General features: G+C 72.2%; 201 protein-coding genes, 1 tRNA gene, 7 pseudogenes and 2 riboswitches (2 of these 211 running past the window's edge). Of the genes and pseudogenes, 137 read left to right on the plus strand and 72 right to left on the minus strand.

Annotation, left to right across the window (positions count from 1 at the left end):
* The 3 genes in view from C6361_RS18760 to C6361_RS18770 are tightly spaced (each overlapping or abutting the next) and all read left to right on the plus strand, a layout consistent with a single transcriptional unit that may run on beyond the window.
* Positions 1-236, plus strand: the final stretch of a protein-coding gene (locus C6361_RS18760) for an ABC transporter substrate-binding protein (RefSeq protein ID WP_107268510.1). The gene continues 697 nt to the left of window position 1, outside the view; only the last 236 of its 933 coding nucleotides appear in the window; its start codon lies beyond the left edge, outside the window; its stop codon occupies positions 234-236.
* Positions 233-1,303, plus strand: a complete 1,071-nt coding sequence (locus tag C6361_RS18765; protein ID WP_107262107.1) for an iron ABC transporter permease — start codon at positions 233-235, stop codon at positions 1,301-1,303. The genes C6361_RS18760 and C6361_RS18765 overlap by 4 nt, the downstream gene beginning before the upstream one ends.
* Entirely contained in the window at positions 1,300-2,121 is an 822-nt protein-coding gene (locus C6361_RS18770) for an ABC transporter ATP-binding protein (RefSeq protein WP_107268511.1), read from the plus strand. The genes C6361_RS18765 and C6361_RS18770 overlap by 4 nt, the downstream gene beginning before the upstream one ends.
* A 113-nt stretch (positions 2,122-2,234) precedes the next feature.
* Here C6361_RS18770 and C6361_RS18775 read toward each other — a convergent pair whose 3' ends face one another.
* From C6361_RS18775 to C6361_RS18805, 7 genes are all read right to left on the minus strand, one after another.
* Positions 2,235-2,972, minus strand: a complete 738-nt coding sequence (locus C6361_RS18775; RefSeq protein ID WP_107268512.1) for an ABC transporter permease — start codon at positions 2,970-2,972, stop codon at positions 2,235-2,237.
* A gap of 15 nt (positions 2,973-2,987) precedes the next feature.
* Positions 2,988-3,911, minus strand: a complete 924-nt coding sequence (locus tag C6361_RS39020; protein WP_107268513.1) for an ABC transporter ATP-binding protein — start codon at positions 3,909-3,911, stop codon at positions 2,988-2,990.
* Entirely contained in the window at positions 3,908-4,228 is a 321-nt protein-coding gene (locus tag C6361_RS18785) for a transcriptional regulator (protein ID WP_107262115.1), read from the minus strand. The genes C6361_RS39020 and C6361_RS18785 overlap by 4 nt, the downstream gene beginning before the upstream one ends.
* Positions 4,225-4,965, minus strand: coding sequence for a transporter (locus C6361_RS18790; RefSeq protein ID WP_199853019.1), 741 nt, complete (start codon positions 4,963-4,965; stop codon positions 4,225-4,227). Before C6361_RS18790 ends, C6361_RS18785 begins: the two co-directional genes overlap by 4 nt.
* 179 nt (positions 4,966-5,144) lie before the next feature.
* Positions 5,145-6,452 (minus strand): serine hydrolase, encoded by a 1,308-nt coding sequence (locus tag C6361_RS18795; RefSeq protein WP_159079381.1) that lies wholly within the window; start codon positions 6,450-6,452, stop codon positions 5,145-5,147.
* A gap of 185 nt (positions 6,453-6,637) precedes the next feature.
* The gene (locus tag C6361_RS18800) at positions 6,638-8,635 is read right to left on the minus strand and encodes an AAA family ATPase (protein ID WP_107268515.1); all 1,998 of its coding nucleotides are present in this window, start codon (positions 8,633-8,635) and stop codon (positions 6,638-6,640) included.
* A gap of 162 nt (positions 8,636-8,797) precedes the next feature.
* The gene (locus C6361_RS18805) at positions 8,798-10,213 is read right to left on the minus strand and encodes an ATP-binding protein (RefSeq protein WP_107262121.1); all 1,416 of its coding nucleotides are present in this window, start codon (positions 10,211-10,213) and stop codon (positions 8,798-8,800) included.
* 118 nt (positions 10,214-10,331) lie between these two features.
* Here C6361_RS18805 and C6361_RS18810 point away from each other — a divergent pair, with 118 nt between their 5' ends.
* From C6361_RS18810 to C6361_RS18820, 3 genes are read left to right on the plus strand one after another with little or no spacing between them, the layout of a single operon-like run.
* Complete coding sequence (locus C6361_RS18810; RefSeq protein ID WP_234358887.1) at positions 10,332-10,913, plus strand: helix-turn-helix transcriptional regulator; 582 nt, start codon at positions 10,332-10,334, stop codon at positions 10,911-10,913.
* Positions 10,914-10,960: 47 nt separating this feature from the next.
* Positions 10,961-12,283 carry an MFS transporter gene (locus C6361_RS18815; RefSeq protein ID WP_107262123.1) on the plus strand — a complete coding sequence of 441 codons (1,323 nt, stop codon included), beginning with the start codon at positions 10,961-10,963 and terminating at the stop codon, positions 12,281-12,283.
* Complete coding sequence (locus tag C6361_RS18820; RefSeq protein WP_107268516.1) at positions 12,280-13,128, plus strand: menaquinone biosynthetic enzyme MqnA/MqnD family protein; 849 nt, start codon at positions 12,280-12,282, stop codon at positions 13,126-13,128. The genes C6361_RS18815 and C6361_RS18820 overlap by 4 nt, the downstream gene beginning before the upstream one ends.
* A gap of 31 nt (positions 13,129-13,159) precedes the next feature.
* Here the strand turns inward: C6361_RS18820 and C6361_RS18825 are convergent, their stop codons facing one another.
* Together C6361_RS18825 and C6361_RS18830 are read right to left on the minus strand one after the other, a co-directional pair.
* Positions 13,160-14,116 (minus strand): serine hydrolase, encoded by a 957-nt coding sequence (locus C6361_RS18825; protein WP_107262127.1) that lies wholly within the window; start codon positions 14,114-14,116, stop codon positions 13,160-13,162.
* Positions 14,116-15,075, minus strand: a complete 960-nt coding sequence (locus tag C6361_RS18830; protein WP_107268517.1) for a hypothetical protein — start codon at positions 15,073-15,075, stop codon at positions 14,116-14,118. Before C6361_RS18830 ends, C6361_RS18825 begins: the two co-directional genes overlap by 1 nt.
* A 394-nt stretch (positions 15,076-15,469) precedes the next feature.
* Between C6361_RS18830 and paaA the strand changes: the two genes are divergently transcribed.
* The 25 genes from paaA (at position 15,470) to C6361_RS18955 (ending at position 42,756) form a co-directional block, all read left to right on the plus strand.
* On the plus strand, positions 15,470-16,540 hold the full coding sequence (gene paaA, locus C6361_RS18835; protein ID WP_107268518.1) for a 1,2-phenylacetyl-CoA epoxidase subunit PaaA: 1,071 nt from the start codon (positions 15,470-15,472) through the stop codon (positions 16,538-16,540).
* The gene (gene paaB / locus C6361_RS18840; RefSeq protein ID WP_107268519.1) at positions 16,537-16,839 is read left to right on the plus strand and encodes a 1,2-phenylacetyl-CoA epoxidase subunit PaaB; all 303 of its coding nucleotides are present in this window, start codon (positions 16,537-16,539) and stop codon (positions 16,837-16,839) included. Before paaA ends, paaB begins: the two co-directional genes overlap by 4 nt.
* Positions 16,836-17,582, plus strand: a complete 747-nt coding sequence (gene paaC, locus C6361_RS18845; protein ID WP_107268520.1) for a 1,2-phenylacetyl-CoA epoxidase subunit PaaC — start codon at positions 16,836-16,838, stop codon at positions 17,580-17,582. The genes paaB and paaC overlap by 4 nt, the downstream gene beginning before the upstream one ends.
* Complete coding sequence (paaD, locus tag C6361_RS18850) at positions 17,579-18,067, plus strand: 1,2-phenylacetyl-CoA epoxidase subunit PaaD (RefSeq protein WP_107262136.1); 489 nt, start codon at positions 17,579-17,581, stop codon at positions 18,065-18,067. Before paaC ends, paaD begins: the two co-directional genes overlap by 4 nt.
* The gene (paaE, locus tag C6361_RS18855; protein ID WP_107262138.1) at positions 18,064-19,176 is read left to right on the plus strand and encodes a 1,2-phenylacetyl-CoA epoxidase subunit PaaE; all 1,113 of its coding nucleotides are present in this window, start codon (positions 18,064-18,066) and stop codon (positions 19,174-19,176) included. Before paaD ends, paaE begins: the two co-directional genes overlap by 4 nt.
* An 86-nt stretch (positions 19,177-19,262) precedes the next feature.
* Positions 19,263-20,528, plus strand: a complete 1,266-nt coding sequence (locus C6361_RS18860; protein WP_159079382.1) for a phosphatidylserine/phosphatidylglycerophosphate/cardiolipin synthase family protein — start codon at positions 19,263-19,265, stop codon at positions 20,526-20,528.
* Positions 20,529-20,624: 96 nt separating this feature from the next.
* On the plus strand, positions 20,625-21,815 hold the full coding sequence (mqnC, locus tag C6361_RS18865; RefSeq protein ID WP_107262142.1) for a cyclic dehypoxanthinyl futalosine synthase: 1,191 nt from the start codon (positions 20,625-20,627) through the stop codon (positions 21,813-21,815).
* 396 nt (positions 21,816-22,211) lie between these two features.
* Positions 22,212-22,922, plus strand: coding sequence for a demethylmenaquinone methyltransferase (locus C6361_RS18870; protein ID WP_107268521.1), 711 nt, complete (start codon positions 22,212-22,214; stop codon positions 22,920-22,922).
* Positions 22,923-22,991: 69 nt separating this feature from the next.
* A complete protein-coding gene (locus C6361_RS18875; protein ID WP_107268522.1) occupies positions 22,992-23,744 on the plus strand; it encodes a hypothetical protein in 753 nt (250 codons plus the stop codon).
* Between the two features lie 234 nt (positions 23,745-23,978).
* A complete protein-coding gene (locus C6361_RS18880) occupies positions 23,979-25,256 on the plus strand; it encodes a geranylgeranyl reductase family protein (protein ID WP_107262148.1) in 1,278 nt (425 codons plus the stop codon).
* Between the two features lie 118 nt (positions 25,257-25,374).
* Positions 25,375-25,740: an NADH-quinone oxidoreductase subunit A gene (locus C6361_RS18885; protein WP_107262150.1), complete on the plus strand. Its 366-nt coding sequence runs from the start codon at positions 25,375-25,377 to the stop codon at positions 25,738-25,740.
* A 13-nt stretch (positions 25,741-25,753) separates the two neighbouring features.
* Positions 25,754-26,428 (plus strand): NADH-quinone oxidoreductase subunit B family protein, encoded by a 675-nt coding sequence (locus C6361_RS18890; protein WP_107262152.1) that lies wholly within the window; start codon positions 25,754-25,756, stop codon positions 26,426-26,428.
* On the plus strand, positions 26,425-27,186 hold the full coding sequence (locus tag C6361_RS18895; RefSeq protein WP_107262154.1) for an NADH-quinone oxidoreductase subunit C: 762 nt from the start codon (positions 26,425-26,427) through the stop codon (positions 27,184-27,186). Before C6361_RS18890 ends, C6361_RS18895 begins: the two co-directional genes overlap by 4 nt.
* Positions 27,183-28,517 carry an NADH-quinone oxidoreductase subunit D gene (locus tag C6361_RS18900; protein ID WP_107262156.1) on the plus strand — a complete coding sequence of 445 codons (1,335 nt, stop codon included), beginning with the start codon at positions 27,183-27,185 and terminating at the stop codon, positions 28,515-28,517. Before C6361_RS18895 ends, C6361_RS18900 begins: the two co-directional genes overlap by 4 nt.
* Complete coding sequence (nuoE, locus tag C6361_RS18905) at positions 28,518-29,615, plus strand: NADH-quinone oxidoreductase subunit NuoE (RefSeq protein ID WP_107262158.1); 1,098 nt, start codon at positions 28,518-28,520, stop codon at positions 29,613-29,615. It abuts the gene before it with no gap.
* Positions 29,612-30,931: an NADH-quinone oxidoreductase subunit NuoF gene (gene nuoF, locus C6361_RS18910; protein ID WP_107262160.1), complete on the plus strand. Its 1,320-nt coding sequence runs from the start codon at positions 29,612-29,614 to the stop codon at positions 30,929-30,931. Before nuoE ends, nuoF begins: the two co-directional genes overlap by 4 nt.
* Complete coding sequence (locus C6361_RS18915; RefSeq protein WP_107268523.1) at positions 30,931-33,426, plus strand: NADH-quinone oxidoreductase subunit G; 2,496 nt, start codon at positions 30,931-30,933, stop codon at positions 33,424-33,426. The genes nuoF and C6361_RS18915 overlap by 1 nt, the downstream gene beginning before the upstream one ends.
* On the plus strand, positions 33,423-34,826 hold the full coding sequence (nuoH, locus tag C6361_RS18920) for an NADH-quinone oxidoreductase subunit NuoH (protein ID WP_107268524.1): 1,404 nt from the start codon (positions 33,423-33,425) through the stop codon (positions 34,824-34,826). The genes C6361_RS18915 and nuoH overlap by 4 nt, the downstream gene beginning before the upstream one ends.
* A gap of 1 nt (position 34,827) precedes the next feature.
* Positions 34,828-35,418 carry an NADH-quinone oxidoreductase subunit NuoI gene (gene nuoI / locus C6361_RS18925; protein WP_107262165.1) on the plus strand — a complete coding sequence of 197 codons (591 nt, stop codon included), beginning with the start codon at positions 34,828-34,830 and terminating at the stop codon, positions 35,416-35,418.
* The gene (locus C6361_RS18930; RefSeq protein WP_107268525.1) at positions 35,415-36,185 is read left to right on the plus strand and encodes an NADH-quinone oxidoreductase subunit J; all 771 of its coding nucleotides are present in this window, start codon (positions 35,415-35,417) and stop codon (positions 36,183-36,185) included. The genes nuoI and C6361_RS18930 overlap by 4 nt, the downstream gene beginning before the upstream one ends.
* Before the next feature lies 1 nt (position 36,186).
* A complete protein-coding gene (gene nuoK, locus C6361_RS18935) occupies positions 36,187-36,504 on the plus strand; it encodes an NADH-quinone oxidoreductase subunit NuoK (protein WP_199187664.1) in 318 nt (105 codons plus the stop codon).
* Positions 36,505-36,517: 13 nt separating this feature from the next.
* Complete coding sequence (gene nuoL / locus C6361_RS18940; RefSeq protein ID WP_107262169.1) at positions 36,518-38,434, plus strand: NADH-quinone oxidoreductase subunit L; 1,917 nt, start codon at positions 36,518-36,520, stop codon at positions 38,432-38,434.
* Positions 38,435-38,516: 82 nt separating this feature from the next.
* Entirely contained in the window at positions 38,517-40,052 is a 1,536-nt protein-coding gene (locus tag C6361_RS18945; RefSeq protein ID WP_107262171.1) for an NADH-quinone oxidoreductase subunit M, read from the plus strand.
* 34 nt (positions 40,053-40,086) lie between these two features.
* A complete protein-coding gene (gene nuoN, locus C6361_RS18950; RefSeq protein ID WP_107268526.1) occupies positions 40,087-41,646 on the plus strand; it encodes an NADH-quinone oxidoreductase subunit NuoN in 1,560 nt (519 codons plus the stop codon).
* 66 nt (positions 41,647-41,712) lie between these two features.
* Entirely contained in the window at positions 41,713-42,756 is a 1,044-nt protein-coding gene (locus tag C6361_RS18955; RefSeq protein WP_107262175.1) for a polyprenyl synthetase family protein, read from the plus strand.
* Positions 42,757-42,967: 211 nt separating this feature from the next.
* On the opposite strand, the gene C6361_RS18960 is transcribed toward C6361_RS18955, so the two are convergent.
* Positions 42,968-44,272 (minus strand): MFS transporter, encoded by a 1,305-nt coding sequence (locus C6361_RS18960; RefSeq protein ID WP_107268527.1) that lies wholly within the window; start codon positions 44,270-44,272, stop codon positions 42,968-42,970.
* A 152-nt stretch (positions 44,273-44,424) separates the two neighbouring features.
* Here C6361_RS18960 and C6361_RS18965 point away from each other — a divergent pair, with 152 nt between their 5' ends.
* The gene (locus C6361_RS18965; protein ID WP_107262179.1) at positions 44,425-45,207 is read left to right on the plus strand and encodes an IclR family transcriptional regulator; all 783 of its coding nucleotides are present in this window, start codon (positions 44,425-44,427) and stop codon (positions 45,205-45,207) included.
* 78 nt (positions 45,208-45,285) lie between these two features.
* Here the strand turns inward: C6361_RS18965 and C6361_RS18970 are convergent, their stop codons facing one another.
* The gene (locus tag C6361_RS18970; RefSeq protein WP_107268528.1) at positions 45,286-47,415 is read right to left on the minus strand and encodes a PhoX family phosphatase; all 2,130 of its coding nucleotides are present in this window, start codon (positions 47,413-47,415) and stop codon (positions 45,286-45,288) included.
* Positions 47,416-47,730: 315 nt separating this feature from the next.
* On the opposite strand from C6361_RS18970, the gene C6361_RS18975 reads away from it, so the two are divergent.
* The 3 genes from C6361_RS18975 (at position 47,731) to C6361_RS18985 (ending at position 49,675) form a co-directional block, all read left to right on the plus strand.
* Complete coding sequence (locus tag C6361_RS18975; RefSeq protein WP_107264352.1) at positions 47,731-48,246, plus strand: sigma-70 family RNA polymerase sigma factor; 516 nt, start codon at positions 47,731-47,733, stop codon at positions 48,244-48,246.
* Complete coding sequence (locus tag C6361_RS18980; RefSeq protein WP_107268529.1) at positions 48,243-48,929, plus strand: anti-sigma factor; 687 nt, start codon at positions 48,243-48,245, stop codon at positions 48,927-48,929. The genes C6361_RS18975 and C6361_RS18980 overlap by 4 nt, the downstream gene beginning before the upstream one ends.
* A gap of 155 nt (positions 48,930-49,084) precedes the next feature.
* Positions 49,085-49,675 carry a DoxX family membrane protein gene (locus C6361_RS18985; RefSeq protein WP_107262185.1) on the plus strand — a complete coding sequence of 197 codons (591 nt, stop codon included), beginning with the start codon at positions 49,085-49,087 and terminating at the stop codon, positions 49,673-49,675.
* Positions 49,676-49,772: 97 nt separating this feature from the next.
* On the opposite strand, the gene C6361_RS18990 is transcribed toward C6361_RS18985, so the two are convergent.
* Positions 49,773-51,383, minus strand: coding sequence for an ABC-F family ATP-binding cassette domain-containing protein (locus C6361_RS18990; RefSeq protein WP_107268530.1), 1,611 nt, complete (start codon positions 51,381-51,383; stop codon positions 49,773-49,775).
* Between the two features lie 87 nt (positions 51,384-51,470).
* Between C6361_RS18990 and C6361_RS18995 the strand changes: the two are divergent.
* Positions 51,471-52,112 (plus strand): annotated as a pseudogene (locus tag C6361_RS18995) (TetR/AcrR family transcriptional regulator); the annotation flags it as partial.
* A 180-nt stretch (positions 52,113-52,292) separates the two neighbouring features.
* On the opposite strand, the gene C6361_RS19000 reads toward C6361_RS18995, so the two are convergent.
* On the minus strand, positions 52,293-53,891 hold the full coding sequence (locus C6361_RS19000) for a glycosyltransferase (protein WP_107268531.1): 1,599 nt from the start codon (positions 53,889-53,891) through the stop codon (positions 52,293-52,295).
* Positions 53,892-54,207: 316 nt separating this feature from the next.
* Between C6361_RS19000 and C6361_RS19005 the strand changes: the two genes are divergently transcribed.
* Together C6361_RS19005 and C6361_RS19010 are read left to right on the plus strand one after the other, a co-directional pair.
* Positions 54,208-55,263, plus strand: coding sequence for a glycosyltransferase family 2 protein (locus tag C6361_RS19005; protein ID WP_107268532.1), 1,056 nt, complete (start codon positions 54,208-54,210; stop codon positions 55,261-55,263).
* Positions 55,260-56,444 carry a glycosyltransferase gene (locus C6361_RS19010; protein WP_234358888.1) on the plus strand — a complete coding sequence of 395 codons (1,185 nt, stop codon included), beginning with the start codon at positions 55,260-55,262 and terminating at the stop codon, positions 56,442-56,444. The genes C6361_RS19005 and C6361_RS19010 overlap by 4 nt, the downstream gene beginning before the upstream one ends.
* A 25-nt stretch (positions 56,445-56,469) precedes the next feature.
* On the opposite strand, the gene rarD is transcribed toward C6361_RS19010, so the two are convergent.
* The 3 genes from rarD to eccE all read right to left on the minus strand — a co-directional run bounded on the left by rarD (position 56,470) and on the right by eccE (position 59,994).
* Positions 56,470-57,402, minus strand: coding sequence for an EamA family transporter RarD (rarD, locus tag C6361_RS19015; protein WP_107262195.1), 933 nt, complete (start codon positions 57,400-57,402; stop codon positions 56,470-56,472).
* Positions 57,403-57,650: 248 nt separating this feature from the next.
* Positions 57,651-58,037, minus strand: coding sequence for a phage holin family protein (locus tag C6361_RS19020; protein ID WP_107262197.1), 387 nt, complete (start codon positions 58,035-58,037; stop codon positions 57,651-57,653).
* A gap of 82 nt (positions 58,038-58,119) precedes the next feature.
* Positions 58,120-59,994 carry a type VII secretion protein EccE gene (eccE, locus tag C6361_RS19025; protein ID WP_234358889.1) on the minus strand — a complete coding sequence of 625 codons (1,875 nt, stop codon included), beginning with the start codon at positions 59,992-59,994 and terminating at the stop codon, positions 58,120-58,122.
* A 101-nt stretch (positions 59,995-60,095) separates the two neighbouring features.
* Between eccE and eccB the strand changes: the two genes are divergently transcribed.
* From eccB to C6361_RS19040, 3 genes are all read left to right on the plus strand, one after another.
* Entirely contained in the window at positions 60,096-61,502 is a 1,407-nt protein-coding gene (gene eccB, locus C6361_RS19030; RefSeq protein ID WP_107268533.1) for a type VII secretion protein EccB, read from the plus strand.
* Positions 61,503-61,758: 256 nt separating this feature from the next.
* Positions 61,759-62,079 carry a WXG100 family type VII secretion target gene (locus C6361_RS19035; RefSeq protein WP_107262201.1) on the plus strand — a complete coding sequence of 107 codons (321 nt, stop codon included), beginning with the start codon at positions 61,759-61,761 and terminating at the stop codon, positions 62,077-62,079.
* A 23-nt stretch (positions 62,080-62,102) separates the two neighbouring features.
* On the plus strand, positions 62,103-62,396 hold the full coding sequence (locus tag C6361_RS19040; RefSeq protein ID WP_107268534.1) for a WXG100 family type VII secretion target: 294 nt from the start codon (positions 62,103-62,105) through the stop codon (positions 62,394-62,396).
* A gap of 175 nt (positions 62,397-62,571) precedes the next feature.
* Here the strand turns inward: C6361_RS19040 and mycP are convergent, their stop codons facing one another.
* Complete coding sequence (gene mycP, locus C6361_RS19045; protein WP_107268535.1) at positions 62,572-63,831, minus strand: type VII secretion-associated serine protease mycosin; 1,260 nt, start codon at positions 63,829-63,831, stop codon at positions 62,572-62,574.
* 184 nt (positions 63,832-64,015) lie between these two features.
* On the opposite strand from mycP, the gene C6361_RS39260 reads away from it, so the two are divergent.
* Positions 64,016-67,486 carry an SseB family protein gene (locus C6361_RS39260; RefSeq protein ID WP_369930086.1) on the plus strand — a complete coding sequence of 1,157 codons (3,471 nt, stop codon included), beginning with the start codon at positions 64,016-64,018 and terminating at the stop codon, positions 67,484-67,486.
* Positions 67,483-67,848 (plus strand): hypothetical protein, encoded by a 366-nt coding sequence (locus tag C6361_RS19060; RefSeq protein ID WP_107262207.1) that lies wholly within the window; start codon positions 67,483-67,485, stop codon positions 67,846-67,848. Before C6361_RS39260 ends, C6361_RS19060 begins: the two co-directional genes overlap by 4 nt.
* A 45-nt stretch (positions 67,849-67,893) precedes the next feature.
* Here the strand turns inward: C6361_RS19060 and C6361_RS19065 are convergent, their stop codons facing one another.
* Together C6361_RS19065 and C6361_RS37075 are read right to left on the minus strand one after the other, a co-directional pair.
* Complete coding sequence (locus tag C6361_RS19065; protein ID WP_107262209.1) at positions 67,894-68,835, minus strand: alpha/beta fold hydrolase; 942 nt, start codon at positions 68,833-68,835, stop codon at positions 67,894-67,896.
* On the minus strand, positions 68,832-68,972 hold the full coding sequence (locus C6361_RS37075; protein ID WP_159079383.1) for a hypothetical protein: 141 nt from the start codon (positions 68,970-68,972) through the stop codon (positions 68,832-68,834). The genes C6361_RS19065 and C6361_RS37075 overlap by 4 nt, the downstream gene beginning before the upstream one ends.
* A gap of 185 nt (positions 68,973-69,157) precedes the next feature.
* Here C6361_RS37075 and C6361_RS19070 point away from each other — a divergent pair, with 185 nt between their 5' ends.
* A complete protein-coding gene (locus C6361_RS19070) occupies positions 69,158-70,324 on the plus strand; it encodes a C45 family peptidase (protein ID WP_107262211.1) in 1,167 nt (388 codons plus the stop codon).
* 87 nt (positions 70,325-70,411) lie between these two features.
* Here C6361_RS19070 and C6361_RS19075 read toward each other — a convergent pair whose 3' ends face one another.
* Together C6361_RS19075 and acs are read right to left on the minus strand one after the other, a co-directional pair.
* Complete coding sequence (locus tag C6361_RS19075) at positions 70,412-72,619, minus strand: immune inhibitor A domain-containing protein (RefSeq protein ID WP_199853020.1); 2,208 nt, start codon at positions 72,617-72,619, stop codon at positions 70,412-70,414.
* 510 nt (positions 72,620-73,129) lie between these two features.
* Positions 73,130-75,097, minus strand: a complete 1,968-nt coding sequence (gene acs, locus C6361_RS19080; protein WP_107268536.1) for an acetate--CoA ligase — start codon at positions 75,095-75,097, stop codon at positions 73,130-73,132.
* Between the two features lie 281 nt (positions 75,098-75,378).
* On the opposite strand from acs, the pseudogene C6361_RS19085 reads away from it, so the two are divergent.
* Positions 75,379-76,146 (plus strand): annotated as a pseudogene (locus tag C6361_RS19085) (hypothetical protein); the annotation flags it as partial.
* A 99-nt stretch (positions 76,147-76,245) separates the two neighbouring features.
* Here the strand turns inward: C6361_RS19085 and C6361_RS19090 are convergent.
* From C6361_RS19090 to C6361_RS19100, 3 genes are all read right to left on the minus strand, one after another.
* Entirely contained in the window at positions 76,246-77,046 is an 801-nt protein-coding gene (locus tag C6361_RS19090; RefSeq protein ID WP_107262214.1) for an HAD family phosphatase, read from the minus strand.
* A gap of 646 nt (positions 77,047-77,692) precedes the next feature.
* The gene (locus C6361_RS19095) at positions 77,693-78,106 is read right to left on the minus strand and encodes a VOC family protein (RefSeq protein WP_107264357.1); all 414 of its coding nucleotides are present in this window, start codon (positions 78,104-78,106) and stop codon (positions 77,693-77,695) included.
* A 101-nt stretch (positions 78,107-78,207) separates the two neighbouring features.
* Positions 78,208-79,260 carry an alpha/beta hydrolase gene (locus C6361_RS19100; RefSeq protein ID WP_107268537.1) on the minus strand — a complete coding sequence of 351 codons (1,053 nt, stop codon included), beginning with the start codon at positions 79,258-79,260 and terminating at the stop codon, positions 78,208-78,210.
* Between the two features lie 330 nt (positions 79,261-79,590).
* Between C6361_RS19100 and ssd the strand changes: the two genes are divergently transcribed.
* The 7 genes from ssd (at position 79,591) to C6361_RS38245 (ending at position 85,029) form a co-directional block, all read left to right on the plus strand.
* Positions 79,591-80,706, plus strand: a complete 1,116-nt coding sequence (gene ssd, locus C6361_RS19105) for a septum site-determining protein Ssd (protein ID WP_107268538.1) — start codon at positions 79,591-79,593, stop codon at positions 80,704-80,706.
* Positions 80,707-80,866: 160 nt separating this feature from the next.
* Positions 80,867-82,138: a TadA family conjugal transfer-associated ATPase gene (locus tag C6361_RS19110; protein WP_107268539.1), complete on the plus strand. Its 1,272-nt coding sequence runs from the start codon at positions 80,867-80,869 to the stop codon at positions 82,136-82,138.
* Positions 82,135-82,998, plus strand: a complete 864-nt coding sequence (locus C6361_RS37655; protein ID WP_199853021.1) for a type II secretion system F family protein — start codon at positions 82,135-82,137, stop codon at positions 82,996-82,998. Before C6361_RS19110 ends, C6361_RS37655 begins: the two co-directional genes overlap by 4 nt.
* Before the next feature lie 329 nt (positions 82,999-83,327).
* A complete protein-coding gene (locus tag C6361_RS38240) occupies positions 83,328-83,918 on the plus strand; it encodes a type II secretion system F family protein (RefSeq protein WP_234359635.1) in 591 nt (196 codons plus the stop codon).
* A 21-nt stretch (positions 83,919-83,939) separates the two neighbouring features.
* Positions 83,940-84,110 carry a DUF4244 domain-containing protein gene (locus C6361_RS19125; protein WP_101368449.1) on the plus strand — a complete coding sequence of 57 codons (171 nt, stop codon included), beginning with the start codon at positions 83,940-83,942 and terminating at the stop codon, positions 84,108-84,110.
* Positions 84,107-84,475, plus strand: a complete 369-nt coding sequence (locus tag C6361_RS19130) for a TadE family type IV pilus minor pilin (protein ID WP_107268541.1) — start codon at positions 84,107-84,109, stop codon at positions 84,473-84,475. The genes C6361_RS19125 and C6361_RS19130 overlap by 4 nt, the downstream gene beginning before the upstream one ends.
* The gene (locus C6361_RS38245; RefSeq protein ID WP_107268542.1) at positions 84,472-85,029 is read left to right on the plus strand and encodes an Rv3654c family TadE-like protein; all 558 of its coding nucleotides are present in this window, start codon (positions 84,472-84,474) and stop codon (positions 85,027-85,029) included. The genes C6361_RS19130 and C6361_RS38245 overlap by 4 nt, the downstream gene beginning before the upstream one ends.
* Positions 85,030-85,098: 69 nt before the next feature.
* Here the strand turns inward: C6361_RS38245 and C6361_RS19140 are convergent, their stop codons facing one another.
* Positions 85,099-86,457 (minus strand): hypothetical protein, encoded by a 1,359-nt coding sequence (locus C6361_RS19140; protein ID WP_107268543.1) that lies wholly within the window; start codon positions 86,455-86,457, stop codon positions 85,099-85,101.
* Positions 86,458-87,019: 562 nt separating this feature from the next.
* Here C6361_RS19140 and C6361_RS19145 point away from each other — a divergent pair.
* Positions 87,020-87,724, plus strand: a complete 705-nt coding sequence (locus tag C6361_RS19145; RefSeq protein ID WP_234358890.1) for a hypothetical protein — start codon at positions 87,020-87,022, stop codon at positions 87,722-87,724.
* Between the two features lie 70 nt (positions 87,725-87,794).
* On the opposite strand, the gene C6361_RS19150 is transcribed toward C6361_RS19145, so the two are convergent.
* Both C6361_RS19150 and C6361_RS19155 read right to left on the minus strand, forming a co-directional pair.
* Positions 87,795-88,004 carry a hypothetical protein gene (locus C6361_RS19150; protein ID WP_107262234.1) on the minus strand — a complete coding sequence of 70 codons (210 nt, stop codon included), beginning with the start codon at positions 88,002-88,004 and terminating at the stop codon, positions 87,795-87,797.
* Between the two features lie 83 nt (positions 88,005-88,087).
* On the minus strand, positions 88,088-90,526 hold the full coding sequence (locus C6361_RS19155) for a DEAD/DEAH box helicase (protein ID WP_107271034.1): 2,439 nt from the start codon (positions 90,524-90,526) through the stop codon (positions 88,088-88,090).
* Positions 90,527-90,731: 205 nt separating this feature from the next.
* On the opposite strand from C6361_RS19155, the gene C6361_RS19160 reads away from it, so the two are divergent.
* The 6 genes from C6361_RS19160 (at position 90,732) to topA (ending at position 99,242) form a co-directional block, all read left to right on the plus strand.
* On the plus strand, positions 90,732-91,088 hold the full coding sequence (locus C6361_RS19160; protein ID WP_107268545.1) for an STAS domain-containing protein: 357 nt from the start codon (positions 90,732-90,734) through the stop codon (positions 91,086-91,088).
* A 37-nt stretch (positions 91,089-91,125) separates the two neighbouring features.
* Complete coding sequence (locus C6361_RS19165) at positions 91,126-91,563, plus strand: ATP-binding protein (protein ID WP_101368439.1); 438 nt, start codon at positions 91,126-91,128, stop codon at positions 91,561-91,563.
* Between the two features lie 285 nt (positions 91,564-91,848).
* Positions 91,849-94,233 carry a sodium-translocating pyrophosphatase gene (locus tag C6361_RS19170; RefSeq protein ID WP_107268546.1) on the plus strand — a complete coding sequence of 795 codons (2,385 nt, stop codon included), beginning with the start codon at positions 91,849-91,851 and terminating at the stop codon, positions 94,231-94,233.
* A 280-nt stretch (positions 94,234-94,513) separates the two neighbouring features.
* Entirely contained in the window at positions 94,514-95,056 is a 543-nt protein-coding gene (locus C6361_RS19175; protein WP_107268547.1) for a hypothetical protein, read from the plus strand.
* A 143-nt stretch (positions 95,057-95,199) separates the two neighbouring features.
* Positions 95,200-95,949, plus strand: a complete 750-nt coding sequence (locus C6361_RS19180; protein ID WP_369931441.1) for a hypothetical protein — start codon at positions 95,200-95,202, stop codon at positions 95,947-95,949.
* 371 nt (positions 95,950-96,320) lie between these two features.
* Positions 96,321-99,242: a type I DNA topoisomerase gene (gene topA / locus C6361_RS19185; RefSeq protein WP_107268548.1), complete on the plus strand. Its 2,922-nt coding sequence runs from the start codon at positions 96,321-96,323 to the stop codon at positions 99,240-99,242.
* A 49-nt stretch (positions 99,243-99,291) separates the two neighbouring features.
* On the opposite strand, the gene C6361_RS19190 is transcribed toward topA, so the two are convergent.
* Complete coding sequence (locus tag C6361_RS19190; protein WP_107268549.1) at positions 99,292-100,245, minus strand: GNAT family N-acetyltransferase; 954 nt, start codon at positions 100,243-100,245, stop codon at positions 99,292-99,294.
* A 52-nt stretch (positions 100,246-100,297) separates the two neighbouring features.
* Positions 100,298-101,620 (minus strand): D-arabinono-1,4-lactone oxidase, encoded by a 1,323-nt coding sequence (locus C6361_RS19195; RefSeq protein WP_107262246.1) that lies wholly within the window; start codon positions 101,618-101,620, stop codon positions 100,298-100,300.
* Between the two features lie 273 nt (positions 101,621-101,893).
* Between C6361_RS19195 and C6361_RS19200 the strand changes: the two genes are divergently transcribed.
* Entirely contained in the window at positions 101,894-102,460 is a 567-nt protein-coding gene (locus tag C6361_RS19200; RefSeq protein ID WP_107271035.1) for a TetR/AcrR family transcriptional regulator, read from the plus strand.
* 39 nt (positions 102,461-102,499) lie between these two features.
* On the opposite strand, the gene C6361_RS19205 is transcribed toward C6361_RS19200, so the two are convergent.
* Positions 102,500-103,720: an amino acid deaminase/aldolase gene (locus C6361_RS19205; RefSeq protein WP_107268550.1), complete on the minus strand. Its 1,221-nt coding sequence runs from the start codon at positions 103,718-103,720 to the stop codon at positions 102,500-102,502.
* Positions 103,721-104,111: 391 nt separating this feature from the next.
* On the opposite strand from C6361_RS19205, the pseudogene tmk reads away from it, so the two are divergent.
* The 7 genes and pseudogenes from tmk to C6361_RS19240 all read left to right on the plus strand — a co-directional run.
* Positions 104,112-106,178, plus strand: a pseudogene (gene tmk, locus C6361_RS19210) (dTMP kinase); the annotation flags it as partial.
* Between the two features lie 158 nt (positions 106,179-106,336).
* Positions 106,337-107,611, plus strand: coding sequence for a DNA polymerase III subunit delta' (locus tag C6361_RS19215; RefSeq protein WP_107268552.1), 1,275 nt, complete (start codon positions 106,337-106,339; stop codon positions 107,609-107,611).
* 205 nt (positions 107,612-107,816) lie between these two features.
* Positions 107,817-108,143, plus strand: coding sequence for a YbaB/EbfC family nucleoid-associated protein (locus tag C6361_RS19220; protein WP_107262254.1), 327 nt, complete (start codon positions 107,817-107,819; stop codon positions 108,141-108,143).
* Positions 108,144-108,449: a hypothetical protein gene (locus C6361_RS19225; RefSeq protein ID WP_107268553.1), complete on the plus strand. Its 306-nt coding sequence runs from the start codon at positions 108,144-108,146 to the stop codon at positions 108,447-108,449.
* Positions 108,449-109,129: a hypothetical protein gene (locus C6361_RS19230; protein WP_107268554.1), complete on the plus strand. Its 681-nt coding sequence runs from the start codon at positions 108,449-108,451 to the stop codon at positions 109,127-109,129. Before C6361_RS19225 ends, C6361_RS19230 begins: the two co-directional genes overlap by 1 nt.
* A gap of 58 nt (positions 109,130-109,187) precedes the next feature.
* Positions 109,188-110,066: a hypothetical protein gene (locus tag C6361_RS19235; protein WP_107268555.1), complete on the plus strand. Its 879-nt coding sequence runs from the start codon at positions 109,188-109,190 to the stop codon at positions 110,064-110,066.
* Positions 110,067-110,218: 152 nt separating this feature from the next.
* Positions 110,219-111,070, plus strand: coding sequence for a regulatory iron-sulfur-containing complex subunit RicT (locus C6361_RS19240; protein ID WP_107268556.1), 852 nt, complete (start codon positions 110,219-110,221; stop codon positions 111,068-111,070).
* A gap of 382 nt (positions 111,071-111,452) precedes the next feature.
* Here C6361_RS19240 and C6361_RS19245 read toward each other — a convergent pair whose 3' ends face one another.
* Positions 111,453-113,177, minus strand: a complete 1,725-nt coding sequence (locus C6361_RS19245) for a metallophosphoesterase (RefSeq protein ID WP_107268557.1) — start codon at positions 113,175-113,177, stop codon at positions 111,453-111,455.
* Positions 113,178-113,343: 166 nt separating this feature from the next.
* On the opposite strand from C6361_RS19245, the gene C6361_RS19250 reads away from it, so the two are divergent.
* From C6361_RS19250 to C6361_RS19265, 4 genes are all read left to right on the plus strand, one after another.
* Positions 113,344-113,417 (plus strand) — tRNA-Thr (locus C6361_RS19250).
* Positions 113,418-114,037: 620 nt separating this feature from the next.
* On the plus strand, positions 114,038-114,553 hold the full coding sequence (locus tag C6361_RS19255) for a DUF2231 domain-containing protein (protein WP_107262263.1): 516 nt from the start codon (positions 114,038-114,040) through the stop codon (positions 114,551-114,553).
* 241 nt (positions 114,554-114,794) lie between these two features.
* Positions 114,795-115,370 carry an Hsp20/alpha crystallin family protein gene (locus C6361_RS19260; RefSeq protein ID WP_107268558.1) on the plus strand — a complete coding sequence of 192 codons (576 nt, stop codon included), beginning with the start codon at positions 114,795-114,797 and terminating at the stop codon, positions 115,368-115,370.
* Between the two features lie 22 nt (positions 115,371-115,392).
* Positions 115,393-116,496: a glycosyltransferase family 9 protein gene (locus C6361_RS19265; protein ID WP_107268559.1), complete on the plus strand. Its 1,104-nt coding sequence runs from the start codon at positions 115,393-115,395 to the stop codon at positions 116,494-116,496.
* Here C6361_RS19265 and C6361_RS19270 read toward each other — a convergent pair.
* Complete coding sequence (locus C6361_RS19270) at positions 116,438-117,418, minus strand: glycosyltransferase family 2 protein (RefSeq protein ID WP_107268560.1); 981 nt, start codon at positions 117,416-117,418, stop codon at positions 116,438-116,440. The two genes, C6361_RS19265 and C6361_RS19270, sit on opposite strands and share 59 nt — an antisense overlap.
* A gap of 68 nt (positions 117,419-117,486) precedes the next feature.
* Positions 117,487-119,433: pseudogene (gene rfaE2, locus C6361_RS19275) on the minus strand (D-glycero-beta-D-manno-heptose 1-phosphate adenylyltransferase); the annotation flags it as partial.
* A gap of 176 nt (positions 119,434-119,609) precedes the next feature.
* Here rfaE2 and C6361_RS19280 point away from each other — a divergent pair.
* The gene (locus C6361_RS19280; protein WP_107262272.1) at positions 119,610-120,158 is read left to right on the plus strand and encodes a type 1 glutamine amidotransferase domain-containing protein; all 549 of its coding nucleotides are present in this window, start codon (positions 119,610-119,612) and stop codon (positions 120,156-120,158) included.
* Positions 120,159-120,343: 185 nt separating this feature from the next.
* Entirely contained in the window at positions 120,344-121,972 is a 1,629-nt protein-coding gene (locus C6361_RS19285) for an MDR family MFS transporter (protein ID WP_107262274.1), read from the plus strand.
* 34 nt (positions 121,973-122,006) lie between these two features.
* Here the strand turns inward: C6361_RS19285 and C6361_RS19290 are convergent, their stop codons facing one another.
* Entirely contained in the window at positions 122,007-122,501 is a 495-nt protein-coding gene (locus C6361_RS19290) for an NUDIX domain-containing protein (RefSeq protein ID WP_234358891.1), read from the minus strand.
* Positions 122,502-122,556: 55 nt separating this feature from the next.
* On the opposite strand from C6361_RS19290, the gene C6361_RS19295 reads away from it, so the two are divergent.
* From C6361_RS19295 to C6361_RS19315, 5 genes are all read left to right on the plus strand, one after another.
* Complete coding sequence (locus C6361_RS19295; RefSeq protein ID WP_107268562.1) at positions 122,557-124,203, plus strand: long-chain fatty acid--CoA ligase; 1,647 nt, start codon at positions 122,557-122,559, stop codon at positions 124,201-124,203.
* A 96-nt stretch (positions 124,204-124,299) separates the two neighbouring features.
* Positions 124,300-125,211: an NADP-dependent oxidoreductase gene (locus C6361_RS19300; protein WP_107268563.1), complete on the plus strand. Its 912-nt coding sequence runs from the start codon at positions 124,300-124,302 to the stop codon at positions 125,209-125,211.
* A gap of 243 nt (positions 125,212-125,454) precedes the next feature.
* A complete protein-coding gene (locus C6361_RS19305) occupies positions 125,455-126,522 on the plus strand; it encodes a hypothetical protein (RefSeq protein ID WP_107268564.1) in 1,068 nt (355 codons plus the stop codon).
* A 149-nt stretch (positions 126,523-126,671) separates the two neighbouring features.
* Positions 126,672-127,175, plus strand: coding sequence for an RNA polymerase sigma factor (locus C6361_RS19310; protein ID WP_234358892.1), 504 nt, complete (start codon positions 126,672-126,674; stop codon positions 127,173-127,175).
* 51 nt (positions 127,176-127,226) lie between these two features.
* Positions 127,227-128,573 (plus strand): sialidase family protein, encoded by a 1,347-nt coding sequence (locus C6361_RS19315; protein WP_107262284.1) that lies wholly within the window; start codon positions 127,227-127,229, stop codon positions 128,571-128,573.
* Between the two features lie 13 nt (positions 128,574-128,586).
* On the opposite strand, the gene C6361_RS19320 is transcribed toward C6361_RS19315, so the two are convergent.
* Entirely contained in the window at positions 128,587-129,612 is a 1,026-nt protein-coding gene (locus C6361_RS19320) for an NADPH:quinone reductase (protein ID WP_107268565.1), read from the minus strand.
* 457 nt (positions 129,613-130,069) lie between these two features.
* On the opposite strand from C6361_RS19320, the gene C6361_RS19325 reads away from it, so the two are divergent.
* On the plus strand, positions 130,070-131,890 hold the full coding sequence (locus C6361_RS19325; RefSeq protein WP_107268566.1) for an acyltransferase family protein: 1,821 nt from the start codon (positions 130,070-130,072) through the stop codon (positions 131,888-131,890).
* Between the two features lie 60 nt (positions 131,891-131,950).
* On the opposite strand, the gene C6361_RS19330 is transcribed toward C6361_RS19325, so the two are convergent.
* Both C6361_RS19330 and C6361_RS19335 read right to left on the minus strand, forming a co-directional pair.
* The gene (locus C6361_RS19330) at positions 131,951-132,778 is read right to left on the minus strand and encodes an FkbM family methyltransferase (protein ID WP_107262290.1); all 828 of its coding nucleotides are present in this window, start codon (positions 132,776-132,778) and stop codon (positions 131,951-131,953) included.
* A 331-nt stretch (positions 132,779-133,109) separates the two neighbouring features.
* A complete protein-coding gene (locus C6361_RS19335) occupies positions 133,110-133,949 on the minus strand; it encodes an SDR family NAD(P)-dependent oxidoreductase (RefSeq protein WP_159079384.1) in 840 nt (279 codons plus the stop codon).
* A gap of 75 nt (positions 133,950-134,024) precedes the next feature.
* On the opposite strand from C6361_RS19335, the gene C6361_RS19340 reads away from it, so the two are divergent.
* Both C6361_RS19340 and C6361_RS19345 read left to right on the plus strand, forming a co-directional pair.
* On the plus strand, positions 134,025-134,516 hold the full coding sequence (locus tag C6361_RS19340; RefSeq protein ID WP_107271036.1) for a helix-turn-helix domain-containing protein: 492 nt from the start codon (positions 134,025-134,027) through the stop codon (positions 134,514-134,516).
* Positions 134,517-134,556: 40 nt separating this feature from the next.
* The gene (locus tag C6361_RS19345; RefSeq protein ID WP_107268568.1) at positions 134,557-135,528 is read left to right on the plus strand and encodes a quinone oxidoreductase; all 972 of its coding nucleotides are present in this window, start codon (positions 134,557-134,559) and stop codon (positions 135,526-135,528) included.
* A gap of 153 nt (positions 135,529-135,681) precedes the next feature.
* Here the strand turns inward: C6361_RS19345 and C6361_RS38250 are convergent, their stop codons facing one another.
* The 3 genes and pseudogenes from C6361_RS38250 to C6361_RS19355 all read right to left on the minus strand — a co-directional run bounded on the left by C6361_RS38250 (position 135,682) and on the right by C6361_RS19355 (position 137,853).
* Positions 135,682-136,053, minus strand: coding sequence for an Mth938-like domain-containing protein (locus C6361_RS38250; RefSeq protein WP_304598550.1), 372 nt, complete (start codon positions 136,051-136,053; stop codon positions 135,682-135,684).
* Positions 136,051-136,686 (minus strand): annotated as a pseudogene (locus C6361_RS37660) (HAD family hydrolase); the annotation flags it as partial. The gene C6361_RS38250 and the pseudogene C6361_RS37660, both read right to left, overlap by 3 nt.
* Before the next feature lie 30 nt (positions 136,687-136,716).
* Positions 136,717-137,853 carry a glutathione-independent formaldehyde dehydrogenase gene (locus C6361_RS19355; protein ID WP_107268570.1) on the minus strand — a complete coding sequence of 379 codons (1,137 nt, stop codon included), beginning with the start codon at positions 137,851-137,853 and terminating at the stop codon, positions 136,717-136,719.
* 281 nt (positions 137,854-138,134) lie between these two features.
* Between C6361_RS19355 and C6361_RS19360 the strand changes: the two genes are divergently transcribed.
* Complete coding sequence (locus tag C6361_RS19360; protein ID WP_107268571.1) at positions 138,135-140,432, plus strand: discoidin domain-containing protein; 2,298 nt, start codon at positions 138,135-138,137, stop codon at positions 140,430-140,432.
* A 163-nt stretch (positions 140,433-140,595) separates the two neighbouring features.
* Positions 140,596-141,528: a DUF5995 family protein gene (locus C6361_RS19365; RefSeq protein WP_107268572.1), complete on the plus strand. Its 933-nt coding sequence runs from the start codon at positions 140,596-140,598 to the stop codon at positions 141,526-141,528.
* A 44-nt stretch (positions 141,529-141,572) separates the two neighbouring features.
* Here the strand turns inward: C6361_RS19365 and C6361_RS19370 are convergent, their stop codons facing one another.
* Entirely contained in the window at positions 141,573-142,592 is a 1,020-nt protein-coding gene (locus C6361_RS19370) for a Ku protein (RefSeq protein WP_107268573.1), read from the minus strand.
* 167 nt (positions 142,593-142,759) lie between these two features.
* On the opposite strand from C6361_RS19370, the gene ligD (C6361_RS19375) reads away from it, so the two are divergent.
* From ligD (C6361_RS19375) to C6361_RS19395, 5 genes are all read left to right on the plus strand, one after another.
* Entirely contained in the window at positions 142,760-143,713 is a 954-nt protein-coding gene (gene ligD / locus C6361_RS19375) for a non-homologous end-joining DNA ligase (protein ID WP_107271037.1), read from the plus strand.
* On the plus strand, positions 143,703-144,620 hold the full coding sequence (ligD, locus tag C6361_RS19380; RefSeq protein ID WP_107268574.1) for a non-homologous end-joining DNA ligase: 918 nt from the start codon (positions 143,703-143,705) through the stop codon (positions 144,618-144,620). Before ligD (C6361_RS19375) ends, ligD (C6361_RS19380) begins: the two co-directional genes overlap by 11 nt.
* Positions 144,621-144,726: 106 nt before the next feature.
* Complete coding sequence (locus tag C6361_RS19385; protein WP_107268575.1) at positions 144,727-145,029, plus strand: hypothetical protein; 303 nt, start codon at positions 144,727-144,729, stop codon at positions 145,027-145,029.
* Positions 145,030-145,053: 24 nt separating this feature from the next.
* The gene (locus C6361_RS19390; RefSeq protein ID WP_107268576.1) at positions 145,054-145,809 is read left to right on the plus strand and encodes a WXG100 family type VII secretion target; all 756 of its coding nucleotides are present in this window, start codon (positions 145,054-145,056) and stop codon (positions 145,807-145,809) included.
* 19 nt (positions 145,810-145,828) lie between these two features.
* On the plus strand, positions 145,829-146,197 hold the full coding sequence (locus C6361_RS19395; protein WP_107268577.1) for a hypothetical protein: 369 nt from the start codon (positions 145,829-145,831) through the stop codon (positions 146,195-146,197).
* 148 nt (positions 146,198-146,345) lie between these two features.
* Here C6361_RS19395 and C6361_RS19400 read toward each other — a convergent pair whose 3' ends face one another.
* Positions 146,346-146,807 (minus strand): hypothetical protein, encoded by a 462-nt coding sequence (locus C6361_RS19400; protein ID WP_107268578.1) that lies wholly within the window; start codon positions 146,805-146,807, stop codon positions 146,346-146,348.
* A gap of 365 nt (positions 146,808-147,172) precedes the next feature.
* Between C6361_RS19400 and C6361_RS19405 the strand changes: the two genes are divergently transcribed.
* From C6361_RS19405 to C6361_RS37085, 4 genes are all read left to right on the plus strand, one after another.
* Positions 147,173-147,958 carry a helix-turn-helix transcriptional regulator gene (locus C6361_RS19405; protein WP_159079385.1) on the plus strand — a complete coding sequence of 262 codons (786 nt, stop codon included), beginning with the start codon at positions 147,173-147,175 and terminating at the stop codon, positions 147,956-147,958.
* A complete protein-coding gene (locus tag C6361_RS19410; RefSeq protein WP_107268580.1) occupies positions 147,955-148,140 on the plus strand; it encodes a DUF397 domain-containing protein in 186 nt (61 codons plus the stop codon). Before C6361_RS19405 ends, C6361_RS19410 begins: the two co-directional genes overlap by 4 nt.
* 391 nt (positions 148,141-148,531) lie before the next feature.
* On the plus strand, positions 148,532-148,684 hold the full coding sequence (locus tag C6361_RS37080) for a hypothetical protein (protein ID WP_159079386.1): 153 nt from the start codon (positions 148,532-148,534) through the stop codon (positions 148,682-148,684).
* 245 nt (positions 148,685-148,929) lie between these two features.
* A complete protein-coding gene (locus C6361_RS37085) occupies positions 148,930-149,319 on the plus strand; it encodes a hypothetical protein (RefSeq protein ID WP_159079387.1) in 390 nt (129 codons plus the stop codon).
* A 367-nt stretch (positions 149,320-149,686) separates the two neighbouring features.
* On the opposite strand, the gene C6361_RS19420 is transcribed toward C6361_RS37085, so the two are convergent.
* Complete coding sequence (locus C6361_RS19420; protein ID WP_107268582.1) at positions 149,687-150,136, minus strand: MarR family winged helix-turn-helix transcriptional regulator; 450 nt, start codon at positions 150,134-150,136, stop codon at positions 149,687-149,689.
* Positions 150,137-150,202: 66 nt separating this feature from the next.
* Here C6361_RS19420 and C6361_RS19425 point away from each other — a divergent pair, with 66 nt between their 5' ends.
* Positions 150,203-150,973, plus strand: coding sequence for an SDR family NAD(P)-dependent oxidoreductase (locus C6361_RS19425; protein ID WP_234358893.1), 771 nt, complete (start codon positions 150,203-150,205; stop codon positions 150,971-150,973).
* A gap of 997 nt (positions 150,974-151,970) precedes the next feature.
* Here C6361_RS19425 and C6361_RS19435 read toward each other — a convergent pair.
* The 7 genes from C6361_RS19435 to C6361_RS19465 all read right to left on the minus strand — a co-directional run bounded on the left by C6361_RS19435 (position 151,971) and on the right by C6361_RS19465 (position 160,687).
* Entirely contained in the window at positions 151,971-154,457 is a 2,487-nt protein-coding gene (locus tag C6361_RS19435) for a hypothetical protein (RefSeq protein WP_107268584.1), read from the minus strand.
* A gap of 23 nt (positions 154,458-154,480) precedes the next feature.
* The gene (locus C6361_RS19440) at positions 154,481-155,203 is read right to left on the minus strand and encodes an ABC transporter ATP-binding protein (protein WP_234358894.1); all 723 of its coding nucleotides are present in this window, start codon (positions 155,201-155,203) and stop codon (positions 154,481-154,483) included.
* Complete coding sequence (locus tag C6361_RS19445) at positions 155,197-155,562, minus strand: peptidase inhibitor family I36 protein (RefSeq protein WP_107268585.1); 366 nt, start codon at positions 155,560-155,562, stop codon at positions 155,197-155,199. The genes C6361_RS19440 and C6361_RS19445 overlap by 7 nt, the downstream gene beginning before the upstream one ends.
* 477 nt (positions 155,563-156,039) lie before the next feature.
* Positions 156,040-156,849 (minus strand): IS21-like element helper ATPase IstB, encoded by an 810-nt coding sequence (istB, locus tag C6361_RS19450; RefSeq protein WP_107268586.1) that lies wholly within the window; start codon positions 156,847-156,849, stop codon positions 156,040-156,042.
* Positions 156,846-158,525: an IS21 family transposase gene (gene istA / locus C6361_RS19455; protein WP_107268587.1), complete on the minus strand. Its 1,680-nt coding sequence runs from the start codon at positions 158,523-158,525 to the stop codon at positions 156,846-156,848. The genes istB and istA overlap by 4 nt, the downstream gene beginning before the upstream one ends.
* A 188-nt stretch (positions 158,526-158,713) precedes the next feature.
* Positions 158,714-159,100, minus strand: a complete 387-nt coding sequence (locus C6361_RS19460; RefSeq protein ID WP_159079388.1) for a hypothetical protein — start codon at positions 159,098-159,100, stop codon at positions 158,714-158,716.
* 417 nt (positions 159,101-159,517) lie between these two features.
* Positions 159,518-160,687, minus strand: a complete 1,170-nt coding sequence (locus C6361_RS19465; RefSeq protein ID WP_107268589.1) for an epoxide hydrolase family protein — start codon at positions 160,685-160,687, stop codon at positions 159,518-159,520.
* Positions 160,688-161,171: 484 nt separating this feature from the next.
* On the opposite strand from C6361_RS19465, the gene C6361_RS19470 reads away from it, so the two are divergent.
* The gene (locus C6361_RS19470) at positions 161,172-161,891 is read left to right on the plus strand and encodes an SDR family oxidoreductase (RefSeq protein WP_107268590.1); all 720 of its coding nucleotides are present in this window, start codon (positions 161,172-161,174) and stop codon (positions 161,889-161,891) included.
* A gap of 324 nt (positions 161,892-162,215) precedes the next feature.
* On the opposite strand, the pseudogene C6361_RS19475 reads toward C6361_RS19470, so the two are convergent.
* Positions 162,216-162,848 (minus strand): annotated as a pseudogene (locus C6361_RS19475) (alpha/beta fold hydrolase); the annotation flags it as partial.
* A 149-nt stretch (positions 162,849-162,997) separates the two neighbouring features.
* On the opposite strand from C6361_RS19475, the gene C6361_RS19480 reads away from it, so the two are divergent.
* Positions 162,998-163,606 carry a hypothetical protein gene (locus C6361_RS19480; protein WP_199853616.1) on the plus strand — a complete coding sequence of 203 codons (609 nt, stop codon included), beginning with the start codon at positions 162,998-163,000 and terminating at the stop codon, positions 163,604-163,606.
* Between the two features lie 163 nt (positions 163,607-163,769).
* On the opposite strand, the gene C6361_RS19485 is transcribed toward C6361_RS19480, so the two are convergent.
* Positions 163,770-165,449 (minus strand): DNA repair helicase XPB, encoded by a 1,680-nt coding sequence (locus tag C6361_RS19485; protein ID WP_107271040.1) that lies wholly within the window; start codon positions 165,447-165,449, stop codon positions 163,770-163,772.
* Positions 165,450-165,598: 149 nt separating this feature from the next.
* Between C6361_RS19485 and C6361_RS19490 the strand changes: the two genes are divergently transcribed.
* Together C6361_RS19490 and C6361_RS19495 are read left to right on the plus strand one after the other, a co-directional pair.
* On the plus strand, positions 165,599-166,486 hold the full coding sequence (locus C6361_RS19490; RefSeq protein WP_107262311.1) for a L,D-transpeptidase family protein: 888 nt from the start codon (positions 165,599-165,601) through the stop codon (positions 166,484-166,486).
* 91 nt (positions 166,487-166,577) lie between these two features.
* A complete protein-coding gene (locus tag C6361_RS19495) occupies positions 166,578-166,832 on the plus strand; it encodes a hypothetical protein (protein ID WP_107262313.1) in 255 nt (84 codons plus the stop codon).
* A 7-nt stretch (positions 166,833-166,839) separates the two neighbouring features.
* Here the strand turns inward: C6361_RS19495 and C6361_RS19500 are convergent, their stop codons facing one another.
* Positions 166,840-169,296, minus strand: a complete 2,457-nt coding sequence (locus C6361_RS19500; RefSeq protein ID WP_107268592.1) for a helicase-associated domain-containing protein — start codon at positions 169,294-169,296, stop codon at positions 166,840-166,842.
* Positions 169,297-169,391: 95 nt separating this feature from the next.
* On the opposite strand from C6361_RS19500, the gene C6361_RS19505 reads away from it, so the two are divergent.
* Together C6361_RS19505 and C6361_RS19510 are read left to right on the plus strand one after the other, a co-directional pair.
* Positions 169,392-170,009: an HAD family hydrolase gene (locus tag C6361_RS19505; protein WP_107262317.1), complete on the plus strand. Its 618-nt coding sequence runs from the start codon at positions 169,392-169,394 to the stop codon at positions 170,007-170,009.
* A 36-nt stretch (positions 170,010-170,045) separates the two neighbouring features.
* Positions 170,046-170,432, plus strand: a complete 387-nt coding sequence (locus C6361_RS19510) for a cold-shock protein (protein WP_101368382.1) — start codon at positions 170,046-170,048, stop codon at positions 170,430-170,432.
* Here the strand turns inward: C6361_RS19510 and C6361_RS19515 are convergent.
* Positions 170,393-171,262: a 1,4-dihydroxy-6-naphthoate synthase gene (locus C6361_RS19515; protein ID WP_107262319.1), complete on the minus strand. Its 870-nt coding sequence runs from the start codon at positions 171,260-171,262 to the stop codon at positions 170,393-170,395. The two genes, C6361_RS19510 and C6361_RS19515, sit on opposite strands and share 40 nt — an antisense overlap.
* Before the next feature lie 258 nt (positions 171,263-171,520).
* Between C6361_RS19515 and C6361_RS19520 the strand changes: the two genes are divergently transcribed.
* Both C6361_RS19520 and C6361_RS19525 read left to right on the plus strand, forming a co-directional pair.
* Entirely contained in the window at positions 171,521-171,793 is a 273-nt protein-coding gene (locus tag C6361_RS19520) for a hypothetical protein (protein WP_107268593.1), read from the plus strand.
* Between the two features lie 129 nt (positions 171,794-171,922).
* Entirely contained in the window at positions 171,923-172,732 is an 810-nt protein-coding gene (locus C6361_RS19525; protein WP_234358896.1) for a GNAT family N-acetyltransferase, read from the plus strand.
* Between the two features lie 51 nt (positions 172,733-172,783).
* Here C6361_RS19525 and C6361_RS19530 read toward each other — a convergent pair whose 3' ends face one another.
* Entirely contained in the window at positions 172,784-173,428 is a 645-nt protein-coding gene (locus C6361_RS19530) for a futalosine hydrolase (RefSeq protein WP_107268595.1), read from the minus strand.
* Positions 173,428-175,077, minus strand: coding sequence for an MFS transporter (locus tag C6361_RS19535; protein WP_107271041.1), 1,650 nt, complete (start codon positions 175,075-175,077; stop codon positions 173,428-173,430). The genes C6361_RS19530 and C6361_RS19535 overlap by 1 nt, the downstream gene beginning before the upstream one ends.
* A 118-nt stretch (positions 175,078-175,195) precedes the next feature.
* Between C6361_RS19535 and C6361_RS19540 the strand changes: the two genes are divergently transcribed.
* Entirely contained in the window at positions 175,196-176,017 is an 822-nt protein-coding gene (locus C6361_RS19540; protein WP_107262325.1) for a DUF3027 domain-containing protein, read from the plus strand.
* A gap of 6 nt (positions 176,018-176,023) precedes the next feature.
* Here the strand turns inward: C6361_RS19540 and C6361_RS19545 are convergent, their stop codons facing one another.
* A complete protein-coding gene (locus C6361_RS19545; RefSeq protein WP_107268596.1) occupies positions 176,024-176,263 on the minus strand; it encodes a DUF2530 domain-containing protein in 240 nt (79 codons plus the stop codon).
* 129 nt (positions 176,264-176,392) lie between these two features.
* Here C6361_RS19545 and C6361_RS19550 point away from each other — a divergent pair, with 129 nt between their 5' ends.
* From C6361_RS19550 to C6361_RS19575, 6 genes are all read left to right on the plus strand, one after another.
* Positions 176,393-177,862 (plus strand): NCS2 family permease, encoded by a 1,470-nt coding sequence (locus C6361_RS19550; protein WP_107262329.1) that lies wholly within the window; start codon positions 176,393-176,395, stop codon positions 177,860-177,862.
* 86 nt (positions 177,863-177,948) lie between these two features.
* On the plus strand, positions 177,949-178,398 hold the full coding sequence (locus C6361_RS19555; RefSeq protein ID WP_199853022.1) for a MarR family winged helix-turn-helix transcriptional regulator: 450 nt from the start codon (positions 177,949-177,951) through the stop codon (positions 178,396-178,398).
* Positions 178,399-178,502: 104 nt separating this feature from the next.
* The gene (locus C6361_RS19560; protein WP_107268597.1) at positions 178,503-179,789 is read left to right on the plus strand and encodes an MFS transporter; all 1,287 of its coding nucleotides are present in this window, start codon (positions 178,503-178,505) and stop codon (positions 179,787-179,789) included.
* 148 nt (positions 179,790-179,937) lie between these two features.
* On the plus strand, positions 179,938-180,828 hold the full coding sequence (locus tag C6361_RS37665) for a maleylpyruvate isomerase N-terminal domain-containing protein (protein WP_199853023.1): 891 nt from the start codon (positions 179,938-179,940) through the stop codon (positions 180,826-180,828).
* 60 nt (positions 180,829-180,888) lie between these two features.
* Complete coding sequence (locus C6361_RS19570; protein WP_107262332.1) at positions 180,889-181,398, plus strand: hypothetical protein; 510 nt, start codon at positions 180,889-180,891, stop codon at positions 181,396-181,398.
* Positions 181,399-181,437: 39 nt separating this feature from the next.
* Positions 181,438-182,166, plus strand: coding sequence for a 2'-5' RNA ligase family protein (locus C6361_RS19575; RefSeq protein WP_107268598.1), 729 nt, complete (start codon positions 181,438-181,440; stop codon positions 182,164-182,166).
* A 20-nt stretch (positions 182,167-182,186) separates the two neighbouring features.
* Here the strand turns inward: C6361_RS19575 and C6361_RS19580 are convergent, their stop codons facing one another.
* The 4 genes from C6361_RS19580 to C6361_RS19595 all read right to left on the minus strand — a co-directional run bounded on the left by C6361_RS19580 (position 182,187) and on the right by C6361_RS19595 (position 186,950).
* Positions 182,187-183,173: an aldo/keto reductase gene (locus tag C6361_RS19580; protein ID WP_107268599.1), complete on the minus strand. Its 987-nt coding sequence runs from the start codon at positions 183,171-183,173 to the stop codon at positions 182,187-182,189.
* Positions 183,174-183,245: 72 nt separating this feature from the next.
* Positions 183,246-184,322, minus strand: a complete 1,077-nt coding sequence (gene sepH, locus C6361_RS19585; RefSeq protein WP_107268600.1) for a septation protein SepH — start codon at positions 184,320-184,322, stop codon at positions 183,246-183,248.
* Between the two features lie 189 nt (positions 184,323-184,511).
* Positions 184,512-185,639 (minus strand): phosphoserine transaminase, encoded by a 1,128-nt coding sequence (serC, locus tag C6361_RS19590; RefSeq protein ID WP_107262339.1) that lies wholly within the window; start codon positions 185,637-185,639, stop codon positions 184,512-184,514.
* 204 nt (positions 185,640-185,843) lie between these two features.
* On the minus strand, positions 185,844-186,950 hold the full coding sequence (locus C6361_RS19595) for a citrate synthase 2 (protein ID WP_107262341.1): 1,107 nt from the start codon (positions 186,948-186,950) through the stop codon (positions 185,844-185,846).
* A gap of 245 nt (positions 186,951-187,195) precedes the next feature.
* Here C6361_RS19595 and pdxH point away from each other — a divergent pair, with 245 nt between their 5' ends.
* The 6 genes from pdxH to C6361_RS19625 all read left to right on the plus strand — a co-directional run bounded on the left by pdxH (position 187,196) and on the right by C6361_RS19625 (position 192,548).
* Positions 187,196-187,849, plus strand: a complete 654-nt coding sequence (gene pdxH / locus C6361_RS19600; RefSeq protein ID WP_107262342.1) for a pyridoxamine 5'-phosphate oxidase — start codon at positions 187,196-187,198, stop codon at positions 187,847-187,849.
* Positions 187,850-187,920: 71 nt separating this feature from the next.
* Entirely contained in the window at positions 187,921-189,225 is a 1,305-nt protein-coding gene (locus C6361_RS19605; protein WP_107271042.1) for an MFS transporter, read from the plus strand.
* Positions 189,226-189,241: 16 nt separating this feature from the next.
* Complete coding sequence (locus C6361_RS19610; protein ID WP_107271043.1) at positions 189,242-190,177, plus strand: aldose 1-epimerase family protein; 936 nt, start codon at positions 189,242-189,244, stop codon at positions 190,175-190,177.
* A 30-nt stretch (positions 190,178-190,207) separates the two neighbouring features.
* A complete protein-coding gene (locus C6361_RS19615; protein WP_107268601.1) occupies positions 190,208-190,831 on the plus strand; it encodes a nitroreductase family protein in 624 nt (207 codons plus the stop codon).
* Positions 190,832-191,029: 198 nt separating this feature from the next.
* On the plus strand, positions 191,030-191,329 hold the full coding sequence (locus C6361_RS19620; protein ID WP_107262346.1) for a type II toxin-antitoxin system VapB family antitoxin: 300 nt from the start codon (positions 191,030-191,032) through the stop codon (positions 191,327-191,329).
* Between the two features lie 34 nt (positions 191,330-191,363).
* Entirely contained in the window at positions 191,364-192,548 is a 1,185-nt protein-coding gene (locus C6361_RS19625) for an acyl-CoA dehydrogenase family protein (RefSeq protein WP_107271044.1), read from the plus strand.
* Positions 192,549-192,570: 22 nt separating this feature from the next.
* Here the strand turns inward: C6361_RS19625 and C6361_RS19630 are convergent, their stop codons facing one another.
* Positions 192,571-193,593: an ABC transporter substrate-binding protein gene (locus C6361_RS19630; protein ID WP_107262350.1), complete on the minus strand. Its 1,023-nt coding sequence runs from the start codon at positions 193,591-193,593 to the stop codon at positions 192,571-192,573.
* 251 nt (positions 193,594-193,844) lie between these two features.
* Here C6361_RS19630 and C6361_RS19635 point away from each other — a divergent pair, with 251 nt between their 5' ends.
* The 5 genes from C6361_RS19635 to C6361_RS19655 are packed head-to-tail and all read left to right on the plus strand — an operon-like array spanning position 193,845 to position 197,990.
* Positions 193,845-195,644, plus strand: a complete 1,800-nt coding sequence (locus C6361_RS19635) for a glycoside hydrolase family 15 protein (protein ID WP_107268602.1) — start codon at positions 193,845-193,847, stop codon at positions 195,642-195,644.
* Positions 195,644-196,423, plus strand: coding sequence for a glucose 1-dehydrogenase (locus C6361_RS19640; RefSeq protein WP_107262354.1), 780 nt, complete (start codon positions 195,644-195,646; stop codon positions 196,421-196,423). The genes C6361_RS19635 and C6361_RS19640 overlap by 1 nt, the downstream gene beginning before the upstream one ends.
* 28 nt (positions 196,424-196,451) lie before the next feature.
* A complete protein-coding gene (locus C6361_RS19645) occupies positions 196,452-197,219 on the plus strand; it encodes a DUF427 domain-containing protein (RefSeq protein WP_107262356.1) in 768 nt (255 codons plus the stop codon).
* Between the two features lie 10 nt (positions 197,220-197,229).
* Positions 197,230-197,658 (plus strand): DUF1622 domain-containing protein, encoded by a 429-nt coding sequence (locus C6361_RS19650; protein ID WP_107268603.1) that lies wholly within the window; start codon positions 197,230-197,232, stop codon positions 197,656-197,658.
* The gene (locus C6361_RS19655; protein ID WP_107262360.1) at positions 197,655-197,990 is read left to right on the plus strand and encodes a hypothetical protein; all 336 of its coding nucleotides are present in this window, start codon (positions 197,655-197,657) and stop codon (positions 197,988-197,990) included. Before C6361_RS19650 ends, C6361_RS19655 begins: the two co-directional genes overlap by 4 nt.
* Here C6361_RS19655 and C6361_RS19660 read toward each other — a convergent pair.
* From C6361_RS19660 to C6361_RS19675, 4 genes are all read right to left on the minus strand, one after another.
* Positions 197,987-199,147, minus strand: coding sequence for an endo-1,4-beta-xylanase (locus tag C6361_RS19660; protein ID WP_107268604.1), 1,161 nt, complete (start codon positions 199,145-199,147; stop codon positions 197,987-197,989). The genes C6361_RS19655 and C6361_RS19660 overlap by 4 nt on opposite strands.
* Before the next feature lie 215 nt (positions 199,148-199,362).
* Positions 199,363-200,814 (minus strand): ABC transporter substrate-binding protein, encoded by a 1,452-nt coding sequence (locus C6361_RS19665; RefSeq protein ID WP_107268605.1) that lies wholly within the window; start codon positions 200,812-200,814, stop codon positions 199,363-199,365.
* On the minus strand, positions 200,807-201,310 hold the full coding sequence (locus tag C6361_RS19670; protein WP_107262366.1) for an RNA polymerase sigma factor: 504 nt from the start codon (positions 201,308-201,310) through the stop codon (positions 200,807-200,809). Before C6361_RS19670 ends, C6361_RS19665 begins: the two co-directional genes overlap by 8 nt.
* Before the next feature lie 56 nt (positions 201,311-201,366).
* A complete protein-coding gene (locus C6361_RS19675) occupies positions 201,367-202,290 on the minus strand; it encodes a bifunctional 5,10-methylenetetrahydrofolate dehydrogenase/5,10-methenyltetrahydrofolate cyclohydrolase (protein ID WP_107268606.1) in 924 nt (307 codons plus the stop codon).
* A 24-nt stretch (positions 202,291-202,314) separates the two neighbouring features.
* Positions 202,315-202,402, minus strand: a riboswitch (ZMP/ZTP riboswitch).
* A gap of 169 nt (positions 202,403-202,571) precedes the next feature.
* Between C6361_RS19675 and C6361_RS19680 the strand changes: the two genes are divergently transcribed.
* Positions 202,572-203,393, plus strand: coding sequence for a DUF4230 domain-containing protein (locus tag C6361_RS19680; RefSeq protein ID WP_107268607.1), 822 nt, complete (start codon positions 202,572-202,574; stop codon positions 203,391-203,393).
* Positions 203,390-204,286 (plus strand): hypothetical protein, encoded by an 897-nt coding sequence (locus tag C6361_RS19685; RefSeq protein WP_107268608.1) that lies wholly within the window; start codon positions 203,390-203,392, stop codon positions 204,284-204,286. Before C6361_RS19680 ends, C6361_RS19685 begins: the two co-directional genes overlap by 4 nt.
* A 21-nt stretch (positions 204,287-204,307) precedes the next feature.
* Here C6361_RS19685 and C6361_RS19690 read toward each other — a convergent pair whose 3' ends face one another.
* Positions 204,308-204,514 (minus strand): PspC domain-containing protein, encoded by a 207-nt coding sequence (locus C6361_RS19690; RefSeq protein ID WP_107262373.1) that lies wholly within the window; start codon positions 204,512-204,514, stop codon positions 204,308-204,310.
* A 308-nt stretch (positions 204,515-204,822) separates the two neighbouring features.
* On the opposite strand from C6361_RS19690, the gene C6361_RS19695 reads away from it, so the two are divergent.
* From C6361_RS19695 to C6361_RS19715, 5 genes and pseudogenes are all read left to right on the plus strand, one after another.
* Positions 204,823-206,193: an L-serine ammonia-lyase gene (locus C6361_RS19695; protein ID WP_107268609.1), complete on the plus strand. Its 1,371-nt coding sequence runs from the start codon at positions 204,823-204,825 to the stop codon at positions 206,191-206,193.
* A gap of 177 nt (positions 206,194-206,370) precedes the next feature.
* Positions 206,371-207,198: an ABC transporter permease gene (locus C6361_RS19700; protein ID WP_107262376.1), complete on the plus strand. Its 828-nt coding sequence runs from the start codon at positions 206,371-206,373 to the stop codon at positions 207,196-207,198.
* An 11-nt stretch (positions 207,199-207,209) separates the two neighbouring features.
* Positions 207,210-207,944, plus strand: coding sequence for an ABC transporter ATP-binding protein (locus tag C6361_RS19705; protein ID WP_369931442.1), 735 nt, complete (start codon positions 207,210-207,212; stop codon positions 207,942-207,944).
* A pseudogene (locus C6361_RS19710) lies at positions 207,944-210,043 on the plus strand (DUF5941 domain-containing protein); the annotation flags it as partial. The gene C6361_RS19705 and the pseudogene C6361_RS19710, both read left to right, overlap by 1 nt.
* Positions 210,044-210,235: 192 nt before the next feature.
* Positions 210,236-212,476 (plus strand): CDP-glycerol:glycerophosphate glycerophosphotransferase, encoded by a 2,241-nt coding sequence (locus C6361_RS19715; RefSeq protein ID WP_107268611.1) that lies wholly within the window; start codon positions 210,236-210,238, stop codon positions 212,474-212,476.
* 19 nt (positions 212,477-212,495) lie between these two features.
* On the opposite strand, the gene C6361_RS19720 is transcribed toward C6361_RS19715, so the two are convergent.
* Complete coding sequence (locus C6361_RS19720) at positions 212,496-212,861, minus strand: helix-turn-helix domain-containing protein (RefSeq protein WP_107268612.1); 366 nt, start codon at positions 212,859-212,861, stop codon at positions 212,496-212,498.
* Between the two features lie 84 nt (positions 212,862-212,945).
* Here C6361_RS19720 and C6361_RS19725 point away from each other — a divergent pair, with 84 nt between their 5' ends.
* Entirely contained in the window at positions 212,946-214,052 is a 1,107-nt protein-coding gene (locus C6361_RS19725) for an NAD(P)/FAD-dependent oxidoreductase (protein ID WP_234358897.1), read from the plus strand.
* A gap of 62 nt (positions 214,053-214,114) precedes the next feature.
* Here C6361_RS19725 and C6361_RS19730 read toward each other — a convergent pair whose 3' ends face one another.
* Positions 214,115-215,767 (minus strand): glycosyltransferase family 2 protein, encoded by a 1,653-nt coding sequence (locus C6361_RS19730; RefSeq protein ID WP_107268613.1) that lies wholly within the window; start codon positions 215,765-215,767, stop codon positions 214,115-214,117.
* 155 nt (positions 215,768-215,922) lie between these two features.
* Here C6361_RS19730 and C6361_RS19735 point away from each other — a divergent pair, with 155 nt between their 5' ends.
* The 7 genes from C6361_RS19735 to C6361_RS19765 all read left to right on the plus strand — a co-directional run bounded on the left by C6361_RS19735 (position 215,923) and on the right by C6361_RS19765 (position 226,060).
* Positions 215,923-217,944 carry a glycosyltransferase gene (locus C6361_RS19735; RefSeq protein ID WP_107268614.1) on the plus strand — a complete coding sequence of 674 codons (2,022 nt, stop codon included), beginning with the start codon at positions 215,923-215,925 and terminating at the stop codon, positions 217,942-217,944.
* Positions 217,945-218,050: 106 nt separating this feature from the next.
* Entirely contained in the window at positions 218,051-219,361 is a 1,311-nt protein-coding gene (locus C6361_RS19740; RefSeq protein WP_107264371.1) for an ABC transporter ATP-binding protein, read from the plus strand.
* Between the two features lie 64 nt (positions 219,362-219,425).
* Complete coding sequence (locus C6361_RS19745; RefSeq protein WP_107268615.1) at positions 219,426-220,565, plus strand: hypothetical protein; 1,140 nt, start codon at positions 219,426-219,428, stop codon at positions 220,563-220,565.
* Between the two features lie 50 nt (positions 220,566-220,615).
* The gene (locus C6361_RS19750; RefSeq protein ID WP_107262384.1) at positions 220,616-221,080 is read left to right on the plus strand and encodes a DUF4442 domain-containing protein; all 465 of its coding nucleotides are present in this window, start codon (positions 220,616-220,618) and stop codon (positions 221,078-221,080) included.
* Positions 221,081-221,208: 128 nt separating this feature from the next.
* On the plus strand, positions 221,209-222,744 hold the full coding sequence (locus tag C6361_RS19755; protein WP_107268616.1) for a multicopper oxidase family protein: 1,536 nt from the start codon (positions 221,209-221,211) through the stop codon (positions 222,742-222,744).
* Between the two features lie 111 nt (positions 222,745-222,855).
* Positions 222,856-223,668: an HAD family phosphatase gene (locus C6361_RS19760; RefSeq protein ID WP_107268617.1), complete on the plus strand. Its 813-nt coding sequence runs from the start codon at positions 222,856-222,858 to the stop codon at positions 223,666-223,668.
* A gap of 16 nt (positions 223,669-223,684) precedes the next feature.
* Positions 223,685-226,060, plus strand: coding sequence for a glycoside hydrolase family 65 protein (locus C6361_RS19765; RefSeq protein ID WP_107271046.1), 2,376 nt, complete (start codon positions 223,685-223,687; stop codon positions 226,058-226,060).
* Between the two features lie 48 nt (positions 226,061-226,108).
* Here C6361_RS19765 and C6361_RS19770 read toward each other — a convergent pair whose 3' ends face one another.
* Positions 226,109-227,137, minus strand: a complete 1,029-nt coding sequence (locus C6361_RS19770) for a hypothetical protein (protein WP_234358898.1) — start codon at positions 227,135-227,137, stop codon at positions 226,109-226,111.
* Positions 227,138-227,140: 3 nt separating this feature from the next.
* A riboswitch (cyclic di-AMP (ydaO/yuaA leader) is annotated at positions 227,141-227,271 on the minus strand.
* Positions 227,272-227,543: 272 nt separating this feature from the next.
* On the opposite strand from C6361_RS19770, the gene C6361_RS19775 reads away from it, so the two are divergent.
* Complete coding sequence (locus C6361_RS19775) at positions 227,544-227,738, plus strand: DUF5708 family protein (protein WP_107262387.1); 195 nt, start codon at positions 227,544-227,546, stop codon at positions 227,736-227,738.
* A 73-nt stretch (positions 227,739-227,811) separates the two neighbouring features.
* Here C6361_RS19775 and C6361_RS19780 read toward each other — a convergent pair whose 3' ends face one another.
* Positions 227,812-228,276, minus strand: a complete 465-nt coding sequence (locus C6361_RS19780) for a cupin domain-containing protein (RefSeq protein WP_107262388.1) — start codon at positions 228,274-228,276, stop codon at positions 227,812-227,814.
* 110 nt (positions 228,277-228,386) lie between these two features.
* Between C6361_RS19780 and C6361_RS19785 the strand changes: the two genes are divergently transcribed.
* A complete protein-coding gene (locus C6361_RS19785) occupies positions 228,387-228,863 on the plus strand; it encodes an Rrf2 family transcriptional regulator (protein ID WP_107262389.1) in 477 nt (158 codons plus the stop codon).
* A gap of 531 nt (positions 228,864-229,394) precedes the next feature.
* Here C6361_RS19785 and C6361_RS19790 read toward each other — a convergent pair.
* Complete coding sequence (locus C6361_RS19790; protein ID WP_107268618.1) at positions 229,395-230,438, minus strand: trans-acting enoyl reductase family protein; 1,044 nt, start codon at positions 230,436-230,438, stop codon at positions 229,395-229,397.
* A gap of 101 nt (positions 230,439-230,539) precedes the next feature.
* Here C6361_RS19790 and C6361_RS19795 point away from each other — a divergent pair, with 101 nt between their 5' ends.
* Positions 230,540-230,686, plus strand: the beginning of a protein-coding gene (locus tag C6361_RS19795; protein ID WP_107268619.1) for a helix-turn-helix domain-containing protein. Its footprint extends 801 nt past the window's final position; 147 of the gene's 948 nt are visible here — the first part of the coding sequence; the start codon lies at positions 230,540-230,542; its stop codon lies beyond the right edge, outside the window.

Here is a 230,686-nt window from a genome sequence, read left to right on the forward strand (position 1 = left end):
AGCTCGCCGAGGAGGCGATCATCAAGGCCGACCCGGACCTGGTCTTCCTGGCCGACACGAAGTGCTGCCAGCAGTCCGCGCAGACGGTCTCGGCCCGCAAGGGCTGGTCCGGGATGACCGCGGTGAAGAACAACCAGATCGTCGGGCTCGACGACGACATCGCGTCCCGGTGGGGTCCCCGGGTGGTCGAGCTGCTCCGGACGATCGTGGACGCGGTCGCCAAGGTACCCGCTTGAGCAGAGCCGGCGCCCCGACCCGGCCGGCCGGGTTGCGCCGCCGGTGGCTGGCCGCCGGCTTCGCGGCTGTCCTGGTCGCCGCGCTGGCCGGCATCGCGTTCGGGCCGGTCAGCCTGCCACCGGGCAGCGTCGCGATCGAGCTGCTCAATCTGGTACCCGGGGTGCACCTGCACAGCGGACTCAACGAGCGCGAGATCGCCATCGTCACCGAGCTGCGGCTGCCCCGGGTGGTGCTCGGCCTGCTCGTCGGCGGGATGCTGGCCCTGGCCGGCGGCTGCTACCAGGGCGTCTTCCGCAACCCGCTGGCCGACCCGCACCTGCTCGGCGTCGCCGCCGGAGCGGGACTCGCGGTGACCGCCGTGATCGTGGTACGCGGGGTCACCGGCGCCGACGTCACGGTCGGGCTGCCGGTCACCGTGCCGCTGGCCGCGTTCGTCGGCGCGCTCGGCGCGGTGCTGCTCACCTATCTGCTCGGCGCGGCCGGCGGCCGGGACCGCTCCCCGGCCACGCTGATCCTGGCCGGGGTGGCGGTCTCCGCCTTCCTCGCCGCCGGCCAGACCTACCTGCTGCAACGCAACGCCGAGAGCATCCAGGAGGTCTACTCGTGGATGCTCGGCCGGCTGGCCACCGCCGGCTGGCACGACGTACTCGTGGTGTTGCCGTACGCGGTGTTCACCACCGCCGTGGTGCTGGTGCACCGGCGCGAACTCGACGTACTCGCCCTCGGCGACGACGAGGCGGCCAGTCTCGGACTGCATCCGCAACGGTCCCGGCTGCTGCTGGTCGGCGCCGCCTCGCTGGGTACCGCCGCCGCGGTGTCGGTCTCCGGGCTGATCGGCTTCGTCGGCATCATCGTCCCGCACGTCGTACGGATGCTGGCCGGGGCGAGCTACCGGACGATCCTGCCGCTGTCGGTGCTCTTCGGCGGGGCCTTCCTGACCCTGACCGACCTGGCCGCGCGGACCGTCGCCGCGCCGGCCGAGATCCCGATCGGCGTGGTGACCGCGCTGCTCGGCGGCCCGTTCTTCGCGATCGTGCTGCGCACCACCCGCCGGGTGGCGGAATGACCGCCCCGACCCGGACGACCGCCCCGACCGGCGTCGCCGTCGAGGTGACCGACCTCGGCGTCACCCTCGGCGGGGCGCGGATCCTGACCGGGGTCAGCCTCTCGGTCCGGACCGGCGAGTGGGTCACCGTGATCGGACCGAACGGCGCCGGCAAGTCGACGCTGCTCCGCGCGGTCGGCGGGCTGCTGCCGGGCAGCACCGGGTCGGTCTCCCTCTTCGGTACGCCGATCGCCCGGCTGCGCCGCCGGGACCGGGCCCGGACGGTGGCGACGGTGCCGCAGTCCCCGGTCGTGCCGGCCGGGATGGCGGTACTCGACTACGTGCTGCTCGGCCGCACCCCGTACGTGCCGCCGCTCGGCCGGGAGTCCGCCGCCGACCTGGCGGCCGCGTACGACGTACTCGACCGGTTGGACCTGACCGGCTTCGCGGCCCGGCCGCTGGCGACGCTCTCCGGCGGTGAACGGCAGCGGGTCTTCCTGGCCCGGGCGCTGGCCCAGGGCGCCCCGCTGCTGCTGCTCGACGAGCCGACCAGCGCACTGGACATCGGCCACCAGCAGGAGGTGCTGGAACTCGTCGACCAGCTCCGCGCCGACCACGGACTGACGGTGCTGGCCACCATGCACGACCTCTCGGTCGCCGGCGAGTACGCCGACCGGATGGTGCTGGTCGCCGCCGGTGCGGTGGTCGCCGACGGCCCGCCCCGGGAGGTGCTCACCGACGAGCTGCTGGGCACGCACTACCGGGCCCGGGTCCGGGTGATCGAGGGGGAGCACGGCCCCCTCGTCGTCCCGGTCCGCGCCCGGCGCCCCGCCTCCTAGCGGCCAGGAGAGCCGACCGGGCCGCTCTTCGAGCGTGGTGCCACGGTGTCACCTTGGTGACACCGTGACACCGCAGCAAAGCGGGAGGTGCCCGTCGACCGGGCGGCAGCGGGCTAGCTGAACCGCCGCCCCTCGTCCCGCCGGTACGCCCAGCCGGCGACCGCGGCCAGGACCACGATCCAGACGCCGAGCATCAGCAGCGACAGGGTCTCGGCCCGGAAGTCCCCGACGGCGGTCCACATCAGCTCGGCGGCACCCCGGGTCGGCAGGTACGGGGCGATCGTCTCGATGAAACCGGGCGAGTTGCCGGGCGGGAAGAGCAGGCCGCCGCCGAAGGCCAGCGGGAAGAAGACCACCTGGGCGACCACGATCGCCGCCTTGCTCGGCAGCGCGTAGCCGATCGCGAGCCCCATCAGCGTGAACGGCACCGCGATCACGACGACCGTGCCGAGTGCGGCCAGGAAGGCCGGGCCGGTCACCCGGGCCTCGGTGGCCACCGCGGCGATCACCACCACCGGGATCAGCGAGATCAGGGTCAGGAGCAGCCCGGCGAGGATCCGGCCGGCGAACCGGGGCGCGGCGCCGGTGGGCAGCGTCCGCATGTACGGGTCCCAGGGCTGCGCCCGGTCCTCGGCCACCCCGATGCCGTACTGGAAGATGTTGGTGCTCATCACCGAGAAGGTGACCATCGAGGCGGTGGCGTAGGTGGCGACCACCGGGTCGTCGCCGCTGAACGGGACGACGAAGAAGAGCATCGAGGCGGCCGGGAAGAAGGCGCTGCCGACCAGCGCGATCGGGATCCGGACGGTCTCCAGCAGTTGGTATCTGGCGTGCACGAGCGAGAGTCGCACGTTCGGGTCCTCCGGTCAGGCGTCGGCGGGCTGGGGGTGGGACTGTGCCGGGATCGGCTGCGCCCGGGTGTCGGGCCGCGCCTCGGTGATGGCCAGGAAGGCGTCCTCCAGGCTGCTCGGCCGGATCTCCAGTTCGGAGAAGGAGACGCCGCTGCGCACCAGGTCCCGGACGAGTTGGTCCGCGTCGGTGGTGAGCAGGTGGGTGACGCCGTCGACCCGCTCCACGGCGCGTACCCCGGGCAGGGGCGGCAGTTCCGGGGCGACCAGGCTGACCCGGCGTACCCCGACCAGGTCGCGGATCGCGTTGACGCTGTCGTCGGCGAGTACCCGGCCGTGGCCGAGCACCACCACCCGGTGTGCCAGCGCCTCGATCTCCTCCAGGTAGTGGCTGCTCAGCAGCACCGTGCCGCCGTCGGCGTGGAACTGGCGGATGCCGTCCCAGAGTTCGCGGCGGGCGGTCACGTCCAGCCCGGTGGTCGGCTCGTCCAGGAAGACCAGCCGGGGACGCCCGACGAAGGCGAGCGCGACGGCCAGTCGGCGCTTCTGCCCGCCGGAGAGGCCACCGGTCTGCCGCCGGACCAGGTCGTCGATGCCGAACCGGCCGAGCAGTTCGGCCCGGGGGACCGGGTCGGCGTAGTGCGCGGAGACGAAGTCGACGACCTCGCCGACCCGCAGCGTGGCCGGCAGCCCGGTCTCCTGCGGCGTCACCCCGATCTGCCGGCGGTGGGCCGGGTCGCGGGGGTCGCCGCCGAAGAGTTCCACCCGGCCGGAGCTGACTCGGCGCAGTCCGACCAGCAGGCTCAGCAGGGTGCTCTTGCCGGCACCGTTCGGGCCGAGCAGGCCGACCAGTTCACCGGCCGGGAGTTCGAGGTCGACCCGGTCGAGGGCGGTGACGTCGCCGTACCGGCGGGTGGCCTGGACGGCACGGGCGAGAATCATGACTTCTCCTCGGTCTGGGGCGGGTCGAGCAGGGCGCGGACCGCCAGGGTGTATTCCTCGAAGGCGAACCGGCCGCGCCGGGTGAGTCCGACAAGGGTGGTCGGGGTACGCCCCTGGTGGGTCTTGACGATCTCGACGTAGCCGGCCTCCTCGAGCTTGCGCAGGTGCACCGAGAGGTTGCCGGCGGTCATCTGGAGGATGTCCTGGAGCCGGGGAAAGGTGATCCGGTCGTTGCCCCGCAGGGTGGCCAGCGTCGCGGTGACCCGTAGCCGGGCCTGCGCGTGGATCACGGGGTCGAGTTCGGGCAGGCCGGTCACGAGCTGCTCCGGGCGCTCCCGCTCGGGCTGCCCGACACACCGTCCGGCGCACCGGCGGCGAGGCTCCGGCCGCGATGGCGGTCGCGGAGCAGGAAGTGGACGCCGGCCACCAGCATCCCGCCACCGCCGGCCACCGAGATCAGCAGGGCGTGCCAGCCGGTGCCGGCGATCATCCCGGCGATGTTGATGACGCTGATCCAGACGCCGAGCCGGAACATGTTGCGGTCCAGCCAGATCGCGCCGCCGGCCATGTGCAGGGCGCCGGTGAGCCCGACGGTGACGCCGGCCCAGAGCAGTCCGGCGAGGTCCTCGGGCAGGTGCTCGGAGACCTGGCCGAGCGCCGTGCTGACGCCGGTGAACCCGAGGCCCCAGGCCAGGCCGTACCACAGGCCGCGCCGGTTGGAGTCGCCGGTGACCTGCCCGTACGTCCGGCCGCCGACGATCCCGGAGGTGATCCCGGCGGCGATCAGCAGGGTGAGCAGGGTCAGCAGCGGCAGCCAGCTCGGCAGGTCGACGAAGACCCGGCCGCCCGGGCCGAAGCGCAGGAAGAACAGGCCGAAGCCGATCAGCCAGGCCAGGCCCCAGGGCCAGTAGTACCAGAGCAGGTTGGGGCTGAGCCTGCGGGCCGCCTCGGCCTGCTGCTCGGCGATGAGCCGGAGTGCGGCGGCCGGGTCGGCGGGCGGCAGTTCGTCGCGGTCGGTCGGCCCGCCGGTGTGGTCGTCAAAGTTCCCAGTCACGTAAACGAGTTTACAACACAAAGTCCACCGTCGCACCAACTACTTTTCGCGGCGGTCAAGACCGGCCCGGCGGCGGGGCGGCGGAGCGGCGGGGTGCGGCAGAGACGCCACCGGGCCGGGGCGCACGCCGCTGCACGGACGTGCGCCTCCGGCCCGGAGGTCGGGTACGCGGAAAGCCGTCAGCCGGCGACGCGCGCGGTGGGCAGCGGCCGGTGCAGCACCGTGGCGCCCGGAGCGGCGGTCAGCGGCCCGGCCGTCCACGGGCTCCCCGAGAACCGACCCCGGGCGCCCGCCGGTGCCGCCGTACCGGCGAAGACCGTGAGCAGGAAGCCCCAGAGCGCCTCGCCGATCGGGTCGGGCTGCCCCGGTACCCAGTAGTGGGTGGCGTTCAGCGCCACGGTGACCTGGCGGCGGCCGTCCGGAGAGTGCAGCGAGATGGTCTGGTGGCCGAGTACGACGCCGTCGTGTCCCCAGACCGGACCGCTCGGCAGCGGCACGCCGAGCAGGCCCAGCCCGTACTGGGCACCGTCCGGGACGGTCGGGTCGGCCGGCACCGTACGACGCATCTGCGCCAGCTCGGCCGGACGCAGCAGCCGGCCGCCGAGCAGGGCCCGGAAGAACCGGTTCACGTCGGCGGTGGTGGAGACGATATCGCCGACCATCCAGGCCCAGGACATGTTGTAGACGCTGAAGTCCCGCAGCGTCCCGTCGACCCACGGCACGTACCCGGCCGAGTGCGGCCCGTCGATCCGTCGCTCCGTACCCGGGAAGTAGGTCCGGTGCAGTCCGAGCGGGCGCAGCACGCGGCGGGTGACCTCGGCGGTGGCCGGCCGCCCGGTGATCCGTTCCAGCAGCAGTCCGGCGAGCACGTAGTTGGTGTTGGAGTAGGAGTGCCGCTCGCCCGGCGCGTTCGTCGGCTCCTGACCCAGCCCCATCGCGACCAGTTCCAGCGGCCGGACGGTGGTCCGCTGGTATTTCTCGATGTTCTCCACCGAGCCGAAGACCACGTTGTCGAAGTCGTTGATTCCGCTGGTCTGGTCGAGCAGCATCCGCACGGTCACCCCGGCGGGGGCGAGCCGGGGCAGATAGCGGCGCAGCGGCGCGTCGAGCACGAGCCGGCGTTCGCCGACGAGTTGCAGCAGCGCGGTGGAGGTGAACGTCTTGGTGATGCTGCCGATCCGGTGCTGGAAGTCGGGTCGCACCGGGCGGCCGGTGGTCACGTCGGCGACGCCGCTGGCGCCCCGCCAGGTCGCGTGCCCGTCGCGTACCTCGGCGAAGACGCCGGGCATCCCGGCGTCGGTGATCGCGCGCAGGGCGTCGCGCAGCGCCTCGTCCGGCAGCGCGCCGCCGGAACCGGACCGGGTGGCACCGGCCGGGGCGGCCAGCGCCGGCGAGGCGCCGGCGGCGAGCGCGGTGGCGGCCACGGCCGAGCCCGCGACGGTACGCAGGAAGTCGCGGCGGGACTGGTGTGGACGGAACGCGGACAACTGGTCCTCCCCCGGGGTGGCTGGTGTTCTGTTCCCTTCGCATTCTGGCCCGGCCCGCCGGCCGGATCGTCCACTTGGGTGCTGAGCTACGACTCGACACCGTGGACGAGCCGACCGCCGCCCGGTCCGCCGGCCGGTTCCCCCGCGAGGCGGACCCGGGCCCTCGGACGTCACGGGTCGCCCGGTCACAGGGGTGCGGGCAGCGGCTCGCTGTGCAGCACGGCGAGCCGGGAGACCGCCCGGGTCAGCACCACGTAGAGCCGGTGCAGGCCGCGCGGTTCCGCCGCCACGATCCGGGCCGGCTCGACCACGATCACGTGGTCGTACTCCAGACCCTTGGCCAGGGTGGCCGGCACGACGGTGACCCGGCAGGCGGTCTCGACCTCGTCGGCGGTGCCGGTCGGGATGCCGGCGGCGGTCAGCGCCGCGCGCAGCCCGTCCGTCTCGGCCTCGGCGGCGATCACCGCGATCGAACCGTCGTGGGCCAGCGCCGCCCGCACCTCGGCCACCGTCGCCGCCGCCAGGTCGGGCACGGTACGGATCTCCAGCGCGCCGTCCGAGCGGAGCGACTCCGCCGGCGGTACCTCCACGGCCAGCGCCGGCAGCAGCCGGTTGGCCAGCGCGAGCACCGCCGCCGGCACCCGGAAGCCCATGGTCAGCGGCACCACCGAGGCGTCCGGCTTGCCGAGGTGCCGCAGCGTCTCCCGCCAGTCGGTGGCGGCCCACGGCGCGGTGCCCTGGGCGAGGTCGCCGAGGAGGGTGACCGAGCCGTGCTCGCTGCGCCGGGCGATCACCCGGCACTGCATCGGGGAGAGGTCCTGGGCCTCGTCGACCACCACGTGCCCGAAGCTGGGCACCCGCTCGACCAGCCCGGCCGCCTCGTCGACGAGTACGGCGTCGGCGGCGGTCCACTTCGTCGCCCTCGGGGTACGGGGCGGCTTGGGCCAGCTCAGCAGGGCCTGCTCGGCCTCGGTGAGCAGCCCGTCGGCGGCGGCGGCCAGCGCCTCGGGGTCGGCCAGCAGCCGGTGTACCAGCCCGTCCGGGGTGACCGCCGGCCAGCAGTGGTCGAGGAACTCGGTGACCGGCCCGCACCGGCCCATCCGGCGCAGCCAGCTCTCGCCGGGCGAGTCGCCCCGGCGGGCCTCCGACTGTCGTTGCAGCAGGCCGACGACCCGGGCGCGGACCCGTTCCCGGCCGGTGGCGTACGGCAGCCCCTCCCGGCGGGCCTCCTCGACGACCCGGCGCAGCGCCTCCGCCGTGATCCGCCACCGGTACGAGCCGTCGGAGACCACCATCGGCTCCTCAGGTGCCCGCACCTGCCCGGCCAGCGCCCGGCGCAGCACCTCGGCCATCCGGGGATCGTGCTTCAGCGCGGCGGTCGCCGGGGGGTCCACGGCACGTACCGGGGTGCCGAGCAGGTCCTCCACGGTCGCCTGGGTCACCTCGACCTCGCCGAGCGCCGGCAGTACCGCCGAGATGTACGACAGGAACGCCCGGTTCGGCCCGACGACGAGTACCCCGGACCGGCGCAGCCGCTCCCGGTGCAGGTAGAGCAGGTACGCGGCCCGGTGCAGCCCGACCGCCGTCTTCCCGGTCCCGGGCGCACCCTGTACGCAGATCGAGTCGGCCAGGTCGGCCCGGACCAGCTCGTCCTGCTCGGGTTGGATGGTGGCGACGATGTCCCGCATCGGCCCGACCCGGGGGCGTTCGATCTCGGCGGTCAGGATCCGGCTGGCGGTGCCGTACTCCTGCCCCCGGTCGAGGTGTTCGTCCTCGAAGCTGGTGAGCTGGCCGGCGCCGAAGCCGAACCGCCGCCGGACCCGTACCCCCTGCGGGTCCCGGACGGTGGCCCGGTAGAACGAGCGGGAGATCGGGGCCCGCCAGTCCAGCACCATCGGCTCGCCGGTCGGGTCGGTGACGTGCCGCCGCCCGATGTGGTGGTTGGCGTCGGCGAAGTCGAGGCGGCCGAAGAAGAGCGGGGTGTTCGGGTCGTCGGCGAGTTCGGCGACCCGTCGGGAGAGGGTCCGGCCGAGCGTCTCGGCCGCGTACGCGTCACCGGCGACGTCCTGACCGGTCGCGAAGAGCGACTCGGCGTGCTCCCGCATCCGCCGCAGGGCGGCCCGGGAGGCGGCCAGGTGTGCGCGTTCGTGTTCCAGGTCGGTGTCGAGGTCCTGTGCGGGCATGCTGGTTTCCCATCGGCGCGTCGGCGCGTCGGCTGCTCGCTCGCGTGTCCGGGGGCGGATGGCCGGCACCCGGCGCGGGGACGTCCGCTGCGGTGCTTTCTCACCTCGGCCGTCAAGCGGCCAATGAGCCTACCTGCGGCTGGGTCGGGGTTCCAGCGAATTTCACCCGCCGCGCCGGCCGGACCGCCGGCCGGGTGTGCCTGCCAGCATGTCGGCCGGAGTGAAGGTGCGGACCTCCGGGTGCCCGGCCAGCGTCTCGTCGCCACCGCCGCGCGACCAGAACCCGAAGGTGAGGCCGGCCGGTCCGGGCGGCGGCAGGTGGCCGGCCCGGCGCCGCAGGTCGGTCAGGTCGCGCAGGGTGAGCGGCCTGGTCTGCCAGCGGGCCTCGCCGACGAGTACGGGATCGTCGCCGGCCAGGCCGAGCACGTCGATCTCGACGGTTTCGTCCTTCCACCAGCGGCCGACCACCGTCTCGGCGGGCAGCGCACCCGTGGCCACCAGATGCTGGGCGTGCTCCCGGGCGGCCGCCTCGAAGACCCGGGCGAGGTGTGTCTGCCACCGCCCCCAGGTGCGTCGCCGGACCGCGGGCCCCTGCCCGCCGTCGATGAGGTCGGCGTCGTCGCGGAGCACGGCGAACCAGTACGCGAGGTAGTCGTCGGCGATCTCGTACATCGGGTCGGCCGAGCCGCCCGCGCCGATCGGGCGTACCGCCCGGACGTAGCCGGCCCGGCGCAGCCGGTCGAGGGTGTAGTCGATCCGTTGCTGGGCCCGGCCGGCGATCCGGGACCGTCGCCGGGCGCCGCCGGCCATCGCGGTCAGCACCCGCTCGTAGCCGCCCCGCCAGTCGAGGTCCTCGGAGAGGATGTCCGGCGCGTCCCGCAGCAGCAGGCCACCGGGAGTGAAGGCCAACTCGTGCAGGTTCTCCTCGGTGGAGCGCCCTGTCGACCACCTGCTCAGGTGCAGCGGGTAGCCGCCGCAGGCCGCGTACGCCTCAAGGAACTGCTCGGGAGCCAGGTCGGGCAGGAACGCCCGGGCGTCCAGCAGGGGGAACGGATCCATCCGGCGCTCGACGCCGGCCCGGCGGTGCAGTCCGCCCTGCGGGCCGAGCATCTGCTCCATCACCGCGACCGCCGACCCGGAGAGCACCAGCAGCAGCCGTTGGTCGCGGACGTGGTTCTCCCAGACGGCGGAGACGGTGTCGGCGAAGTCGGCGTGCCCGCCGGTCAGCCGGGGCGCCTCGTCGAGCACCACGAGCAGCGGGGCGGTGCGGGCCAGCCGGGCGACGAACCGCAGCGCGGTCTCCCAGTCGGGGAAGGTCGCCGGGGCCAGGTCGGCCACCTCGTCGCCGAGCTGTTCGCGTAGCGCCTCGGCGAACCGGCGGAGCTGCCGGTCGTCGGCGTCCTGCCGGGTGGCGGTGAAGTAGACCGCCCGCTTCTCTCTGGCGAAGTGGGTGAGCAGGTAGGTCTTGCCGACCCGGCGGCGACCCCAGACCACGGCCAGCTCGGGATGTCCCTCGGTGGCCCGCTGCCAGGCCGAGGTCAGTTCGGCCAGTTCGGCCTTCCGGCCCACGATCGGCATGCGGCCAGTCTACTACAAACTGTTTGTAGTACCGGCTGGTTGTGGTACGAACAGTTTGTGTAGCGGTGCCGGCCGGGTAGCTGCCGCCGGGCCGGCCGGAGGCGGAATCATGGGGCGCATGACCGAGCAGCCCGTCGAGCAGCGGCCGATGATGATCAGTGATCCGCAGGTGATGCGGGCGCTGGCGCATCCGGCCCGGCTAGGGATCATGGAGCACCTGACCACCACCGGGGCGGCGGTCACCGCCACCGAGTGCGCCGAGATCGTCGGGCTCTCCCCGAGCGCGGTCAGCTACCACCTGCGGGAGCTGGCGAAGTTCGGCCTGGTCGAGCAGGCGCCGAGCCGGGGTGACGCCCGCGAGCGGCTCTGGCGCAGCAGTGTCGGCTCCTGGGGGGTGGAGGCCGGTCAGGACGCGTCGCCGGAGGCGCGGGCCGCCCAGGAGACCCTGATCGAGGTGTACGCCGCCCGCGACATGGAGCGGATCCGGAGCTGGGCCCGGCGGATCGGCGAGGAGCCGAAGGAGTGGTACGACGCTGCCCAGTACGGCGGCGCGGTGCTGATGCTGACCGCCGAGGAACTGGTGGCGCTGAACGACAGGATCCGCGAGCTGATGCGGCCGTACCGGCGGCGGGAGCGGGCCGATCCGCCCGAGGGGTCCCGTCCGGTGATGGTCCACTTCGCGGCGCTGCCGATGGAGTAAACCGACCGGGCTTGCGTACGGCAGTTGTGAAGGATTACTTTCGAAGTATGTCTTTCACAACTGTCGGTGTCGCCGTACCCGACGACGGCACGCCGACGGTGTCGCACTGGCGGGACGTCTACCTGGCCGCCGGCGCCCGGGCCGTCTCCACCTGTGGCGACTTCCTCGCCGCGACCGCGCTGGCGCTCGCCCTGCAATCCGCCGGAGCGGGTGGACTGGCGGTTTCCGGGGTGATGCTGGCCGCCACGCTGCCGCTGGTGCTGCTCGCCCCGCTGACCGGTCGACTGGCCGACCGGGTGGACAGCCGCACCCTGCTGGTCTGGGCCGGTGCCGGCCAGGCGCTGGTCTGCGCCGCGCTCGCCTTCGCCGAGAGCACCGCCGTGATCCTGCCGCTCGCCGCGCTGCTCGCCTGCGGGCTGGCGGTGACCCAGCCGACCCTGGCCGCCCTGCTCCCCGAGATGGTGCGCCGGGCCGACCTGCCCCGGGCCAGCGCGATCAACCAGACCGCCGGCTCGGTCGGCATGCTCGTCGCGCCGGCCCTGGCCGGGCTGCTGGTCGGGCAGTTCGGTGCCCGGGTACCGCTGCTGCTCGACGCCGGCAGCTATCTCGCGCTGATCGCCGCCGGCCTGCTGCTGGGTACCCGACGGGGTGGCCGACGGGCGACGGGACCGGCCGGCGGGGCGACCCCGGCACCGGCGGCCCCCGCCTGGCGGCTGCGCCGCGACCCGCTGCTCTGGACGATGGTGGCCGCGATCGCCGCCACGGTGGCCGGGGTGGGCGCGGTCAACGTGATCGAGGTCTTCTACGTACGCGAGACCCTGCACTCCTCGACCACGATGTTCGGCCTGATCAGCGCGGCCTGGACCGCCGGCATGCTGGTCGGCGCCTGGCTGCTGGCCGGCACCGCCCGGCGGGCCCGCGACGACGGCGCCCTGGTCAAGGGCGTGCTCGGGATGCTCGGCGCGGCCTGCCTGCTGGTCGGACTCGGCGCCACCGTGCCGGCCGCCGGCTGGCTGGTCCCGCTCTGGCTGGTCGGCGGCGCCGCCAACGGCGGGCTCAACGTCTTCAGCAACCTGGTGTTGGCCAACCGGGTGCCACCGGCGGCCCGCGGCCGGGCCTTCGCCGCCCAGGGCGCCGCGATCCAGGGCGCCGGGATGTTCGGCTATCTGGCCGGCGGGCTGCTGCTCGCCGGCTTCCCGCCCCGGCCGCTGGTCGCGGTGACCGGGGCGGCCGGGCTGGCCGTGGTCGCTGCGGTGACCCCGGTGGTGTTGCGGGCCGCCCGGCGCGAGCGGGCCACGATGCGTCCTGGGCCACTTCCGCCCCGGTCGGCCGGGCAGCCGGTCGAACCGGCGGTTACCGTCGGATCATGACCGAGCTGCGGCGACCCCGGGTAGGCCATATCCAGTTTCTCAACTGTCTGCCGATCTACTGGGGGCTGATGCGTTCCGGTGCGCTGATCGACGTCGAGCTGCACAAGGACTCGCCGGAGCGGCTCAGCGCCGCCCTGGTCGCCGGTGACCTCGACATCGGGCCGATCACCCTGGTGGAGTACCTCAAGCACGCCGACGAGCTGCTGCTGCTGCCGGATCTCGCGGTCGGCAGCGACGGCCCGGTGCTCTCGGTCAACATCGTCTCCACCCGCCCGCTCGCCGAGCTGGACGACGCCAAGGTGGCCCTCGGCTCCACCTCCCGGACCGGTGTGCTGCTCGCCCGGATGCTGCTCGCGCAGAAGTACGGCGTGCACCCCGAGTACTTCAGCTGCCCGCCCGATCTGACCACGATGCTGCTGGAGGCCGAGGCCGGGGTGCTGATCGGCGACGTGGCGCTGCGCGCCCTCTACGAGGCGCCCGGGCGTGGGCTCGCCGTCACCGACCTCGGGCAGGCCTGGCGGGACTGGACCGGGCTGCCGATGGTCTTCGCCGTCTGGGCGGTACGCCGGGACTTCGCGGCCAACCACCCCGGGCAGGTCAAGGACGTGCACCAGGCGTTCCTGCGCTCCCGGGACCTCTGCCTGGCCGAGCTGGACGAGGTCGCCGAGTCGGCGGCCCGGTGGGAGCCGTTCGACGCGGCGACCCTGGCCACGTACTTCCGGACCCTGGACTTCTCGCTCGGCGAGCGCCAGGTGACCGGACTGCGCGAGTTCGCCCGCCGCGCCGTCGAGCTGACCGGCGTACCGGCGCTGCCGGCGGACGGACCGGTCTTCTTCTCCGACTGAGCCGGGCGGCCCGGTCGGGCCGGGCGGGGACTCAGGTGGCGTCGGAGGCGGCGCGGAGCTGCCGGGCCACGTCCTCGCAGATCTTCGCCCCGTACGTGTAGCCGAGGTTGATCGCGTACCTGGTCTCCACCGCCATCGTCCAGCCGTCGCCGATGGCCAGGCAGTTCACCGTGTACTTCTGCTCGCGCTGCCGGTCCACCCAGCCGTTCTTGACCGCGATGGTCTTCTGCTCGGCGGCCGGGAACGCCTTGCGGATGCCGAAGTTGCCGACCCCGCGCACCGCGCGCATCTCGTCGAGCAGCCACTTCGTCCACTTCGGCCCGGCGGCCCGGCCGTCGGCGATGCAGGCGCCCATCCGGGCGGTGTCCCGGGCCGAGAGCGCGGTCCGGCTCCAGCCGCCGTCGGCGGCCGGGCTGCTGTCGGTCAGGTCGCAGATGCTGATCAGTCGCTTGATCGACGCCGTGCCGCCGTTGAGTTCGTAGAGGGTCTGCGCGGCGTTGTTGTCGCTGTCCCGGATCATGATCGAGACCTGGTTCATCCGGGTGTCGCTCGGGGTGTCGCCCTGCTCGGCGGCGCGACGGAGGAAGTCCGCGCCGATCCACGCCTTGATCATCGAGGCGGTCGGGTTGGTCTCGTCCATGTTGGCCGAACCGGAGATCTTGCCGGTCCGGGTGTCCATCAGCGCCCAGTTCCACCAGCCGTCTTTGTCGATCTTCACCTTGGCGGGCGCCACCGGCAGCGGCGGCAGTTCCGGGCTGGGGGTCGGGGTGGGCGTGCCGGGGCGGCCCGGGGTGGTGGCGGCCGGACCGGCCGGGCCGGACGGTTCGCCCCACTTGGCGGCGGCGGTACTCGCGAACGGCGAGCCCGGCATCAGCCGGAGCCCGACCAGCACCAGCACCAAGAGCACGCCCGCGATCAGGGTGAGCCGGAGCAGGGTGGACCGGTTGGACCGGGCCCGCCGCTCGGCGGCGCGTTCGTCGGCACCCATCAGGACTGCCCCGCCGTCAGCGGCATCGGGACCTTCAGCACGGCGCCGGGCTGCGGGGTGGTGAGTTGGCTGGCCACGCTGGCGCAGACGTCGGCGCCGTAGTCGAGGCCCTTGCGGCCGGAGTATCGGGTCATCACGGAGAGTACCCAGTCGTCGCTGACGGCCAGGCAGTTCAGGTGCCACTTGCCGTCAGCGTTGATCAGCGTCCAGCCGTTCTTGATGCCGACCGGGCCCTGCGCCAGGACCCCCTCGGAGAGCCCGTCGATGATGCCCCAGCGCCCGCCGCCCTGCTTGAGCTTCTGATCCCTCGCGGAGGTCGTGCCGCGCACCTTGGTCATCTCGTCCAGCACCCACTTGGTCCACTTCGGTCCGGCGGCCGTGCCGTCCTTGATGCACTCTCCCATCCGCACCGCGTCCCGAGGGGACATTTCGGTATAACTCCACCAAACAGAACTTTCCCCCGGTGGTACCACCTTGCGGGTGTCGGTGAGCTGGCACATCTTGATCAGGCGGTCCACCACCGCGCCCCGGCCACCCCTGTTGTAGAGCGTCTCGGCCGAGTCGTCGTTGCTGTCCCGGATCGCCGTGCTGGCCATCTTCAGCGTCCCCGAGGGAGGCGTCTTGTCGCCGAGCCGGCGGAGGTAGTCCGAGACGATCCAGACCTTGATCATCGACTCGGTCGAGTTGGTCGAGGTCATGTTCTTGGAGCCGGAGATCTTGCCGCTCTCCCGGTCGAGCAGGGCCCAGCCGAGGAAGCCGTCCACCCCCTTCACCGTCACCGGGGCGGCGGCCAGGGTCGGCGGCGGCGGCGCGGACGGCTCGATCCCGACGGGCGCCTCCTCGGCCGAGGACGTGCTCCCGCCGGAGTCGGCCAGCCGGGCGTACGCGGCGGGCACGAGCAACAGGCCGCCAAGCACGACTGTCGTGATGGCGAGCACCAGGGTCACGCGGGGACGCATGAGGATGGGGCTCCAAGGGTGAAGGCCGGGGGGCCGCTGTGTCCAGGGCGCTGTGCGGTGTGACTGTGGGTCGGCGGCGCCTCCGCCAGCCCCACACCGGCGGTCTGCTCCGCGTCCGGACTGCCGGGGGAGGCGGCAGTACGGGAACGGGGGAAAGTTTACGTGGCCGGGTCCAATCCGCCAGATGGTGAAGCCCGGGAGTCTTCCGATGTCGCCCTGAAATGACCGCTTATGTGGTAATAGATGGCGAATATTTGGACCGATGTGACCAGGCTCATTCACCCATCAGTGCGGACATTTGGTGCGGGGCGCCGGCCCAGCTCAGCGGCCGGTCTGGGCGGCATTTCTATTACACATCTTGGTTACTGACTAGTTGAGCTGTAACACTTGCTGCGTGTACGGACATGACTTCCCGGTCCCGGATGACGGAACCGCCGGCGGCCTGCTCGATCAGGTCGAGGCGGCGGAGGTGGCGCTGCGGGCGGCCGCCGACCGTGGCCGTCCCGGCACCGACCCGGCCACCGACACCGACCCGCAGGACTACTTCACCGCCCTGATCGGCGCCGACCAGAAGATCGAGCCCCGGGACTGGATGCCGGAGGCGTACCGGAAGACGCTGATCCGGCAGATCGCCCAGCACGCCCACTCCGAGATCATCGGCATGCAGCCGGAGGGCAACTGGATCAGCCGCGCCCCCTCGCTCAAGCGCAAGGCGATCCTGCTCGCCAAGGTGCAGGACGAGGCCGGGCACGGGCTCTACCTCTACGCCGCCGCCGAGACCCTCGGGGTGAGCCGGGACAAACTCGTCGAGCTGCTGCTCGCCGGTCGCCAGAAATACAGCTCGATCTTCAACTACCCGACGCTGACCTGGGCCGACGTCGGCGCCATCGGCTGGCTGGTGGACGGCGCCGCGATCGTCAACCAGGTACCGCTGTGCCGCTGCTCGTACGGGCCGTACGCCCGGGCGATGATCCGGATCTGCAAGGAGGAGTCCTTCCACCAGCGGCAGGGCTACGAGATCCTACACACCCTCGCGCACGGCACCCCGGAGCAGCACGCGATGGCCCAGGACGCGGTGGACCGCTGGTGGTACCCGTCGCTGGCGATGTTCGGCCCGCCGGACGGTGACTCGACGCACTCCCAGCAGTCGATGGCCTGGAAGATCAAGCGGTTCTCCAACGACGAGCTGCGGCAGCGCTTCGTCGACATGTGCGTGCAGCAGGCCGGCGTGCTCGGCCTCACCCTGCCCGACCCCGACCTGCGGTGGAACGAGTCCCGGCAGGCGCACGACTACACCCAGCCCGACTACGCCGAGCTGATGCGGGTGATCTCCGGCGACGGGCCGTGCAACCGGCAACGGATCGCACACCGCCGCCGGGCGGACGCCGACGGGGCCTGGGTGCGCGAGGCCGCCGAGGCGTACGCGGCCAAGCGGGCCGCCGAGCGTACGGCGGTGCCGGCGTGACCGCCCCGAGCCAGGGCCGGGCCGGCTGGCCGCTCTGGGAGGTCTTCGTCCGGGCCCGGCGCGGGCTGTCGCACACCCACGTCGGCAGCCTGCACGCCCCGGACGCCGAGCTGGCGCTGCGCAACGCCCGGGACCTCTACACCCGGCGCCAGGAGGGCGTCTCGATCTGGGTCGTACCGGCCGGGGCGATCACCGCCTCCAGCCCGGACGAGAAGGACGCCTTCTTCGAGCCCTCGGCCGACAAGGTCTACCGGCACCCGACGTTCTATCCGGTACCCGACGGGGCGGCACACCTGTGAACACCACCGGCGCACCCGTACACACCACAGTGGACTACCTGCTCGGGCTCGGCGACGACGCGCTGGTCGCCGCCCAGCGGCTCGGCGAGTGGGTCACCGCCGCCCCGGAGCTGGAGGAGGACGTCGCGCTGGCCAACATCGCCCTGGACCAGCTCGGCGCCGCCCGGCTGCTGCTCAGCTACGCCGGGGAGCTGGAGGGGGCGGGCCGGGACGAGGACGCGCTGGCATTCCTGCGCACCGACCGGGAGTACCGCAACTGCCTGCTGGTCGAGCTGCCGAACGGCGACTTCGCGTTCACGATGGCGAAGCTGCTCTTCCTGTCGGCGTACCAGCTCCCGCTCTACACCGCGTTGAGCGGCTGCGCCGACGAGCGGCTGGCCGCCATCGCCGGCAAGGCCCGCAAGGAGGTCGCCTACCACCTCGACCACGCCGGCCTCTGGACGGTACGCCTCGGCGACGGCACCGAGGAGTCGCACCGGCGGATGCGGGCGGCGGTCGAGGAGCTGTGGCCGTACACCGGTGAACTGTTCGTGGCCGACCCGGCCGCGCCGGTCGACCCGGCCGGGCTGCGCGCCGCCTTCCTGGCGAACGTCGAGCCGGTGCTGGAGACCGCGACGCTGCCGCGCCCGGCCGACGGCTGGGGGCCGACCGGCGGCCGGGCCGGGCTGCACACCGAGCACCTCTCCTACCTGCTCGCCGAAATGCAGGTGCTGCACCGGGCGCATCCGGGAGCCCGTTGGTGAGCGCGGCCGGATCCTCGCCGGCCCGCCGGGCCGCGGCGGCGGTGGTCGACCCCGAACTGCGGGTGCTGACCATCGAGGACCTCGGCGTGCTGCGGGACGTGACCGAGGACCCGGCGACCGGACGGGTCACCGTGACCATCACCCCGACCTACACCGGCTGCCCGGCGATGGACGTGATCCGGGCCGACATCCGGGCCGCGCTGGCCGCCGCCGGGCATCCGGAGGCCGAGGTCGTCACCGTCTTCGCCCCGGCCTGGACCACCGACTGGATCTCCGAGGCCGGTCGGGCCAAGCTGGCCGCCGCCGGGATCGCCCCGCCGGGGCCGGCGGGCGGTCGCCCCGTCCCGGTCACCCTGAGCGTCCGCTGCCCGCACTGCGGTGCCGCCGACACCGAACAGGTCAGCCGGTTCGGCTCGACCGCCTGCAAGTCGCTGTGGCGGTGCCGGGCCTGTCGGGAACCCTTCGACCATCTGAGGGCGTTTTGAGCGTAACGATCAACCGGCCGGTCCGTCGCCGGCCGGTCTTCCACCCGCTGCCGGTCCGGGCGGTCGACCGGCTCACCGAGGACGCGGTCGCGGTCACCTTCGAGGTACCGGCGCGGCTGCGCGAGACCTTCGCCTTCCGGGCCGGGCAGCACCTCACGGTACGGCGGGTGCCGCCGGACGGGGCCGAGGTGCGCCGGTCGTACTCGATCTGCTCGACCCCGGCCGAGCTGGCCGCGACCGGACGGCTCCGGATCGGGGTACGGGAGGTGCCGGGCGGCGCCTTCTCCAGCTTCGCGGTCTCGGCGCTGCGGGCCGGCGACACCGTCGAGGTGCTGCCGCCGCTCGGGACCTTCGGCACGGCGTTCGCGCCGGACCGGGTCCGGCACTACGCCGGGGTGGTCGCCGGGTCGGGCATCACCCCGGTGCTGTCGCTGGTCGCGACCGCGCTCGCCGTCGAGCCGGCCAGCACCTTCACCCTGGTGTACGGCAACCGGCACGGCCGCACCGTGATGTTCGTCGAGGAGCTGGCCGACCTGAAGGACCGCTACCCGGAGCGGCTGCACCTGGTGCACGTGCTGTCCCGGGAGCCGGGCGAGTCGCCGTTGCTCTCCGGCCGGGTCGACGCCGAGCGGCTCGGCCGGCTGCTCGACACCATCGTGCCGGCCGAGCGGATCGACGAGTGGTTCCTCTGCGGCCCGTACGGGATGGTGCTCGACGCGCGGCTGGTGCTCACCGGACGGGGCGTACCGGAGCGGGCCGTACACGCCGAGCTGTTCCACGTGGACGCCCCGCCCGCGCCGCCGGTCCGCCCCGCCGCGACGGCGGCCGACGCCGGCACCGAGGTGACGATCCGGCTGGACGGCCGGACGTCGGGTTTCCGGATGGGGCGGGACGAGCGGGTACTCGACGCGGCCCTGCGGGTCCGCAGCGAGCTGCCGTACGCCTGCAAGGGTGGGGTCTGCTCGACCTGCCGGGCGAGGGTGGTCTCCGGCGAGGTGTCGATGGCCCGCAACTACGCCCTGGAGCCGGACGAGGTGGCCGCCGGGTACGTGTTGACCTGCCAGGCCAGCCCGGTCACCGACACGCTGGAGGTCGACTACGACGGCTGAGCCGCGTTGTCCCGGCCACCGCCGGCCATGAAGAAATTCTTCGATGGCTGTTGCTCCATTGAAGAATGTGTACTACCAAGGTAGCCATGAGGATGCTCCGCACGCGTCGCGCCCGAGCCGGACTCGCCTGCCTCGCGGCGGTCGGCCTGCTCGCCACCGCCCTGCCCAGCCAGCCCGCGGTGGCCGGTGGCGCCACCCCGGCCGACGCCGGTGACGGTGCGGTCACCGCCGCCGACCCGTTCCCGGCGTACACCCGGTTCAACATCCCGGCCGAGGACGGCACCCGGGACCGGACCATCGAGGACGAGCTGGTCCGGCTCGCCGACGGCGCACCGGCCGGCGGCTACATCCGGGGCATCATGTACAGCTGGAGTTCCCCGGTGGTGGCCGAGGCGCTGAAGCGGGCGGCGGCCCGGGGCGTGATCGTCCGGATCGTGCTGGACGAGACCGGCGGCGGGGTCAACACCGGCGCCGACAACGCCGCGATGGCGGTGCTCAACTCGGCCAACCTCGACGACCTGGTGATCTGCGGCAAGACCTCGTCGACGGTGGCCGGCTCGACCGCGTGCATCGGCAACAAGAGCAACTCGATCAACCACAACAAGGTCTTCACGTTCTCCACCAGCGGCACCATGAAGCGGGTCGTCTTCGTCAGCTCGCAGAACCTCACCTTCAGCCAGAACAACCTCTTCAACAGCGCTCTGGTGGTGCACGAGGACTACGACCTGTACGACCACTTCACCGCGTACTTCAACGACATGCGGGCGCAGCGGAAGAACAACGACTACTTCAACGCCGCCAACGGCTACTACAAGTCGCCGACCACCGCCGTCACCGTCTACCACTCGCCCCGGGCCGACAGCGACACCCTGGCGAACCGGCTGGCCGAGGTGAACGCCTTCGCCAGCGGCTGCGCGGTGGACGTCGCGCACGCCCAGTTCACCGACGCCCGCCCGCAGGTCGCCGCCGAGCTGCGCCGGATCGGCCGGATGGGCTGCAAGGTCCGGGTCGTCTACGGCTCGATGGGCAGCACCGCGTACGCCACCCTGAACGGGCAGCCGAACGTCTCGCTGAAGAAGTATTACGACGCCGAGGCCAGCAACTACGACGGCCGGGTGGTGACCGTGCACTCGAAGAACATCATCATCAGGGGCACCTTCGCCGGGGTGGCCGGGCGCAGCGTCGTCTTCACCGGCTCGCACAACGTCACCGACCCGGCGCTGACCGACCACGACGAGACCCTGGTGAAGATCGAGCACCCGACCGTCTGGAACGACTTCCACAACAACTTCGAGACGCTCTGGAGCCGGGCCAAGTGCGTCAACCCGGACAACGGCAGCTGCACCACCTGAACCACCGCCGCCGGCGCAGCCGTACCCAGGGGTTGTCGGTGCTCACATCCCCGAGCGTGGCTGGGGCGCGCAAGTCGGGCGGCGTACCCTCGGGATGTGACGGTGAGCCGGGAAATCGACAGCATCCTGCAACGTGGCGCGGACGGCGGGCGGATCACGCCCGAGGAGGCGCTGCTGCTCTACACCGACGCGCCGCTGCACCCGCTGGGTGAGGCGGCGGACGCGGTACGGCGGCGGCGTTATCCGGACAACATCGTCACGTACCTGATCGACCGCAACATCAACTACACAAACGTCTGCGTGACCGCCTGCAAGTTCTGCGCCTTCTACCGGGCGCCGAAGCACCGGGAGGGCTGGACGCACCCGACCGAGGAGATCCTGCGCCGCTGCGCCGAGGCGGTCGAGTTGGGTGCGACCCAGGTGATGCTCCAGGGCGGCCACCACCCCGACTACGGCGTGGAGTACTACGAGGAGCTCTTCTCCTCGGTCAAGCGGGCGTACCCGCAGCTCGCCATCCACTCCATCGGGCCGAGCGAGATCCTGCACATGGCGAAGGTCTCCGGGGTCAGCCTGGAGGAGGCGATCAGCCGGATCAAGGCGGCCGGGCTGGACTCGATCGCCGGGGCCGGCGCCGAGATGCTGCCCGAGCGGCCGCGTAAGGCGATCGCCCCGCTGAAGGAGTCCGGGGCCCGCTGGCTGGAGGTGATGGAACTCGCACACCGGCAGGGCGTCGAGTCGACCGCCACCATGATGATGGGGACCGGGGAGACCAACGCCGAGCGGATCGAGCACATGCGGATGATCCGCGACGTGCAGGACCGTACCCGGGGCTTCCGCTCCTTCATCCCGTGGACGTACCAGCCGGAGAACAACCACCTCAAGGGCCGTACCCAGGCGACCACCCTGGAGTACCTGCGGCTGGTCGCGGTGGCCCGGCTCTTCTTCGACACCGTGCCGCACCTCCAGGCGTCCTGGCTGACCACCGGGAAGGACGCCGGACAGCTCGCCCTGCACATGGGGGTGGACGACCTCGGCTCGATCATGCTGGAGGAGAACGTCATCTCCTCGGCCGGGGCCCGGCACCGCTCCAACCTGCACGAGCTGATCTGGATGATCCGTTCCGCCGGCCGGATCCCCGCGCAGCGGGACACCCTCTACCGGCACCTGGCGGTGCACCGCACCCCGGCCGACGACCCGACCGACGACCGGGTGGTGTCGCACTTCTCCTCGATCGCGCTGCCGGGTGGCGGCGCGGGCCGGAGCCTGCCGCTCGTACAGGCCCGCTGAACTACCCTCGTCCATTCGGCCACCGCCGGCTGGGCGAGGGGTCGGTCCTTGGCTCCGATCCGGCGGCAAAACGTCGAGCCCGCCGGATAAATGGCCCGTGACCAGGACATTCTTGGAATCCTGACGCCTTCGGGCGGTCATAACGGTTGGATCAAGGGGAGCGCGACCGGGCCCGTCGAACCGATAGCGTGCCGGCACACGCACCCGCTGACCGTCGTGGACGGACCGGCCTCCGGGTCGGGACGCGGCGTACCGGGGTCGTCCTCTATCGGTCCATGAGGGCCGTTCACATAACGCACGGCAGCACGGGCGGGGTGGGAGACCACCTCGCCCGTGCTGTGTTCCGGCCCGCCCCGGGCCGAGCGGCCGGGCCGGTGGCTGGCAGACTGTTCCGGCGTGAGCCGTACCCCGTCCGGACGCCGGGCCAGCCTGGAGAAGCAGCCGCACGAGGTGGCGGCGATGTTCGACCAGGTGGCGTCCCGGTATGACCTGACCAACACCGTGATCTCGTTCGGCCAGGACCGGCGGTGGCGCCGGGCCACCCTGGCCGCCCTCGACCTGCGCCCCGGCGACCAGGTGCTGGACGTGGGCGCCGGCACCGGGGTCTCCACCGCCGAGTTGGCCACCTCCGGGGCGTACGCGGTGGGGTTGGATCTCTCCATCGGGATGCTCCGGGCCGGTCGACGGAGCCGGCCCGAGGTGCCGTTGCTGGCCGGTGACGCACTCCGGCTGCCCTTTCCGGACCAGACGTTCGACGCGGTCACCATCTCGCTGGCGCTGCGCAACGTCGTCGACACCGAGGCGGCGCTCCGGGAGATGGCCCGGGTCACCCGGCCCGGCGGCCGGCTGGTGGTCTGCGAGTTCAGTACCCCGACCAACCCGGTCTTCCGGACGGTCTACCTCTCCTACCTGATGCGGTCGCTGCCGGCGGTGGCCCGGGCGGTGGCGAGCAACCCGGACGCGTACGTCTATCTGGCCGAGTCGATCCGGGCCTGGCCGGACCAGGCCGGGCTGGCCGGGCAGATCGGCCGGTCCGGGTGGCACCGGGTCGGCTGGCGGAACCTGACCGGCGGCATCGTCGCGCTGCACCGAGCAGTACGTTCCTGATCATCGTTTTCATGGCGCTTTAGTCGGTTTTGATCCGCGAGGCGGCTTTCCAGGCCGTAGGCTGCGCCCATGGCGGGGGCAGACCGGCAGGTCGACGGCGACGGGCAGCCGGCCGAGGAGACACCGGGCGCGGGCCCGCCGGCCGCGCGGCGCCGGGGTGACGACGCCGTGGCCGAGTCGGCGCCGGACGCCGCCGGTCCAGAGGCCGGAGCTGACGGTCCAGATGCCGGAGCTGACGGTCCGGTGGACCGGGCCGACCCGGAGGCCGAGGCGGCCGAGCTGATCGCGCAGATCCGGGAGCTGGCCGGCCCCGACCCGGTCGCGGTCCGGACGGTGGTCGCCGAGGTACTGGCCGCGCTGGACCGGGTCAGCGGCGGCACCCTGCGAGAGCAGTTGCCGTACGAGCACGAGCGCGCCCCGGACGACGACCCGGCGCCGACCGGCGATTACCCGATCGAGCCTTCGCCGCAGAACGGCGGAAACCCCGCCGGGCGGCTGTCCGGAAACGGCGCCACGCCGGGCGACGGTCTTCCGGCCGCCGACGGATATCCGGTCGAGCCGCACCCGGTCGAGCCGAACCCGCCGGAGCCGCATCCGGCGCAGCCGCGGCCGGGGCCACCCCAGCCGGGCCGGCCCGGCCCGGCCGATCCGCACCCGCCGGCTCCCGGGCCGGCCGAGCCGCATCCGGCCGCGCCGCACCCCACCGACCCGCACCCGGTGGGGCCCCGCCCGGCCGACCCGCACCCGGCCGAACCGGGGCCGGTCACCCCGGGCCCGATCGAACGCCGTCCGGCGCAGCGCAGCGGCGAGGACCGTACCTGAGCCGAGCGGACTGTAGAGCTGGGTGCGCAGCCGGGGCAGCTCGACAGCCTCGTCTACCCCAGGTGCCCCGCCCGCCTCACAGACGGGCCCGGAATGGGCCCAGAAAGGTAGTCGACACGCCTACCTTGGGAACTTAGGTTCACCTAACCGGTTGCCGGCCGCTTCGCGGCTCTAGACTCCTCCCCTGACGAGGCTTGTGAAGCATTTCACGAGCGATCGGGAGGGGAGGTGCGGATGACCACCGTCGACAACGACGCGGACGTCATCGTCGTCGGCGCCGGTCCAGGCGGATCGACGACCGCCTATCACCTGGCCCGACACGGCGCCCGCGTGCTGCTGCTGGAGAAGACCGAGTTCCCCCGGGAGAAGGTCTGCGGCGACGGGCTCACCCCCCGGGCCGTCAAGCAGCTCGTCAAGCTCGGCATCGACACCTCGCCCGAGGCGGGCTGGCTGCACAACCGGGGACTGCGGGTCATCGGCGGTGGCGTACGCCTCGAACTCGACTGGCCCGAGCTGGCCAGCTTCCCCAACTACGGACTGGTCCGTACCCGGCTCGACTTCGACGACCTGCTGGCCAGGCGTGCCGTCGAGGCCGGCGCGGAACTGCGTACCGGGATGAACGTGACCGGCCCGGTGCTCGACGACGGTGGCCGGGTGGTCGGCGTCACCGCCGAGAGCGGGCCGGAGAAGGCCCCGGCGACCTTCCGGGCCCCGCTGGTGATCGCCGCCGACGGCGTCTCCGGGCGGCTCCCGCTGGCGCTCGGCCTGAACAAGCGGGAGGACCGGCCGATCGGCGTCGCGGTCCGCCGCTACTACCGCTCGCCGGCCAAGCACGACGACAACTACCTGGAGTCGTGGCTGGAGCTGCGCAGCAAGGAGCACCCCGACAAGCTGCTGCCCGGGTACGGCTGGATCTTCGGCATGGGGGACGGCCGGGTCAACGTCGGGCTCGGTGCGCTGAACTCGTCGGCGGCGTTCGGCAAGACCAACTACCGGCGGCTGCTGGTCGACTGGCTCGCCGGCACCCCGGCCGAGTGGGGCATGACCGACGAGACCAACGCGGACGGCCCGATCCTCGGCGCCGCCCTGCCGATGGGCTTCAACCGGGTGCCGCACTACACCCGGGGAGTGCTGCTGGTCGGCGACTCCGGCGGCATGGTCAACCCCTTCAACGGCGAGGGCATCGCGTACGCGATGGAGTCCGGTGAACTCGCCGCCGAGATCGTGGTGCAGGCGCTGGCCCGCCCGGCGGGTGCCGAGCGGGAACGCGCACTGGCCGGCTACCCCGCCGAACTGAAGGCCCGGTACGGCGGTTACTACCGGCTCGGCAACATCTTCGTGAAGATGATCGGCAATCCGCATGTGATGCGGATCGCCACCAAGCACGGCATGCCGCATCCGACCCTGATGCGGTTCGTGCTCAAGCTGCTGGCGAACCTGACCGATCCGCGCGGCGGAGACGCGATGGACCGGGTCATCAACGCGATGACGAAGGTGGCTCCGGCCGTGTGAACCGCCGCCCGCCCCGGCAGGGGCGCCAGTGGCACCCCGGGCAGCGTCGCCCGGACGACTGTGAATAGTGTGAATTGGAAATTGACCGAGGGCCGGGAAGGACGAGCAGGGGAAAACGATGTCGCTCTCGCCGTACGTACCCATCATCGGGCTGTTCGCCCTCGCCGCGGGGTTCGCGCTGTTCTCCGTCGCCGCGGCGCGCTTCGCCGGCCCCCGGCGCTACAACAAAGCCAAGCTCGAGGCGTACGAGTGCGGCATCGAGCCGAGCCCGCAGCCGGTCGGCGGCGGTCGGCTCCCGATCAAGTTCTACCTGACGGCGATGCTGTTCATCGTCTTCGACATCGAGATCATCTTCCTGTACCCGTGGGCGGTCAACTTCGACGTCCTCGGGCTGTTCGGCTTCGTGGAGATGGTGCTGTTCATCGTCGCGGTCTTCGTCGCGTACGCCTACGTCTGGCGGCGTGGCGGCCTGGACTGGGACTGAGGGAGGTCGTCAGATGGGTATCGAGGAGAAGCTCCCGTCCGGGATCCTGCTCACCTCGGTGGAGAAGCTGGTCAACTGGTCCCGGAAGTCCTCGTTCTGGGGCGCCACCTTCGGCCTGGCCTGCTGCGCGATCGAGATGATGGCGGCCGGTGGCTCCCACTACGACCTCGGCCGGTGGGGCATGGAGGTCTTCCGCGCCTCGCCGCGACAGGCGGACCTGATGATCGTGGCCGGCCGGGTGAGCCAGAAGATGGCCCCGGTGCTGCGCCAGATCTACGACCAGATGGCCGAGCCCCGCTGGGTGATCTCGATGGGCGTCTGCGCCAGCAGCGGCGGCATGTTCAACAACTACGCCATCGTGCAGGGCGTCGACCACGTCGTACCGGTCGACATGTACCTGCCCGGCTGCCCGCCCCGGCCGGAGATGCTGATCGACGCGATCCTCAAGCTGCGCGAGAAGATCGGCCACGAGCCGCTCGGCCCGAACGGCCGCAAGATGCTGGAGGCGCGCCAGGCACGTGGCGCCGTACCGCTGGTGGCGCCCGGCTCGATGCCCTCCTCCTACCGCAACGACAAGGCGCGCCGGGCCGAGTGGACCCGGGCGGTCGCCGAGGGACGCGAGGAGCAGCTCCGGATCGAGAACTGGATGAAGGCGCAGAACCACCTGGTGGAGAGGGCTGACCGGTGAGCGAGCCGAACGGCACCGAGCCGAAGAAGAGCCCCAGCGAGCGGCCGGGCGGCGGCGTGCCGGTGGCCCGGCCGCCGGTCGGGGCGACCAGCGGGGCGCCGGCCGAGTATCCGCCGGCCACGGCGGCCGGACGCGGCATGTTCGGCATCCACGGCAGCGGCGACACCTCCGGCTTCGGCGGGCTGGTCCGGCAGCGGGTCAGTGTGGAGAGCAGCCCCCGGCCGTACGGCGGCTACTTCGACGAGGTCACCGACGCGCTGGAGGAGGCGTACCCGGGCTTCGCCGACGCGATCGAGAAGGTCGTGGTCGACCGGGGCGAGCTGACCCTGCACATCCGCCCCGAGCGGATCGCCGAGGTCTGCCAGGTGCTCCGGGACGACGCGGCGCTCCGCTTCGAACTCTGCTCCTCGGTCTCCGGGGTCGACTACCTCGGTTCCGACGCCCGCCGGCTGCACGTCGTCTACCAGCTCACCTCGATGACCTACCGCCGGCAGCTCCGGCTGGAGGTCGCGGTGACCGCCGAGGAGCCCCGGGTGCCGAGCGTCACCTCGGTCTACCCCACGGCGGACTGGCAGGAGCGGGAGACGTACGACATGTTCGGCGTCGTCTTCGACGGCCACCCCGGCATGACCCGGATCCTGATGCCGGACGACTGGGAGGGCCACCCGCAGCGCAAGGACTACCCGCTCGGCGGCGTGCCGGTCGAGTACAAGGGCGCCGTGATCCCACCGCCCGACCAGCGGAGGACGTACCAATGAGCACCTCGACGAACCCGAGCTACGCCGAGTCCCGGGAGACCACCGAGGGCCGGGTCTTCACCGTCACCGGTGGCGACTGGGACCAGGTGGTCAGCGGGCACGACCCGATCAACGACGAGCGGATCATCGTCAACATGGGTCCGCAGCACCCGTCGACGCACGGCGTGCTCCGGCTGATCCTGGAGCTGGAGGGCGAGACCGTCCGGGAGGCCCGGGCGGTGGTCGGCTATCTGCACACCGGGATCGAGAAGAACCTGGAATACCGCAACTGGGTGCAGGGCAGCACGTTCGTCACCCGGATGGACTACCTCTCGCCGCTGTTCAACGAGACGGCGTACAGCCTGGCGGTGGAGAAGCTGCTCGGCATCACCGACGAGGTGACCGAGCGGGCCAACACCATCCGGGTGCTGATGATGGAGCTCAACCGGATCTCCTCGCACCTGGTCTGGATCGCCACCACGGCGATGGAGCTGGGCGCGGTCAACGTGATGCTCTACGGCTTCCGCGAGCGCGAGTACGTGCTGGAGATCTTCGAGCTGATCACCGGCCTGCGGATGAACCACGCGTACGTCCGGCCGGGCGGGGTCGCCCAGGACGTCCCGGACGAGGCGATCGTCAAGATCCGCGAGTTCCTGACGCTGCTGCCGAAGCGGCTCAAGGAATACGAGGACATGCTCTCCGGCCAGCCGATCTGGCTGGAGCGGACCAAGGACGTCGCCGTGCTCGACGTGACCGGCTGCCTGGCGCTGGGCGTCACCGGCCCGGTGCTCCGCTCGGCGGGGCTGGCCTGGGACCTGCGCAAGACCATGCCGTACTGCGGTTACGAGAACTACGAGTTCGACGTGCCGACCACCGAGAGCGGCGACGTCTGGGGCCGCTACCTGGTCCGGATGGCCGAGATGCGGGAGTCGCTCAAGATCGTCGAGCAGGCCCTCGACCGGCTCCGCCCGGGGCCGATCATGGTGGCCGACAAGAAGATCGCCTGGCCGGCGCAGCTCGCCATCGGCGTCGACGGCATGGGCAACTCGCTGGAGCACGTCGCCAAGATCATGGGTCAGTCGATGGAGTCGCTGATCCACCACTTCAAGCTGGTGACCGAGGGCTTCCGGGTGCCACCGGGCCAGGTCTACGTCGGGATCGAGTCGCCCCGTGGCGAGCTGGGCGTGCACGCGGTCTCCGACGGGGGCACCCGGCCGTACCGGGTGCACTACCGCGAGCCCAGCTTCGTCAACCTCCAGGCGCTGCCGGCGATGGCCGAGGGCGGCCTGATCGCGGACGTGATCGCGGGCGGCGCGTCGCTGGACCCGGTGATGGGTGGGTGTGATCGCTAAATGACTCAGTCTCAGTTTGGCAACGCGGCGTCCCGGCTGGACGGTCTGGTGACCGGGCCGGGCGAGGTGCCGACGCAGCGGAACGGCAGCGGTGCGCGCAGCGCCGACCTGCACGCGAAGCTCGACGAGCGGGCGGCGGAGATCGTCGCCCGCTACCCGGCCGACCGGTCCCGTTCGGCGCTGCTGCCGCTGCTGCACCTGGTGCAGTCCGAGGAGGGGTACGTCTCCCCGGCCGGCGTGGAGTTCTGTGCCGACGTCCTCGGCCTGAACAAGGCGCAGGTCGGCGCCGTGGCCACCTTCTACACGATGTACAAGCGCCGGCCCACCGGCGACTGGCTGGTCAGCGTCTGCACCAACACCATGTGCAACGTGCTCGGCGGGCAGCAGGTCTACGACACCCTGACCGAGCACCTCGGGGTCGGGCACGACGAGACCACTCCGGACGGCAAGATCACCCTGGAGCACGCCGAGTGCCTGGCGGCCTGCGACTACGGCCCGGTGATGACCGTCAACTACGACTTCTTCGACCAGGTCGACCCGGACTCCGCGGTCGCGGTCGTCAACGAGCTGCGCGCGGGCGGTCGCCCGCAGCCCAGCCGGGGCGCCCGGCTCTGCACCCTCAAGGAGATGTCGCTGCAACTGGCCGGCTTCGCCGACCCGCGCGAGGAGGCGGTCGCCGACGGGCTGGCCGGCGACCCGACGCTGGCCGGGCTGCGGCTGGCCCAGCAGCACGGCGTCTCGGTGGCCGGCTACGACCCGAACACCCCGATCAAGGGCAGCCAGACCGGTGACAAGCCGGCCCCGGCCACCACCCGGCCCGCCGCCGCCACCGGCAGCACCGCGCCGGACGTGAAGGCGCCGGACGACAAGTCGCCCCAGGTGCGTACCGCCGAGACCCGGAACCCGGACGCCAAGACCGCCGTCCCGGACGCGCCCGGCACCACCCCGCCGGTCGACGGCGCACCGGCCGGGCCGGGCGACGCCAAGGCCGCCGAGGCGGCCGGCGCCGCCGCCAACCAGCCGGCCAGCGACGGCAAGCCGGCCGGTGACGGGGGTACGGATGCGCAGGAGCGCTCGCTGAAGGAGGCCGAGAAGTGACCACGACGCCTCGACGGGAGACGCTGGAGAAGCTGACCCCGGTACTCACCAAGCGCTGGCTGTCGCCGGACGCCTGGCGGCTCGACGTCTACGAGCGGCTGGACGGCTACGCCGCCCTGCGCAAGGCGCTCGCCGCCCACCCGGACGACCTGATCCAACTCGTCAAGGACTCCGGCCTGCGCGGCCGGGGCGGTGCCGGCTTCCCGACCGGGCTCAAGTGGGGCTTCATCCCGCAGGGCGACGGCAAGCCGCACTACCTGGTGGTCAACGCCGACGAGGGCGAGCCGGGCACCTGCAAGGACCTGCCGCTGATGACCCACGACCCGCACTCGCTGGTCGAGGGCGTGATCATCGCCTCGTACGCGATCCGGGCCAACCGCGCCTACATCTACATCCGGGGCGAGGCGGTGCACGCGGCCCGTCGGCTGCGCAACGCCGTGCAGGAGGCGTACCGGGCCGGCTACCTCGGCAAGGACATCCTCGGTACCGGCTTCGACCTGGAGCTGGTGGTGCACAGCGGGGCCGGGGCGTACATCTGCGGCGAGGAGACGGCGCTGCTGGACTCGCTGGAGGGGTTCCGGGGCCAGCCCCGGCTGCGCCCGCCGTTCCCGGCTACGCACGGCCTCTACGCCTGCCCGACCGTGGTCAACAACGTCGGCACCATCGCCAGCGTGCCGTACATCGTGCTGGGCGGGGCCGCCTGGTGGAAGAGCATGGGCACGGAGAAGTCCTCCGGGCCGATGATCTACTCCCTCTCCGGCCGGATCAACAACCCCGGGCAGTACGAGGCCGGGCTCGGCATCACGCTGCGCGAGCTGATCGAGCTGGCCGGCGGGATGCAGCCCGGGCACGAGCTGCGGTTCTGGACCCCGGGCGGCTCGTCGACCCCGCTGCTCACCGCCGAGCACCTCGACGTGCCGCTGGACTTCGAGGGGGTGGCGGCGGCCGGCTCGATCCTCGGCACCACCGCGACCCAGATCTTCTCCGACCAGGACTGCCCGGTCTACGCCACCTACCGGTGGCTGGAGTTCTACCACCACGAGTCGTGCGGAAAGTGCACGCCGTGCCGGGAGGGCAACTACTGGATGGTCCGCACCTACCGGCGGATCCTGGCCGGACAGGGCACCCACGAGGACCTGGACACCCTGCTGGACACCTGCGACAACATCCTCGGCCGCTCCTTCTGCGGCCTCGGTGACGGCGCGACCAGCCCGGTGACCTCCTCGCTGAAGTACTTCAAGCAGGACTACCTCGACTACATCGAGGGCCGGACGGCTCCCAAGCTGTCGGAGAAGACCCTGGTAGGAGCCCACTAATGACGGACGTTGCGAAGCAGGTCGATACCGTCACGCTCACCATCGACGGCATCGAGGTGACCGCGCCGAAGGGTGCGCTGCTGATCCGGGTCGCCGAACAGCTCGGCATCGAGATCCCCCGGTTCTGCGACCACCCGCTGCTCGCCCCGGCCGGCGCCTGCCGGCAGTGCCTGGTCGACGTGGAGGGGCAGCGCAAGCCGGTCGCCTCCTGCACCCAGACCGTCGCCGACGGCATGGTGGTACGCACCCAGCTCACCTCTCCGGTCGCCAAGAAGGCGCAGGAGGGGATCATGGAGCTGCTCCTGGTCAACCACCCGCTCGACTGCCCGATGTGCGACAAGGGCGGCGAGTGCCCGCTACAGAACCAGGCGATGTCCACCGGCCGCACCGACACCCGCTTCCACGAGCCCAAGCGGGAGTACGAGAAGCCGGTCAACATCTCCACCCAGGTCCTGCTGGACCGGGAGCGCTGCGTACTCTGCCAGCGCTGCACCCGGTTCTCCGAGGAGATCGCCGGGGACAAGTTCATCGACCTGATGGGCCGGTCCAGCGCCGAGGAGATCAACGTCTACCGGGACGAGTACTACGGCGAGGAGAGCGGGGAGGGCGACGTCCCGTTCAACTCGTACTTCTCCGGGAACACGGTGCAGATCTGCCCGGTCGGCGCGCTGACCGGTGCGCAGTACCGGTTCCGGGCCCGCCCGTTCGACCTGGTCTCCACCCCGAGCGTCTGCGAGCACTGCTCGGCCGGCTGCGCCCAGCGCACCGACCACCGGCGCGGCAAGGTGATGCGCCGGCTGGCCGGCGACGACCCGGCGGTGAACGAGGAGTGGAACTGCGACAAGGGCCGCTGGGGCTTCCGGTACGCCTTCGCCAACGAGCGGATCACCACCCCGATGGTCCGGGACGCCCGGACCGGTGAACTGCGCGAGGCGTCCTGGAGCGAGGCGTTCGCCGTCGCCGCCGACGGGCTGCGCGCGGCCCGGGACTCCGGCTCCGGGGTCGGGGTGCTGACCGGCGGCCGGCTCACCGTCGAGGACGCGTACGCGTACGCCAAGTTCGCCCGGGTGGCGCTGAAGACCAACGACATCGACTTCCGCGCCCGTCCGCTCTCCGCCGAGGAGGCCCAGTTCCTGGCCAGCACGGTGGCGGGGACGACCGAGGTGACCTACGCCGACGTCGAGCGGGCCCCGGCCGTGGTGATCGCCGGGCTGGAGCCGGAGGAGGAGTGCCCGATCCTCTTCCTGCGGCTGCGCAAGGCATACAACAAGCGCGGGCTGAAGGTGCTGGCGCTGGCCCCGTTCGTGACCCGGGGGCTGGCCAAGATCGGTGCGACGGTGCTGACCGCCGCCCCCGGCGACGAGGCCGGGCTGCTCGCCGGGAACGCCTCGGTCGCCGAGGCGCTGCGCCAGCCCGGCGCGGTGCTGCTGGTCGGCGAGCGGCTGGCGACGGTGCCGGGTGGCCTCTCCGCCGCCGCCGAGCTGGCCGAGCGTACCGGCGCCAAGCTGGCCTGGGTGCCCCGGCGGGCCGGGGACCGCGGCGCGGTCGACGCCGGCTGCCTGCCGAACCTGCTCCCCGGCGGACGTCCGGTGACCGACGCGGCCGGCCGGGCCGAGTTGGCCGGCGCCTGGGAGCTGGCCGCCGGGGTCATCCCGAGCCAGCCCGGCCGGGACACCGACGGCATCGTCGCGGCGGCCGCCGACGGCTCGCTCGGCGCGCTGCTGGTCTCCGGGGTCGACCCGGCGGACCTGGCCGACCCGAAGCTCGCCGACGCGGCGCTGGAGAAGGTGCCGTTCCTGGTCAGCCTGGAGCTGCGGCACAACGCGGTGACCCGCTGCGCCGACGTGGTCTTCCCGGTCGCCCCGGTGGTGGAGAAGGCCGGCAGCTTCCTCGACTGGGAGGGCCGGCTGCGCACCTTCGAGGCGGTGCTGGAAACCGCCGCGATGTCCGACGCCCGGGTGCTGGACGCGATCGCCGCCCAGCTCGACGTGCGGCTCGGCACCGGCGACGTGAACAGCATCCGCCGCGAGCTGGGCGGGCTGCCGGCGACCCAGGCCAACCGGACCGCCGCCCCGGCCGTCGAGCCGGCCGCGCCGGTCCGGCCCGGCCCGAACGAGGCGATCCTGGCCACCTGGCACCAGCTGATCGACGCGGGCACCCTGACCGAGGGCGACCCGGCGCTCGGTGGCACGGCCCGGCCGCCGGTGGTCCGGCTCGGCAAGGCCACCGCCGAGGCGCTGGGGATCGCCGAGGGAGACGCGGTGACGATCGGCACCGACCGGGGCGCGCTGACCCTGCCGGCGGCGATCACCGACCTGCCGGACGACGTCGTCTGGCTGCCCACCAACTCGCCCGGAGCGAGCGTCCGGCGCAGCCTCGGCGTCACCTCCGGCGCGCTTGTCCGGCTCACCGCCGGCCCGGCCACCCCGGTCGCCGCCGACGCGGCGGGCAAGCCGGGGCCGCTGCTGAACAGCGCTGGAGGTGGTACCCGATGAAACTCCTCTACCTGGCCCAGGATCCGACGTTGCAGGACTTCGGCAAGGATCCTTGGTGGCTCGTCCTGATCAAGATCGTGGGGGCGTTCGTCTTCGCGGTCCTGGCGACGCTGCTGGGCGTCTGGTTCGAGCGCCGCGTGGTGGCCCGGATGGCCCAGCGGCCCGGCCTGAACCAGATCGGCCCGTTCGGTCTGCTGCAGACCCTCGCCGACGGCCTCAAGATGGCCTTCAAGGAGGACATCCTGCCGAAGGCGGCCGACAAGGTCGTCTACTTCTTCGCGCCGACCATCTCGGTGATCTGCGCGGTGACCGCGCTGTCGGTGGTGCCGTTCGGCCCGATGGTGAGCATCTTCGGTGAGCGGACGCCGCTCCAGGTCACCGACGTCTCGGTCGCCGTACTGGTGCTGCTGGCCTGCTCCTCGATGGGCGTCTACGGCATCGTGCTCGGCGGCTGGGCCTCCGGCTCGACGTACCCGCTGCTCGGCGGGTTGCGCTCCACCGCCCAGATGATCTCGTACGAGGTGGCGATGGGTCTGAGCATCGTCGCGGTCTTCATGACCGCCGGCACGATGTCGACCAGCGGCATCGTCAGCGCCCAGGCCGACGGCACCCGGCTCAACCTCTTCGGCGTGGTCGACCTGCCCGCGCCGGGCTGGTACGCGATCCTGCTGCTGCCGAGCTTCATCATCTTCTTCATCTCCACCGTCGGTGAGACCAACCGGGCGCCGTTCGACCTGCCCGAGGCGGAGTCGGAGCTGGTCGCCGGCTTCATGACGGAGTACAGCTCGCTGAAGTTCGCGCTCTTCATGCTCAGCGAGTACGTCGCGATGGTGACGATGTCGGCGGTCACCACGACGCTCTTCCTCGGCGGTTGGCGGGCTCCCTGGCCGATCACGCTCTGGGAGGGCGCGAACTCCGGCTGGTGGCCGCTGCTCTGGTTCATGGGCAAGGTCATCGGTCTGGTCTTCGTCTTCATCTGGCTGCGCGGCACGCTGCCCCGGCTCCGCTACGACCAGTTCATGCGGCTGGGCTGGAAGGTGCTGCTGCCGATCAACCTGGTCTGGATCCTGGTCCTGGCCGGCATCCGCACCCTCCAGAAGGAGGACCTGGGCGACTCCACCCGCTACTCGGTGATCGCCGGTGCGGTGCTGGTCGTGCTGCTGGTGACGCTCCTCTGGCCGAGCAAGAAGCGGCCGCCGCAGCGCACCCTCCAGGAGAAGGTCAACCGGCGGCCCGCCGGCAGTTTCCCGCTGCCGCCGATGGATCTCCAGGTGCCACCGAGCCCCCGGATGAGACGGACGGTCGCCGAGCGGGAGCCGGCCAACGTGGGAGCCGGACAGCCCGCCGGAGCCGGACAACCGGGCGACGCCGGTACCGGACACGACGAGAAGGAGGTGTGACGTGGGCGCGATCACCGGATCGTTCAAGGGTTTCGGGGTCACCTTCTCGCACATGTTCAAGAAGGTCGTCACCACCGACTACCCGTTCAAGCCGCCGGTCTCGGCGCCGCGCTACCACGGGCGGCACATCCTCAACCGGCACCCGGACGGGCTGGAGAAGTGCATCGGCTGCGAGCTGTGCGCCTGGGCCTGCCCGGCCGACGCGATCTACGTCGAGGGTGGCGACAACACCGAGGAGCAGCGCTTCTCGCCGGGTGAGCGGTACGCCAGCACGTACCAGATCAACTACGCCCGCTGCATCTTCTGCGGGCTCTGCATCGAGGCCTGCCCGACCCGTTCGCTGACGATGAGCAACGAGTACGAGCTGGCCCGGGACAACCGGCAGGATCTGATCTTCACCAAGGAGCAGCTGCTGGCGCCGCTGCTGCCGGGGATGGAGCAGCCGCCGCACCCGATGCGGCTCGGTGACACCGAGAAGGACTACTACGTCGGCGCGCTGACCAACCCGGGCACCTCGGCCGGCGCGGAGCGGGCGCCCTGGTCCGAGACCGCCACGGTCGACGGCTCCGGTACGACGGGAGAACGGCCGTGACGACATCAGCGGTGCTCGCCGCCGCCGGTGGGGTGACCGGCGGGGAACAGGTGACCTTCTGGATCCTGGCCCCGCTCGCCCTGATCGGCGCGATCGGCACGGTCTGGGCCCGCAACGCGGTGCACTCCGCGCTCTGGCTGGTGCTGACCATGCTCTGCCTGGGCGTCTTCTACGTGATCCAGTCCGGGCCGTTCATCGGCCTGGTGCAGATCATCGTCTACACCGGCGCCATCATGATGCTCTTCCTCTTCGTGCTGATGCTGGTCGGCCGGGACGCCTCGGACTCGCTGATCGAGACGCTGCGCGGGCAGCGGATCGCCGCGATCCTGCTCGGCCTCGGCTTCGGCACGCTGCTCGCCACCGGGCTGTGGCGGGCGCTCGGCCAGGCGGACGCCGTCGGTCTGGAGCAGGCGAACGCGAACGGCAACGTGCAGGGCATCGCGGCGCTGCTCTTCACCAGGTACGTCTTCGCCTTCGAGGTCACCTCGGCGCTGCTGATCACCGCGGCGGTCGGCGCGATGGTGCTGGCCCACGTCGAGCGGCGCCGCGAGGACCGGATGGACCAGATCGCCACGATGAAGGCGCGGTTCCGCCCCGGCAACTACCCGGGACCGAAGCCCGGCCCCGGCGTGTACGCCACCTCGTCCTCGGTCGCCACCCCGGCCCGGCTGCCGGACGGCGGGCTGACCGAGCGGAGCGTTCCGCAGATCCTGCCGCAGCGTGAACTCTCCGCCGAGGAGAGGGCGCTGAAGGGGACGGAGAAATAAGATGTCGGACTTCCTGTCGGTGTCGCCGAACCACTACCTGATCCTCGCCTGCCTGCTCTTCACGGTCGGCGCGGTCGGGGTGCTGATCCGGCGCAACGCGATCGTCCTCTTCATGTGCATCGAGCTGATGCTCAACGCGGCCAACCTCGCGCTGGTCACGTTCAGCCGGATCAACGGCGACCTGAACGGTCAGATCATGGCGTTCTTCGTCATGGTGGTGGCCGCCGCCGAGGTCGTGGTCGGGCTGGCCATCATCATGACGATCTTCCGGACTCGACGCTCGGCGAGCGTCGACGACGCCAACCTGTTGAAGTACTAAGAGGGGCCCACCAGTGGAACATTCTGTGGAGTACGCCCACGCCACGGGGTTGCTGGGCAGCGTGTGGCTGCTGGTGGCCATCCCGCTGGTCAGCGCGGCGATCCTCCTGCTGCTCGGCCGGCGTGCCGACCGGTGGGGGCACTGGCTCGGCGTGGCCAGCGTCGGCGCCATCTTCGTGCTCGGTCTGACCTACTTCTTCTCGCTGCGGGGCCTTGCGAACCGCTCGGTCGAACTGAGCCTCTGGGACTTCATCGCGGTCGGTGACCTGCACGTCGACTTCGGACTGCTCTTCGACCCGCTGGCCGCGGTCTTCGTACTGCTGATCACGGGCGTGGGCTTCCTGATCCACGTGTACGCGGTCGGCTACATGGCGCACGACGCCGGCCGGCGGAAGTTCTTCGGGTACTTCAACCTCTTCGTCGCGGCGATGTTGCTGCTGGTACTCGGCAACAACTACGTGATGCTCTACGTCGGCTGGGAGGGCGTCGGTCTGGCGTCGTACCTGCTGATCTCGTTCTGGACCGACCGGCCGAGCGCGGCCACCGCCGGCAAGAAGGCGTTCCTGATGAACCGGGTCGGCGACGCCGGCCTGGCGATCGCGATCTTCATCATGTTCGCCACCCTCGGCAGCACCCAGTACGTCGACGTCTTCAACGGCGCCGGGGCGCTGGCCGGCGGTACGGTGCTGGCGATCGGCCTGCTGCTGCTGCTCGGCGCGACCGGCAAGTCCGGCCAGTTCCCGCTCCAGGCGTGGCTGCCGGACGCGATGGAGGGCCCGACCCCGGTCTCCGCGCTGATCCACGCCGCCACGATGGTGACCGCCGGCGTCTACCTGATCGCCCGGTCCAACCCGATCTTCTCGCTCGACCCGACGTTGCAGACCGTGGTGGTCAGCGTCGGCGCGCTCACCCTGCTGATGGGCTGCATCATCGGCGCGGCCAAGGACGACATCAAGCGGGTCCTGGCCTGGTCGACGGTGAGCCAGATCGGCTACATGTTCCTCGGTGTCGGGCTCGGCGGCGGGGCGTACGCGCTGGCCATCATCCACCTGCTGGCGCACGGCTTCTTCAAGGCCAACATGTTCCTCGGGGCCGGCTCGGTGATGCACGGCATGAACGACCAGGTCGACATCCGCCGGTTCGGCGGGCTGTCGAAGTACATGAAGATCACCTGGATCACCTTCGGGCTCGGCTGGCTGGCGATCATCGGCATGTGGCCGTTCTCCGGCTTCTTCACCAAGGAGCCGATCATCGTCGAGGCGTTCGCCCGCGACGACTGGACCGCCTGGCTCTACGGCGGCGCCGCGCTGCTCGGTGCCGGGCTGACCGCCTTCTACATGACCCGGCTCTTCGTGCTCACCTTCCACGGGCCGAAGCGGTGGACCGAGGACATCGAGCACCCGCACGAGTCGCCGCCGGTGATGACCGTGCCGCTGATCCTGCTCGGTCTCGGCTCGGTGGTCGCCGGTGGCCTGATGGCGACCCCGGTCGCCGACTGGCTGACCCCGGTACTCGGGCACGGCGAGCACCACGAGCCGGTGCTCTCGCACACGGTGATCACCGTGCTCTCGCTCGGCCTGACCGTGCTCGGCGCCGGCCTCGCCTGGCTGCTGTTCCGCAACGGCACCGCGCTACAGGAGCAGCCGGCCGGCCCGGTGGTCCGGGCGGCCCGGCGCAACCTCTACACCGACGCGTTCAACGAGGCGGTCTTCGAGAAGCCGGGCATCTTCCTCACCCGGGCGCTCGTCTTCCTGGACAACCGGGGCATCGACGGGCTGGTCAACGCGCTCGCCGCCGCGGTCGGCGGTGGATCGGGCCGGTTGCGCCGGCTCCAGACCGGCTTCGTCCGGTCGTACGCGATGTCCATCATGACCGGCGCGGTGCTGGTGGTGGCGGCGTTCCTGGCGGTCCAACTGGGGTGGTTCGCGTGACCCACCACAACGCACCGGTCGCACCGAACCGGCCGGGCGACCTCGACCGGCCGGGCACTGACGACGGAGGTAAGGCCGAATAATGTCCGACTTCCCCTTCCTCTCGGTGCTCACCGTCGCGCCGCTGGTCGGCGCGCTGGTGGTGGTCTTCCTGCCGGCCAGCCGTGGCGAGCTGGCCAAGCGGATCGCACTCGGCTGGTCGCTGGCCGTGCTGGTGCTCTCCGTCTTCATGTGGATCGCCTTCGAGGCCGGCGGCGACCGGCTCCAGCTCCGCGAGTCGTACTCGTGGATCCCGCGCTGGGGGGTGAACTTCACCTTCGCCGCCGACGGCATCGCGCTGGTCATGCTGATGCTGATCGCCCTGCTGGTGCCGCTGGTGATCCTCGCCTCCTGGCACGACGCGGAGAAGTCGAAACGCTCCGTGCCGGTCTACTTCGCGCTGCTGCTCTTCCTCGAGTGCACGATGATCGGCGTCTTCGCCGCCGCCGACGTCTTCCTCTTCTACGTGTTCTTCGAGGTCATGCTCGTGCCGATGTACTTCCTGATCGGCAGCTACGGCGGCCACCAGCGGCAGTACGCGGCGGTGAAGTTCTTCCTCTACTCGCTCGTCGGCGGGCTCTTCATGCTCGCCGCCGTGATCGGGCTCTGGGTCGTCGGCGGCAAGACCTTCGACTGGCAGGCGCTGACCCAGGTCGACATCTCCACCGGTACCGAGCGTTGGCTCTTCCTCGGCTTCTTCCTCGCCTTCGCGATCAAGGCGCCGTTCTTCCCGTTCCACACCTGGCTGCCGGACGCCGGTGGCGCGGCACCGGCCGGCGCCGCCGCGCTGCTGGTCGGGGTACTCGACAAGGTCGGCACCTTCGGGATCCTGCGGTACTGCCTGCCGCTCTTCCCCGAGGCGTCGAAGTGGTTCGCCCCGTACGCGATCGCGCTGGCGCTGATCGGGATCATCTACGCGGCACTGCTGGCGGTCGGGCAGAACGACCTGAAGCGGCTCGTCTCCTACACCTCGATCGCGCACTTCGGCTTCATCGGCGTCGGGCTCTTCGCCTTCACCACCCAGGCCGGCACCGGCGCGGTGCTCTACATGGTCAACCACGGCCTCGCCACCGGGCTGCTCTTCCTGGTGGTCGGCATGCTGGTCGCCCGGCGCGGCTCCGCGCTGATCACCGACTTCGGTGGCGCCGGCAAGCTGGTACCGCTGCTCGCCGGGGTGTTCTTCTTCGCCGGTCTCGCCTCGCTGGCGCTGCCCGGCACGGCACCGTTCATCTCGGAGTTCCTGGTGCTGATCGGCACCTACACGGTGAACAAGCCGGTCGCGATCATCGCCACCGTCGGGATCATCCTGGCCGCCGCGTACGTGCTCTGGATGATCCAGCGGACCACCCAGGGCACGCTGAACCCGGCGCTGTCCGGGGTGGAGGGGATGCGGCGGGACCTGTCGGTGCGGGAGAAGGTCGTGGTCGCCCCGCTGATCGCGTTGCTGCTGCTGCTCGGCTTCTATCCGAAGCCGGTCACCGACGTCATCAACCCCGCCGTCCAGGCCACCATGGAGCAGGACCTCGGCAAGCAGGACCCGGCGCCGACGGTGGGCACCGTCCAGGAGGCACACCGGTGAGCCGGCTGCCAGTCGCGTACGTAAGGAAGGTCCGATAATGGATCTCAAGCTGCCGGACATCGACTACGCGGCTCTGGCACCGATCCTGGTGCTGTTCGGAGCCTCCGTGCTCGGCATCCTGGTCGAGGCGTTCGTACCCCGGAAGAGCCGGCACCTGACCCAGCTCGTCCTCGGCCTGCTGGCCGTGACCGGCGCGCTGGTCGCGGTGGTGCTGAACGCGCACGACCGGCTGGTCACCGCCGGCGAGGCGGTCGCGGTCGACGGCCCGACGCTCTTCCTCCAGGGTTCGATCCTGGTGCTCGCCGGAATGGCGCTGCTGCTGATCGGCGAGCGCACGGTGCAGCGCGGCGGCGCGTTCGTGGCGCACGCCGCGGTCACCGTCGGCTCGCCGGAGGACCACCGGCAGGCCGCCGACTCCGAGGGTGCGACCGAGGTCTACCCGCTGACCCTCTTCGCCGTCTCCGGCATGCTGCTCTTCGTCGCCGCGAACGACCTGCTGACGATGTTCATCGCGCTGGAGGCGTTCTCGCTGCCGCTCTACCTGCTCTGCGCGCTGGCCCGGCGCCGGCGGCTGTTGAGCCAGGAGGCGGCGCTGAAGTACTTCCTGCTCGGCTCGTACGCCTCGGCGTTCTTCCTCTTCGGCATGGCGCTGGTCTACGGCTTCACGGTCGGTGCCGGCGGCACCGGCTCCGGCGGCGGGGTCGACTTCGGCACCATCCGGACCGCGGTCACCGACTCGGCCGCCAGCGAGGTACTGCTCTTCGGCGGGCTCGCGCTGCTCTCGATCGGCCTGCTGTTCAAGATCGCGGCGGCGCCGTTCCACGTCTGGACCCCGGACGTCTACCAGGGCGCCCCGACCCCGATCACCGGCTTCATGGCCGCCTGCACCAAGGTCGCCGCCTTCGGCGGTCTGCTCCGGGTGCTGCACGTGGCGTTCTCCGGGGCGAGTTGGGACTTCACCCCGGTGCTCGGCGTCATCGCGGTACTGACCATGCTGGTCGGGGCGGTCCTCGCGGTCACCCAGACCGACATCAAGCGGCTGCTCGCGTACTCCTCGGTGGCGAACGCCGGCTACCTGCTGGTCGGTGCCCTGGTGCTCTCCAAGGACGGGCTGTCCAGCACGATGTTCTACCTCGTCGCGTACGGCTTCACGGTGCTCGCCGCGTTCGGCGTGGTGACGCTGGTCCGGGACGCGGACGGCGAGGCGACCCACCTGTCCCGGTGGGCCGGGCTGGGCCGGCGTTCGCCGCTCTATGCCGGAATCTTCACCTTCCTGCTGCTCGCCTTCGCCGGTATTCCGGCGACCAGCGGGTTCATCAGCAAGTTTGCGGTGTTCGGGGCCGCGCTGGACGCCGGGCATACCTGGCTGGTGATCGCGGGCGTGCTGACCAGCATGATCCTCGCCTTCCCGTACCTGCGGGTGGTGGTGATGATGTGGCTCTCCGAGCCGGGCGAGTCGACTCCGACGGTGTCGCTGCCGGGCGGGCTGACCGCCGCGGCCCTGATGATCGGGGTCGTCGCCACGCTGGTCCTGGGGGTCGCGCCGGCACCACTGCTGGATCTTGCCAACGGCGCCGCCGAATTCGTCCGATGACCGGTGACCCCCACGCCCCTTCCCAGGCCGACCGCCCCCGACCAGGGGTTGGCCGGCGGGTGTGGCATGGTTGAAGGCGTGGGGGGAACGGCTGGCGGCATGGCGGCCCTCGGGCTCGACACGATCGGGCTCGAGTTCGCGGATGCCCGCGTGGAAGCATCGGTGGCCAGCGTGCTGGCCAACGTGGAGTCGGAGCTGCGCGACAACGTCGCCAGCGCCGACCCGATGGTGGACGAGGCGGCCCGGCACCTGATGGATGCCGGCGGCAAGCGGTTCCGCCCGCTGCTGGTGGCGCTCGGCGCCCAGTTCGGTGATCCGGTCGCGCCGCACGTCGTACCGGCGGCGGTGGTGATGGAACTCACCCACCTCGCCACGCTCTACCACGACGACGTGATGGACGAGGCGCCGGTGCGCCGGGGTGCGCCGAGTGCGAACTCCCGGTGGGGCAACTCGGTGGCGATCCTGGTCGGCGACTATCTCTTCGCCCGGGCCGCCGACATCGCCGCCGACCTCGGCACCGAGGCGGTCCGGTTGCAGGCCCGGACGTTCGCCCGGCTGGTGCACGGGCAGATCGCCGAGACCGTCGGCCCGCGCGACGCCGACCCGGTCGCGCACTACCTGCACGTGATCGCCGAGAAGACCGGTTCGCTGATCGCCACCTCGGCCCGGTTCGGCGGCATGTTCGGCGGCGCACCGGCCCCGCACATCGAGGCGCTGGCCGGTTACGGCGAGACCATCGGGGTCGCCTTCCAGCTCTCCGACGACCTGCTCGACATCTCCTCGGAGTCGGTGCAGTCCGGCAAGACCCCCGGCACCGACCTGCGGGAGGGGGTGCCGACCCTGCCGGTGCTCTACGCGCTCGGCACGGACGACGGCGACGCCGCCTCGGTACGGCTGCGGGAGATTCTCGCGCTCGGCCCGATCACCGACGACGCGCTGCACGCCGAGGCGCTCGGCCTGCTCCGCGAGTCTCCGGCGCTGAAGCGGGCCCGGGAGACGGTCCGCAGCTATGCCGAGGAGGCCCGCTCCTGCCTCGCCCCGCTGCCCGACAGCGCGCCCCGACAGGCCCTGGAGTCGCTCTGCGACTTCATCGCCGACCGCACCGGCTGAGGACCCCGCTCTCCGCCTCAGATCGCCGTTCCCCGGCGCAGATCGCCGCTCTCCGCCTCAGATCGCCGTTCCCCGGCGCAGATCGCCGCTCTCCGCCTCAGATCGCCGTTCCCTGGCTCAGATTGCCTTTGCCCGTCCTCAGGGCGTCCTTGTCAGGCTCAGGGCGCGAGTTCGAGGCTGAGGGCGTCCGCCGGCTCGTCTGGGCGCGGGGTCAGGCCACGGCGGAGCGGGTACCGCCGGTTTCCCGCTGCTCGGCGCGAATCCGAGCCGGCCGGCGCTGCCGGGGCACCCGCACCGGCCGGGCCGGCGGTGGGACCGTGCCGTCCGCCCGACGGCGGAGACTGGCCAGCAGCATCCGTCGGCCGGCCAGCATCAGCGCGGCGGCGAGCAGCATCGCCGCCGCCGCGACCAGCCACATCGTCGGGTACCCGAGGTGCTCGGCGAGGGTGCCGAGGCCGAGCGGGCCGAGACAGCCGCCCGCGTACACCCCGGTCTGGGTGATCGAGGTGGCCGTGGTCGGCGCCTGCGGATGCAGCCGGACCACCGCGAAGTTGAGCAGCCCGGGCCAGGCCCAGCCGAGGCCGAAGGCGAGTACCACGCCGGCCACCAGCGCCAGCGGAGCGGCCAGGTGCAGCAGGGCCAGCCCGCCCGCGCCGACCACCAGCATCGCGGCGACGGTGTTGAGGTGACCGCCGGAGCGCCGGTCGGCGAGCGCGCCCATCAGGACCCGGGAGAGCAGGCAGACGGCGCCGCCGAGGGTCAGCACCAGCCCGGCGAGCGCCGGCGAGAGACCACGGGCCGCCGCCGAGTCGACCAGGAAGGTGCCGAGGGCGTTCGCGGAGCCGGCGGCCAGGGTGCCGGCCACGCCGAGCACGACCAGCGGCCCGTTCGCCCGGCCGCCGCGCCCCCGCGCCGGGTCCGCCGCCCGACCCGCCCGAGCGGGTACGACCGGCAGGATGGCCAGCGCCAGTACGGCGGCGGCGACGAACGCCCAGCGCCAGCCGACGGTCAGCGCCAGCGCCGGTACGGCGGCTCCGGCCAGCAGGGTTCCGGCCGGGATGGCGGCCTGCTTCACCCCGAAGGAGAGTCCCTGCCGACCCGGCGGCACCCGGTGCGCCAGGGTGGCGTTGCTGGCCATCTGGCCGAGCGGGTTGGCCAGGGCGACCACCGCCAGCAGGACGAGCAGCACCGGATAGGAGCGGGCCACGGCGGCGACCGCCAGCATGGTCGCGGCGACCAGCAGCAGGCTGGCCCGGGCGACCATGGTCGGGCCGTACCGCTCGACGAGGGCGCCGGACGGCACGGAGGCGAGCGCGCTCACCCCGAAGTAGACGGCGACGGCCAGCCCCAGGCCGGCGGGGGAGAAGTCCAGCTCGGCGCCGAGCTGAACGGCGAGCCCGCCGATCAGGAAGACCGGCAGTACCCCGGCGACCGTGATGACGGTGGCGGCGAGCACCGTGCGGATCGGCCGGTCGAAGGTGGCGGCCCGCGGGGTGTCATCGGTTAGATCGGCCATTTGGGACGAGCCTACGCGAGCCACCCGTACGAACCGATCGTGTCGGTGGCAGTACGCACGGTCGCCGTAGATCTGGCATCCTCAATCCGATCGGGCATTTCGCAGGCGCCCGGTTTTTCATATTCTGTAAGTCCCCGGCGGCGGAGGTGGTTGTGCGCGACCCCTTGGCGGAACCTTCGGACCTGATCCGCAGCGTGTCGCGTGCCCTGCGCGTGCTCGAAGCGGTCGGACGGGCACCGAAGGGCCTGACCGTGAAACAGATTGCCCGGCGTTGCGAGTTGACTGTGGCCACCACGTACCACCTGGTGCGCACGCTCGCCTACGAGGGCTACGTGATCAGGCGGGAGGACGGCACGTACATCGTCGGGCTGGAGGTGGCGGACCGGTACCGCGAACTGGTCACCGCGTTCCGTGGACCACCGGCGGTGGGCGAGTCGCTGCGTCGGGCCGCCTCGGACACGGGCTACAGCCACTACCTGGGGCGGTTCGTCGGCGGGCAGGTGGCGATCACCGCGCTCGCCGAGGGACCCCGGTCGCCGTACCTGGAGGACCTGGTCCCCGGCTTCGACGAGGGCGCCCACGCGACCGCGCTCGGCAAGGCGCTGCTGGCCACCCTCACCCCGGAGCAGCGCTTCCGCTATCTGCGCGAGTACGGGATGCGGCCGTTCACCTCGGCCACCCTGGTCGCCGCCGACGCGTTCGAGGCGGACCTGGCGGCCGGTGACCGGCGCGGCATGCACCTGGAGCTGGGCCAGTTCCGGCACGGTGTCGCCTGCGCGGCCGTGCTGGTCACCCCGGACAAGGACATGGAACGGCGGGTGGTGCTCGCCTGCGCGCTGCCGGCCGCCGAGATGATGACCTCGGCCCGGGTGGTCCGGGCCAAGCTGCTGGCGGTGGCCCGCGCCGTCGCCGACGGCCTCGCCACCGAGACCTGACCCGGCCCCGAACCGGAACGTGGTCTCCTGCTGCCCCGGGAGGGGGAGCAGGAGACCACGGGAAACTCCGACGCTCGGTCAGCTCCCCACGACGTCGCCGTCGAGGCGCCAGCTGACCACCACGCCGGGCTTGGCGAAGTCGCCGTCCGGCCAGTTCGACGCCGGGTTCTCCAGGGACGCCCCGGACAGCTCGCCCGGGTGTTGCACGGCGACGAAGACCGAGCGGTTGTCGGTGGTGATGAACGGCCCGCAGGTCTCCGCGCCGAGCGGCACGGTGAGGAACTGCTTGAGGTGGCCCCGCTCCGGACCCTCGACGGCGGTGGCGAAGAGCCCGTCGTTGCTGCCCAGCGCGTTGCCGTCGGTGGAGATCCAGAGGTTGCCGGAGCCGTCGAACGCCACGTTGTCCGGGCAGGAGATCGGCGACACCTTGCTCTTGTCGTAGCCGGCGAAGTACGTCGACGGGTCCGTCGGGTCGCCGCAGACGATCGGCACCGACCAGGCGAACGACTCCGAGGTGTTGTCGCCCCGGTCCTCGACCAGCTCCAGTACGTGCCCGTGCTTGTTGTTGCTGCGCGGGTTCGCCTCGTCGGCGGCCGGGTTGGTCCCGACGCCCCGGTTGGTGTTGTTGGTCAGTGCCACGTACACCTTGCCGGTGAGCTGGCTCGGCTCGACGTCCTCCGGACGGTCCATCTTGGTCGCCCCGACCGCGTCACCGGCGAGCCGGGTGAAGGTGAGCACGTCGGCGGCGGTCATCCCGGGTACGTACGACGTGTTGCCCCGGACCAGCCTGATCCACCTGCCCCGGCCGTTGAACGCGCCGTCGCTCGGCAACCTGCCCGAGCCGTCGATCTCACCGGCGCTGGTCTGGTCGAGCTTCGCCACGTAGAGCGTGCCGGACTCCAGCAGGGTCAGGTTGTGCTCCCGGGCGGTCCAGGAGTCACCCTTCTTGAACTTCTTGTCCGAGACGAACTTGTAGAGGTAGTCGAACCGTTCGTCGTCGCCCATGTACGCCACGACCCGGCCGTCCCTGGCCACGATGACGTTCGCGCCCTCGTGCTTGAACCGGCCCAGCGCGGTGTGCTTGCGCGGCCTCGACTCCGGGTCGAACGGGTCGACCTCGACGACCCAGCCGAACCGGTGCGCCTCGTTCGGGTGCTTCGCCAGGTCGAACCGCTCGTCGGCGCGCTCCCACTTGCGGCTGTCCGCCGGGTAGCGGGCGGTGGTGCTGATCCCGTACCGGGCCAGTTTCGGCTTCAGCGTCTCCGGTGCGGCGTCGGCGCCGACGAAGTACTGGTTGAAGTTCTCCTCGCCGGAGAGCACCGTGCCCCACGGCGTGATCCCGCCGGCGCAGTTGTTCAGGGTGCCGATCGCGGTCCGCCCCGACGGGTCGGCCGCCGTCCTCAGCCAGGCCGACCCGGCCGCCGGGCCGGTGAAGGCGAACCTCGTCGTGTGCGCGGTGATCCGCCGGTTGTACTTCAGCCGGCCCCTGCGGACCGGGTTCCACTCGCCGGTCCCGCCGACCCGCTCCAACTCCACCACCGAGAGCCCGTGCGCGGCCATCGCCACCCGGATCTGCTCCACGCTCATCGCGTCGAAGGTGGTGAAGTTCGGGAACATCAGGTTCTCGTTCGTGTACTCGTGGTTCACCACCAGCAGCGCCCGCTCGCCGCTGCGGTCCAGCGGGAGTACCCCGACGAAGTCGTTGTTGTAGCCGAACTGCTGCGACTGCCGGGCCGCCGTCTGCCGGTGCACGTCCAGGCCGGGCGCGTCGGGGAGCACCGGGTCGCCCCAGCGGATCACCACGGAGTGGTCGTACCCGTTCGGCACCACCAGGGTGTCGAGCTTGTTCGGCGGGATGGGCTTGAAGGTGAGCGCCGCGTTGCCGGGCCGGCGGGCCGGGGTGAAGCTCTGCACCTCCGGCAGGGTCGCGCCGGATCCGTCCCGGGGGGCGGCCACCGCCGGAGAGCCGGCGAGCGCGCCGGCAGCGGTGCCGCCGAAGCCGAGTACCAGCGCGCCGACCGCGCCGGCCCGGACGACGCCCCGCCGGCTCACCTCGGCCCGGACCACGTCGCCGAAGTACGGGTTGTCGGACTCGTTCGGCACCGGGTGCGCACAGGCGTTTCCGCAGCGGTATATGCAGGTCATGGCGTCACGCCCGCCGTGGCCCGCCGGGCCGAGCAGGGGAAGCAGCCGGGGTCGCTCGGTCATGGAGATGGAGCCTCCTCGCCAATGTCTTCGGATGCGCGCCCTTGACGCCTCGGGTAATGCGTACGAGGACGCGTGCCTGCCGGACGCTAGGAGTACGCCGTGAGCGGCACCCGGCGGTCGGATGAACCGCCGGTGAACACCTCCAGCCAGCGGCTTTCTCACAGCGCCGCCGACCGTCGGGCCGAAACCCGGTGGCCTCCGTCTCGGGCCGAAACCCGGTGGCCTGCGTCACCGCCGTTGAACCGTCCGAGCACCGGATGCGTGAAACCAGGAGCCGGGGTCGGTCGGAGCCCAGCGGGCGGGAGGCGACGGGACATCAGCGACCAGGACGCCGAACTGCTGCGCGCCATGCACGACGAACACGCTGACGCGCTGCTCGCGCACGCCCTGCGGCTGACCGACGGCGATCGGCAGCGGGCCGAGGACCTGGTGCAGGAAACGCTGCTGCGGGCGTGGCGGCATCCGGAGGCGCTCGACCCGCACCGGGGTCCGGTGCGGGCCTGGCTCTTCACCATCGCCCGCAACCTCGCCATCGACGCCTGGCGGCGGCGCAGCGCCCGGGTCGGCGAGGTGATCACCGACGAGCTGCCCGAGCCGCCGCAGGTGGTCGACGAGGCCGACCGGGCGGTGGAGGCGTGGACGGTGGCGGAGGCGCTCAACCGGCTCTCGCCGCCGCACCGGGAGGTACTGGTGGAGTGCTTCTACCGGGGCCGGTCGGTGACCGAGGCGGCCGCCCGGCTGGGCGTACCGCCGGGGACGGTGAAGTCGCGGACGCACTACGCGCTGCGGTCGCTGCGGCTGGTACTGGCGGAGATGGGGGTGACCGGGTGACGAATTGCGAGTACGCCCACGACGACGGGGCGTACGTGCTGGGCGCCCTGTCTCCCGCCGAGCGGGCCGGGTACGAGCGGCACCTGGCGGGCTGCCCGACCTGCCGGGAGGCGGTCGCCGAGATCGCGGTACTGCCGGGACTGCTGGGGCGACTCGATCCGGCCGGGCTGGAGGAGATCGCCCCGGTGCCGAGCGCCGGTGAACGGCTGCCGAAGCTGATCGACGAGGCCCGGGTCCGCCGGCAGCGGGAGCGGCGACGCGGCCGGCTCCGTACCGGCGGTTTCGCCCTGGTCGCCGCCGCGCTGGCCGCCGTGCTCGGCTTCGGCGTCGCTGTACCCGTGATCGACGGCGGCACCGACGTCGAGGTGCGGATGGTCGCGATGCAGCCGGTACACGGCAACGTGCCGGTCAGTGCCGAGATCGGCTTCGACGGTACCCGCTGGGGCACCGTGGTCACGATGCGCTGCCAGTACGCGAAGACCAGGGACTACACGAAGGCGTACACGTTCCGGCTGGTGGCGCACGGCCCGAACGGCGCGACGGAGCAGATCGGCTCCTGGCTCGCCGCCCCCGGTGACGACGCCACCTTCACCGGCGTCACCCGCTTCACCAGGTCCGAGCTGATCCGCCTGGAACTCCTCCGCTACGACAACACCCCGCTGCTCGCCTACGACGTGCCGTAGCGTCGGTCGAGTGTGGAACGTCTGGCCGGGTCTTTGGTCCCGGGACCCGGGCGGGTCCTTGGTCCCGGCCATTGGGGCGCTCGGGCCCGGGTGCTGCGGCGCCGCACCGAGCAGAGTGATGGGTGTCAGGACAAGGGTCGACCTCGGAGGTCACGATGACCACCCGCCACTCCATCCGCCCGATCACCACGCCGCTGGAGCGGGCCGACTCGCCCGGCGCGATGTTGACGAAAACCGGTGCCAAGGCGCTCGCCGTGCTGCGCGTCTCGACCGGCTTCGTCTTCCTCTGGGCCTTCCTGGACAAGACCTTCGGCCTCGGCTACTCGACGCCCGGCGAGCGGGCCTGGATCAACGGCGGCTCGCCGACCGAGGGCTTCCTCTCGCACGTCTCGGTCGGGCCGTTCGAGTCGGTCGCGCACAGCATCGCCGGCGCCTGGTGGGCGAACTGGCTCTTCATGCTCGGCATGCTCGCCGTCGGCGTCGCGCTGATCGCCGGCATCGGGCTGCGGGTCGCCGCCGCCTCGGGCGCACTCATCATGGTGCTGATGTGGTTCGCGGAGTTCCCCCTCGCCCAGCACAACAGCGCCGGTGAGCCGACCGGTTCCACCAACCCGTTCATGGACTACCACCTGGTCTACGCCGTCGTGCTGGTCGTGCTGGCCGCGACGTACGCCGGGCACACCTGGGGGCTCGGCCGGATGTGGGCGCGACTCCCCTTCGTACAGCGGCACCGCTGGATGATCTGACCCCCACCCGGGCCGCCCCCGGGTGACCGCAAGATTCTTGTTGAGCTGTGGTTGGCAGCAGACCACAGCCCAACAAGAATCTTGGTCGTTCCTCCCCTCAGCGGGGGCGGTCGACCCGGCCCTCGGTCCAGACCGGCTCGTCGGTTTCCACCACTCGGCCGTCCGAGCCGAAGAGCAGACAGCGGTCGGTGTGCGCGGCGAACCAGCGGTCGTGGGTGACGGTGAGGACCGTACCGGCGAAGCCCTCCAGGCCGCGTTGCAGCGCGTCGGCGCTGGCCAGGTCGAGGTTGTCGGTCGGCTCGTCGAGGAGCAGCAGGGTCGCCCCGGCCAGTTCGAGCAGCAGGATCTGCAACCGGGCCTGCTCGCCGCCGGAGAGGCTCTGGAACGGCTGGTCCCAGGCGGGCGCGATCTCGTAGCGGGCCAGGGCCGCCATCGCGTCGTTGCGGAGCAGGGCGTGCCCGGTCATCAGGATCTCGGCGGGGGTGCGGTCGTAGAGGTCGGGGCGGGCGTGGGTCTGGGCGAAGAGCCCGGGTACGACCCGGGCACCGAGCCGGACGGTACCCCGGTGCGGCACCTGATCGGCCCCGGCCAGCAGCCGAAGGAACTGGGACTTGCCGGAGCCGTTGGAGCCGAGTACGGCGACGCGTTCGCCGTACCAGATCTCCAGGTCGAAGGGGCGCATCAGGCCGGTCAGTTCGAGTTGCTGGCAGACGAGGGCCTGTTTGCCGGTACGTCCGCCGCGCAGCCGGATCCGCACGTTCTGCTCCTTCGGCGGCCGGGTCGGCGGACCGGCGGACTCGAACCGGGCCAGTCGACTCCGTGCGGCCCGGTACGCCGAGGCGAGCGCGTCGTTGCGGGCCGCGCCCTGCCGGGCGAGGTGCACCAGGTGCCGGAGCCGGGCGTGCTCGGACTCCCAGTGTCGGCGACGCTCGTCGAGTCGGTCGATCCGGTCCCGCCGAGCCGTCGGATAGCTGGCGAAACCCCCGCCGTGCACCCAGACCTGCCGGTCCTCGACGGTGACGATCCGGTCGGCCGCCTCGACCAGCAGTTGCCGGTCGTGCGAGACCAGCAGCACGGTCTTGGTGCTGGCCCGGAGTTGCCGCTCCAGCCACTGCTTGCCGGGTACGTCGAGGTAGTTGTCGGGCTCGTCGAGCAGCAGCAGCCGGTCGGGGCCGCGCAGCAGGGCCTCCAGGACGAGTCGTTTCTGTTCACCGCCGGAGAGGGTGTTCACGTCCCGCCCGGCGGCCCGCTCGTACGGCAGCCCGAGCGCCTCCGTCGTCACCGCCTCCCAGACGACTTCGAGGTCGTAGCCGCCGGCCTCGACGTACTCGGTGACGGCGTGCGCGTAGCGGAGCTGGGCCGGCTCGTCGTCGCGTTCCCGCAGCGTGCGCTCGGCCCCGGTGAGCGCGGCGGCGGCCCGCCGGACCCGCTCGGGTGCCACCGACAGCAGTAGGTCGGCGACGCTGCGGTGGTCGCGGATGATGCCGATGAACTGGCGCATCACGCCGAGCCCGCCGGAGGTGACGATCTCGCCGCCGGTCGGGGTCAGGTCGCCGGCGACCAGTCGGAGCAGGGTGGTCTTGCCGGCGCCGTTCGGCCCGACGAGGGCGGCGGTGACCCCGTCGGCGACCCGGAACGACACGTCGTCGAGGAGCGGGCGCCCGTCCGGCAGCCGGTAACTCAGGTGTCGGATCTCGACATGTGCCACGGGAACCTCCCGGCCGGGCCTCTAGACCAACGTTCTAGAGTCTAGAACAATGTTCTAGAGCCGGAACGCCGGACTAGACTCCGTCGCATGACGGGTGTGTGGTTGCGACCTCCGCGTTCCCCGGGCCGCAGCGGGCCGCCGCTGCACCGGGACCGGATCGTCGGCGCGGCGATCGAACTGCTCGACCGGGAGGGCGTCGGCGGGCTCACCATGCGCCGGCTGGCCGAGCGGTTGGGCGCCGGCTCGACCACGCTCTACTGGCACGTCACCAACAAGGACGACGTACTCGACCTGGCCCTGGACCAGATCTTCGGCGAGGTCACCCTCCCCGAACCGTCGCCGACCGACGACTGGCGGGCCGACGTCGAGACGCTGCTGCTCGGCTGGCGGGCGGCGATGCTCCGGCACCCCTGGTCGGCGGCGCTGGTCGGCCGGCCGCTGCTCGGGCCGAACGTCCTGACCCGGACGGAGTTCCTCCAGTCCGCGCTGCGCCGGGCCGGGCTGGTGGAGCCGGACCTGAGCGCCGGCACGCACGCGCTGGCCAACTACGTCATCGGGGCCGCCGTCACGCTCTCCTCGTGGCAGCGTCTCGACGACCCGGAGTCGCGGCAGGCCGCCCGGGCGCACCTAGCCGCCCAGCGGGAGCACTATCCCACCCTGGTCGAGACCGGGCACCTGGACGACCGGGACGAGGACGACACCTTCCGGCGCGGCCTGGGATACCTGCTCGACGGCCTCCCCGCCTCCGACGGCGACCTCCCCGCCTCCGACGGCGACGACCTCCCCGCCTCCGACGGCGACGGCCTCCCGCCTCCGACGGCGACGACCTCCCCGCCTCCGACGGCGGCGGCCTTCCTGCCTCCGACGGCGGTCGCCGGTGGGCGGCGGGTGGACGCCGGCCCGGGACGGTCAGCGGCGGCGGAGCTTCTGGCGCAACCGGGCGGTGACCCGGCCGGGCGTGACCGGCACGACCGAGATCATCAGGCGGCCGGACTCGTCCCGGACCGGGGTGAGCAGGCAGAGCCCGGCACCGCGGCGGCGTACCAGCGGCACCGCCCGGTCCAGCCTCGGCGCCCGCAACGCCGCCGCGCCACCCGCACCCGCCGCGTTGTTCGCGCCCGGCGCGCGGCCGGGGTCGAAGCGGCCGACCTGGGCCGAGACGATCCGGCGCCGGCCGGTCGCACCGGTGCCGGCGAGCAGGTCGGCGGCGCGGAACCTGATCCGTACCGTGCTGCCCGCCGCGCCGCTGGCGAGCAGCACGGTCTCGGCCGGGACCTCGTCGGCGCTCACCGACAGGGGGTCGGCACCGTGCGCCGCCAGGTCCGGCAGCGGCGAGTATGCCGTGATCGTCAACACCCGCTCGCCCCGCTCGTCGTGCTCCCAGCCGAAACCGGTGACGTCGAGCTTCGCCGGCCACTCCGGCACCGCCGTCACGTCGAAACAGGAGTCCGGCAGGCCGCGCGCCGGATCCCGGAACCCGGGGTACGCCGCGTAGCGCCGGGCGCCCTCGACCACCGTCGCCGGCACCCCGACCTCGGCGTCCTGCCGGATCACCGCGAGCAGGTCGTCGAGGCTGCCGTCCCGGGTCAGCGCCAACCGGATCCGGGTCTCCGCCCCCAACCGGTCGGCGATCTCCCCGGTCAGGTGCTCCGCCACCAGCCGCCCGACGCCGTCGTGCACCGCCTGCTGGCTGGCCCGGTCGAGTCGGAGCAGATCGTCCTCGACCAGCTTGGCGACCTCGTGGTCGAACCGGTGCACCATGACCGCGTCCCGCCGCCTGCCCGGCTCGATCAGGTCGGCCACGAACGCCAGGTTCGCCTCGACGGTACGCAGCCGCTCCAGGTGCCGGCTCAGATAGGTGATGTTGGTGGCGCTGAACCGGCGTACGGCGTAGTAGAACTCGTAGTCGGCCAGCACCGAGATGCGCCGGGCCCGATAGCACGCCTCCAGGGTGAACGGCAGGTCGCTGGCGATCCGCAACTCCTCGCGGTAGCGGATGCCGTGCCGGTCGAGCAGCTCCCTGCGGAACAGCTTGGTGTTGGCCAGCGAGCGCGGCAGCGGCGAGTCGAAGAGGTCCACGTCGACCGCGTTGCGGGCGAAGATGTCCTGGTAGATGTGCCGGCTGTTGACCCCGACCACCTTGCCGAGCAGCACGTCCGACTCCCACGCGTCGGCGGCGGTGACCAGCCGCTCCAGCGCCTCGGGCCCGAGGTGGTCGTCGGCGCCGACGAAGAAGACGTACCGGCCGGTGGCGGCGTCCAGACCCCGGTTGCACGGGCCGGCCGGGCCGCCCGAGTTCGGCTGGTGGATCACGGTGAAGGTGCCGGGATAGCGCGCGGCGTACCGGTCCAGCTCGGCGCCGCTGCGGTCGGTCGAGCCGTCGTCGACCGCGACGACCTGCATCCGGGACAGCCCGATGGTCTGCCGGACCAGTGAGTCCAGGCACCGGGTCAGATAGGGCATGGTGTTGTAGACCGGCACCACCACGCTGACGTCCGGCGCGCTCATCGGGCGTTGCCCTCCATTTTCCGCGGGTTCACCTGTCCGATTCCCCGAATTCACCAATTCGATTTCCCGGGCCTCGACAGAATTGCCGGCGAGTGTACGTCACCGCCCCACCCCGGCACTCCACCGCCGTTGTTCATCCGGCGTTCACCCAATTCGCCAAAGCCCTGCCTGGCGGCCCGACACCGTTCGGTCGGGTACCGCCCGACCAATGTACGCGCATTCTCCGCCTTGAATTAACCCGCGCACCGGGTACGGCCAATAACGTTCACGTCCGGTATTGCCCGACAGAGATCCCCCGACGAGTTAGCGGGTCTTCATGTCCTCCACACCTGACGTCAGCGTCGTGATCCCCACCCGAGGCCGGCCGGACCTGGTGACCCGCGCGGTCCGCAGCGTACTGGCGCAGACCGTGACCGATCTCGAGGTCGTCGTCGTGGTCGACGGCCCGGACGAGGAGACCCGGCGGGCCCTGGCGGCATTCGGCGACGACCGGCTCCGGGTGCTGGCACTGCCGTCCCCGGGTGGGGCGCCGAACGCCCGCAACGTCGGCGTCGGCGCGGCGCGGGCCCGCTGGACGGCGCTGCTCGACGACGACGACGAGTGGCTGCCGAGCAAGCTCGCCGTGCAGTTGGACCTGGCCGAGAGCGCCCGGGTGGCGATGCCGATCGTCGCCTGCCGGCTGCGCAACCGGACGCCCCGGGCCGAGTTCGTGATGCCGCGCCGGCTGCCGGCGATCGGCGAGCCGCTGACCGAGTACCTCACCGTCCGGCGCGGGCTGTTCCACGGCGACGGCTTCATCCAGACCTCGACCATCCTGGCCCCGACCGAGCTGCTGCGCCGGGTGCCGTTCACCGTCGGGCTGCGCCGCCTCCAGGAACTCGACTGGACGTTCCGGGCGTTGAGCCACGCCGACGTCGACCTCGTCTACGCCGCCGAACCGCTGGTGATCTGGCACCAGGACGAGGACCGGCCCCGGATCACCTTCGACACCGACTGGGCGGAGCAGTTCGAGTGGCTCCAGCGGATCCGGCCGCTGCTCACCCGCCGGGCGTACGCTGCGCTGACGATGAGCGTGATCAGCTCGATGGCGGCACCGACCCGGAGCGCGACGGCGTTCCGTACCCTGCTGGCCGAGGCACGCCGGCACGGGCAGCCGGGGGTCTACGACTACCTGGCGTTCGGGCAGATCTGGCTGATCCCGCCGCAACTTCGGCGTACCCTCCGGGACCGGATCCTGCGCAGGCCCCGCACCGGCCGCACGGCCGCCGCGACCCGACCCGCTCCGGCCGCCAGCCCGGACGCCCGGCGGCCGGTCGGCCCGGTCCGGCGGGTCTCCGGCGACTCCGGCCGGCCCAGCGAGATCGGCGCGTGAGCACCCCGTTTCCGCCCGCCACGACCGGCGGGGCGCCCACCGTGGTGATCTGGCGCAGTGGGCTGCTCGCCGGCTCCGAGACGTTCATCCGCAACCAGGGCCTCGCGCTGCCCCGCTGGCAGCCGAGGTTCCTCGGCGCCACCCGGGTCGGCTCGCCGCTGGCCGCCGAGACCGACGTGATCGCCTATCCCGGCGGCGGACGGGACCGGCGGGCCTTCCTCCGGCTCCGGCTGACCGGCGAGTCGCCACGGCTGCGGCGGCTCCTGGCCGAGCTGCGTCCGGCGCTGGTGCACGCGCACTTCGGCAACGACGGTTGGCTGATCAGCCGGACGGCCGGGCAGCTCGGGGTACCGCTGGTGGTGACCGTGCACGGCTACGACGTGACGCGGCAGCCGCACGCGCCCGGCCTGCGCGGCATCCGGTACCGGCGCAACCTGCGCCAGGCGTTCGACCGGGCCGCGCTGATCCTGGCCGTCAGCGGGTTCATCCGGGAGAGGGCGATCGCGGCCGGCGCGGACCCGGCGAAGGTCCGGGTGCACCACACCGGGGTACCGATCCCGGCCGAGGTGCCGGACGTGCCGAAGCGCTGGGACGTGGTCTTCGTCGGCCGGTTCGTCGAGAAGAAGGGCGTCGACGACCTCGTCGAGGCGCTCGGCACCCTGGCTGACCGGCGGCCCCGGGTGCTGCTGATCGGCTCCGGGCCGCTGGAGTGGCCGGTCCGGGAGCGGGCCGCCGCCCTCGGCCTGGACGCGACGTTCCTGGGCGCGCAGGAGCCGGCCGCGGTCGCCCGTCACCTGGCGGAGTCGAAGGTCTTCGTCTCGCCGTCCCGGACCGCCCCCGACGGGGACGCCGAGGGGCTGCCGACGACGATCCTGGAGGCGGCGAGCCTGGGGCTGCCCACGGTCTCGACCTACCACAGCGGGATCCCGGAGGCGGTGCTGCCCGGCGAGACGGGTCTGCTCGGCCCGGAGGGGGACCGGGCGGCCCTGGCCGGCAACATCCGGCAGCTCCTCGCCGACGACGACCTGCGGACCCGACTCGGCGCGCGGGCCCGGCAGCACGTGACCGAGCACTTCGACCTGCACCGGCAGACCCGGCTGCTCGAGGAGCTGTACGAGTCGGTGGCGGCGGGTCGGCCCGCCGAACCGGCCACGGCGGCGTCCCGCGACCCGGCGGCCTGACGGGCGGCCGGGTCGCGCGACGCGGTCAGCGGGCCGCGGTCGCCGCCGCCGGCTCCGGGGTGGCGGCGAGCAGCGCGGTACGGGACCGCCGGACGTTCCGGATCGCGTCCGCCGTGAAGACCACCAGGGCCAGCCAGACCAGCGCGAAGCCGGCCAGCCGGGCCGGTGGCATCGGCTCGTGGAAGACGAGTACGCCGAAGCCGAGCTGGAGGATCGGCGCCAGGTACTGCAACATGCCGAGCGCGGTCAGCGAGAGCCGGTTCGCCGCACCCGCGAACATCAGCAGCGGGATGGCGGTGGCCGCACCGGCCAGCATCAGCAGGGCGGTGTGCCCGGCGGAGACCTGGCCGAAGCTGGACTCGGAGTGCCAGGTGAGCCAGCCCAGATAGCCGAGCGCCGGCAGGGTGAGCGCCGCCGACTCGATGAACATCCCCTCGGCGGCGGGGAGCCCGAGCCGCTTCTTCACCAGGCTGTAGCTGCCGAAGCTCGCCGCCAGGGTGAGCGCCAGGTAGGGCAGCCGGCCGTAGTCGACGGTCAGTACCGCCACCGCGAGGCCGCCGATGCCGAGCGCCACCCACTGGGCGACCCGCAGCCGCTCGCGCAGCACGGCGACGCCGAGCAGGACGACGACCAGCGGGTTGATGAAGTACCCGAGGGCGGTCTCGACGACCCGTTCCGAGTTGACGCCGTAGATGTAGGCGCCCCAGTTGACCGCGATCAGCGCGGCGGCGAGCCCGATCCCGGCGAGCTTGCCGGGGCGGTGCCGCAGATCGCGCAGGAAGCCCCAGTTGCGGGCCACCGCGAGCAGCAGTGCGACGAAGACCACCGACCAGACCACCCGGTGGGCCAGGATCTCGACCGGCCCGGCCGGCTCCAGCAGCCGGATGTAGAGCGGGAAGAAACCCCACATGGTGTAGGCGCCGAGCCCGTAGAGGTATCCACGCCGTACCTGGTTCATCGCTCCACCGTAAGGGGCGAAGTCGGAGAAGAGTCCTTTCCAGTGAGCGGTTTCACCGGATCCGGTACCGTCCCGTGGCCCGCCGCGGCCCCGGTCTCGGCGCAGAACTCGTACCCGTCGTCGTCTCCTGTCGCGGTCAGCACCCTGCGACGCTATCCCCGCCCGGCCCGGTCGCCCCGAACCAATTCCCGATCAGTGGTCGGCGCCGGCCCGGGCGGTGTCGGTCCGGGCGGGGCGGGGCGGACGGTTCAGTCGCGGTCCATCAGCAGGCCGAGCAGCCAGGTGACCACGCTCACGAAGAGCGCGCCGAGCACCGCCGCCGGCCAGAAGCCGTCGACCTCGAACGGCAGGCCGAGCGCACCGGCGATGGCGCTGGTGAGCATGAAGAGCAGCGCGTTCACCACCAGCGCGATGAGGCCGAGGGTGAGCAGGTAGAGCCCGCAGCCGAGCGTCTTGATGATCGGCTGGAGAACACCGTTGACCACACCGAAGATGATCGCGACCAGGACCAGCGTGCTCACCGCCTCGCCGACCGAGTCGGTGTCCAGGGTGATCCCCGGAATGATCAGCGTGGCGAGCCAGAAGGCCAGGGCGGTGCCGGCGAGCCGGACGAGAAGCCCTTTCAGGAAACCCATGCCCGCAGATGGTGCCACGTGATCCCGAATCCGCCCAGGTCCGGCCCGGCCGCCGCCCGGCTACCGGGCCGGCGGTGCCCGGCTACCGGGCCGGCGGGCCGATCAGTTGCGCCTCGATCGGGGTCGCCGAGAGCAGCGCCCAGCGCAGTACCCGACGGTTGATCACCCCGACCATGTCGGCCCGGATCCGGGTCAGCCAGTCCGCCGAGTCGCCCAGCCCGAGCGCCAGACCGGCCAACTGCGCCTCGTGTGGACGCAGCGGCTGCAACACCACCAGGTCGGCGCGGGAGACGGCGTCGACGTCGACCGGGGCGAGTTCGTCGCGTACGACCAGGCTGGTCTGCCAGCCCGGCCCCGGCTGCGAGTCGGCGGCCACCGGGCCGACGTCGACGACCACCAGCAGCGGGTGCAGTTGGGTGCCGGGCGGGCCACCCACCGGCCGCCCCGGCGGGATCATCGCGATCGGCGAGCCGGGCCCACTGGCCCCCCGGACGAACGGCTCCCAGGCGCGCGGCCGGGCCGTCTGCACCACGATCCGGGCGCCGAGCGCCATCGCCCGCAGCGCGATGAGCTGCGCGGCGCGTACGCCACCGATCAGCACCACCCGGGTGGTCTCGGCCCGGAACAGCCGGGCGACCACCGCCGCGCCGTGCCGGTTCGCGCCGAGCATCAACCCGGCCAGGCCGATCGGCAGGTCGAGCGAGTCCACAGAGGAGGACGGCAGGGTGGTGGCCGGCGCCGGGGCGGTCGGGCCGGCGCCGAGCACCCCCAGCGGCAGGGTGGCGGCGACGCCGTCGAGCTGCTCGCCGTCCAGCCGCCGGGCCACCGCGTGCTCGGCGGAGAGCAGCCGGCGCAGCGCCTGGACGGCGGTACCGAGCGTCTGGGCGCTGTCGGCGGCCAGCCGTACCGTGACGTCCACCCGGATGTTGTCGGTGCCGCCGCCCGCCCACGGCCCGGCGCTCACCGAGACCGTGGTCGCGGTCGCCGGCAGCGCCAGCAGCCGGGGCACGAAGCGGCGGCCCGCCTCGGTCCGCAGGTCCGGCCAGCGGCGCAGCCGGAAGGTCGTCTGCACCAGGCCGCCGAGGCTGACGCCCTGCCAGTTCTCCCGGGCCGGTTGCGCGCCGTCGTGGTGCACCGTCTCCGCGAGTACGCCGAGCGCGGCGCGTTCGCCGAGCACCCGGGTCGGCACCGGGGCGAGCCGGCGGCGCACCTTGCGTACGGCGCTGGAGAGCGCTCGGCGCAGGTCCTCGTCGGACCAGCCGTCGGCGCGCAGCACCCGGACGGCGAGCAGCGCCCGCTCGTGCCCGAGCAGCCGCCCCTCGGTGAGCTGCCGGTACGACGTCGCCGGGGTGCCGCTGCCGGCGCTCAGCGTCGGCGCCGGAGCACCGGTGAGCACCAGTTGCACCCGCATCGGCGGAGTCTCCGCGCTGGCCGCCGGCAGCAGGCCGGCCGGGGAGAGCAGCGACTGCGGGCTGTCGGCGAGCATGCCGACCTGGTCACCGAGTTCGAGGACGGCGGTGAGGCCGTAGGCGTCGCTGACCATGCAGGCGGCGTCACCGGCGAGGTCGACCGGCAGCACCACCGCGCCGGGGTTGACCAGGTCCAGCAGGGCCTCCGGCGGCGCGGCCTGCGGCAGCGTCCGCTGCCGGGAGGAGTAGCGCAGCCCGATCGCGATCCACTCGAACAGCCAGCGCCGGCGCAGCCGGAGCCAGGTCAGCAGCACCAGGGCGACGGCGAGCAGCGCGGCACCGGCGAGCAGCAGTGGGCCCTGGCTGGCGGCGGCCAGCACGAGGGCCAGCGCCACCTGGAGGGCCACGATCTGCCCGGCCCGTACGCCGAACAGGCCGGACCGGGACGGAGTGGACGATGCCGGCAGTGGCGCCGGTGGCGACCGGTCGATCCGGCTGCCCGGGGTGCCGGTGGGCCGGGTCCGGTTGTCTGCCGCAGTTAGCGTCACCGCGATAGCCTCCCCTGGATGGGCGTCGGCCGTGGGCCCGCCCCCCGCAATTCGCTCAGGGGCCTATCGTATGGGCCGGACCAACCGGAGAGGGGGCCCGCATGCCGTCGCGGCAGGACCAGTTGCATTCCTACCAGTTCATGGTTCAGCGAGTGGTGGGCGCGCTGGTGATGCGGGAGACCGATCCCGCGCAGTCGCCGTTCCGGCGGGCGGCCGGTGCCACCCTGGCCAGCGTGCTGATCGCACTGATCGGGATCGGCGGCTCGGTGGTCTATGGCGTCTTCGTCGGCGGTGGCGCGACGAAGTGGAAGGACTCGGCGGTGGTGATCGTCGAGAAGGAGTCCGGCGCGCAGTACGTCTACATCAGTGACACCCAGACCCTGCACCCGGTGCTCAACTACGCCTCGGCGCTGCTCATCGTCGGCCAGCCCGCCCCGAAGACGGTGTCGGTGTCGCGCAAGTCGCTGGAGGGGCAGCCGCGCGGCGTGACGTTGGGCATCCGGGACCTGCCGGAGTCGCTGCCGCCGAGCAACCGGCTGCTCTCCGGCGGCTGGACGGTCTGCTCCGAGCCGCGTACCGGTGGCGGCGGCGGGCAGCCACAGTCGACACTGCTGATCGGCAAGGCGGCGCCCGGCGGTCGGGAGCTGGGCGACGAGGGCCTGCTGGCGGAGCACCCCAACGGCCAGCTCTTCCTGATCTGGCACAACCGCCGGCACCTGATCCAGAATCCTGACCTGATCATCAGCGCGTTGACCTGGGGCAGCCAGCGGCGGGTACCGGTGGCGCCGGCCCTGCTCAACGCGCTGCCCGCCGGGGCGGACCTGGACGAGATCCGGATTCCCGACGCGGGCGAGCCGTCCGAGGCGGTGCAGGGCGCGAAAATCGGCGAGGTCTTCCTCGTCGAGCGGCAGGGCGGCGGCGGCCAGTACGCGGTGGCCAAGCGCGACGGCCTCTACAACATCACCGAGGTGCAGGCCAACATCCTGCTGACCAGGGACGTCGTGAAGCAGGGCGAGGAGACCAAGCTCTCCCAGGGCGAGTACGGCGCGATGCCGAAGAAGGGCGACCTGGTGCCCGGGAACGACGCGGCGGCACCGGCGACCACGCCGAAGATCGCGCCGGCGGAGGGGGGTGTGATCTGCGGCGACGTCCCCGACGACCGTGGGGTGCAGGGCATCCGGGTCGGCGCGGACATGTCCGCGATCCCCGATCCGCCCGCCACCTCGGCGCAGTCGGCACGCGGCGGTGCGCTCGCCGACCAGGTGGTGCTGGAGCCGGGCCGCGGGGTGGTGGTCGAGGCGACCGCTTCGCCGGGTGCCACCGGCGGGGCGATATCCGTCGTCACCGACCAGGGTCGGCGGCATCCGGTGACCAGTGGCGAGGTGCTGGGCAACCTCGGCTACGGCGCCGCCAAGCGGGCACGGATGCCGAGCACCCTGGTCACGCTCATTCCGGACGGGCCGGCGCTGGATCCGGCGAAGGCCCGCGACCGGGCCGGCGCGCAATAGGGCGAGCGGAGAAGTGCGCTGGTGGGAGAGAATATAGGTGACCGTCGGTAGCCGTCGGTCCGGTTCATTGCGGTACGGGTTTGTCCACAGGGTGCCCAGAAGGGGTATCCAAGCCTTGCCCCGGCCCGCTACCGTCGGCTACGGAAGTAATTGCCAAGTTGTGCCGTGACCCGCAGGGGTGGCGGACACGAGCCCGGGAGTCCACAGTGGGCGTCCCGGGTTGACGACGAGTTAAGGGAGCGGGGTGACTTCGGGGGTGTCCCAGACGCAGGCAGAAGCCGCGGTGATGGAACAGACCGCCACGAAGTTCGAGTCGGTCGACCAGTCGCTGCAGAGCATGCTCAGCAGCCTGATGGGCGAGCTCGAGGTGTTGCAGAGCGCGTGGCGTGGTGCTGGTGGCCGCTCGTTCGAGCAGGTCAAGCAGCAGTGGTCGCAGAACCAGGAGCAGATCCACCGCGCGCTGCGCGAGACCGCGACTGCGATCCGTACCTCCGGCCAGCAGTACGACGCGTCCGACACCGAGGCGTCGAGCCGGATGAACGCCACCAACGCCGGCGGCATGACGCTGCCGCTCTGATTTGACCGGGGAGGGAAGATCCGATGAGTGACGGCCTTCTTGTCGTCAATTTTGCCGCGTTGCAGCAGGCCAGCGCGGACATCCAGAAGGCGCTGAACACGCTCGACTCGCAGCTGGACCAGCTCGAGTCGGACGCCGCGCCGCTGGTCAACACCTGGGAGGGCGAGGCGCAGCAGGCGTACTTCCAGCGCCAGACCAAGTGGCGTCAGGGTGCGCAGGAGATGTCCAACATGCTGCGCGACATCAAGATGGCGCTGGACGAGTCCGCTGCGGACTACCTCAGCACCGAGAAGAAGAACACCGGCCTGTTCCAGTAGGCCTTCCGTACCACCCAGACTGCCCCGGGCTGCCGCGATCCGCGCCGCACCCGGGGCATCTGCTTGCCCGCCGTACCGCCGCCGGGCTGCCTGCGGGTAGCGACTTCGGGTGCGGCGGCATGCTGCCGGCGCCGGCCACCGCGACGGCGGCCCGTCCTGCCGGCGGCGGCGAGGGTCAGGGCGCGGGCCGGGAGGGCTGCTGGGACGACGCGGCGGCGGGACGCCAGCGGCGACGCGCTCCCCGGGGCAGCACGACGGCGAGCAGCAGCGCCACCAGCGCGACGGTGCCGGCGAGGCCGGCGACCCAGAGCGCCCGCTCCTGGCTCTCCGAGCGCCGTTCCGCCCGGGCCACCTCCACCGGGTCGATCCGGTGCGGTGGCAACCCACCGGCCTCCTGACGCCGGGCCGGTGCCGCCGTGTCGGTGACCGCCCGGTACGGGTTGAGCAGCCCGGCCCCGTAGGCGTCCCGGTCGGAGCCCGGCACCGGATCGGTGGCGGCGAGCAGCCGCTGCGTCACCTGCCGCGCGTTCAGTTCGGGCCAGTACTGCCGGATCAGCGCCACGGTGGCGGTCACGAACGGGGTGGCGAAACTGGTGCCGTTGTCGAGCAGGTGCCCACGCTCCGGTGCCGCGATCACCACGTTGCCGCCGGGGGCGACCAGGTCGACGTAGTCGCCGCGCTGCGAGAACGGGGAGACCACCCCGTCCTCGCCGACCGAGCCGACCCCGATCACCCCGTCGTACGACGTCGGGTACGGCCTCGGGTTCTTGTCGGTGTACAGGTTGCCGGCGGCGGCGACGAGTACGACGTCCTTCTCCAGGGCGTACTCCACCGCCCGCTTGAGGACTGGGTTGTCCTGGTAGTAGACGATCGAGAGGTTGATCACCCTCGCCCCGTTGTCGACCGCCCAGCGGATCGACTCGGCGAATTTCTCGACGGTGACGCTTTCGCCCGATTCCTTACCCTCGATGACCTTCTTCTCGGAGACCCGTACCGGAAGGATCTTGGCCTGTGGCGCCAGGCCCCGGAACGGGACTCCCTCCCGAGGAGTGGCGGCGATGATGCTGGCCGCGCCGGTGCCGTGCCGGACGCAGTCCCGCGTCCCGTCCAGGCCGGGGTCGAGGTAGTCCCGCCCGGGCAGCACCCGTCCCTTCATCTGCGGATGCGTCTTGTCGACGCCGGAGTCGATCACGGCGACCGTCACGCCGGCTCCGGTGGCCAGCGGTGCGAGCCGCTCGGGGGCGTACCGCTGTTGCGCCCACGGCATGGTGGTGATGGGCTGGGCGGGTGGGTTGTTGTTGTCACAGCCGGGCAGGACCCGCTGGGCGACCGGCGGGGCGAGCGGCGCCGCCGTGACCGGACCGGCCGCGATCGGCGGCACCGCCAGCGCGGTGACGGCACCGATCAGCGTGAGTCGTATTGTCCGGCCAGGCATCGGTCGCCTCCGAAATTGGTTCGGTCCGCCATCGGGCCGGATCGGCAACGCTCGACCCGCCCACCGGATGCTAGCGGGGGATCGTCGGCGACGGCATCCACCGCCAGCCAAGCATTGTGATCCGGTCCCCACCTTGTAGGTTGTACGCGATGCTTGTGGCCTGTTCGGCGAGAGGGAGGTGGCCGTGACCGAATGGGAGCCGGCCACCGAGACCGAGGCCGCGATGCGGGACGCACTGCGCGCGGGCGACCAGGAACTCTATTTCCGCATTCTCGCCCGTACCGATCTGCTGCTGCCGGTCTCCGCCGAGGCGCTCGCCGGTCGTGCGCCGATGGGCTGGGGCACCTGGACCACCGGCGGCCGGACACACGTACTCGCATTCACCTCCACCGCCGCCCTGCGCGCGTGTCTTGCCGAGAACGCCGGATCGACCCGGCGGGCAGCCTATCCGGAGCTGGCTGCCGGATGGCCCAACCCGGAGTGGTGGCTCGCGGTCAATCCGGGCCTGCCGATCGAGGGTTACCTGCCCGCCTGGTTCGTCTCCCAGCTGTCCCGGGGCGACGTGCGACTCCCCGGCCGCAGCATGGGCGCCCGGGCCCGGCTGGAGCAGGTCGAGCGGGCCGCCCGGGCCCGGGCCACGGCGGCCGTGCCGCGTCGCCCGCCGGAGGGGCCGCCCTACAGGGCCGAGCCCGAGCCCGAGTCGTCCCGGCCGATCGAGCCGGACGGGTTGCCGTTCCGACCGGCTGAGTCCGATGGTTTGCCGCGGCGTTCGCCCGGCGCGCCTCGGGAGCCGGCCGAGTTCTTCCGGCCGATGGACGCGGACTCGCCGGGGCTGCCGTCCCGGTCACCCGGGGCGTTCCGCGAGCAGGCCGGGGCGTTTCCCGAACCGGTCGAGTCGTTCCGCGAGCCGGCGGAGCCGTTCCGCGAGCCGGCCGAGTCGTTCCGTGAGCCCGTGGAGTCGTCGTTCCCTGCGCCGGCGGAGTCGTTCCGTGAGCCGGCGGAGACGGGGTCCTCGGGGCATCCGTTCCGGCCGGCCGAGCCGGTGCGGGAGCCGGCCGAGTCGTCGCAGGAACCGACCGAGCGGTTCCATGAGCCGGCCGAGTCGTTCCGTGAGTCGATCGATACGTTCCGTGAGCCGGCCGAGACGTCCGGACCAGTGGAGTCGTCCTGGCCGGTGGAGCCGGTGCGGGAGCCGATCGAGCAGTCCCGGCCCGGCGAGACGGCGGGTGCAGCCGCCCCGATGATGCCGCCGACCGGGGAACCGGCCACGACGCCCCCGTCGTCGGGTGAGCCGACGGCGTTTCCGTCGTCTCCGGCGCCGGCACCGGTCCCGCCGAGCGGCACCCCGGCCACGGTGCCGGTGATCGCCCCGACGCCGGCCCGTAGCGGGCTGGGTGGAGAGTTCGGCAGCCAGATCTCCGAGGACACCTCGGCGGGCTGGATGACACCGGCGGGACCGGCCCGACCCACCTCGTCGAACGCGGCGACGTCGAACACGGCGAACGGAAGTTCCGGCCCGGAAACACCGGCTGCTCCGTCGTCGTCGGTCTCCGCGCCGCCGTCGTCGGTCTCCGCGCCGCCGTCGAGCGGTGCGCCGGCTGCTCCGCCGCCGGCCTGGCACGGGCCCGGCGGCCAGCAGTTCGACCGGCCCGACGAACCGGTCGAGACCCCGCAGGAGCGGCCCGGCGTGCCGGTTGCCCAGCGGACACCGCCGTCGGAGACACCGGCGCCGGAGCCCTGGACGCCGCCACCACCCGGCCGCGCCGAGCCGTCGCTCTTCACCCCGGTATCTAGGCGCCCGGCCGGCGAGTCACCCTCCGAGGCCGCCGAGCCGTGGTCCGGTACGACGGCTGACGGCTCGACGGTGACCCACGAGGCGGCGGCCACGTTCCGGCCCGCCGCCGATCCGGTTTCCGCTGGCTGGTCCGGCGCCGATCCGGAACCCATCGGCGCCGAAAGCGCCGAAAGCGTCGAAGCCGGTCCGACCGAGCCGATCCGGACCGGCACCGGCACCGGCACCGGCCTCAGCCAGTCGTTCGACGGCCGCTCGTTCACGACCGACTCGCTGACGATGGGCTCGCTGCCCACCGAGAACTTCACCGCCGCCCCGACGGCCAGCGAACAGTTCGGCACCGGCCCGTCCGGCGCCGGAGAGGCCACCGCCGGCCGATCGGCGCGCGAGCAGTTCGCCGCCGGTCCCGGGGTCCGTGAACGCCTCGGTACCGGTTCGTCGGTGACCGAACAGTTCTCCGCCGGGCGGGTCACCGAACAGTTCTCGGCCGGCCGGGTCGCCGAGCAGTTCTCCGCCGGCCGGTCGGCCCGCGCGCAATACGCGGCCGGCACCTCGGTCAACGAGCAGTACGCCGCCGGTTCCCAGGTCACCGAGCGGTTCCCCGTCGGTCCGCAGGTCACCGAGCGGTTCGGCGGCGGCCCGCCGGTCACCGAGCAGTTCGACTCCGGAACGGCCCCGACCGCACCGATTCCGGCCGCAGCGGCGTCGACCCAACCGATTCCGGCCGGAGCGGCGCCGACCCAACCGATTCCGGGCGGAACGGCGTCGACCGTACCGATTCCGGCCGGGGCGGCCGGCGGCCAGCAGTCGGACGCCGGCCCGGGTACGACCGACCCCGTCGCCGCCGGGCCACCGGCCGGTGCCGATCCGGCCCCCGCCCGCCGGCTCCCGTCGGATTTCACCCCGGCCAACGAGGTCGAGCGGAGCCTGCTCGACGCGGCCGGTGACGGCAGTACCGACACCTTCCTCTCCACCCTGCTGCTCGCCAGGGTGCTGTTGCCGGTGGCGTTCAACTCGGCCCCGGGCAGCCGACCCGGTGACGACGGTTTCGAGTGGCGTACGGAGCTGCTGGACGGGGAGCGCTACATCGTGGTGTTCACCTCGCCGGAGCGGCTCGGTGACCACCTGCCGGAGACCATCGACACGGTCGAGGTCAAGTTCGCCCAGTTGATCCGGCGGTGGCCGGACGACAACTACTCGTTCGCGGTCAACCCGGGCACCCCGGTCGGGGCGAAGCTGCCGGGTGGGCAGATCGTCGCGCTGGCGAACTGGGCCGCCGAGGTGGGGCTCGGCGACGACACCGGCGAGCCGGCCCCGCAGGCTCCGGCCGAGGAGGAGGCGCCCCGGTCGACGTACGCGCCGGCTCCGGAGGACCCGGGTCGGCCGACGATGATGCAGAAGACCATCGCCCCCAGCCAGCTTTCCTACTATCTCGACCGGGGCTACGACCGGGTGTCGGGCTTCGTGCACCGGGCGTCCGAGGTCGCCCATCTGCGTACCCCGGCGAAGCTCTACGCCGCGCTCGGCCTCAACCACCCGGGGTCGCCCTTCGACCGGGACGCCGAGGAGATCTACGTACTCCGCTGGCCGGCGTACCGGCCCAGCCTCTACCGGATCCCGTACGGCGGGCAGAACGAGGCCGCCATGCGGGCGATGGAGGGCTGGGTGATCGAGCGGCCGCCGTTCCGGGGCAACGGGTTCGCCCCGGGCGAGAGCAGTGACGTGGTGGCCGAGTTCAAGGTGGACAGCGTACGGCTGCCGCACGGCGCGCAGTTGCACCGGATCGCTCTGGACGGCACGGAGCGGCTGGTGGCGACGCTGGACTGCGACGTACCCGTCTGGCGCCGGGCCGAGGAGGACTGATGCGCGACGGTTACGTTGCCCAGTGGCGCGGCCGGGAGTACGAAGCGAGCCCGGCCGGCGACGACGTACGCCTCTACCAGGCGGAACCGGGCGACGGCTTCGAGGAGGTCCGTCCCGGGAGGTACGTCCGGGTGGTGGCCGCGGCCGAGGTCGGCGAGCTGGTCTACGTCCGGACCAGGTGCTCGTGGCAGGGCCAGCCGTTCATCGTGCTCGCCCAGCACGACAACTGGCTGCGGGTGGAATACACCGGTGGCCGCTGGCCGGTCGCCGAGGCGATGGGGCTGGAGGCGTTCGACTTCGGCGTCTACCAGGGCTGGGCACCGGCGGCCGAGGTCACCGACCTGCGCGAGAACCGCGCCTGACCCGCTCGCGCCAGCCGGCCGCTGCCCGGGGCGGCGGGACGGCGGTCACGACTTCGCCCAGCGCAGCACCTCGCCGAGCACCAGGTCGGTCGCCTCGACGTGCGGGAAGTGGCCGACGTCGTCGAGCAGCCGCCACTCGTACGGGGCGACGACGTAGCGGCTGGAGCCCTGGGCGGTACGCGGCAGCGACGCCTGGTCCAGCGCGCCGTGCAGTTGCAGGGTCGGGGTGACCAGCGGCTTCTGCATCAGCTTGACGAACCGGTAGCCGTGCAGCCGGAGTACCGACCGGAACGCCCACCGGTAGCCCTCCATCGCGCAGAACGCCGCCTGCGGGATCCGCATCGCCTGCCGGCAGCGCTCCGCGTAGTCGGCGAAGCCGGGGCTCTCGACCCAGCGCGGCCCGCCCCAGCGTTGCAGGAAATAGCCGACCAGCGCCGCGTCGTCGCGGGTCAGCACGTGCTCGTAGCGGGGGATCTGGAACTTCAGCGCCGGGGTGGCCGCCGCGAACTGGCCGCGCGGGTCGGCGAAGATGCCGGCGCGCAGCCGCAGCGGGTGCGGTGCGGCGAGCACCACCAGCCGGCGGACCAGGCTGGGATGGAAGGAGGCGGCGGTCCAGGCGATCATGCCGCCGGCGCCGGCACCGACGAGTACCGCCGAGCGTTCGCCGAGGGCCCGGATCAGGCCGGCCACGTCGGCGGCGAGGGTGTAGCCGTCGTACCCCCGGGGCGGCTTGTCGCTGGCGCCGTAGCCGCGCAGGTCGACCGCGACGGCCCGGTAGCCGGCGTCGGCGACCGCCGGCAGCATCTCGTGCCAGGCCCACCAGAACTCGGGGAAGCCGTGCAGGAAGAGCACCAGCGGCCCGCTGCCGGCCTCGACGACGTGGAACCGGCTGCCGTTGGCCCCGACGAAGCGGTGCGTCCACGGCCCCTCCACCAGTACGCAGGACTCGTCGACGACGGACCTGCGGCCGGCGCCGCGCTCGCTCATCCGGCCCTCCCCGGTGTGCCGGCGGGCCGGGCCGCCGCTGCCGATCGACTCCGCCGGTCGGCGTACCGGGCGTCGGGACGCAGCCGGCCGCCTCCGCCGTGCCGCTCCTCGCTGACCTGGCCGGTTCGCTCCCTCATGCCGACAGCCTAGGGCCATCGTGGCGGGACGGATCCGCCGCAACCTCCGGATCAGGGGATCGTCCGGGAATTTCCCGGGCCGGCCGCGCCGGGGCCGGGGGCTCCTGACTACGGGATCAGTAACGGTGACTACGGGATCGGTAACGGCGGTGACGTCTACCGGGCCGGCCGGTTAGCGTGCTGGCATGACTTCCGCCCGTCGACTCGACCACTCCGACCTGCCGCTGCCACTGGTCCGGGTGCAGGGCACCCCGGCCGAGTGCGGTGCCGGGTACGGTGCCGCGGCCCGTGACCTGATCACCGCCAACCTGGAGTTCTACCTGCGCCGGTTCCGCGAGGAGGGCGGGTTGGACGACGCGGCGGTGACCGCCGCCGGCCGGGCCTTCCGGGAGGCGACCCGCCGGCACCATCCCCGGGTCGCCGAGCTGCTGGACGGGGTGGCGGAGGGGGCCGGGGCCGCGGTCGAGCGGATCTACGCGCTGAACGCGCGTACCGAGCTGATCTACGGCCGGCACCGGGACGGCGGGTCGGCCGTGCCGCCGGACGCCGATGCCGGTGGCTGTACCGCCGTCGGGGTGCTCGGCACCCACACCGGCAGCGGTCACCTGCTGCTCGGGCAGAACTGGGACTGGCACCCGGACCAGCGGGACGTGATGCTGCTGCTGGCCACCCGGGACGAGCGCGGGCTGACCGTGCTGACCCTGACCGAGGCGGGCATGGTCGCCAAGACCGGGCTGAACTCGGCCGGCGTCGGCGTCTGCGTGAACATGCTCGGCTGTGACCGGGACGGGCTGCCGGGGGCCGGGGCCGAGCCGGGGGTGCCGTACCACGTGCTGCTGCGGGCGGCGCTGGAGGCGGAGAGCCTGACCGAGGCGTTGAAGGCCACCTTCCGGGGCAACCGGAACAGCTCGATCAACCTGCTGCTCGGGCAGGCGGCGGAGGCCGGCGGCGAGCTGATCGACCTGGAGCTGGTACCCGGGGACGCCGGCTGGCTGCACCCGGTGGACGGGTACCTCACGCACGCCAACCACCTGGAGACGGGGCTGCCGGTCTACGACACGATCAAGGACCTCGGCGGCTCGTCGCTGTTCCGGTCCGCCCGGGCCAGGCGGCTGCTGGCGCCGAAGGCGGCGGTCGGCAAGGTCGGCGAGGGTGACCTCGCGGCACTCTTCCGGGACCACGCGAGTTTTCCGCACGCCATCTGCCGGCACGTCGACGAGCGGATGCCGCCGGCCGAGCGCTCCGAGACGGTCTACTCGGTGCTGCTGGACCTGGACGACCGTCGGTTCGGCATCGCGGCCGGGCCGCCCTGCGAGCACCGGTACGGCTGGTTGGACCTGGCCGCCGGCTGAGGCTGACCGCGTCGGGCGTGGACGCGAGCGGGGCCGGAAGCGCTGCGTGCGCTTCCGGCCCCGACCGTGGTACGTCAGATCAGCCGATCAGTTGGTGATCTTGATGATCGCCAGGTCACTGATGAGGCGGTTCTCCAACAGCAGCTCGATCTTGGTGCCGGTGCCGGCGACCTTGACCGAGTTCATCGGGTTCTGCGCCGACCAGTACCGGTTCGGGTCCGAGTCGTTGAAGACCGTCACCGGGTTCAACTTCGGCACCGTGGTCGCCACCCCGTTGAGGTGGAACGTCTGCGCCGGCTTGGCGAACCGGCTGAACGTGGCGTCGTAGCTGCTGCGCCGGTTGGTGACGTTGCCGACCCCGGGCACCGTGATCGGGCCGGGCCGGACGTCGACCGGCAGGTTCAGGCCGAAGCCCGGGTGCACGATGGTGTCGTTGTCCTCGTACGCGTAGTTCACGTACCAGACGAGCAGACCCTGCGGGTTCTTGAACCGCTCCACCCAGTCCGGCTTCGAGTTCTGCCAGCCGAAGTTGTACGGACCGGTCTCCAGGGTCTTGTCGTACCCGTAGTAGGTCCGGTATTCGGCGATGTAGAAGCGCGGACGCAGCTCGGTGACCGAGCCGACCGACCGGGTGAAGCCGCGGGCGGTCCACTCCGGCTGCTCGGTCTCCGCCCCGTCGGTCCAGACCGGCGTACCGTTCTTGACCAGCGAGATGTTGTCCAGGAACGCACCGGCGAGGTTGGTGCCGTTGTCGCTCTGGTAGCGGTAGCGGAACTGCACGCTCTGGCCCAGGTACGCCGCGAGGTCGTAGTTCAGGTCGACCCACTCGTCGTTGGTGGAACCGTCGATGCCGCTCTCGCCCGGCTCGATCAGCGGGTTGGTCAGCTTGGCCCAGGTGGACCCGCCGTCCGTCGACACCTCCGCGAAGAGGTAGTCGAAGTTCTCCTCGATCTCGTACCACGCCTTGGCGTTGACCGAGGCGCTGGTGGCACCGCTGAGGTCGAGGGTCCGGGTCAGGGTGTTGTTCAGGTTGTCACCGGTGCCGCCCCACCACTCGCGCTCGCCGGCGAACGGAGTGTTGTACGGGATGGTGACCTCCTGGCCGGGCAGGTTCACCACGGTCGCCTGGGCGAGGCCGTCGGTGTCGCCGGCCGCCCCGAGGGTGGCGTACGTGGTGCCGCTGTCCCAGTCCACGGTCGAGTAGTTCAGCCAGCCCAGGTAGAGCTTGGACCACGGGTCCATGTAACCGGGCTTGGTGCCGATCTCCTGCTTGCCCTCGTTGAGCCAGGAACCCGAGGCCATCAGGCTCCAGAACCCGACGCCGTTGTCGCCGCCCTGGGTGTCGTAGAGGTCGGGCAGGCCGAGGTCGTGGCCGTACTCGTGGGCGAAGACGCCGAGGCCACCGTTCTCCGGCTCCGTGGTGTAGTCACGGATCCAGATCCCGCTGTCACCGATCTGCACCCCGCCGGCCTTGTTGAACTCCGGCCCGGCCGAGCCGGCCAGGTCGGTGAAGGCGGCCCAGCGGTGCGACCAGATCGCGTCCGCGCCCTGTGCGCCGCCGCCGGCCTCCTCGCCCTCTCCGGCGTGCACCGCCTGGAAGTGGTCGATGTAGCCGTCGGCCTCGTTGAAGTCCCCGTCGCCGTCGTGGTCGTACCGGTCCCAGACGTCGAACTGGGCGAGGTACTGCTTGATCTGCTCCTGGGTCTTGCCCGCCGCCACCTGCGACTCGTACCAGGCGGTGGCGGTGTCCTTGACGAAGTTCCAGTAGCCGTCCCGCTCGGCGATCTCGTTGCTGCCGTACCGGGCCTCGTTGAACGGCACCTTGACCCAGTCGCTGACGTCGCCACCGACGGTGTACCGGCCACCCGACTGCTTCAGGTAGAAGTCGGCCATCGACTCCTTGCCCTTGGCGTAGAAGAGGTCCAGGTACGACTGGCGGTTGTAGTCGGCGCGCCAGATGGTGCTGTTGTCGTCGGTCGCGCCGCCGTCGTAGACCCGGTCCGGCTCCTTGATCTGGTTGTGCAGCGGGCCGTCGGTGCCGCCGGTACGCGGGTCCTTCTGGTTGCCGAACTCGACCAGGATGCTGAAGATCGGGTCGCTCTTCGGCGGCTGCTGGTACTCGACGAACCGGTCAGCCTTGATCTGGATGACCTTCGACCCGTTGCGGGTCTGTAGCTTGGCCTTGCCGGAGAGCAGGGCGGAGATGGCCTCCCTGCGGACCTGCTGGTGCTCCTCCGCGAGCGGGTCGGGCAGGTTGTCGGCCCGGTGGGCCGCGCCCTGGGGTTCCCGGTCCACGGGGGCAGGCGCCGCCGGAGCGGCGGACGCCGGCACGGCGACCGCACCGGCGGCCAACAGCGCGGCCGTGGCACCCGCCAGACCGGCTGTGACTCGTCTCCTCAAAGGTCCTCCTCCTTTGTGGAAGTGTTACAAGACAGGCCGGCTCTTGGCGGGCACTGTCATCAGAAGCGACCACCACCATTGCAGATCGACCGAACCCTGTCACGGGTCGAGGACGGCTCGTCGGGGTGGTCGGATCCACGTCTAATCAGGGCGAAAGCATTCTAACGGTCACCTATTTTCGGACATGGGAATGTCACGATTCGGCCACGGCGGGAACCCTGGCCGTTCGTACCACGTCCGCGCGGCGGCAACCGTGTATGAGCAGCGGGTGCCGCGCGGTGGCCGTACCCGCTGAGCAGCCCGACCACCCCCGGCCCGCACGACGATGGGCGGACCCGGAGCGGGTCCGCCCATCGTGTTGCCCACGGTCCCGGCGGTGGTCGTCGCCGGCCCGGTCGTCGCCGGTCAGTCCTCGTCGGACTTGCCGGAACGCATCCCGGAGGAGATCAGGTCCATCACCGAGGAGTCCTGCAACGTGGTGACGTCACCGAGCGAGCGGTTCTCGGCCACGTCGCGCAACAACCGGCGCATGATCTTCCCGGAGCGGGTCTTCGGCAGCTCCGGCACCAGCATGATCTGCCGGGGCTTGGCGATCGGGCCGAGCGTCTTCGAGACGTGCTCCCGCAACTCGGCGATCAGCGCCTCGCCCGCCTTCCCCTCGCTGTCGACGGAGCCGCGCGGGATGGTGAAGGCGACGATCGCCTGCCCGGTGGTCGGGTCGGTCGCGCCGACCACCGCCGCCTCGGCGACCGACGGGTGCGAGACCAGCGCCGACTCCACCTCGGTGGTCGAGATGTTGTGCCCGGACACCAGCATCACGTCGTCGACCCGGCCGAGCAGCCACAGGTCGCCGTCGTCGTCCTTCTTCGCACCGTCACCGGCGAAGTAGAGCCCCTCGAACCGGGACCAGTAGGTGTCGATGAACCGCTGGTCGTCGCCCCAGATCGTGCGCAGCATCGACGGCCACGGCTCGGTCAGCACCAGGAAACCGCCGCCACCGTTCGGCACCGGCCGCGCCTGGTCGTCCACCACCTCGGCGCTGACCCCCGGCAGCGGGCGCATCGCGCTGCCCGGCTTCGTCGAGGTCACCCCCGGCAACGGGGAGATCATGATGCCGCCGGTCTCGGTCTGCCACCAGGTGTCGACGACCGGGCACTCGCCCCGGCCGATGTTCTCCCGGTACCAGATCCACGCCTCCGGGTTGATCGGCTCGCCGACGCTGCCGAGCAGGCGCAGCGAGGAGAGGTCGTACTCCCGGGGGATGTCGTCGCCCCACTTCATCATGGTCCGGATCAGGGTCGGCGCGGTGTAGAGGATGCTCACCCTGTGCTTCTGCACCAGCTCCCAGAAGCGGCCCTTGTGCGGGGTGTCCGGGGTGCCCTCGTACATCAGCTGGGTGGCGCCGTTGGCCAGCGGGCCGTACACGATGTAGGAGTGCCCGGTCACCCAGCCGATGTCGGCGCTGCACCAGTAGACGTCGGTCTCGGGCTTCAGGTCGAAGACCGCGTGGTGGGTGTAGGCGACCTGGGTCAGATAGCCGCCGGAGGTGTGCAGGATGCCCTTCGGCTTCGCCGTCGTGCCGCTGGTGTAGAGGATGAAGAGCGGGTGCTCGGCGTCGAACGCCTCGGCGGTGTGCTCGGTCGAGGCGGTCTCCACCGTCTCGTGCCACCACAGGTCCCTCTCGTCGTTCCAGGCCACCTCCTGCCCGGTACGCCGGACCACCAGCACCCGCTCGATCGTCGGGCACTTGGCGACCGCCTCGTCGACGGTCGGCTTCAGCGCCGACGGCTTGCCCCGGCGGAACCCGCCGTCGGCGGTGATCACGACCTTGGCGCTGGCGTCCTGGATCCGGTTGGTCAGCGCGTCGGCGGAGAAGCCGCCGAAGACCACGCTGTGGGTGGCGCCGATCCGGGCGCAGGCGAGCATCGCGGCCGCCGCCTCCGGGATCATCGGCAGGTAGATCGCCACCCGGTCACCGGCGGTCACCCCGAGGTCGGTCAGCGCGTTCGCCGCCTGGCTGGTCAGGGCCAGCAGGTCGGCGTAGGTGAGGGTACGGGTGTCCCCGGGCTCGCCCTCCCAGTGGATGGCCACCCGGTCGCCGTGCCCGGCGGCGACGTGCCGGTCCAGGCAGTTGTAGGCGACGTTGAGCTTCCCGCCGACGAACCACTTCGCGAACGGCGGGTTCGACCAGTCGAGGATCTGGTCCCACTCCTTCGCCCAGTCCAGCCGGCCCGCCTGCCGGGCCCAGAACGCCAACCGGTCCCCGGCGGCATCCTCGTAGGCGTCCGCGGTGACGTTGGCGGCGGCGGCAAGGTCGGCCGGCGGCGGGAACTGCCGGGTCTCCTGCAAAAGGTTAGCCAGAGTCTCGCTCATGGTGGGTGGCTCCTCAGGCATCGCGTCAGTGTCGTTCGGTAGGAGGTTAATCGGGCCTGGTAGCCGGGGCGAGGGGTCCGTGCCACTCGCGCGACCAGACGCGCCGAATGGCCGCGTTGCGGCGCTCGCCGGTCACGCCGGCCGCCCCGTCGACGGCGGGTGCGGGTTCCTGCGCCCGGCGCTGGCCTGCCCGGACCGCTTCCGGCGCCCGGCGCTGGCCTGCCCGGACCGCTTCCGGCGCCCGGCGCTGGCCTGCCCTGACCGGCAACTACGGTGACAGCATGGCCACCGACCCGCTCGCCCCGCTGCTCGACCTCGCCGACGTCGCGCCCGCCGTCGACCGGGCCCGCGAGCGGGTCGACCAGGCGCTGCGGCACCGCGCGTTGCGCCGGCACGGCGGCCAGGTCGCGGCCGAGGTCAGCCTGCGGTCCGCGGTGGCCAGCTCCGCGCTGGAGGGGTACGCCCACGAGCGCGAGACGGTCCGCGCCGGCACCGTGACCGACCCGGTACTCCAGGGTGCCCTCCGGGTCGCCGGTGCGCTGCCCGGACTCGCCGACCTGTGGCCGAAGGCCCCCCGTCAGGTACTCGCCCGACTGCACACCCTGGCCGCCCGCGCGGCCGTACCGGAGGAGGCGCTCGGCCGCCCCGCCCCGGAGTACGCCGCCGAAGCCTCTGGCATGGCGCACGCGCTCGGCGCCCGGCTGGACGGGCTGGCCGGACTGGTCGCCGGTGGGACGTCGGTCCCGCCGGTGGTGCTGGCTGCCGTCGTACACGGGGAACTGCTGGCGCTGCGACCCTTCGCCGGGCCGTCCGGGGTGGTGGCCCGGGCCGCCGCCCGGCTCACCCTGCTCTCCACCGGATTCGACCCGCGCGGCCTGATCGCGGTGGACCTGGGGCACCTGGAACGCGAGCCGGAGTACGTCGGCGCGGCCGGCGCCTTCGCCACCGGTACCCCGGACGGGCTCCGCTCCTGGCTGCGGCACTACGCGACGGCGGTGGAGATCGGCGCGGAGCGGCTGACCGAGGTTGGCGACGAGGTCCTGGCGAGCCCGCCGCCCGCCGACGCTCCGCCGGACGGGTCGACGGCCGCCGGATCCGGTCCCGGTGACCGGGGACCGGTCGAACCCGATGGTGTCTGATCGGGTCGGTCAGGCGGTGGTGGCGCGGGCCCGGCGGTGCCGGCCGTACCAGGCGATGCCGATGGCGACCCCGACGCCGACCCCGATCGCCGCCGCTGCCACCGGCACGGCGGGACGCTCCCGGAGGCGGCGACCGATCGGCACCGGGTGCCGGAACTCCAGCACCGGCCAGCCGTTCTCCACGGCGAGCTTGCGCAGCGCCCGGTCCGGGTTGACCGCGCTCGGATGGCCGACACACTCCAGCAGCGGACGGTCGCTGACCGAGTCGGAGTAGGCGTAGCAGGCGGACAGGTCGTAGCCGCGCTCCTTGGCCAGCTCGCCGACCGCGTCGACCTTGCTCGGGCCGGCAGCGTAGAACTCGACCTCGCCGCTGTACCGGCCGTCCACCACGGTCATCCGGGTAGCGATCACGTCGGCGACACCGAGGAGTTCACCGATCGGCCGGACCATCTCCTCGCCGGAGGCGGAGACGAGTACGACGTCCCGGCCGGCCGCCTGGTGCTCCTCGATCAGGGCGGCGGCCTCGGCGTACACGTAGGGGTTGATCAGCTCGTGCAGCGTCTCGGCCACGATCTGCCGGACCTGCTCCACCGGCCAGCCCTTGCACAGGGTCGCCAGATAGTCGCGGGTACGCGCCATCGTCTGCTCGTCGGTGCCACCCAGCCGGAACATGAGCTGGGCGTACGCGGACTTGACCACGTCGCGGCGGGTGATCAGCCCGTCCCGGTAGAACGGCCGACCGAACGCCAACGCGCTCGACTTGGCGATGACGGTCTTGTCCAGATCGAAGAAAGCGGCGCTTCGGCCCACGGCGCGAAAGTCTAGCCGGATGGTCTATGGTCAGCGGGTGCGCGGGGTCACGTTTGGCACCTGCCGACCGGTTACCCCCTGATCGGCCGATCAGCCTCAGCGTGATCACGGTCACAGGGTGAAGGCGGACTTTCGCAGGGAGTGGAAGTTAACGCCACTCGACGTATACGGGTCGACTCAGGCATGCTTGTAGTTGCGACACACTTTCATATCCTCTGTGCTCGGTAGACCTCGGCGGTCGCACCCCCCGTGACCGCCGGGCGGGTTCGGCTCGACCCCCCCGGAGCCGAACCCCAGACGACCCCCGTCTCCCCCCGACGGGGGTCGTCGCTTTTGCCAGTTAAGCGTATTCACGCTGGTCACGGTGGTCGCGACTGTTTCGGGTACCCGATTGCGCCCGGCCGGCGTCCCCGGACCACGCCCGCCGCGCCGCGCCGCCCGGCGGGCGGAGAACCGGCACCCCGTACGGGCCGGAGCGGAATCCGTTACTACTCAACTGATCCGGCGCCTCCTACTCAAACAACGGCGCGTCTACCTGTGCGGTCGACCCGGTCGCCCGGAGCAGCCCCGTCGCTCGGCGCCAGCCCGTCGCTCGGTGCCAAGGCCCGGATGCCCGGATGCCCGGCTGCGCGGAGTGGTCCGGTTGCTATCCGAAGTCGGCGGCGGTGATCCCGTCGGCGTGCCCCGGTGGCCACTGCACCAACTCGATCCGGTAGCCGTCCGGGTCGGTGAGCCACGAGGTCTGCGGGCCGCGGGCACCGGCGGGTCGTTCCACCGGGCCCGGCCAGAGACCAGCCCTGATCAGCGCGTCGACCGTGCCGGCGATGTCGTCGACCTGGACGACGAGGTGGCTGAAGCCGGTGCCCACGTCCACCGGTCCGTCGGCCGGCCGGTGCACCAGCTCCAGCGTCACGAAATCCTCGTCCGGAAACTTGAGGACGGTCAGGCTGGCGCCGTCCCCGACGTCGACGCGGCCGACCGGGACGTACCCGAGCGCGGTGTAGAAGGCGAGCGACGCGGCGAGGTCCGAGACGCGGTACGCCGTGTGGAGGGTCTTCACCAGGCCAACCATACGAGGGCGGGGCCGATACGGCTCGCCTCCGGCCGGGCGTCCCGGTCGGCCGCCGTCGACGTCCGGCGATGCGTCCGCACCCCGGTGGGCTACTCGTGGTGCAGGGCCTGGGCCAGCGTCGCCGCGGCCTGGGCGGTGACCGCCTGCGCGGCCTGGGTGGTGGCCAGCGAGTCCAGCATCGCCATGTCGTGGATGATGCCCTGGTAGCGCACCTGGGTCACCGGTACGCCGGCCCGACGCAGCTTTGCCGCGTACGCCTCGGCCTCGTCGCGCAGCACGTCCGCCTCGTTGGTGGTGATCAGGGTGGGCGGCATGCCCCGGAGCTGCTCCGGGCCGGCCCGCAGCGGTGACGCCATCGGGTCGGACCGCTCGGCCCGGTCCGGCAGGTACTGGTCCCAGAACCACATCATCTGCTCCCGGGACAGGTAGTAACCGCTGCCGAACTCCTGATAGGACGCGGTGTCGAAGTCGGCGTCGGTGACCGGATAGAGCAGTACCTGCCGGGCGAAGCGCGGCCCGTCGCGCCGGCTGGTCAGCATCGTCACCACCGTCGCCAGGTTGCCGCCCACCGAGTCGCCGGCGATGGCGATCCGGGTCGGGTCCAGGCCGTAGTCGTCGCCCTGGCTGGCCAACCACTGCGCCACCGCGTAACACTCCTCGATCGCGATCGGATACCGCGCCTCCGGCGCCCGGCTGTACTCCGGGAAGACGATCGCCGAGTTGGACCGCACCGCGAGTTCGCGGATCAGCCGGTCGTGGGTTAGGGAGTCGCCGAAGACCCAGCCCGCGCCGTGGATGTAGAGCACCGCCGGCAGCATGCCGCCGACCCCGCGCGGCCGCATCATCTCCTCGGCGGCGGCGCGGAGGCGGTCGCCGAGCCCTCCACCCGGGCTGCCGAGCCGGCCGGCGCCCCGCGGCTTGACGATCCGCACCGGTACCTGCCCGGTGGGGCCGCCGGGCACCATGATGTCCTCGATGTCGACCTCCGGGCGGGGGATGCTGCCCGACTGCATCTCGACGAGCTTCGCCCGCCCCTGCTCCGGGCCGAGCTGGAACGGATACGGCGGGTTGGCCGTCGCCCGGACCACCTCCTGCGCGGCCGGTTCCAGCACCACCGAGGTCATGCGCACGGACTGCGCCATCACGGCTCCCTCTCCCGATCTGCCCGGTTGCGTCGCGCGGTAGCGACCCTCGCGCGGCTCGGGTACCCCAGCCGGAGGCGAATATGGCCTGGTCGCCGCCGGCCGACCAAACCCCTTCGGGTACGCGGGCAGCCGCTCGTACCCGCTGTCGGGATCGCCGCTGAAGCCCTGGTGCGCATACCAGATCCATCGACTCGACGGGCGTTGTCCACAGCCACCCCGGTTATCCACAGCCCGGATTCCGGTGCCGGCAGCGGAGGTTTCGGGACGCCAGGGTGTGGCGGTAACCGGACCGCCCGTTGGAGCCGGATCCCACCGCTGGAGGACGTGATGCCACCGCGTACCCCGGTCCGCCCCGGACCGCGCCTGCCCCTGGTCGTGACCTCGGACAACGAGCTACTTGACGAGCTGCTCCGGCTTGCGGCGGCGGGTGGCGGCGAGGTGGAGGTGGCCGCCGAACCGGCGTCGGCCCGGTCCCGATGGGCCGCCGCGCCGCTGGTGCTGATCGGCACCGACCAGGCGCAGGCCTGCCTGCGGGCGAGGCTGCCCAGGCGACCGCGCGTGATCCTGGTCGGCCGCTCGGGGGAGGAGGACGGCGGCTGGGAGGTCGCCGGACTGCTCGGTGCCGAACACGTCGCCGTACTGCCGGCGGCCGAGCCCTGGCTCGTCGACCGGTTCGGCGAGTGCGTCACCGGTCGGGGCGGTGCGGTGGGTGGCCCGGCCCGGATCGTCGCGGTGATCGGCGGGCGCGGCGGGGCCGGCGCGAGCGTACTGGCCGGCGGGCTCGCCATCACGGCGGCCCGGTGCGGCCTGCGTACGCTGCTGGTCGACGCCGACCCGCTCGGTGGCGGCCTCGACCTGGTCCTCGGCTGGGAACAGTTGGAGGGGCTGCGCTGGCCCGCGCTCACCGAGGCGGACGGCCGGGTCGACGCGCCCGCGCTGGTCCGGGCGCTGCCCAGCCGGGGTGACCTGGTGATGCTCTCCTGGGATCGCGGCGATCTGCTGGCGCTGCCGGTCGAGGCGATGGCGGCCACCATGGACGCCGGCCGGCGCGGCCGGGACCTCGTCGTCGTCGACCTGCCCCGGCAGCTCGACGACGCGGCGGTGATCGCACTCCAGGCGGCCGACCAGGCGTTCGTGCTGGTCCCCGCCGAGTTGCGGGCGACCGCTGCGGCGGCCCGGGTGGTCGCGGTCGCGGGGCTGCACTGCGCCAACCTCTCGGTCATCGTGCGCGGTCCCGCCCCGGGCCGGCTCAAGGCCCGCGAGGTGGCCCGGGCGCTCGACCTCCCGCTGGTCGGCACGCTGCGGCCCGAGCCGGGACTCTGCCGAAATCTGGAACGCGGCGAGGCCCCGGCGGCGGCCGGACGCGGTCCGCTCGCGGCGCTCTGCCAGCGCATCATCACCGACCTCACCGGTGCGGCCGGCGTTCCGGTGGAGGCGCGATGAGCATCCGGAAGCGTGCCGTCCGCCCGCACACGACTCGGAGCCGGGCTGCCCGCCTTTACGTGACTCGGAGCCGGGCTGCCCGTCCTTACGCGGCTCAGAGGCGGGCAGCCTGTCCCTACCCGGCTCAAAGGGGTGCCGCCCGCACCGAGGCGGCCCGGCCGTGAGGCACGACCTTGCCGCCCGGGTCCGGCGCCGGTTCGCCGCCGAGGGGACGACGGTGACCCCGGCCGCCGTCGTCGCGGCGGTACGTGCCGAGCCCGGCGCGGCCGTCCTCGGCGACACCACCGTGTTACGGATGGCCACCCGGGTGCACCACGACCTGGTCGGCGCCGGCCCGCTGACTCCGCTGCTCGCCGACGACCAGGTCACCGACGTGCTGGTCAACGGGACCAGGGTCTGGGTCGACCGGGGCAGCGGGCTCTCCCCGGTGTCGGTTCCGCTCGGCGGTCCCGACGAAGTACGCCGGCTCGCCCAACGGCTCGCCGCCGCCTGCGGTCGACGGCTGGACGAGGGCAGCCCGTACGTCGACGCCCGGCTGCCGGACGGTACCCGCCTGCACGCCGTACTGCCGCCGGTGGCGACCAGCGGGCCCTACCTGTCGTTGCGTACCTTCCGCCAACGTCCGTTCACCCTCGACGACCTGGTACGCCACGGCACCCTGCCCGCTGCCGCCGCCACGCTGCTCGCGGCGGTGGTCGCCGCCCGGCTCGCCTACCTGGTGGTCGGCGGAACGGGGTCGGGCAAGACGACGCTGCTGAACACGCTGCTCGGGCTGGTGCCACCGACCGAACGGATCGTACTGGTCGAGGATGCCGCCGAGCTGCGGCCGGTGCATCCGCACGTGGTCGGCCTCCAGGCCCGGACCTCGAATGTGGAGGGTGCCGGCTCGGTCGGGCTGAGCGACCTGGTGCGACAGGCCCTGCGGATGCGTCCCGACCGGCTGGTAGTGGGCGAGTGTCGGGGCGCCGAGGTGGTGGACCTGCTCTCCGCCCTCAACACCGGGCACGACGGCGGGGCGGGCACCCTGCACGCCAATGCCCCGGCGGACGTACCGGCCCGGCTGGAGGCACTGGGACTGCTCGGCGGCCTGCCCCGACCGGCCCTGCACGCCCAGGTGGCCGCCGCGCTCCAGGTGTTGCTCCAGGTTCGTCGGGCGTCGACGGGCCGGGTGTTGGAGGCGGTCTGCCTGATGCTGCCGGCGGGTCCGGAGCGGCTGGTCACCGTCGTCCCCGCCTGGCGTCGGGACCGGGGTCTCGGGCCGGCCGCGCCGGCCCTGGCGACGCTGCTCGCCGAGCGGGGAGTGCCGGTGCCACCCCTACTGGAGGCCGTCGGCGCAGGTCGGACCGGTTGCTCCGGTGTCGCCGCCGGCACCGCGTCCCGGTCGTGGCCGCAGCCCTCCGCCCGCCGGGAGATCACTCGGGGTGCGCCGTGACGAGCTGGTGGCTGGCGGGTGCCTGCCTGGCCGGTGCGGCGCTCCTGGTCGGTTGGCCGGCCAGCCGCGCCCGGGTCCGGCGTCGGGCGGTGGTCGGCAGGCGTCACGGCGTGCGCATCGGGCCGTGGCGCCAGCCGGGAGGAGACGGGCCGGCAGGGACCGACTCGGCAGGGCGGCAGGACTCCTGGTCGACCGCGTTGGATCGGTTGCTCGCCTCCGTGCCGCCCTGGCGGGCCGTGGTCGTCGGTGTCGTGCTGGGCGGCGTCGGCGGAATGCTCGCCGGTGGCCCGGTCGCGGCGCTCGCCGTGGCCGCCTACACCGCGATGGCGGTACGCGGCCTGCTGCGCCGCCGGGCCGGCCGGTGGGCTGAACGGACGCATCGCGGCCAACTCGACGCACTCTGCGGCCTCGCCGCCGACCTGCGAGCCGGGCTGCCGCCGTCGACCGTGATGCTGGCGGCCGACGGATCTGACCGACTCGCCGGTCTCGCCCGGTCGGCGGTACGTCTCGCCGAGCAGACCGGCGCACCCCTGGCCGACCTGTTGGAGCGGATCGAGGCCGACGCCCGGGCGATGGACCGAGGGCTCGCCGCCGCCGAGGCACAGGCTGCCGGTGCACGTGCCACCGCCTGGCTGTTGGCGGCGTTGCCGGCCGGCGGTATCGCCCTGGGCTATGGCATCGGCGTCGACCCGTTGGCGATTCTGTTGCACACCCCGATCGGTGCCGCCTGTGCGGCCGGCGCCGTCACCCTGCAACTCGCCGGCCTGTTCTGGGCGGGCCGGCTCAGCGGTGCCGGCCGTACGGACGGAACGGGCCGTGAGGCCGGCCGGTTCCCGTCGGTCGCGACCTCGGGGCGCTGAGCACGATGCAAACCCTGGTCCCGGGAGTTCTGATCGGTCTCGCCCTGCTGACGCTGGTCGGGATCCCCGCCCGCCGGTCGCCCCGAGGGCGGCTCTCCGCGCTCGGCACCGTCGGGCCGTCCCGTCGGACAGCCGGGCCGACCGGGCGCCGGGCACGCCACGCCACCACCCACCTGCGCAACGGTGCCGACGAGCGCAACGGTTCCGACGAGCACAACGGTTCCGACGAGCGCAACGGTCTCGACGAGCGTGGCGACCGAGAGCCGGGACGCGGGCGGGACGGGAGCCGGCGCGGCTGGGGCAATAGCCGGGCAGGCTGGTCGGGCCCGATCGACCTCGTCCGGCTGGCCGCCGGGTTGGCCGGACTGGCGGCCGGAGTCCTGCTCGGCGGCTGGCTCGGCGTACTGCTCGGGGTGGTCACGGCGGTCGGCCTCGACCGGTTGCTCCGTCGGCTCGAACCAGCGGCCGTGCGGCGACGTCGGCTACGTGAGTCAGCCGACCTGCCGCTCGCGGCCGACCTGCTCGCGGCGGCACTACGGGCCGGCGCACCGGTCGACGGGGCCGTCTGTGCGGTCGCGGAGGCGCTCGCCGGCCCGCTCGGCGAGCGGCTCACCGAGGTCGGCCGGACCCTCCGACTCGGCGGTACGCCGGAGGAGGCCTGGGCGCGCCTCGGGCCGGTGCCGGGCGCGGAGCGGCTGACGTCGGCGGCGGTCCGCTCCTCGGCGAGCGGGGCGGCGCTGGCTGGGGCGTTGACCCGGCTCGCCGACGACCTGCGGGCCGACCGGGTGACCGGGGCCGAGGCGGCGGCCCGCCGGGCCGGGGTGCTGATCGTGTTGCCGCTCGGCCTGTGTTTTCTGCCCGCCTTCATTCTCGCCGGCCTGGTGCCGGTGATCGTCGCCGTGCTCGGCGACGTCCTGTGACCGATCCGAGAAGGGAACTCCATGCTCCGCAAGTTGATCGCCCGGCTCCGTGGCGACGCCGGGATGAACACCGCCGAGTACGCCGTCGGCACCCTCGCCGCCGTCGCCTTCGCCGGGATCCTGCTGAAGGTACTCACCTCCGGCCGGGTGCAGGCCGCACTGGCGAGCGTGATCGACCGGGCCCTGTCGTGAGCTGGCGCCGGTCGGTCGACCACGACCGGGGCTCGTTCACCGCCGAGTTGGCGGCCGGCCTGCCGGCGCTGTTGTTGCTGCTGCTCGCCGGGCTCACCGCCGTGAACGCGGTGACCACAAAGGCACAGTGTGTGGATGCGGCGCGGGAGGCGGCCCTGGCCGCCTCCCGCGGTGCCCCGGGCGTACCCGCCGGTGCGCGGGCGGCACCGCAGGGCGCGACGGTGTCGGTCTCGGTGAACGGTGACCGGACGGTCGCCACGGTACGGGCACCGGTACGCGCACTCGGTGCGAGGTTGCCCCGGTTGACGGTGAGCGCGATCGCGGTGGCGGCGGTCGAACCGGGCGCACCGGAGCCGCTCTCATGACGACGGCGGACCGCAGCGCACCCCGGGCTCGTCACGGCCTCGACTGGAACTGGTCCGGCCGGGGACGGCGCCGATCAACTGTTCAGCGTCCACCCGACCGAGGCAGCCGACCACTCTCGCGGTGCGGCGGATTCGATGCTCGGCGTCCTGCCAGCCGAGGATGCCAGCCGGTCTCGCGATGCGGTGGGTCCGATCGGGGCAGTGCCACCCTCTGGCTGCTCGCCGTGGGACTGGTGCTGGTGGTGTTCAGCCTCGGTGCGGCGGCGATCGGCGCCGCCCGGGTGGCCCGGCACCAGGCCCGGGTCGCGGCCGACCTCGGTGCGCTCGCCGGGGCCACCCAGGTGCTGGCGGGTCCGGATCAGGCATGTGCCCGGGCCACGGCCATCGCCGCCGCGAACAGCGCCCGGCTCACCGGCTGCACGCTGGACGGCCTCGATCTCCTGGTCACTGCCGAGGTGACGGTCGAACCGCTGCCAGGGATGACCAGGGTCGCCAGCGCGACAGCCCGAGCCGGGCCGGTCCGGGGCGAGCAGACCGGCCCGGCTGACACCTAGGCGAAGATGACCCGCTCGCCCGCACCAGCCGTGCCCTCGCCGCTGCCAGCCCGACTTGCGAAACACGCCTCAGCGGGCAGCCGGCGGTGTCGGTGGTGGCAGGAGCTGCACGGTGGGACTGCTGCTGGCGTTCCACGACGCGTCGTACGCGACCACGTAGATCGTCTCGTAGCCGCCGCGTGGCGCGATCACGGCGGTGTTGGTGCTGACCTTTGCCTCGACCCGGATCTCGTCCACCGCGAACACGTGGTAGACGTGGTATTCGACCACGCCGATGTCGTCCGTCGCCGGCTCCCAGGCGACCAGGTAGCCGTTCGGGGTGACGGCGGTGACCACCGGGGCGCCCGGTGGGCTGGGCGCGACGGTGTTGTCACCGCTGCGCGGAAAGCTCGGCGGCTGCCGGACGGAGGTACGAGCGGAGAACCCCGACGTGTTGCCGGCCGCGTCGCGCGCCGTGACCGAGAAGTGGGTCTGGGCCGCCGTCGGAGACAGTTGCAGGGTCAGTGGGGCGTTGTCCGGTACGACCCGGGCCAGATACTGCGAGTAGAACTGGTCGCCCTGGTACACGTAGTACTGCGTCACCCCGACGTCGTCGGTCGAGGCCGGCCAGGTGATGGTGACCGCACCCGGTACGACGGAGAGCACCTGCGGCCGGCCGGGCACGGTCGGTGGCTGGATGTCCGGGGCCGACGGCTCCACCAGGACGTTGTCGAACCATCCGGTGGCGTAGCTGGTGCTCAGGCCGATCCGGCCCTGGCCGAACTGGCCGTCGGTGGCGGTGACCGTGGCGGATCCGAGTTGCCCGACGAGTCGGTCGCCCCGGAGGGCGAGTCGCAGCGTCTGCCAACCGCCGATCGCCGCCGTCACCGGGGCGGAGGCGAGCACGGTGGCCCGGCCGGAGACGAGCTTGCCGAGTTCGAGCTGACTGTTCCCGCGAAGGTTCAGGTAGTAGTGGCTGGTGGTGGACTGGACCCGGGCGAGCAGCCCGATCGAGGAACGCGAGTTGCCCAGCGCCGTCGGTCTGACCTCTGTGCTGACCGTGTAGTCGGTCCAGTTCGGGTCGCCGCTGCGGGCGCTGGCCAGGGCGCTGCCGGAACGTTGCCGGTACGCCTTCGTGGTGTCGCCGCCGACGGTGTCGCCGCCGACCGACCACTGCCCGCCGACGGTCGACCAGCCGACCGCGTCGCCGTCTTCGAAGTCGTCGCCGAACAGCGGCGCCACCGCCACCACGCCGGTGTCCGTGACCGCCCCGCCGTCCACCACCACCCCACCGCCCGCGACCCCTTCGCCGCCCGCGCCCCCTTTGCCGTCCGACACCACTGCGGCCTCACCGACCACTGCGGCCTCACCGACCACTGCGGCCTCACCGACCACTGCGGCGTCCGAGACCACTGCCGCGTCCGAGACCACTGCGAGGTCACTGACCACCCGGGCTTCACGAACCAATGCGGCGCCACCGGCCCCGTGGACCGCACTCGCGACGGTCGAGGGCAGGACGACCGCGAGGGCGGCGGTGGTGGTAACCAGTGCCAGACCGGCAGCGATCGGGGCCAGCGGAGCGTCCGGGCGGTGGCGGCGACGGCCGGGTCGGCGGGTGACGGCGCGGCACCACGGGCGACCTGATCTCCGGCCGGTTCGTGGCCGGCCACGGTGCTGACGGGGATGGACACGGCGGCGACCCTTCGGGACGGTACCGGGCGGCGCCGGAGCCACCGACCAGTGGCGATGACTGAGCGTAAGGAACATCAACTCTATGTAGGCAGATTTGGGTGTGTCAATGCGATCCCGAGGGGTGCGGCTTCGCCCGAATGTGATCGGTGCACATCTATTGACTTAGTTTGGAAGCAAAACTAAATTTCGGTGAGCGATGTCGCGCGCGCCATCTCCATGCCGCAGTCGAAGTGTTCGGCTGCCCGCAGTCGAGTTGTTCGGCTGCTCCGGCCATCCCGGCGTCCGTCCCTGCAACGCCGGGGGAGACAAGGAGGTCATCGTGCTGCGCACCGCACGTCTGACGATCGGCGCGTTCGCGCTCGCCGTCGTACTGACCGTCACCGCCGCACCCGCACCGGTCCAGGCCGCCGTCTGGACTTCCAGCGACCGCTGGGGCACCTGGTCCAGCGGCGGTTACACGCTCTACAACAACATCTGGGGCTCCGGCCACGGCTCGCAGACCATCTGGGCCAACTCGCCGAGCAACTGGGGAGTCACGGCCAACCATCCGAACACCGGTGGGATCAAGTCGTACCCGAACGCGACCCGGTACATCGGGCGTCGGGTGAGCGCCCTGGGCAACGTCACCAGCAGGTTCAATGTGACGGTACCGACCAGCGGCAGCGGGCTCGCCTACACCACGGCGTACGACATCTGGACCACCGACCACGCCCACGAGATCATGCTCTGGATGAACAAGTACGGGCCGGTCGGCCCGCTCGGCAGCTTCCAGGTGAGGGCGTCGGTCGGCGGCCACACCTGGGACATCTACCGGGGCTCGAACGGGGCCAACCAGGTCTACTCGTTCATCCGGAGCGGCAACACCAACTCCGGCACGGTCGACGTCCGGGCCATCGCGACCTGGATCCGGGACCGTGGCTGGTTCGGTGACGTCACGATCGGGGACGTCCAGCTCGGCTACGAGATCACCTCGTCCGCCGGCGGTCGGGACTTCGTCACCAACAGCTTCTCGGTCTCCGGCTGACCGGGACCTCGGCGGTGCGGAAGGGACCCTCTCCCGGAGTACTCGGGAAGGGTCCCTCTCGCATGCCTGCTCAGCGGATGCTGCCCTCGGTGGCCCGGCGCACCACCCAGCTGTTCAGCACCTGGTGGATGCTGTGCAGCATCTGGTGGATCTGGTCCAGGCGTTCTGCCTGGGCCAGTGCCGCGTACGCCTGGGAGAGCGCGATCTGCTGGTCGACGGTCAGATGTGCCTGGTCGATGGTGTACAGCAGTTCGACGGTCTCGGCGATGGTGTCGGCCACGACGTCCTCCTCAGGCGGATCCGTGGAAGCGCTCCCAGCGTAACTTAACCGGATCCCCATAGATCCATGCATGCGAATACCGACTATCCGCGATCAGTCTGTGGCGGCAGGTCGTCGGGCTCCGCCGGAGCCACCCTGGCCAGGTTGGACAGCACCACGTCGAGGACCCGGACCGCCTCCGGCTTGGCCAGCGGGTTGTTGCCGTTGCCGCACTTCGGGGACTGCACGCAGGACGGGCAGCCGGCCTCGCAGCCGCACTCGGCGATCGCGTCCCGGGTCGCCGAGAGCCACTGCGCCGCCGCCCGGTACGCCCGCTCGGCGAATCCCGCGCCACCCGGGTGCCCGTCGTAGACGAAGACCGTCGGCGCCTCGGTGTCCGGATGGTTGGCCGTGGAGAGCCCGCCGATGTCCCAGCGGTCGCAGGTGGCGACCAGCGGCAGCAGCCCGATCGCGGCGTGCTCGGCCGCGTGCAGCGCGCCCGGCACCTCGGCCGCCTCCACCCCGGCCGCCGCCAGCGACTCCGGCGAGACCGTGAACCAGACCGCGACCGTACGCAGCTCCCGGGCGGGCAGGTCCAGCGGCAGGGTGGCCAGCACCTCGCCGGAGGCGAGCCGGCGGCGCTGGTACGACACCACCTGGCTGGTCACGTCGACCTCGCCGAGGAACATCCCGACCGGCCCCGCGTCGAGGTAGGAGCGGACCGAGACGACGGAGAGCGAGGTGACGTCCCGGGGATGGGTGGACCAGTCCGGCTCCTCGGCGTGCACCAGCGCACACCCGTCGTCGAGGTCGAGGTGGTCCACCACGTACGACACGCCCTGGTGCAGGTAGACCGCGCCGGGATGGACCTGGAAGTGCGCCGACGCCGGGTCGACCGTGCCGAGCAGCCGGCCGGTCGACGACTCGACCACGTCCACCGGCATGCCGCCGGTGCCGCGCAGGTCCACCTCGGGCCGCCCCACGTGCCGCCAGTACCAGCCGGTCGGGCGGTGCCGGAGCGCGCCGCCGGCCACCAGCGCCTCGACCGCCTCCTTCGCCCCCTCGCCGAAGAGTTCCAGGTCGGCCGGGGTGAGCGGAGACTCGGCCGCCGCGCAGGCCAGTTGCGGCCCCAGCACGTACGGGTTGGCCGGGTCGAGCACGGTCGCCTCGACGGGCCGGCCGAACAGCGCCTCCGGATGGTGCACCAGATAGGTGTCCAGCGGGTCGTCCCGGGCCACCAGTACCGCCAGCGCCTCCCGGCCGGAGCGCCCGGCCCGGCCGGCCTGCTGCCAGAGCGAGGCCCGGGTACCCGGATAACCACAGATCAGCACCGCGTCCAGGCCGACCAGGTCGACGCCGAGTTCCAACGCGCTGGTCGAGGCGAGCCCGAGCAACTCGCCGCCGAGCAGCGCCTGCTCCAGGGAGCGACGCTCCTCGCGCAGGTAGCCGGACCGGTAGGCGGCGACCCGGGCGCCGAGCCCGGGTACCGCCTCGTCCAGCGAGCGCCGGGCGGTGGTGGCGATCACCTCGGCCCCGCGTCGGGACCGGACGAAGGCCAGCGTCCGGACCCCGGCCGCGACCGTGTCGCTGAGCAGGTCGGCGGTCTCGCGCAGCGCGGAGCGGCGTACCGGTGCGGCGTCCACCCCGGCGCCCGCCGTCACCTCCTCGGCGGGGTCGGCCGGCTCCGGGGCGCCCGACGGCGGCGGCAGCAGCGGCGGCTCCCAGAGCGCGAAGGTCAGCCCGCCGCGCGGCGCGGTGTCCTCGGTGACCGCCGTGACCGGCAGCCCGGTCAGCCGCTCGGCCGCTGCCGCCGGGTCGCCGGAGGTCGCCGAGGCGAGCACGAAGACCGGTCCGTCCGGTGCCGGCCCGGGACCGCCGGTCGCGCCCCGCTGCCCCGGCACCGGCCTGCGGGTACCCGGATAGCGCGCCGCCTGCCGCCGCAGCCGGCGCAGTACGTGTGCCACGTGCGACCCGAAGACGCCCCGGTAGGTGTGGCACTCGTCGACCACCACGAACGCCAGCCGGCGCAGGAAGCCGGACCACTTCGCGTGCCCCGGCAGGATGCCGTGGTGCAGCATGTCCGGGTTGGTCAGCACGAACCGGGAGTGCTGACGGATCCAGTCCCGCTCGGTGCGCGGGGTGTCGCCGTCGTAACACGCCGGGCGTACCCCGTCGAGGCCGAGCGCGGCGACGGCCCGGAGCTGGTCGGCGGCGAGCGCCTTGGTCGGGGCCAGGTAGAGCACGGTGGCCCGGGGGTCGGTGAGCAGCGTGGCCAGCGCCGGGAGCTGGTACGCGAGCGACTTTCCCGACGCGGTGCCGGTGGCGACCACCACGTGCCGGCCGGCGTACGCGTGCCCGGCCGCCTCGGCCTGGTGCCGCCACGGCGCGACCACGCCCTGCCCGGCGAGGGCGGCGCGCAGCTCCGCCGGCACCCACTCCGGCCAGTCGACCGCCGTGCCCGGACGGGCCGGTACCCGTTCGACGTGTGTGACCGGGGTGCCGCCCGCACCGCCCGGGGTGCGGGCGCGCAGCAGGTCCAGCAGCTCACCCGCGCCGGGGTGACCGGCCGGGCGGGAGTCCCCGCCCCCGGTGCCGGCCGATACTGTTGCTGGAAACGTCACGCCCTGCACTCTCGCACTCTCGTACGTGCGTCGGAAGGCCGGGTGGCGGCCGGCCGCCCTCGATGCGCGGTCCGCTGCTCGATGGTTAGATGCCCAGGAGCGTTCCTGGCCGGTCAGAGGAGGACTGATGGATCTGTCGCTGACGACCCGCACCATCGGTGATTACACCGTGTTGGAGGTCGGCGGCGAGGTCGACGTCTACACCGCCCCGAGGCTGCGTGAACGTCTGGTCGAGCTGATCGACGGTGGGGCCCGGGCGATCGTGGTGGATCTGGGCCGGGTGGACTTCCTCGACTCGACCGGCCTCGGCGTGCTGGTGGGGGCGCTCAAGCGGCTGCGTCCGGTCGGCGGGACCTTCGGGCTGATCTGCGACAAGGAGCCGCTGCTCAAGATCTTCCGGATCACCGCGCTCGACCAGGTCTTCCCGATCTACCCCACGGTGGACGCCGCCACGTCGGCCGACTCCTCCGGTGCCGATGCCTGATGTCGACGTGCCGATGCCTGATGTCGACGGTCGACGCGTGATGTCGAGGGTCAGACTCTCCTTCACCCCGGCCCCGGTCCACGTCCGCACCGCCCGGTTGGTCGGCGTCGCGGTGGCCCGGCGGGCCGGCGTGCCCGAGGAACTGCTCGACGAGGTACGGCTGGCGATCGGCGAGGCCTGCGCCCGGGCGGTCGCGCTGCACCGCCAGTACGGGCTGAGCGATCTGGTGCTGGTCGAGATGTCCGACGGTCCGGCGTACACGGTCCGGGTGATCGACCGGGCGCCGATCGAGGCCGGGTTGGGGCTGGCCGCGCTGCCGCCGGACGAGCTTGCCGACGAGTCGCTGACCGACGAGGCCCTGACGGTGGGTGTCGGGTTTGCCCTGCTCGCGGGCTTTGTCGAGGACCTCCAGGTGCGTCCGGTGGACGAGGGCATCGGCACCGAGGTCCGGATGGCCTGGCCGCTCGGGCGGTAGTCGCCCCCTCGCCGGCACCCGCTCTAGCAGACCCGCGCGGCTAACACAGCGACGAAGATCATCGCGACCGGGCAGGTCCTAGTTGTGACCCTCAACACGACGGGCCGCTAGAGTACCCGGGGTTATCAGCAAGTGTGCTGGTCCCGTTCCTGTGGGTGGGGGAGCATCGCCGGTCCCGGGAACCGTGGGCCGGCGGAACGCTTGCGAGTTGGCGCTCCACGCGTGGAGACGTCGGGCCGGTTCGTCCGCCGGCCCGGCGCGAGTGTTGGGTACAGGAGGACATAGATGTCCGTACATATGTCCGCCGACGGTGGCGGGCTGTCCCTCGGCGGTGAGAACCTGTCGTACGTCGTCGTCGCGGCGGTTATCGCCCTGGTGGCGCTCGGCTTCGCCGGTGCGCTGACCAAGGCCGTGCTGTCGACCGGCAAGGGCACCGACAAGATGCAGGAGATCGCCGGGGCCGTGCAGGAGGGCGCCTCGGCCTACCTGCTCCGGCAGTTCCGCACCCTCGCGATCTTCGTCGTGGTCGCGGTGATCCTGCTCTTCCTGCTGCCGGTGCACGACACCGACGGCAACGAGACGCTGGTGAAGATCGGCCGCTCGGGCTTCTTCGTGGTCGGTGCGCTGTTCAGCGCCTTCATCGGCGGTGCCGGCATGGCCCTGGCCACCCGGGCCAACCTGCGGGTCGCGGCAGCCGCCCGCGAGCACCAGGGCGGCCGGGAAGCGGCGATGCAGATCGCGTTCCGCACCGGTGGCGTCGTCGGCTTCCTCACCGTCGGCCTCGGCCTGGTCGGGGCGGCGGCGGTCGTCCTGCTCTACAAGGGTGACGCGCCGACCGTGCTGGAGGGCTTCGGCTTCGGTGCCGCGCTGCTCGCCATGTTCATGCGGGTCGGCGGCGGCATCTTCACCAAGGCGGCCGACGTCGGCGCCGACCTGGTCGGCAAGGTCGAGCAGGGCATCCCGGAGGACGACCCGCGCAACGCGGCGACCATCGCCGACAACGTGGGCGACAACGTCGGTGACTGCGCCGGCATGGCGGCCGACCTGTTCGAGTCGTACGCCGTCACCCTGGTCGCCGCGCTGATCCTCGGCCGGGCCGCCTTCGGCGAGCACGGGCTGGTCTTCCCGCTGATCGTCTCCACCATCGGTGTGCTGATCGCCATCCTCGGCGTCTTCATCACCCGGCTGCGGGCCGGCGACCGGTCCGGGCTCACCGCGATCAACCGGGCGTTCTACGCCTCCGCGGTGGTCTCGGCGATCCTGGTCGCGGTGATGTCCTTCGTCTACCTGCCGGCCACCTGGGCCGAGCTGCTCGGCGACGACTGGCGTGGCACGCTCGGCCTGGCCGAGGGTGCGGCGGAGCCGATCGACCCACGGATCCTCGCCATCGGCGCCGTCGTGATCGGCATCGTGCTGGCCGCCGCCATCCAGGCGCTGACCGGCTACTTCACCGAGACCAACCGGCGACCGGTGCAGGACATCGGCAAGTCGTCGCTGACCGGTCCGGCCACCGTGGTACTGGCCGGGATCAGCGTCGGCCTGGAGTCGGCGGTCTACTCCGCACTGCTGATCGGCGCCGGGGTCTTCGGCGCCTTCCTGCTCGGCGGCGGCTCGCTCACGCTCTCGCTCTTCGCCGTGGCGCTGGCCGGTACCGGTCTGCTCACCACGGTCGGCGTGATCGTCGCGATGGACACCTTCGGACCGATCTCCGACAACGCGCAGGGCATCGCCGAGATGTCCGGCGACATCGACGAGCAGGGCGCGCGTACCCTCACCGAGCTGGACGCGGTCGGCAACACCACCAAGGCGATCACCAAGGGCATCGCGATCGCCACGGCGGTGCTCGCCGCCACCGCGCTCTTCGGGTCGTACACCGACACGCTGGGTACGGCACTGCGGGACGCGGGTTCCGACCTGTCGATCGACGGGCTGCTCAACGTGGCCAACCCGCGCAACCTGGTGGGTCTGATCGTCGGTGCCGCGGTCGTCTTCCTCTTCTCCGGGCTGGCCATCAACGCGGTCTCCCGCTCGGCCGGTGCCGTGGTGATGGAGGTACGCCGGCAGTTCCGCGAGCTGCCCGGGATCATGGATTACAGCCAGCGGCCGGAGTACGGCAAGGTGGTCGACATCTGCACCCGGGACGCGCAGCGCGAGCTGATGACCCCGGGGCTGCTCGCCATCCTGGCGCCGATCGCGGTCGGCTTCGGGCTCGGCCCGGGTGCGCTGGCCGCGTACCTGGCCGGCGCCATCGGGGCCGGCACCCTGATGGCGGTCTTCCTGGCCAACTCGGGCGGCGCCTGGGACAACGCCAAGAAGCTCGTCGAGGACGGCGCGTACGGCGGCAAGGGTTCGGAGTCGCACGCGGCCACGGTGATCGGCGACACGGTCGGTGACCCGTTCAAGGACACCGCCGGGCCGGCGATCAACCCGCTGATCAAGGTGATGAACCTGGTCTCGCTGCTGATCGCCCCGGCCGTGGTGGCCTGGAGCGTCGGCGAGGACAAGAACACCGCGCTGCGGATCGGGGTCGCGGTCGTCGCGGCGCTGATCATCGTCGCGGCGGTGGTCTTCAGCAAGCGCAAGCCGGTGGCGATGTCGGACGCCGACTCGGACACCGGAGGTGCCGGCAGCGGCAGCTCCGACCAGCAGCCGGAGACGGTCAAGGTCTGAGCCTGGGCAAGTCCGGAACCGGGCCCGTCGCGTACGCGCGGCGGGCCCGGACCCGTCTGCGCCCCCGGCGCCCGGCCATCCCGCTGCCAGCGGCGCCCCGCCCCGCCGCCGCCCGCCCGCCCCGCCGCCAGCGGCCCCCGTCGCCCCCCGCCGCCGACCGGTCCGGGCGCTCCGACGTGCGGTGCCGGGAGCCGGCCCGGACGGCCCGGCGAGGCGCCGGGGGCGGGCTCGGCCGATTACCCCCCTCGCGAAGCCGGCTCCAACCCGTACGCTGCAACGCATGCGTACCCCCCGCACGGCATCCGCCGGAAGGTTCACGGCGGCCCTGTGCACGATCGCCCTGCTCCTCGGGGGCTGCGCCGGGGGACCCACCCCGCAGGCCTGGGCCGCCGCCGTCTGTGCGGCACTGGCCCCCTGGCGGGCCGAGATCGGGACGCTGACCCGGAGCACCCAGCAGCAGATGACCGCGCAGACCAGCCCGGCGCAGGCCAAGGAGAACCTGGTCCGGCTGCTCCGGGGCGCCGAACAGGCCAGCGAGACGGCTCGGCAGAAGGTGGCGGCGGCCGGCGTACCGGACACCGACAAGGGTGAGGCGGTCTCCCAGGGCTTCGTCGCCTCGCTGACCGCCGTCCGGGACGCCTACGGCCGGGCCGGCGCGGCGATCGAGGCACTCGGCACCGGGCAGCCCAGCGAGTTCTACGACGGCGTCAAGGCCGCGGTCGACACCCTCAACAAGGAGTACGACGCCAGTTCGCTCGACACCAGCGAGCTGGACTCGGTGGAGTTGAAGCGGGCCTTCGACGAGGTTCCGGAGTGTCGCTGACGCCGCCCGTCCCGCCCGTACCGGCCGAGTCGCCCGACCCGGCCGGCGCGGCCGCCGAGCCACCCGACCCGCCGCCGGAACCGGCACCGGGCGGAGCGCCCTCGGAGCCGGCCGCGCTGACGCCCGCGGAGCCGGCCGCGCTGATCCCGGCCCAGCCGGAGCCGGTCGGCGGTGCGCCGGGCGGCCGGCCCTCGTCGGTCGGGGTGCCGCCGGAGCGGCCCGGACCGGACGCGGATCCGGCCGGTACCGGCCGGGAGCGGTCCGGGGCGTCGGCCGGGCGGGCCGGGGTCTCGCCGCCGGCCGTTCCACCGGTACGGCAGCTCTCGCTCTTCGGGGTGGAGGCCGCCGATCCCTCCGTCGGTGATCTCGCCGGGCTGCTGGCCGGGCCGGGCGAGCTGGTCCGGATGGGTGGGACGGCCCGGATCACCGTCGTGGTGGACGCCGCCTGGCGGGTGCACGTACTCGTCGCCGAGCTGGCCCGCCGGGGGTTGACCGCCAGCTGGCTGGGTCGGGTGGCGGAGCAGCACGGGGTGCAGACCTCCTACAGCACCCTGCTCGCCCCGCTGGCGGCGAGTTGGCTGCGCGGCACGGTGAAGCGCCCGCCCGGCACCTTCTTCCTGACCGGCCCTCGGCTGCGGCTCTGGGCGGCGGCGGCCGGCACTCCCGAGCCGCTCGGTTTCGTGCTCCGGCTCGGTGCCGCCGACGAGGCGTGCTGGGAGCCGGTCGGCGCGGCGCTGGCCGCGATCGGCCTGCCGGCGGTACTGCTCGACGCCGGGGCGGGCGGTCCGGCGTACCGGATCACCGGCCGGCGTCGGCTCGCCCGGCTGGCGGAGCTGGTGGGTGACCGCCCGCCGACGGCGCCGCCGAGCCAGTGGCCGGGCGGTGTGCCGTGAGTAGTCTCGATCGGGTAGCGGTGGCCATTACTCGGAGGGATCGACCGCTGTCGTATCCCGGACAGCCGGAAGTCAGATTTGTTCGGTTAATCCGTTTAATGACCCACCGAGTGCGGCATGATCCGTCCGGTTGGTCCCGCGCAGATCGCCGGTGGGTGTACGGTGTCGCCGTCCGGCATGACCGCCCGTCCCTTGTTGTTGCACCCCGTGTCACCGCAGCGTAGCGGTGCTCTTCGCGGGCCGCGCAACTCGGCGGTCGGGGAGCGCGTTACGTTGGACGTCTGGCCACCGGGCGGCCGATCCGGCCCCGGCGGCGGACGCGGACAGGGCGGTCCGCAGGGGGAAAGATCGTGAGTGAGGTCAGGAGAGACGTGCCGAGCAACGCCAGGAGCACCCGTCTGGTCATCGTCGAGTCACCGGCGAAGGCCAAGACGATCTCGGGCTATCTCGGCCCGGGATACGTCGTCGAGGCCAGCCTGGGTCACGTCCGTGACCTGCCGCGCAACGCCGACGACGTGCCCGCCAAATACAAGGGCGAGTCGTGGGCCCGGCTCGGCGTGGACGTCGACAACGGGTTCGCCGCCCTCTACGTCGTGTCGCCGGACCGCAGGCAGCAGATCAGCAAGTTGACCCGGCTGGCCAAGGAGGTGGACGAGGTCTTCCTCGCCACCGACGAGGACCGGGAGGGCGAGGCGATCGCCTGGCACCTGGTCGAGACGCTCAAGCCCAAGGTGCCGGTCAAGCGGATGGTCTTCCACGAGATCACCCGGCAGGCCATCCAGGCGGCGGTGGCCAACCCGCGCGAGATCGACCGCGACCTGGTCGACGCCCAGGAGGCCCGGCGGATTCTGGACCGGCTCTACGGCTACGAGGTCTCCCCGGTGCTCTGGCGGAAGGTCCGCTCCGGGCTCTCCGCCGGCCGGGTCCAGTCGGTCGCCACCCGGATCGTGGTCGAGCGTGAGCGGCAGCGGATGGCGTTCCGCAGCGCCGAATACTGGGACATCCTCGCCACCCTCGCCGTGCAGGGCACCGCCGACGGGCCGCGCACCTTCTCCGCCACCCTGGTCGCGCTGAACGGGGACCGGATCGCCACCGGCAAGGACTTCGAGCCGACCACCGGCCAGGTGAAGCCGGGCGCCGGGGTGATGCACCTCGACGAGGCGGGTGCCCGTGGCCTGGCCGCCCGCCTCGACGGGCGGCCTTTCACGGTCACCCGGGTCGACGAGAAGCCCTACCGGCGCCGCCCGTACGCGCCGTTCATCACCTCGACGCTCCAGCAGGAGGCGGCCCGGAAGCTGCGCTTCTCCTCGCAGCAGACGATGCGCACCGCCCAGCGGCTCTACGAGAACGGCTACATCACCTATATGCGTACCGACTCGGTGAACCTGTCGGAGACGGCCATCGCGGCCGCCCGGCGGCAGATCGCCGAGCTGTACGGCGAGCGGAACGTGCCGCCGGAGCCCCGCCGGTACACCGGCAAGGTGAAGAACGCCCAGGAGGCGCACGAGGCGATCCGCCCCGCCGGGGACAACTTCCGCACCCCCGGTGAGCTGGCGAACGAGCTTTCCGGCGAGGAGTTCCGGCTCTACGAGCTGATCTGGCGGCGGACCATCGCGTCCCAGATGACCGACGCGGTCGGCTCCAGCGTCTCGGTGCGGATCCGGGCGGTCTCCGGCGCGGGCGAGGAGGCCGACTTCGGCGCGACCGGCAAGACCATCACCGAGCCGGGCTTCCTGCGGGCGTACGTGGAGTCGTCCGACGACGAGAACGCCGAGGCCGAGGATGCCGAGCGGCGGCTGCCGAACCTGGTCAAGGACCAGCCGCTGACCGCCGAGGAACTGGCCGCGACCGGGCACCACACCCAGCCGCCGTCCCGCTACACGGAGGCGTCGCTGGTCAAGTCGCTGGAGGAGCTGGGCATCGGCCGGCCCTCCACGTACGCCTCGATCATGGCGACCATCCAGGACCGGGGGTACGTCTTCAAGCGCGGCCAGGCGCTGATCCCGTCCTTCCTCGCCTTCGCCGTCGTCGGCCTGCTGGAGCGGCACTACCCACGGCTGGTCGACTACAACTTCACCGCCGCGATGGAGAACGAGCTGGACGAGATCGCCGGTGGTGACCACGCGGCGGTGGACTTCCTGACCTCGTTCTACTTCGGCAGCCCCGACGGCGGGGACCAGTCGGTGGCCCGGTCCGGCGGGCTGAAGAAGATGGTCACCGAGAACCTGAGCGAGATCGACGCGCGCAGCGTCAACTCGATCCCGCTCTTCCGCGACGACGAGGGGCGCGACGTCGTGGTCCGGGTCGGCCGCTACGGCCCGTACCTGCAACGCAGCCTGCCCGGCGCGGAGCCGGCGGCCCAGACGCCCCGGGACACCGGCGACGGCGGCCCGCCCGAGGACACGTCCCCGGCCGGCGACCGGGCACCGATCCCGGAGGGGGTGGCCCCGGACGAGCTGACTCCGGAGAAGGTGCACGAGCTCTTCCTCGGCGGTGGCGGCGAGCGCAAGCTCGGCGAGCACCCGGAGACCGGCGAGCCGATCGTGCTCAAGTCCGGCCGGTTCGGCCCGTACGTGGCCAGTGGCGAGCGCAAGGCGTCGCTGCTGCGCTCCCAGTCGCCGGAGTCGTTGACGATGACGGAGGCGCTGCGACTGCTCACCCTGCCCCGGGTGGTCGGGACGGCCCCGGACGGTGCCGAGGTGCTCGCCGCGAACGGCCGGTACGGCCCGTACGTGAAGCGTGGCGACGAATACCGTTCGCTTGAGTCGGAGGAGCAGCTCTTCACGGTCACCCTGGAGGAGGCTCTCGCCCTGCTGGCGGCGCCGAAGACCCGGCAGCGCCGGGCGGCGGCCCCGCCGCTGCGGGAGATGGGTGCGGATCCGCTGACCGAGAAGCCGCTGGTGATCAAGGACGGCCGGTTCGGGCCGTACGTCACCGACGGCGAGACCAACGCGTCGCTGCGACGCGGCCAGACTCCGGAGGCGCTGACCCTGGAGGAGGCGTCGGAGATGCTGGCCGAGAAGCGGGCCAAGGGTCCGGCACCGCGCAAGCGGGCGGCGAAGAAGGCGACCGCGAAGAAGACGGCGGCGAAGGCCACCGGCGGGGAGACGGCCGCGAAGAAGACGGCAGCCAAGAAGACCGCCGCGAAGAAGACCACCGCCGCGAAGAAGACAACGGCCGCGAAGGCGACGGCCGCGAAGAAGACCACCGCGAAGGCTCCCGCGAAGAAGGCCGCCCCGCGCAAGGCCACCACCACCACCACCACCACCGCCGCCGCCGACCCGACCGACTGACCGAGCCGCCAAGATTCTTGTTGAGCTGTGGTTCGCTACGCGCCACGAGTCAACAAGAATCTTGACCGGCCGCCGTACGGGGGCGGCGGAAGCCGTACGTCTGGTGCTCGCGGCGGAAGCCGAGGCCGGCGTAGAGCCGCTGCGCCGGCAGGTTGTCCGCGTTGTAGTTGACGGTCACCGTCGCCATCCCGGCGGCCCGCATCCGGTGCATCGCGGTCAGCATCACCGCCCGGGCCAGTCCGCGCCGGTGGAAGTCCCGGTGCGTGCCGACCGGCTCGAAGTGGCCGACCCGGTTGTGCCGGTCGAGCCAGTAGACGGCGAAGGCGGCGATCCGCCCGTCCGGTGCCTCGGCGACGATCTCCCGTTCCGGGGAGTAGCCGGGCCTGGTCATCACCGCCGAGCGGTACAGCTCGGCGGTCCAGTCCGCCTCGAACGCGGAGTTGCGGGCCCGGGCCAGGCCGTCGGCGTCGGCCAGCCGGGCGGTACGCAGCACGAAGCCCTCCGGCGCGACCGGCTCGTCGAGCGGGTCGTCGAGCGGGTCGGCGAGTTCCCGGACGGTGACGTCGTCCCAGGTGCGGAACCGTGCGAACCCGAGTTCGCCGAGCAGTCGGATCCGGGTGGTGTCGCAGTCGAAGACGTCGGTCAGCACGTACGGCTCGGTGACGGGGTCGGCGGTCATCGCCCGGGCGGTGGTCTCGTACGCCGTCCGGAGCATCGCCATCTCGGCGGCGGTGCCGCGCAGCGCGGGCGCGCAGAAGACGTCGAACGCGGCACCGAAGCGCAGGTTGATCCCCAGCCCGACGATCTCGTCACCGGCCTCCCAGAGCTGGACCAGCTCGCCGACCGGCCGGCCCCGCAGGTTCTCGTAGATCCGGTGCGGCACCTCGCCGACGTGGTCGTATCCGCACCTGCCGGCCTCGGCGATCCAGGCCGCGAAGGTCCGCGACAGGCGGGGCAGGTCGACGTCGGAGTAGGGCCGTAGTCGTGGCAGGTGGCTCGTCACCGGCCCTGTATACGGCATCACCCGGGCCGGGGCCGAACGGTTTCCGCCCCGGTCAGGCCCCGAGCACCTGCTCGGTGTAGGAGTTCGCGAAGACCCGGTCCGGGTCGAGCCGGTCGCGCACGGCGAGGAAGTCGGCGAACCGGGGGTACGCCGGGCGCAGCGACTCGGCGTCCCGGTAGTGCAGCTTGCCCCAGTGCGGCCGGCCGCCCAGTTCGGTGGCGATCCGCTCGAAGGCCCGGAAGTACGCCTCGGCGGGCATCCCGGCGTACTGGTGGATCGCCACGTACGCCGACTCGCGCCCGTGGCCGTGCGAGAGCCAGATGTCGTCCGGGGCGGTGAACCGGACCTCGACCGGGAAGAGCACCCGGAACGGCAGCTCGTCGATGATCCGGCGCAGCCCGGCCAGCGCCTCCGGCAGGGCGGCCCGGGGCAGGGCGTACTCCATCTCCTCGAACCGGACCCGGCGCGGGGTGCAGAAGACCCGGTCGGAGCGGGCGGTGTAGCTGCGCGCGGTGAGCGCCCGGGCGGAGACGGCGGAGATGGTCGGCACCAGGGCCGGGGCGGCCCGGCCGAGCCGGCAGGCTCCGGCGAAGACGGAGTTGGCCAGGAAGTCGTCGTCCAGCCAGCTCCGGAACCGGGGCAGTGGGCGGTCGTCGACGGGTACCCGGTTGTTGACCTTCACCTGCACCCGGTCGGTGTACGGGAACCAGTAGAACTCGAAGTGGTCGTTGCCGGCGACCAGTTCGGGCAGCTCGGCGAGGACCTCGGGCAGCGGGGCCGGGCGCTCGTCGGCGCGGAGGACGAAGGCGTCGACGCAGTTCAGGGTCACCTCGGTGAGCACGCCGAGGGCGCCGAGCCCGACCCGGGCCGCCGCGAAGACGTCGGCGTTCCGGTCGGCGGAACACTCCAGCAGCTCGCCGGTGCCGGTGACCAGGGTGAGCCCGGCGACGAAGGTGGAGAGGCAGCCGTAGCCGGCGCCGGTGCCGTGGGTACCGGTGGAGATCGCCCCGGCGATCGTCTGCGCGTCGATGTCGCCGAGATTGGCCAGGGCCAAATCGTGTCCGGCGAGCACCTCGTTGAGCGCGTGCAGGGTGACACCAGCCGGTACGGTGATCAGCCGATGGCCGGGATCGACCCGGACCTGTCCGGCCAGCGCGGTGAGATCGACCCGCTGGTCGTCGGGGCGGGCGATCGCGGTGAAGGAGTGGCCGCTGCCGACCGGCTTGATCCGCCGGCCGGCAGCTCGGGCGGCCTGGACCGTGGCGACGATCTCGTCCACGGTCGACGGTCGCAGCGCGTCGCCGGTGGCGCGCTGGTTGCCGGCCCAGTTGGACCAGGAGGAGGCGGCTCCGGGTGGTGCGGTACGTCCGCTCATCTGACCTCCGCCGGCTCTGACCAGGTCGCCAATGGACAAATATGAATTAGACTCGCGTCAAGGTGTACCAGGGCGAGTAAATCAGGATCGTCACGGCGAGTAAATACCGATATCCGTTCGGCTCGTTAGTCCGGATAGCGTTTCGAAACCGTGACGCCTAGTAACCTTCACCCCGTCGAAAGGGAGTGGCGACGAGTGTCCACGTCAACCGCCACATCCGGTCCACTGCGCCGCGTACCGGTGCAGGGCCGCAGCGTCGCCCGGGTCCAGCGCATGCTCGACGCCTGTGCCGAGATAGTCGACGAGGTCGGCTACGAGGGGCTGACCACGACCCTGCTCGCCGAGCGCGCCGGAGTGGCCATCGGGTCGGTGTACCAGTTCTTCCCGGACAAGCGAGCGATCGTGCAGGCACTGACCCTGCGCAACATGGAGGCGTACCTGGAGCGGCTCAGCGACCGCTTCTCCCGGGGCGACCTGACCCACTGGTGGGACGGGGTCGACGCCGCGATCGACGAGTACATCACGATGCACCGGAGGGTGCCCGGCTTCCGTACCCTGCACTTCGGCGACGTCGTCGACGTGCACCTGCTGGACGAGGACCGGGACAACAACGGCGTCATCGCCGAACAGTTGGCCCGGGTGCTGGTCGAGCAGTTCGGCACCACCGACGCGCCCCGGCTGCGCTTCGCGCTGGAGATCGCGGTCGAGGCCGCCGACGCGTTGATCAAACTGGCCTTCCGGCGCGATCCGGAGGGCGACGAGAAGGTGCTGACCGAGGCGACCGCGCTGATCCGGGAGTACCTGCACCGGCACGTCGACGCCGCGCCCGCAGCCGGCTAGCGGGCCGCCAGCCCGTCCGCGGCCGGCCCGGGTACGCGCTCAGAGGAAGGCCCGGCCCTCGCCGCGATAGGTCGGAACCGTGCCCACGACCCGGTCCGACTCCACCAGGTGCAGTTCTCCGACATGTTCGGCCAGCTCGCCGGCCTTGGCGTGCCGGAACCAGACCCGGTCGCCGACCCGCAGCGACTCGGCGGCGGCTCCGGCCACCGGGGTCTGCACCTCCCCGGCGCCCTCGGTGCCGGTCAGCCGCAGACCCGGCGGCAGCCACGGGGTGGGCAGCCGGGTCGGGTCGGCCGGCCCGGACGCCACCCAACCGCCGCCGAGCAGGGTCACCACCCTGGCGGCGGGACGGCGGACCACCGACAGCGCGAAGAACGCCGCCGGGCGGGGCCGCCAGCTCCGGTAGGCGTCGAAGAGCGTCGGCCCGTACAGGCCCGACCCGGCGGTGATCTCGGTTACCGCCGGGTCCGCCGCGGTCAGCGCGATGCTGCCGGTACCGCCGCCGTTGACGAACTCCAGGTCGGCGTGCTCGCGTACCGCCGCGACCGCCGCCGCGCGGCGCTGCACCAGTTCCCGGTACGACCGCCGTTGCAGCAGCCGGATGGTGGCGCCCCGGACGGCCTGCCGGGGCGGTGCGTCGCCGAGCCCGGCGATCTGTGCCTCGTACGCCATCAGGCCGACCAGCCGGAAGCCCGGCCGCTGCGCGATCGTGCCGGCCAGCCTGCCGGCGTCGTCCGCCGAGTGCACCGGTGAGCGGCGGGTGCCGATGTGCAGCCGGCCACCGAAGGTGTCGGCCAGCGGGCGCCAGGACGCGTCCAGGTCGAGGCAGATCCGGATCTCCGCCCGGGAGCCGGCGGCGGCGACCGCGTCGACCAGGTCGAGTTGGGCGGAACTGTCCACCATCAGGCAGATCTTGGCGGCCAGTTCCGGGTCGGCGGCGAGTTGGGCCAGCGCCTGCCGGTCGGTGGTCGGGTAGCCGAGCAGCACGTCGTCGGTCACGCCACTGCGGACCAGCCAGATCGCCTCGGCCAGGGTGTACGTCATCACACCGCCCCAGCCGGGCCCGGCCAGCGCCCGGCGGAGCAGGGCCCGGCAGCGCAGCGACTTGCTGGCGACCCGCAGCGGCTTGCCACCGGCCTGACCGGTCAGCGCGCCGGCGTTGGCGTCGAACGCGTCGAGGTCGACCACGGCGAAGGGAGGGTCGAGATCCGCCGTCGCCCGGTCGAGACGTCGACGCAGCAGGTCGCGTTCGGTGGCCATTCGAGCACGCTAACCCCCGCGGCGATAATGCGAAACTGTCTCGTGTCTTCCGGCGTGGCGTGTCCGGTCCTCCGGCGTGGCCTGTCCGGACCGTAGGGGCGCGACGCGGACCGCCCCAAGATCCGCGAGCGACCCCTAGGCTCCGGCTCCGGGGAATGTCGGGGTCGGGGCGGATCCGTACCGCGATTAGAGTGTGGTCGGGGGAGCCCAGCCATGGGCCGGGGCGTGGAGGGGTACGGCCATCGACGACAACGACAGGAGCGCGGAGCGCACAGCGCAGTCGCCGCCCGGTACACCCACGCCACCCGCCGCCGCCAGCCCGGTCGACCGGACCGGCTACCAGGCGCTCCGCTCGGTCATGCGGATCCGCCCGTTCCGCCGGCTCTGGCTGGTGCTCGGCGCCGCCTCGTTCGGCGACTGGCTCGGCCTGCTGGCCACCTCGCTCTTCGCCGCCTCCCAGGTCACCGGCGACACCGCCAAGGGTCTCGCCTTCGGCGGGGTGATCGCGGTCCGGCTGCTCCCGGCGCTGGTGCTCGGCCCGATCGCCGGGGTGCTGGCCGACCGGTTCGACCGGCGACTGACCATGGTCATCTGCGACCTGCTCCGGTTCGTGCTCTTCGCCTCGATCCCGCTCGCCGCCCTGCTGGACGTCGGCGGTGGCCTGGTGGTCGGCTGGGCGGCGGTCGCCACCTTCCTGATCGAGGCGATCACGCTGATCTGGATCCCGGCCAAGGAGGCCGCGGTCCCGAACCTGATCCCCCGGTCCCGGCTGGAGATGGCCAACCAGCTCACGTTGATCACCACGTACGGGGTCACCCCGGTGCTGGCCGCCATCGTCGCCGCCGTGTTGGACCGCAGCATCCGGGCGGCCTCCAGCGGACCGCCGCCGGACTGGGCCGAGCCGGCCCAGTTGGCCCTCTACTTCAACTCGCTGAGCCGGCTGGCCACCGCGCTGGTGGTCTTCTTCGGCATTCGGGAGATCAGCGGCCGGGGCGACCGTCGGAGTGTCCAGCAGGTCGAGCAGAGCGCGTTGCGCCAGTTCGTCGAGGGCTGGCGGTTCATCGGCAAGACTCCGCTGGTCCGGGGTCTGGTGCTCGGCATCTTCGGCGCCTTCGCCGGTGGCGGTGTGGTGATCGGCACGGCGAACTTCTTCACCAAGTCGCTGGCTGCCGGCGAGGCGGCGTTCTCACTGCTCTTCGGCTCGATCTTCCTCGGCCTCTCGCTCGGCATCGGGCTCGGGCCGATGGTCGTCCGGGAGATGTCCCGGCGCCGCTGGTTCGGCATGAGCATCGTGCTGGCCAGCGCCTCGGTGCTGGTACTCGCCGGCTCCATCCACCTCTCCATGGCGATCCTCGGCGCGGTACTGGTCGGCGCGGGCGCCGGGATGGCCTTCCTCTCCGGTACGACGCTGCTCGGCGGGGAGATCGCCGACGAGGTACGCGGCCGGGTCTTCGCCGTGGTGCAGACCGGGACCCGGCTGGTGCTGATCCTGGCGATCTCGGTGAGCAGCCTGCTGGTCGGCGTCGGCGGCTCCCGGCAACTGCGCATCGCCGACCTGGGCATCTCGGTCTCCTCGACCCGACTGCTGCTGCTGGTCGCCGGAGTGGCCGGCATCCTCACCGGGATCAAGGCGTTCCGCCAGATGGACGACAAGCCGGGCGTACCGGTCCTCTCCGACCTCTGGGGTTCGATCCGGGGGCGTCCGCTCTTCCCGGCCGAGCCGTTCGCCTCGACCGGAGCCTTCGTGGTCTTCGAGGGCGGTGAGGGCGCCGGCAAGTCGACCCAGGTGGCCAGGCTGGCCGAGGCGCTGCGCCGGCAGCAGCACGAGGTGGTGGTGACCCGGGAGCCGGGCGCGACCGGGGTCGGGGAGCAGATCCGCGGCCTCGTGCTCGGCGGGACCAGCGGCCCGGACGCGCTCGCCCCCCGGGCGGAGGCGCTGCTCTACGCCGCGGACCGGGCACACCACGTCGCCACGGTGGTCCGTCCGGCGCTGGCCCGGGGCGCGGTGGTGATCAGTGACCGGTACGTCGACTCGTCCCTCGCCTACCAGGGCGCCGGCCGGACCCTGCCGGTCGAGGAGGTCTCCTGGCTCTCCTCCTGGGCCACCGGCGGCCTCAAGCCCGACCTGGTGGTACTGCTCGACATCGAGCCCCGGACCGGGCTGGCCCGGGTGACCGCCCGGGGTGGCGACCCCGACGTGGTGGAGACCGAGTCGATGGACTTCCACGACCGGGTCCGGTACGCCTTCCTCGACCTGGCCGCCGCCGACCCCAAGCGCTACCTGGTGCTCGACGCCTCCCGGCCGGCCGACGAACTGGCGGCGGCGGTGGCCGAGCGGGTCACCGGGATGCTCGCCGACCCGGACACGAACGGCCATCCGGCACCGGCGAGCCCGCCGGACACCTCGGCCCGACCGGAGTTATCCGACGCCGAGCTGCGGGCGCTGGCGGAATCGCGGACCGAGGCCGAGGCCGAGACCGGCTCGCGCGTCCGGCCGGACCTGCCGGTCGCCACCGGGTCGGGCCGGACCGGGCCGGGCCAGGTCGGGCCGGGCCAGGTCGGACCCGACCGCACCGGTGAGACGACGGGCGGCTTCGAACTCGAACGGCGCCCCTGATGCCCGAGGTCTTCGCCGACCTGGTGGGCCAGCCCGAGGCGGTCGACCTGCTCCGCCGGGCCGCCGCCGCAGCGGAGACGATCCGGGCCGCCGCGACCGCCGAGGCGGTCTCCGCCGACGGCGCGGACCCGGCCGATCCGGTGGTCGGGGGCGACCGGGCCGCCGGTACCGAGCAGCCGGCCGGCGCCGGAAGTGCGATGACGCACGCCTGGATCTTCACCGGCCCACCCGGCTCCGGGCGGTCGGTCGCGGCCCGGGCGTTCGCGGCGGCACTGCAATGTCACCGGGGCATCGGCTGCGGCGAGTGCGCAGGCTGCCACACGACGCTCGCCGGTACCCACGCCGACGTACGGTTCGTGGTGCCCGAGGGGCTCTCCATCGGGGTCGGCGAGATGCGGGCCCTGGTGCTGCGGGCGGCCAGCACGCCGAGCGGGGGACGCTGGCAGGTACTCGTCATCGAAGACGCCGACCGGCTCACCGAGGCGGCCGGCAACGCGCTGCTCAAGGCGATCGAGGAGCCGCCGCCGCGTACCGTCTTCCTGCTCTGCACCCCCTCGACGCACCCGGACGACATCTCGGTGACCATCCGTTCCCGATGCCGGGTGGTGACGCTGCGCCAGCCGCCGGCCGAGGCGGTGGCGGCCGTACTCCGGGACCGGGACGGCATCGCGCCCGACGTGGCGGCCTGGGCGGCAGCGGCGGCCCAGGGGCACGTCGGCCGGGCCCGCCGGCTGGCCCGGGACCCGGAGGCGCGCAAGCGGCGGGAGGCCGTGCTCGCCCTGCCGCGCAAACTGACCGGCGTCGGTGCCTGCTTCGACGCCGCCTCCGCGCTGATCGAGGCGGCCGAGGCCGAGGCGGCGGCAGCGGTGGCCGACGCCGACGCGACCGAGCGGGCCGCGCTGGAGACCGCGCTCGGCGCCGGAGGGACCGGGCGGGGCGCGGCGGGCGCGATCCGGGGCGCCGCCGGGCAGCTCAAGGACCTCGAACGCCGGCAGAAGTCCCGGGCCACCCGAGCCCAGCGGGACGCGCTGGACCGGGCACTGGTCGACCTGGCCGGGTTCTATCGGGACGTACTCACCGTCTCGCTGCGCGCCCCGGTCCAGCCGGTGCACACCGACGTCGCCCAGATGGCCAGCACGGCCGCCGGGAAGTGGAGTGCCGAGGCCACCCTGCGCAGGCTGGAGGCGATACTCGACTGCCGTACGGCGATCGAGACCAACGTCAAGCCACGGATCGCCGTCGAGGCGATGATGCTCGCCCTCTGGCGCGGCTGAGCGGCGGGGTCCGCGACCGGCCGCGAGCGCCGTACCGCTGGAACTTCTGTCCTGATCAGGGAGATCTTGGGGCGAAGGGTTCCCTTCGGGTGGGTCGCCCGGTACGGTTCGGTGCCGTAACGCAGCGACGGTGGTACATACGGTGAGCCGATCTGCGGGGCTTCGCCATGGCCAGCGGGCATCGGGAAGCGGGAGGGACCTGCCGGTGACGCGGGAGATCGACCAGTCCTGGGTCGAGGAGGCGATCGAGCGCTATCGGCGCATCGAGGCGCTACAGGCCGAGTTCGACGAGGCGATCCGGCGGGTGCAGGTCACCGTCCGCTCCCCGGACGGGCTGGTCGAGCTGGTCGTCACCGCCGACGGGTCGGTCGACGACGTGCGGTTCCTGGGCGCACCGCAGGTGCGTACCGGCCCGGACCTGGCCCGGTCGATCCGGGCCGCCATCACGGCCGCCGACGACGCCGCCCGGTGGGCCCGGGAGAAGCTCTACACCGAGACGTTCGGCGAGTACCGTCGGCTGACGGAGGCCTGAGTGGACCGCCTACGGGACCTCGCCGGCCGGCTCGACACCGCCGCTGGCGATCTCGCCGACCTTGCCCGCCGACTGCCGTACGCCGGGCCGGACGCTGGTGCCTTCGGTGCCGACGGGCCGGGGCGGCTCGGTGAGATCGGTGCGATCCTGCACCGGCAGTGGTCCACCGCACTCGACAACCGGACCCGGGAACTGCTGGCCACGGCGGAGCGGCTCACCGACACCGGCACCGCGCTGCGGGTCGCCGAGACGGCGTACGCCGACAGCGACACGGCGGCGTACCGCCGACGGCCGGCGGAGACGTGATGGACGTACTCGACCAGCTCGCCGAGCCCGCCGTCGCGCTCTCCGGGCGGGTCGACGACCTACTCGCCGTCGCCGGTGCGCCGGACCGGCACCGGATCTGGCCGCTGCTGCGCCGACTCCGGGTGCTTCCCGGTGACGCCGTACGGGCGATGCTCGGGCTGCGGCCCGAAGCGCTGGCCGATGCTGCCGAGGTGGACGCGGAGCTGCGCCGGGCCTACCACGAGGCCGGGGCGGTGCTGGCCGACGGCGGCTCGTGGCAGGGACCGGCCGCCGAGGCGTACGCCGCACACCGCCGTGGACTGGCGGGGCACCTGACCGAGCTGAGCCGCCGGGCGGACGCCACGGCCGCGTACGCCGAGGCGGTGGCCGGGTGGATCGCCGAGAGCCGGTACGCGCTGGCCCGTACCCTCGCCGACGTGCTTGCCTCGGCGGAGGCGGTCGCCGTGACGACGGCCCGGACCGGCCGGAGTGGGTTGACCCCGTCCGGCGTCGAGCCCGGCGGGCTGCCGGTCGGGCCTGCTGCGGCCGAGATCGGTGCCCGGATCCTGTCCACGGTCGACGAGGCATACGACCGGGCGGAGGCGCTGCCCCGGCGGTGGGCGGCGGAGCTGGATCTCCTCGAACACCGCCCCCCGCAGCTTCCGGCCGTACGCCCCGACGACGGGCGCATCTTCCTGTAGTGCCGGACGCAAGATCGCAAATCAGGATTATGTCCTACACACTTCGTATTCTGCCGCCATGCCGAGTGGAGAGCACGAATCACCGATCGCGTTGGCCAAGCTCGACCCGCGTCTGGTGACCTGGCTGCTGACGAATCTGTTCGATGTGAAGGTGCCCGACTACCACCACGCTCGACCCCAACCCACCGACGTCCGGGTGCTGGTTCCGCGTACCTACCATGCCGACGGCATGCTGCTGTTCTGCGACGCGGCCGACCAGCCGGTGCTCGCGGTGGTGCTGGAGGTCCAGCGTGGCTGGGATTCCCGCAAGCGGTGGACGTGGAAGCTCTACGTAGCTCAGCTGGAAGCCGAGCTGACAGTCAACGCCGCGCTGGTGGTCTACTGCCCCGACTCCGCGATCGCCCGTCGATACCGGGGCATGTTCGAGTTCGAAGGGCTCAGCCTGCCGCTCCGGCCGTTCATCTTCACGCCGCGCGAGGTGCCGCTGGTCATCGACGTGGAGCTGGCCCGGGCCAACCCGGCGCTGGCGGTGTTCTCGGCGATCTGCCACGGCACAGCCGCAGACGTGGACGCCGTGTTCCCGGCACTGGCGGAGGCGCTGCGAACTCTCGGCCCGAAGAGGGCGATCTCGTACTATGACATAGTCCTGGCAGGGCTGCCGCAGGCGCCCCGGGCACGTTGGGAGGCTTACATGAGCACCACCGTCGGCTCCGAATTCCGCAGCGAGTTGCTGCGCGAGGTCGATGCTCACGGAGAGGCCCGTGGAGAGGCCCGTGGAGAGGGCCGGGCGGTGTTGACCGTACTCGACACGCGAGGCGTGCCTGTTCCAGCGGCCGTCCGCGAGCAGATCCTCGCGTGCACGGACCTGGCTCGACTCGACAACTGGTTGCGCCGCGCCGTCACCGCCGTCACCGCCGAGGATGTCGTCAACGGATAGCCAGACGTCCGACGGCCCGACGGGTTCGCGCGACGTCTCGACGCATTCCGGTCGGAGCCCGCTCGGAGGCCGGCCTTCGCGCGGCGCGTCGACGGGGTCACCTCCCACCCACTCGGCTCGGCGGAGAGTCGGATCCGTCGTAGGGTGAGCGCATGGGCATGCTGTGCGCGGTCAGCTTCAACCGTTACGGCCGCCTCTACTACCTCGACCCGGGCGAGCTGCGTCCGGCGGTCGGCGACCGGGTGCTGGTCCCCACCGACGAGGGGACCGAGGTGGCGGAGTGCGTCTGGGCGGCGCAGTGGGTCTCCGACGACACCAGCGGCTTTCCCCGGCTGGCAGGGCTGGCCGGCGAGGAGGATCTGCGCCGCGACGAGATGCTGCGCAAGCGGAAGGCCGAGGCGAAGGTCGCCGCGAAGCGGCTGATCCGGGAGCACGGCCTGCCGATGAAGGTGGTCGCCGTGGACCACATCATCGAATCGACACCGGCCGGGGGTTCGAGCGGGTCCCGGACCACCATCTACTTCACGGCGCCGCACCGGGTCGACTTCCGGTCGCTGGTCCGCGACCTGGGCGCCACCCTGCACTGCCGGGTCGAGCTTCGTCAGCTCTCCGCCCGGGACTCGGCCCGGGTGCAGGGCGGCATCGGCTCCTGCGGGCGTGACCTCTGCTGCGCCACCTTCCTGAACGACTTCGAGCCGGTAACCATCCGGATGGCCAAGGACCAGGAGTTGCCGCTCAACCCGCTGCGCATCTCCGGCGCCTGCGGCCGGCTGATGTGCTGTTTGAAGTACGAGCATCCGCTCTACGCCGACAGCGGCAGCTATCCGAGCCCGGGGCAGAGGGTCGAGACGCCGGCTGGCCAGGCGAAGGTCGTGTCCCGGCATGTCCCGAGTGAGACGGTGACCGTCCGACAACTCTCCGACGGCTCCGTCAGCCGGTGTGCCCTGTCCGAGGTCTGCGGCCCGCGCCGGGCCTACGACTCGCGCCCTGCGACGGCCGAGTAGCGCCGGTACCGGGTCGCCGCTGCGTTCGACGGCGTGGCTCGGCCGGGATTCTCCGGGCGCCGGCACGGGTACAAAGTCGGGCGCATGCCGACGGCCGGGCGGAGGATGGTTGGTCGCGGGACTGTCGAGCTGGGTGCGCAGACGGGGCGCGGGAGAACAGGGTGTTGCCGGACGGCTGGTGGTAGCACGCCGTGACGGGCATTTGACGTCATGGGGTGCGGGCCGACCGGCCAGGGGGATCGCGACCGGACGGCCCGGGGACGATGGGCGCGCAAGTGGGGCAGCTCGACAGTCCCGGGATGGACTACACCCGACACCCGACACCCGACACCCGACACGACGTCAGCCGGCCCCGTCGTCCCACCCTCGTCGGCGGGACGGGTCAACGAAGCGTGAACGGAGCCTCGGCGAGCCGGTACGCCAGCGGCTGCTTCGGGGTCAGCCATGCGTCGGTCGGGTGACCGTCCGGCTCGGCCTGCCAACGCCGGCAGATCCTGTCGACCGCGACCGGATAGCCGGTGAGGGTACCGTCGGCGGCGATGTGCAGCCGGAGGAAGCACTTGGCGTCCTCGATGCCCTGACCCGCGAAGAGTTCGTTGAGATTGACCCCGAACGAGCCGGCGACCAGCAGATAGAGCGCGGTGAGCTGGGTCGCCACCAGCCCGGCGATCGGACCGTAGACCACCGCTGCGGCGACCACCGGCAGCGGCCACGGCCAGGCGTGGAAGAAGAACTGGAGCCAGATCCAGCTGCCTGCGGCGGCCAGCCCGATGTGCGCGAAGCCGTGACAGAGTCCGAGAATCCAGTGCCGGGCATGTCGTTTGCGGCCGGCGCTGGGCGGCTGGGCGAAGAAGACGGCGCCGGCCAGCGTGACGATCAGCATGATGGCCAGCGGAATGCTGAACAGCCGCTGCGCCGTCGCCTCCGAGCGCGGAGCCGCCACGCCGACCATGGCCAGCATCAGCAGCGTGTGCAGCCCGCCGAGCAGGGTGGCGAAGCCCGGGTTGCGCAGCGGTAGCCGGCCGAAGATGCCCCAGCCGTACCGGCGGGAGCGGGCGGCGTCCGGATAGCGACCGGCCAGATCGTACGTCTGGCTGGTGCTGGCCCGCCGCACCAGGGTGTCCTTCGGAGGCACCTCGATGCGGCCCGGCAGCTTGTGGGTGGGGTAGAGGTAGGCGCCGCCGCCACCGCAGGTGACCAGGTCACGGTCCGGTCCGGTGTACCGGGCGTAGTGGTGCAGGTCGCCGGAGAGCAGCAGCCGGACCCGGGCGCCGGTCGGGGCGATCACGGTACGGATGAAGTAGTCGATGGTGTCGTACTCGTGGGGCTTGTCGACGGCCTTGACCCAACTCGGTTCCGGCACCGCGATGATCACCCGGGACTCGGCGGTGAGCCGCTGCGCCGCCTCCTCGAAGTAGCGCAGTTGCGGGTCGTCGAGATAGACCCCGGACTGCCCGTCCAGCCCGAACAGCCACCAGTCGGACGGCAGTTCGACGGCGAAGTAGGAGCGGCTCTGCGGGGTACGCCAGCCGCCGACGTTGTCGTCCCGGGAGCGGACGAAGAGCCGGAGGAAGGCGGTGAGACCGTCGTACCAGTCGTGGTTGCCGGGGACGGCGAAGAGCGCCGGAGGTGGGCCGTCGGCCGGCGGCTGCGGCATGGCCGCCTGGTAGGGGCCCTTGCACCGGTTCTCGTACGCCTCGCCGCTCGCCGTCGGATAGACCTGGTCGCCGCCCATCAGCAGCATCTGGCCACGCGGCAGCCGGTGCCCGTCGACCTCCAACTCGGGGCGGGTGAGCAGGTAGGCGACCGAGTAGGTGGCGTTGAACCCGTCGCCGAGGTCGGCGACGAAGTCCAGCCACAGGTCGCCGTCCGGGCCGACCTGCCGGGTCACCGTGCCGGGCAGCGAGTTCTGCAACTCCCGCTTGTCCAGGTACGCGCCGAAGAGCAGCGCCAGCAGGGTACGCAGCCCGGTGCTGATCAACAGCAGCGGCGCCAGCCAGGGCACCGGGCGCTGCGGGGTGAAGCCGAGTTCGCGCGGATCGAGACTGCCCGGCCGGGGTGGGGCCGCCGGCTGCGCCGGGATCGGCGGCGCCTGGTGATCGGTCATCGATGGCAGCCTAGTCGGGACGCTTCACGGACCACTGTCCGCCTGCCGACCGTTCCGGACGGCGTACCGGGCGTCTCCGGGACGGGTGCTCCGGCCGTCTGCCCGGGCACACCGGTGGAAACCCCCGAGCCGGGTCGGCGCCCGGTGTCGTACACTTGCCGGCGTTGCCGCCTTAGCTCAGTCGGTCAGAGCGACGCACTCGTAATGCGTAGGTCGACGGTTCGATTCCGTCAGGCGGCTCAGTCGAAGCGGTGCCCTGGTCGAACTGTTCAGGGCACCGCTTCATTGCGTCGGCCACCGCCGCTGTCGCCGGCCGAGATGATCAGCGAGCGAGCACCAACCAGGATCCGCAACCTACCTGGAAGGTCAACAGGATGACTCCGCCTTCTGCACACCGGGACCAGACGTGCACCTGGAAGCCATCCCGTCAGGAGTGGGACGCGTTCGTAGAACGTCAGCTTGACGAACTCGGACTCACCTACGGAGAGCTGGCGGATCAGGCCGCCCGACGGGACTTCCGGTCTCCCGAGGCGCTTGTCCTCTGGACGATGATCGGGTGAGCCGGAGCGGACCGGGCAGAGTTGCCGAGCGGTTCGCCGATGACCTCATCAGCATGTTGCCGTACGGTGTGCGACCCGACCCCTCGGCTCTGGTGGTTGCCGGCTGCGGGCAGGCGCCGACCGGCATCGACGACCACCCGCGGGCAGGCCGTTCGGGCCCGAAATAGCGGAACACCCCGGCACGGAGGGTTAGTGGGCGGACAATTCGGGTACGGCGGGTAGACGCGACCTACGCATGCCGGTTGCGTCGGGTACGACGGCTGCGGCGCCGGCATCCGCTGAGCCTGGGAGGCGACGATGATGGAGAGCCGAGTCAAGGTGCTCGGGCACCCGGTCCATCCGATGCTGGTGATGTTCCCGATCGCCCTCTTCGTGTCCGCCACGATCTTCGACGTCATCGACGTGGCCGGTGGTCCGGCGTTCCTCGGCGAGCTGGCGTACTGGAACATCCTGGTCGGGCTGATCGGCGGGGTACTGGCGGCGATGGCCGGCGCGGTGGACCTGCTCGCCGTACCGGCCGGGACCCGGGCCAAGCGGGTGGGGGTGGCGCACGCCTCGACCAACATCGCCGTGCTGCTGCTCTTCGCCGCGGTCTGGGCGGTACGGCTGGCCGCGGACACCCGGGCGGCCGGCGGTGCCCTGGTCGCGATCGAGGTGGTGGCGGTCGCCGGTGCGGGGCTCGGCGCCTGGTTCGGCGGCGAACTGGTGGACCGGCTCGGCGTCGGGGTGGACCCGGACGCCGACCTGAACGCGTCGAGTTCGCTGCGTCCCCGGACCACCGCGGCCGCAGCCGCGGACCGCCCCAAGGAGCGGTGACCGGCCGACCCCGAGGAGCGGTGACATGCCGATCCCCAAGGAGCGGTGAGCAGCCGATCCCCGAGGAGCGGTGACATGCCGACCCCGAAGAGGAGTGACCGGCCGGCCCCGAGGAGCGGTAAGCGACCCCCGCCTGGATGCGTTGACCGGCCGCAGGACGGGTACCGGAGGTGGGGGTCGCCGCTCGATGGCGGCACTGGGATCCGACGGGTGGCGGGATCGACGGAGGGAAGACGGCGGCATGGACGAGCCAGGACGTGGCACCGGAGACCGTGGCTGGGATCCGTTGGGGGAGTTGCAGGCACTCCGTGCGGAACTCGGCCGCCTGGTCGGCTCCGCGCTGGTCGGGGGCCGGGGCGGGCGGCCCGAGGTCGAGCTGACCCCGGGCGACGACGGCTGGACGGTGGTGGCCCGGCTGCCCGGGGTGGCCCCGGAGGAGGTCGCCCTGGAACTCGACGACCGCGAGCTGTGCATCCGGGCGCGCTCGGAGGCCGAGGTCAACGCGGACCACGGGATGGCCGGCAGCGGATCGCAGACCCGGGCCTTCGAGCACCGGGTGCATCTGCCGGCACCGGTCGACCCGGATCGGATCGACGCCGTGATGGATCACGGCCTGCTCACCGTCACGCTGCCGAAGGCACCCCGGCCGGGTCGGCGGACCATCACCATCGGCGGCCGGCGGCACGACCCGGGCCAGCGCGCCGGGCGTACGACCGGAGCCGGTGTCCGGCCCGAGGCCGTGGACCCGGCCGCCGACCGGGAGCTGCACCGGCCGGACACCGCCGCGGGTACCCCGTCCTCCGGGTTCACGGTCTGAGCGGGCGGCGGAACCGGACCCGATGATCGGCAAGGTGCGGGACCTCGTCGACGACGTCGAGCGGATCGCCGTACTCCGGGCGAACGCGCTCGGAGACTTCATTTTCGCGTTGCCGGCGCTCGACGCGCTGCGGGCCGGTTATCCGGACGCCGAGTTGGTGCTGATCGGCGCGCCGTGGCACGAGCGCCTGCTCCGGGACCGGCCCGGCCCGGTCGACCGGGTGCTGGTGGTACCGCCCGCGCACGGCATCCGGGTGGCCGGAGCGGGCGAACCGGAGCCGTCGGCGGCGTCGATGGCCCGGTTTCTCGACGCCGCCCGCCGGGAGCGGTTCGACCTCGCGCTCCAGATGCACGGCGGCGGGGTGAACTCCAACCCGCTGGTCGCCGACCTCGGTGCCCGGGTGACCGCCGGGCTGCGCAGCGAGGACGCCCCGCCGCTGGACCGGTGGCTGCGGTACGTCTACTACCAGCCGGAGGTGGTCCGCTATCTGGAGGTCGCCGGTCTGGTCGGCGCCAGCCCGACCGGCCTGGTGCCCCGGCTCGTCGCCACCGAGGCGGACCTGGCCGAGGCACGCATGGTGCTGGGTGAGCCGGTACGCCCCCGGATCGCCCTGCACCCGGGGGCGAGCGACCCGCGCCGCCGCTGGCCACCGGAGCGCTTCGCCGAGGTGGCCGACCATCTGGTCGACGACGGGTACGAGGTACTGGTGACCGGCACCCCGGACGAGCGGGACCTCGCCGAGCAGGTGGTGGCGGCGGCGCGGCTGCCGGTCCGCTCGGTGGTCGGCGACCTCTCGCTCGGTGGTCTGATCGGCTGTTACGCCGGCTGCGAGGTGGTGGTCTCCAACGACACCGGGCCGGTGCACGTCGCCGCCGCGCTGGACACCCCGACGGTCGGCATCTTCTGGGTCGGCAACGTGATCAACTGTGCGACGCCGCTGCGCGGTCGGCACCGGCCGATCGCCTCGTGGACCCTCAACTGCCCGGTCTGCGGCCGGGACTGTAGCCGGGAGCTCTATCCGGCCCGGGGCGGTGGCGGCCCGGCCTGCCCGCACCGGGTCTCCTTCGTCACCGACGTACCGGTGCTGGAGGTGCTGGAGGCGGTGGCGGATCTGACGGCGCGGTGATTTCCCAGGCTTCCATGGTCCGCTCGGTCACCGTGGTCGGCGCCTCCAGGTGGTACGCGCCGCTGGGCAGGACGCCGGCTCCGGCGTACCGGGCCATCACGGCGAGCTGGGCGGCCACGTCCTCGCCCTGGTGCCCCGGGTCGAGGCGGGTCCAGAAGTCGAAGCCGCCCGCCGCGCACAGCCGGGACCGGTCGTAGAGGACGCAGCCGCCGATCCAGGAGACCTTGTACGCCCGCCACCGCCCGGCCGGCAGCCGGCGGGCCTCCGTCACGTGCAGCAGGTTCGCGGCCGAGTGGATCTGCGCCCGGTCCCACTCCGGCGTCCCGGGATACAGCCGTTCCGGCTCCGGCGGGCCGTCCCACTCGGCGTAGTGCCGATGCGTCTCCGGCCGTACGTCGTCCAGATAGGAGAGTCCGTGCACCGCGTTGCCGACGAAGCCGCAGTCGAGTTCGCGGATCGCGGTGAGCAGCCGGTCGACGGTGCCGGGTTCCAGCCAGACGTCGTCGTCGAGGAAGAGCACGTACCGGGCCGCCGAGGCGTCCAGCAGATAGCTGCGGTGTTCGGCCAGGCCCCGCCTCGGCAGCCGGCGGGTGAGCAGCACCGGATGGCCCCGGTGCCGGAGTACCCGGACCATCGCCGCCGCTGCCGGTCCGGCCCAGCCCGGTTCCCCGTCGGACTGGTCGCTGACCACCACCCCGAACGCGTCCGACCCGTACCGTCCGGCCGGCGCGCCGTCCTCGGCGGGACGCTGGGCGGCCAGCCCCGCCAGGGTGACGGCGAGTTCGGCGGGGCGGTTCCGGGTCGGCACCAGCACGTCCAGCAGCCGGGGCGTACGGAATTCGGCCGTGCTGCCCTGGTCGAGCGGCCGGGTGGTCGTCCTCGGCGTCGCGCCGCCCGGATCGGAACGTGCGGCCGCGCTCACGCCAACCGGCTCGACCTGGACGTCGCCGGGTGGGTCTCCGCCGAGGCGGGTACGGCCGCCCGCCCGCCGTCCGGCGCGGTGCCCGGGCCGGCCGCGTCCGGGCTTGCGGCGGCCTCGGCGCGGGCGGCTGCCTGTCGCCGGTCGTCGCCGTGCGAGCGGATCCGGTCGATCACCGCCGAGGTGGACCGGTCGGGTACGTAGCCCAGGGTGCGGACCTGCCCGCCGAGCCGGCGTACCAGGGGCGCCTCCGGGACCATGTCCGGCGGGTAGTCGCCGCCCTTGACGTAGACGTCGGGGCGGACCGCCTCGATCAGCCCGGCCGGTGAGTCCTCCTCGAAGACCACGACGTGGTCCACACAGGAGAGTGCGGCGAGCAGCGCCACCCGGTCCTCCACCGGGTTCACCGGCCGGTCCGGGCCCTTGAGTCGCCGTACGCTCTCGTCCGAGTTGACCGCCACCACCAGCAGGTCGCCGAGTTGGCGTGCCTGGTCGAGATAGCGCACGTGCCCCCGGTGCAGTACGTCGAAGCAGCCGTTGGTGAAGACGACCGCCCGTCCCTCGGCCCGGTGCCGCTGCACGAGTTCGACCAGGGCGTCCCGGTCGAGCACGATCCGGGCCGGTTCCCCGTCGGTCGACCCCAGGGCGGCGAGCAGGTCCTCGCGCAGGCAGACGCAGGTGCCGGTGTCCGAGACGGTGGTGGTCGCGGCGAGCTGGGCCAACTGGGCGGCGGTGGGCAGTGGCGCGTTGGCGGCCAGCGCCAGCGTCATCGCGGCCAGGTACGCGTCACCGGCGCCGACGGCGTAACTCGCCGGTACCGGAGTCGCGTGGCTGCGCCGGGACCGCCCGTCGGCCCCGCCCACCACCGCGCCCTCGGCGTCCAGGGTCACCGCCACCACGTCGGCACCGGTACGTTCCCGCAGCTCGGCGAGGCGGGCCTGGGCGACCAGCGCCCGGCTGGCGCCGCCGGCCGCGACCGGTCGCCCACCCGCGGCACTCGACGTCTCGTCGCCGGCCACCACGATGTCGTCGCCGGAGACCCCGATCTCGTCACTGGTCACGGTGAGGCCGTCCCCGCCGCCCGGACCGCCGCCCTCGCCGCCGCCCGGCGGGCTGCCCTCCGGCGTGGTCGAGCCGTCGTCGTCCCGGCCACCGCTCTCGTCGGCGCCGCCGGAGGCGACCGGCGAGGCTGCGCCCTCGGGTGCGCCCTTTCCGCCGGTGGCGGCCGTCGAGGGGTCGTCCTTCCCGCCGGTGGCCACCGTCGAGCCGTCCTCGGCGACGCTGACCCGGGTGCCGGCGAGCGCCGTCGTCGGGCTGGCCGGGCCGGCCGACACCGCCTCGTTCAGCAGCCGGGTCGCCTCGGCGAAGCTCGGGGTCACCACGGTCGGGGCGAGCCCGCGCCAGTAGGCCAGGTCGTGCGCGTCCAGGGCGACCGTGGCGAAGGAGTCGCGGTGCCGGACCAGCCAGCTCCGTACCGCCTCGGGCAGGGCGCCGAGACCGTAGTCGCAGACCACCAGCGTCGGGGCCTGCCCGTCCCGGTCGGCCCGCAGCTCCTCGGTCGCCCGGGCGAGCGCGTTCAGCATCCGGTGTACGCCCTCCTCGGGCAGCGTCTCGTCGGCGTCGCCCTCGTCCTCCCGGAGCAGGATCTGGTCGGCGGCGAGCAGTCGCCGTTTCACCGGGGTCGGCCGGCCGGGCTGGCTGATGGTCCGGTCCCAGACTCCGGCCCGGTCCAGGCAGTCGTGCAGTTCGTCACCGGCCACGTCGGCGCCGACCGGGGCGACCAGCGCGGCCCGGCCGCCGAGCGCGGTGAGGTTGACGGCGGTGTTCGCCGCGCCACCGGCCGCGGTCAGCCGACGGCGCAGGGTCAACACCGGCGCCGGGGCCTCCCGGCAGAGCCGGTCCGACTCGGCAAAGCGCCATTCGTCGAGCATGGCGTCGCCGACCACGAGTACGCCCCTGCCGAGCCAGCTCTCCACCACCGAGGCCAACCGGCGCTGTTCCGCTGCGTCTGTCGCCATGTGGCGCGGGTCCCCGGTGCCTGGCCCGACAAACCTGATCCGGTCGCGCCCGTGCGGCTCGGCGGCGCCCGTACGGCGGTTTTGGCACCTGCCGTACCGGGAACGTCCTTTCCATGAGACATGACTAAACGGTCTCTCAGCACATATACCCCCGTTTCCCAGGAAGGAGAACCGAGATGACCGCGACCTTGCAGGGCAAGCGCATCGCGTTCCTGGCCACCGACGGCGTGGAGGAGGTCGAGTACACCCGTCCCCGGGAGGCGGTCGAGGCGGCCGGGGGCCGGGCCGAACTGGTCTCCCTGGAGGGCGGCCGAATCCAGGCCTTCAACCACCTGGACAAGTCCGGGACGTACGAGGTCGACACGACCGTCGCCGAGGCGGACCCGGCCGCCTACGACGGCCTGGTGCTGCCCGGCGGGGTGGCCAACCCGGACGCCCTGCGGGCGAACCCGGACGCCGTCCGGTTCGTCCGGGCGTTCTTCGACGCCGGCAAGCCGGTCGGGGCGATCTGCCACGCACCCTGGACGATGATCGACGCCGAGGTGGTCAAGGGGCGGACACTCACCTCCTGGCCGAGCCTGCGGACCGACCTGTCGAACGCGGGCGCGCACTGGGTCGACGAGGAGTGCCACGTCGACAACGGCCTGGTGACCAGCCGCAAGCCGGACGACCTGCCGGCGTTCTGCGCCAAGCTCGTGGAGGAACTCGCCGAGGGCCGGCACTGACCCCGCGCACGGTTCGGCGCCGGCCGTCGGCCGGCGCCGAACCGTTGTCGTCGGCCCGCGTCGAACTGTTGCCGTCCGGCCCGCGTCGAACTGTCGGCGGGCCCGGCGACCTGTCCGGTTTCCGGCCGGGAGTAGGACGGGGCCGGCGGTAGGCATCTTCTGTGCCATCGGGGGGAGAAGGCACTATGACCACCGCTGAGGAAGCGCGACCGGCCCTGACTCATCGGCAGATCCTGCTGCTGATGAGCGGTCTGATGACCGGCATGCTGCTGGCCGCCCTGGATCAGACCATCGTCGGAACGGCGCTGCCGACCATCGTCGGCGAACTCGGCGGGATCAACCACTACTCGTGGGTGGTCACCGCGTACCTGCTGGCGTCGACCGCCTCCACCCCGCTGTACGGCAAGATGGCCGACATCCTCGGCCGCCGTCCGGTCTTCCTCTTCTCCATCGGGGCGTTCCTGGTCGGCTCGCTGGCCGCCGGCTTCGCCCAGGACATGACCCAGCTCATCATCACCCGGGGGGTGCAGGGGCTCGGCGCGGGCGGGCTGATGACGCTCGCCTTCACCATCATCTCCGACGTGGTGTCGCCCCGGGAGCGTGGCCGCTACCAGGGCCTCTTCGGCGCGGTCTTCGGGGTCTCGTCGGTGGCCGGGCCGCTGGTCGGCGGCTACTTCGCCGAGCACGACTGGCGATGGATCTTCTTCCTGAACGTGCCGCTGGCGGTGGTGGCCATCATCGTCTGCTACCACGTGATGCGGCTGATCCCGTTCCAGCGCCGGCAGCACGCCATCGACTGGCTCGGCGCCGGCCTGCTGGTGGCCGGGGTGAGTTCGCTGCTGCTCGCGCTGAGCTGGGGCGGCAACGAGTACCCCTGGGGCTCCGGGGTGATCATCGGGCTCTTCGTGGCCGGCGGCGTGCTCGGCGTACTCTTCCTGGTCCAGGAGGCCCGGGTGGCCGAGCCGATCCTGCCGCTCAAACTCTTCCGCCGGTCGACCTTCGCGCTCGCCAACAGCGCCGGCTTCATCCTCGGCCTGGTGATGTTCGGGTCGATCATCTTCATCCCGCTCTATCTCCAGATCGTCAAGGGCGCCTCGCCGACCGACAGCGGTCTGCTGATGCTGCCGATGATGGCCGGCGTGATCGTCACCTCGGTACTCTCCGGGCGGGCGATGAGCCGGATCGGCCGGTACAAGTGGTTTCCGGTGGCCGGGGCGGTGGTGCTGGTCGCCGGCATGCTGCTCTTCACCCAGTTGCAGGTCGACACCCCGCTCTGGAACGCCTTCATCTACATGGTGATCATCGGCGTCGGGCTGGGCCTCTGCATGCAGTCGCTGGTCCTCGCCGTGCAGAACGCGGTCGAGATGCGCGACCTCGGCGCCGGTACCTCGGCCGCCACCTTCTTCCGGTCCCTCGGCGGCTCGTTCGGGGTGGCGATCCTCGGCGCGGTGCTCTCGGCCGGGCTCTCCGGCGGGCTCGGCGACCGGCTGCCCGGGGCGATCGCCCAGCTCGCGCCCGCGCAGCAGGTGCAGTTCGCCGGCGCCACCACCGAGTTCTCGGTCAACGAGCCGTCCCGGATCCTGGCGCTGCCGGCCCCGATCCGGGCCGCCGTGCAGGAGTCGTTCGTCGACGCGCTGCACACCGTCTTCCTGGTCGCCGGCCTGATCGCCCTGCTGGCGGTCGCGGTCACCCTGGCGATGCCGAACAGCGAACTGCGCGGCGGCCCGCCGCCCGCCTCCGGTGAGCGGCTGGCCCGGGACCGGAAGGGCGAGGCGGCCACCGAGATGGAGGCGAACACCCAGACGCTGATCTGACTCCGCTCGGCGGGCTACTTCAGGACGACGCGGGCTACTTCAGGACGACCTGGCCGGTCCGCTCGAACGCGGCCAGGTCGTCCAGGGTCTCCAGCACCGTGTCGGAGACCGGCGCCGGCAGCGCCCGGCTGGGGAAGAAGCCGGCGTCGGTGGTCTCGTCGGTACTGCTGAGCAGCTCTCCGGACCAGGCGTCGACCCGGAAGGCGACGACGAAGAGCTGGTACGTGTCGCCGTACATGTTGGTGAAGGTGCGCTCCGGGCCGGTGTACATGGCGAACGGGGTGACCTCGGTGGCGGTCAGCCCGGTCTCCTCCCAGACCTCGCGGACCGCGCACTCCGCGATCGACTCGCCGAGTTCCATCGCGCCGGCCGGCAGCGCCCAGTAACCGTTGTCGGAGCGCTCGATCAGCAGTACCTGGCCGGCCGTGTCGCGTACCACGCCTCGGGCGCCGACGAACATCAACGTACGGTCACCGGCGAGGGCGCGGAGCTGGCCGAGGTACGACTCGGCCCACGGGATACTGCTCATCGGCCTGCCTTCCAAGGGTGGTCAAGGTGTGAGCTGCGACACTAGGTTGTGCTCCATGCGTAGCACGATGATGGACGCACCCCTGCTGATTTCCCGCATCCTCGAACACGGCAGCACGGTGCACGGCGATGCCGAGGTGGCCACCTGGCTGGGCGACGGCTCGCGCCGGATGACGTACGCCGAGGTCGGTGCGACGGCCGCCCGGCTCGCGCACGCGCTCCGCGACGACCTCGGGATCACCGGTGACCAGCGGGTGGCCACCTTCATGTGGAACAACGCCGAGCACCTGGTCGCCTACTTCGCGGTGCCGAGCATGGGTGCCGTGCTGCACACGCTCAACATCCGCCTCTTTCCCGACCAGGTGGCCTACATCGCCAACCACGCCGAGGACCGGGTGGTGCTGGTCGACTCGACACTGATCCCGTTGCTGGCCAGGGCGTTGCCCGAGATGTCCACTGTAGAGCACGTGGTGGTGGTCGGCGGCGGTGACCCGGCTGCGCTGCACTCGGCCGGGGGTGGGCGGATCGCCGTACACCACTGGGACGAGCTGCTGCGGGACCGGCCGGACCGGTACGACTGGCCCGAGCTGGACGAGCGGGACGCCGCCGCCCTCTGCTACACCTCGGGGACCACCGGCAACCCGAAGGGCGTCGCCTACTCGCACCGGTCCATCTGGCTGCACTCGGTGCAGATCTGCCTGCCGGAGTCGTTCGGGCTCGGCCCGACCACCCGGGAACTCGCCATCGTGCCGATGTTCCACGCGATGTCCTGGGGCATCCCGTACGCCGCCTTCCTCTCCGGCGCCTCGCTGGTGATGCCGGACCGGTTCCTCCAGGGCGCCCCGATCGCCGCGATGATCGCCGCCGAGCGGCCGACCCTGGCCGGCGCGGTGCCGACGATCTGGACCGACCTGCTCAACCACCTGGACGCGAACGAGGTCGACACCTCCTCGCTGACCGAGGTGATCGTCGGCGGCTCGGCCTGCCCGCCCGCCCTGATGCACGCTTTCGCGGAACGGCACCACATCGACGTGATCCACGCCTGGGGGATGACCGAGATGTCCCCGCTCGGCTCGGTGGCCCGGCCGCCGGCCGGAGCGACCGGCGAGGACGCCTGGCGCTACCGCTACACCCAGGGGCGGGTGCCGGCCGGGGTCGCCGCCCGGATCGTCGGCCCGGACGGCACGCAACTGCCCGCCGACGGCAAGTCCGTCGGCGAACTGGAGGTCCGCGGCCCGTGGGTGACCGCCCGGTACGTCGGCGACGACGCACCGGACCCGGAGAAGTTCCGGGACGGCTGGCTGCGTACCGGTGACGTCGGCACGCTCTCCGCCGACGGGTTCATCACCCTCACCGACCGGGCCAAGGACGTGATCAAGTCCGGCGGTGAGTGGATCTCCTCGGTCGAGTTGGAGAACGCGCTGATGGCGCATCCGGCGGTGCTGGAGGCGTGCGTGGTCGGCGTACCGGACCCGCGCTGGGACGAGCGTCCACTCGCGACGGTGGTACGGCGGGAGGGTGCCGAGGTCGGCGCGGCGGAGCTGCGGGAGTTCCTCGCCGAGCGGGTGGCCGGCTGGCAGCTGCCCGAGCGGTGGGCCTTCGTCGACGCCGTACCCAAGACCTCGGTGGGCAAGTTCGACAAGAAGCGGGTACGCGCCGACTACGCCGCCGGCACCCTCGACGTGGTCCAACTTCCGACCTGAACCGGGGATTCCCGGCCCGGCCCACCGGTCCGGTCGACCCGTTGCCAACTCGATGTCGCGGCGGGAAGGATGTTGACCACGCGGAGGGGGCGAGCGATGCGAGCGGTGGCGGTGACGGCACTGGGCGGTCCCGGTGTGCTGCGGGTGGTCGAGTGGCCGGATCCGACGGCCGGCCCCGGCGAGATCCTCGTGCGGGTACGCGCGGCGGCGGTGCACCCCGCCGACCTGGCCGCCCGGATCGGGCGGATCCCCGGCGGCCCGATCGAGCCACCCTTCCTGCTCGGCTGGGACTTCGCCGGTGACGTGGTGGCGGTCGGCGAAGGGGTCACCGGGCACCGCCCCGGCGGCCGGGTGGCCGGAATGGTGCCCTGGTATCTCACCCGGGGCGACGTCGGAGCGTACGCCGAGTTCGTCGTCGCCAAGCCGGACTGGCTGGTCGCGGTACCCGACGAGCTGGACGCGGCGGAGGCGGCCACGGTGGGGCTGAACGCGCTGACCGCCCGGCAGGGGCTAGAGATGATGTCGCTGGCCGCCGGGTCGACGGTGCTGGTCACCGGGGCCAGCGGCGGGGTGGGCGGCTTCGCCGCCCAGTTGGCGGTCCGGGCCGGTCACCAGGTGGTCGCGGTGGCCAGCTCCGACGACGAGGAGTGGGTACGCGGCCTCGGCGTCGCCGAGGTGCTGCCCCGCTCCGCCGAGCTGGCCGGGCTCGGGTTCCCGGCGGTCTTCGACGCGGTGCCGGTCGGGGCGGCGGCCGGAGCCGCCGTCGCCGACGGCGGCGTCCTGGTGACGACCCGGCCGGTCCCGCCGCTCGACCCGCCGCGCGATGTGCGGCAGCAGACCGTCATGATCCGGCTCGACCAGCCGATGCTCGCGGAGTTGATGACCGAGGTGGCCAAGGGGCGGCTGCGGACCCGGGTCGCGGCCTCGCTGCCGCTGGCCGAGGCGGCCCACGCACACCGGTTGGTGGAGGCGGGACGGCTGCGCGGAAAGGTCGTCCTCATGCCGTAACGACCGCCCGGCCGTCGCCGGCCGCGCGGCCGACGGCGGGGTCAATGCCCACGGGCGGCGCGCGGCCGTCCACGGTTGGCGGTGGGGTCGCCGTCGACGGGCGGCGCCCGGCCGTCCACGGTTGGCGGCGGGGTCGCTGTCGACGGGCGGCGCCCGGCCGTCCACGATCGACGGTCGACGGTGCGGGAGCCGCGCGGATGGAACCGCGCCGATGTTGGGCCGGATGGGATAGCGTCGTCGGGTATGAGCGAGCCGTGGCCGGCGGGCCGCGCGGCGCCGGTCGACGGCGGCGCCGATCGCACCGTTCCCGGGCCCGGTCCGGTCGCCGCGACCGGGGAACCCCAGCCGGGACTGCGCGGGGTGGACTACGCCGCCGCCGCCGAGTGCCTCTGGCGGTGGGTGACGGCGCCGGCCGACGCGGTGGTGACGGCCTTCCTGACCGGGTACGCCCGGCTCCCCGCAGCCGACCGCCGGAGGCTCCGTGCCGAACTCGGCCCCGACGAGCTGTACACACTGCTCACCTTCGCCCGCCGCCGCGCGCTCGCCGCGATCCGTACCGAGGATCCGGCCGAGGTGCTGGTCGCGTTCGACGCGTTCTCCGCGATCGAACTGCACCGGATCGACTGGCGGGACGTCTGGGTCAGCACCGCCCTGGTGTCGTACGCGGCCGAGCGGCTCGGGCTGGCGCCCGCCGAGGCGGTACGCGGGGCGGCCGACCGGGCGGATCCGGAACTCGCGGCGCTGCTCGCCGAGGTGACCCGGGACAGTGTCGACCTCACCGGGGAGTGCGGCTACCGGGTGCTGGCGACGCCGACCGGCCGGGTACTCGTCGACGACGAGGGCGGGGCGTACGCGCCCGCCGCCGACCTGGCCGGGCTCGCCTTCGAGGCCGCCGCGATGCTGGAGGGCGACCGCTACCAGGTCGGCCAGGTGTCGGTGGCGGCCACCCTGCCGGCCACCCGGCTGGGCGTCACCGGGCAGCCGGCGGTGTCCACCGCCACGGACCGGCTCACCGGCTGCGCCTACCTGCACGCCACACCGGGAGACGCGGGCGCCGACCAGCAGTACCTTCTGCTCTTCCTGGCCGAGACGGAGAGCGAACCGGACGCGGCGACGATCGCCGAAGCGGCGCTGCGGCACCAGGAGCGCGGGACCGCCGGCTGGGCGGTGGCCGCCGGCCGGCTCTGCGCGGTGCTGGTCGCCCGGTCGACGGTCTCCGGCGTACGGCCGGGCGAGGACCGGGACTCGCTCGCCCGGTTCGGCCCCCGGCTCACCGCCATCCTGTCGACCGGAGGCGCACCCGTCGGCTGAGGCGGCCCACCCTGCCGCCGCGCCTCGGAAGCCCGAGACCGGGCGAGCCACCGATTCGGATGTCACCGGACGACCGGCCGGGAGGTCGTATCTGGTGAACGGACCGGTGGGCAGGGGACGGTGTGGACGGACATCAGGCAATTCGAGAGGTGTACGCGGCTTCGGCGGCGCGGCTGGTGGCGCAGCTCTTCGCGGTGACCGCCGACTACGCCGAGGCGCAGGACGCCGTACAGGAGGCGTTCGTCCGGGCGCTGGCCCGGGCGGGCCGGTTCCGCCAGGTCGAGAACCCGGAGGCGTGGCTGCGCACCGTCGCGCTGAACGTGGCCCGGAGCCGGTTCCGGCGTCGGCTACGACTCGACCGGCTGATCCGCTCCGGCCGGCTGGGCGGGGCCGAGCGGGCCAGCCCGGAACTGTCGCCGGACCACGTGGCGCTGGTCGCCGCCCTGCAACGGTTGCCCAGGGCCACCCGGGAGACCGTGGTGCTGCACCACATCGGCGACCTGCCGGTGACCGAGGTCGCCACGACGCTGGGCTGCTCGGTGGAGGCCGTCAAGACCCGACTGGTACGCGGTCGGCAGGCCCTCGCCGGGCACCTGAGCGAGCGTGCCGGAGCGGCGACCGCCACCGCCGCCGGCCGGACAGAGCACCGCTGAGCCGTCCGATCTTCCCGAATACCGCCGCGCGACTCTCACCGGAGGATCTCCATGCCTGAACCCGACTTCGCCGGTCTCGGCCAGGCGGCCCAGGCCGCGTTCAGGCCGCACTTCGCCGAGGTGGAACGCCGGTCGCGGCGCCGACGGCGGCGTACCCGGGCGGCCGGGGTCGCCGGCCTGGTCGCCGTGGTCGCCGTCGGTGCCGGACTGGTCTGGCGCGGCCTGCCCTCGGACGACGGCGCCGCCGACCGGATCGGCACGCTCGCCCCGCCGGGCCGGCTCGACCGCACCCCCGACTTCGTACCGACGCCGGACCCGAGCGCCTCGGCGCGCGGCGGCACCCCGGCCCCCTCCACCGTCACCGGCCGGATGCTCGCCGGCGACCTGCGCCACCTCTACCTGCGGTACCGCGACTGCCAGGGCGACAACTGCGCGATCCGGCTCGCGGCCAGCGTGGACGGCGGCGCGACCTGGGAGTCGTACCCGCTGCCGGTGCCGGACAACAGCGGGGTCCACCTGCGGGTGGTGGCACCCCGGACCCTGGTCGCCGAGGTGGAAACCCGGCCACGGGACGCCGAGGGGCGGATCGACATCCGGCGGAGCGAGGAGTTCTGGCTCGCCAGCAACGACGGCGGGGTCAACTGGCGGAGGACGGAACTCACCGAGGTCGCCGCCGTGCCGGAGACCTTCCGGCCGCTGGCGTGGGTCCCCAACCTCGACGGGTTGACCGTGCTCGCGGCGGACCCGACGACCGGGGACGTCGTCCGGCTCGCCCGGAAGGTGCCGCTGCACAGCGCCCGGGTGATCGAGGACATGCCGGCCGGGGCGGGACTGTGGGTGACCGGCTGGACGGACCGACGGGTCGGCTCGGTACGGGAGCCGAACGGCACCGTCTCGGAGAACAAGGTGATCTACAGCGGCAGCGCGATCCGGGTCAGCCGGGACGGCGGGCGCACCTGGCGGCAGTCGGTACTGCCCGAGGACATCCTGGCCGGCGGCAACTTCGGCGCGGCTGCCCTGGCCATCGGCGACCGGGTCGCCTACGCGGTCGGCCAGCTCGACGGCGAGCTGCGGGTGTACCGCAGCGAGGACCAGGGGCGGAACTGGCGGCGTACGGCCGCCCGGGCCGAGGTGGGCGACCGGATGATCCAGGCCGGACTCCGGCCCGACGGCACGCTGCTGATCCAGGTCGGCATCCTGGCCGGCGAGAACCCGGTGATGTTCGAGGGTCTGGACCGGGGTGAGCGGCTCCGGGAGGTCCCGGTCGGGCCGGGCGCGTCGGCGGTCGCCCTTCCCGACGGGTACGCCCAGCCGGGCAACCAGGACTCCTCCGGCGGGTGGCTCTCCGAAGACGGCGTCCGGTGGCGGTACGTCGGGCCGCCCACGATCCGCCGCTGACCCCGCCCGCGGCTCAGGACTCGCTGGTCACCACGAGTACCTTGCCGACCGCCGAGTTCTGCACCGCGGCGTGCGCCTCGGCCACCTCGTCCAGCGGGTAGTAGTGCAGCGGCAGACCCGCCTCCGCGCCGATCCGGAGCACTCCGGACGACGCGGCGGCGGCGACGTCCGTCACGGCCTGCGCCTTGGCCACCGCCGGCAGGGTGTAGACCAGCACGAACTGCCAGCGGACGTTCGGCACCATCAGCGGGCGGACCGGCAGGGTGAGCGTGGCGCCACCGTCGTCGGCGTAGACCGCGACCGCGCCGTTGGCGCCGATCACCTGACAGTCGATCTCGGCGTTGCGGGCGGCGGCGACCTCGACGATCGCGTCCACCCCGTCCGGCGTGATCTTCCGGATCTCGCGGACCACGTCCTCTTCGCGATAGTTGATCACGTACGAGGCACCGGCCGCGACCGCGAGCTGGGCCTTCTCGGCACTGCTGACCGTGGCGATGACGGTGGCGTCGGCCCACCGGGCGAGCTGGATGGCGGCGTTGCCGACCGCGCCCGCCCCGCCCTGGACCAGCACGGTGCGTCCGGTGAGCGCGCCGACGTCGAGGCGGTCCGGCATCGTCTCGCCGGCCGTCAGGCAGCGGTGCGCGGTCATGAACGGGATGCCGAGGGCCCCGCCGAGGTCGAAGGAGGCCGAGCCGAGCCGCACCACCTGCCGGGCCGGCACCACCGTGTACTCCGCCGCGGTGCCCCACGGCCGCTGCCAGGCCGCCTCCCAGATCCAGACCCGCTCGCCGGTCAGCTTCGCGTCGACACCGTTACCGACCGACTCGATGATCCCCGCCCCGTCCTGGTTCGGAATCTGCCAGCCGTGCCGGGGCGGCGTGCCGGAGCCGTCGCCCTGCCGCGACTTCCAGTCGGTGGGATTCACCCCGGAGACGGCGACCCGGACCAGGACCTCGCCCGGGCCCGGCTCCGGCACCGGCCGCTCCACCACCTCCAGCACGGACGGATCGCCGGTGCGCTGGTAGACGGCCGCCCTCATCGTCGACTTCCCCGGTGCTGTCACGCCGATCACCCCTCGTCTCGATCCGCCGGCCGGCCCGCCCGCCCCGCGTACGGGTGCACGGCGGGCAGCGCAGCCGCACGCGGTACGACCGATCACCATCTTGCTGCCCGTACGCGGGGATCGCCGGAGTTTCCGTCCCCGGAGGCGGGTGGGCGAGATCACAGACTCGCCCCGTCGGCCCTGGGCGGGTGCGCAGCGACGAGGAACACGCCGTGAAAGCCCGGTCAGGGATCGTTCAGGTTTGTCGGGTAGGACTGTTGGGCAAGGGTCCGTCTGTCGAGGGCGCCGACCTGCCGGGCGGTTGCGCCGGAGGCGGCAGCCGGGCGGGCGGCGTTGGCGCGGAGTCGACGGAGGCGTTCCGGGGCGCCCGTGCCAGCGACGTACGAGTCGCCCGGACCGTCGGGCGCGGCCGACCGGAGACGTGGAGACGCCGATGGGAACCTCAGCCGAGCCTGCGGTGACGGCTGCCGTCGTCCCGTCGGCCGGCCAGGTCGGGGCCCCGTCGGCGGGGCGGGCGGGGGGCTCGTCCGGGGGTCGGGACCGGTACCTGGACCTGTGGCGGGCGGCCGCGCTGGTCCGGGTGGTGACCTATCACGTACTCGGCTGGATCTGGCTGACCGTGCTCTTCCCGGCGATGGGGCTGATGTTCGCGCTCGCCGGCTCGCTGATGGCCGGCTCGCTGGACCGTACCGGCCCGGGGGCCGTCGGGCGGCGGCTGCGCCGGTTGCTCCCCCCGCTGTGGGGCTTCGGGGCGGTCACCCTCACGCTGCTGCTGGTCACCGGCTGGCGTACGGCGCCGGCCGCGGCACTCGGCTGGGGCGAACTGGTCTGGTGGGTCTTTCCCGCCCGTACCCCGCCGGTCGGCGACCAGTCGTGGGCCTGGGCCTACAACGTGGTGCTCTGGTACATCGTCACCTATCTCTGGCTGGTACTCCTCTCGCCGGTGCTGCTCGCCGCGTTCCGCCGCTGGCCGTGGCAGAGCCTGGCGCTGGCCGTGGCGCTGCCGATCGCCTTCCGGTTCAACATCGTCAACGTCGGCGGGTACTTCAACGAGCAGGCGCTCAACGTCAGCACCTACCTGGCCTGCTGGCTGCTCGGTTTCGCGCACCACGACGGGTTGCTGCGCCGGATCCCCGCCCGGCGGTACGCGCTCGCCGTCGGGCTGCTCGCGCTGACCGGGGCCGGTTGGGTGCTGGCGGTCGGCTGGTCGACCGGCAACTACGACCTGAACCGGATCGCGGGCGGCAACACCCTCTGGTCGATGGCGTTCGTCGCGACGGTGCTCCGGTTCCGACCCCGGCTCGACTGGCTGGGCCGGATCCGCCTGCTGGACCGCCTGGTGGAGCTGTTGAACGCCCGGGCGGTCACCATCTATCTGTGGCACCTGCCGCTGGGCGTGCTGGCCGGGGCGCTGATCGCCCCGCTGGCGGTCTCCGGCTGGGTGCAGACCGTCACCGTCCGGCTGGCCGCCGTCTGGCTGCTGGTGGCCGTGGCGGTGGCGCTGTTCGGCTGGATCGAGGATCTGGCCGCCCGTCGCCGGCCGGCGCTGGTGCCGGCCCGGGTCAGCCCGGGTCGGCGGGGGACCGCCCGCAGCGCGCCGTCCGGGCGGGTCGCCGGAGCCGGGGTACCCGGGGCCACGCCGGGGATCGCTCCGGCCGCGCCTCCGCCGCCGGCCGTGACCGCGCCGGCCGTGACCGCGGCGGTGCCGGCCGCCTCGGGGGCGCGGCGCTGGCACCGGGCGATGGCCTCCACCGTGGCGGTGCTGGCCGTCGGGCTCGGGGTCATGGCGCTCAACCTCTGGCCCGGGGTGACCACCCGCAGCCAGGCACAGCCGTCCCCGGCCGAGGTCACCTACCACCTCTCCGACCTGCCCATGCTGCTGGACGGCAGTTCGGAGCGGCCGTCACCGACCCCGGCGACCGGAACGAGCCCCGGCTCGGTCACCGTGCACGGCCAGGTCTATCCGCGTGCGGTGCTGACCGCCGCGCCGAGCCGGGTCCGGGTGCAGCCGCCCGCCGGCTGCGAACGGCTCCGGGCCGTGATCGACGTCGGCGCCGACGACGTCGAGGTCGCCTTCGCGGTACGCGCGGACGACGTGACCGTCTTCGAGTCGGGGGTACGCAGCCGGGCGGACAGTGCGGAGCGGATCGACGTGGCGATCGCCCGCGCCAGCTTCGTAGACCTGGTCACCAGCAGCCCGTCCGGTGGCGCGGTCGGCGTCTGGGCCGACCCCCAGTTCGTCTGCGCCCCGTGACCGTAGGCCGTGCGCCGCCTCGGCTGCCCCGAATGGCTGTCCGGGCCGGTCGGCCGGCGGTCAGCGCGAGCGGAGCACCACGTCCTTGCTGAGGTCGCCCCAGCCGGTCTCCCGGGCCCGGGCGACGGTGTCGCGCAGCTGCGACTCGTCCACCGGCTGCTCCCGGCCGGCCTGCTGGAGCGCGACCGCGAAGTTGGCGCAGAGGTATGTCAGCAGGTCGTCGTCGGCGTGCAGGATCTCGCAGATGCCGGCGACGCGGCGGCGGTGGAAGAGCCCGGCCATCCCCGCCAGGGCGGCCTGCTCGTGACCCTCGACGTCGATCTTGAACAGCAGCGAGTCGTCGTCGCCGAGCCGGATCCGCTCGTCCAGCCGGAAGCACTCCACCTCGACACCCCGGTCGTTCTGCACCCGCAGCGAGGCGACGCCGGTGTGCTCGTGCAGATAGAGCCGGGCGGTGCCGGGCCGGTCGCTGGCGGCACCCGCGTGCAGTACGGTGCCCGGATAGTCGCCGGTGGCCGCCGCGACCGTCTTGCGCAGCCAGGGCAGGACGGCCGGGTTCGGCTCGACCAGATGCAGTTCGCGGAGGCCGTAGTAGCAGGTCGAGAAGGCCACCTCGCCATAGTTCGCGCCGACGTCGACCGCCACCGTGGGCCGGATCTCGGAGACCAGGCGCCGCCAGGCCGCCACCGCCTTCCGGTCGAGGTTTCCCTTGTAGACGGCGAGTTCGGTGCCCCGGATGTCGGTGTGGTCGGCGTGCAGTACCACGCCGATCTCGTTGCGGAACGCCCCGGCGCGGGTCCGCAGGGCGATCCGGTGGGCGGCCCTGCGGACGTGGTGCGCACCGGACTGGTGGTAGGCACGGCGCAGCGTCGATCGAAAAGTTGGCATACCGTTGACCGTTCTCGCTGATCGTTGGGGGTTGTCACACGTCCGGTGGGGCCGCTGGCGCTTTCCTCGGGCAGGTTACACAGACAATCACCTAGAGCAACAGACCCGATACGCAACGGAGTGATACGCGGGATTCTCTCGCATTTTCCCTGGTGGCGCCCCAGGTGCCGGACAGTCCCGGCGCACCCGGGCGTACGCCACACAAACCCCGATGTCAGGCGCTGTCGAGCCCGGCCCGGAGATCCGCCCCGGGCACCTCCGGCGGAGGCCCGCGCCACCCCCGCCGGCCGGGCCGGCGTGGTCGGAAAGCCGACAGCGGTGCGTTCGACCGTCAGCCGGCCGGTGCCGAGGCCAGGCCGGCGAGGACACGGTGCAGGCGCGCCGCGCTCTCCGGATCGAACTCGGGGCGGCTCAGGTCGACCGGCGTGTCCCGCCGGAAGGCCGAGAGCGGGCGGTCGGGCGGGTCGGCCAGCAGGTCGACCAGTGCCGGGGTGACCTGCTCCACCCGCCTGGCGAGGAGCCGGGCCAACACCCGGACCAGGGCCCGGGTCGGTTGCCGGAACGGGTCGGCCAGCCCGGTGTCGACGATGAGCGGGTTGTAGAGCACGTACCGGATTCCGCTGCCGGCGTGCCGGGCCGCGAAGGAGACCCCGAGCAGGTCGTTGGCGCGGGCACCCTGCATGGTGGCCCGGAAGCCGCTGTACCGCCGTCGCAGTTGCAGGTCGTCCCAGTGGATCCGACCGGCCGGGATGCCGCCGGTGCCGCAGAGGTTCAGGATCACCGGCCGGTCCGCCCGGCCCAGCGGCTCGCGCAGCAGTTCCGGCAGCAGGAACCGGCTGAGTACGTACAGCGCGAAGGTCCGTTCGAAGCCTTCCACGGTCTCGGCGCGCCCGGCGTGGTAGCGACCGGCGCAGAGCACCACGGCGTCGAGCACCTCGTACCGGGCCCGCAGTTCCTCGGCGAGCGCGGTCGTCCCGGCCACCGAGCCCAGGTCGACCCGGTGCACGGCGAGCCGGTCGGCGTACCCCCGGCGGGCCGCCTCGGCCGGCAGCGCCGCGCCGGGCCCTTCGGCGCTGCCGATCGCCACCACCCGGGCCCCACCGTCGAGGAGCTGCCGGGCCAGCCCGGCCCCGATGCCCCGGGTACCTCCGGTGATCAGCACTGTCCTCACCCGTCGTCTCCCGTCCCCCGTCGCGGATAACCTGATCCTCGGCTTGCTGACGGACGGGCGAAAGAAGGCACATCGATGTCCCCTGACGAGGCCCCGGCCGGGGCGCCGGCCCCGAATCCACCGCCGAACCCGACGGTCGCCATCCGGGTGCCGGTTACCGAGGCGGACCGGGCGGCCTGCTCGGCACAGGACGTGCTGCACCGGGTCGGCGACAGGTGGAGCATGCTGGTGCTGTCGCTGCTCAGCCGGCGCAGCTACGGCTTCAACGAGCTGGACCGGGCCGTCGTCGGGCTCAGCCGTCGGATGTTGACCCGTACGCTGCGCGGGCTGGTCCGTGACGGGTTGGTCAGCCGTACCGGCCCGGTGGTGGTCGCCGGCCGGGTCGAGTACGCCCTCACCGGCCTGGGGCGCTCGCTGCTGCCGCTGGTGATCGCGCTCGGCGAGTGGGCGGTGGCCAACCAGCCCGCCATCACCCGGGCACGGGCCCGGGACGACGCCCGGGCGGACGGAGAGCCGTCGACGGGCACCACCCTGCGGGCGCGAGGCAGCCAGCACCGATTGCCGTGATCGCGGCGTGCCGGGCCGGCGTACGGGGGACGATGGCCGCATGCGGGCGGTGCTGATGCGGCGACACGGCGGACCGGAGGTCCTGGAGACCGTGGAGGTTCCGGCGCCGGAGGCGGGCGCCGGTCAACTCCTGGTGGACGTCGCCGCCGTCGGGGTCAACTTCACCGACGTCTACCAGCGGCAGGGCGTCCCGCCGTACGCGGGCGAGCTGCCGGCGGTGCCGGGGCAGGAGGGTGCCGGCACGGTCGCGGCGCTCGGGCCGGGGGTCGAGGGGTTCGCCGTGGGCGACCGGGTGGCCTGGGTGAGTGTGCCCGGCGGGTACGCCGAGCAGGTCGCGATCCCGGCCGAGCGGGCGGTGCCGGTACCCGGGCACGTCGACCTCCCGGTCGCGGCGGCGGCGATGATGCAGGGGTTGACCGCGCACTACCTGTCGCACACCACCCATCCCGTGGCGGCCGGCGAACCGGTCGTGGTGCACGCCGCCGCCGGTGGGGTCGGCCTGCTCCTCACCCAGCTCGTCAAGCTGCGCGGCGGTGTCGTCGTCGGCACCACCTCCACGGACGAGAAGGGCGAGCTGGCCCGCCAGGCCGGTGCCGACCACGTCGCCCGGTACGACACCTTCCTCGACACGGTCCGCGAGGTGACCGGCGGTGCCGGTGCGGCGGTGGTCTACGACGGCGTCGGCCGGGCCACCTTCGACGACAGCCTGGCGGCGCTGCGTCGCCGTGGCCTGCTGGTGGCGTACGGCGCCAGCAGTGGGCCGGTGCCGCCGTTGCAGACCGAGCGGCTGGCCGCCGGAGGCTCGCTCTATCTGACCCGGCCGACCCTGCCGCAGCACATCGAGAGTCGCGCGGAGCTGCTCGGGCGGGCCGCCGACATCTTCGGCTGGATCGACGGAGGGCGGTTGTCGATCCGGGTCGGCGCCACGTACCCGCTCGCCGACGCGGCCCGGGCGCACGCCGACCTGGAGGGCCGGCGTACCAGCGGCAAGTCGCTGCTGCTGCCCGGGTGAGTCCGGGTGGGCGACGCGTGGCCGGCTGGCGCCGTCGGCGGTGGGTTCGCGTCGCGGGGCCGGGCGCACAAGCGGGGCAGCTCGACAGTCTCGCGAACAGACATCGGCACTGCCCGGCGGACCGCGCCGGGCTCGGGGTGCCGGAGTTCCTTCTCAGCAGGTGGAGTGGAAGAGCCCGCCCACCGGCTCCCGGGCGGCGAGGCTGTTGTACAGCTCGACAGCCTCGTCGGTCCGGGCCACCTGCACCTCGACCGCCCGTTCCTGAAGGAATCGCAGCGTCGCCGGGTCGACCCGGAGCCGCCCGTCGAAGCCCTCGGAGAGCACCACCCGGGTGGCCCCGTTGGCGAGCAGTTCCTCGACGTCGGCCGGCTGGATCCCGGGCTCGTGCCGGGTGCCGGTCTCGGCCCAGTCCCAGGGCCGGCCGCCGCCGGGATAGAGCTTGAAGTCCTTGCCCTCGCCGAGGCCGTCCACCGTCATCCGGCCCCAGGAGATCTCCTGGATCCGCGGCGACCGGGCCGCCGGCACCGTCGCCTCGGTCAGGTCGGTGACGTGCGGCAGGACCACCGCGGCGAGCTGTTCGGCGTCCGGGTCGAGCGGGTACGACCCGTGCGGGATCGCCACCACCCGCATGCCGGCGGCGGCGGCCGAGCGTACCCCGTTGCTGGAGTCCTCGACCGCGACGCAGCGGTCGGCCGGTACGCCGAGGCGCTGCGCGACCGCCAGGTAGGCGTCCGGTGCCGGCTTGCCCCGGGGCACCTCCTCGGTGGAGAGCGTCACCCGGAACAGCTCGGTCAGCCCCATGGTGGCCAGCGCGACGTCGATCAGCCGGCGCGGGGAGGAACTGGCCAACCCGAGCGGCCAGTGCCCGGCGATCCGGCGGACCACCTCGGGCGCGCCGTCGATGACCGGCAGGCTGTGCTGGTACTCCCGGGCCATCGCGTCGACCACGTCGGTGGCGATCTGCTCGGCACTGCCGGGTACGCCGAGTTCGCCGAGGTAGCGGGCCCATTCGCCGGTGCTCATCCCCATCAGCCGGCTCTGGGTGTCGGGCTGCCACCGGCCGCCCGAGGTGTCGACGTAGCGTCGGCGGACCCGCTCCCAGACCGGTTCGGAGTCCACCAGTACGCCGTCGAGGTCGAAGACCACCGCATCCACCACGGCTCCATCCTGCCCCAGCCGGGGCGGAAATCACGCGGCGGGCTTGAGCACCACCTTGGAGTAGCCCTCGTCGCGCCGGTCGAACCGGTCGTAGCCCTCCGGCGCCGCGTCGAGCGGCAACTCCTTGCTGACCACGAAGCTCGGCCGGGCCCGTCCGGCGACGATCAGGTCCCGCAGGTACCGGTTGTACGCCTTGACGTTGGTCTGCCCGCTGCCGATCCGGAGCCCCTTCTCGAAGAACTTGCCGACCCGGAACAGCAGCTCGCCGTTGCGGGAGTGTTCGTCGGGTGCCCCGGGGTCGTGCGGTACGTAGAGTCCCACCACCCCGATCCGGCCGGTGGCCCGGACGATCTCGACCAGGCTGTTCAGCACCGACGCCGGCTGCTCCTCGCCGCCTGCTCCGGTGCCCTGGTAGCCGACCGCGTCGACGCCCTTGTCGGTGCCGTCGCCGTCGGTCTGGTCCCGGATCTGCTCGACCGGGTCACCCTGGCCGAAGTCGACCGGGATCGCGCCGATCGACTCCGCGAGGCGGAGCCGGGAGGGCACCCGGTCGACCAGGAAGACCTTGGCCGCACCGATCAGCATCGCCGAGTACGCCGCCATCAGCCCGACCGGGCCGCCACCCATCACCGTGATGGTCTCGCCGGGACGCAGCTCGGTCATCGCCACCCCGTGGTAGCCGGTGGGGAAGATGTCGGCGAGCATCGCGAAGTCGTTCTCGTGCTCGTTGCCGGGCGGCAGTTTCAGGCAGTTGAAGTCGGCGAACGGCACCCGGAGGTACTCGGCCTGGCCGCCCCGGTACGGACCCATGTTGACGTACCCGTAGGCGGCGCCGGCGAAGCCGGGGTTGGCGGTGAGGCAGTAGCCGGTGTTACCGGCCAGGCAGTTCGGGCAGAACCCGCAGGCGACGTTGAACGGCATCGACACCCGGTCGCCCCGCTTGACGTGCACCACGCCGGGGCCGACGTCGACCACGATGCCCATGTTCTCGTGTCCGAGGACGATGCCCGGCTCCGCGCCGGTACGCCCCTCGTACATGTGCAGGTCGGAGCCGCAGATCGCGCTGCTGGTCACCTGCACGACCACGTCGTTGGGGTCCTGGACCCGGGGGTCCTCGACGTTCTCCACCGCGACCTCGCGCGGCCCGTGGTAGACCACTGCCTTCATGCTCGCTCCCTCCGCCGGGCGCGGGGCGGTGCTGCCGTCCCCCCGATTCAGCCTAGGCGGATGATCTTCGGATGACGGGCGAATCGCCTTCGGGGCCGGCATTGAAACGATCGTGGTGATTCGGTGTGGTCGGCTCGGTTGCGGATGGCGGCCCGCCGGGTCGGCTTCGACCGGTGGTGCACGTCGGTGAGGTATTGACAGGTGCTCATGGGTGCCGCTATTTTCGGCGGGCATGTCTTGAAACGATTCACAGACTGCCGAGTCGAACCGGAGGTCGCCCCATGTCCCGGAAGTCGTCGACCAGGCACGACCGCCTGCTGGGCGCCGGCACCGCGCTCGCCCTGCTGGTGGCGCTCGGCGCGGCGGCCAGCCCCGCCGCCGCGGAACCCACGGCGACCGCCGCCGGCCCGGCACCGGCCGCCGGCTCACCGGCCGGGCGGGCCGCGCAGGTCGAACCGACCGTGGTCACCAGCTTCGACACCAGTGCCGCCGGGGGTGGCGCCCGGCCGCTGCTCGGCGACGTGACCGGGGACGGCCGGCTGGACGTGGTGATGATGCAGCCGCACTACACCGCCGACGACCGCTACGAGGGCGCGCTGGTCGCCGCCCTGACCGCGTACGACCTGGACGGGCGGCTGCTCTGGCAGGCCGGCACGGTCGACCCGCGCGGGCGCAACAACGGCAGCGACATCCCGGCGCAGGTGCACGACGTGGACGGCGACGGGGACAACGAGGTCGTCGCGATCATGCACCCCGGCGGCGACACCACGGCCGAGGGCCGGTTCATGATCTTCGACGGCCGAACCGGCCAGCTCGTCCGGGACTTCGCCCTGCCGGACCGGCTGGCGCACGACGCGATCATCTTCGCCAACCTCAGCGGCGGGAACACCGCCCGGGAGATCGTGCTCAAGGACCGCTACGACACGGCCTGGGCGCTGGACAGCCAGGGCAACCTGCTCTGGACCCACCGCGGCAACACCGGCCACTACCCGTGGCCGTACGACTTCACCGGCGACGGGCGCCAGGAGATCATGGTCGGCTACGACATGCTGAGCCCGGACGGCGAGCTGCTCTGGCAGCACCAGGGCGACGGGCACGCCGACACCATGTGGATGGCCGACATCACCGGCAACGACGAGCTGGAACTGATGCTCGGCGGGGACGCGGCGGTGGCGCACGACGGGCGTACCGGTGCGGAGATCTGGCGCAACGCCGACATCGTCGAGACCCAGAACATCATGACCGGCGACTACCTGCCGGAGCTGCCCGGCCTGGAGTCGCTCGGGCTGGACCGGATCGACCGGACCGCGCAGGGCTACGACGGGCTCTTCCTGCTCGACGTGCAGGGCCGGCACGTCTGGCGGGAGACCCGCGAGACCCGGGGCTGCTGGGGCTCGATCCCGGAGCCGATCCACAACTGGACCGGCGACTACAGCGACCTGATCATGGTCTGGAACCGGGGCTGCGGCGAGCCGACCACCATCATGAACGGCGCCGGTGACGTGATCAGCACCCTCGACTCCGGCGCCCGGCTCTGGCACGCCGACTTCTGCGGCGACGACAAGGAAGAGGTCATCGAGTACGTACAGGGCCGCTCCGTGACGATCAAGAGCAACGGTCCGTGCGACCTGGCCGCCAAGGTGACCGGGCACCCGCTGCCGCAGGCCAAGCGGCTGCACAACTACACCCGGTACACCGCCGGGGACAGCCCCGTGACACTCTCCGCCGGCCGCCCCACCGGCACCAGCGGGGCGCTGCCCGGTCAGCCGGGCGGGCACGCCGTGGACGGTGATCCGGACACCGCCTGGCGGGCCGCCTCCACCGGTACCGGGCAGAGCTGGCAGGTCGACCTGGGCCGCTGGTACACGCTGACCGGGATCGAGCTGACCTTCCCCGGCACCGACCTGCGGGACGCCTGCACCCGTACCGTCACCGGCCGGCACACCGGGCCGCTGACCGTACCCGCCGGGGTGACCTGCCTGGCCCCCGGCGCGACGGTGACCGGCCCGGTCACCGTGCTGCCCGGCGCCTCGCTCGCAGCCACCGACGCCACCGTGACCGGCCCGGTCTCCACGCTCGGCGCCCGGTCCGTGCAACTGCGCGGGACGCGGATCACCGGCGCGCTCTCGGTGGTCGGCACCACCGGCCGGCTGGTGGTCACCGGAAACCAGGTGACCGGGCCGGTCAGCCTGGTCGGCAACCGGACCGGCGAGACCCCGGTGGTGCTCTCCGCGAACACCGTGCGCGGCACGCTGGCCTGCGCCGGCAACCTGCCGGCTCCGGTACGCGACGGCGGGCCGAACACCGTCGCCGGGCGGGCGGCCGGGCAGTGCGCCGACGTGCCGGCCGGTGACCCGCACGGCACCGAGTTCCGGTACGGCTACCTGGTGGAGACCTCCACCGACGGGCAGAACTGGGTACCGGTGCTGGACCGCACCGACAACACGCTGACCAGTTCGACCCAGCGGGGCCTCTTTACCGGGCTCGGCAGGTACGTCCGGGTCACCGTCACCGACCTGCCCGAGGTGCCGTACGCCCGGGCCGGGCTGGCGGAGGTGGCGGTGCTCGGCAACCGCTGAGAGAGGTCCGTCGACGAAACAGCGTCGGATCGGCCGCCAGGATAGCGGCCGATCCGGCGCTTTTTGCTGGTCGAGTCGGGTATCGGACCGATGTTCCTGACTGGTCACTCAGATTCGCCATGATGTCTGGCATTGACGCCGATCATCATCTGAGGAGGCGGACATGGGACGGCAGGCGGCGATCCGGGCTCTGCTGGTGGCCACGCTGGGCGTGACGGGGGCGCTGCCGCCCGCCCCACAGGTCGCCGCCGCACCGTCGCCGGCCCGACCTGGCGGAGCTGAGGCCCGGGCCACCGTCCCCGACACCTGCCCGGACGGCGGGGCCGGCTGCGTCGACGACACCATCGCCCGACTGCGGGAGCGGTACGCCGCGCTCGGGCGGTCCTGCGACCACCACGCCACCTTCACGCTCGCCTACCTGCGCACCACCCAGGGCTTCAAGTGGGGACGGGACCAGGCCGGATACTTCGCCGACAACGCCTGGGTCAACCGCGAGGGCGCGCTCTTTGCCGAGTACTACTACCGGGCGTACGACGACTGGGCCGCCGGGCGGCGCTCCGAAGTACCCGGCGCCTGGCTGGCCGCCCTGGACGCGGCCCGGTCCCGTCGGCTCACCGGAGCCGGTGACCTGATGCTCGGAATGAACGCGCACATCAACCGGGACCTGCCGTACGTGCTCGAACGGGTCGGGCTGACCGCACCGGACGGCAGCAGCCGGAAACCCGACCACGACAGGGTCAACGAGATCCTCGCCGCCGTGATGGACCCGCTGCTCGCCGAACTCGTCACCCGGCTCGACCGGGACGGCTTCGACACCGGCATCCCGACCAGCGCCGCCCTCGGGCTGCTGGTCAGTTGGCGGGATCAGGCGTGGCGCAACGCCGTCCGGCTGGCCGGTGCCCGTACCCCGTTCGCCCGGACCCTCGTCGAACTCGACATCGAGTCCAGCGCGGTGGCGATCGCCGCCGGGATCGCGACGCTGACCAGCTACGTCCCGCCGCTGTCCGGCCCCGGGCCCCGGGCAACGTACTGCGCCGAGCGGCACGGCAGCGCGCCGCCGGTGGCGTACCCGTTCGGCGTGCCGCCGGCCTACTGAGCGGTGGGCACCGACAGACCCGACCGTGAACGCGGCGGGTGGTTTCAGGCGGACTTGCGGGGCGCCTTCTTCGGGGCGGCCTTCTTCGTCGCGGCCTTCTTGGCCGTACCCGACTTGGCCGCCGCCTTCTTGGCCCCGGCGGCCTTCTTCGCCCCGGTGGACTTCTCCGCCGACTTCCCGGCCGCCTTCTTCGTGCCGGTCGCCTTCTTCGCCGCCGCCGCCTTCGCGGACTTGGCCGACGAGATCGGGGTGGGCTGGCCGGCGCCGGCCCCGGCCGGCTCCTCGCCCCGGGCCGCCCGAGCCCGGTCCACCGAGGCCCGCAGCGCCGCCATCAGGTCGACCGCCGCCGCCGGTGCCTCCTCGACCTCCTCCGGCTGCACCACCTCCCGGCCCTCGACCTTGGCGTCGATGACCTCCTGGAGGGCGGCCCGGTAGTCGTCGGTGAAGACGTCCGGCTCGAACTCGCCGGCCATCGAGTCGATCAGGGAACTCGCCATCGCCAGCTCCGGCGGGCGTACCTTGATGTCCTCGTCCAGAAAGCCGAAGTCGGGGCGGCGGATCTCGTCCGGCCAGAGCATGGTGTTGAGCAGCAGCACGCCCTCCCGGACCCGCAGGGTGGCGAGCTGTTCCCGCTGCCGCAGCGCCACCTTGACGATCGCCACCCGCTCCGAGTCGGTCAGCGCGTCCCGGAGCAGCACGTACGGCTTGGCGGCCGCACCGTCCGGCTCCAGGAAGTACGCCTTGTTGTAGAGGATCGGGTCGACCTGCTCGGCCGGGACGAACTCCAGCACGTCGATCGCGTGCGAGGTGCTCAACGGCAGCTCGGCGAAATCCTCGTCGGTGAGGATGACCATCTCGCCGCCGCCGATGTCGTACCCCTTGGCGATGTCGTCGTAGCTGACCTCCTCGCCGTCGATCGAGCAGACCCGCTTGTACTTGATCCGCCCGCCGTCGGTCCGGTGCACCTGGTGGAACCGGATGTCCTTCTCCTCGGTCGCCGAGTAGACCCGTACCCCGATGGAGACCAGTCCGAACGAGACCGCTCCGCGCCAGATAGCCCGCATGATCTCGACCTTTCCCCTCTCCGGGCGGATATTCACCCCGTCGAGTGAAAGTGCCCCCGAGCAGCGGGTATCCCGCCGTTTGCCGGTGGGCGACGACCCGTTCGATCCAGGATCGCACCGGATCGAACCGGACGCGAGTGTTTCGGCGTGGACCTAGAGTGAGGGTCGTGCCCGGCACCCCGGTCAAGCCGATGCTCGCGGTCACCGGGGAGCTGCCCGCAGGCCCCGGCTGGGTGCATGAGTTCAAGTGGGACGGGGTGCGGGCGGTCTCCGACTTCGCCGGTGACGAGCTGCGGCTCTACGCGCGCTCCGGGGTGCAGATCACCGCCGCCTATCCGGAACTCGCCCCGCTGGGCGCCCAGCTCGCGCAGCGGGGGCTGGCCGACGCGGTGCTGGACGGCGAGGTGGTGGTGCTGACCGAGCAGGGGCAGCCGTCGTTCACCGCGCTCGCCGAGCGGATGCACGTGCGGGAGCCGGCCCGGGCCGCCCGGCTGGCGGTGAGCCTCCCGGTGACGTACATGATCTTCGACCTGCTGCGGCGGGACGGGACGGACCTGACCGGGTGGCCGTACCAGCGCCGCCGGGAGGCGCTGGAGGCGCTCGGCCTGGCCGGGCCGCGCTGGGCGGTACCGCCGGTCTTCCCGGACGGCCGGGCCACCTACCAGGCGGCCGGCGAGCACGGGCTGGAGGGCGTGGTGTCGAAACGGGTCGACGCCGTCTACCGGGCCGGGATCCGGTCGCCGGACTGGGTGAAGGTGAAACTGGAGGTCACCGACGACTTCGTGGTCGGCGGCTGGCGGCCCGGCGTACGCCGGATCGGTGGGCTGCTGGTCGGGGTGCCGGCGCCGGACGGCGGCCTGGTCTACCGGGGCCGGGTCGGCGGCGGCATCGGCGCGGCGATCGAGCGGGAACTGCTGGCCGTACTGGAGCCGCTGCGCAGCGGAACCTCGCCCTTCGTGACCCCGGTACCCCGGGAGGATGCCCGGGGCGCGATCTGGGTAACTCCCCAGATCGTGGTGGAGGTGAAGTACGGCCAGCGCACGCCGGACGGTCGACTGCGGTTCCCGCGGATCCGCCGGCTGCGCACCGACAAGACGGTGGCGGACGTCGATGGCGCGTGAACAGCGGGTACGGGTCGAGGTCGAGGGCCGCAGCCTCGAACTGTCCAATCTGGACAAGGTGCTCTATCCGGCGTCCGGGTTCACCAAGGGTGAGGTGATCGACTACTACACCCGGGTCTCCGAGGCGCTGCTGCCGCACCTGCGGGACCGGGCGCTGACCCGGATCCGCTACCCCAACGGCGTCGACGGGAACTTCTTCTTCGAGAAGAACGCCCCGGCCAGCACCCCGGACTGGGTACGCCTGGAGCGGCTGCCCGCCCCCGGCTCCACCAAGGGCCGGGAGATGCTCGACTACGTCGTCTGCGACGACCTGGCGACGCTGGTCTGGCTGGCCAACCTCGCCGCGCTGGAACTGCACACCCCGCAGTGGCAGGTCGGCGCCCACCCCGACCTGATGGTGATGGACCTCGACCCGGGCGCCCCGGCCGGCCTGGTCGAGTGCTGCGGGGTCGCGCTGCTGATCCGGGAACGCCTCGCCGCCGACGGCATCGCCAGCTATCCGAAGACCTCCGGCAAGAAGGGCATGCAGCTCTCCTGCCCGGTCTCCGGCGGGCAGTCCGCCGACGTCGTCTCCGGCTACGCCCGCCGGATCGCCGAGGAACTCGCCCGCGAGGCACCGAAGTCGATCACCGCCCAGATGGCGAAGCGGCTCCGCCCCGGCAAGATCTTCATCGACTGGAGCCAGAACAACGCGGCGAAGACGACGGTGGCGCCGTACTCGCTGCGGGCCCAGCCGACGCCGTCGGTCTCCACCCCGCTGACCTGGGCCGAGGTGGAGGCAGCCGCCGACGGGGAGGCGGGCGCCGTCCGCCAGTTCCCCGCCGCCGAGGTGCTGGACCGGATCGAGGAGTACGGCGACCTGCTGATCGAACTGCTCGACGGCGGCCCGGAGCTGCCGGTCCGGTGACGTCGGCGGCCGGCGGCCGGCGGCCGGCGGCCGGTGAAGCCGATCTGAAGTCGGTGCCTGGCAACCTCGACGCGTCTGTGCCGCGCAGCTCCGTACGGGGGGAAACGTGCCGTCCTTCAAGGCCGATCCGGCGGTCATCCGCGAGTTCGGCGCCACGATCACCGGCCTGGTCAACGACTCGGTGGGCGCACAGCAGTACAACGACAGATGGCTGGAGATCGGTGGATCCTCCGGACCGCTGTTCCAGACGGTGTTCGACGCCGTCACCAGGATCAAGAACCAGTTGTACCTCTCCTACGCCCAGCTCGAGAACGTCCTGCGGCTCTCCGCCGAGGAGGTCGAGCGGGTCGCGCACTACTACGAGACCACGGACGCGGCGGCGGCCGAACAGCTCGACCGGACCTACTGAGCGTCGGCGAGGAAGGAAACCGGCATGGCCGACCCGTTGGACGAACTGATCGACCCGAAGGTCGAGGACCCGATTCCGGACAGCCTGGAGAACTACCTCGGCATTTCCCAGTACATCAGCCCGTCGTACTGGCTGGGCGAGGCGATGAACCTCGTCATCGGCACCAACCCGTTCCAGTGGGCCGCCGAGCAGTTCACCGGCGACTGGCAGGCGGTGCAGACGGCCGGCAAGGCGGTGCAGACCCTGGCCGACTTCAACGAGGCGTGTGCCGGCGCCCTCAACTCTGCGGTCGCCACCGTCGGCTACGGCTGGGAGGGCAACGCCCGGGACGCCGCCGACGAGTACTTCAGCGGCGTCGGGCAGGTGCTCAGGGACCAGATCAGCGTTCTCGTCCAGCTCGGTTGGCAGTTGGACGTGACGGCGTTCAGCGTCTACGAGACGGCCGGCGCCCTGAAGGGTCTGCTGGAAGGGCTCGTCGACCTGCTGATCGCGATCGGCATCGAGATGGCGGCGACGGCGGCGTCGGCTCCCACCATCATCGGCCCGATCCTCGGCGGGGCCAGCATCGCGTTCACCGCCGGTCAGGCCGTCGCGAAGTGGAATCAGATTCTGAGCTTGCACAGCACCATCTGGAACGCCGTGCAGGCGTTCAGCGGTGTGGTCGCCGGCCTGCTCGGCCAGGTGAGCGACACCAGCCTGCCGCTCCTGCCGGCCAGGGAGTACGACCACCCGGCGGTACGACCGCCGGCCGAACCACCCGTTTCCCACCACCGCGACTGAGTCGGAGCCGGAGTACCAGATGAGACCACCGAAGGACGACGAACCGCTGCTCGACGTCGCCGGGGGCGACCCGGTGCTCTCCCGCCACCTGCGCGACTCGCTGAAGACTCTCAGCGAACGCACCGACGACCCGGAGTTCCGCCGGCTGGTGGCCGACGTGCTGGACGGCCGGCGCGGACTGCGCGAGGTGGCCACCTCGCCGGTGTTCGCCTCGGCGCTCAACCCACGGATGGAGCAGTTCGCGCAGCGCTGGGCGGAGACCTCCGAGGAGGAGCGGGCCGAGCTGGCGGCCCAGGGCGAGCGGGAGTTCGCCGCGCTGCGGGAGCGGTTGGAGCGGGAGCGCCGCGACCGCGAACGCTGGTGGCGCGACCACCCCGACGGCTACTGACCGGCGCCCGCCCGCCAACGCCCGATCGACCTCCTTTGTGAACGTGCCTTTCCCGCCGCGCTCCGGCCCGCCCGGGGAAAGCTGGGCTGCACCCTGTTCGGGCGGGCCGGAGTTGTGATGTTTGCGCGGGGGAACCAACTGCCTCCGATCAATCACCTCCTTCAGATTCGGTACGCCCGGCGCGCGGGAACGCGTCCCGGAGCGCCGCCCCGTCGGGGGCGGAGGTGGCGGGGGTCATCGGGACGGCGATCACCGGCCGCGCCTCGGTGCGTAGTACCCGCAGCACCCGCACGTCTCCGGCCGCCGTGGTCACCCGCAGTCCGGAAGGGTGGTCCATGGCCGTGAGCACGGTCTCCACCCGCAGGATCTCCGGTCGTTGCGCTCGGTGCAGCAGGTCCGCGACGAAATCGAGGAACTCCACCACGTCGGCTGTCGCCTCGCTACGCCCGGGAGGGGTGAGGACCAGGTACGTCGTGCCGCCGCCCGCATGCTCTATCCGGATGCCGGGTGTGTCCATCTCGCCGCCGAACGGCACTGCCGCAACGATGTCCGGGTTTCCGGACGCGCGGATGGTCTCGGCGACGAGCCGCGTCAGCTCGGTCTCACTCATGCGCTGTCCGCCTTCCCTGTTTCCTCGGTACCCGGGGGGCCGGTTCACCTCCACCCCGGCCCGCGCGACATGGCAGCGAGCCGGACCGGGCTCAGCCCTCCCGGGACCGTCGGAGGCCCCGCCCGATCCCGTCCCCGCCTCACCCTCTGCCTGGTGAGGCCGACCGGGCGGGGCCATACGCCGCACGACGACCGGTGCGCGGTGCAACCCGCCGTGCCGAGTCGGGTGCTGTCCTTCTGCCGAACGCGCCCGAATCGCCGTGCTTGACATCAATGCTGGACCGCGCAACCGAAGGGCCGGAAGATGGAAGACGTTCATGGATGGGTCAGCGTGATTACACGCGCGGACGGCAGGTGACGATAATCGTGAGTGACCATCAGGATTTACGATCCCGGCTCCGACAACTGCGCACCGGCCGGAAGCTGTCACAGGAGAAACTCGCGGCGGTGCTCAACGTGTCGAAGTCGCTGATCCAGCAGTTCGAGAGCGGAAAGCTGACCCCGCAGGACGACACGGCGGAGCGCCTGGACGAGTTCTTCGGTACGGGCGACGAGATCCGCAAACTCGCCAAGATCGAGCGCGAAGATCGGCAACCCTGGCTGCGATCGTTGGTCGAGCAGGAGCGTCGCGCCCTGCTGCTCCGCACCTGGGAGCCGCTGGTGATACCGGGGCTGCTGCAATGCGAGGCGTACATGCGCGAGATCTTCTCGGCGGTGCCCCGCAATGCCGGCCGGATCGACGAACTGATCGCCACCAGGCGCGAGCGCCAGGCGAACACGATCCTCCGGGACAACCCTGTCGCGCTGTCCGTCATCATCGGTGAGATCGCGTTGCGCCGTGGGCCGGCTGACGTCCTGAAAGAGCAGTGGGGCTACCTGGTCGACGCGGGACACCGGCCGCATGTCAAGATCCGGGTCGTCCCTGCCGAGGCGGAGGGGATCCACGTCGGGCTGTCCGGACCGTTCAGCATCGCGGCCATGCCGGACGGGCGCCGGTTCGGCCACCTGGACGACCAGTTGATCGGGCATCCCGTGACCAACCATGGCGACCTGGGGCACCTGGACCTAGCATGGGAAGAGATCGACGCGCTGGCACTTCCCGTGCTCCAGACCCGAGACCTGATCTTGCGAATGCTAGAGGATGCGAAATGAACACTCAGCCACGCTGGCGGACCTCGACGCGCAGCAACGGCACCGGCAATTGCGTGGAAGTGGCCGACAACCTTCCCGGTCGGGTGCTGGTTCGGGACAGCAAGGATCGGCAGGGACCGGCGCTCACCTTCGGCCCGGTCGCCTGGCGCGCCTTCGTCCAACTGGCCCGCGAGACCGCCTGAAAAACCGCTCACTTCTGGCGCTATTGATGTTGGCCGTCGACGCCGGGCGCTGTGCCTCTCAGTTCTGGAACTGTCCCAGCCTTGCCCTCTACCGCCGATGGCTGCCCCCAGAGGGTTTTCCGGCGATATAGCAGTTACTGCTATATCGCATTATGTCCGGCCGTAGCGAGATCCTGCGCGAGGTGATGCGGGATCAGCGGCGTGCGCCAACCGAGAATCAGCCAGTTCCTCTCCGGCCGCACGCCGATGAGCGAGGAGGAGGTGGGCGTCCTTCGCCAGGAGACGGCTGCGGCCCGTCCGCTGGCGGCCGGCGCCGGCCGCGATGTCGCCGACTACCGGGCCGAGTTGCGGGGGCACACTCGCACGCTCAATGCGTTGCGGGAGACGCGGCTTGAGCAGGAGCAGGCGATCGCCGGGCTCGGCGAGAAAGGTCGATCAGCTGACCGGTACGGTCGGCCACCTCCGCGACCAGCACGGCGCGAGCCTGACGGAGATCGTGGGACTGCTCAACCAGATGATCGAGCGCGACGGCCGGCAGGAGTAGCCTCACTCGGCGTCCCGATGCCGGCTGCCTCGACGGCTGTGAGTGTGACCAAGCACCTGGAACCCGGCCGTGGTGGCCTGGCAGAACTGGGCCTCAGCCCTGATCCCTGATCTCTGCGTGAAGCTGATCTGAAGCTTCTTTGAAGCTTCTGACTGCTTCAATAGACGCAATCGAAAGGCACTGACGAGGGCCGATGCTTGGCGGCGGTCGTCACGTGTCGTGATCCCCAACTAGGGAGTAACAAAATGTCGAAACGGGTAACGGTCACACTGGCCATGGTGGCGGCGCTCGTTGCCGCAATCGCATTCAGTCCCCCTGCGCAGGCTTCTCCTGCCCCTGCGACGGTCGCCTCTGCCCAGACCGTCGAACCGTTCATCGATGAGCGGACGTGTAATGCCAATCAGTTGCCGCGCCAAATCTGGCTGACCTACACATCACGTCCGACACGGTGCTTTGGCGGCACCGTCGGTAGCTTCAACCTGGGCAACAATCCCGCGACTCCCGTCCAATGGCTCTCGTCAGGGGACTACCACGGCACCATTTACTGCGTTGGCCTAACCCTGCCGTTCGGCCCAGCGACCGATGCGCTGTTGAACAGGACCTGCACTCGCCTCGAGATCCGTCCCGCAAGCTGATGTAGCCGTAACACCCACAGTTGGTGGTGGCGCGGAGTTCCGTCACTGGCTGTCCACTCCGCCCACCACCCCATATCGGCGCTGTTGCGGGCGTGCTGGGCTCCGCTGCCGGAACATTGCGACCAAGGTCGTCTCAGCTGGACGCCAGCCTATGTCTCAAAGCTTGATCGCGGATCGCCGGGTGGCTCGATGTGCCGGGAAGTATGTTTGCCGGTCGGCGACCACGTCGCCGACACGGCCGATTCTGCGGTCGCGGCCACCCCGTCGTGGCCGGCCAGTCGCATGTACGACCGTCGCCCACACCACACTCACATGCCGATGACAGTGCGTTGTTCGAACCTGGTAGGCGACGGCCTGCCGGTCTTTTTCATTCAGTTTCAGCGGTAAGGGTGAGGAGGTTTCCGCGTACTTTCTCCAGCAGTTCAACCAGGATGGCTCGTTGGGATTCTGTCATTCCGGCAGTTGCGGTCTCGGCGAGAGTGCGCCAGGCTGCCTCGATTTCCGGGATGGCGGCTCGGCCCTTGTCGGTCAACTGAATACGGGTGGCACGTCGATCGCGCGGCACGGGCTGCCTGACGAACCAGCCGCCCTGCTCGAGGCGGCTGAGGCTGCGCGTCACCGTAGGCTGTTCCACGCCTAGTCGAGCGGCGATCTCCGAGACGGTCACGCCTTCGAGTTCCTGGCCGAGTATCCACAGCAGGACGTCCTGCCCGGGATGCAAGGCGAGCCTGCTCAGCACGTCCGCCTGCGCACTCCGGTACAGCTTGGCCACCTTGACCAGGGCTTTGTTGGCAGCCAGGACATCCGCCAGTTCCACCCCGGCAGTGTACGGGTTGACGACCCACCACCGCCCAGTGCATAGTCGGCTAACCTATAGCCGACTATGGAGATGGTGATGGAGACCGGTCTGTCCGACAAGGTGGCTCTAGTCACCGGCGCCTCCGGCGCCATCGGCAAAGCCACGGCCCTGCATCTGGCCGCCGAGGGTGCCTCTGTTGCGTTGTCATGGCGCACCGACCAAGACGGCGTCATGAACATCGTCGATGCCATAACACGAGAAGGCGGCCGCGCCCGCGCCGTCCACCTGGACCACAGCGACCTGGCCACCGTGCAGGGCGTCATCGAGGAGGTCACCGAACGTCTCGGACCGGTCTCGGTCCTTGTCGCCAACGCGGTGCAGTGGCCATCCTTCGACGCTGACGAGATCAGCGGCCTCACCACGTCGCTGACCGTCAACACCGTCGGTCCGGCCGCTTTGATCGATGCGGCTCTACCGGGCATGCGCGCCGCCGGCTGGGGACGCATCGTCGCCGTGTCGACCGACATCGTCGAACAGCCCATGGCCGGGCCGCTCGCCTACGCCACAGCGAAGGGCGCACTCGAAACGGCCGCACGCGTGCTCGCCGTCCGGGAAGCCCGCCATGGCATTTTGACAAACATCGTCCGCCCGGGCTTCACTCTCACCGACAAGGCTTTGAACGCCCCCTTCCTGGGGCCCAAAGCGGTCGCGGCTGAATCCGAGAAGACCCCCACCGGCCGTATCTGTACTCCCGAGGACGTCGCCTCCGCCATCACCTACCTGGCCTCGGCAGCAAATGGTCACATCAATGGACAGACGCTGTCACTGGCGGGTGGCCGCGAACTCGTCCGATAGTCCAGTACGCACTGTCATGCCGCCGTCCGCGCGCCTCGCACCGGCCAGAATCGTCACGTTCTGTGGCCGGCCTATGGTGTCGGTTGATGTCCGGACATGACGATGCTCGTCACTGCAACTCCTGCGGTCCCAGCTCACGTGCAACCCACTTCCACCAGTACGCCCGAGGCGATCTCCACAACACCAGATCAACGCACTAACTGGGGGCGGATGGCGGCGATGAGCCGAAACCGAAACCCGGGGCCTTCACCGCGGCGGCGACGTCGCTACCACCCGGCCCAACGTAGACAAGGGCGGTATCCTCCGCCCGGACGTACCTGTCCGCCAGCCGAAAACCTTCCACCTCGACCTGGTCGGCGTACGAGCCACCGACCTTCTCCTCCGCGCTGGATACACAGGTGACGGCAGCCAGGCATACCGTGCCTGCCAGCAGGCAGACCAGAACCGTCCGCACCAGGCTCAGCCGGATACCCCGTCGTGACAACCGACCTCCCGATCACCAACGAGCCGCCAGCCACCAACGCTTAGGCCATGCACCTGACGCAGGACACGGCCACCCCCACCAGACTCCCGACCGCACCTCCACCGGCTACGCCTTCCCCCAAGCCGAGCCGCCCACCCACACCACAGCAATGACGAACCGGCGGGCAGCACCTCCGGCAACCACCACTCATCCCTGAGGCGGGTACTCCGTCCTGCCGCGATCGGCATGGCCCTGACCAGCTCACCGCTGACGTGGCTGTGACGGGCGTTCTCGGCCCCAGGGCGACGGTTGAAGCGGGCCCCATCCGCGGTTGAGGCGCTTGGTCGGTGGCAGCGCTAATTGGCCCCACATGCATCAGCTGCGGGCGATGCCTGTGTCAATCGTGGCTGGCCCCGGCTTGTTGATGGATGCGTCTGACGACTTCCTGAGAGGTGTCGGCATAACGATCTTCAGCGGCCTGCGCCGGTTCTCGGCGGCAGGTGACGCCGACCCGCTCGACCGCGGCGGCTTCGGTTAGGCGGTCAGGCGGTCTTTGCTGATGAGGCGCCGGCTGGAGGCGATGGTTGCGGTGAGGGTTGCGAGGTAGAACGCGGCGGTGATCAACATAAGCCATGTCCATGGGATGGACAGGGTGAACCCTCGGAGTTTGACTGCGGCGATGACGACTGGCGGCACGGCGATGAGCGTGGCCAGCGCGGTGCTCGTCAGGATCACGAGGCCGTTCTGGATGAGCAGGACGTGTCGCGCCCATCGTGGGGACAGGCCGATGGCGATGAGTCGGCCGAGGTAGCTGCGTAGGGTGATTACCTGGCTCCTGGCGACGGCCATGGTCGTGGCTAGGACGATGGCGGCGAGGCCGAGGACCGCCGCGTAGTAGGCCGGTGGAACCGTTATGGGCTCCGGCGGTTGGTGGATGCCGACCTGGAGCGGGTCGAGGCCGTTGTCGATCGCGGCCTGCTCGGCGGCGGCTGCTTGGGCGTCGGTGACGTCGGTGAAAACGATCGCGGCCGGGGTGATGGTGAGGTTGAGGCGTTGAGCGGTCGCGGTGAGCAGCAGCCCGCTGACTCCGACGGTCCAGGCGGGTTCGAAGGTGGCGTGGCTGGCGGGCAGGGGCGGGCTGGAGGTTACCGCTTGGTCACTGGCACGGTCGTGGCTGAGCAGTGTCCGTGTGCTGGGTCCGTCGCTCCACACGAGCAGGCCACCTCGTTGCAGTGTCTGCAGTTGCGTTTCGGTGAGGGCGCCGTTGTTGAGACGGTTTGCCTGCTCGGGGGTGTCGACCACGAGAACCGCGCCGATACCGGCGTCCCCAACTGTGACGTGCACCGTCTCGGTCGTGAGGTAGCCGGTCCTGACGGGCTGCGCTGCGTTGGCGAGTCGGGCCGATACGGCGGTGACCACTTCGGGAGAGGGCGGATGCATGGCCCCTCCGGGTCCGGACAGCACCACCTGGTGCGGTGCGACGGTGGGTGCGACATCTTCCTGCGCCGTCGTGATCAGTGTGGCCAGCAGTGTCATCAGTCCCAGGGGGGCGCCGAGCGTCGCCGTGAGGACTGCGACGGCGGCGACGGCGCGGGTGCGGTCGTTGTGCAGTTGCTGGCGGCCCAGGCGGATCCGGGGATCGCTGGTGGGGAGCAGGCGGATCGCCGCGCCGACGGCTTCCGGGGTGAACAGCAGGACCGCCGCCGCGACGGTCGCGGTCAGCACCATCGCCTTCGGGACGGTGTCGAGCATGCCGATCTGGATGACGATCGCGGCGCCCAGGATGCCGGCGGCGGTCCGCCGTACGGTCACGCCGCTGACACGCGTTTGCTTCTTTGCCGATGTCGGCTCGGTAGGTGAGTCGGTGCTCGCCGCTACTCGCGACGGCCGAGGGTGGGCCAAATGCAGTAGGAGCGCCGCCACGACGCACGCTGCGAAGGTGACGCCGAGCAGCCGTCCGGCGGGCGCCTGCAGACCCGGCCAGGGCGAGATCGGCCCGGCGAGGAAGCGGTCCACCACCGGCCGGCTGGCGGCGCCGAGGCCGATGCCGGCGATGATGCCAGCGAACGTGGCGGTGAGCGTCCACATCGTTGTCGCGGCGGCGACGCCGGCCGTGGCGGTAGCTCTGCTCATCCCGATGGACGTCAGAGTCGCCAGGCTTCTTCGGAAGCGGCGTGCGTTGAGGCCGAACACGGCGAGTACCGCCAGCAGCGGCAGCGCCAGCGAGGGTAGGTCGTAGGCGAGCGGGATCCGGTCGGTCCACGACCGGCGTGGTGTGGTCAGCTCGTCCGCTCGGGTGCGCACCTCAGCGGCGAGTTGTGTCTCGACCGCGGCCGGCGACGCTTCGATGGCATCGCCTGTGACGACCGCGGCGACGGCGGTGAGTACCTCCTGTTGGACGCCGCCGTTCCACAGCAGCGTCGCGGTTGCCAAGACGGTGGAGAAGTTTCGGGCGGTTGCCTCGCTCAGCGATGCCCAGGTGCCTTGCGCCGCGAGGATCCGCGGTGTGGCCCCAAACAGGTCCTCAGCGACGCCGACCACGCGCAGGCGGTCGTTGCCGGAGAACACGGTAAACGACTCGACCTGACCGAGGACGCTCCGCAACGCGTCGGTCAGCACCACCTCGCCCGGCTGGCTCGGCCACCGTCCCTCCCGCAACTGGTAGCGGTCAGGGAATGGCTCCGCCGGCCACGGCGCCTCGCTGTAAAGAGTGAACGGCGGTCGGGTCATGTCGGGGCGAACGTCGAACGAGGCCAGTGCCACTACCACGTCCGTTGCCCCGGCGGCCCGAGCCGCCGTAGCGACCTCGTCGGCCACCTCCGCACCGCCGGGCCGAAGGGTGGTGACGTTACTCAGGTCGATCTGCGAATCGAAGCGCCCCAGGTCACGCACCGTGACCTGACGCGGGGACAGCGTGAAGGCGTTGAGGGCGACGAATACCGCCACCAGCAGCGCGGCAGTCGCTGCGATGAGGAAGGTCGACCGTGTCAGCGACTTGCTGCGCGCGAATCTGCGCGCCACGACAGCAACTAACCGGGCTCGCATCAGGTCGTTTCCTCCGCCGCCCGCTCCCGGCGGACGACGCTCCCGTCGACCATCTCGTATACGGTGTCGGCATATTCGCGGCACATCGGGTCGTGCGTGCACACCACCGCCAGGGTGCCCTGGTCACACAGCTGCCGCAGCAACCTGAACAATGCGCGGGAGTTGGAGGAGTCCAGCGCCCCGGTCGGTTCGTCGGCCAGCAACACCCGTCGGTCCCCGACCAGTGCCCTGGCTATCCCGACACGCTGCCGCTGCCCGCCAGACAACTGGCTCGGGAGTCGGCTGCCCAGGCCCTCCAGCCCAACCCGCGCGAGTTGCTGATCGGCCAGTTCCAGGGCCCGTCGGTAGGGCACGCCGGTGACCTCCAACGGCAATGCCACGTTCTCCTGGGCCGTGAACTCCTCAATCAGGTTGTGGTCCTGGAAGATCACCCCGACGTTCGTCAGACGCAACCGCGCCCGCTGGTCCTCGTTGAGCCGACCGACCTCGGTCGACTCAACGAGGATCCGGCCCGCGTCCGCCTGGTCCAGTCCCGCGATGAGGTTCAGCAGCGTCGACTTACCGGACCCACTGGCGCCGAAGACGCAGACGAACTCGCCCGCACTCGCTCGCAGGTCCGCATCCCGAACGGCCCACACAGTTTCAGAACGGGTCACGAAACGACGGCTGACACCCTCGACGGCGAGCAGGGCTTCAGCAGCGCTGGCCGGTGAGGTCAGCACCCGCGGTCAGTCCGCCACGACGACAGCTCGTCGCTGTTGAACACGTTCACGTTGTCGTCCTCGGTCAACGCCGGCATAGTCCTACAGTTCCCTCCGCCGTCATGGTCGTAATACCAGGCGGCACTCGTGTTCGTCCGGTTCTCCCACGAGTCCATGTGATCGTTTGCGGAGGCACTCACATTCTGAATACCTCCACCCGGACCACGCGACCCGAGGAATCCGACCCAACTGTTGCCATCATAGATGCATACAAGGTTGGATCCGCAGAAGGCCGGGTTCCCGGCCGACGCGGCGGCCGGGAACGCAAACCCTCCGGCCGCGATCACCGCACTGATAATGAGCAGTTTCTTGACACCCATATGCGCTCCCTCCCCATATCCGGCGGTCCTGTGTCTTGGCCACCGGACGCGAATGTGAATATGCGAAACGTAATGTATTCATTACGGGTAGTCAATGAGGGGCTGGGTGTCCGGCCTGGCAGAAGGTGAACCCTCTGGCATGACTATTATTCATTCGTGCCGCGCGTCGGGATTTCACCGCGCACATCCTCGGACCGGAGAGGAATGACGGTGACAACAGCCGAGATGCGGGGTGCACCACGGCCGAGACTTTTCCGCCTCTCCGGGTAGACATACGGGCGACCTGCGTCGAACGCTAGCCCCCGGCTTGAGTTGGCCGCGACCCCGTAACGCAGATACGTGAGGTTTGCTCCGAAGGTCGCAACTTCCACAGTCGGTAGCGCATCACTATTCAAGGGCAATGACCGGTCGGGTAGAGGCAACGTCCAGGCCAGGACCGATGATCGCTGCTGATCCAATGGCAACGCCGCCTGAGGATCAATCTCGCGCGGCGGCTTGCGATACGAGTTGTGTCTTGGTGCGGGCGAGTCGGTAGGAGTCAGTGCCGGTTTGGATGATGTTGCCGCCGAAGGTGAGGCGGTCAACGATGGCGGCGCACAGGCGTGGGTCGGTGAAGGTCTTGGTCCAGCCGGAGAACGCTTCGTTGCTGGCGATGGCGACGCTGTTCTTCTCTTCCCTTTCGGTGAGGACCTGGAACAGCAGTTCGGCGCCGCGGCGGTCGAGTTCCATGTAGCCCAGTCCGTCAATGCAGAGCAGATCGACGCGGCCGTAGCGGGCGATGGTCTTGGTGAGCTGCTTGTCGTCGGCGGCTTCGACGAGTTCGTTGACCAGCTTGGCAGCCATGACGTAACGGACCCGGTATCCGGCCATCGCGGCAGCGGCGCCGAGACCGATGAGCAGATGGGACTTGCCGGTGCCGGAGTCGCCGATGAGGCACAGGGGTTCACCGTTGCGGACCCAGGCGCAGGTGGCCAGCGTGTGAATCATGGCAGGGTTGATGTTCGGGTTGGCGTCGAAGTCGAAGTCTTGCAGCCACTTGTCTCGTGGGAAGCCGGCGGCTTTGATGCGCCGTTCGGAGCGGCGCCGGTCGCGTTCGTCGCACTCGGCGAGCAGCAGTTCGGCGAGGAAGCCGCGGTAGGTGAGCTGTTGTCGTTTCGCGGCGTCGGCGACGTCGGCGAACCGGCTGCGCAGGGTCGGTAGCCGCAGGGCGCGGCAGGCGGAGTCGATTGCGGCGTCGGCGGCCTGTTCGGTCAGGGCGCGTCCGCGTTTGGCGAGGCTGCTGGTCATGACACTCTTCCGGTCTCTGCGGGCGGGCCGCTGCTGGGCGGGGACGCTGTTCGGCGGAGCTTGAGTAGTTCGTCGTAGTGGGCGACGCTGGGCAGCGGTCGCGGGTCTCGCGGGAGGCCACCGATCACCGCGCCTGGGTCGGCCAATCGACGTTCGGTCAGGCTGACCACCCGTGCGGCCCGACCCGCCGCAGACGGTTCCGGCCGCAGGTGGTCGTGCGGTTCGCATCGCTCCTGGGAGCTCTTGCGGGCCTCGACCGCGACCACGTCGACGGTGGCGGTACCGACGCGCAGGGCCGCCTCGATCCCGGCGACGACATCGGCGTGGGGCAGATGGCGGTGCAGCAGGAGTACCTCCACCAGGGCTCGGGTGCCGCCAGCGTCCCCGAGAGTCCGGCGGGCCTGGCCCCAAAACGCATCGTGCGCCGTGGTGAACATCCCGGCTTTGCGGGCCTGCGCCAACGCGACGGCGCCCGGCAGAGCACCGGGCTTGCGAGCGAACACCTCCAGGTAGTGATCGAGCAGCAGGGTCCGGGAGCCCTTGTTGACCGAGCGGGCGTGCCGGGCGACTTCCCGGCGGCCGTCGAAGACGATCAGCTCGGAGGCGCGGAGACAGACCCGGACCTGCCGCCCGATCAGCGAGGCCGGCACCGAGTAGTAGCAGCACCGCACCGCGACCTGGCCGAACCGGTCAACCCTCGGATACAGCCACAGGCCGGGCTCGAAATCATCGCTGGGCAACGACGCCAACAGCGGAGCCTCCACGGCGAAGTCCTGCCCGACCGTCCGCACCCGGCCAGCGATCCGGCGCGCGTCATCGGCCCGGTCGGCGGCGTCGATCCGCTCGTTGAGTTCGGCCAGGCTGTTCACAACCGGTATCGGGGACAGATACATGCGGCGGAACCGGCCGACCTCGCCTTCGACCCCGCCCTTCTCGTGCGCGCCCTCAATACCTGGCATGCAGTAGAACGGGTCGAAGCCGTAGTGCGAGCGGAACGCCACCCAATGCTCGGACTCGGTGCGGTTCCGGCCCAACAGCACCCGGGACACCGCCGAACGCAGGTTGTCATAGCGGATCTTGTCCGTCGGCACACCACCGATCGCCGTGAACGCGTGGACGTGCCCCTCAATGAACGCCTCCTGCCCCTGCGAGGCGAAAACCCGGTGCACCGCCTTACCCGAGTACGACAGCCGAAACGCGAACAGGAAACACTTCAGCTTCTCGCCGGCCACCTCGACCCACACATCACCGAAGTCGACCTCAGCCTCCGCGCCCGGCGCGTGGGACTGCACAACGAACGCGGTCTGCACCGACCGGCCCGCGCTCGCGGCGATCTCCGGCCGACGTCGCCGCACGTAGTCCCGCACCGTCGAGTACGACAACCCGTGCGCGCCATGCTCCTCGACCAACCGGGCGTGGATCCGCCGCGCCGTATGCCGCTGCTTACGCGGCGCCGTCAGGTCCGCGACCAACATCTGATCGATGACCGACCGGACCGGATCCAGCTTCGGCGCCTGTGCCACCCGAGGCTTCCGCGGCACCGGCACCGCCGACGCCAGCGCCTGGCGCACCGTCCGCCGATGCACTCCGTGCCGCTCGGCCAACGCCCGGATCGACAACTCCTCCCGGCGGGCGTCACGGCGGATCGCCTCGAACAGCTCCAGCCTCGGCCTCACCCGGCCCCCTACCAGACGACGGATCACACACGCCGGAACCTAGAACGTAATCAAGCTGGGGCCAAGTATGACTGACACGACACACCGGTTGAAATCGGGTGGGGCCAGATATAACCGTCGCACCCATCAATGCTCATGAGTCCGACTGGGGCCGGCTGCAACCGTCACTCCGGGGCCACCTACCTCCGTCACAGCCACCGCTGACGGTCGATCTCCACCCACGGCAGTGCGTCGAGTGCCGACTGCACCTCGGTAAGCGGGGTGCGGCATACGGTACCCGGCAAGGCCGGCAGGACGCTGTTGCCCGACGCGTCCGTCAGTGCCAGCGACACCGGCATCACGAAGACGGCCGGACATACCAGGTCGCCGGTAGTTTCCGGCGGCGGTAGGCGCAGCGCGCGGACCAGCTCGTCGAACCGACCGGTGGACCGCTGTGCGGCAGCCCAGGTGAGGCCCGACGAGGGCGGATCCGCGGACTGCGCGACGGTAAGCCGGAAAGTGCACCGGACGGCCGCGACCGGCCGGAAGTCCGCAGGCAACGGGTCTGCGGAGCGTTGTCCGACCAGCCTGTCCACCGGTGGACAGGCAATGGCCGGCTGAGTGAGGTAGGGAGCGCGCCCGGAGACGTTCGAACAGCCCGCCACTGACAGAACCGCTACGAGCATCACGCCGATCCGTCGCACCCTCATGCAGGTAAGACGGCATGGCAGCGTCGCCGGTTTCGAGATACCTCGAGCGCACGCACGATGAACGACCGAAAGGCGCTACCGGCGACCCGCCCGCCCGACCAACCAATACCTGATCGGACATCCGCTTCTGCCGCCGACCGTGCGCGCTGCCCTCGGCAGACGCCGCCACGCTCCGTGACCAGCCTCCGGTACCGGTCGACGCCCGTATCTGCCGATGAGCGAGTGTTCATAGGCTGCGGCGGCGCGGTGAACGCCGGATGACCGACCAGGGCGAGGCCACCCCTACTTCGGCCGGGTCATGTTCTACCGGGCTGGCCGCTGGTTTGCGCCGACTGCGGCGCGGTAGGGGCGGAAGAAGTCGCGCAGTTCCCGCGCGTACAGCTCGGGCTCCTCGAACGGGGCGAAGTGGCCCCCCCGGGGCATCTTGGTGACCCGCACGACGTTCGCGAACCGTTCGAGCCAGCGGCGCGGCGGATGCAGCGTGTCACCAGGGAACAGCGCGAAACCGGACGGCACCTCGACCCGGCGCGCGTGCTGCTCGATCGGGATGGCGGCGTTGGCCGCGTACATGCGCATCGACGAGCCGATGGTCCCGGTCAGCCAGTAGCGGGTGAGCAGCCCGCAGATCTCGTCCCGGGTGAAGCTGCGCTCGACGTCGCCGCCGCAGTCGCTCCACGAGCGCAGCTTCTCGACGATCCAGGCGGCCAAGCCAGCCGGCGAGTCGGTCAGCCCGACGGCCGCGGTCTGCGGTTTGGTGCGGTGCAGATCGGCGTACGCGCCCTCGGCGGCCTTCCACTCGGCTGCAGTGTCCAGGTACGCGCGTTCCTCAGGCGTGTAGTCCGCCCCGACGTCGACCGGGAGGCTGGCCTCCATGCGGTGCACGGCCACCACCCGTTCGGCGTGGTCGAGGGCGAGGTAGCGGCTGACCGAGCTGCCGATGTCGCCGCCGGCCACCCCGAACGTCGGGTAGCCGGCCACGGTCATCAGCTCGGCGAACAGCCCGGCCACCGCGACAGAGTCCAGCGGCGCGCCGGCCGGGCGGTCCGAGTGCCCGAACCCCGGCATGTCCGGCACGACTACGTCGAACGCATCGGCCGGGTCACCACCGTGCGCCCCGGGATCGGTCAGCAGCGGCAGCACCTTCTCGTAGCGCCAGGAAGAGTCCGGCCAGCCGTGGCAGAGGATCAGCGGCAACGCGGGCCCACCCGGCGCGACGGCCCGGGCGTGCAAGAACGCTATGCCCAGCCCGTGGACGGTGGACCGGAAGCGCGGCAACCGGGCCAGCGCCTCCTCCTGGGCCGGCCAGTCGAACTCCTCGGCCCAGTATCCGACGAGATCCCGCAGGTAGCTGAGATCGACTCCCAATGACCAGCCGGCGGCCTCAGGTGCGTCCGACCAGCGGGTCGCGCGCAGACGGGCCCGCAGGTCGGCCAGATCGGCCCCGCTGGCGTGCACCCGGAACGACTCAAGCATGATCGAGTCCTACCCCCCGCCGCCCGGAAGCATGCCCGGACCGGCCGTAGCCGCCCAGAGGCCACTCGAGGCGTAGGTCGATGTTCCCGGTACCGACGACCGCATCTGCGCCGTCAGCCACGAGCACGGCAGTGGTTCCCAAGCTCCGGGCGACCACCACGTGGCTAGGCCATCAGTCACGTACTCCGCGCCGGCGAAGCGGTAGGTCGCTGGCCAAGTCCGCTGGCCGACGGAGATGGTGGTCCGACCAGCCTTGCGGATTTTCAAGGACACGCGCACATTCTGCCCTCGTGCGGACCTCGAATCGAAGACCAGCATGTGCACGGATCTGCCGCCGACCGTGCGCGCTGCCCTCGGCAGACGCCGCCACGCTCCGTGATCAGCCTCCGGTACCGGTCGACGCCCCTATCTGCCGAAGAGCGGATGTCCCGATCTCGGAAGTTCCTGTTGACCTCAACCAGAGTTCAGATGCTTCACTTGGGCCATGAATCTTGACGGCCTGCGCGTCGCCATCACCGGTGCAGCACGTGACACCGGGCGACTACTGGCCGAAGCCTTCGCCGAGCGCGGTGCGCAGATCTTCCTCTCGGCCCGCGACCTGGCTGCGGCCGAGCATGTTGCTGATGCGATCAGCCAGCGGGGGCCAGGTCGGGCTGATGCATTTCACTGCGACCTCGCCGTACCGGAGTCGGTGCGCGCGTTCGCCGCTGCCGCGGCCGAACGGACGAAGCACCTCGATGTGTTGATCAACAATGGTGCCCCATACATCGAAGGTGACGACCTGGGAGCTGTCTCCGACGACAAGATCGAAAGAGTGATGGCTGCGGGCGGGACCGGCACCATGTTGTTGACCAAAAATCTACTGCCGCTGCTACGGGCATCGTCGCGGCCCGACATCGTCAACATGATTTCCGCATGCGGCGAGGTGGGGCACCGCCGCTCGGGTGCACATCCCGCGTTCTACGCCGCTAAGCATGCCCACGCCGGACTCGCTGAGATCCTGTCGCACCGGCTCCGGCCAGAAGGGATCCGGGTAATCTCACTGTTTCCGCCGGACTTCGTTCAGGACGGGCCCCGACAGGTAAACAGCGACCTAACCGCGCGATCGGTCATCGACTGCGTGCTTTTCGCGGTCGGCCAACCACGAGACTGTTTCATTCGCGAGTTCCACTTCGAGCAGGTTCGGCGGGCGTCCACACCCTGACCACTCACTGCGCGAAGCAGCCCGAGCCCGGTCGTGGGCCCTCGGCAGAAACCCGCCCTTGAGACTGTCACCTTCTGTACCAAGGGCAGATGCGCGGATCTGCCGCCGACCGTGCGCGCTGCCCTCGGCAGACGCCGCCACGCTCCGTGACCAGCCTCCGGTACCGGTCGACGCCTGTATCTGCCAGATTGTGTGTATCCGATCTTGGTCGGCGCGTATGTTGGGATCGAAGCGCGTACGTTGGGATCGAAGGCTGCTACGGCAGATCAACGACCAGCAGGGTGCGCCCGTTGACCTCGACCGGTCGCGGGATTTGCGGATCGGTCATGGGGTGATGAACTCCGCCAGGACAGCCGCGAGCACCGCCGGATCGGCGACGTGCGACTGTCCCTCGATGATTCGACGCTCGGCGTTGGGCAGAGCCGCAGTGACGGCATCCGCCGCGGCGGCGAAGAAACCGGGTTGCAGACCCTCCATGTGCTGGTCAGCGACGCCCCCCGTCGCCACAAGGACGGGTTGCGGGACACGAGCCGGCCGGGTGATCGGCGGGAGTCCGTCACCGAGGCAGGCCGCGTCGTAAGCGAGGGTGGGCGCCAGGACTCTCAGACCAGGCCCGAATGGCGAGTCACGCGCGGCGGCCACATCCTCGTCGGACGAGCCCGCCAGCCGCATAAACAGCGCGACCGCGTCCCAATGCCGACCCTCGGCTAGTGCGACCGTCAACTGGTCAACGTAGGTCGACCAGCGCCTGGCCATCGACGCGTCGCTCATGTACGGCACCTCGTACACCGCGATCCTGTTGATCGCCGGGCCGGCGGCTGCGGCTTCCAGCGCGAGTGCGCCACCAGAGGAGGCGCCGAACACGTGGGCCGAACCGCCGGCGGCGCCGATCAGCGCCTGGATGTCATCGATCTCGCGCGCCACGGCGTAGGGAGCGGTATCGCCGCTGCCGCCGCGACCTCGGCGTGCGTAGTTTTACACGGTGAAGTGTCGTGCCAGCTCCGCGGCGATCGCCGCGTTCTCCGAGCTGTCGTCGAGACCGCCACCGACGAGAACGACCGCCGGCCCTCCTCCGCCGCGGTCATAAGCGATCATCGTGCCGTCGTGTGATCTCACCTGTGCCATCGCGCCTCTACCCCAGCACCACCAGGTTCGTACCAAGCAGCACCTCGGCCTACGAACTGACCGACCGCGGTCGTGAACTGAAGCCCGTGCTGATGGCGTTGCGCCGATGGGGCGAGCATGCCCCTCTCAGCGACACCACCAGCCCGGATCTCGGCATCGACGCGCTGATCCTCGCCTTGACGGACAGGTTCACCGTCAACGACGCCACCCCCCACGACGCGGTCGTCCATCTGCGCCTCGACGACGACCACTTCCGGCTGACGATCAAGAACAGACAGCTCCTGGCCAAACGCGCCGAGGTCGACGACGCCGACACAACCACCACCACGACCACCACAACGCTGCAGTCACTCGTGTTCGCCGAACGCACAGTCGCCCGACGCCGAACGGTCAGGCGACCTGACCATCACCGGCGACCGCGACACTGCCGAGCACCTGCTGCATTCTTTCCAACACAGCAGGAGAAGCACGCCCAGCACCAAGCACGACGGAGCCGTCACGTGACCCGGCAAGGCCCGGACCGCGAAAGCGGCGCAAGCGTCCTGTGGCTGGTCCGCCGCCCGGCCACGCGCTGGCGACAGGGCCGATAGGCTGTTGGCCCTTGCCGGTCAGCGGTGGCCGACGACGTTGACCACCTTGCCGTCCGGGTCGCGGACGAACGAGTCCCACCGCCAACGCCGCGAAACCACCGGAAGCACGCGGGAGCTGACTGGACGGCAGATTCACCCGTTCATCGTCATCCAACCGGGCGACTCACTCCACACTGGGCAGCGGCGGGCCGAGCACGTCGTCGGCGTCGACGATCGTGTACGCGTACCCCTGCTCGGCGAGGAAGCGCTGCCGGTGTGCCGCGTATTCCGTGTCGATGGTGTCCCGGGAGACCACCGTGTAGAAGTGCGCCTGCCGGCGGTCCGCCTTCGGCCGGAGCACCCGGCCGAGCCGCTGCGCCTCCTCCTGGCGCGACCCGAAGGTGCCGGAGACCTGGATCGCCACCGCCGCCTCGGGCAGGTCGATGGAGAAGTTGCCGACCTTGGAGATGACCAGGGTGGAGATCTCGCCGGCCCGGAACGCGTCGAAGAGCCGCTCCCGTTCCCTGTTGGTGGTCGAACCCTGCACGATCGGCGCGCCCAGCGTCTCGCCCAACTCGTGGAGCTGGTCGATGTAGCCGCCGATCACCAACACCTGGTCGGAGGAGTGCCGGTCGACCAGGGCCTTCACCACCGGCAGCTTGGTGCGGGCGGTCGCCGCCACCCGGTAGCGCTCCTCCGGCTCGGCGACCGCGTACGCCATCCGCTCGGCGTCGGTCAGCGTGACGCGTACCTCGGTGCAGTCCGCCGGGGCGATCCAGCCCTGCGCCTCGATGTCCTTCCACGGCGCGTCGTACCGCTTCGGGCCGATCAACGAGAAGACGTCGCCCTCCCGGCCGTCCTCCCGGACCAGGGTGGCGGTCAGGCCGAGCCGGCGGCGGGCCTGGAGGTCGGCGGTGAACCGGAAGATCGGCGCCGGCAGCAGGTGCACCTCGTCGTAGATCACCAGGCCCCAGTCCCGGGCGCCGAAGAGGTCCAGGTGGGTGAAGGCGCCGCCGCGCCGCGCGGTCAGCACCTGGTACGTCGCGATGGTGACCGGGCGGATCTCCTTGCGCTCGCCGGAGTATTCCCCGATCTCCTCCTCGGTCAGCGAGGTACGGGCGACCAGCTCACGCTTCCACTGCCGGCCGGCGACGGTGTTGGTGACCAGGATCAGCGTGGTCGCCTTCGCCTCGGCCATCGCGGCGGCCCCGACCAGGGTCTTGCCGGCACCACAGGGCAGCACCACCACACCCGACCCGCCGGCCCAGAAGGTCTGCACCGCCTCCCGCTGGTACGACCGCAGCTCCCAGGCCGGCTTGCCGTCCGTACCGCCGGTGGCCAGCTCGATCGGGTGCGCCTCGCCGTCGACGTAGCCGGCCAGGTCCTCGGCCGGCCAGCCGAGCTTGAGCAGCGCCTGCTTGAGCCGGCCCCGCTCGGACGGGTGCACGACCATGGTGTCGTCGTCGACCTTCGCGCCGAGCATGCCGGCGAGCTTCTTGCTCTTGGCGACCTCGATCAGGACCATCCGGTCCACCGCCCGCAGCACCAGGCCGTGCGTCGGGTGCGCGGCCAGTTGCAGCCGGCCGTACCGGTCCATGGTCTCGGCGACGTCGACCAGCAGCGCGTGCGGCACCGGATAGCGGGAGAACCGCAGCAGCGCGTCGACCACACCCTCGGCGTCGTGCCCGGCCGCCCGGGCGTTCCAGAGGCCCAGCGGGGTCAGCCGGTAGGTGTGCACGTGCTCCGGCGAGCGCTCCAGCTCGGCGAAGGGCGCGATCGCCATCCGACAGGCGAGCGCGTCGGGATGGTCGACCTCCAGCAGCAGGGTCTTGTCCGACTGCACGATCAGTGGTCCGCCGCTCACGCTCACGCCCTCCCGTCCCAGGTCGGGCGTCTCACGCGCCGACCCTCCAGTCTTGCACGATGGATAACGAACCGGAAAAATTCTTCACCTGGCGCAACCGAAGCGGTACTCCCATGCGTCTAGCTGTCGACGGCTTCTGGGGAGGGCAGATGGTACTGACGCGTCTCGGCACCGGTCTGATCACTCTAGTGGCGGTCGCCCTGTTCGGCGCCGGTGCGTGCGCGTTTGATCCGCAGTCGGACCAGTCGGGAGCCGCCGGGGGGCTCACGCCGGTCGGCGCGGAGAACGCAACGGGGGCGAGCGCGCCGCCCGCGCCGGATCAGGGAGCAGCAGCCACCCCCAGCCCGCGTACCACCCCGCGCCGGCCCGCGCCGACGACGAAGGCACCGCCGGTGAAGAAGCCGGCGAAGAAACCGGCCCGGACCGGTTCGCCGAAGCCGCCGGCCGGCTGCCCGCAGGGGGAGCGGCAGCGCGAGGTCGAGGGCTACCTGGCCCGGCTGGGCGGATTCGGCACCGTCACCGTCGACGGCCGGCAGTCGGCCGCCGACTGCGCCGCCATCAAGAAGTTCCAGCGCCGCTACGACATCCGCCCGGCCGAGGGCCGAGCCGGGCCGACCACCGCCGACGTGGCCCGCCGACTGGCCCGGACCGACACCGGCAGGTGCAAGGCCGGCAGCGGGACGACCTTCTGCGTCGACCTGACCCAGCAGACCGTCTGGGCGATCCGCGGCGGCAAGGTGGTGATGGCGCCCACCGTCACCCGCACCGGCATGTCGGGGTACGCCACGCCGGCCGGCACCTACCGCGTCAACTTCCGCAACACCAGGGAGTGGTCCGACCCGTACGAGGTGTGGCTGCCGTACTGGCAGCGCTTCGTCGGCGGGATCGGCTTCCACGAGACGACCACCTATCTGCACAACAAGGCGATCGGCTCACACGGCTGCGTCAACCTGCTGCCGGTCGACGCGCGACGGATGTGGCAACTCGGCAAGGTGGGGACCCGGGTGCACGTGATGGGCCGCCGGCCGGGGACCTGACGCGACTTCGGTCGGTGAACCTGTCATATCGGCCCTCCAGGTGCGAGTCTGGACTCTTGTCGAGCAGACGCCCGTGGCGGGAGGTTCGCAGATGACGGTCGACGGCGAGGTGAGGTCCGAGACAGACCCCCCGACCGCCCCCGGGCCCGTCCCGGCGCCCGTCTCCCGGGCCACCGTCGCGGCGTACGCGACCGTGGCGGTGCTGCTGGCCTGTTGGGTCCTCTTCGGCTGGCTGGTGCAGCAGCAGGGCTTCGTCGACTCGCTCGGCGAGGGGCTCGGCGCCGCCTTCACCCTGCTGCTCATCGTCTCCGTGGTCGGCTCGCTCCGGCAGCACCCCCGGGACTGAGCCGCCCTCACTCGTCGAGTACCGCCGCCGTGATCCGGTGCAGCGCGAAGGTGTGCAGCATCTCGGTGCGCTCGTCCTCGGCCCGCAGATAGCCGGCGCCGATCGAGACCGGCCGGACCAGCCGGGACGCGGTCGCGCCGTGCGCGTCGACGTAGCCGACCCAGACCAGCGCCTTGTCCCGGACCGCCTGCTGGAGTACTGCCAGCGCCTGGGTGTGCGCGTGCGCGGTCGGCATCCCCGGACCGGCCCCGCCCGGCCGTCCGGCGCCCCGGACCGTACTCGGCGCCCGGCGGGCCGCCCGGGCGGCGGCGTCACCCCGGCGGATCTGCTCCACGATGCCGAGCAGCCGGGGCGTGGTCAGCCTCGGCGTGGCCAGCGGATCGGCGACCCGGCTCGCGACCGAACCCCGGGCCGGTGCCCGGCGTACCTTCGGCCGGGTCAGCACCGTCGCCCCGGACGCGTCCTCGGAGACCGGGGCGTACCCGGCCTCGCGCAGCGCGGCGAGCAGCCGCCCCACCAGGTGCGGGGTGGTGAGCACGGTCGGCGCCAGCCGGCGCAGCGACATCGGGGCGAGCCGGCGGTCGGCGAGTACCTCGGTCAGCAGCGCCTCGTCGTCGCTGCGCAGGTACGCCCCGGCGGAGCCGACCCGCAGCCCGCCGTGCTTGCGGGCCACGTCGTCGATCAGGTACGTCAGCCCCTGCGGCACGGGCGTGCGGGACCGGCGTTTGAAGAGCGCGTGCAGGTCGTCGGCCGCGTACCCGGCGTCCAGCGCCCGCCGCACGCTGGCCCCGGTCACCCGGTGCACGCTGGCTCCGCCGGCCGACTCCTGCTCGGCCACCGTGGCGAGTTCGGCGGCGACGGTCGGCTCCGGCGGCCCCGGCACCACCACGGTCAGGTCGGCCTGCACCAGGAAATGGTCCACCGGTGCCGGCAGCAGCGCGTCCAGGGCCCGGACCGCGGCGGAGCCGCCCCCGGCCGCCCCGCCCGCGTCCGGCCGTACGCCGAGCGGGTCGTCGCCGGGCTCGCCGGGCCGGGTCTCCCCGGCGGTCCACTGCGCCAGCAGCAACCGGCCGTACGTGGTGAGCGCGCCGAGCCCGGTGACGCCGAGCAGTGCCGCCTCGGCGAGTACCTCCCGCTGCCCGGCCTCCCGGCCCAGGCTGCGCCGGGGCGAGCGCCAGGCGAGCAGGTCCACCACCTCGTCGACGCTCGGCGCGGCCCCCGGTTCGAGATCACCGAGTACGTCGAGGACGGCCCGACGTACCGCCGGCACCCCGGCCCGTTCCGCCTCGGCCGAGAGCACCGTGATCGGGCGGTCCCGGTCGTCGCGCTGGCCGACGAGCCCCACCTGTCGGGTCATGCTGAGCCAGGCCCGGGCCAGGTGTTCCCAGCGGTGCGCCAGCGAGGCGTCCCGCCAGCCCTCGTAACCGGCGGACGGCAGCATCTGCTGGTCCGCGCCGTTGCGGGCGGTGACGGCGCCGGGCAGGTCCAGTTCGCCGAGCAGCCCCGCCGCGTACGCCACCTCGAGCAGCAGCGCGGCGGTCGGCTCGTCCAGCCCGGTGGCCCGGGCCAGCCGGCGCAGGTCGCGTACCCCGAGCCCGCCGGAGCGGAGTACCGGGGCGGGCTCGGCGGCGAGCTGGTCGAGCAGCGCCTCGGTGTGCCGTACCGCCTCCATCGCCTGGCCGGCCCCGGCGGAGTCGGCGGCCTTCGGTTCCCGGGCCGTGCCGGCCACCGCCGGCGGGGTCGGGCGGAGCGGGCCGAGCGGGCCGGTGTCGCGGCGCAGCAGCAGGCCGATCTCCCGGGGGAGTTCGACGGCGGTCGGCTTGCCGGCCAGCGTGCTGGGCTCGGTGACCGGCACCAGCAGGCGGTTCTCGACCAGCCAGGAGACCGGGGAGGCGGCGCCGGACGCCGCGGCGGCCGGCAGCGTGCCGACCGGGGGACCGGCGGCGAGCCGGTCCAGGATCGCCCGGGCCGGTGGCGGGGCGGCCAGCAGGGTCCGACGCAGCCGGGCCGGGTCCGCGACCAGCGCCGCCGTCTCCGGGTCCAGCTCCGCCGCCGGCCGGCCCAGCCCCGCCGGGTACGGCGAGCAGACCTCGTCCACGCCCGGCACGACCAGCAGAGACTCCTCCGGCCCGTACAGCAGGAAGAGCGCCCGGAGCCGGTCGACGGCCGACCGGACGGCGGCCCGGTCCGGCCGGCGGCCGGCCCCGGCGGCCAGGGTGAGGATCTGCTCCGTCGACGTCTCGCCATGATCCGCGTCACGGGTGAGCCGGGCCGCGTCCAGGATCCGCAGGGTGAACTCGTCGAGCCCGTCCAGGGCCCGGGCCACCGAGACCCGGGACTGGGCGCGGACCGCCAGGGCGGACAGATCGGTCGGTACCGGCACGACGAGGTCCGGACGCAGCCGGAACAGGGCGGCCAGCGCCTCGTCGGGCAGCGCCCGCAGGTGGTCGGCGAGTGTGGTCATCGTCTTTCCACGCTAGCCGGCCAGGCGCCGGTCGTGCGCGTCGGTCGCCGAGCGGGACCGCCGGTCGTTCCGGCCGATCATGCGATCATGGCGGAGTGACCACCCCCGCCGTCGGGTTCGACCTCGACCTGACCCTGATCGACACCCGGCCCGGGATCGCCGCCGCCTATCGGGCGCTCACCGCCGCGACCGGGGTGTACGTCGACGCCGACGCCGCGGTCTCCCGGCTCGGCCCGCTGCTCCGGACCGAGATGGCGAACTGGTTTCCGCCGGAGCGCCTGGACGAGGCCGTCGAGACCTACCGTTCGCTCTATTCGGAGTACGCGATCACGATGTCCCCGCCGCTGCCCGGCGCGGTCGAGGCGCTGGCCGAGACGCGGGCGGCGGGTCTGCGGGTGGTGGTGGTCACCGGCAAGTACGGCCCGCTGGCCCGGATGCACCTGGAACACCTCGGCATGGCGGTCGACGAGCTGGTCGGCGAACTCTTCGCGGCGGAGAAGGCGACCGCGCTGACCGCGCACGGCGCGGAACTCTACGTCGGTGACCACGTCGCCGACATGGTCGCGGCGCGGACCGCCGGCATCCCGGGACTCGGGGTGACCACCGGCTCGCACGACGCCGACGAGCTGCGGGCGGCCGGCGCCGATCTGGTGGTCGCGGACCTTACCGGATTCCCGCAGGCGCTTCGGCGGCTGATGCGGCTAGCCTTGTGAAGGACAGCAATCTGATCAGGGAGTCGAGGTTTTCAGGTGCCGACGGGTCGAGTGAAGTGGTACGACGCGGCCAAGGGATACGGGTTCGTCACCAGTGACGAGGGTGGCGACGTGTTCCTGCCGAAGGGCGCGCTGCCGGCTGGTGTCACCGACCTGAAGGGCGGCCAGCGGGTCGAGTTCGGCGTCGTGGACAGCCGCCGGGGCGCGCAGGCGCTCGGGGTGAAGCTGCTGGACGCGCCACCGTCCATGGCGGAGCTTCGCCGCCGGCCGGCGGAGGAGCTGCACGGCCTGGTCGAAGACATGATCAAGGTGCTGGAGGCGAAGGTCCAGCCGGACCTGCGTCGCGGCCGGTTCCCCGACCGCAAGACGGCGCAGACGGTGGCTCAGCTCGTCCACGCGGTCGCCCGCGAACTGGAGATCTGAGGGGTCAGCCCGGCGGCAGCCGCCCGGCCGAGCAGGGCGTCGACGGCAGCCTGACCCTCGGCGCCCAGCTCGGCGGTGAACTCGTTGACGTAGAGCGCGATGTGCCGGTCGACCACGTCGCGCTCCATCTCCTGGGCGTGCGCGAGCACGTACTCCTCGGTGCCGGCCGGGTCGGCCCAGGCCCGGCGTACCGAGTCGCGGATCCAGCCGGTCGCCTCGGCCGGGTCGACGGCACCCCTGCGGGCCAGGATCGCGCCGAGCGGGATCGGCAGCCCGGTGTCGGCCTCCCACCACTGCCCGAGGTCGACCAGGGCGGTCAACCCGTGCCGGGGGTACGTGAACCGGGCCTCGTGGATGACGAGTCCGGCGTCGTACCGGCCGGCCGCCACGCCCGGCATGATCTCGTGGAACGGGACGACCTCGATCCGCGCCGGTGGCCGCCGCGCCGACCAGAGCCGGAACAGCAGGTACGCCGTGGTCCGGTCGCCGGGTACCGCCACGGTCGCCCCGGTCAGGTCGGCGCGGTCGGTCCCGTCGCCGCTGGCCGCGCTGCCGGCCGGTCCGTCGCCCCGGGTCAGCACCAGCGGTCCGCAGCCCCGGCCCAGCGCACCGCCGCAGGGCAGCAGGTGGTAGTCGTCGAGCAGCCAGGGCAGCGCCGCGTAGCTCACCTTCACCAGGTCGTACGCCCCGCGTTCGGCGGCGGTGTTGGTGACGTCCACGTCGGCGTAGGTCACCTCGACCGGCGGGGCGCCGGGCACCAGCCCGTGCACCAGGGCGTGAAACACGAAGGTGTCGTTGGGGCAGGGCGAGATCGCCAGGGAGAGCGCCACGGGTTCACGCTAGTCCCGACCGCCTCCACCGTGCCCGGCACCCATCGCCCGGTTGCCTGGGTCACCTCCCCCTGGTGGCGCCTCCGCTCTGGTGGCGCCTCCGCTCTGGTGGCGCCTCCGCTCTGGTGGCGCCTGCGTCCTGGTGGCGCCTGCGTCCCGGTGGCGCCTGCGTCCTGGTGGCGCCTGCGTCCTGGTGGCGCCTCCGCGCCAGAGGGTGGTCGACGCGGAGACTGTCGAGCTGGGTGCGTGGGTGGGGCAATGGCTTTCTGCGTCGGTGGCGGCGGTCGGGTGGCGGCGGCCGGTGCGGTCGCGGACTGCGCGGCGGTGGTCGCGTGGCGGCGGCTGCGCGGCGGCGGCTGCGCGGCGGTAGCTGCGCGGCGCTGGTTGCGCGGCGGCGGCCTGCGCGGCGGTGGCTGGGCGGCGGCGGCTGCGCGGCGCTGGTTGCGCGGCGGCGGCCTGCGCGGCGGCGGCGGACTGCGCTGCGCGGTCGCGGATGCGGTCGCACAGACGGGGCAGCTCGACAGTCTCTGAAACGACATGTGCCTGGTCCCGCCCTGACACCGTCAACCCCTGCCCAAGGCCTCTATCCACAGGCTGGTGCTGTTATCCACAGGCTGACGGTGCGGGGCTTGGCGGTCCCGACGGGAGCCGGGATGATCGATGCCCATGACAGGGGAGGGCGAGCCGGTCGACCTGGGCGGACTGCTCCGGAAGCTCCGCCGGCAGGCCGATCTCAGCCAGCGCGAGCTGGCGGTCCGTGCGGGCGTGCCGAAGAGCACCATCGCCCGGATCGAGGCCGGGCGGTCCCGTGACCCGAAGTTCCGCACGGTCGAGCGACTGGTGCTGGCCACCGGCGGCACGTTCGGGCTGGACGGGTTGCCGCCGCATCCGCACGAGGATCGACGCGACGAGGGTGGCCGACGCTATCCCGCCCACCTGGACGTGCGGGACGTCTACGGGCCGAAGGACTGGCCGGGAGCCTGGTGGGCGCACTGGTACACGCTGCCGCCGGAGCGGTGGCCGCTCAGGGTGCCTGAGGCGACCTTCGACCTCTGTCGGGTGCGCCGCGACCGGCGACGCTGGCGGGAGGACGTGCGCCGCCGGGTGCGGGTGCGGGCCGTGACAGAGGCTCTGCCGCCCGACGGCTGGCAGTGGGTGGCCGAGCTGCCCGACGGCGAGCTGGTCGGTGAGCTGCGGGCACACCTGCGCGGCCGGCATCCGACCGAGCTCTGGTCTCCCGCCGAACCGGACCGGGAGGTGGTACTCGACGGGATAGTGGTGGTGGCGGAGTGCCGAGGGCTGGGCATCGGGCGTCGACTCTTCGCCGAGCTGCTCGTCGAGATGGATCGGGCCGGCATCCGGGTCGCCCAGGCCATCACCGAGTTCGACGGGGTGGAGTTCCTGGTCCGTTGCGGGTTCCGGCCCGAGCCGAGCCGGCCGGTACGGCTGACCCTGCATCGCCCCGACTGACGAGGCGCGGCTCGGGCCGGCGTCGGCGCCGGGGCGGGGGCCGGGGCCGGGTCAGAGCTTCGGGCCGACCGTGCCGAAGGCGGCGGTCAGGGCCGCGAAGGCGTCACCGATCCGCCACGCGGAGCGGTCCCGGGGCCCGATCGGGTTGGAGATCGTACGCAGTTCGGCGAAGGGGAGCCCGGCGGCGACGGCGGCGCTGGCCACCCCGTACCCCTCCATCGCCTCGGCCACCGCGTCCGGGTGCCGGGCCAGCAGGGCGGCGGTGGTCGCGGCCGTGCCGGTCACGGTGCCGAGGGTGAGGACCGCGCCGGTGATCGCCTGCGGCAGCCCGGCCCGGAGCACGTCCAGCAGCGCCGGGTCGGCGGGCAGGGTGGTGGTGCCGAAACCCAGCTCGTCGAGGGTGAGGAAACCGTCCGGCGACTCGGCACCGAGATCGGCCGCGACGCTGCGGGTCGCGATCACCACCCCGCCGACCGGGGCCCGGCCGGGGAAGCCGCCGCCGATGCCGGCGCTGACGACTCCCCGGTACGGCCGTCCGGCCGCCTCGGCGAGCGCGATCAGCCGGGCGGTGCCGGCGGCGGCCGCCGCCGGACCCACCCCGACCGGTGCGACGGTGACCGCGTCGCCGACCAGGCCGGCTCGTACCGCCTCGGCCTCGGCCGCGACGGCCGTGACCACGAGTATGCCGTCGTGCACTACTTCCCCCGGCTCTCCCGACGCGTGCCCTCGTCGCCGGGCCCGGTGCCGGGCACGGCGGAGGAGGGACGGTAGATGTGGTAGCCGGGCGGCGCGAGTTCGGTCTCCTCGTCGTCCTGCGGAGCCACGCCGCCGGCCGGCTCGCCGTCGTCACCGCGCCGGTTGAGCACGGGCGCCGGGGAGGTGGGCACCGGAGAGGTGGGTGCCGGGTCGTCGGTGGGGCGCTGGTCGTCCGGCGGTGCCGCGTCGGCCTCGGCCATCGCCCGCCCGGAGAGCCGCTCGCCGCGCAGCCGGGTGGCGACGGTGAACGCCCAGACCGTACCGACGGCGGCGAGCCCGGTGAGCAGGCCGACCCCGATCCGGCCGTCCAGCGGTACGAGACCGAGCCCGCCGCCGGCCACGAAGGCCAGCATCAGCACCGTCTCGGAGTGCGCGAACCCGGTCGCCCGGAGCCGCTCGGGGACCCGTTCCTGGATGGAGGCGTCGACGGCCAGTTTGGCGATGCCGCTGGTCACGGCGGTGACCAGGCAGAGCAGGGCGACCAGCAGCAGGGAGAACCGGAGCGTCGCCAGCACCCCGACCCCGGTCACCACCACCAGGCCGGCGGCCTGGAGCGCGACCGGACGGTGGATCCGCAACCGGGTACCGAGGGCGGTGGCCAGGAACGTCCCGACGCCGAGACCACCCCCGACCACCCCGAGCGCCACCTCGGCGCCGTACTGGCGGCCGAAGAGTTCGGTCTCCAGGTCGCCCGCCTTGATCGCGAAGGCGAGGAAGAGCAGCAGGAAGCCGTAGATGCCGCGCAGGGCGGCGCTCCCGACCAGGGCACTGATCACCAGCCGGCCGCCCGGACCGCTGCGGCTGAGCGCCCGTTCCCGCCCGTTCCGGCCGGGTCGGAGCGCCTGGAAGGCCCTCGGCACCGTCTCGGGTGGGTCGGAATCGGCCCGGGGTGGCAGGCGCAACGCGATCACCATGCCGACCAGGAAGATCACCGAGGCGACCCGGAGCGGCCACTGCGGGCCGAACCAGAACGCGGCCAGTCCGATCGGTACGACCACGCCACCGGCGATCGAGCCGTACACGCTGGCCCGGGCGCCGGCCTGGGAGAGTCCGATCCCGGCCGGCAGCAGTCGGGGCACCGCCGCCGACCGGGCCACCCCGTACGCCCGGGAGAGCGCCAGTACGCCGAAGGCGGCCGGGTAGAGGCCGAAGCCGTGGATGTAGTCCGAGATCAGCCAGGCCAGGAAGGCCCGCCCCAGCATGGTGGCGGCCAGGGCGTAGCGGCGCCCGTGCCGGAAGTGGTCGAGCAGCGGCCCGACCACCGGCGCGAGCAGCGCGAACGGCACCATGGTGATCAACAGGTAGAGCGCGACCTTGCTCCGCGCCTCGCCGAGCGGGGCGTTGAAGAAGATCGTCCCGGCCAGGCCGATCGTGATCAGCGTGTCGCCGGCACACGAGGCGGCGTGCAGGTCGAAGAGGCGGACCATCCCGGTCTCGCCGCCGGCGCCCTTCGCGCGTACCCGGGCGACCCGGCGCCCTGTCCAGCGGGCGCTGCCGAGCGAACCCCGGAAGAGCAGCCGGACGGCGCGGATCCCCGTACCCACGACACGCCCGGGGACGGACCGCCCAGAGCGGGTGAACAGCGGCATGAGCATCATCCTCGCCCATCCGGTCGACGACCGTCGGATCTGTGCCGAGATATCTCTGCGGAGAAAAGTGCCGGGGAGTGCCGCCGACCCGCTGTCAAGGATAGGCAAGAATGGGTGAGTGACCAGGAGCACCACGGCCAGAGCCGCCCGTCTCGACCAGGTCTGTGCCAGCGCCGTCGACGTGGCGCGGGAGGGCATCACCGAGGTCGACCCGGCCGACGTCGGCGACCACCAGGGGGCGATCGCCGAGGGCGACCGGCTCGTGACGCATCTCTTCGAGTGTCGGATGGCCGGCTACCAGGGCTGGCAGTGGGCGGTGACGGTGACCCGGGTGCCGCGCAGCCGGCACGTCACCATCTGCGAGACGTTCCTGCTGCCCGGCCCGGACGCGCTGCTCGCGCCGAGCTGGCTGCCCTGGCAGGAGCGGCTCCAGCCGGGTGACCTCGGCGTCGGCGACCTGCTCCCCACCCCGCCGGACGACGAGCGGCTGGTCCCCGGCTATCTGCTCTCCGACGATCCGGCGGTGGAGGAGACGTCCTGGGAGCTGGGCCTCGGGCGGCCCCGGGTGATGTCCCGGGAGGGCCGGATGGAGACCGCCCAGCGCTGGTACGACGGTGATCACGGACCGAGCGCGCCGATCGCGGTCGCCGCGCCTCGGGCGGCCCGCTGTGGCACCTGTGGCTTCTATCTTCCGCTGGCCGGCGCGCTGCGCCAGTCCTTCGGGGTCTGCGGAAACTTCTTCGCCCCCGACGACGGCCGGGCGGTCAGCGCCGACCACGGCTGCGGGGCGCACTCCGAGACGCTTGTCGAGTCGCCGGAGACGCCGGTCGACGAGCTGCCGACGATCTACGACGACAGCGAGGTCGAGGCGATCGCGGTCAGCCGGGCACCCGGCTCGGTCGAGGCCGCCGAGCCTCCGGAGCCGTACGGGCACGGCTGAGGGGGTTCACCGGCGGGCGCGGCGGCGGTTGGCGTCGTGCCGGAGCATCACGGCCAGCCCGGCGAAGCCGGCGAGGAAACCGGCCAGGCAGGTCCAGAGCCAGTGCTCACGGCCGGTGTCGGCGAGCCAGTCCCGGAAGAAGACCAGCAGCACCAGCCCGACGACCGCCCAGACCACGATCCCGGCGACGGCGAACGGGACCATCGGCGGGTCGAGCGGCTCGATCCGCGGCTCCTCCTCCGACATCGCTCCAGCGTACGGGCCTGCGGGTGGGGGATGGTAACCGGGAAGGTCTTTGTTGGTAACCGGTGATCTGGGACGATGCCTCGATCAACGATGACCTGAGCACACTCGTACACCCCCTGCGAGGACCTGATGGACAACGCCCCGACGAAGCCGGACGGCCGATCCGGCGCCGGTAACGCCTTCGACCGGTACTTCGAGATCACGGCGCGCGGCTCGACGGTGGGCCGGGAGGTGCGTGGCGGGCTCGCCACGTTCTTCACGATGGCCTACATCGTGGTGCTCAACCCGCTGATCCTGGGCAACGCGGTCGACGGCGACGGCGCCCGGCTGGCCATCCCGGCGCTGGCCGCGGCGACCGCCCTGGTGGCCGGGGTGATGACGATCCTGATGGGTGTGGTCGGCCGGTTCCCGCTGGCGCTGGCCGCCGGGCTCGGCGTCAACGCGCTGGTGGCGTTCGAGATCGCCCCGCAGATGACCTGGGCCGACGCGATGGGCCTGGTGGTGATCGAGGGTGTGATCATCGCCGTGCTGGTCCTGACCGGGCTGCGTACCGCCGTCTTCCGGGCGGTGCCGACCCAGCTCAAGACCGCGATCGGGGTCGGCATCGGGCTGTTCCTGACGATCATCGGGCTGGTCGACGCCGGGTTCGTCCGGCGGATCCCGGACGCCGCCAACACCACCGTGCCGGTCGGGCTGGGCATCGGCGGCAAGCTGGTCACCTGGCCGGCCCTGGTCTTCGTACTCGGGCTGCTGGTCACGCTGGTGCTGGTGGTACGCCGGGTGCGGGGCGCGATCCTGATCGGCATCCTCGCCTCGACCGTACTGGCGATCGTGGTGGAGGCGATCGCCAAGGTCGGCCCGTCGATGGTGGACGGGAAGCCGAACCCGGCCGGCTGGTCGCTCAACGTGCCGGCGTTGCCGGAGCGGGTGGTGGACACCCCCGACCTGCACCTGCTCGGTCACTTCGACCTGCTCGGCTCCTGGCAGCGGGCCGGTGTACTGGTCGCGCTGATGTTCGTCTTCACGCTGCTGATCACGGACTTCTTCGACACCATGGGCACGATGGTGGCGGTCGGCCAGGAGGGCGGGCTGCTCGACGAGCAGAAGATGCCGCCGCGTACCCGGGAGATCCTGCTGGTGGACTCGATCGCCGCGGCGGCCGGCGGGGCGGCGAGTACGTCGAGCAACACGTCGTACATCGAGAGTGCCGCCGGGGTCGCGGAGGGTGCCCGGACCGGGGCGGCCAACCTGGTCACCGGCGGGTTGTTCCTGCTGGCGATGTTCCTGGCCCCGCTGGTCGTGGTGGTGCCCTTCGAGGCCGCCTCGGTGGCGCTGGTGATCGTCGGCTTCCTGATGATGACCGCGGTGCGGACGATCGACTGGAACGACTACGAGATCGCCATCCCGGCGTTCCTGACCATCGTGCTGATGCCGTTCACCTACTCGATCTCGAACGGCATCGGGGCCGGGGTGATCAGCTTCGTGCTGGTCAAGGTGGCCCGGGGCAAGGCCCGGGAGGTGCACCCGCTGCTCTACGGGGTGGCCGGGCTCTTCGTGGTCTACTTCCTGCGCGGTCCGATCGAGGCTGTGCTGTTCTAGCCTGTGGAACGGCACGGCGCCGGTTCCCGGTGACAGTGGTCATAATCGGTGGTCGTTAGCCAAGCTTATTAGTTAGGCTAACGACCGTGACGGAGTGGACGGTGATGGCGAAGCACATGCCACCGGCGCAGCTCGCGACGTTGTTGCGCGACGCGATCACCCGACTCAACCGACGGGTACGGCAGACCCGGCCGGTCGGCGACCTCACGGGGACCCAGCTCTCCGCGTTGACCAGCCTGGAGCTGGCCGGCGCGCTGACCCCCCGCGAGCTGGCCGACACCGAACGGGTCCAGCCGCCGACGATGACCAAGATCGTCGCCAGGTTGGAGGAGCGCGGCCTCGTGCAGCGCACCCCCCATCCGACCGACGGTCGGCAGGTCATCCTCTCGACCACCGACACCGGCCGCGCGATGCTCGCCCAGTTCGACCGGGCCCGCAACCGCTGGCTGGCCGTCCGGCTCGCCGAGCTGACCCCGGAGGAACGCGACGCGCTCCAGCGCGCCGCGGAGATCCTGCAGAAGGTGGCGCGCGACTGACCGCCGCAGAAGACCGGGTCCGCTTCGTCCGTTAGGACCTTCCGGCCGCAATGCCGAGGCCGGAGGTCGGGATGACGCGTACGACCCGAGGAGGCGCACCCCGAGTGCGGGCAAAGCTGAGCACCACCTTCCAGTCCCTTACGGTTCGCAACTACCGGCTCTTCGCCACCGGTCAGTTCATCAAGCTGATCGGCGTGTGGATGATGTTCACCACACAGGACTGGCTCGTCCTGGATCTCTCGGACAACTCGGCCTCGGCACTCGGCGTGGTGATCGCACTCCAGTTCACCCCGGTACTCCTGCTGACCCTGCTCTCCGGCCGCCTCGCCGACCGGTACGACAAGCGGGTACTCCTGTTCATCGCCAACTGCACCTGGAGCCTCCTGGCGCTCGGCATGAGCGTGCTGGTCATCACCGGTGTGGTGCAGCTGTGGCACGTCTTCGTCTTCGCCGGCCTGCTCGGGGTGGCGAACGCGGTCGAGACCCCGGTACGCCAGTCCTTCGTCTCCGAACTCGTCGGTACCCCGCTGCTGCCCAACGCGCTGGCACTCTCCGCGGCCACCTTCAACTCGGCCCGGATCATCGGCCCGGCGGTGGCCGGGGTGGCGATCGCCCTCTTCGACGTCGGCCCGGTCTTCCTGGTCAGCGCGCTCAGCTCGATCGCCCCGGTGGTCTGCGTGGTGCTGATGCGCGCGACCGAGCTGCACCGCGAGGAGCTGCCCCCGCTCGCCGAGCGGGGTTCCGCCCGGGTGATCGACGGACTCCGGTACGTCGCCCGCCGCTCCGACCTGGTCCTGCCGATGGTGCTGATGTCGGTGATGGGACTGGCCCTGTTCAACTTCCAGCTCACCCTCTCGGCGCTGGCGAAGACCACCTTCAACACCGGTGCCGCCTCGTTCGGCCTCTTCACCACCGCGCTCGCGGTGGGCGCGCTCGCCGGGGCGCTGGCCGGCAGCGGCCGGCGCAGCCGACCGTCGGTCTGGACCGTGCTGGGCGCCGCGGTGGCGACCGGCGCCTGCGGCACCCTGGTCGGGCTCGCCCCGACGTACTGGCTGGTGGTGGCGTTGCTGCCGCTGACCGGGTTCTTCATGGTCTTCTTCGCCCAGGCGTCCAACCAGCGGGTCCAGCTCGGCGTGGACGCGGCGTTCCGGGGTCGGGTCATGTCGCTCTGGGTGCTGGTCTTCCTCGGCACCAACCCGGTCGGCGCGCCGATCATCGGCTGGATCGCCGAGCGCTACGGCGCCGGTGCGAGCATCTGGATCGGCGGGCTGATCTCGCTGGCCACCGCCGGTACGGCGCTGATCTGGCAACTGCACCGCACCGGTACCCGGCTGCGGCTGCGCATCCTCCCGCTGCCCCGCTTCTACGTGGTGCACCCGGCCGACACGTGAGTCACCCGGACGCCGTGCCGTCGAGCGGCCACCCGGACGCCGTGCCGTCGAGCGGCCACCCGGACGCCGTGCCATTGAGCGTCGCCGGTCGATGGCGCGGCGCCCTGCGGGCGTCGGACCCCTCTGGTTAGCTGGTTTCATGCTGCGCGTGCGACTTCTGGAGTGCCTGGCCGCCGACCAGGCCCGGCTGCGCCAGGTCGCCTCCGCCGATCTGGCCGCCGCCGTGCCGAGCTGTCCGGACTGGACCGTCGCCGACCTGGTCCGGCACGTCGCCACGGTCTACCTGCACAAGGTGGAGTGCATGCGGACCGGACGGATCCCGTCGTCGTGGCCGCCGGACCTCTCCGGAGAGGAGCCGTTGGCGCTGCTCGACCGGGCATGTCTCGCGCTGCGCGCCGAGTTCGACAGCCGGGATCCGGGCGCGCTCGCCCCCACCTGGTACGACCCGGACCAGACCGTCGGCTTCTGGCTCCGACGGATGGCACAGGAGACGGTCGTGCACCGGGTGGACGCGGAGCTGGCGGTCGCCGGGGCCGTGACGGAGATCCCCGCCGACCTCGCCGTCGACGGCATCGACGAGGTGCTGCGGATCTTCCTGGGCTACGGCAGCCGGCGGTGGCCCGAGCGCTTCATCGACGTACTCCCCGATTCCGCGATCCGGCTCCTGGCCACCGCCGGGCCGGCGAGCTGGCAGATCCGGCTCGGTCCGGAGGGTGCGACGGTCGCCGCCGACCGGGCCGCGGTCGCCCGCGCCACGGCGGCGCCACCGGGCACCGACCGGCCGGACGCGGCATCCGAGCGGGGGTCGGCCGGTGCCGGTGCGGCCGGCGGTGGGGCGTCGGCGACCGGCGAGGCAGCGACGTCCGGGCCGGCCGCCGATCCGCCGTCGGAGGCCGGGCCGGCGGCGACCATCAGCGCCAGTCCGGAGCGGTTGCTGCTCTGGCTCTGGCGGCGCTCGGCCGCCGACGCCGTCGGCTGGACCGGCGACCGGGCGGCCGTCGACCGGCTGCGCCTGGCGCTCGCCCCGGCGACCCGATGAATGTTCGTTGATTGCAAAACGGGTGGCGGGCCGGGTTGCCGCCGGTTAGCGTCGGAGAACGTGGCCGTCGTGCATGCTTTCGCGCTGCCGCTGGCCCTTCTTGCCATCGCCTGCCTGCCGGTCGCCATCGCCGCACTGATCTGCGCCGACGAGCTGATCGAAGGGTTCGCCCGCTGGCTCACCGGCCAGCGGGACAGCCGCCGGTCGCGGCGGGCGATCGAGCGACTCGACCGGGCGTTCGAAGTGGACGCCCCCAGCTCCGAGGTCGACCTCACCGAGTTGGACCGGGTGGACCATCCGGCGATCGAACGGATCGCCGCCGACCTGCGCCGGCTCGGCGACCAGCGGCTGCACATCGCCGGACGGTCCCGGCTCTGGCAGGACGCGGTGCTGGAGGCGTACGACGACCGGCTGCGCCTGGCCAGCCGCTGCCTGGGCGTGGCCGAGCACCTCGGCGATCTCGACGGCATCGACCTGGAGATCGAGCGGGTACGCGTCGAGGGCGAGTTGCAGGCCGCCGGCCTGATCCTGCCCTCCCCGCACGCCGGCCCCCGTCAGGGCGGCAGTTGAGCCGCCCGCCGGCACCGCATCGTCCAGAGCGGCGCTGAGATGCGGCTCTTCGTCGCCGTCTATCCGCCGCCGGAGGCGCTGGACGACATCGTCGCGCAGACACGTCGGCTCCGGATCGGCGCGGCGGCCGACACCGGGACGAACGTACGGCTGACCGCCCGGTCGACCCTGCACGTCACCGTCGCCTTCCTCGGCGAGGTACCGGACGACCGGCTGCCCGCGGTGCAAGAGGCGCTCTCCCGGGCCGTCGAGTCGTGGCGGCACCCGTCAATCCGGCGCCGACGCGCACCCGATCCGGGACCGCTCGATCCGGGACCGCTCGATCCGGGACCGCTCGATCCGGGACCGCTCGATCCGGGACCGTCCGGGCCGGGAGCGTCCGGGTCGAGATCGGTCGGGCCGGCCGGGGAGCCGCAGGCGCGGCGGGCGCCCCGGCTCCAGCTCGGTGGCGGTGGACGGTTCGGGCGGGGACGGTTCACGGTGCTCTGGGTGGGGCTGCTCGGCGAGGTGGACGCCCTGCGCCAACTGGCCGCGACGGTCCGGCGGGAGCTGCGCCGCTCCCGGTTGCCATCCGACCACCGGCCGCTGCGGCCACACCTCACGCTGGCCCGCCCCGGTGACCGGCTGGACCGGGAGAGCCTCGACGAGGACCTGCGTACCCTCGACGGATATCTCGGGCCGTCCTGGCCGGCGACCGAGCTGGTGCTGGTACGCAGCCACCTCGGCCCCCGGCCGACGTACGACCGGCTGGCGACCTGGCCGCTGTAGCGGCGCCGGCCGGGGCGTGACTACCAGGCCCACGCCTCCGGGCCGGGGCCGCCCTTGCCGAGCGGTGGGAAGAGTTCGTCGAGCCGGGCCAGGGTGTCGTCGGTGAACTCGACAGTCAGCGCGCCGAGCGACGCGTCGAGCTGGGCCAGGGTGCGGGGGCCGATGATCGGGGCGGTCACCGCGGGCCGGGTCAGCAGCCAGCCGAGCGCGACGTCCGCCGGGTCGTGCCCGAGTTCGGCGCAGAACTTCTCGTACGCCTCGATCGCCGGCCGACGCTCGGCGAGCAGCTTGCCGGCGTGCTCGCTGGTGGTCCGCGCCGCCCCGCCCTCGGCCAGCTTGCGGAGCGCGCCGCCGAGCAGCCCGCCCTGCAACGGCGACCACGGGATGACGCCGAGGCCGTACTCCTCGGCGGCGGGCAGCACCTCCAACTCGACGAAGCGGTTCATCAGGTTGTAGACGCACTGCTCGGAGACGAGCCCGAGGAAGTGTCGCCGGTTCGCGGACTCCTGCGCCCGGGTCAGGTGCCAGCCGGCGAAGTTGGACGATCCGACGTAGAGCACCTTGCCCTGGGCGACCAGGGTCTCCATCGCCTGCCAGATCTCCTCCCACGGCGTGCTCCGGGAGACGTGGTGCATCTGGTAGAGGTCGATCCAGTCCGTCCGCATCCGGCGCAGCGACTCGTCGCAGGCCCGTACGATGTGCCGGGCGGAGAGGCCCTGCTCGTTGGGCCAGTCGCCCATCCGGCCGTACACCTTGGTCGCCAGTACGACCTTCTCGCGCCGGTCGCCGCCCTGGGCGAACCAGCGTCCGAGGATGTTCTCGGTGACGCCCTCGCCGATCTTCCGGCCGTAGACGTTCGCGGTGTCGAAGAAGTTGATCCCGTGTTCCAGCGCGCGGTCCATGATGGCGAAGCTGTCCGGCTCGCTGGTCTCCGGCCCGAAGTTCATGGTGCCCAGGCAGAGCCTGCTCACCGACAGGCCGGTCCGGCCGAGATTGGTGTATTCCATTGTCTCACCCTGCCACGCCGATCCGCCCGACGTCGATCATGAGGCGGGCGGATCGGCGGAGGTGCGAGGGGGTCAGGAGGTCTCGCGGGCGGCGGGACCGCTGCCGAAGAGGACGTCGTCCCAGCTCGGCAGGCGCTTGCGCGGCTTGCCGGTGGCGTCACCGGACTCGCCGGAGCCGCCCGGCCCGGTGGCGGCGCGACGCGGCCGGAGCACCGCCAGCGACGGCACCGCCGGGACTTCCTTCGGCGCGTCGGCGTCGTCGTCGAAGGCGGAGCCGGCGCCACCGCCGAGCAGCGCGGCGGCACCACCGGCGACCGGGCGCTGCCGGGGCGCGTCCGGCGAGGCCATCGAGGCGGCCGGGTCGAGGCCGCGACCGGCGGTCGAGCCGAGCGGCCGGTCGAGCCCGGCGAGCAGCGCGTCCCGGCCGGCCCGGATCGGGTCCCGGCCGGGCCGGGCGTGGTCGCCGGCCGCCGCCGGCAGGCCGTGCCCGCCACGGCTCGGCTCCACCCGGGACGGGCCGGGCAGCGCGTGGCCGCCGCGTTCCGGCGCGGGCTCCTGGCCGAGCAGCGGCGCGGGACGCTCGGCGCAGAGGTATTGCGCCATGTCGTCGTGCGGCGTCACCGCTTGGCGGGCCTTGTCGAGATCCCAGATCGCCTGGGCGGTGGCCTTGCCGGAGGGCCAGGTCGCGATGATCCGCCAGGTGCCGTCGTCGCGCCGGTAGGCGTCCCAGGAGATCTTCTCGGTGTCGATGCCGTGCTGGGAGAGCCGACCGTCGACGATCTCGGCGAGCGGTGCCTGGTTTTCCGCGTTCTTCAGCCGGGTCCGCCGGGCGTGCTGGGCGAGCATCGCCCGCTCCTGGAGCACCGGGCCGGCGTAGCGCAGCACCCGGTCGACCGGCACCCCGGCGATCCGGGCCACGTCCTCGGCGGACTCGCCGGAACGGATCCGGGCCTGGATGTCCCGCGGCGACAGCGAGGGTGCCGGCTCGGTGCCGGGACCGACCGCGGTCAGTGGTGCGCTGCCGGGCTCGTTGTGCAGGACGGTCGCGACCCGTTCGTCGATCGGCAGCGCGAGAAGGCGGCCCACCTCGTCGGTGAGCACCATGGCCTGGCCGTCCTCGGAGAGGGCGACGAAGCGTACTGGCCGCATCGCGTTGCCTCCGTCCCGCCTCGCTGGCCCCACGCCACAGGTCAGCCACCCGGGCGTCCTCGTCACACGGTACGCCGGTCCGTCACCCGTTGGGGAGAGGCGCGCCCGCATGTCGCGGGTGAGCTGGAGAAATCGATCACTCGGGTCGGGCGGTCCGGCCGACCGGCCCGACCCGAGGGACGATTCGACTCAGAGCCGGTCGACCACGTAGTCGACGCAGGCGGTCAGCGCCTCCACGTCGCTGGGCTCGACGGCCGGGAAGAGCGCGATCCGGAGCTGGTTGCGGCCCAGCTTGCGGTACGGCTCGGTGTCGACGATCCCGTTCGCCCGCAGCGCCTTGGCGATCGCGGTCGCGTCGACACCGTCGGCGAAGTCGACCGTGGCCACCACATTGGAGCGCAGTGCCGGGTCGGTCACGAAGGGTGTCGCCACGGCGGACCGCTCGGCCCAGCCGTACACGATCGCGGCGCTCTCGGCGGTGCGCTTGGCAGCCCAGGCCAGCCCGCCCTGCGCGTTCATCCAGTCGGTCTGCTCGGCGGCCAGGAAGATCGTGGCCAGCGCCGGGGTGTTGTACGTCTGCTCCAGCCGCGAGTTGTCGATCGCGGTGACCAGGTCGAGGAAGGCCGGAATGTACCGCCCCGAGGACTTGATCTCGGTGGCCCGGGCCAGCGCGGCCGGCGACATCAGGGCGAGGAAGATCCCGCCGTCGGAGCCGAAGCACTTCTGCGGGGCGAAGTAGTAGACGTCGGTCTCCCGGACGTCCACCTCCAGGCCGCCCGCGCCGGAGGTCGCGTCGACCAGCAGCAGCGCGTCGTCGTCGGCGCCGGCCACCCGGCGGATCGGCACCGCGACACCGGTCGAGGTCTCGTTGTGCGGGGTGGCGTAGACGTCGACGCCGGCCTCGGCGACCAGCGACGGCGCGCTGCCCGGCTCGGACTTGCGCACGGTGGGCTCGCCGAGGAACGGCGCGTCGGCGACCGACTTGGCGAACTTGGCGCCGAACTCGCCGAAGCTGGCGAACTGCGCCCGGTCGCGGACCAGTCCGAAGGTGGCCACCTCCCAGAAGGCGGTGGTGCCGCCGTTGCCGAGCACCACCTCGTAACCCTCGGGCAGGGAGAAGAACTCGGCGATGCCGCGACGCAGCCGGGCGACCTGGTCGCGTACGGTCTTCTGCCGGTGCGAGGTGCCGAGGTACGTCGTGGCGACGTCGGCCAGCGCGGAGACCGCCGCCGGACGCACCTTGGAGGGGCCGCAGCCGAACCGGCCGTCAGCGGGTCTGATCTCGTCGGGAATCCGAATGGTCGATACGTCAGCCACGGTTACGAAGATCCTTCCGGTGGGCCGAGCGGGCCCGGGAGCCGAGCGGTTGATCCGGCGACGCTGCCGCCATCCCATCCTCGCACCCGCACCTCGCGCCCCGGGGGACGATCCCACGGCGTCGGCTGAGTTCTGCCCCACAATCCGCCGGGTCAGGGAAGGGGGCCCCCGCGACAGTGCCGAGCGGGGGCCCCTTTTCACACCTCAGGCGTTGTGCGGGACGGCGTCCCAGCCCTCCACCTCGGTGGGCTTGCGCGGCCCGGGACCGGTGTACCGGGCGGCCGGCCGGACCAGCCGCTTCAGCTTCTTCTGCTCCAGGATGTGCGCGCTCCAACCGCCCATCCGGGCACAGGTGAACATGGAGGTGAACATGTGCGCCGGTACCTCGGCGAAGTCGAGCACCACGGCCGACCAGAACTCGACGTTGGTGGCGAGTACCCGGTCCGGCTTGCGGTTGTGCAGCTCCTCCAGGGCGGCCTTCTCCAGCGCCTCGGCGATCTCGAAGCGTGGCGCGCCCAGCTCCTTGGCGGTCCGCCGGAGCACCCGGGCGCGCGGGTCCTCGGCCCGGTAGATCCGGTGCCCGAAGCCCATCAGCCGCTCACCCCGGTCGAGTACGCCCTTGACGTACCCCTCGGCGTCGCCGCTGCGCTCCACCGCCTCGATCATGTGCAGTACCCGGGAGGGTGCGCCGCCGTGCAGCGGGCCGGAGAGCGCGCCGATCCCCGACGAGATGCAGGCGGCGGCGTCGGCACCGGTGGAGGCGACGATCCGGGCGGTGAAGGTGGAGGCGTTCAGACCGTGCTCGGCGGCGGAGATGAAGTAGGCGTCGACGGCCTTGACGTGCCGGGGGTCGGGCTCGCCCCGCCAGCGCTTCATGAACCGCTCGACGATGGTCTGCGCCTTGTCGATCTCCTTCTGCGGCACGGCCGGCAGGCCGAGCCCGCGCGCCGACTGGGCGACGAAGGAGAGCGCGGTCACCGAGACCCGGGCCAGATCCTCCCGGGCCTGCTCGTCGGAGATGTCGAGGAACTGGGAAAGTCCCCAGTACGGCGCCAGCATCGCCACCGCGGACTGCACGTCGACCCGGATGTCGCCGGAGTGCACCGGCACCGGGAACGGTTCGGCCGGGGGCAGACCGGGACCGAAGCGGCCGTCCACGAGCAGCGCCCAGACGTTGCCGAAGGAGACCTGGCCGATCAGGTCCTCGATGTCGACCCCGCGATAGCGCAGCGCCCCTCCTTCCTTGTCAGGCTCGGCGATGGCGGTCTCGAAGGCGATCACGCCTTCCAGCCCCGGTTTGAAGTCGGACATGCGCGCTCCTGGATCGGTCGTCCGTGCATTCGGGGCCCACCCGGCGGTGCCCGGCGTGAACCCGTGGCGTACTCAGCGATGTATTCGTGCCATCTTGCCTGCTGGGTAACTAACTTTGCGAGAGGTCAGGGTTGTGCTACGCGCGACACGGGGCGGCAACGACGGGCTCGTACCGGTGCGCCCGGCGGCCCGACCGGGTCGGCGCGGGTGCCCCACTGCCAATCGACGGACGAGGATGTGACGTGATGCGGGACACACCGCCGGCCGGACTGCGCCGGGAGTACGGGTCTGTCGACGGGCTCGCCGAGGACGACCTGGCGCCCGACTGGTGGACGCAGTTCCACCGCTGGTTCATCGACGCGGTCGCGGCCGGGCTGCCGGAGCCGAACGCGATGGTGGTGGCCACGGCCGACGCGCAGGGCCGGCCGAGCAGCCGTACCGTGCTGCTGAAGGGGTACGACGAGCGCGGGCTGGTCTTCTACACCAACTACGGGTCGCGCAAGGGCACCGAGGCGCGGCTCAACCCGTACGCCAGCCTGCTGCTGCCGTGGTTTCCCATCCAGCGGCAGGTGGTGATCTGCGGCACGATCGGTCCGGTCGACCGGGCCGAGACCGAGGCGTACTTCGCCGGCCGGCCGCGCGGGTCGCAGCTCGGGGCGTGGGCGAGCCCGCAGTCGGAGGTGCTCGCCGACCGGGCCGCGCTGGACGACCGCTTCCGGGCCGTCGCGCAGCGGTTTCCCGACGGCGTACCGGTGCCACCGCCGCCGCACTGGGGCGGTCTGCGGGTGGTCCCGTCGACGGTGGAGTTCTGGCAGGGACGGGCGAGCCGGCTGCACGATCGGCTGCGCTACCGTCGGTCCGGTGCGGACGACTGGATCATTGAGCGGCTGGCGCCTTGACCGCCGCTGACTCCGCCGAGCCGGCCGCCGCCGGCAGTTCCCGGTCCGCCGGCCGGTTCTCCCGGTGGGCGATGGACGTACGTCCGCTGCGGGTGCCGGCGTACCGGCGGCTCTGGATCGGCAACGGCGTCTCGATGTTCGGTTTCCAGCTCACCGCCGTCGCCGTACCGGTGGAGATGTTCGCGCTGACCAGGGAGTCGTTCTGGGTCGGCCTGCTGGGTATCGCCGGGTTCGTCCCGCTGCTGATCTTCGGCCTCTGGGGCGGTGCGGTCGCGGACGCGGTGGACCGCCGCAAGCTGCTGCTGGCCAGTTCGGTGCTGATGTGGCTCTCCACCGGTGGGCTGCTGCTCCAGGCGCTGTTCCGGGTCGGCAGCCCGGTCCTGCTGCTGGGGCTGGTCGCGGTGCAGACCACCGCCTTCGCGGTCAGCTCGCCGGCCCGGCAGGCGATCATCGCCCGGCTGCTACCCACCGCGCTGGTGCCGTCGGCGAACACGCTCGGCTACACCACCTCCACCGCCGGTGGCGTACTCGGTCCGCTCGCCGCCGGCCTGGTCTTCTCGGCCGGGCCGGTCGAGGTGGTGCTCCCGGTGGCGTACGGGGTGGACGCGCTGCTCTTCACCGTCTCGCTCTGGGCCACCTACCGGCTGCCGTCGATGCCGCCGCTGGACGACGGCGGCTCGCCCCGGCGGGCCGGCCTGGCCAGCGTGGTGGACGGCTTCCGCTATCTGGCCACCACCCCGGTGCTGCTGCTCTCCTTCGCCGTCGACATCATCGCGATGGTGCTGGCGATGCCCCGGGCTCTCTTCCCCGAGGTGGCGCAGGAGCGCTTCGGCGGCGGTTCGGCGGTCGGCTGGCTGTTCAGCGCGATCGCGATCGGCTCGGTACTCGGCGGGCTCACCTCGGGCTGGATCAGCCGGGTCCGCCGGCAAGGGCTGGCCCTGGTCTGCGCCGTGGTCGGCTGGGGGCTGGCGATCGCCGCCGCCGGGCTGGCCCGGCAGCTCTGGCTGGCGGTCCTGCTGCTCGCGGTGGCCGGGGCGGCCGACCTGGTCAGCGCGGTCTTCCGGCAGTCGATGTTGCAGGTCTACGCCCCGGACCGGCTGCGCGGCCGGTTGCAGGGCGTGAACATCACGGTGGTGGCGGGCGGTCCCCGACTGGGCGACCTGCGCGCCGGGAGCACCGCCGCCGCCTTCGGGGTCGGCGTCGCCTGGGTGGGCGGCGGGATCGCCGCGGCCGTACTCGCGCTGCTGCTGGGGCTCCTCTTCCCGGCGCTGGCGCGCTACCGGGCGCCGCAGCCCGACGACGAGGACGCCGGGGCCGGTGCCGGGGATCCGCGGCCGGGCGCGGCGGCCGGCCAGCCGGGCGCCGCCGCCGGGTAACGGCTATCGTCCCGGCATGGACAACGTCACAACGGCGACCCGGCCGCTCTCCGGTGCACAGTGGACGATCTCTGCCGCCGGCCAGGAGGCCGTGGTGGTCGAGGTCGGTGGAGGGCTGCGGGCGTACCGGGCGAACGGCGTCGACTACCTCGACGGGTACGCGGAGGACGAGTTGCCGGCCGGCAGCGCGGGTCAGGTGCTCGCACCGTGGCCGAACCGGATCCGCGACGGCCAGTACACCTTCGCCGGCCAGGAGTTGCAGCTCCCGCTGACCGAGCCGGCCCGGCACACCGCGATCCACGGTCTGGTCAACTGGCTGCCGTGGCGGCTGGTCGAGCAGCGGCCGGACGCGGTGGTGGTGGGCTGCGAGATGCCGGCCCAGATCGGCTACCCGTGGCCGCTGTCGCTGCGGGCCGAGTGGCGGATCGACGCGGACGGGCTGCGGGTACGCCACGAGGCGACCAACGTCGGCAGGACGCCCTGCCCGTTCGGCTTCTCGGTCCACCCGTACCTGCGGCTGCCCGGAGTCGCCGTGGACGACCTGCGGCTGCGGGTACCGGGGCGCAGCCGGCTGCTGCTGGACGGCCGGCTGCTGCCGATCGGGGCGGCGAAGGTGACCGGCGGGGAGTACGACTTCACCGAGCCGCGCCGGATCGGGCCGGCCGTACTCGATCTGGCCTTCGGCGACCTCGACCCGGCGCTGGTGCACGAGTGGGGCTCCAGCGTCACGCTCTCCGGCCCGGACTCGGCGGTGAGCATCTGGGCCGACCCGTCGTTCGGCTGGTGGCAGGTCTTCACCGGGGACACCCTGACCGGCGACCGCTACCGGCGGTCGGTGGCGGTCGAGCCGATGACCTGCCCGCCGGACGCGTTCCGCTCCGGCCGGGACGTGATCGTCCTCGAACCGGGACAGACCTGGCAGGGGAGCTGGGGCATCCGGCCCGGCGCCTGACGCCTCGGCGGGAGCCTGGAGGGGCACGCGATGGAGTTCTCGACGGTCGTCCGGCGGCGGCGGATGGTGCGCAACTACGACCCGGACCGGCCGGTACCGCCGGAGCTGGTGGACCGGTTGCTGGCGCACGCCGTTCGGGCCCCGTCGGCCGGGTTCTCCCAGGGCTGGGCGTTCCTGGTGCTGACCGAGCCGGCGGACCGCGAGCTGTTCTGGACGGCGACCACCCCGGCCACTGCCCGGCGCGACCCGGCGGCCGAGGGGCAGAGCCGGTGGCTGACCGGGATGCGGCGGGCGCCGCTGATCGTCGTACCGCTGGCGGACCGCTCCGCCTATCTCGACCGGTACGCCGAGCCGGACAAGGGGTGGACGGACCGCGACGAGACCCGCTGGCCGGTGCCGTACTGGTATGTCGACACCGGGTTCGCCGCGCTGTTGATGCTGTTGACCGCGGTGGACGAAGGGCTCGGCGCGTGCTTCTTCGGCATTCCGGCGGAGCGCACCGGGTCGTTCCGGGAGGCGTTCGGGGTGCCGGAGGAGTTCACCCCGATCGGCGCGCTGAGCATCGGTTACCCGGCACCGGACCACCGGTCGCCGTCGCTGCGGCGCGGTCGCCGGCCGGTGGCGCAGGTGGTGCACCGGGGGCGGTGGGGCTGACATCCGTGTCGACGCGGGTGGTGCCGAGGTCACGGAAGGTAGTAACGAAACTGACATCCGTGGACAAACCAAGAGCTCGTCGGAGGTCGCTAGGCTGACGGACGTCATTGGTACGGTGCGGCTCGGGCAGGTGGCGGGCCGCCGGAGTAGCGGCAAGGGGTCGGGCCAGCACGGCCATGGGGAGGGGAGCGTGCCGTCGTGATCTTCAAAGCGGTTCGGGACGGGCGTCCCTACCCGGACCACGGGCTCACGTTGAAGCAGTGGGCAGAGATCCCGCCACGCCCGCTGCGCCTCGACCAGCTCATCACGACCAAGCGGGAACTCGCGCTGGACAAGCTGCTCGCCGAGGACTCCACCTTCTACGGCGACCTCTTCCCGCACGTCGTGCAGTGGAGCGGTGGTCTCTATCTGGAGGACGGGCTGCACCGGGCGCTGCGCGCCGCGCTCCAGCAGCGCAACCAGATCCACGCCCGGGTGCTGGTGCTGCCGGCCTCCTGAGCCGGGCGGGGCCGCGCTGGCTAGGGTGGCGGTCATGACCGAGGCAACGGCCGGGACACCCCCGCTCGACCTGCTCGACCTGGACGGTTCGCTGACCGAGGAGGACCGCCAGATCCGGTCCGTCGTGGGCCAGCTCGTGACGACCCGGGTACGCCCGCACGTCGCCGGCTGGTACGAGACCGGCCAGGCCCCGGTGCGCGAGTTGGCCGTCGAGTTCGGCAGGCTCGGCCTGCTCGGCATGCACCTGACCGGGTACGGCTGCGCCGGTGCCTCGGCCGTCGCGTACGGGTTGGCCTGCCTGGAGCTGGAGGCCGGCGACTCGGGGGTCCGTTCGCTGGTCTCGGTGCAGGGATCGCTGGCCATGTACGCCATCTGGCGGTACGGCTCCGAGGAGCAGAAGCAGCACTGGCTGCCCCGGATGGCGACCGGCGAGCTGATCGGCTGCTTCGGGTTGACCGAGCCGGACCACGGCTCCGATCCCGCCTCGATGACGACCCGGGCCCGCCGGGACGGCTCCGACTGGGTGTTGACCGGCGGCAAGATGTGGATCACCAACGCGCCGGTCGCCGATCTCGCCGTCGTCTGGGCGCGTACCGACGAGGGGGTGCGCGGTTTCGTCGTACCCATGGCGACGCCCGGGGTGACGGCGCGGGAGATCCGGCACAAGATGTCGCTGCGCGCCTCCTCGACCGGGGAGATCGTGCTCGACGAGGTCCGGTTGCCGGCGGACGCCCTGCTGCCGGCCGCGACCGGGCTGCGGGCCCCGCTGAGCTGCCTGACCGAGGCGCGGTACGGCATCGTCTGGGGTGCGCTCGGCGCCGCCCGGGACTGCCTGCACGCCGCGCTCGACTACGCGACCAGCCGGGAGCAGTTCGGCCGGCCGATCGCCGGCTTCCAGCTCACCCAGGCCAAGCTGGCCGACATGGCGGTCGAGTTGCAGAAGGGCTATCTGCTGGCGCTGCACCTGGGCCGGCTCGCCGACGCCGGCCGGCTGCGGCCGGAGCAGGTCAGCGTCGGCAAGCTGAACAACGTCCGGGAGGCGATCGCGATCGCCCGGCAGTGCCGGACCATCCTCGGCGCGAACGGCATCAGCGGGGAGTATCCGGTGCTCCGGCACGCCAACAACCTGGAGAGCGTGCTGACCTACGAGGGGACGTCCGAGATCCACCAGTTGGTGATCGGGCAGCGGCTCACCGGGCTCTCCGCGTTCGGCGGCTAGCCCGGCGAGTTCCGGCTGGCGGTCAGGCCACCTTGCGGGCGGAGCGCAGCGCGGTGGCCAGCGTCTCCAGGGCGGCGGCGCTGCCGGCGTACGAGAACCGGGGCTCGCTGTTCCAGCCGACGATCTGGTTGGCCTTGACCGCCGGGAGTTGCTGCCAGGTGGGCTTGCCGGTCAGGTCCTTCGGCTGGAGCGTGGAGCTGCGGTTGTCCATCAGCAGCAGATCGGCCGGGTACTTGTCGGCGTTCTCCCAGCTCAGGCTCTCGAAGTAGCCGCCGTCGTCGAGCTTGCCCGGCACGACGACGTCCACCCCGAGGGACTTGTAGTAGAGGATGTCGGAGTTGACGCCCGGGTTCGAGGCGTAGAAGAGGTCCTGTGCGGCGGAGCAGGCGAGCACCCGGATTCCGGGGTTCGCCGCCACCGCCTCCCTGATGCTCGCGGCGGCGGCCTCGAACCGGGCCTTCGCCTCGGTGACCTTCGACGCGTTCAGGTCGGCGCCGAGCGCGGCGGCGAGTTCGGCGTGCCGACCGATCACCTTGTCCAGCGGGGCGCGGGAGGCGACCAGCGCCACGGTCGGGGCCAGCGGGACGATCTGGGCCTTGCTCTCGTCCGGCACGTACCAGAGCGAGTTCTTCTCGTACTCGTGCGTGACCAGCAGTTCGGGCTTGACCGAGGCGTACGTCTCGATGTTGAACTCGCCCCAGGTGTTGCCGATGACGGTCAGTCCGGCCACCGGCATCTCGCCGGCCTGCACGTCGGCGCTGCCGTCGGCGCGCTTCGTCGGGCCGAAGACGCCGACGAGCTGGTCGGTGACGCCGAAGTCGTACAGCGCGGCGGCGGTGCCGACGAACGCGACGACCCGGTCGGGCCGGCTCGCCGCGGTGGCGGTCTGCCCCCGGTCGTCGGTGAAGCTCCACGCGCCGTCGGATCCGCTGCTCTCCGTGCCGGGATCGTCGTCCTGGCCGCAGGCGCCGAGCAGGGCGGTGAGGCCGAGCGCGCCGGCCGCGCCGAGCAGGTTGCGGCGGGTGAACTGACGGGGGTGCGGCATGGCGTGGTGCTCCTTGGCTGACCGCTGCGCACAGCGGAACTCTTCGGTCCGGGGCGATCTCTGATCGCCGGGCATGAGGTTAGCCTGACCTAACTTGGAGTTGTCAAGTCGCGGGGGGTCCGCGTCGACGCCGCTGACCTGCCGGTTGACCCGGCACCGGCCCGAACGGACGGCACGGCGCGGCCCCGATACGCCGCTGCCACGGCGGGATCCGGCGGGATTAGAGCCGCCGGCCGGGGGTAGCCCGTGCCGTGGGGGCCGGAGGTATCTCGGAGCACGGGTTGCTGGCCGACGGGCGCAGCGCCGCGCTGGTCGACCGCTCCGGCTCGGTCAACTGGTGGTGCCCGGAGCGCTTCGACGCACCCTCGGTCTTCTGCCGGCTGCTCGACGTCGCCGGCGGGCACTGGTGGATCCGGCCGGCCGGGCGCTTCGAGGTGCGGCGCAGCTACCTGCCCGACACCCTGGTGCTGCGCACCGTGTTCCGGACCGAGCAGGGCGAGGTGTCGCTGACCGACGGGCTGCTGCTGGAGAACGGCGCCCGGGGACACGACATCGGGCGGCGGTCGCCCGGAGTCCTGGTCCGGGTGGTGGAGGGGCTCTCCGGGACGGTACCGATGGTGCTCTCCTACTCGCCCCGGTTCGAGTACGGCCGGCGGACCGCGTACCTGGTCTGGCAGGACGGCCAACTCGTCGCCACCTCCGGGCCGACGACGCTGACGCTGACCGCCCCGATCCCGCTGACCGTGAACGAGTCCGAGGCGACGGCCAGGTTCACCGTCGGTGCCGGCCAGCGGGACAGCTACGTCCTCGCCTACCGGCCCACCTTCCACGAGATGCCGTCGCACCCGGTCGACGACGCGGACGCCTTCGGCGACACGGTGCAGGGCTGGCGGTCCTGGGCCGCCCACCACGACTACCAGGGGCGCTATCCCGAGCTGGTCCGGCGCAACGCCCTGGTGTTGCAGGGCCTCACCTACGCGCCGAGCGGTGCGGTGGTGGCCGCCGCGACCACCTCGCTGCCGGAGAAGCTCGGCGGCGACCGCAACTACGACTACCGCTACGCCTGGCTGCGCGACTTCAGCCTGACCCTGCGGGCGCTCTGGGTCGCGGCCTGCCCGACGGAGGCGAACCGGCTCTTCGGCTGGGTCGCCTCGGCGGTCGGCCGGATCGACGGCCAGCCGGTACCGATCATGTTCGGCGTCGAGGGGGAGCGGGACCTGACCGAGCGCCGGATCGAGACACTGCGCGGGTACGCCGACAGCAGGCCGGTCTGGGTCGGCAACGAGGCGTGGCGGCAGCGTCAGCTCGACGTACCGGGCGAACTGCTGGACGCGGCCTGGCGGCTGCGGGACTACCTCGACCCGATGGGTGCGGAGGTACGCGACCTGCTGCGCAGCCTCGCCGACCAGACGGTGCGGAGGTGGCGGGAGCCGGACGCCGGGATGTGGGAGGCCCGGGACGCCGCCCGGCACTACGTGTCGTCCAAGGTGGGCTGCTGGGTGGCGCTGGACCGGGCGGTACGGTTCGGCGCCCGGCTGGGCGACTCCGACGACCTGACCCGCTGGGCGGCGGCCCGGGACGAGATCCGGGAGACCGTACTCCGGGAGGCCTGGAACGCCGAGGTCGGCGCCTACACCGGCGCCTTCGGCTCGGACCAGCTCGACGCCAGCGTGCTGCTGATGCCGGTCGCCGGCTTCCTGCCCGCCACCGACGCGCGGATGCGGGCCACCATCCGGCTGGTCGAGGAGCGGCTCTCCCGAGGCGGCCTGGTCCGGCGCTGGGCCGGCGACCCGGCGGCGTTCACGATCTGCTCCTTCTGGCTGGTGCAGTGTCTGGTGCTGGCCGGCGAGCGGGACCGGGCGGCGGCGATCTTCGAGAACGTGGCGGGCGTCGCCAACGACCTCGGGCTGCTGGCCGAGCAGGTCGACCCGCACACCGGCGAGCAGCTCGGGAACTTTCCACAGGCGTTCTCGCACATCGGGCTGATCGGTGCGGCCTGGGAACTCACCACCGCCTCAGCCGAGGCGATGCCGGCAGGGGGAGGAAGCTGATGACTGGACGGCTCGAAGGAACCACTGCGCTGATCACGGGATCGGATTCCGGGATCGGTCAGGCCACCGCGATCGAGTTCGCCAGGGAGGGCGCCGACGTGGTGGTGCACTACCTGCACGACCACGACGGCGCGCAACACACCCGGGAACAGGTGGAACAGGCCGGCCGGCGGGCCGTCGTGGTGCGCGGCGACATCAGCGAGGAGGACCAGGTGGAGGCGATGTTCGACACCGCGCTGGCCGAGTTCGACGAGCTGAACGTGCTGATCAACGACGCCGGGGTGGACGCCTCGGGCATCCCCGTGATCGACCTGGACACCGAGACCTGGGACCGGGCCATCCGGGTCAACGTCTACGGGGCGTTCTTCTGCTCGCGACGGTTCGCCCGGCACCGCCGGGACCGGGGCGGCAAGGGCAAGATCATCAACATCACCTCGATCCACCAGGAGGTGGCCCGGGCCGGCGGCTCGGACTACGACACCAGCAAGGGCGCGCTGCTCAACCTCGCCAAGAGCATGGCGCTGGAACTCGCACCGATGGGGATCAACGTCAACAACATCGGACCGGGCATGGTGCTCACCCCGTTCAACCAGCGGGCGATCGACGACCCGAAGTACCTGGAGGAGCAGGTGCAGAGCATCCCGTTCAAGCGGGCCGCGGAGCCGGTCGAAATCGGTCGGCTCGCGGTCTTCCTGGCCAGCTCCGACGCCGACTACGTCACCGGGTCGACGTACTTCATGGACGGCGGCCTGATGCAGAACCAGGGTCAGGGGGCCTGACCAGACAGCGAAGCCGGAAGGAGAAGCCGTGTCCCGCTATCCACACACGATCGTCCCGATCGACCACGTCGAACCCTGTGGCCGGCGGATCCGCGCCCTGCTCAACGGCGAGTGGGTGTTCGACACGAGCAACGCCCGGTACGTCTGGGAGGAGCCGCACTATCCGCACTACTACATCCCGCTCGCCGACGTACGCCAGGAGCTGCTGGTCGACGAGCAGGACGTCCAGCAGTACCCCGCGGGTACCGCCCGGCAGTACGGCCTCCGGGTGGGCGAGCGCTACCACCCGGGCTGCATACGGGTGCACACCGACAGGTCCGTCGACGGGCTGGCCGACATGGTGCGCTTTCAGTGGGACGCCCTGGACACCTGGTTCGAGGAGGACGAGGAGATCTTCCTGCACCCGCGCGACCCGTACACCCGGGTGGACGCGCTGCGGTCGACCCGGCGGGTACGGGTCGAGATCGACGGCGAGGTGCTGGCCGAGTCGGGCTCGCCGGTGCTGGTCTTCGAGACGGGCGTGCCCACCCGCTACTACCTGAACCGGGCCGAGGTGGACCTCGGCCGGCTGATCCCCACCGAGACCGTGACCGCCTGCCCCTACAAGGGCCGGACCAGCAACTACTGGTCGGTCCGGATCGGCGACACCACGCACAACGACGTGGCCTGGGCGTACGACTTCCCCAGCCACCTGATGCAGCCGATCGCCGGGATGGTGGCGTTCTTCAACGAGAAGGCCGACATCTTCGTCAACGGTGAGGCGGTGCCCCGGCCGAACACCCGCTGGTCGCGGTAGGGCCACCGGGTTGCCCGAGGAGCTGCTGGCCCGCGTCGTCCAGGTGCTGGTCACCGTCGTCGAGGCGGTGGGGGCGGCAGTGATCTTCGTCGGCGCCGTCTGGACCGCCGGCCGGTTCGTGGTGGCCGGGATCCGTCACCGGTCGGCCGCGGTCTTCACCCCGATCCGGCTGTCGCTGGGCCGGTTCCTCACCCTGGGGCTGGAGTTCCAGCTCGCCGCCGACATCCTGCGTACCGCCGTCTCGCCGACCTTCGGACAGCTCGGCCGGCTGGCCGCGATCGCCACCATCCGGACGGCGCTGAACTATTTCCTCGGCCGGGAGATCCGGCAGGAACAGCGGCAGCTCGGCACCTCGGACGGCCCGCCGGCCGACCGGAGCGGACCGGCCGCCGGCGCCCCGTCCGCCGACCCGGCCGGCGAGGGGGACGGACGGCGGTGAGAAATCTGGGCACCCTGCTCACCGCGCTCGCCCTGCTGGCGGCCGTGGTGACCCTGCTGACCACCCGGTCCTGGCGTACGGCGCTGCGGGTGCTGCTCGACCTGCTGGTGGCGGCCGGCCTGATCCGGCTGGCCACCCTGGAGAGCTGGACCGATCTCGCCGGTGCCGCGATCGTCATCGCGCTCCGTCAGCTCGTCTCGGCGGCCCTGCTCGGCTCCGGCCGGCCCGGCGACGGGGCCGGACCGGCCGGAGCCCGGGTGGTGGTGGGATGGTCGAGGGTGAGGTGGCCGGGAACGGGTACGGGCCGGACCCGTTCCCGACCGACCTCCTAGAAGCCGCGCCTGCTGTTCGGGTCCGAGGCGACGGCGAGTACCTGCTGGAGACCCCGGTAGGCGGCCTTGGGCTGGAGGTTCTCGTCCAGCGGGGTGGCCGAGCCCTGGCCCTCGAAGAAGCCGGGAACCCAGGAGTACTTGTCGGTGAAGCCCCACACCGTGAACATCACGCAGCGCGGGGTGAGCAGGCAGGCCTGGAGCAGGGTGTTGAAGCTACCCACCTGACCGGCCTCCTTGTAGGTGTCGACCGGCAGGAAGAACCGCACGTCGACCTCGGTGAACGCGGTCTCCAGGCCGAGCCTGTCGAAGCGGGCCAGGTTCTGCGGGGCGTCGATCGGCAGCGGGTACTGGAGGTCGAGGTGACCCTGGAAACCCATGCCGTGCAGCGGCACCCGCTGCTTGCGGAGCTGCTTGGCCAGCTCGTAGTAGGCGGTGCTCTTCGGGTTGATGTTGTCGATCGCGTAGTCGTTGAGGAAGAGCTTGGCCCTCGGGTCGGCGGCGTGCGCCCAGCGCAGCGCGTCGGCGATGTAGTTCGGGCCGAGGTGCTGGCGGAAGATGGTGTCCCGGAGCACCGGGGCGTCGCCGTCGGTGAACGCCTCGTTGACCACGTCCCAGGCCCGGACCTTGCCCCGGAAGTGCTTCACCACGGTGGTGATGTGGTTGCGCACGATCTCACGCAGCTCGGCGGAGTCGATCGAGCCGTCGGCGACGCCGTCGGTCAGCCAGGCGGGGGCCTGACTGTGCCAGAGCAGCGTGTGGCCGTGCACCTTCTGTCCGTTGCGCCGGGCGAACTCGATCAGCTCGTCGGCCGGGCCCCAGTTGTACTGGCCCCGGGTCGGCTCCAGCTCGGCCCACTTCATGACGTTCTCGGCGGTGACCGCGGAGAACTCCCGGGCCGCCCGCTCCCGGTACGGCGCGTCGGTGGCCAGCGCGTTCATGTCGATCGCGGTACCGATGCCCAGGCCGTGTTTCCTGGCCAGTACCCGCAGCGGAAGGTCCGTGGACGTCCCACCGGGTACGTGTGCGGCGGAGCCGCCCTTGGTCGCAACGGCGTTGATCGGCGCCTGGGTCGGGGCGGCGGTGGCGGTCGACGGCCCGACCGTGTAGAGGGCGCCGGCCGCGAGCACGCCGACCAGGGCTATCCGAAGTTTTCTCATCGAAGCAAGGCCTCCAGGGTGTGGTTCTCCGTCAGCCGCCGGTCGGAACCGGCGGGGAGCGGCGCGCAGGGGACGGATGCGCGTCGATCGCTACCCGAACGCGGTTCGGGTACAAATTTGCTGCCGGGCACACTGTCGGAGATCCGACACTCTGGAGGGTCGGCTCGGTCTTGCTAGAAGATCGTCAGCGGTGGTAGAGGACGGGAGGGTCGTGCTCAGCCGGCCTCCGCCATCGCCACCGCGAACTGCTCCGGGGTCAGCTTCCCCTGGAACAGTCGGCGCAGGTTGTCGAGGAGCACCGTCGCCGCCGCCGGCTCCAACGCCTGGTCCCAGGCCAGCCCGTACGACGGGGCCCGGGTCACCAGCTCGTGCACCGAGGTGGCGAACTCGGCGTGCCGGGTGCCCCGCAGCCGCTGCGCCGCATCCGTCACCGGCGGCACCTCGCCGTCGGCGATCAGGGCGTCCAGATAGTCGTCCGACGCCACGGACCGGACGAACTCCAGCGCCGCCTCCGGGTGCCGGCTGCCGGCGACCACCGAGAAGTAGTGGGTCGGCACCCCGACCAGGTCGGCCGGGTCCCCGGCCCCGCCGGAGACCGCCGGGAAGGGCACGAAACCCAGGTCGCCGGTGGCCATGAAGTCCGGGTTCCGGGCGAGCTGGGTCGGATACTCCCAGGTACCCATGAGCTGCATCGCGGCCCGCCCGCTGGCCAACCGCCCGGACGCGTCGCCGTCGTCGTAGGCGACGGAGGCGAAGTCGGCACCGAAGGCGCCCCGCTCGACGAGGGCCCGTACCTCCCGCAGCGCCTGCGTCACCGCCGGCTTCGACCAGGCGCCGGGACGGCCGGCGACGATGTCGGCGGTGGTACCCGGACCGCCGATCCGCTCGGCGAGGTACATCACCCACATCAGCTCGGTCCAGCCCTGGGCACCGCCCAGCGAGATCGGGGTGATGCCGCGCGCCTTGAACGTCTCCACCAGGGAAAGCAGCTCGGCGTAACTGCCCGGCGGCCGTACGCCGGCGTCGGCGAAGACACCCCTGTGGTAGAAGAGCACCACCGGGTGGGTACCGCCCATCGGGATGCCGTACTGCCGACCGTCCACCACCCCGCCGGCCAGCGTGCTGGGCAGGAACCGGCCGGCCACCCCCGGCTCGTCCCGCAGCGCGGTCAGGTCGACGAGCATCCCGTCCCGGGCCAGCCCGGCCAGGCTCGCCCCGCCCCAGGTGGCGAAGACGTCCGGCCCCTCCGACGAGCCGATCCCGGTACGCAGCTTCTGCTTGTACTCCTCGTTGCCGAAGGTGACGAGGTCCACGTCGACCCCGGGGCCCTGGTTGTGCCGGTCCACCAGTTTCCGCAGCGCGGGTTCGTCGCCCGGCTGGGTGATCGCCCAGACCCGGATCGTCCCGGACGCCCCGTCGGCGGGCGGCGGCACCGACGGCACCGTCCGGGTCAGCTGCGCCCCGGTGAGGGTCACCGCCAGCACCAGGACCGCCGTCGCCAGGCTGGCCAGCCCGGCCCGCTGCCGACGCCTGCGCCGGTAGCGCCGGCGGATCGTGGTGATCGCCTCCGGATCGGCCGCCGGCAGGGCGTGCTGTGCCTGGGTCAGGGTGGCGGCCAGCTCCCGGTCGAGCCGCCCGTCGTCCACCGGACCTACCTCGTCAACCACGTCCGCTCCGAATCGTCGAGTCGGCGGGCGCCAGGTGCGCCCGTAGCACGCGCTTGGCCCTCGCGTACCTGCTGGAAACCGTGCCCGGAGGCTCGTCGCAGATCCCGGCGATCTCGCTGAACGTGTAGCGGTACAGCACGTGCAGCACCACGACCGTCCGTTCCGCCTTGCCGAGCTGCTGCAACGCCTGCCACAGCGCGCCGTTGCCCACCGCCGTCGCGGCCGGATCGTCGGACCGGTGGTCGACGTCGTCGGTAAGCACCTCACGACGCCACCGCCGCCACCGGCTCACGTTGCGGGTCACGATGACCTGCCGGGCGTACGCCTCGGGATTCTGCCCGGCCTTCGGCCACCGCTGCCAGACCTCGACCACCGCGATCTGGGCCAGGTCGTCCGCCTCGGCCGCGCTGCCGCTGATCAGGTACGCGAACCGCCGCAAAGCGTCCAGCCGGGCCCGAGCGAACTCCTCGGCGTCGCTGAACGCACCGTGGGCCACAGGCTCCTCCTCCGGGCTCCTAACGCTGGCCGCCGTCGATTCGCTGCACCTCGAACCTAGCGGTCCCGGTGTCCCGGATCACCTGCCGAGGCGGTGCTCCGCCGCTCGGCGAGTTCGACGGCGTTGCGGAACAGCATCGCCACGGTGGTCGGGCCGACCCCGCCGACCCGGGGCGTGATCGCCCCGGCGACCGAGGCGCACGACTCGTCGAGGTCCGGCAGCAGCCGGCGTCCGGCGTAACGGACCCCGCCGCCGATCGCGACCGCGCCGGGCCGCAGGTGCTCCGGCCGCACGATCCCGGGTACGCCCACCGCGGCGACCACGATGTCGGCCCGCCGGGTGTGCCGCTCCCAGCCGGGTACCCCGCTGTGCACCACGGTCACCGCCGCGTCGGCGGTGGGCCGCTTCTGCCCGAGCAGCAGCGACAGCGGCCGGCCCAGGGTCGTACCCCGGCCGAGGATCACCACGTCGCGGCCGGCGACCGGGATGTCGTGGAAGGCGAGCAGCGCCTCGATCCCGGCCGGGGTGCACGGGACCGGGCCGGGCAGCCCGGCGGCGAGCCGGCCCAGGCTCTCCGGGTGCAGCCCGTCGACGTCCTTGGCCGGATCGATCGCGGCGATCGCCGCCTGGTAGTCGAGGTGGCCGACGGGGTGCTGCACCAGGATGGCGTGCACCGCCGGGTCCTCGTTGAACTCGCGGATCGCCCGGAGCAGGTCCGCCTGGCCGGCGGTGCCGGGCAGGTGGGTGTGCGGCGACGCGAAGCCGAGGTCGGCGGCGCGTTGCTGCTTCATCCGGATGTAGCCGGCGCTGGCGGAGTCGTCGCCGACCAGGATCGTCGCCAGGCTCGGCACGACACCGGCGCGGCGCAGCGCGGCGACCCGGGCGGCGACGTCGGCGAGGACCGCCTCGGCGACGGGGCCGCCGGGCAGCAGCCGGGCGGTGCGTACCTCGGCGTCGGTGGGGGTCTCGGAGACGGTCACGGGGCTTCCTCTCGACGTGGAAAGCCCCGGCGCCCAGGCGTACGGCGACGGAGTCGAGCCCGGCGGTCGCTTCCCGGTGGTGCTCCACCCGACGCCAGTCACCACCGCCACGCCGAGCCTACCTCCGGGCCCGCCACCATCGGCGGTCGTGCTCGGCTGCCGCCGTCGCGAGCTGGGCAGACGTGAGCCCGGCCCGCGTCCCTCCGGCTCGACTCGCGGGTGTCGTACCGGAGTCGTACCGTTTTCTCCAGGTGCTCCTTCGACAAGGACGGTGAGGGCGGATGTCCCGAGAAGGCGATGTCAACCAGCCCACGCGTGAGTTTCCCGGCTATGCGAAGGGGCAGGCCACGCCCCCCGGCCCGGTCGATCCCTGGTCCGACGGCACGGCGCACGAGGACACCCGGCCGTTCGACGCCGACGAGCCCCGGCCGGAGCGGTCCGATCCGGAGCCGACCGGCGGCGGCCGGTGGGGTCGCGGCGTCTTCGTCCTGGTGGGCATCATCGGCGTGGTCGCCGTACTGGTGCTCGGGGTGCAGGTCAGCGGGATCCTGCCGGACTGGCGCAACCCGTTCGCCAAGGAGCAGACCGACCGCAGCCAGCCGCCGCTGCTCAAGTCGATCCAGGACCTCAGCCGCTACGTGGCGGCGGAGGGGAACTTCGAGGTCGTCGTCGACCTGGAGAACAACCGGAAGTACGTCCCGGAGTTCCTGCTCGGCGAGCGCACCCTCTTCGTCGGGGCCGGCACCGTCGACGCGTACGTCGACTTCGGAACGCTCCGCGACGACGCGGTGGTCGTCTCCGCGGACGGGAAGTCGGTGGAGATCAAGCTGCCGGCACCGCAGCTCGGCGAGGTCAACCTCGACCTGGAGCGGAGTTACGTCTTCGCCGAGAAGCGCGGCATCCTCAACCAGCTCGGCGAGGTCTTCGGCGGCGACCCGAACCGGCAGCGCGAGGTCTATCTCAAGGCCGAGCAGAAGATCGCCGAGTCGGCCAAGAGCAGCGGGCTCGGCGAGCGCGCCCAGGAGAACACCCGGAAGATGCTGGACCAACTGCTCCGGTCGCTCGGCTACGAGCGGGTGACCGTCAGCTACGTCCAGCCGTGACCGTCGCCGCCCTGGGCACGCTGGCGGCACCGTCGGCCGACGAGCCGCCGATGCTGTTCGGGGCGGCGATCTGGTCCATCCTGGTGATGGCGGTGGTGTTCGTCGCCAACCTGGTCGTACACCTGCTGCGGGACTGGTTCGGCCCCCTCGACCGGCTGGTCGAGGGGGCCCGGCAGGACGTCTACCTCGACCACGTCCGGGGGCCGGCCGCCGCCGTGCTCGTCGCGGCCACCAGCGGGTACGGCATCAACATCGTCACCGGGGACGCCGACTCCCTGCTCGGCTACCTCGGCCTGCTGATGGCGCTGCCCCTGCCGCTGGCCATGGTCGTCTGGGCCGGTGTCCGGGCGGTACGCCAGGCCGACTTCGAGCGGGTGTGGCCGCCGGAGTCGATCCCGGTCGACGACCGGGTGAAGGTGCGTCACGTGCTCCGGCGGGTACGGGCCGAGGCGGAAGGGCTCGCCGGGATGCCGGCCGGTGAGCTGGACCGACTCGGCCGGCTGTTGACCCGGCTCTCCGAGGAGACGGTGCCGGCGCTGCACGCCCGGCGGGACCGTGACCTGCGGCAATGGCTGCGCGACCATCCCGTCGTCGCGGTCGGGGTCGCGGTCTGGAGCGGGCTCACCGTCGTCGCCGTCGGGGTCGCCCTGGCGTCCCGGTACGACGGGTCGTGGCGGCTCGCCGGGGTCCTCGCCGGGTTCGCGGCGGTGGTCCTCGGCCTCCAGGGCGGGCTGCTGACCGTACTGCGCCGACGGAGCCGTTACCGGTCGGCTCTGCTCGCCGACGAGGTGGAGCAGACCGCCGGGGCCATCCGGCGGCGCATCACGGAACAGCGGCTGGGCCTGGGCACCGGGTCGGGCGCTCTGCCCGGCCGGCAGCACCGGCGGGGCTGACCGCCCGGCCCGTACCGCAGGTCAGTGCGCGGCGACGTAGTGGCGGTCCTCGTTCGGCATGATGATCCAGAGCGCCAGGTAGACGATCACCTGGGTGCCGGGCAGCAGCAGCGAGAGGATGAAGAGCAGCCGCACCATTCCGGCGGACATGCCGAAGCGGCGGGCCAGCCCGGCGCAGACTCCGGCGATCATGCGGTTGTCTCGGGGGCGGGTGAGCTTGCGGCTCATCGACGTCTCCTCTGATAGCGGTGGAACGGGCGGCTGATTCCACGGTAGGAACGGGAGGTCGGGCCGCCCTCGGTCTCCAGACGGATCCGGACACCGCGTACCCGTAGGTACTTACCCGGGCGGGGCCGGCGGACACCCGGGTCCGGTGTCGGGCACCCGGACCGATCTGCTCCGGCGGCCGTCCCGCGCCTGCCGGGCCGGGGCCGGGTAGGCTCGCGGACCGGCAGCTCAGGGGCGATGCTTGGGGGTAGCCCCGGCGACCGCCCCGGGGCCAGGGCCGGCAACGGGGCCGGCCGGGAGGAGTTTCGATGATCAGCGCCTTCGACCTGTTCACGGTCGGGATCGGGCCGTCCAGCTCGCACACCGTCGGCCCGATGCGGGCCGCCCGGACCTTCGCGACCGGGCTCAAGGCCGACGGGTTGCTCGCGGAGACGGCCAGGGTGCGGGCGGAACTCTTCGGCTCGCTCGGTGCCACCGGGCACGGGCACGGCAGTGGGCCGGCGGTACTGCTGGGGCTGCTCGGGGAGGCGCCGGAGACGGTCGACCCGGACCGGGTCCCCGAGACGGTGGCCGGGATCCGGGCCAGCGGCCGGTTGGCCGTACTCGGTGCGCACGAGGTCGACTTCGACGCCGACCGGGACCTGGTGCTGCACCGCCGCCGGTCGTTGCCGTTCCATCCGAACGGGATGACCTTCACCGCGTACGACCCGGCGGGTGCACCGCTGCGGGCCCGCACCTACTACTCGGTGGGTGGCGGGTTCGTGGTGGACGAGAACGCGACCGGCGCGGACCGGATCAAGCCGGACAGCACCCGGGTCCGGTACCCGTTCAGCACCGGCGCCGAGCTGCTGGCCCTGACCGCCGAGACCGGGCTGCCGATCAGCGGGATCATGCTCGCCAACGAGCGGGCGTGGCGCAGCGAGTCGGAGATCCGCGCCGGCCTGCTGGAGATCTGGCGGGTGATGCGGGAGTGCGTGGACCGGGGCAGCCGGCGGGACGGGACGCTGCCGGGCGGGCTGCGGGTCCGGCGCCGCGCCGCCGAGTTGCGCCGGGGCCTGGAGGCGGATCCCGGTTCGGCCGACCCGTTGCGGGTGATGGACTGGGTGACGCTCTTCGCGCTCGCGGTCAACGAGGAGAACGCGGCCGGCGGCCGGGTGGTGACCGCCCCGACGAACGGCGCGGCCGGGATCATCCCGGCGGTGCTGCACTACTACACCCGGTTCGTGCCGGGGGCGTCCGAGGAGGGCGTACTCCGCTTCCTGCTCGCCGCCGCCGCGATCGGGGTGCTGTTCAAGGAGAACGCCTCGATCTCCGGTGCCGAGGTCGGCTGCCAGGGCGAGGTCGGGTCCGCCTGCTCGATGGCGGCGGCCGGGCTGGCCGAGGCGCTGGGCGGTACCCCGGCCCAGGTGGAGAACGCCGCCGAGATCGGCATGGAGCACAACCTCGGGCTGACCTGCGATCCGGTCGGTGGCCTGGTGCAGATTCCCTGCATCGAGCGGAACGCGGTGGCCAGCATCAAGGCGATCACGGCCGCGCGGCTGGCGCTGCGGGGTGACGGGGAGCACGCCGTCTCGCTGGACAAGGTGATCAAGACGATGCGGGAGACCGGCGCCGACATGAAGGTCAAGTACAAGGAGACCGCCCGGGGCGGGCTCGCGGTCAACGTCATCGAGTGCTGAGCGTCGGGGTGTCGAGCCGGCGTCGGCATGATGGCGGGCGGGCGCCGTTCGGGTAGCGTTGGCGCGTTACCCGGGAAGGTGTCGCAGCCCGGCCGATCCTTATTTGGGGCGATTTTCCCGACTGCTACCCTATGTCGGGCTCGACCGGTCGGACCATGACGAGCACGGGAGGCGGCGGTGACGTCTGGCGTGGCGGCGGTGTGGTCACACCGCAACACGCTCCGGCTGCTCGTCCGCCGGGACCTGGCCGTCAAATACCAGCAGTCGGTGCTGGGCTACCTCTGGTCGCTGATCGAACCGCTCGGCATGGGCGTCATCTACTTCTTCGTCTTCGGCGTGCTCTACCGGTCGGCCACCGACCGGCACCTCGGTGACGCCGCCGAGTCGTACCCGCTCTTCCTGATCACCGGCATCTTCGCCTGGATGTGGACCAGTTCGGCGATCGGCGAGGCGACCGCCGCGCTCACCGGACAGGCCCGGTTGATCACCACGATGAACCTGCCCCGCGAGGTCTTCCCGATCGGCCGGGTCGCCGGCCGGTTCGCCGAGTACGTCGCCGGACTGCCGATCCTGGTCGCCGTCGCGATCGCCTACGCCTCGCTGGACCGGATCGAGTTCGGGGTGTCGCTGCTGGCGCTGCCGCTGGCGATCCTCATCCAGGCGACCCTGCTGGTCGGGATCGCGCTGCTGCTCTCCTCGCTCAACGTGCTGATGCGGGACATCGAGCGGCTGATGCGGCTGGTCACCCGGGTGCTCTTCTACGCCACCCCGATCATCTATCCGCTGACCCTGGTCCGGGACTCCGCGCTGCCGGACTGGGTCAAGATCACCTACGAGTTGAACCCGCTGGTCGGGATCTTCCAGCTCCACCACGCGGTCTGGTACCCCGACGAGTTCCCCGACGCCCGGCTGCTCGGCGTCTCGGTCGGCGGCAGCCTGCTGGTGCTGCTCGCCGGCTGGTGGGTGTTCCGCCGGCTCGAACCCGCCGTCCTGAAGGAGCTGTAGTGGCCGGGGCGATGGTGCAGGCGGAGAACCTGGGCATCCGGTTCGTCCGGAACCGGCGGCGCAACCTGCGGCTGCGGGAGATGTTCATCCACCGGGGCGGCCGGCAGCCCGCCGCCGGGGTCTTCTGGCCGCTGCGCAACGTCTCGTTCTCGGTCGCGCCGGGCGACACCGTCGGGATCATCGGCCGCAACGGCACCGGCAAGAGCACCCTGCTCCGGCTGATCGCCGGGGTGCTGATCCCGGACGAGGGCCGGATCCGGGTCGGCGGCGCGGTCGCACCGCTGCTGGAACTCTCGGCCGGCTTCTCCAACGACCTGACCGGGCGGGAGAACGTCCACCTGGTCGGCTCGCTGCACGGGCTCAGCCCGAGCTTCCTGCGCCGGCACTTCGACGAGATCATCGAGTTCTCCGGCGAGCAGATCGCGAAGGCCATCGACACCCCGGTCCGGCACTACTCGTCCGGGATGAAGGTCCGGCTCGGCTTCTCGGTGATCGCCCAGCTTCAGCACCCGGTGCTGCTGATGGACGAGGTGACGGCGGTCGGCGACGCCGACTTCCGGAAAAAGTGCTACGACACCATCGACCGGCTGATCGCCGAGGGCCGTACCGTGATGCTGGTCTCGCACAACGAGAACGATCTCACCCGGTTCTGTAGCCGGGGACTCTACTTCGACGGAGGACGATTGCGGGTGGACGGCACCATACGCGAGGCTCTTGACGCATACCACGACGTGGTCAGGCCGTGATGCTGGCGATCCTGCTCACCCCCACCCGGCCGGGCGCGCCGCTGACCCGTCCCGACGGCGTGCCGCTCGCCGCCGCACTCCGCGAGCAGTTGCGCGCGGCCGGCGCCCGGGACGTGGTCAGCACCGACGATCCGGGCGAGGTCGCCGTGCTGGCCGGCACCGCCCGGGAACCGGTACTCCTCTGCTCCGGCGACCTGGTCGCGCACACCGCCGTACTCCGGCACCTGGCCACCAGTCCGATGCCCGGCACCGTCGCCCTGGTGCTGCCCGAACCGGGCGCCGGCCCGGTCGGGGTGGTCGAGGACCGCAACCAGGTGGTCGCCGTCGGCGACCCCGCCGGGGCGGCCGGCACCGTCGGCACGCTGACCACCGCGCCGACCGGCGCCTCCGGCGGAGCGGTACGCGTCGGCGTGCCCGACCTGCCCGCCCTGGTCGCCGCGGCCCGGGCCGTCGCCGACCTGCCCGACGGCAACGTCGCCGCGGCCCGGGCCGTCGCCGACCTGCCCGACGGCAACGTCGCCGCGGCCCGGGCCGTCGCCGAGGCGCCCGCCGGCCCGACCCCGCTGCTGGACCGGCTGCTCGCCGCGCTGACCCGCCCCGAACCGGCGACCGGCACCGGCATCACGATCTTCGCCCACCGGGTACGCCTGCTCGTCGCCCGTCGGGTCGCCGACCCGGCGGCGCTGGCCGAGGCGGAGGCGGCGGTGGCGGCGGTCGACTCCGACCGGGCCGAACTGCGGCTCTCGGTCAAGGAGAAGGACGACTTCTTCACGACGTACTTCGTCAGCACCTGGTCGCCGTGGGTGACCAGGCTCTGTGCCCGGCTCCGGCTCACCCCGACCGGGGTGACCGCGATCTCGGTCGCCTTCGCGGTGGCGGCGGCGGCGCTCTTCGCCTTCGGCGACCGGCCCGCGCTGGTGGCCGGCGCGGTCCTGCTCTACCTCGGCTTCATGCTCGACTGCGTCGACGGGCAGTTGGCCCGCTACACCCGGCACTTCAGCCCGTGGGGTGGCTGGCTCGACACCATCGCCGACCGGGCCAAGGAATACCTGGTCTACGCCGGCCTCGGCATCGGGGTCGAACGGGCCGGCGGCCCCGGCTGGGCGCTGGCGATCGCGGCGATCACCCTGCAGACCGTCCGGCACATGACCGACACCTGGTACGGCGCGCTGCACGACGAGGCGGCCAAGCGTCCCCGCCCGGCCGGGCAGGGCGGCTCCGGTGGGCTCGGTGACCGGCTCAGCCAGGCGTCGAACCGGGTGCAGGCCGACACCGGCTCGTTCACGTACTGGGCGAAGCGGACGGTGGTCTTCCCGATCGGCGAGCGGTGGGCACTGATCGCGCTCACCGTGGCGATCTTCAGTCCGCTGGTCAGCCTGGTCGCCGTACTGGTCTGGGGTGGGTTGGCGGCGGCGTACACGCTGGCGCTGCGTACCCTGCGGGCCCGCTCGATGCGGGTCGCGGTGCTGACCGAGGTCGACACCACGCTGCACCGCGACGACGGGCCGGTGGTCCGTTCGCTCGCCGCGCTCGGCCGGCGTGCCGGGCTGCCCGGGCCGCTGCCGCTCGCCCTGCTCGGGGTGGTGGTCGGCCTGCTCCTGCTCGGTGCCGGCCTGGCCGGGCTCGGCACCGAGTCGGCGCGCTGGCTGGTGCCGCTGGCGGTGCTGGCCGTGCTGGTCGCCGGGCTGTCGGCGGCGGCACCGCACGGCGGCGCGCTGGACTGGCTGGTGCCGGCGGCGCTGCGGGCCGCCGAATACCTGCTGGTGATCGGGGCCGGGCTGCTGGTCGACGCGGACGGTGCGGTGATCTTCGCGCTGCTCTTCGTACTCGCCCTGCGGCACTACGACCTCACCGCCCGGCTGGAGAAGCGGGAGCGGGCGCCACTGATGCACGCGCTCGGGCTGGGCTGGGACGGCCGGCTGATCCTGCTCGCCGTCGCCGTGCTCGTCGGCCCGGTCGCCGGTCGGGTGGCGCTGCTGCTGCTCGCCGGCTACCTGGCGGTGATTTTCCTGGTGAACGCGCTCCGTGGCTGGGTACCCAGGGACATTCCCGCGCCACGACAGCCGGCCGACGCCGCCGTCGGGTCCGGTGGCCACCCCGCCGCCCCCGACGCGTACGCGACCGCTCGGGCGGGGGAGGGGAACGCCGCTACCCCGGAGCGACCGGACCGGACCGGGACGCCGCAGCGGCGGGAGTGGGACGGATGACGCCGCCGGTGGGGTGACCGGGCACCCGCACGGGCGGCGCGGCGGAGAGGGACGCATGTCGCTGCCAGCGGGAGTACGGCGCCGATGGCGCTGATCAGTTTCGTCGTGCCGGTCTACCGGGTGCAGGGCTACCTGCGGGAGTGCCTCGACTCGATCCTGCGCCAGCCGGTGGCCGACGTCGAGGTGGTGGTGGTCGACGACTGCTCGCCGGACAGTTGCGGCGAGATCATCGCCGAGTACGCCGCCCGGGACGACCGGGTCCGGGTGGTCTCCCTCGACCGCAACGTGGGGCTGGGCGAGGCCCGCAACATCGGCCTCGACCTGGCCACCGGCGAGTACGTCTGGTTCCTGGACAGCGACGACTGGCTGGTCGACGGCTGCCTGCCGGCGGTGGCGGAGCGGCTGCGCCGGGTCGGGCCGGAGGTGCTGCTCGTCGACCACGTCCGGGCGTACTGGGACCACCGGACGCTCGGCAGCGGCCTGGACCGGTCGGTGCCGGACTCCGGCGCCGAGGTCTTCACCGTCCGGGACCGGCCGGAGGTGCTCGGCGTGCTGCACACCGCCTGGAACAAGCTGGTGCGCCGCCGTTTCCTGGTCGAGGCCGACCTGCGCTTCGGCCCCGGCTGGTACGAGGACGTGTCGTTCAGCTATCCGGTGCTGCTCGCCGCCGACCGGATCAGCGTGCTGGACGTGGTCTGCGTCAACTACCGGCAGCGGCGGTCCGGCGCGATCACCCGGACCCGGGACGACCGGCACTTCGAGGTGTTCCCGCACTGGCACCGGGTCTTCGAGCTGATGGCGCGCTGGGGACCCGAGTACGACGACCTCCGGCCGTTGATCTTCGAGCGGATGGTCTGGCACTACCTGATCGTGCTCGGCAACGGGCGGCGCCTCTCCCCGGAACTGCGCCGGAGCTTCTTCGACCAGGTGGTGGCGGACTACCGGCGCTGGCTGCCGCCGGGCGGCTACCGGGTGCCGGGCGGGGTGGACGGGCTGAAGCACCGGCTGGTGGCCGGCGGGCACTGGCGGACGTACGCGGTGTTGCGGGCGCTGCACCACTCCCGGCGGCGGGGCGGGGCCGGCCGGCTCGTCCGGCGGTCGCTGCCGTGGTCGCCGTCGCGCCGCCGATCCGCCCCGGTGGCGGCGTCCCGGCTGCCGGCGGTGGTCTCCGAGGCTGCCCGGCTGGGCCGCGCCGGGCTGCTCCGGGCCTACTACCACGCGCAGTTGCGCCGTCCGGTCGATCCGGCGCTGGCGCTCTACGCCGCGTACTGGTACCGCGGCTACGCCTGCAACCCGGCGGCGGTGCATCGGAAGGCCCGGGAGCTGGCGCCGTGGATCCGGGGTGTCTGGGTGGTACGCCGGGACCGGGTTGCCGCCCTGCCGCCCGGGGTGCCGTACGTGGTGGCCGGCACCCGGGCGTACTTCCGGGCGTTGGCCCGGGCGCGGTGGCTGGTCAACAACGTGAACTTCCCGGACTACGTGGTCAAGCGGCCCGGCTCGGTGCATCTGCAGACCCACCACGGCACCCCGGTCAAGGTGATGGGGCTGGACCAGCAGCGCTATCCGCGCGGTGCGGCCGGGCTGGACTTTCCCCGGCTGCTGCGCCGGATCGACCGCTGGGACTACAGCCTCAGCGCCAACACCTTCTCCACGCAGATGTGGGAACGGGCCTATCCGGCGGAGTACCGGACGCTGGAGGTCGGCTATCCGCGCAACGACCGGCTGGTGAACGCCGGGCCCGCCGAGGTCGAGGCCGTCCGGCGCCGGCTCGGCATCGGCTCCGGCGAGCGGGTGCTGCTGTACGCGCCGACGCACCGCGAGCACCGGCCCGGGTACTCGCCGCCGTTCGACCCGGGCGCCCTGCTGGAGGTACTTGGTCCGGCCGGCCGGCTGCTGGTCCGGGGCCACTATCTCGATCCGGGCGCGTGTTCCGCCCCGGGAACTCCGGCGGGTCGGGACCGGGTGTGGGACGTGACGGACCATCCCTCGGTGGAGGATCTCTACCTCGCCGCCGACGTACTGGTCACCGACTATTCGTCGGCGATGTTCGACTACGCCACCCTGGACCGGCCGATCGTGGTGTACGCCCCGGACTGGGCCGAGTACCGGCGCGAGCGCGGGGTCTATCTGGACGTGCTCGCCGAGGGGCCGGGGGTGGCGGTGACGGAGTTTACGGAGCTGTTGACGGCGTTCCGCAGCGGCGCGGTGGACGGCCCGCCGGCCGCGCTGGCCCGGCAGCGGTTCCGGGACCGCTTCTGTGCCCTGGACGACGGTCGGGCGGCCGAGCGGGTGGTCCGGCGGGTCCTCCTCGACGAGCCCGACTGAGCGGCACCCGAGACCCGGTCTAGGTCCGGGCGTTGTTGTCGGCGGGCAGGTGCTCGGTGGCCCAGCGGGCGATCTGCTCCAGGGCGGGCATCAGCGCCTGGCCCCGTTCGGTCAACCGGTAGGAGACCGCGATCGGCGGCCCCTCCCGGACGGTCCGGACGACCAGCCCGTGTTCGGTCAGTTCGGCCAGCCGGTCGGAGAGCACCGAGTCGCTGACCCGGCCGACGGCCCGGGAGATCTCCCGGAAACCGGCCGGGCCGAACTTCAGGCTGCCGAGCACGCTGGCCGTCCACCGCTTGCCGAGCACCGAGAAGGCCCGGGTGAGCGCGGCGTCGGCGGGTGCGCAGCGCTCCGGTCCGGGCGGCTCCGGGGCGGAGGGCGGCATGCCGGAATACTATCGCTCCCGACGTCGCTAGTATTTCCGAAGCGGCTATGACAGGCCGTGCAACTTCTAATCTTGCTGGGGAGCATGATGAGCGAGCAGACCTACCCACGGCCGAGCGTGCTGGTCGTGGGCGGCGGATATGGCGGGATCAACGCGGCCAAGGCGCTGGACGACGTCGCCGAGGTGACCCTGGTCGACCCGACCGAGGCGTTCACGCACAACGTGGCGGCCTGGCGCGCGCTGGTCGAGCCGGAGTGGCTGGACCGGATCTTCTTCCCGTACGAGCGGCTGCTCCGGCGCGGGCGCTTCGTCCGGGACCGGGTGGTCGCGGCGGACGGGCACGAGGTCACCCTCGGCTCCGGCGAACGGCTCAGGCCGGACTACCTGGTGCTGGCGACCGGATCGACGTACCCGTTCCCGGCGAAGGTGGACGAGCCCGACCTCGGCACCGCCCGGGACCGGCTCCGGGACGCGCACGCCGTACTGCGCGACGCCGGGCGGGTACTGCTGGTCGGGGCCGGCCCGTCCGGGCTGGAGCTGGCCGGCGAGATCAAGGCGTACTTCCCGGAGAAGCACGTGACCATCACCGACGCCGCGCCGGAGATCCTGCCCGGCCCGTACGCCCCGGAACTCCGCGAGGAGTTGCACCGCCAGCTCGACAAGCTCGGCGTCGAGCTGCGGCTGGGCAGTCGGCTGGAGCTGCCGACCGCCGACCCGGCGACCCGGGCGGCGATCTCGGTGCGCACCGGGGACGGCGACGAGCTGACCGCCGACGTCTGGTACCGCTGCTTCGGGGTCAGCCCGACCACCGGCTACCTGCGCGGCGCGCTCGCCCGGGCCCGCGACGAGCGGGGCTACCTCCGGGTCGACGGCCAGTTGCGGGTCGACGGCCAGCAGCGGGTCTTCGCGATCGGCGACATGGCCGACGCGGACCTCAACATGGCCGGCCGGGCGAGCATGCAGGGCCAGCTGATCGCGGCCAACATCCGGGCGCTGATCACCGGCGAGGGCGAGCCCGCCGACTATCAGCCGATGCCGCCGGTGATCGTCGTGCCGCTCGGCCCGGAGGGCGGCGCCGGGCAGATGCCGGACGGCGTCAAGGGCCCGGAGGCGGTTGCCGGGATCAAGGGTCGGAACATGCTGGTCGAGATGTACTCGGCGCTTTTCGACGCCGGCCCCGGCCGGAACTGAACGGTCGTACACACGTTCTATCCACAGCCTGTGGATAGAACGTGTGTACGACGGATCCTCGCTCAGTCGACCGGGGTGGACGGGCGGCGTACCCGCTGCCGGACCCGGTCGGCGGCGAGCCCGGCGTACCGGCCGGCGACGAACCGGGTGGCCGAGGCGAGCGACCGGATCCCGCCGACCGGGATCGTCTCCACCCCGGCCAGGGCCGCCCGCCGGGCCCGCTTGTCCGGCCGGACCACCAGCCGGGGTCGGGGGGAGACCCACCTGTTCTCCGGCAGCAGCCGCAGGTCGGCCACCCCGAAGTCGTCGCCGCTGACCCAGCGCCGCCCGGCCACCTCGGCGACCACCTCGTCTAGGGCCTCGTCCGGCCGGCGTACCCGGAGGGCGCGGCTGCGCGCCGAGGTGCGCCAGAGCGACAGCCCGTCGTCCGGTGCCGTCGCCCCGACGGTCAGCAGCCGGACCAGGCCGACCTGCCACTGGTCGGCGACCGCCACCAGCCGGCGTACGGTGTCGGCGTCGACCCCCAGGTGCGACCCGAGTTCCAACAGGTACGGCGAGGGGTACGCGGTCGTCGGCGGCTGCCCGGCCAACTCCACCCGGGGCTCCGAGCGGTACGTCGCGGCGAGCAGCCGCCGGTCCAGCAGCGGGTCGACCAGTACCGAGCGGCGGTCATCGGTCAGTTCGGCCCACTCCGCCACCAGCACCACCCGCAGGTCGGTCTGGTCACCGGCGAGCAGCCGGTCGACGCAGGTGCGGACCATCTCGTACGGCCCGTCGGCCCGGACCACCGCCACCACCAGCGGTACCGCCCAGCTCCGGTGTGCGGCGGAGCGCAGGTAGCGGGGCTGTGGCATCAGGTCGGCCAGGAACGGCCGGTTGTACCGGCGCAGCGCCTCGCCCCGGGTCATCATGTGCGACGGCCCGAGGTGCCAGCTCCGGGCCCGGGGTTCGGGCACGAAGACCGCACCGGCCTGGGCCAGCCGGTAGCCGAACTCGGTGTCCTCGCCGAGTCGCAGCTCGGGGTTGAGCCCGCCGGTCTCGTCGTAGAGGCTGCGCGGCAGTGCGGCGGTGGCGCCGACGTGTGCCCGGAAGTTCAGGTGGTCGCCGCCCCGGAGCTGGTCGGTGTCGTCGATCAGGCGTTCGACGTACTCGTGCGGTTGTGAGTCGTCGAGCCGGAAGAGCCGGTCGGCGGTGCCGGCCGCGCAGCTCTCGGCGACCTGTTCCGGGGTGGGCCAGTCGGCCTCGACGAAGCGCTTGTAGCCGAGGGTGACCACCTCGTCGCTGACGTGCTGCCAGCGGGCCTGCGCCGCCACGTGTTCCGGGAAGACCACCATGTCGGCGTCGAGCCAGTGCAGGATCTCGCCCTCGCTGCACGCCGCGCCGACGTGCAGCGCGGCCGACCGGCCCCATTCGGCGCAGTGGTCGGCGACCCGGAGCAGCCGGCAGTTCTCGGGGCGGATCGGGGGCAGGACCAGCGGCGGGTCGCTGCCGTCGTCCACCACCACCACCTCCAGCAACCCCGACGGGTACGTCTGGGCGCGCAGCGCGGCGAGGGTGAGGTCGAGCGAGGTTTGGCAGTTGTGGGCCGGGACGATCAGCGAGACGGATCGGGTCGGCTGCCAGTCGGCCAGTTCGGGTGGGGTGAGCCGACTCCAGTCGTTCCGAAACAACCGGACCGGGGGATGGGCCGTCGTGGCCCGGGTGCGGCTGGACACGCGGCACAGTGTAACTATCCCGTCGCCGAGAGCTGATAATCGCGCGCCGCGTGGCGGATGTCCGTCGAAACAGGCCGACCCGTCGACTACCGTAAGTGCCTTCGCGATAGCGCCACGTAGGCTGGCGTCGGTGCTCGGCCGACGAAGGGATCGGCGTGCCAGGCAGGGACGACCCGGAGAAGTACCTCCGCTGGCGGATTGCCGTCGGCGAACCCGACGGCCGGCGACGGTGGTCGCCGGTCATGCTCGGCTCCCGACTGACCCGGATCCCCGGCCCGGCCCCCCCGACCCGGGTGCCCGGCCAGGGCGCGGCCGAGCCGGCACCCCGGGACCGCGCCGGGCCCGCCTGGCAGCGGATCTTCGTCGCCCGGATGGCCGTCGCCGCCCGGTCGGTGAGCTGGCTGCGGCACCTGCTCGACCATCCGGTCGGGCTGACCCGGGTACGCCGGGTCGGCGTCGTCGTGCAGGAGTGGGAGATCCCGCAGCGCGGCTGGTCCGGCCGGCTCGGCCCGATACCGCACCTGCTCGCCCAGCGGGTCACCCTGCCCCGGCACGACCGGGGCCGGGCGGTCGTCGAGATCGAACTGCGCTGGTCCGTACCGCTGCGCTCGGTGGTGGCGGCCGTGCTGCCGCTGCTCACCCCGGTCCGTCCACTGCCGACGCCGGGCAGCCCGGAGGTGACCGCCCAGGACGTCCTCCCCGGCTGGCTGGGCGCCGGCCCCGGCCTCGCCGTCGTCGCGGGGGAGTTGCCGGGCGACCCGGCGGTCCGCCCGTACGACCTGGTGCTCCGGCCGGACGGCGGTGACCCGTCGGTGGCCGGGGACGGGGCCGGGACGGCGTACCGGGGCCGGCTGACCGTGGACCGGCTCGGCGTGCCGGACACCGAGGACGGCGGCCGGACCGGACCGGTACTCCTCGACGCCGAACACGCCGTCCCGGTCGGCCGGTACGGGCCGTTCGGGCCGGACGCGCCCCGGGCCGAGCTGACCTTCTCGCCCGGACCGGACGGCGGGAGCTGGCGGATCCGGGGACCGGCCGGGCTGGACCGGCAGGGTCGGCTCGACCGGCCGTGGCTGTCCGAGCAGGACTGGTCGGCGCTGGCCGGGATCGGAGTGCTGCACTGCGTGGTACCCGGACTGCGGCCCCGGGCCGAGGCCGCCCTGCTGCTGCACCTCGCGCTGGCCGGGGTACTCGTCTGGGCGCCCGGCCTGCCGGTCTCCTGCCGGGCGCAGTTGGCCGACGAGGTGGTCGAGGTGCTCCGCGCGCCGCTGCCCGACCGCCCCGGTGGCCGGCCCGACCCGCAGACCGAACTGGAGTGGGAGGCCCGGGCCGTACGCCAGCGCCGGGCGGTGCTGCGCCGGCACGCCCGGGGCTTCGCGCTGCCCCGGCTGGCGGCGGCCACCTTTCCCGGCCTCGGCGCGCTGCCGCCGGTCTCGGTGCTGTTGGTGACCCGGCGGCTGGAGCACGTCCTCGACGCGGTCGCGGCGGCGGCGGCGCAGAGCTATCCCGAGCTGGAGATCGTGCTCTGCCTGCACGGCACGGGCCTGCCCGTCGAGCTGCGCCAGCGGCTCGCCGACTGCGGGCGGCCGGTCGAGGTCGTCGAGGTGCCGGCCGGGCAGAGCTTCGGCGAGGCGCTGGTCGCGGCGACCGCCCGGGCCCGGGGCACCCTGGTCACGAAGTTCGACGACGACGACACGTACGGGCCGGAGCACGTCTGGGACCTGGTCCTGGCCCGGCACCACTCCGGCGCGACGATGGTCGGCAAGGCGGCCGAGTTCGTCTATCTCGGCGCGCTGGACACCACCGTGCGGCGGGACGCCGGGGCGGCCGAGAGCTTCGCCCCGGTCGTCGCCGGTGGCACGATCCTGATCGGCCGGGGCGATCTGGCCGAGGTGGGTGGCTGGCGCCCGGTGCCGAGTTCGGTCGACCGGGGACTCATCGACCGGGTCCGCCGGGCCGGTGGGCTCGTCTACCGGACCCATCCGCTCGGCTACGTCTATCAGCGCCGGCCGGCCGGGCACACCTGGGATCCGGGTCTGGAGTACTTCCTGCGGGACGGTGGGGCGCAGTGGACCGGGCTGCCCCGGCACGGCGAATTCGGTACCGCCGGTACCGATCCCGGGCCGCCGACCAGCCGGTGGAAGTTTCATCAGCGGAGGTCGAATCGAGTCTGGTAACCGTCATGTCACAACGTGAACATGGCACGTTTACCCGATGGGCTTCTGTGATGATCCTCGTCACAGTCATTCCCGGGGCCGGCCATAACGCTGCGGGGAGGTGACGGTGACTACCGTCGCGCTCAAAGACGTCACGAAGGTATTCCCGGATGGGACAGTGGCGGTCGACAACGTCAGTCTCGACGTCAACGACGGCGAGTTCATGGTGTTGCTCGGGCCTTCGGGCTGCGGAAAGTCCACCGTACTCAGGATGGTCGCCGGTCTGGAGGACCCGACGACCGGCGCCGTGATGCTCGACGGCGAACTGGCGAACGACCTGCCGCCACGGGACCGTGGAATTGCCATGGTCTTCCAGGATTTCGCGCTGTATCCGCATATGTCGGTAGGGGCGAACATTGCCTTCCCGCTCCGGCTCTCCGGCGTCGAGGAAGGGGCCCGCGGCGAGCGGGTCGCCGACGTGGCGAGTGCGCTCGGCATCGGCGACGTACTCGGCCGCAAGCCCAGCCAGCTCTCCGGCGGGCAGCGGCAGCGGGTGGCGATGGGCCGGGCGATCGTCCGGCGCCCGGGACTGTTCCTGATGGACGAGCCGCTCTCCAACCTGGACAGCGGGCTGCGGGCGGAGCTGCGGGCCGAGATCTCCGGGCTGGTCCGCGAACTCGGGGTGAGCACCATCTACGTCACCCACGACCAGGCCGAGGCGCTGACCATGGCCGACCGGGTGGCGATCATGCGCAAGGGCGTCCTCCAGGACGTCGGGACCCCGACCCAGGTGTACGGCCGCCCGGCCACCCTCTACGTCGCGGCGTTCCTGGGCAGCCCCCGGATGAACCTGCTGGAGGCGACCGTCTACGTGCACCTCGACCGGTACGTCGCGCTCAACCTCGGCGAGCAGGCGCTCTATCTGCCCTGGGACGACATCCGGGCCCGGGCGGTCGCGCACTACCACGGCGAGCGGATCGTGGTCGGGATGCGGGCCGAGGCGCTGACCCCGGTCGCACCGGACACGCCGGGCGACGTGTTGCAGGGGCGGATCCGCTATCTGGAGCACCACGGGCACGAGTCGCTGGCGTTCCTCGACATCGGGGCGACCGCGATCGTCGTCGACGACCTGGGCGGCCCGGTCACCGACGAGCGTCCGGCCGGAGGTGGCCGGGGGCTGCGGCGGCTCGGCCAGGTGATGCAGCGGCTGACCGGACGCGCCGTCGGGTCGGCTCAGCAGACCCAGGAGGAGCGGGGCGGCCGGGGCGGCAGCGTGCTGGACCCGGGCCGGCACCACCGCCGTCCGGCCGAGCTGGCGGTACGGCTGGCGCCGTACCCGGCGGTCACCTCGGGCCACCCGATGGCCGTCTCGGTACGCATGGACGCGGTGCACTTCTTCGACGAGCGCGGCGACCGGATCGACGTGGGGTGGCGCTGACCGACCCGCGTCCCTTAACGTCTGTCGATTCCCATTCATAGTGGTCCCGTTAGGAGAGCCGCTCGTGTCACAGGAACGACCCGGCCTGCTCGTGATCGAGCGGATCCTCCGCGACCGGCAGAGCATCTGGCAGCAGATCGTCGAAGAGCGTGACCTGAACGCGCTCACCGGTCGGATGCTGGCCAGTTCGGCGATCGCGCTGGCCTGTTACGGCGCCGTACTCGGTGCCTTCCACAGCGTCCTGATGGCCCTGACCTCGGCGGTGAAGCTGCCGCTGCTCTTCCTGGTCACGCTGGCCATCTGCCTGCCGACGCTCTATCTGTTCAACCTGGTCTTCGGGGCCCGGCTCTCGGTGCGGCAGGCCATCTCGATGGTGATGGTGGCGATCACGGTCACCTCGATGCTGGCCGTGGCGTTCGCGCCGATCAGCCTCTTCTTCCTGATCACCGCGCCGGACTACGCCTTCTTCAAGTTGCTCAACGTGGCGATCCTGACCATGTCGGCGCTGGTCGGGCTGCGTTTCCTGACCGGTGGCATGCAGGTGCTCAACGCACACGGCCTGCTCGCGCCGACCGCCGCCGCGCCGACCGCCGGCCAGTCGGCCGCCGCGGTGACGGCCGGTCAGCCGGCCGTGGCCGCCCCGGCCCAGCCGGGTGCGGCGGCGGCGCCGGCCGTGGCGCCGCAGCCGGTGCCGGTCGCGGTCGGCGCGGTGAACGGCGAGGCTCCGGCCCCGGCGACCACGGTCAACGGGGACGGGCCGGCCACTCCCGCCCCGGCCACGCCCGCCCAGCCGGCGGTCGGCACGCCAGCTCCGGTCGAGGCGGCGGCCCCGGCCGTCGCGCCGGCGGCCCCGGCCGTCGCCCCGACGGCTCCGCCCCAGCCGGCTCCGGCGCAGGTGCTGCCGGGGCAGGCGGTTCCGGGGCAGGTGGTCGCGGGGCAGTTCCTGCCGCAGTACGGCTACCGGGGGCCGGACCCGCACCCGATCGGCCGGCCGGGAGCGCCACATTCCGCGTCCGGCGGTCCCCGCCCGGCGAGCATGACCCTGCTCTACATCTGGATCCTGCTCTTCGGGTTCGTCGGTACCCAGTTGGCGTGGACGCTGCGGCCGTTCTTCGGCGACCCGGAGCGGCCGTTCGCGCTCTTCCGCAGCATCGACGGGAACTTCTACGCGGAGATCCTGCGTAGCCTGGGCAACCTCTTCTGAGCTTGTCCGGAGGCTTGCCGCCGGAAGTTACCAGCGAGTAGCGTACGGCCATGTCTCCCGACGTACGGCAGATCGCCGCCGGCCTGCTCGAGGCCGTACCGTTCGCCCGGACCCTCGGCTTCGAGCTGGTCGAGGTGACCCCGGACGGGGCCGGCGGGATCGAGGCCGTCGTCCGGCTGCCCGACTCGCCGCCGACGCACAACCACGTCGGTGGCCCGCACGCCGGTGCGCTCTTCACGCTCGGCGAGACCGCCTCCGGCGCGGTGGTGCTCGCCGCGTTCGGGCAGCTCTTCGGGCGCGCGGTACCGCTGGCCACCCAGGCGGAGATCCGCTACCGGCGGCTGGCGATGGGTGCGGTCCGGGCGACGGCCCGGCTGGGGCGCCCGGCCGCCGAGGTGGTGGCGGAGTTCGAGTCCGGCGCCCGGCCGGAGTTCCCGGTCGCGGTGGAGATCGGCACCGAGGACGGGACGTCGACCACCGAGATGACCGTGTACTGGACGCTCAAGCCGCGCTGACCCCGCTTCCCCGGAGGCTCGGTCCGGGTCTCCCTGAACCGTCCCTGAGTTCCGTCGCCGTTGGTGGACGACGACCTCATATGAAGGCAGGCTACATGTAGTCAGCTGAGATATGGGGAGGTGTCGGAATGGCCGGCGGGGGATCACGGCTCTGGCTGCGGGTACTGCTCGGAGTCTTCTCGGTCGTACTGCTGCTCTGCGGGATCGGCACGGCGGTGGGCACCTGGGTCTGGACCCGGAACGTCGTCGACACCCGTGGCGAGGTCGACTTCGTCAACCGGCTGGCCGTACCGCCGCTGGCCGAGTCGCGGATCGACGGCCAGGGACGCCGGGTCTTCGACCTGCGGGCCCAGCCCGGCCAGCGGGACTTCGATCAGGGCGGCGCCACCGCCACCTGGGGCTTCAACGGCGACTACCTCGGGCCGACGCTGCGGGCGAAGCGTGGCGAACAGGTACTCGTCAACGTCGTCAACGGGATCGGCCGGCCGACCACGGTGCACTGGCACGGCATGCACCTGCCGGCGGCGATGGACGGCGGTCCGCACCAGATGGTCCGGCCCGGCGCGACCTGGTCGCCGCAGTGGAAGATCGACCAGCCCGCCGCCACGCTCTGGTACCACCCACACCCGCACGGCGAGACCGCCGAGCACGTCTACCGGGGACTCGCCGGGATGTTCATCCTGGACGACGAGCCGTCGGCCGCGCTGGCGCTGCCCCAGCGGTACGGCGTCGACGACATCCCACTGATCGTGCAGGACCGCCAGTTCCACTCCGACGGGCGGTTCGACGAGAGCCGCTCCAGCCTCGGCGGCGTCGGCATCCTCGGCGACACGATCCTGGTCAACGGCACCGTCGGGCCGTACCTGGACGTCACCACCGAACGGGTCCGGTTGCGGCTGCTCAACGGCTCCAACGCCCGCACGTACGACTTCGGGTTCGCCGACGACCGTGCCTTCGCCCTGATCGGCACCGACGGCGGCCTGCTGGAACGTCCGCACCGGACCGGCCGGATCCGGCTCTCGCCCGGCGAGCGGGCCGAGATCGTGGTGGCGGTGCGGCCGGCGGAGCGGGTGGTGCTGCGCAGCTACCCGCCGGACCAGGGCGTCGAGTTCCTCGGCGGCCGCTTCACCGGCGGCGACGACACCTTCGACGTACTCGAACTGCGGGCCGCCGGAAACCTCGCGGCGTCACCGGAGGTGCCGGACCGGCTGGTACCGGTCGACCGGCTCGACCCGGCCTCGGCCGCGCAGACCCGGCGGTTCCGGCTGAACGGACGCCAGATCAACAACCGGCCCATGGACATGGGGCGGATCGACTTCGCGGTCACCCGGGACACCACCGAGATCTGGGAGATCGAGAAGCAGGACGCCACCCCGCACAGCTTCCACGTGCACGACGTGCAGTTCCAGGTGCTCTCGGTGGACGGCCGGGAACCGCCGCCGGAACTGGCCGGCTGGAAGGACACCGTACTGCTCACCGCCGGCGACTCGATCCGGATCATCGCCCGGTTCGCCGACTACACCGACCCGAACATGCCGTACATGTTCCACTGTCACCTCCTCGACCACGAGGACCTCGGAATGATGGGGCAGTTCGTGGTGGTCGAGCCGGGCCAGCGGCCGGGCCGGCCACCCGGCGGGCACGGGCACGCCCAGCACCGGTGACCGGCCGGGGCTCCCCCGGCGGCACGGTCGCCGGGGGAGCCCCGGGGGCGCATCGGCGTGGCCGAACCCGAAACCCTGCCGCGCGATGCCTTCCCGGTTAGGTTGTTAGGCGTGTTGGGCCTACCCGCGCACGTGACCGCCTGCCTCTTCGACCTCGACGGTGTGCTGACCCAGACCGCCCGGGTGCACAACGCCGCCTGGGCGGAAACCTTCGACGACTTCCTCCGGCGGCGGGCCGCGGCCACCGGCGAACCGTTCCGGCCGTACGACCCCGGGGACGACTACAACCGGTACGTCGACGGCCGCCCCCGGGCCGACGGGGTGCGTACCTTCCTCGCCTCCCGGAACATCACCCTGCCGGAGGGCGACCCGGACGACCCGCCGACCCTGGACACCGTCAACGGGGTCGGCAACCGCAAGAACGTCATCCTGCTACAGCGGATCCACGCCGACGGCGTGCTGCCGTACCAGGGATCGGTGGACTACCTGCACGCCGCGCAGGCGGCCGGGCTGCGCCGGGCCGTCGTCTCGGCCAGCGCCAACGCCGCCGACGTGGTCGCGGCGGCCGGCCTCGAACCGCTGATCGAGGCCCGGGTGGACGGTGTCGTCGCCCGGCGACGCGGGCTGCGCGGCAAGCCCCATCCGGACACCTTCCTGGCCGGCGCCGAACTGCTCGGGGTCCGCCCCGACCAGGCCGTGGTCTTCGAGGACGCGCTGGCCGGGGTGGCGGCGGGCCGGGCCGGCAACTTCGGCTACGTGGTCGGGGTCGACCGGGTGGGCCAGGCCGACGCGTTACGCGCACACGGCGCCGACATCGTGGTGCGCGACCTCTCCGAACTACTCGGCGGGGCGGGCGGCGACCCGACGGCGAGCGGTCGGGGTGGTGCCGGAACGGCGCAGGCCGGGCCGGAGGTGGTCCGGTGACTGCGAGGAGGCGCCGATGATCCGGGAACGGGCCTATCCCGTCGAGCCGTGGCACGTCCGGGAGACCCGGCTCGACCTGGACGTACTCGCCCAGTCCGAGTCGGTGTTCGCACTCTCGAACGGGCACATCGGGCTGCGCGGCAACCTGGACGAGGGCGAGCCGCACGGCCTGCCGGGGACGTACCTGAACTCCTTCTACGAGCTGCGGCCGCTGCCGTACGCGGAGGCGGGTTACGGCTTCCCCGAGTCGGGCCAGACGATCGTCAACGTCACCAACGGCAAGCCGATCCGGCTGCTCGTCGACGACGAGCCCTTCGACGTCCGGTACGGCGAACTGCTCAGCCACGAGCGGGTGCTCGACCTGCGCGCCGGCACCCTGCAACGGTCGGTCGAGTGGCGCTCCCCGGCCGGGCGTACGGTGCGGATCTGCTCGACCCGGCTGGTCTCGTTCACCCAGCGCTCCATCGCGGCGATCGAATACCGGGTGGAGCCGGTCGACGGGCCGATGCGGCTGATCGTCCAGTCGGAACTGGTCGCCAACGAGCAGCTTCCGGCGCAGAGCCGGGACCCCCGGGTGGCGGCGGTGCTGGAGTCGCCGTTGCAGTCCGAGGAGCAGTTGGTGCACAGCGACGGCGCGCTGCTGATCCACCGCACCAAGGCGAGCGGGCTGCGGGTGGCCGTCTCGATGAGCCACGAGGTGCACGGGCCGGAACGCAAGCTCGTCGGCACCGAGGCGTACGAGGACTGGGCCCGGACCACCGTCACCTCGGTGATCAAGCCGGGTGAGCAGCTCCGGATCGTCAAGTTCGTCGCGTACGGCTGGTCGAGCCGCCGGTCCCGCCCGGCGCTGCGTGACCAGGTGGCGGCGGCGTTGGCCGGTGCGAAGTTCTCCGGCTGGGACGGGCTCTGCACCGAGCAGCGCAGCTATCTCGACACCTTCTGGGACGACTCCGACGTGCGGGTCGAGGGCGACCCGGAGGTGCAGCAGGCGGTCCGGTTCGGACTCTTCCACGTGCTACAGGCGGGCGCCCGGGCCGAGTTGCGGCCGATCGCGGCGAAGGGCCTGACCGGGCCGGGCTACGACGGGCACGCGTTCTGGGACACCGAGACCTTCGTACTCCCGGTGCTGACCTACACCCTGCCGTCGGCGGTCGCCTCCGCGCTGCGCTGGCGGCACTCCACCCTGCACCTGGCCCAGGAACGGGCCCGGACGCTGGGCCTGCGCGGCGCCGCCTTCCCGTGGCGGACCATCCGGGGCCAGGAGACCTCGGCGTACTGGCCGGCCGGGACCGCCGGGTTCCACATCGCGGCCGACATCGCCGACGCGGTACGCCGGTACGTGCAGGCGACCGACGACGAGCAGTTCGAACGCGAGGTCGGGCTGGAACTGCTGGTGGAGACGGCGCGACTCTGGCGCTCGCTGGGGCACCACGACCGGCACGGCCGGTTCCACCTGGACGGGGTGACCGGGCCGGACGAGTACACGGCGGTGAAGAGCGACAACGTCTACACCAACCTGATGGCCCAGCGGAACCTGCTGGCCGCCGCCGACGCCGCCGCCCGGCACGGCGAGGAGGCCTGGAAGCTCGGCGTCGACGACGAGGAGACCGCCGCCTGGCGGGACGCCGCGCGCGACATGCACGTCCCGTACGACCCGGAGCTGGGCGTGCACCCGCAGGTGGAGGGCTTCACCCGCTTCCAGGAGTGGGACTTCGCGAGCACCCCGCCGGAGCAGTACCCGCTGCTGCTCAACTACCCCTACTTCGACCTGTACCGCAAACAGGTGATCAAGCAGGCCGACCTGGTGCTGGCGATGCACTGGCGCGGCGACGCGTTCAGCGACGAGGAGAAGGCGGCGAACTTCGCCTACTACGAGCGGCGTACGGTCCGCGACTCGTCGTTGTCGGCGTGCACCCAGGCGGTGCTGGCGGCCGAGACCGGGCACCTGGAGCTCGCGCACGACTATCTGGGCGAGGCGGCCCTGATGGACCTGCACGACCTCAACCAGAACACCCGGGACGGCGTGCACGTCGCCTCCCTGGCCGGGGCGTGGATCGCCCTGGTGGCCGGGTTCGGCGGGATGCGCGACCACACCGCGACACTCTCCTTCGCACCCCGGCTGCCGAGCCGGATCGACCGGCTGGAGTTCTCGCTCCGCTACCGGGGCGTGCACCTGCGGGTGGACGTCCGGCCGCGCGAGGCGACGTACGAGCTGCGCGACGGCGAGCCGGACGACGCCCTCGAACTGCTGCACCACGGGGAGAAGGTCCGGATCACCTGCCTGGAGCCGGTGACCCGGCCGATCCCGCCGGCCCGCCCGACGGGCCCGCAGCCCGCCCAACCGGCCGGCCGCGCCCCGGTCCGACGTACCCCGGAGAGCGAACCGACCTGACCCTCCCGTCCCGACGGTCCGCTCGGCCGGGGGGTGTTCCCCCGGCCGTCAGACCAGCGACAGGTGTACGTGGTTGGTGTGGTCGCTGGACGGGTCGCCGTGTGCGCCGCCGTACGACTTCCAGCCGATCGTCGGCAACCAGATCTGCCGGTACCAGATCACGTACAGCACCCCGATCCGGTCGGCGTTGCGGACGAAGAACGCGGCGAGGTTGTTGCCGTACGTCCGGTCGGCGCCGGTGGCGGCACCTCGGAAGCCACCCGCCTCGGCGGAGAAGTCGCAGGCCCGCCCCTTCGGGTGCTCGTACGGGCCGCCGGAGCGGTAGCAGCCGGTGAAGCGGCCGAAGCCGGCCCGGCGTGCCTCGGTGTAGGCGTGCAGGGTGCGTGGTGTGACGCAGCCCGTGGTGGTCGGGTCGGGCTGGCTGCACGACTGTGGTGGCCAGGAGCCGTCGGCGGCGCGTGGCGCGGGTCGGGCCACCGGCGAACTCGCGTTGACGAAGCCTCCGGTGGAGGCGCCGCCGACCTGGGCCAGCGCCCGCTCGGCGGCCTGCTTCTGCCGCAGCATGATGGCGAGTTGGCGGCGCTCCTCGACCACCTCGGCGTCGAGCGCCTGCTTCGCCCGCGCGGCCCGCTCCCGGGCCTGGCCGAGTGCGCGCAGTACGTCGTTGTCCCGCAGCGCCACCGCCTCCAGGCCACGGGCGCGCTCCAGGAGTTCGTCGGCCGAGCCGCTGTGCAGCAGTACCAGCACCGGGCCGATCCGGCCGGTCTGGTACGCCGTCCGGGCCACCTGCTCCACCCGGGGCCGCAACTGCGCGATGCGTTCCTCGACCCGGCGTAGCTCGGCGACGATCTTCGCCTGTCGAGCTTTCGCGTTGGCCAGCGCGTTTCTGGCCTGTAGGTAACCTCGGCCGGTCGATTCGAGCACGTCCCGTAGGAGCGGGGTGTCGCCTTCGTCGCCGAGGACGGCGGGGCTGTTCGCCTCCGCCACGCCGGGCCGGAGTGCTGCCCCGGCGAGCGCGCCGAACGTGGCGAGCAGGGCCAGGGCCAGCGGAAACCGCCGACGTGTGGATCCCGTCATGCATGTCCCTCCGTCGCCCGCCTACCGAGTTAGCTGACGGGTTCGGGACGGAACAAGTCCCTACCGCGGTTGCGGACTCACCCCACCTACCTGGGTCCCCGGCTCACCCGAAAGTGATTCGGCGGCGGTCACGCCGGCGCGGAGGGGTGCGCCACCGGGCGAAACCGGGGTCAGCCTACCTGATCAACTGGGTCGAACAGGTGGATTTCGGAGTGATCCGCCGTGGAAATTGCTTCATGGGCGACGTGCCGGTCGAGGCGCCGGGCAGCCCTCGGAGGCGGGGGCCGGTGTGGTGTCGGTCGAAGGATGTAGTCCGGTTTCCTCAACCGGCAGGAGGCTGGGGATAGCGGGCCTGACTAGGCTTTTCGAAGATCCTCCCGCCCCTCTTCTCCAGCAGGGATCCTCGATGTCCTCAGCCCGTAAGACGCTGCTCACCGGCCTGGCCACCTTTGTGGTGGGACTGGCGCTCCGGCTGTTCGGACCGGACGAGCATGTGGTCATCTTCACGCCCACCAAGCTCGGCGTGGTGCTGATGGTCGTTGGAGGCTTGGAGAGCCTGTACGGGGTCTACAAGATCAGGCGGGACCGCCTGGTCGAGTAGCCACCCGACACCGGGCCGGGTGGCCATCCTCGGCCGCCCGACCCGATTCCACCGCTGTCACCTCAGGTCGTGGTCAGCCGCGTGCCGTCCACACCGGGCTCTCCACGTAGTGGTTGTCGTAGCGGTCCTGGGTCTGGCCAACCTCCTGCCAGGTGGCTTCGCCCTGGTGCACCCGGTCGAGGAGCCGGTAGTAGTCGAACCGGGGCTTGCCGGGAGTGAGCACGACGAGGAAGTCGGCGTCCTGGCCGTCGGCGGGGGCGAAGGCGTGCGGGGTGTGCGGCGGGACGAAGAGCGTGTCTCCCTTGTGCAGGGTGTGCAGTTCGTCGCCGACGAGCATTTCGAGGGCGCCGTCGAGCACGAAGAACAGCTCGCCGGAGCGGGTGTGCAGGTGCGGCGGGGCGCCGTCGGTGCCGCTCTTGAGCAGGGTGCGGTTGCTGGTCAGGGTGCCGCCGGTGTGCTCGGGATCGAGTAGCAGCGTGATCACGCTGGCCGGGTCGCTCTCCAGAACCTCGGCTTCGGCTGCGCGTACCAGGGTCATTGTCGGCTCCTTCGTTGCTTCGCTGATTCCTAGACACTAGATATCCAGAATTGGTCGCGCTAGTGATCATGGCGGGCGTCACAGTTTCTGGACGTGTAAAGTCCAGAATTATGCGGACGAGCCAGGGCGTCGAATGGGCCCTCCACACGTGCCTCAACCTGAGCTGGCTGGACGACCCGGTGCCGACCGGTACCCTCGCGGCGTTCTACGAGCTGCCGCCGGCGTACCTGAACAAGCAGCTCCAAGCCCTGGTCCGGGCCGGGATCCTGACCTCGACCTCGGGGCCGCGCGGAGGCTTCCGGCTGGCCCGGGCCCCGGAGGCGGTCTCCCTACTGGACATCGTCGCCGCGATCGAGGGCCCGGAGGAGCTGTTCCGGTGCGACCAGATCCTCAGCAAGGGGCCGGGGGAGCATGCCGGCGTCGACTACCGACAGTCCTGCGCGTTCGCCCAGGCGATGCGTGGCGCGGAGCTGGCCTGGCGACGGGAGTTGGCCGGCAGGACCGTGGCCGACGTCCGGGCCGACGTCGAGCACGGGCACCCCGAGGCCCCGGCCAACACCCGGGCCAGGATCGCGGAACTGCGCTAGCGGCAATCCCACGTCGGCCGTCGTGGCGATCATCTCTGAGCCGGCGATCTCACGTCGGGTGGGTGCGGGGGTGGGACATTCGCCGAGGAGACTGTCGAGCTGCCCCGCTTGCGCGCCCACCCGCCCGGGCTGTCCGAAGCCCGGTCCCGCCCGCCGGTCGACCCGAACCGCGTCACACCGTCGACAACCCCGGCTGTCGACAACCCCGGCTTCCGTGCCCCGCCTGTGCACCCAGCTCGACAGTCTCCGCGCCGACCACCCTCGGCTCCCCTACCAGCGAGGCGAGGTTACGGTCAGAGCTGTAACCGGCGAGGTGGCTCTGCGACAGCTACTCGTCCCGGGTGCTGTCCAAGCGCTCACGACGACGCGCTGCGTACTCCCTGACATCCGCGGCGGACCAGATCCGGCCGACGGTCAACGTGTCCAGAGGCGCCGGCGGCCGGCGCTGTGGCCTGCGGATCGACCACGACGTGCCGTGCACCGGGCGGCGGTTGCGGCGGCGGCGGTCGATCTGACGGCGGCGGTCGCCGGTCAGCCGCGTGCGTCGAGCGGGACGTGCAGCTCCAGGTGTGCGGAGAGGGCGCGGAGGAAGTCCGGGGCGTCGAAGACCGCGCCGGCCGAGGCGACGCCGGTGGTCCTGGTCCGGCCGGTGAGAATCCGGTCGACGGCCTCCACCGCGAGCGGCGCGCTGATCGCGTAGATGTCCTGGCCGGCGGCGACCACCCGGCGTTCCGTGCCGCCGGAGCGGACGAGGGCGTCGACGACGAAGGTCTGCGCGGAGCGGCCGCGCTCGTCGACGGCGGTCGGTGCCGAGGCGTCGGGCGCGGCCAGCTCCCTCGCCGCCTTGGCGGTCATGTAGGTGCGCACCTCGGGTACGGCCAGGTGGCTGGGGACGGTGACGATGTCGGCCATCGAGAACTCCCCGATCACCTCCTGAGCGCCGAGCGGAGCCGGGAAGGTCCACTCCAGGGTCGGCAGGGCGTCGTCGTGGTATTCCAGCCGTCCGCCGGTGTAGCGGACCCGCCGGCCACCCCGGCGCTGCCCGGAGATCGTGCCCGAGGCGAGCGTTCCGGCGGTGGGCTGCCAACCGCTCAGGCCGTACGCGATGTGCGCCTCGTCCGCCGCCGTCCAGTCGCCCATCGCGGTGGTGACCAGCAGGTCGCCGAGGCCGCCGTAGAAGGCCATCGCCGGGACCACCACGAGGTTCGCGGCGCGGGCCCGCTCGGCGAAGTGCGCGAACGTGTCGGCGTTCGCCTCGATCTCGGCCGCCACGTCGACGTACGGGATGCCGGCGCGCAACGCCGCCTCGACCAGCGGGCCGGCGGTGCTGGCGAACGGCCCGGCGCAGTTGATCACGGCGGTCGCGCCGTCCAGGGCGCGGTCGAGCGAGGTCGGATCGTCGACCGACGCCTGCCGCGCCGCCAGCCCCGGTCGGGTCTGCGCCAGGGCCAGCAGCCTCTCCCGGTCGCGCCCGAGGAGCAGCGGGACGTACCCGCGCTCGTGCAACTCGGCGACCACGAACCGCCCGGTGTGCCCGTACGCGCCGAAGACCGCCACCTGCCGACCCGATCCCATTACCGCTCCCACCAGCCCGAAGTGATCCAGTACGAAGATCCTGTCCCGGTCGGCCCGACGGTGCCAGTGTCCGGAACGACATGACCCGTACAATTCCCGACATGAGTTCCTTCCCGCGCTCCGTGGTGGTCGCGGCTACCGACGGGATGCTGCACTTCGAGCTGGCCATGGCCTACGAGGTCTTCGGCTCCGCACCGGACGCCCTGCCCGGTCCCTGGTACGACGTCCGGGTGAGCGGCACGCACCCC

The sequence above is a fragment of the Plantactinospora sp. BC1 genome (assembly GCF_003030345.1).
GTDB lineage: Bacteria > Actinomycetota > Actinomycetes > Mycobacteriales > Micromonosporaceae > Plantactinospora.

Bases quoted from the DNA above. Each gene is read 5' to 3' on its own strand.
- C6361_RS18770 (WP_107268511.1), top strand. From the start codon at position 1,300: ATGACCGCCCCGACCCGGACGACCGCCCCGACCGGCGTCGCCGTCGAG.
- C6361_RS39020 (WP_107268513.1), bottom strand. From the start codon at position 3,911: ATGATTCTCGCCCGTGCCGTCCAGGCCACCCGCCGGTACGGCGACGTC.
- C6361_RS18800 (WP_107268515.1), bottom strand. From the start codon at position 8,635: ATGCCCGCACAGGACCTCGACACCGACCTGGAACACGAACGCGCACAC.
- C6361_RS18805 (WP_107262121.1), bottom strand. From the start codon at position 10,213: ATGCCGATCGTGGGCCGGAAGGCCGAACTGGCCGAACTGACCTCGGCC.
- C6361_RS18810 (WP_234358887.1), top strand. From the start codon at position 10,332: ATGACCGAGCAGCCCGTCGAGCAGCGGCCGATGATGATCAGTGATCCG.
- C6361_RS18815 (WP_107262123.1), top strand. From the start codon at position 10,961: ATGTCTTTCACAACTGTCGGTGTCGCCGTACCCGACGACGGCACGCCG.
- C6361_RS18820 (WP_107268516.1), top strand. From the start codon at position 12,280: ATGACCGAGCTGCGGCGACCCCGGGTAGGCCATATCCAGTTTCTCAAC.
- C6361_RS18825 (WP_107262127.1), bottom strand. From the start codon at position 14,116: ATGGGTGCCGACGAACGCGCCGCCGAGCGGCGGGCCCGGTCCAACCGG.
- C6361_RS18830 (WP_107268517.1), bottom strand. From the start codon at position 15,075: ATGCGTCCCCGCGTGACCCTGGTGCTCGCCATCACGACAGTCGTGCTT.
- C6361_RS18860 (WP_159079382.1), top strand. From the start codon at position 19,263: ATGAGGATGCTCCGCACGCGTCGCGCCCGAGCCGGACTCGCCTGCCTC.
- C6361_RS18875 (WP_107268522.1), top strand. From the start codon at position 22,992: ATGGCGGGGGCAGACCGGCAGGTCGACGGCGACGGGCAGCCGGCCGAG.
- C6361_RS18880 (WP_107262148.1), top strand. From the start codon at position 23,979: ATGACCACCGTCGACAACGACGCGGACGTCATCGTCGTCGGCGCCGGT.
- C6361_RS18885 (WP_107262150.1), top strand. From the start codon at position 25,375: ATGTCGCTCTCGCCGTACGTACCCATCATCGGGCTGTTCGCCCTCGCC.
- C6361_RS18890 (WP_107262152.1), top strand. From the start codon at position 25,754: ATGGGTATCGAGGAGAAGCTCCCGTCCGGGATCCTGCTCACCTCGGTG.
- C6361_RS18900 (WP_107262156.1), top strand. From the start codon at position 27,183: ATGAGCACCTCGACGAACCCGAGCTACGCCGAGTCCCGGGAGACCACC.
- nuoE (WP_107262158.1), top strand. From the start codon at position 28,518: ATGACTCAGTCTCAGTTTGGCAACGCGGCGTCCCGGCTGGACGGTCTG.
- C6361_RS18915 (WP_107268523.1), top strand. From the start codon at position 30,931: ATGACGGACGTTGCGAAGCAGGTCGATACCGTCACGCTCACCATCGAC.
- nuoH (WP_107268524.1), top strand. From the start codon at position 33,423: ATGAAACTCCTCTACCTGGCCCAGGATCCGACGTTGCAGGACTTCGGC.
- nuoK (WP_199187664.1), top strand. From the start codon at position 36,187: ATGTCGGACTTCCTGTCGGTGTCGCCGAACCACTACCTGATCCTCGCC.
- C6361_RS18945 (WP_107262171.1), top strand. From the start codon at position 38,517: ATGTCCGACTTCCCCTTCCTCTCGGTGCTCACCGTCGCGCCGCTGGTC.
- C6361_RS18955 (WP_107262175.1), top strand. From the start codon at position 41,713: ATGGTTGAAGGCGTGGGGGGAACGGCTGGCGGCATGGCGGCCCTCGGG.
- C6361_RS18960 (WP_107268527.1), bottom strand. From the start codon at position 44,272: ATGGCCGATCTAACCGATGACACCCCGCGGGCCGCCACCTTCGACCGG.
- C6361_RS18970 (WP_107268528.1), bottom strand. From the start codon at position 47,415: ATGACCGAGCGACCCCGGCTGCTTCCCCTGCTCGGCCCGGCGGGCCAC.
- C6361_RS18985 (WP_107262185.1), top strand. From the start codon at position 49,085: ATGACCACCCGCCACTCCATCCGCCCGATCACCACGCCGCTGGAGCGG.
- C6361_RS19000 (WP_107268531.1), bottom strand. From the start codon at position 53,891: ATGAGCGCGCCGGACGTCAGCGTGGTGGTGCCGGTCTACAACACCATG.
- C6361_RS19005 (WP_107268532.1), top strand. From the start codon at position 54,208: ATGTCCTCCACACCTGACGTCAGCGTCGTGATCCCCACCCGAGGCCGG.
- rarD (WP_107262195.1), bottom strand. From the start codon at position 57,402: ATGAACCAGGTACGGCGTGGATACCTCTACGGGCTCGGCGCCTACACC.
- C6361_RS19020 (WP_107262197.1), bottom strand. From the start codon at position 58,037: ATGGGTTTCCTGAAAGGGCTTCTCGTCCGGCTCGCCGGCACCGCCCTG.
- eccB (WP_107268533.1), top strand. From the start codon at position 60,096: ATGCCGTCGCGGCAGGACCAGTTGCATTCCTACCAGTTCATGGTTCAG.
- C6361_RS19040 (WP_107268534.1), top strand. From the start codon at position 62,103: ATGAGTGACGGCCTTCTTGTCGTCAATTTTGCCGCGTTGCAGCAGGCC.
- mycP (WP_107268535.1), bottom strand. From the start codon at position 63,831: ATGCCTGGCCGGACAATACGACTCACGCTGATCGGTGCCGTCACCGCG.
- C6361_RS19065 (WP_107262209.1), bottom strand. From the start codon at position 68,835: ATGAGCGAGCGCGGCGCCGGCCGCAGGTCCGTCGTCGACGAGTCCTGC.
- C6361_RS37075 (WP_159079383.1), bottom strand. From the start codon at position 68,972: ATGAGGGAGCGAACCGGCCAGGTCAGCGAGGAGCGGCACGGCGGAGGC.
- C6361_RS19070 (WP_107262211.1), top strand. From the start codon at position 69,158: ATGACTTCCGCCCGTCGACTCGACCACTCCGACCTGCCGCTGCCACTG.
- acs (WP_107268536.1), bottom strand. From the start codon at position 75,097: ATGAGCGAGACTCTGGCTAACCTTTTGCAGGAGACCCGGCAGTTCCCG.
- C6361_RS19100 (WP_107268537.1), bottom strand. From the start codon at position 79,260: ATGGCGCAGTCCGTGCGCATGACCTCGGTGGTGCTGGAACCGGCCGCG.
- ssd (WP_107268538.1), top strand. From the start codon at position 79,591: ATGCCACCGCGTACCCCGGTCCGCCCCGGACCGCGCCTGCCCCTGGTC.
- C6361_RS19125 (WP_101368449.1), top strand. From the start codon at position 83,940: ATGCTCCGCAAGTTGATCGCCCGGCTCCGTGGCGACGCCGGGATGAAC.
- C6361_RS38245 (WP_107268542.1), top strand. From the start codon at position 84,472: ATGACGACGGCGGACCGCAGCGCACCCCGGGCTCGTCACGGCCTCGAC.
- C6361_RS19160 (WP_107268545.1), top strand. From the start codon at position 90,732: ATGGATCTGTCGCTGACGACCCGCACCATCGGTGATTACACCGTGTTG.
- C6361_RS19170 (WP_107268546.1), top strand. From the start codon at position 91,849: ATGTCCGTACATATGTCCGCCGACGGTGGCGGGCTGTCCCTCGGCGGT.
- C6361_RS19175 (WP_107268547.1), top strand. From the start codon at position 94,514: ATGCGTACCCCCCGCACGGCATCCGCCGGAAGGTTCACGGCGGCCCTG.
- C6361_RS19195 (WP_107262246.1), bottom strand. From the start codon at position 101,620: ATGAGCGGACGTACCGCACCACCCGGAGCCGCCTCCTCCTGGTCCAAC.
- C6361_RS19200 (WP_107271035.1), top strand. From the start codon at position 101,894: ATGCTCGACGCCTGTGCCGAGATAGTCGACGAGGTCGGCTACGAGGGG.
- C6361_RS19205 (WP_107268550.1), bottom strand. From the start codon at position 103,720: ATGGCCACCGAACGCGACCTGCTGCGTCGACGTCTCGACCGGGCGACG.
- C6361_RS19215 (WP_107268552.1), top strand. From the start codon at position 106,337: ATGCCCGAGGTCTTCGCCGACCTGGTGGGCCAGCCCGAGGCGGTCGAC.
- C6361_RS19230 (WP_107268554.1), top strand. From the start codon at position 108,449: ATGGACGTACTCGACCAGCTCGCCGAGCCCGCCGTCGCGCTCTCCGGG.
- C6361_RS19235 (WP_107268555.1), top strand. From the start codon at position 109,188: ATGCCGAGTGGAGAGCACGAATCACCGATCGCGTTGGCCAAGCTCGAC.
- C6361_RS19240 (WP_107268556.1), top strand. From the start codon at position 110,219: ATGGGCATGCTGTGCGCGGTCAGCTTCAACCGTTACGGCCGCCTCTAC.
- C6361_RS19245 (WP_107268557.1), bottom strand. From the start codon at position 113,177: ATGACCGATCACCAGGCGCCGCCGATCCCGGCGCAGCCGGCGGCCCCA.
- C6361_RS19255 (WP_107262263.1), top strand. From the start codon at position 114,038: ATGGAGAGCCGAGTCAAGGTGCTCGGGCACCCGGTCCATCCGATGCTG.
- C6361_RS19260 (WP_107268558.1), top strand. From the start codon at position 114,795: ATGGACGAGCCAGGACGTGGCACCGGAGACCGTGGCTGGGATCCGTTG.
- C6361_RS19265 (WP_107268559.1), top strand. From the start codon at position 115,393: ATGATCGGCAAGGTGCGGGACCTCGTCGACGACGTCGAGCGGATCGCC.
- C6361_RS19280 (WP_107262272.1), top strand. From the start codon at position 119,610: ATGACCGCGACCTTGCAGGGCAAGCGCATCGCGTTCCTGGCCACCGAC.
- C6361_RS19285 (WP_107262274.1), top strand. From the start codon at position 120,344: ATGACCACCGCTGAGGAAGCGCGACCGGCCCTGACTCATCGGCAGATC.
- C6361_RS19290 (WP_234358891.1), bottom strand. From the start codon at position 122,501: ATGAGCAGTATCCCGTGGGCCGAGTCGTACCTCGGCCAGCTCCGCGCC.
- C6361_RS19295 (WP_107268562.1), top strand. From the start codon at position 122,557: ATGCGTAGCACGATGATGGACGCACCCCTGCTGATTTCCCGCATCCTC.
- C6361_RS19300 (WP_107268563.1), top strand. From the start codon at position 124,300: ATGCGAGCGGTGGCGGTGACGGCACTGGGCGGTCCCGGTGTGCTGCGG.
- C6361_RS19305 (WP_107268564.1), top strand. From the start codon at position 125,455: ATGAGCGAGCCGTGGCCGGCGGGCCGCGCGGCGCCGGTCGACGGCGGC.
- C6361_RS19315 (WP_107262284.1), top strand. From the start codon at position 127,227: ATGCCTGAACCCGACTTCGCCGGTCTCGGCCAGGCGGCCCAGGCCGCG.
- C6361_RS19320 (WP_107268565.1), bottom strand. From the start codon at position 129,612: ATGAGGGCGGCCGTCTACCAGCGCACCGGCGATCCGTCCGTGCTGGAG.
- C6361_RS19325 (WP_107268566.1), top strand. From the start codon at position 130,070: ATGGGAACCTCAGCCGAGCCTGCGGTGACGGCTGCCGTCGTCCCGTCG.
- C6361_RS19330 (WP_107262290.1), bottom strand. From the start codon at position 132,778: ATGCCAACTTTTCGATCGACGCTGCGCCGTGCCTACCACCAGTCCGGT.
- C6361_RS19340 (WP_107271036.1), top strand. From the start codon at position 134,025: ATGTCCCCTGACGAGGCCCCGGCCGGGGCGCCGGCCCCGAATCCACCG.
- C6361_RS19345 (WP_107268568.1), top strand. From the start codon at position 134,557: ATGCGGGCGGTGCTGATGCGGCGACACGGCGGACCGGAGGTCCTGGAG.
- C6361_RS19355 (WP_107268570.1), bottom strand. From the start codon at position 137,853: ATGAAGGCAGTGGTCTACCACGGGCCGCGCGAGGTCGCGGTGGAGAAC.
- C6361_RS19360 (WP_107268571.1), top strand. From the start codon at position 138,135: ATGTCCCGGAAGTCGTCGACCAGGCACGACCGCCTGCTGGGCGCCGGC.
- C6361_RS19365 (WP_107268572.1), top strand. From the start codon at position 140,596: ATGGGACGGCAGGCGGCGATCCGGGCTCTGCTGGTGGCCACGCTGGGC.
- C6361_RS19370 (WP_107268573.1), bottom strand. From the start codon at position 142,592: ATGCGGGCTATCTGGCGCGGAGCGGTCTCGTTCGGACTGGTCTCCATC.
- ligD (WP_107268574.1), top strand. From the start codon at position 143,703: ATGGCGCGTGAACAGCGGGTACGGGTCGAGGTCGAGGGCCGCAGCCTC.
- C6361_RS19390 (WP_107268576.1), top strand. From the start codon at position 145,054: ATGGCCGACCCGTTGGACGAACTGATCGACCCGAAGGTCGAGGACCCG.
- C6361_RS19395 (WP_107268577.1), top strand. From the start codon at position 145,829: ATGAGACCACCGAAGGACGACGAACCGCTGCTCGACGTCGCCGGGGGC.
- C6361_RS19400 (WP_107268578.1), bottom strand. From the start codon at position 146,807: ATGAGTGAGACCGAGCTGACGCGGCTCGTCGCCGAGACCATCCGCGCG.
- C6361_RS19410 (WP_107268580.1), top strand. From the start codon at position 147,955: ATGAACACTCAGCCACGCTGGCGGACCTCGACGCGCAGCAACGGCACC.
- C6361_RS37085 (WP_159079387.1), top strand. From the start codon at position 148,930: ATGTCGAAACGGGTAACGGTCACACTGGCCATGGTGGCGGCGCTCGTT.
- C6361_RS19425 (WP_234358893.1), top strand. From the start codon at position 150,203: ATGGAGATGGTGATGGAGACCGGTCTGTCCGACAAGGTGGCTCTAGTC.
- C6361_RS19445 (WP_107268585.1), bottom strand. From the start codon at position 155,562: ATGGGTGTCAAGAAACTGCTCATTATCAGTGCGGTGATCGCGGCCGGA.
- istB (WP_107268586.1), bottom strand. From the start codon at position 156,849: ATGACCAGCAGCCTCGCCAAACGCGGACGCGCCCTGACCGAACAGGCC.
- C6361_RS19465 (WP_107268589.1), bottom strand. From the start codon at position 160,687: ATGCTTGAGTCGTTCCGGGTGCACGCCAGCGGGGCCGATCTGGCCGAC.
- C6361_RS19470 (WP_107268590.1), top strand. From the start codon at position 161,172: ATGAATCTTGACGGCCTGCGCGTCGCCATCACCGGTGCAGCACGTGAC.
- C6361_RS19490 (WP_107262311.1), top strand. From the start codon at position 165,599: ATGGTACTGACGCGTCTCGGCACCGGTCTGATCACTCTAGTGGCGGTC.
- C6361_RS19495 (WP_107262313.1), top strand. From the start codon at position 166,578: ATGACGGTCGACGGCGAGGTGAGGTCCGAGACAGACCCCCCGACCGCC.
- C6361_RS19500 (WP_107268592.1), bottom strand. From the start codon at position 169,296: ATGACCACACTCGCCGACCACCTGCGGGCGCTGCCCGACGAGGCGCTG.
- C6361_RS19520 (WP_107268593.1), top strand. From the start codon at position 171,521: ATGGCTTTCTGCGTCGGTGGCGGCGGTCGGGTGGCGGCGGCCGGTGCG.
- C6361_RS19525 (WP_234358896.1), top strand. From the start codon at position 171,923: ATGCCCATGACAGGGGAGGGCGAGCCGGTCGACCTGGGCGGACTGCTC.
- C6361_RS19535 (WP_107271041.1), bottom strand. From the start codon at position 175,077: ATGCCGCTGTTCACCCGCTCTGGGCGGTCCGTCCCCGGGCGTGTCGTG.
- C6361_RS19545 (WP_107268596.1), bottom strand. From the start codon at position 176,263: ATGTCGGAGGAGGAGCCGCGGATCGAGCCGCTCGACCCGCCGATGGTC.
- C6361_RS19550 (WP_107262329.1), top strand. From the start codon at position 176,393: ATGGACAACGCCCCGACGAAGCCGGACGGCCGATCCGGCGCCGGTAAC.
- C6361_RS19575 (WP_107268598.1), top strand. From the start codon at position 181,438: ATGCGGCTCTTCGTCGCCGTCTATCCGCCGCCGGAGGCGCTGGACGAC.
- C6361_RS19580 (WP_107268599.1), bottom strand. From the start codon at position 183,173: ATGGAATACACCAATCTCGGCCGGACCGGCCTGTCGGTGAGCAGGCTC.
- sepH (WP_107268600.1), bottom strand. From the start codon at position 184,322: ATGCGGCCAGTACGCTTCGTCGCCCTCTCCGAGGACGGCCAGGCCATG.
- C6361_RS19595 (WP_107262341.1), bottom strand. From the start codon at position 186,950: ATGTCCGACTTCAAACCGGGGCTGGAAGGCGTGATCGCCTTCGAGACC.
- pdxH (WP_107262342.1), top strand. From the start codon at position 187,196: ATGCGGGACACACCGCCGGCCGGACTGCGCCGGGAGTACGGGTCTGTC.
- C6361_RS19605 (WP_107271042.1), top strand. From the start codon at position 187,921: ATGGACGTACGTCCGCTGCGGGTGCCGGCGTACCGGCGGCTCTGGATC.
- C6361_RS19610 (WP_107271043.1), top strand. From the start codon at position 189,242: ATGGACAACGTCACAACGGCGACCCGGCCGCTCTCCGGTGCACAGTGG.
- C6361_RS19615 (WP_107268601.1), top strand. From the start codon at position 190,208: ATGGAGTTCTCGACGGTCGTCCGGCGGCGGCGGATGGTGCGCAACTAC.
- C6361_RS19625 (WP_107271044.1), top strand. From the start codon at position 191,364: ATGACCGAGGCAACGGCCGGGACACCCCCGCTCGACCTGCTCGACCTG.
- C6361_RS19630 (WP_107262350.1), bottom strand. From the start codon at position 193,593: ATGCCGCACCCCCGTCAGTTCACCCGCCGCAACCTGCTCGGCGCGGCC.
- C6361_RS19640 (WP_107262354.1), top strand. From the start codon at position 195,644: ATGACTGGACGGCTCGAAGGAACCACTGCGCTGATCACGGGATCGGAT.
- C6361_RS19660 (WP_107268604.1), bottom strand. From the start codon at position 199,147: ATGAGAAAACTTCGGATAGCCCTGGTCGGCGTGCTCGCGGCCGGCGCC.
- C6361_RS19680 (WP_107268607.1), top strand. From the start codon at position 202,572: ATGTCCCGAGAAGGCGATGTCAACCAGCCCACGCGTGAGTTTCCCGGC.
- C6361_RS19690 (WP_107262373.1), bottom strand. From the start codon at position 204,514: ATGAGCCGCAAGCTCACCCGCCCCCGAGACAACCGCATGATCGCCGGA.
- C6361_RS19695 (WP_107268609.1), top strand. From the start codon at position 204,823: ATGATCAGCGCCTTCGACCTGTTCACGGTCGGGATCGGGCCGTCCAGC.
- C6361_RS19705 (WP_369931442.1), top strand. From the start codon at position 207,210: ATGGTGCAGGCGGAGAACCTGGGCATCCGGTTCGTCCGGAACCGGCGG.
- C6361_RS19715 (WP_107268611.1), top strand. From the start codon at position 210,236: ATGGCGCTGATCAGTTTCGTCGTGCCGGTCTACCGGGTGCAGGGCTAC.
- C6361_RS19720 (WP_107268612.1), bottom strand. From the start codon at position 212,861: ATGCCGCCCTCCGCCCCGGAGCCGCCCGGACCGGAGCGCTGCGCACCC.
- C6361_RS19725 (WP_234358897.1), top strand. From the start codon at position 212,946: ATGATGAGCGAGCAGACCTACCCACGGCCGAGCGTGCTGGTCGTGGGC.
- C6361_RS19750 (WP_107262384.1), top strand. From the start codon at position 220,616: ATGTCTCCCGACGTACGGCAGATCGCCGCCGGCCTGCTCGAGGCCGTA.
- C6361_RS19755 (WP_107268616.1), top strand. From the start codon at position 221,209: ATGGCCGGCGGGGGATCACGGCTCTGGCTGCGGGTACTGCTCGGAGTC.
- C6361_RS19765 (WP_107271046.1), top strand. From the start codon at position 223,685: ATGATCCGGGAACGGGCCTATCCCGTCGAGCCGTGGCACGTCCGGGAG.
- C6361_RS19770 (WP_234358898.1), bottom strand. From the start codon at position 227,137: ATGACGGGATCCACACGTCGGCGGTTTCCGCTGGCCCTGGCCCTGCTC.
- C6361_RS19775 (WP_107262387.1), top strand. From the start codon at position 227,544: ATGTCCTCAGCCCGTAAGACGCTGCTCACCGGCCTGGCCACCTTTGTG.
- C6361_RS19780 (WP_107262388.1), bottom strand. From the start codon at position 228,276: ATGACCCTGGTACGCGCAGCCGAAGCCGAGGTTCTGGAGAGCGACCCG.
- C6361_RS19785 (WP_107262389.1), top strand. From the start codon at position 228,387: ATGCGGACGAGCCAGGGCGTCGAATGGGCCCTCCACACGTGCCTCAAC.
- C6361_RS19790 (WP_107268618.1), bottom strand. From the start codon at position 230,438: ATGGGATCGGGTCGGCAGGTGGCGGTCTTCGGCGCGTACGGGCACACC.